The sequence below is a fragment of the Bombella sp. ESL0380 genome, from assembly GCF_009725805.1.
Lineage (GTDB): Bacteria > Pseudomonadota > Alphaproteobacteria > Acetobacterales > Acetobacteraceae > Bombella > Bombella apis.
In genome coordinates this window covers 1-219,106 of the sequence record NZ_WNIH01000004.1, presented here as the reverse complement: position 1 = coordinate 219,106, position 219,106 = coordinate 1, and the positions used below count along the sequence as shown (strand labels likewise).

201 protein-coding genes, 12 tRNA genes, 1 other RNA gene, 1 pseudogene and 1 riboswitch are annotated in these 219,106 nt (G+C 58.8%); of the genes and pseudogenes, 139 read left to right on the top strand and 76 right to left on the bottom strand.

Annotated elements, in window-relative coordinates; all coding sequences use genetic code 11:
- Positions 1-47 precede the first annotated feature (47 nt).
- The 16 genes from GM608_RS05680 to GM608_RS05610 all read left to right on the top strand — a co-directional run bounded on the left by GM608_RS05680 (position 48) and on the right by GM608_RS05610 (position 12,589).
- A tRNA-Met gene (locus GM608_RS05680) sits at positions 48-124 on the top strand.
- Positions 125-481: 357 nt separating this feature from the next.
- A complete protein-coding gene (locus tag GM608_RS05675) occupies positions 482-946 on the top strand; it encodes a hypothetical protein (RefSeq protein WP_043559754.1) in 465 nt (154 codons plus the stop codon).
- Positions 947-1,050: 104 nt separating this feature from the next.
- Entirely contained in the window at positions 1,051-2,214 is a 1,164-nt protein-coding gene (locus GM608_RS05670; protein ID WP_333645184.1) for a homoserine O-acetyltransferase, read from the top strand.
- On the top strand, positions 2,204-2,854 hold the full coding sequence (gene metW, locus GM608_RS05665) for a methionine biosynthesis protein MetW (RefSeq protein WP_333645183.1): 651 nt from the start codon (positions 2,204-2,206) through the stop codon (positions 2,852-2,854). The genes GM608_RS05670 and metW overlap by 11 nt, the downstream gene beginning before the upstream one ends.
- Before the next feature lie 223 nt (positions 2,855-3,077).
- Positions 3,078-4,388 (top strand): DEAD/DEAH box helicase, encoded by a 1,311-nt coding sequence (locus GM608_RS05660; protein ID WP_052349022.1) that lies wholly within the window; start codon positions 3,078-3,080, stop codon positions 4,386-4,388.
- A gap of 117 nt (positions 4,389-4,505) precedes the next feature.
- Positions 4,506-5,063, top strand: a complete 558-nt coding sequence (locus GM608_RS05655) for a thioredoxin domain-containing protein (protein WP_333645182.1) — start codon at positions 4,506-4,508, stop codon at positions 5,061-5,063.
- Positions 5,064-5,179: 116 nt separating this feature from the next.
- Complete coding sequence (locus tag GM608_RS05650; RefSeq protein WP_081563274.1) at positions 5,180-5,662, top strand: 4-fold beta flower protein; 483 nt, start codon at positions 5,180-5,182, stop codon at positions 5,660-5,662.
- A gap of 155 nt (positions 5,663-5,817) precedes the next feature.
- Complete coding sequence (locus GM608_RS05645) at positions 5,818-6,081, top strand: hypothetical protein (protein WP_043559760.1); 264 nt, start codon at positions 5,818-5,820, stop codon at positions 6,079-6,081.
- 379 nt (positions 6,082-6,460) lie between these two features.
- Positions 6,461-7,690 carry a phage integrase central domain-containing protein gene (locus GM608_RS05640; protein WP_333645181.1) on the top strand — a complete coding sequence of 410 codons (1,230 nt, stop codon included), beginning with the start codon at positions 6,461-6,463 and terminating at the stop codon, positions 7,688-7,690.
- Entirely contained in the window at positions 7,687-8,574 is an 888-nt protein-coding gene (locus GM608_RS05635) for a hypothetical protein (protein WP_333645180.1), read from the top strand. The genes GM608_RS05640 and GM608_RS05635 overlap by 4 nt, the downstream gene beginning before the upstream one ends.
- A 79-nt stretch (positions 8,575-8,653) precedes the next feature.
- Positions 8,654-8,860: a helix-turn-helix domain-containing protein gene (locus tag GM608_RS08905; RefSeq protein WP_086441779.1), complete on the top strand. Its 207-nt coding sequence runs from the start codon at positions 8,654-8,656 to the stop codon at positions 8,858-8,860.
- A gap of 224 nt (positions 8,861-9,084) precedes the next feature.
- The gene (locus GM608_RS05630) at positions 9,085-9,330 is read left to right on the top strand and encodes a hypothetical protein (RefSeq protein WP_249090437.1); all 246 of its coding nucleotides are present in this window, start codon (positions 9,085-9,087) and stop codon (positions 9,328-9,330) included.
- Positions 9,323-10,030, top strand: coding sequence for a toprim domain-containing protein (locus tag GM608_RS05625; RefSeq protein ID WP_333645179.1), 708 nt, complete (start codon positions 9,323-9,325; stop codon positions 10,028-10,030). The genes GM608_RS05630 and GM608_RS05625 overlap by 8 nt, the downstream gene beginning before the upstream one ends.
- Positions 10,030-11,355: a virulence-associated E family protein gene (locus tag GM608_RS05620; protein ID WP_333645178.1), complete on the top strand. Its 1,326-nt coding sequence runs from the start codon at positions 10,030-10,032 to the stop codon at positions 11,353-11,355. The genes GM608_RS05625 and GM608_RS05620 overlap by 1 nt, the downstream gene beginning before the upstream one ends.
- Positions 11,356-12,044: 689 nt before the next feature.
- Positions 12,045-12,269, top strand: coding sequence for an antitoxin MazE family protein (locus GM608_RS05615; protein WP_086431498.1), 225 nt, complete (start codon positions 12,045-12,047; stop codon positions 12,267-12,269).
- The gene (locus GM608_RS05610; protein WP_154980849.1) at positions 12,266-12,589 is read left to right on the top strand and encodes a type II toxin-antitoxin system PemK/MazF family toxin; all 324 of its coding nucleotides are present in this window, start codon (positions 12,266-12,268) and stop codon (positions 12,587-12,589) included. Before GM608_RS05615 ends, GM608_RS05610 begins: the two co-directional genes overlap by 4 nt.
- A gap of 160 nt (positions 12,590-12,749) precedes the next feature.
- On the opposite strand, the gene GM608_RS05605 is transcribed toward GM608_RS05610, so the two are convergent.
- Positions 12,750-12,839: transfer RNA gene (locus tag GM608_RS05605), tRNA-Ser, on the bottom strand.
- A 105-nt stretch (positions 12,840-12,944) separates the two neighbouring features.
- Entirely contained in the window at positions 12,945-14,261 is a 1,317-nt protein-coding gene (locus GM608_RS05600; RefSeq protein WP_249109583.1) for a DUF2130 domain-containing protein, read from the bottom strand.
- Between the two features lie 448 nt (positions 14,262-14,709).
- Here GM608_RS05600 and ffh point away from each other — a divergent pair, with 448 nt between their 5' ends.
- The 10 genes from ffh (at position 14,710) to GM608_RS05550 (ending at position 23,944) form a co-directional block, all read left to right on the top strand.
- Positions 14,710-16,131, top strand: coding sequence for a signal recognition particle protein (ffh, locus tag GM608_RS05595; protein WP_333645176.1), 1,422 nt, complete (start codon positions 14,710-14,712; stop codon positions 16,129-16,131).
- Between the two features lie 54 nt (positions 16,132-16,185).
- Entirely contained in the window at positions 16,186-16,539 is a 354-nt protein-coding gene (gene rpsP, locus GM608_RS05590) for a 30S ribosomal protein S16 (RefSeq protein ID WP_043559767.1), read from the top strand.
- Between the two features lie 25 nt (positions 16,540-16,564).
- Complete coding sequence (gene rimM, locus GM608_RS05585; protein ID WP_043559769.1) at positions 16,565-17,107, top strand: ribosome maturation factor RimM; 543 nt, start codon at positions 16,565-16,567, stop codon at positions 17,105-17,107.
- Positions 17,104-17,808: a tRNA (guanosine(37)-N1)-methyltransferase TrmD gene (trmD, locus tag GM608_RS05580; RefSeq protein ID WP_282803187.1), complete on the top strand. Its 705-nt coding sequence runs from the start codon at positions 17,104-17,106 to the stop codon at positions 17,806-17,808. The genes rimM and trmD overlap by 4 nt, the downstream gene beginning before the upstream one ends.
- Before the next feature lie 22 nt (positions 17,809-17,830).
- Complete coding sequence (rplS, locus tag GM608_RS05575) at positions 17,831-18,208, top strand: 50S ribosomal protein L19 (RefSeq protein WP_043559775.1); 378 nt, start codon at positions 17,831-17,833, stop codon at positions 18,206-18,208.
- A 30-nt stretch (positions 18,209-18,238) separates the two neighbouring features.
- Entirely contained in the window at positions 18,239-19,681 is a 1,443-nt protein-coding gene (leuC, locus tag GM608_RS05570) for a 3-isopropylmalate dehydratase large subunit (protein ID WP_043559777.1), read from the top strand.
- A 2-nt stretch (positions 19,682-19,683) separates the two neighbouring features.
- Positions 19,684-20,346 (top strand): 3-isopropylmalate dehydratase small subunit, encoded by a 663-nt coding sequence (leuD, locus tag GM608_RS05565; RefSeq protein WP_043559780.1) that lies wholly within the window; start codon positions 19,684-19,686, stop codon positions 20,344-20,346.
- Positions 20,343-21,452 carry a 3-isopropylmalate dehydrogenase gene (leuB, locus tag GM608_RS05560; protein ID WP_043559783.1) on the top strand — a complete coding sequence of 370 codons (1,110 nt, stop codon included), beginning with the start codon at positions 20,343-20,345 and terminating at the stop codon, positions 21,450-21,452. Before leuD ends, leuB begins: the two co-directional genes overlap by 4 nt.
- A gap of 84 nt (positions 21,453-21,536) precedes the next feature.
- The gene (locus GM608_RS05555; RefSeq protein WP_154980852.1) at positions 21,537-22,739 is read left to right on the top strand and encodes a pyridoxal phosphate-dependent aminotransferase; all 1,203 of its coding nucleotides are present in this window, start codon (positions 21,537-21,539) and stop codon (positions 22,737-22,739) included.
- Entirely contained in the window at positions 22,739-23,944 is a 1,206-nt protein-coding gene (locus GM608_RS05550) for a pyridoxal phosphate-dependent aminotransferase (protein WP_333645175.1), read from the top strand. Before GM608_RS05555 ends, GM608_RS05550 begins: the two co-directional genes overlap by 1 nt.
- Positions 23,945-23,995: 51 nt before the next feature.
- Here the strand turns inward: GM608_RS05550 and GM608_RS05545 are convergent, their stop codons facing one another.
- A complete protein-coding gene (locus GM608_RS05545; RefSeq protein ID WP_043559792.1) occupies positions 23,996-24,529 on the bottom strand; it encodes a thioredoxin family protein in 534 nt (177 codons plus the stop codon).
- Between the two features lie 167 nt (positions 24,530-24,696).
- On the opposite strand from GM608_RS05545, the gene GM608_RS05540 reads away from it, so the two are divergent.
- On the top strand, positions 24,697-25,017 hold the full coding sequence (locus tag GM608_RS05540) for a hypothetical protein (protein WP_227449715.1): 321 nt from the start codon (positions 24,697-24,699) through the stop codon (positions 25,015-25,017).
- Here the strand turns inward: GM608_RS05540 and GM608_RS05535 are convergent.
- On the bottom strand, positions 25,014-25,442 hold the full coding sequence (locus tag GM608_RS05535) for a DUF423 domain-containing protein (protein WP_043559796.1): 429 nt from the start codon (positions 25,440-25,442) through the stop codon (positions 25,014-25,016). The two genes, GM608_RS05540 and GM608_RS05535, sit on opposite strands and share 4 nt — an antisense overlap.
- A gap of 77 nt (positions 25,443-25,519) precedes the next feature.
- On the opposite strand from GM608_RS05535, the gene GM608_RS05530 reads away from it, so the two are divergent.
- The 3 genes from GM608_RS05530 (at position 25,520) to GM608_RS05520 (ending at position 28,075) form a co-directional block, all read left to right on the top strand.
- Complete coding sequence (locus GM608_RS05530) at positions 25,520-26,071, top strand: DUF4142 domain-containing protein (RefSeq protein ID WP_043559799.1); 552 nt, start codon at positions 25,520-25,522, stop codon at positions 26,069-26,071.
- A 265-nt stretch (positions 26,072-26,336) separates the two neighbouring features.
- Entirely contained in the window at positions 26,337-26,900 is a 564-nt protein-coding gene (locus GM608_RS05525) for a hypothetical protein (RefSeq protein WP_156878850.1), read from the top strand.
- A gap of 11 nt (positions 26,901-26,911) precedes the next feature.
- On the top strand, positions 26,912-28,075 hold the full coding sequence (locus tag GM608_RS05520; RefSeq protein WP_166651600.1) for a glycosyltransferase: 1,164 nt from the start codon (positions 26,912-26,914) through the stop codon (positions 28,073-28,075).
- A 17-nt stretch (positions 28,076-28,092) separates the two neighbouring features.
- Here GM608_RS05520 and GM608_RS05515 read toward each other — a convergent pair whose 3' ends face one another.
- Both GM608_RS05515 and GM608_RS05510 read right to left on the bottom strand, forming a co-directional pair.
- A complete protein-coding gene (locus GM608_RS05515) occupies positions 28,093-29,529 on the bottom strand; it encodes a glycosyltransferase family 2 protein (protein WP_249109578.1) in 1,437 nt (478 codons plus the stop codon).
- A gap of 61 nt (positions 29,530-29,590) precedes the next feature.
- Complete coding sequence (locus tag GM608_RS05510) at positions 29,591-30,487, bottom strand: glycosyltransferase (RefSeq protein WP_086431487.1); 897 nt, start codon at positions 30,485-30,487, stop codon at positions 29,591-29,593.
- Between the two features lie 63 nt (positions 30,488-30,550).
- Here GM608_RS05510 and GM608_RS05505 point away from each other — a divergent pair, with 63 nt between their 5' ends.
- A complete protein-coding gene (locus GM608_RS05505) occupies positions 30,551-32,485 on the top strand; it encodes a glycosyltransferase family 2 protein (RefSeq protein ID WP_333645172.1) in 1,935 nt (644 codons plus the stop codon).
- Between the two features lie 74 nt (positions 32,486-32,559).
- On the opposite strand, the gene GM608_RS05500 is transcribed toward GM608_RS05505, so the two are convergent.
- Entirely contained in the window at positions 32,560-33,162 is a 603-nt protein-coding gene (locus GM608_RS05500; RefSeq protein ID WP_043559806.1) for a hypothetical protein, read from the bottom strand.
- 165 nt (positions 33,163-33,327) lie between these two features.
- On the opposite strand from GM608_RS05500, the gene ispH reads away from it, so the two are divergent.
- From ispH to GM608_RS05440, 12 genes are all read left to right on the top strand, one after another.
- The gene (gene ispH, locus GM608_RS05495; RefSeq protein WP_043559807.1) at positions 33,328-34,350 is read left to right on the top strand and encodes a 4-hydroxy-3-methylbut-2-enyl diphosphate reductase; all 1,023 of its coding nucleotides are present in this window, start codon (positions 33,328-33,330) and stop codon (positions 34,348-34,350) included.
- Positions 34,351-34,356: 6 nt separating this feature from the next.
- Positions 34,357-35,307: a homoserine kinase gene (locus GM608_RS05490; RefSeq protein ID WP_333645171.1), complete on the top strand. Its 951-nt coding sequence runs from the start codon at positions 34,357-34,359 to the stop codon at positions 35,305-35,307.
- Positions 35,300-35,791, top strand: coding sequence for a ribonuclease HI (rnhA, locus tag GM608_RS05485; protein ID WP_081563262.1), 492 nt, complete (start codon positions 35,300-35,302; stop codon positions 35,789-35,791). Before GM608_RS05490 ends, rnhA begins: the two co-directional genes overlap by 8 nt.
- A gap of 82 nt (positions 35,792-35,873) precedes the next feature.
- Positions 35,874-35,949 (top strand) — tRNA-Asn (locus tag GM608_RS05480).
- A gap of 138 nt (positions 35,950-36,087) precedes the next feature.
- Positions 36,088-36,163: transfer RNA gene (locus GM608_RS05475), tRNA-Asn, on the top strand.
- Positions 36,164-36,310: 147 nt separating this feature from the next.
- Positions 36,311-36,826, top strand: a complete 516-nt coding sequence (gene gpt, locus GM608_RS05470) for a xanthine phosphoribosyltransferase (RefSeq protein WP_333645192.1) — start codon at positions 36,311-36,313, stop codon at positions 36,824-36,826.
- Positions 36,827-36,906: 80 nt separating this feature from the next.
- Positions 36,907-36,983: transfer RNA gene (locus GM608_RS05465), tRNA-Pro, on the top strand.
- Between the two features lie 20 nt (positions 36,984-37,003).
- Positions 37,004-37,080: transfer RNA gene (locus tag GM608_RS05460), tRNA-Arg, on the top strand.
- A 392-nt stretch (positions 37,081-37,472) separates the two neighbouring features.
- A complete protein-coding gene (locus GM608_RS05455; RefSeq protein ID WP_043559812.1) occupies positions 37,473-38,102 on the top strand; it encodes a hypothetical protein in 630 nt (209 codons plus the stop codon).
- A gap of 130 nt (positions 38,103-38,232) precedes the next feature.
- Positions 38,233-38,880 (top strand): hypothetical protein, encoded by a 648-nt coding sequence (locus GM608_RS05450; protein WP_333645170.1) that lies wholly within the window; start codon positions 38,233-38,235, stop codon positions 38,878-38,880.
- 8 nt (positions 38,881-38,888) lie between these two features.
- Entirely contained in the window at positions 38,889-39,938 is a 1,050-nt protein-coding gene (locus tag GM608_RS05445; protein WP_333645169.1) for a glycosyltransferase, read from the top strand.
- A 44-nt stretch (positions 39,939-39,982) separates the two neighbouring features.
- Complete coding sequence (locus tag GM608_RS05440) at positions 39,983-41,398, top strand: glucoamylase family protein (RefSeq protein ID WP_333645168.1); 1,416 nt, start codon at positions 39,983-39,985, stop codon at positions 41,396-41,398.
- Between the two features lie 9 nt (positions 41,399-41,407).
- Here GM608_RS05440 and GM608_RS05435 read toward each other — a convergent pair whose 3' ends face one another.
- Both GM608_RS05435 and GM608_RS05430 read right to left on the bottom strand, forming a co-directional pair.
- Positions 41,408-41,977 carry an isochorismatase family protein gene (locus tag GM608_RS05435; RefSeq protein ID WP_081563259.1) on the bottom strand — a complete coding sequence of 190 codons (570 nt, stop codon included), beginning with the start codon at positions 41,975-41,977 and terminating at the stop codon, positions 41,408-41,410.
- On the bottom strand, positions 41,974-43,338 hold the full coding sequence (locus GM608_RS05430; RefSeq protein WP_248460830.1) for a hemolysin family protein: 1,365 nt from the start codon (positions 43,336-43,338) through the stop codon (positions 41,974-41,976). Before GM608_RS05430 ends, GM608_RS05435 begins: the two co-directional genes overlap by 4 nt.
- A gap of 241 nt (positions 43,339-43,579) precedes the next feature.
- On the opposite strand from GM608_RS05430, the gene GM608_RS05425 reads away from it, so the two are divergent.
- Positions 43,580-44,488 (top strand): glycosyltransferase, encoded by a 909-nt coding sequence (locus GM608_RS05425; RefSeq protein ID WP_086431481.1) that lies wholly within the window; start codon positions 43,580-43,582, stop codon positions 44,486-44,488.
- 102 nt (positions 44,489-44,590) lie between these two features.
- Here the strand turns inward: GM608_RS05425 and GM608_RS05420 are convergent, their stop codons facing one another.
- The 24 genes from GM608_RS05420 to zwf all read right to left on the bottom strand — a co-directional run bounded on the left by GM608_RS05420 (position 44,591) and on the right by zwf (position 74,423).
- Positions 44,591-45,922 (bottom strand): hypothetical protein, encoded by a 1,332-nt coding sequence (locus GM608_RS05420; protein ID WP_333645167.1) that lies wholly within the window; start codon positions 45,920-45,922, stop codon positions 44,591-44,593.
- Positions 45,923-46,233: 311 nt separating this feature from the next.
- Entirely contained in the window at positions 46,234-48,312 is a 2,079-nt protein-coding gene (ligA, locus tag GM608_RS05415; protein WP_333645165.1) for an NAD-dependent DNA ligase LigA, read from the bottom strand.
- Positions 48,309-50,045 (bottom strand): DNA repair protein RecN, encoded by a 1,737-nt coding sequence (recN, locus tag GM608_RS05410; protein ID WP_043559825.1) that lies wholly within the window; start codon positions 50,043-50,045, stop codon positions 48,309-48,311. Before recN ends, ligA begins: the two co-directional genes overlap by 4 nt.
- A 215-nt stretch (positions 50,046-50,260) precedes the next feature.
- Positions 50,261-51,283: an outer membrane protein assembly factor BamD gene (locus GM608_RS05405; RefSeq protein WP_333645190.1), complete on the bottom strand. Its 1,023-nt coding sequence runs from the start codon at positions 51,281-51,283 to the stop codon at positions 50,261-50,263.
- A 90-nt stretch (positions 51,284-51,373) separates the two neighbouring features.
- On the bottom strand, positions 51,374-52,336 hold the full coding sequence (gene lpxC, locus GM608_RS05400; RefSeq protein ID WP_333645164.1) for a UDP-3-O-acyl-N-acetylglucosamine deacetylase: 963 nt from the start codon (positions 52,334-52,336) through the stop codon (positions 51,374-51,376).
- A 118-nt stretch (positions 52,337-52,454) separates the two neighbouring features.
- Positions 52,455-53,912 (bottom strand): cell division protein FtsZ, encoded by a 1,458-nt coding sequence (gene ftsZ / locus GM608_RS05395; protein WP_333645163.1) that lies wholly within the window; start codon positions 53,910-53,912, stop codon positions 52,455-52,457.
- Between the two features lie 117 nt (positions 53,913-54,029).
- Positions 54,030-55,361, bottom strand: a complete 1,332-nt coding sequence (gene ftsA, locus GM608_RS05390) for a cell division protein FtsA (RefSeq protein ID WP_052349029.1) — start codon at positions 55,359-55,361, stop codon at positions 54,030-54,032.
- A 5-nt stretch (positions 55,362-55,366) separates the two neighbouring features.
- Positions 55,367-56,254, bottom strand: a complete 888-nt coding sequence (locus GM608_RS05385) for a cell division protein FtsQ/DivIB (RefSeq protein ID WP_052349030.1) — start codon at positions 56,252-56,254, stop codon at positions 55,367-55,369.
- Entirely contained in the window at positions 56,251-57,255 is a 1,005-nt protein-coding gene (locus GM608_RS05380; RefSeq protein ID WP_333645162.1) for a D-alanine--D-alanine ligase, read from the bottom strand. Before GM608_RS05380 ends, GM608_RS05385 begins: the two co-directional genes overlap by 4 nt.
- Positions 57,256-57,272: 17 nt before the next feature.
- Positions 57,273-58,190 carry a UDP-N-acetylmuramate dehydrogenase gene (gene murB / locus GM608_RS05375; RefSeq protein ID WP_249085563.1) on the bottom strand — a complete coding sequence of 306 codons (918 nt, stop codon included), beginning with the start codon at positions 58,188-58,190 and terminating at the stop codon, positions 57,273-57,275.
- Positions 58,187-59,605 carry a UDP-N-acetylmuramate--L-alanine ligase gene (gene murC / locus GM608_RS05370; protein ID WP_333645161.1) on the bottom strand — a complete coding sequence of 473 codons (1,419 nt, stop codon included), beginning with the start codon at positions 59,603-59,605 and terminating at the stop codon, positions 58,187-58,189. Before murC ends, murB begins: the two co-directional genes overlap by 4 nt.
- A gap of 43 nt (positions 59,606-59,648) precedes the next feature.
- Complete coding sequence (gene murG / locus GM608_RS05365; protein WP_043559836.1) at positions 59,649-60,758, bottom strand: undecaprenyldiphospho-muramoylpentapeptide beta-N-acetylglucosaminyltransferase; 1,110 nt, start codon at positions 60,756-60,758, stop codon at positions 59,649-59,651.
- A complete protein-coding gene (locus GM608_RS05360) occupies positions 60,758-61,960 on the bottom strand; it encodes an FtsW/RodA/SpoVE family cell cycle protein (RefSeq protein ID WP_043559839.1) in 1,203 nt (400 codons plus the stop codon). Before GM608_RS05360 ends, murG begins: the two co-directional genes overlap by 1 nt.
- 6 nt (positions 61,961-61,966) lie before the next feature.
- Complete coding sequence (gene murD / locus GM608_RS05355; protein WP_333645160.1) at positions 61,967-63,316, bottom strand: UDP-N-acetylmuramoyl-L-alanine--D-glutamate ligase; 1,350 nt, start codon at positions 63,314-63,316, stop codon at positions 61,967-61,969.
- Positions 63,316-64,407: a phospho-N-acetylmuramoyl-pentapeptide-transferase gene (mraY, locus tag GM608_RS05350; RefSeq protein WP_043559842.1), complete on the bottom strand. Its 1,092-nt coding sequence runs from the start codon at positions 64,405-64,407 to the stop codon at positions 63,316-63,318. Before mraY ends, murD begins: the two co-directional genes overlap by 1 nt.
- The gene (gene murF, locus GM608_RS05345) at positions 64,407-65,822 is read right to left on the bottom strand and encodes a UDP-N-acetylmuramoyl-tripeptide--D-alanyl-D-alanine ligase (protein WP_086431472.1); all 1,416 of its coding nucleotides are present in this window, start codon (positions 65,820-65,822) and stop codon (positions 64,407-64,409) included. The genes mraY and murF overlap by 1 nt, the downstream gene beginning before the upstream one ends.
- Entirely contained in the window at positions 65,822-67,309 is a 1,488-nt protein-coding gene (locus GM608_RS05340; protein ID WP_333645159.1) for a UDP-N-acetylmuramoyl-L-alanyl-D-glutamate--2,6-diaminopimelate ligase, read from the bottom strand. Before GM608_RS05340 ends, murF begins: the two co-directional genes overlap by 1 nt.
- A gap of 32 nt (positions 67,310-67,341) precedes the next feature.
- Positions 67,342-69,282, bottom strand: coding sequence for a penicillin-binding protein 2 (locus GM608_RS05335; protein ID WP_086431535.1), 1,941 nt, complete (start codon positions 69,280-69,282; stop codon positions 67,342-67,344).
- 55 nt (positions 69,283-69,337) lie between these two features.
- Positions 69,338-70,102, bottom strand: a complete 765-nt coding sequence (locus GM608_RS05330) for a hypothetical protein (protein ID WP_333645158.1) — start codon at positions 70,100-70,102, stop codon at positions 69,338-69,340.
- The gene (gene rsmH, locus GM608_RS05325) at positions 70,099-71,043 is read right to left on the bottom strand and encodes a 16S rRNA (cytosine(1402)-N(4))-methyltransferase RsmH (RefSeq protein WP_043561073.1); all 945 of its coding nucleotides are present in this window, start codon (positions 71,041-71,043) and stop codon (positions 70,099-70,101) included. The genes GM608_RS05330 and rsmH overlap by 4 nt, the downstream gene beginning before the upstream one ends.
- 26 nt (positions 71,044-71,069) lie before the next feature.
- Positions 71,070-71,546, bottom strand: coding sequence for a division/cell wall cluster transcriptional repressor MraZ (mraZ, locus tag GM608_RS05320; protein WP_043561075.1), 477 nt, complete (start codon positions 71,544-71,546; stop codon positions 71,070-71,072).
- A 357-nt stretch (positions 71,547-71,903) separates the two neighbouring features.
- Positions 71,904-72,310, bottom strand: an RNA gene (gene rnpB / locus GM608_RS05315) — RNase P RNA component class A.
- Positions 72,311-72,370: 60 nt separating this feature from the next.
- Positions 72,371-72,826 (bottom strand): hypothetical protein, encoded by a 456-nt coding sequence (locus GM608_RS05310; protein ID WP_043559850.1) that lies wholly within the window; start codon positions 72,824-72,826, stop codon positions 72,371-72,373.
- Positions 72,827-72,950: 124 nt separating this feature from the next.
- On the bottom strand, positions 72,951-74,423 hold the full coding sequence (zwf, locus tag GM608_RS05305; protein WP_333645156.1) for a glucose-6-phosphate dehydrogenase: 1,473 nt from the start codon (positions 74,421-74,423) through the stop codon (positions 72,951-72,953).
- A gap of 410 nt (positions 74,424-74,833) precedes the next feature.
- Between zwf and GM608_RS05300 the strand changes: the two genes are divergently transcribed.
- On the top strand, positions 74,834-75,100 hold the full coding sequence (locus GM608_RS05300; protein WP_043559853.1) for a DUF2312 domain-containing protein: 267 nt from the start codon (positions 74,834-74,836) through the stop codon (positions 75,098-75,100).
- A 92-nt stretch (positions 75,101-75,192) separates the two neighbouring features.
- Here the strand turns inward: GM608_RS05300 and GM608_RS05295 are convergent, their stop codons facing one another.
- On the bottom strand, positions 75,193-76,101 hold the full coding sequence (locus GM608_RS05295; RefSeq protein ID WP_043559855.1) for a LysR family transcriptional regulator: 909 nt from the start codon (positions 76,099-76,101) through the stop codon (positions 75,193-75,195).
- A 99-nt stretch (positions 76,102-76,200) separates the two neighbouring features.
- Here GM608_RS05295 and budA point away from each other — a divergent pair, with 99 nt between their 5' ends.
- The 5 genes from budA to GM608_RS05270 all read left to right on the top strand — a co-directional run bounded on the left by budA (position 76,201) and on the right by GM608_RS05270 (position 81,666).
- Positions 76,201-76,932 (top strand): acetolactate decarboxylase, encoded by a 732-nt coding sequence (gene budA, locus GM608_RS05290; RefSeq protein ID WP_043559857.1) that lies wholly within the window; start codon positions 76,201-76,203, stop codon positions 76,930-76,932.
- Between the two features lie 84 nt (positions 76,933-77,016).
- A complete protein-coding gene (gene alsS, locus GM608_RS05285; RefSeq protein ID WP_043559859.1) occupies positions 77,017-78,699 on the top strand; it encodes an acetolactate synthase AlsS in 1,683 nt (560 codons plus the stop codon).
- Positions 78,700-78,911: 212 nt separating this feature from the next.
- Positions 78,912-79,655 (top strand): (Fe-S)-binding protein, encoded by a 744-nt coding sequence (locus GM608_RS05280; RefSeq protein WP_043559860.1) that lies wholly within the window; start codon positions 78,912-78,914, stop codon positions 79,653-79,655.
- Entirely contained in the window at positions 79,652-81,064 is a 1,413-nt protein-coding gene (locus GM608_RS05275) for a lactate utilization protein B (protein ID WP_333645155.1), read from the top strand. The genes GM608_RS05280 and GM608_RS05275 overlap by 4 nt, the downstream gene beginning before the upstream one ends.
- 11 nt (positions 81,065-81,075) lie before the next feature.
- A complete protein-coding gene (locus GM608_RS05270) occupies positions 81,076-81,666 on the top strand; it encodes an LUD domain-containing protein (RefSeq protein ID WP_333645189.1) in 591 nt (196 codons plus the stop codon).
- A gap of 71 nt (positions 81,667-81,737) precedes the next feature.
- Here GM608_RS05270 and obgE read toward each other — a convergent pair whose 3' ends face one another.
- The 3 genes from obgE to rplU all read right to left on the bottom strand — a co-directional run bounded on the left by obgE (position 81,738) and on the right by rplU (position 83,470).
- The gene (gene obgE, locus GM608_RS05265) at positions 81,738-82,745 is read right to left on the bottom strand and encodes a GTPase ObgE (RefSeq protein ID WP_333645154.1); all 1,008 of its coding nucleotides are present in this window, start codon (positions 82,743-82,745) and stop codon (positions 81,738-81,740) included.
- Positions 82,746-82,860: 115 nt separating this feature from the next.
- Complete coding sequence (gene rpmA, locus GM608_RS05260) at positions 82,861-83,127, bottom strand: 50S ribosomal protein L27 (protein WP_043559867.1); 267 nt, start codon at positions 83,125-83,127, stop codon at positions 82,861-82,863.
- A 28-nt stretch (positions 83,128-83,155) separates the two neighbouring features.
- The gene (gene rplU, locus GM608_RS05255) at positions 83,156-83,470 is read right to left on the bottom strand and encodes a 50S ribosomal protein L21 (RefSeq protein ID WP_043559869.1); all 315 of its coding nucleotides are present in this window, start codon (positions 83,468-83,470) and stop codon (positions 83,156-83,158) included.
- Positions 83,471-83,768: 298 nt separating this feature from the next.
- Between rplU and GM608_RS05250 the strand changes: the two genes are divergently transcribed.
- Both GM608_RS05250 and rmuC read left to right on the top strand, forming a co-directional pair.
- Positions 83,769-83,858, top strand: a tRNA-Ser gene (locus tag GM608_RS05250).
- 172 nt (positions 83,859-84,030) lie between these two features.
- On the top strand, positions 84,031-85,551 hold the full coding sequence (gene rmuC, locus GM608_RS05245) for a DNA recombination protein RmuC (RefSeq protein ID WP_333645153.1): 1,521 nt from the start codon (positions 84,031-84,033) through the stop codon (positions 85,549-85,551).
- An 11-nt stretch (positions 85,552-85,562) separates the two neighbouring features.
- Here the strand turns inward: rmuC and GM608_RS05240 are convergent, their stop codons facing one another.
- The 4 genes from GM608_RS05240 to GM608_RS05225 all read right to left on the bottom strand — a co-directional run bounded on the left by GM608_RS05240 (position 85,563) and on the right by GM608_RS05225 (position 91,210).
- Positions 85,563-86,537: a flagellin gene (locus GM608_RS05240; protein ID WP_249089937.1), complete on the bottom strand. Its 975-nt coding sequence runs from the start codon at positions 86,535-86,537 to the stop codon at positions 85,563-85,565.
- A 459-nt stretch (positions 86,538-86,996) separates the two neighbouring features.
- The gene (locus GM608_RS05235; protein ID WP_333645152.1) at positions 86,997-87,845 is read right to left on the bottom strand and encodes a fumarylacetoacetate hydrolase family protein; all 849 of its coding nucleotides are present in this window, start codon (positions 87,843-87,845) and stop codon (positions 86,997-86,999) included.
- Positions 87,842-88,951: a glycosyltransferase family 4 protein gene (locus GM608_RS05230; RefSeq protein WP_333645151.1), complete on the bottom strand. Its 1,110-nt coding sequence runs from the start codon at positions 88,949-88,951 to the stop codon at positions 87,842-87,844. Before GM608_RS05230 ends, GM608_RS05235 begins: the two co-directional genes overlap by 4 nt.
- Positions 88,952-89,014: 63 nt before the next feature.
- The gene (locus GM608_RS05225) at positions 89,015-91,210 is read right to left on the bottom strand and encodes an FUSC family protein (RefSeq protein ID WP_081847696.1); all 2,196 of its coding nucleotides are present in this window, start codon (positions 91,208-91,210) and stop codon (positions 89,015-89,017) included.
- 211 nt (positions 91,211-91,421) lie between these two features.
- On the opposite strand from GM608_RS05225, the gene GM608_RS05220 reads away from it, so the two are divergent.
- Positions 91,422-91,904 carry a MucR family transcriptional regulator gene (locus GM608_RS05220; protein WP_081563239.1) on the top strand — a complete coding sequence of 161 codons (483 nt, stop codon included), beginning with the start codon at positions 91,422-91,424 and terminating at the stop codon, positions 91,902-91,904.
- Between the two features lie 133 nt (positions 91,905-92,037).
- On the top strand, positions 92,038-92,325 hold the full coding sequence (locus GM608_RS05215; protein ID WP_103765590.1) for an HU family DNA-binding protein: 288 nt from the start codon (positions 92,038-92,040) through the stop codon (positions 92,323-92,325).
- Here the strand turns inward: GM608_RS05215 and GM608_RS05210 are convergent.
- Together GM608_RS05210 and trxB are read right to left on the bottom strand one after the other, a co-directional pair.
- Complete coding sequence (locus GM608_RS05210) at positions 92,306-93,250, bottom strand: LysR family transcriptional regulator (RefSeq protein WP_052349033.1); 945 nt, start codon at positions 93,248-93,250, stop codon at positions 92,306-92,308. The genes GM608_RS05215 and GM608_RS05210 overlap by 20 nt on opposite strands.
- Positions 93,251-93,533: 283 nt before the next feature.
- The gene (trxB, locus tag GM608_RS05205; protein WP_333645149.1) at positions 93,534-94,505 is read right to left on the bottom strand and encodes a thioredoxin-disulfide reductase; all 972 of its coding nucleotides are present in this window, start codon (positions 94,503-94,505) and stop codon (positions 93,534-93,536) included.
- A 297-nt stretch (positions 94,506-94,802) separates the two neighbouring features.
- On the opposite strand from trxB, the gene GM608_RS05200 reads away from it, so the two are divergent.
- Together GM608_RS05200 and GM608_RS05195 are read left to right on the top strand one after the other, a co-directional pair.
- Positions 94,803-95,267, top strand: coding sequence for an Lrp/AsnC family transcriptional regulator (locus GM608_RS05200; protein ID WP_043559880.1), 465 nt, complete (start codon positions 94,803-94,805; stop codon positions 95,265-95,267).
- Between the two features lie 9 nt (positions 95,268-95,276).
- Positions 95,277-96,689 carry a glycosyltransferase family 39 protein gene (locus GM608_RS05195; RefSeq protein WP_333645148.1) on the top strand — a complete coding sequence of 471 codons (1,413 nt, stop codon included), beginning with the start codon at positions 95,277-95,279 and terminating at the stop codon, positions 96,687-96,689.
- An 82-nt stretch (positions 96,690-96,771) separates the two neighbouring features.
- Here GM608_RS05195 and rpsU read toward each other — a convergent pair whose 3' ends face one another.
- Entirely contained in the window at positions 96,772-96,975 is a 204-nt protein-coding gene (gene rpsU, locus GM608_RS05190; RefSeq protein WP_026294133.1) for a 30S ribosomal protein S21, read from the bottom strand.
- A 253-nt stretch (positions 96,976-97,228) separates the two neighbouring features.
- Here rpsU and GM608_RS05185 point away from each other — a divergent pair, with 253 nt between their 5' ends.
- Positions 97,229-97,717, top strand: coding sequence for a MarR family winged helix-turn-helix transcriptional regulator (locus GM608_RS05185; RefSeq protein WP_052349035.1), 489 nt, complete (start codon positions 97,229-97,231; stop codon positions 97,715-97,717).
- Positions 97,718-97,808: 91 nt separating this feature from the next.
- Here GM608_RS05185 and GM608_RS05180 read toward each other — a convergent pair whose 3' ends face one another.
- Positions 97,809-98,429 carry an outer membrane protein assembly factor BamE gene (locus GM608_RS05180; RefSeq protein WP_373364574.1) on the bottom strand — a complete coding sequence of 207 codons (621 nt, stop codon included), beginning with the start codon at positions 98,427-98,429 and terminating at the stop codon, positions 97,809-97,811.
- 185 nt (positions 98,430-98,614) lie between these two features.
- On the opposite strand from GM608_RS05180, the gene GM608_RS05175 reads away from it, so the two are divergent.
- From GM608_RS05175 to GM608_RS05145, 7 genes are all read left to right on the top strand, one after another.
- Entirely contained in the window at positions 98,615-99,217 is a 603-nt protein-coding gene (locus GM608_RS05175) for a DUF177 domain-containing protein (RefSeq protein ID WP_166651601.1), read from the top strand.
- A 220-nt stretch (positions 99,218-99,437) separates the two neighbouring features.
- Complete coding sequence (rpmF, locus tag GM608_RS05170; protein WP_043559883.1) at positions 99,438-99,644, top strand: 50S ribosomal protein L32; 207 nt, start codon at positions 99,438-99,440, stop codon at positions 99,642-99,644.
- 108 nt (positions 99,645-99,752) lie between these two features.
- Positions 99,753-100,856 (top strand): phosphate acyltransferase PlsX, encoded by a 1,104-nt coding sequence (gene plsX / locus GM608_RS05165; protein ID WP_081563495.1) that lies wholly within the window; start codon positions 99,753-99,755, stop codon positions 100,854-100,856.
- A gap of 8 nt (positions 100,857-100,864) precedes the next feature.
- Positions 100,865-101,860: a beta-ketoacyl-ACP synthase III gene (locus tag GM608_RS05160; RefSeq protein WP_086431530.1), complete on the top strand. Its 996-nt coding sequence runs from the start codon at positions 100,865-100,867 to the stop codon at positions 101,858-101,860.
- A gap of 107 nt (positions 101,861-101,967) precedes the next feature.
- Positions 101,968-102,279 carry an integration host factor subunit alpha gene (locus GM608_RS05155; protein WP_333645147.1) on the top strand — a complete coding sequence of 104 codons (312 nt, stop codon included), beginning with the start codon at positions 101,968-101,970 and terminating at the stop codon, positions 102,277-102,279.
- The gene (locus GM608_RS05150) at positions 102,276-103,973 is read left to right on the top strand and encodes a MerR family transcriptional regulator (protein ID WP_333645146.1); all 1,698 of its coding nucleotides are present in this window, start codon (positions 102,276-102,278) and stop codon (positions 103,971-103,973) included. Before GM608_RS05155 ends, GM608_RS05150 begins: the two co-directional genes overlap by 4 nt.
- A gap of 75 nt (positions 103,974-104,048) precedes the next feature.
- Positions 104,049-104,125, top strand: a tRNA-Pro gene (locus GM608_RS05145).
- 11 nt (positions 104,126-104,136) lie between these two features.
- Here GM608_RS05145 and GM608_RS05140 read toward each other — a convergent pair.
- Positions 104,137-105,252 carry an AI-2E family transporter gene (locus GM608_RS05140; protein ID WP_043561113.1) on the bottom strand — a complete coding sequence of 372 codons (1,116 nt, stop codon included), beginning with the start codon at positions 105,250-105,252 and terminating at the stop codon, positions 104,137-104,139.
- Positions 105,253-105,337: 85 nt separating this feature from the next.
- On the bottom strand, positions 105,338-106,252 hold the full coding sequence (locus GM608_RS05135) for an NUDIX domain-containing protein (protein WP_333645145.1): 915 nt from the start codon (positions 106,250-106,252) through the stop codon (positions 105,338-105,340).
- A 94-nt stretch (positions 106,253-106,346) separates the two neighbouring features.
- On the opposite strand from GM608_RS05135, the gene GM608_RS05130 reads away from it, so the two are divergent.
- The 4 genes from GM608_RS05130 to GM608_RS05115 all read left to right on the top strand — a co-directional run bounded on the left by GM608_RS05130 (position 106,347) and on the right by GM608_RS05115 (position 112,427).
- Entirely contained in the window at positions 106,347-108,152 is a 1,806-nt protein-coding gene (locus GM608_RS05130) for an ABC transporter ATP-binding protein/permease (RefSeq protein ID WP_052349037.1), read from the top strand.
- A gap of 133 nt (positions 108,153-108,285) precedes the next feature.
- Positions 108,286-108,591 carry a 50S ribosomal protein L28 gene (gene rpmB, locus GM608_RS05125; protein WP_043559888.1) on the top strand — a complete coding sequence of 102 codons (306 nt, stop codon included), beginning with the start codon at positions 108,286-108,288 and terminating at the stop codon, positions 108,589-108,591.
- A 153-nt stretch (positions 108,592-108,744) separates the two neighbouring features.
- Positions 108,745-110,856, top strand: a complete 2,112-nt coding sequence (fusA, locus tag GM608_RS05120; RefSeq protein ID WP_043559890.1) for an elongation factor G — start codon at positions 108,745-108,747, stop codon at positions 110,854-110,856.
- A gap of 105 nt (positions 110,857-110,961) precedes the next feature.
- Positions 110,962-111,050, top strand: a riboswitch (Fluoride riboswitch).
- 45 nt (positions 111,051-111,095) lie between these two features.
- Positions 111,096-112,427, top strand: a complete 1,332-nt coding sequence (locus GM608_RS05115) for a voltage-gated chloride channel family protein (RefSeq protein ID WP_154981390.1) — start codon at positions 111,096-111,098, stop codon at positions 112,425-112,427.
- A 142-nt stretch (positions 112,428-112,569) separates the two neighbouring features.
- Here GM608_RS05115 and GM608_RS05110 read toward each other — a convergent pair whose 3' ends face one another.
- On the bottom strand, positions 112,570-115,362 hold the full coding sequence (locus tag GM608_RS05110; RefSeq protein ID WP_043559893.1) for a phosphoenolpyruvate carboxylase: 2,793 nt from the start codon (positions 115,360-115,362) through the stop codon (positions 112,570-112,572).
- 196 nt (positions 115,363-115,558) lie between these two features.
- On the opposite strand from GM608_RS05110, the gene GM608_RS05105 reads away from it, so the two are divergent.
- The 8 genes from GM608_RS05105 to GM608_RS05070 all read left to right on the top strand — a co-directional run bounded on the left by GM608_RS05105 (position 115,559) and on the right by GM608_RS05070 (position 122,944).
- The gene (locus tag GM608_RS05105) at positions 115,559-116,815 is read left to right on the top strand and encodes a DUF445 domain-containing protein (protein ID WP_333645143.1); all 1,257 of its coding nucleotides are present in this window, start codon (positions 115,559-115,561) and stop codon (positions 116,813-116,815) included.
- 148 nt (positions 116,816-116,963) lie between these two features.
- Positions 116,964-117,458: an SUF system Fe-S cluster assembly regulator gene (locus GM608_RS05100; RefSeq protein ID WP_081563234.1), complete on the top strand. Its 495-nt coding sequence runs from the start codon at positions 116,964-116,966 to the stop codon at positions 117,456-117,458.
- Positions 117,433-118,914, top strand: a complete 1,482-nt coding sequence (gene sufB, locus GM608_RS05095; RefSeq protein ID WP_086441718.1) for a Fe-S cluster assembly protein SufB — start codon at positions 117,433-117,435, stop codon at positions 118,912-118,914. The genes GM608_RS05100 and sufB overlap by 26 nt, the downstream gene beginning before the upstream one ends.
- Before the next feature lie 3 nt (positions 118,915-118,917).
- Positions 118,918-119,688, top strand: a complete 771-nt coding sequence (gene sufC, locus GM608_RS05090; protein WP_043559896.1) for a Fe-S cluster assembly ATPase SufC — start codon at positions 118,918-118,920, stop codon at positions 119,686-119,688.
- A complete protein-coding gene (gene sufD, locus GM608_RS05085) occupies positions 119,685-120,884 on the top strand; it encodes a Fe-S cluster assembly protein SufD (protein ID WP_086431456.1) in 1,200 nt (399 codons plus the stop codon). Before sufC ends, sufD begins: the two co-directional genes overlap by 4 nt.
- Positions 120,877-122,088, top strand: a complete 1,212-nt coding sequence (locus tag GM608_RS05080; protein ID WP_333645142.1) for a cysteine desulfurase — start codon at positions 120,877-120,879, stop codon at positions 122,086-122,088. Before sufD ends, GM608_RS05080 begins: the two co-directional genes overlap by 8 nt.
- A 7-nt stretch (positions 122,089-122,095) precedes the next feature.
- The gene (locus tag GM608_RS05075) at positions 122,096-122,542 is read left to right on the top strand and encodes an SUF system Fe-S cluster assembly protein (protein WP_081563230.1); all 447 of its coding nucleotides are present in this window, start codon (positions 122,096-122,098) and stop codon (positions 122,540-122,542) included.
- A gap of 45 nt (positions 122,543-122,587) precedes the next feature.
- A complete protein-coding gene (locus GM608_RS05070; protein WP_043561127.1) occupies positions 122,588-122,944 on the top strand; it encodes an iron-sulfur cluster assembly accessory protein in 357 nt (118 codons plus the stop codon).
- 39 nt (positions 122,945-122,983) lie between these two features.
- Here the strand turns inward: GM608_RS05070 and GM608_RS05065 are convergent, their stop codons facing one another.
- From GM608_RS05065 to GM608_RS05055, 3 genes are all read right to left on the bottom strand, one after another.
- A complete protein-coding gene (locus tag GM608_RS05065; protein ID WP_333645141.1) occupies positions 122,984-124,282 on the bottom strand; it encodes a class I SAM-dependent RNA methyltransferase in 1,299 nt (432 codons plus the stop codon).
- Positions 124,279-126,270, bottom strand: coding sequence for a DEAD/DEAH box helicase (locus tag GM608_RS05060; RefSeq protein WP_333645188.1), 1,992 nt, complete (start codon positions 126,268-126,270; stop codon positions 124,279-124,281). Before GM608_RS05060 ends, GM608_RS05065 begins: the two co-directional genes overlap by 4 nt.
- Before the next feature lie 486 nt (positions 126,271-126,756).
- A complete protein-coding gene (locus tag GM608_RS05055) occupies positions 126,757-127,200 on the bottom strand; it encodes a hypothetical protein (RefSeq protein WP_043559900.1) in 444 nt (147 codons plus the stop codon).
- Between the two features lie 60 nt (positions 127,201-127,260).
- On the opposite strand from GM608_RS05055, the gene GM608_RS05050 reads away from it, so the two are divergent.
- From GM608_RS05050 to dnaE, 15 genes are all read left to right on the top strand, one after another.
- On the top strand, positions 127,261-128,739 hold the full coding sequence (locus tag GM608_RS05050; protein WP_333645140.1) for an NAD(P)H-hydrate dehydratase: 1,479 nt from the start codon (positions 127,261-127,263) through the stop codon (positions 128,737-128,739).
- Between the two features lie 147 nt (positions 128,740-128,886).
- Positions 128,887-128,971: transfer RNA gene (locus tag GM608_RS05045), tRNA-Leu, on the top strand.
- A 67-nt stretch (positions 128,972-129,038) separates the two neighbouring features.
- Positions 129,039-130,367 (top strand): trigger factor, encoded by a 1,329-nt coding sequence (gene tig, locus GM608_RS05040; RefSeq protein ID WP_043559902.1) that lies wholly within the window; start codon positions 129,039-129,041, stop codon positions 130,365-130,367.
- Positions 130,368-130,516: 149 nt separating this feature from the next.
- Positions 130,517-131,158, top strand: coding sequence for an ATP-dependent Clp protease proteolytic subunit (locus GM608_RS05035; RefSeq protein WP_043559905.1), 642 nt, complete (start codon positions 130,517-130,519; stop codon positions 131,156-131,158).
- Between the two features lie 69 nt (positions 131,159-131,227).
- Complete coding sequence (clpX, locus tag GM608_RS05030; RefSeq protein ID WP_043559908.1) at positions 131,228-132,490, top strand: ATP-dependent Clp protease ATP-binding subunit ClpX; 1,263 nt, start codon at positions 131,228-131,230, stop codon at positions 132,488-132,490.
- A gap of 171 nt (positions 132,491-132,661) precedes the next feature.
- The gene (gene lon, locus GM608_RS05025; RefSeq protein ID WP_086431452.1) at positions 132,662-135,265 is read left to right on the top strand and encodes an endopeptidase La; all 2,604 of its coding nucleotides are present in this window, start codon (positions 132,662-132,664) and stop codon (positions 135,263-135,265) included.
- Positions 135,266-135,391: 126 nt separating this feature from the next.
- Positions 135,392-135,679 (top strand): HU family DNA-binding protein, encoded by a 288-nt coding sequence (locus tag GM608_RS05020; protein ID WP_043559910.1) that lies wholly within the window; start codon positions 135,392-135,394, stop codon positions 135,677-135,679.
- A 91-nt stretch (positions 135,680-135,770) separates the two neighbouring features.
- Positions 135,771-135,845, top strand: a tRNA-Val gene (locus GM608_RS05015).
- 20 nt (positions 135,846-135,865) lie between these two features.
- Positions 135,866-136,615 (top strand): biotin--[acetyl-CoA-carboxylase] ligase, encoded by a 750-nt coding sequence (locus GM608_RS05010; RefSeq protein WP_333645138.1) that lies wholly within the window; start codon positions 135,866-135,868, stop codon positions 136,613-136,615.
- A 10-nt stretch (positions 136,616-136,625) separates the two neighbouring features.
- Positions 136,626-137,459: a type III pantothenate kinase gene (locus GM608_RS05005; RefSeq protein ID WP_043559914.1), complete on the top strand. Its 834-nt coding sequence runs from the start codon at positions 136,626-136,628 to the stop codon at positions 137,457-137,459.
- An 18-nt stretch (positions 137,460-137,477) separates the two neighbouring features.
- Positions 137,478-139,136, top strand: a complete 1,659-nt coding sequence (locus GM608_RS05000) for a ribonuclease J (protein ID WP_043559916.1) — start codon at positions 137,478-137,480, stop codon at positions 139,134-139,136.
- 12 nt (positions 139,137-139,148) lie between these two features.
- Positions 139,149-140,465 carry a proline--tRNA ligase gene (gene proS, locus GM608_RS04995; RefSeq protein WP_182040776.1) on the top strand — a complete coding sequence of 439 codons (1,317 nt, stop codon included), beginning with the start codon at positions 139,149-139,151 and terminating at the stop codon, positions 140,463-140,465.
- A 2-nt stretch (positions 140,466-140,467) separates the two neighbouring features.
- Positions 140,468-141,715 (top strand): lipoprotein-releasing ABC transporter permease subunit, encoded by a 1,248-nt coding sequence (locus tag GM608_RS04990; RefSeq protein WP_333645137.1) that lies wholly within the window; start codon positions 140,468-140,470, stop codon positions 141,713-141,715.
- Entirely contained in the window at positions 141,708-142,406 is a 699-nt protein-coding gene (locus GM608_RS04985) for an ABC transporter ATP-binding protein (RefSeq protein ID WP_086441707.1), read from the top strand. The genes GM608_RS04990 and GM608_RS04985 overlap by 8 nt, the downstream gene beginning before the upstream one ends.
- A 47-nt stretch (positions 142,407-142,453) precedes the next feature.
- Positions 142,454-145,882: a DNA polymerase III subunit alpha gene (gene dnaE / locus GM608_RS04980; RefSeq protein ID WP_333645187.1), complete on the top strand. Its 3,429-nt coding sequence runs from the start codon at positions 142,454-142,456 to the stop codon at positions 145,880-145,882.
- A 39-nt stretch (positions 145,883-145,921) separates the two neighbouring features.
- Here dnaE and GM608_RS04975 read toward each other — a convergent pair whose 3' ends face one another.
- The 4 genes from GM608_RS04975 to GM608_RS04960 all read right to left on the bottom strand — a co-directional run bounded on the left by GM608_RS04975 (position 145,922) and on the right by GM608_RS04960 (position 150,409).
- Positions 145,922-146,818 (bottom strand): hypothetical protein, encoded by an 897-nt coding sequence (locus GM608_RS04975; RefSeq protein WP_086441705.1) that lies wholly within the window; start codon positions 146,816-146,818, stop codon positions 145,922-145,924.
- Positions 146,819-146,872: 54 nt separating this feature from the next.
- Positions 146,873-148,699 carry a cobaltochelatase CobT-related protein gene (locus tag GM608_RS04970; RefSeq protein WP_081563220.1) on the bottom strand — a complete coding sequence of 609 codons (1,827 nt, stop codon included), beginning with the start codon at positions 148,697-148,699 and terminating at the stop codon, positions 146,873-146,875.
- 5 nt (positions 148,700-148,704) lie between these two features.
- On the bottom strand, positions 148,705-149,673 hold the full coding sequence (locus GM608_RS04965; protein WP_043559934.1) for an AAA family ATPase: 969 nt from the start codon (positions 149,671-149,673) through the stop codon (positions 148,705-148,707).
- Between the two features lie 127 nt (positions 149,674-149,800).
- On the bottom strand, positions 149,801-150,409 hold the full coding sequence (locus GM608_RS04960) for a J domain-containing protein (protein ID WP_043561138.1): 609 nt from the start codon (positions 150,407-150,409) through the stop codon (positions 149,801-149,803).
- Between the two features lie 141 nt (positions 150,410-150,550).
- On the opposite strand from GM608_RS04960, the gene GM608_RS04955 reads away from it, so the two are divergent.
- Together GM608_RS04955 and GM608_RS04950 are read left to right on the top strand one after the other, a co-directional pair.
- Positions 150,551-150,832 (top strand): BolA family protein, encoded by a 282-nt coding sequence (locus tag GM608_RS04955; RefSeq protein ID WP_333645136.1) that lies wholly within the window; start codon positions 150,551-150,553, stop codon positions 150,830-150,832.
- On the top strand, positions 150,829-151,461 hold the full coding sequence (locus GM608_RS04950; RefSeq protein ID WP_333645134.1) for an outer membrane lipoprotein carrier protein LolA: 633 nt from the start codon (positions 150,829-150,831) through the stop codon (positions 151,459-151,461). The genes GM608_RS04955 and GM608_RS04950 overlap by 4 nt, the downstream gene beginning before the upstream one ends.
- Here the strand turns inward: GM608_RS04950 and lipB are convergent.
- Positions 151,445-152,137: a lipoyl(octanoyl) transferase LipB gene (lipB, locus tag GM608_RS04945; RefSeq protein ID WP_249109533.1), complete on the bottom strand. Its 693-nt coding sequence runs from the start codon at positions 152,135-152,137 to the stop codon at positions 151,445-151,447. The genes GM608_RS04950 and lipB overlap by 17 nt on opposite strands.
- Before the next feature lie 92 nt (positions 152,138-152,229).
- Between lipB and GM608_RS04940 the strand changes: the two genes are divergently transcribed.
- The 7 genes from GM608_RS04940 to GM608_RS04910 all read left to right on the top strand — a co-directional run bounded on the left by GM608_RS04940 (position 152,230) and on the right by GM608_RS04910 (position 157,762).
- Positions 152,230-152,315 (top strand) — tRNA-Leu (locus GM608_RS04940).
- Positions 152,316-152,550: 235 nt separating this feature from the next.
- Positions 152,551-153,420 carry a UTP--glucose-1-phosphate uridylyltransferase GalU gene (gene galU / locus GM608_RS04935; RefSeq protein ID WP_043559938.1) on the top strand — a complete coding sequence of 290 codons (870 nt, stop codon included), beginning with the start codon at positions 152,551-152,553 and terminating at the stop codon, positions 153,418-153,420.
- Between the two features lie 14 nt (positions 153,421-153,434).
- Positions 153,435-154,844, top strand: a complete 1,410-nt coding sequence (gene pgmG / locus GM608_RS04930) for a phosphoglucomutase/phosphomannomutase PgmG (RefSeq protein WP_081563218.1) — start codon at positions 153,435-153,437, stop codon at positions 154,842-154,844.
- A 57-nt stretch (positions 154,845-154,901) separates the two neighbouring features.
- Positions 154,902-155,651 carry a ComF family protein gene (locus tag GM608_RS04925; RefSeq protein ID WP_333645133.1) on the top strand — a complete coding sequence of 250 codons (750 nt, stop codon included), beginning with the start codon at positions 154,902-154,904 and terminating at the stop codon, positions 155,649-155,651.
- 32 nt (positions 155,652-155,683) lie between these two features.
- Entirely contained in the window at positions 155,684-155,944 is a 261-nt protein-coding gene (grxC, locus tag GM608_RS04920) for a glutaredoxin 3 (protein WP_081563490.1), read from the top strand.
- Positions 155,922-156,404, top strand: a complete 483-nt coding sequence (locus GM608_RS04915; protein ID WP_166651602.1) for a DUF2147 domain-containing protein — start codon at positions 155,922-155,924, stop codon at positions 156,402-156,404. The genes grxC and GM608_RS04915 overlap by 23 nt, the downstream gene beginning before the upstream one ends.
- A 116-nt stretch (positions 156,405-156,520) precedes the next feature.
- Entirely contained in the window at positions 156,521-157,762 is a 1,242-nt protein-coding gene (locus GM608_RS04910; protein WP_282802846.1) for a lactonase family protein, read from the top strand.
- Between the two features lie 63 nt (positions 157,763-157,825).
- Here GM608_RS04910 and ubiG read toward each other — a convergent pair whose 3' ends face one another.
- Positions 157,826-158,590: a bifunctional 2-polyprenyl-6-hydroxyphenol methylase/3-demethylubiquinol 3-O-methyltransferase UbiG gene (gene ubiG / locus GM608_RS04905; protein ID WP_043559948.1), complete on the bottom strand. Its 765-nt coding sequence runs from the start codon at positions 158,588-158,590 to the stop codon at positions 157,826-157,828.
- Positions 158,591-158,717: 127 nt separating this feature from the next.
- Here ubiG and GM608_RS04900 point away from each other — a divergent pair, with 127 nt between their 5' ends.
- The 6 genes from GM608_RS04900 to prfA all read left to right on the top strand — a co-directional run bounded on the left by GM608_RS04900 (position 158,718) and on the right by prfA (position 165,806).
- Positions 158,718-160,001, top strand: a complete 1,284-nt coding sequence (locus GM608_RS04900; RefSeq protein ID WP_043559949.1) for an aspartate kinase — start codon at positions 158,718-158,720, stop codon at positions 159,999-160,001.
- Entirely contained in the window at positions 159,998-161,047 is a 1,050-nt protein-coding gene (locus GM608_RS04895) for a nitronate monooxygenase family protein (RefSeq protein WP_043559951.1), read from the top strand. The genes GM608_RS04900 and GM608_RS04895 overlap by 4 nt, the downstream gene beginning before the upstream one ends.
- Positions 161,048-161,119: 72 nt before the next feature.
- Positions 161,120-162,292 (top strand): RodZ domain-containing protein, encoded by a 1,173-nt coding sequence (locus GM608_RS04890; protein ID WP_333645185.1) that lies wholly within the window; start codon positions 161,120-161,122, stop codon positions 162,290-162,292.
- 72 nt (positions 162,293-162,364) lie between these two features.
- A complete protein-coding gene (ispG, locus tag GM608_RS04885) occupies positions 162,365-163,486 on the top strand; it encodes a flavodoxin-dependent (E)-4-hydroxy-3-methylbut-2-enyl-diphosphate synthase (RefSeq protein WP_043559955.1) in 1,122 nt (373 codons plus the stop codon).
- Positions 163,486-164,736, top strand: coding sequence for a histidine--tRNA ligase (hisS, locus tag GM608_RS04880; protein WP_086441698.1), 1,251 nt, complete (start codon positions 163,486-163,488; stop codon positions 164,734-164,736). Before ispG ends, hisS begins: the two co-directional genes overlap by 1 nt.
- Positions 164,733-165,806 carry a peptide chain release factor 1 gene (prfA, locus tag GM608_RS04875; protein ID WP_249109532.1) on the top strand — a complete coding sequence of 358 codons (1,074 nt, stop codon included), beginning with the start codon at positions 164,733-164,735 and terminating at the stop codon, positions 165,804-165,806. Before hisS ends, prfA begins: the two co-directional genes overlap by 4 nt.
- Before the next feature lie 21 nt (positions 165,807-165,827).
- On the opposite strand, the gene GM608_RS04870 is transcribed toward prfA, so the two are convergent.
- Positions 165,828-166,316 (bottom strand): hypothetical protein, encoded by a 489-nt coding sequence (locus tag GM608_RS04870; RefSeq protein ID WP_333645131.1) that lies wholly within the window; start codon positions 166,314-166,316, stop codon positions 165,828-165,830.
- A gap of 50 nt (positions 166,317-166,366) precedes the next feature.
- Between GM608_RS04870 and prmC the strand changes: the two genes are divergently transcribed.
- Together prmC and GM608_RS04860 are read left to right on the top strand one after the other, a co-directional pair.
- The gene (gene prmC / locus GM608_RS04865) at positions 166,367-167,206 is read left to right on the top strand and encodes a peptide chain release factor N(5)-glutamine methyltransferase (protein WP_154981401.1); all 840 of its coding nucleotides are present in this window, start codon (positions 166,367-166,369) and stop codon (positions 167,204-167,206) included.
- Positions 167,207-167,406: 200 nt separating this feature from the next.
- Positions 167,407-167,865 (top strand): DUF4167 domain-containing protein, encoded by a 459-nt coding sequence (locus GM608_RS04860; RefSeq protein ID WP_081563211.1) that lies wholly within the window; start codon positions 167,407-167,409, stop codon positions 167,863-167,865.
- A gap of 176 nt (positions 167,866-168,041) precedes the next feature.
- Here the strand turns inward: GM608_RS04860 and GM608_RS04855 are convergent.
- A tRNA-Met gene (locus GM608_RS04855) sits at positions 168,042-168,116 on the bottom strand.
- A 182-nt stretch (positions 168,117-168,298) separates the two neighbouring features.
- Between GM608_RS04855 and GM608_RS04850 the strand changes: the two genes are divergently transcribed.
- A complete protein-coding gene (locus GM608_RS04850) occupies positions 168,299-169,504 on the top strand; it encodes a mechanosensitive ion channel family protein (protein ID WP_081563210.1) in 1,206 nt (401 codons plus the stop codon).
- Between the two features lie 58 nt (positions 169,505-169,562).
- Here GM608_RS04850 and GM608_RS04845 read toward each other — a convergent pair whose 3' ends face one another.
- From GM608_RS04845 to GM608_RS04835, 3 genes are all read right to left on the bottom strand, one after another.
- Positions 169,563-171,104 (bottom strand): amino acid permease, encoded by a 1,542-nt coding sequence (locus GM608_RS04845; protein WP_333645130.1) that lies wholly within the window; start codon positions 171,102-171,104, stop codon positions 169,563-169,565.
- Positions 171,105-171,218: 114 nt separating this feature from the next.
- Entirely contained in the window at positions 171,219-172,721 is a 1,503-nt protein-coding gene (locus tag GM608_RS04840) for an APC family permease (protein WP_086431440.1), read from the bottom strand.
- Positions 172,722-172,852: 131 nt separating this feature from the next.
- Positions 172,853-173,713, bottom strand: a complete 861-nt coding sequence (locus GM608_RS04835) for an undecaprenyl-diphosphate phosphatase (protein WP_043559970.1) — start codon at positions 173,711-173,713, stop codon at positions 172,853-172,855.
- 165 nt (positions 173,714-173,878) lie between these two features.
- Here GM608_RS04835 and GM608_RS04830 point away from each other — a divergent pair, with 165 nt between their 5' ends.
- Positions 173,879-174,337 (top strand): MlaD family protein, encoded by a 459-nt coding sequence (locus tag GM608_RS04830; protein ID WP_043559972.1) that lies wholly within the window; start codon positions 173,879-173,881, stop codon positions 174,335-174,337.
- 60 nt (positions 174,338-174,397) lie between these two features.
- On the opposite strand, the gene GM608_RS04825 is transcribed toward GM608_RS04830, so the two are convergent.
- Together GM608_RS04825 and GM608_RS04820 are read right to left on the bottom strand one after the other, a co-directional pair.
- Positions 174,398-175,462 (bottom strand): D-alanine--D-alanine ligase, encoded by a 1,065-nt coding sequence (locus GM608_RS04825; protein WP_043559974.1) that lies wholly within the window; start codon positions 175,460-175,462, stop codon positions 174,398-174,400.
- Between the two features lie 3 nt (positions 175,463-175,465).
- Complete coding sequence (locus GM608_RS04820) at positions 175,466-176,011, bottom strand: DedA family protein (protein WP_086431524.1); 546 nt, start codon at positions 176,009-176,011, stop codon at positions 175,466-175,468.
- A gap of 150 nt (positions 176,012-176,161) precedes the next feature.
- Here GM608_RS04820 and GM608_RS04815 point away from each other — a divergent pair, with 150 nt between their 5' ends.
- From GM608_RS04815 to GM608_RS04785, 7 genes are read left to right on the top strand one after another with little or no spacing between them, the layout of a single operon-like run.
- Entirely contained in the window at positions 176,162-177,184 is a 1,023-nt protein-coding gene (locus GM608_RS04815) for a lytic transglycosylase domain-containing protein (RefSeq protein WP_043559976.1), read from the top strand.
- A 57-nt stretch (positions 177,185-177,241) separates the two neighbouring features.
- Positions 177,242-178,528 (top strand): D-alanyl-D-alanine carboxypeptidase family protein, encoded by a 1,287-nt coding sequence (locus GM608_RS04810; RefSeq protein WP_043561153.1) that lies wholly within the window; start codon positions 177,242-177,244, stop codon positions 178,526-178,528.
- A complete protein-coding gene (gene tmk, locus GM608_RS04805; protein WP_043559977.1) occupies positions 178,515-179,171 on the top strand; it encodes a dTMP kinase in 657 nt (218 codons plus the stop codon). The genes GM608_RS04810 and tmk overlap by 14 nt, the downstream gene beginning before the upstream one ends.
- A 23-nt stretch (positions 179,172-179,194) precedes the next feature.
- A complete protein-coding gene (locus GM608_RS04800) occupies positions 179,195-180,103 on the top strand; it encodes a DNA polymerase III subunit delta' (RefSeq protein WP_103765613.1) in 909 nt (302 codons plus the stop codon).
- Between the two features lie 51 nt (positions 180,104-180,154).
- Positions 180,155-181,696, top strand: a complete 1,542-nt coding sequence (gene metG, locus GM608_RS04795; RefSeq protein ID WP_333645129.1) for a methionine--tRNA ligase — start codon at positions 180,155-180,157, stop codon at positions 181,694-181,696.
- Positions 181,693-182,478 carry a TatD family hydrolase gene (locus GM608_RS04790; RefSeq protein WP_081563204.1) on the top strand — a complete coding sequence of 262 codons (786 nt, stop codon included), beginning with the start codon at positions 181,693-181,695 and terminating at the stop codon, positions 182,476-182,478. The genes metG and GM608_RS04790 overlap by 4 nt, the downstream gene beginning before the upstream one ends.
- On the top strand, positions 182,475-183,263 hold the full coding sequence (locus GM608_RS04785) for an MBL fold metallo-hydrolase (protein ID WP_081563203.1): 789 nt from the start codon (positions 182,475-182,477) through the stop codon (positions 183,261-183,263). The genes GM608_RS04790 and GM608_RS04785 overlap by 4 nt, the downstream gene beginning before the upstream one ends.
- Before the next feature lie 17 nt (positions 183,264-183,280).
- Here the strand turns inward: GM608_RS04785 and GM608_RS04780 are convergent, their stop codons facing one another.
- Together GM608_RS04780 and argH are read right to left on the bottom strand one after the other, a co-directional pair.
- Positions 183,281-183,724 (bottom strand): hypothetical protein, encoded by a 444-nt coding sequence (locus tag GM608_RS04780; RefSeq protein WP_043559988.1) that lies wholly within the window; start codon positions 183,722-183,724, stop codon positions 183,281-183,283.
- Between the two features lie 399 nt (positions 183,725-184,123).
- On the bottom strand, positions 184,124-185,566 hold the full coding sequence (argH, locus tag GM608_RS04775; RefSeq protein ID WP_081563486.1) for an argininosuccinate lyase: 1,443 nt from the start codon (positions 185,564-185,566) through the stop codon (positions 184,124-184,126).
- Between argH and GM608_RS04770 the strand changes: the two genes are divergently transcribed.
- Genes GM608_RS04770 through GM608_RS04740 form a run of 7 tightly spaced genes read left to right on the top strand, consistent with a single transcriptional unit; the run spans position 185,565 to position 191,406 of the window.
- A complete protein-coding gene (locus tag GM608_RS04770) occupies positions 185,565-186,149 on the top strand; it encodes a TlpA disulfide reductase family protein (RefSeq protein WP_166651604.1) in 585 nt (194 codons plus the stop codon). The two genes, argH and GM608_RS04770, sit on opposite strands and share 2 nt — an antisense overlap.
- A gap of 11 nt (positions 186,150-186,160) precedes the next feature.
- Positions 186,161-186,949, top strand: a complete 789-nt coding sequence (locus GM608_RS04765; RefSeq protein ID WP_043559992.1) for an N-formylglutamate amidohydrolase — start codon at positions 186,161-186,163, stop codon at positions 186,947-186,949.
- Positions 186,886-187,794: a shikimate dehydrogenase gene (locus GM608_RS04760; RefSeq protein ID WP_333645128.1), complete on the top strand. Its 909-nt coding sequence runs from the start codon at positions 186,886-186,888 to the stop codon at positions 187,792-187,794. Before GM608_RS04765 ends, GM608_RS04760 begins: the two co-directional genes overlap by 64 nt.
- Positions 187,795-187,818: 24 nt before the next feature.
- The gene (coaE, locus tag GM608_RS04755) at positions 187,819-188,433 is read left to right on the top strand and encodes a dephospho-CoA kinase (RefSeq protein WP_333645127.1); all 615 of its coding nucleotides are present in this window, start codon (positions 187,819-187,821) and stop codon (positions 188,431-188,433) included.
- 1 nt (position 188,434) lies between these two features.
- Positions 188,435-189,130, top strand: coding sequence for a DNA polymerase III subunit epsilon (gene dnaQ / locus GM608_RS04750; RefSeq protein WP_043559997.1), 696 nt, complete (start codon positions 188,435-188,437; stop codon positions 189,128-189,130).
- The gene (locus GM608_RS04745; RefSeq protein ID WP_248460718.1) at positions 189,127-190,032 is read left to right on the top strand and encodes a glycosyltransferase family 9 protein; all 906 of its coding nucleotides are present in this window, start codon (positions 189,127-189,129) and stop codon (positions 190,030-190,032) included. The genes dnaQ and GM608_RS04745 overlap by 4 nt, the downstream gene beginning before the upstream one ends.
- Positions 190,033-190,083: 51 nt before the next feature.
- Positions 190,084-191,406 (top strand): dihydroorotase, encoded by a 1,323-nt coding sequence (locus tag GM608_RS04740; protein WP_081563482.1) that lies wholly within the window; start codon positions 190,084-190,086, stop codon positions 191,404-191,406.
- Between the two features lie 45 nt (positions 191,407-191,451).
- On the opposite strand, the gene GM608_RS04735 is transcribed toward GM608_RS04740, so the two are convergent.
- Entirely contained in the window at positions 191,452-192,375 is a 924-nt protein-coding gene (locus GM608_RS04735) for a glycosyltransferase family 2 protein (protein WP_248460714.1), read from the bottom strand.
- 120 nt (positions 192,376-192,495) lie between these two features.
- Here GM608_RS04735 and GM608_RS04730 point away from each other — a divergent pair, with 120 nt between their 5' ends.
- The 5 genes from GM608_RS04730 to GM608_RS04710 all read left to right on the top strand — a co-directional run bounded on the left by GM608_RS04730 (position 192,496) and on the right by GM608_RS04710 (position 198,865).
- Positions 192,496-193,188, top strand: coding sequence for a tetratricopeptide repeat protein (locus tag GM608_RS04730; protein ID WP_152332663.1), 693 nt, complete (start codon positions 192,496-192,498; stop codon positions 193,186-193,188).
- Positions 193,185-194,594 carry a PQQ-binding-like beta-propeller repeat protein gene (locus tag GM608_RS04725; RefSeq protein ID WP_227449706.1) on the top strand — a complete coding sequence of 470 codons (1,410 nt, stop codon included), beginning with the start codon at positions 193,185-193,187 and terminating at the stop codon, positions 194,592-194,594. The genes GM608_RS04730 and GM608_RS04725 overlap by 4 nt, the downstream gene beginning before the upstream one ends.
- Complete coding sequence (gene der, locus GM608_RS04720) at positions 194,587-195,954, top strand: ribosome biogenesis GTPase Der (RefSeq protein ID WP_043560004.1); 1,368 nt, start codon at positions 194,587-194,589, stop codon at positions 195,952-195,954. Before GM608_RS04725 ends, der begins: the two co-directional genes overlap by 8 nt.
- Before the next feature lie 87 nt (positions 195,955-196,041).
- Positions 196,042-197,475: a sugar porter family MFS transporter gene (locus GM608_RS04715; RefSeq protein WP_043560006.1), complete on the top strand. Its 1,434-nt coding sequence runs from the start codon at positions 196,042-196,044 to the stop codon at positions 197,473-197,475.
- A gap of 1 nt (position 197,476) precedes the next feature.
- A complete protein-coding gene (locus tag GM608_RS04710) occupies positions 197,477-198,865 on the top strand; it encodes an MFS transporter (protein ID WP_333645126.1) in 1,389 nt (462 codons plus the stop codon).
- Positions 198,866-198,975: 110 nt separating this feature from the next.
- Here GM608_RS04710 and ubiA read toward each other — a convergent pair whose 3' ends face one another.
- Positions 198,976-199,905, bottom strand: a complete 930-nt coding sequence (gene ubiA, locus GM608_RS04705) for a 4-hydroxybenzoate octaprenyltransferase (RefSeq protein WP_154981410.1) — start codon at positions 199,903-199,905, stop codon at positions 198,976-198,978.
- An 88-nt stretch (positions 199,906-199,993) separates the two neighbouring features.
- Here ubiA and GM608_RS04700 point away from each other — a divergent pair, with 88 nt between their 5' ends.
- From GM608_RS04700 to GM608_RS04690, 3 genes are all read left to right on the top strand, one after another.
- A complete protein-coding gene (locus GM608_RS04700; RefSeq protein ID WP_154981411.1) occupies positions 199,994-200,710 on the top strand; it encodes a 16S rRNA (uracil(1498)-N(3))-methyltransferase in 717 nt (238 codons plus the stop codon).
- 142 nt (positions 200,711-200,852) lie between these two features.
- On the top strand, positions 200,853-202,238 hold the full coding sequence (locus GM608_RS04695; protein ID WP_043560012.1) for a glutamate--cysteine ligase: 1,386 nt from the start codon (positions 200,853-200,855) through the stop codon (positions 202,236-202,238).
- Between the two features lie 17 nt (positions 202,239-202,255).
- Positions 202,256-202,885 carry an outer membrane lipoprotein carrier protein LolA gene (locus GM608_RS04690; protein WP_333645125.1) on the top strand — a complete coding sequence of 210 codons (630 nt, stop codon included), beginning with the start codon at positions 202,256-202,258 and terminating at the stop codon, positions 202,883-202,885.
- Here GM608_RS04690 and rsmI read toward each other — a convergent pair.
- Positions 202,882-203,715, bottom strand: a complete 834-nt coding sequence (rsmI, locus tag GM608_RS04685) for a 16S rRNA (cytidine(1402)-2'-O)-methyltransferase (protein ID WP_408610212.1) — start codon at positions 203,713-203,715, stop codon at positions 202,882-202,884. The two genes, GM608_RS04690 and rsmI, sit on opposite strands and share 4 nt — an antisense overlap.
- A gap of 218 nt (positions 203,716-203,933) precedes the next feature.
- Between rsmI and GM608_RS04680 the strand changes: the two genes are divergently transcribed.
- Positions 203,934-205,322 carry a penicillin-binding protein activator gene (locus tag GM608_RS04680; RefSeq protein ID WP_333645124.1) on the top strand — a complete coding sequence of 463 codons (1,389 nt, stop codon included), beginning with the start codon at positions 203,934-203,936 and terminating at the stop codon, positions 205,320-205,322.
- 100 nt (positions 205,323-205,422) lie between these two features.
- Here the strand turns inward: GM608_RS04680 and GM608_RS04675 are convergent, their stop codons facing one another.
- The 4 genes from GM608_RS04675 to GM608_RS04660 form a co-directional block, all read right to left on the bottom strand.
- Positions 205,423-205,809, bottom strand: a complete 387-nt coding sequence (locus GM608_RS04675; protein WP_227449703.1) for a hypothetical protein — start codon at positions 205,807-205,809, stop codon at positions 205,423-205,425.
- A gap of 167 nt (positions 205,810-205,976) precedes the next feature.
- The gene (locus GM608_RS04670; RefSeq protein WP_249089866.1) at positions 205,977-206,888 is read right to left on the bottom strand and encodes a lysophospholipid acyltransferase family protein; all 912 of its coding nucleotides are present in this window, start codon (positions 206,886-206,888) and stop codon (positions 205,977-205,979) included.
- A 30-nt stretch (positions 206,889-206,918) separates the two neighbouring features.
- Complete coding sequence (gene lpxK, locus GM608_RS04665; RefSeq protein ID WP_227449718.1) at positions 206,919-207,854, bottom strand: tetraacyldisaccharide 4'-kinase; 936 nt, start codon at positions 207,852-207,854, stop codon at positions 206,919-206,921.
- A 44-nt stretch (positions 207,855-207,898) separates the two neighbouring features.
- Entirely contained in the window at positions 207,899-209,185 is a 1,287-nt protein-coding gene (locus GM608_RS04660) for a glycosyltransferase N-terminal domain-containing protein (protein WP_333645123.1), read from the bottom strand.
- Between the two features lie 162 nt (positions 209,186-209,347).
- Here GM608_RS04660 and fabI point away from each other — a divergent pair, with 162 nt between their 5' ends.
- The 5 genes from fabI (at position 209,348) to GM608_RS04635 (ending at position 215,813) form a co-directional block, all read left to right on the top strand.
- Positions 209,348-210,199 (top strand): enoyl-ACP reductase FabI, encoded by an 852-nt coding sequence (fabI, locus tag GM608_RS04655; RefSeq protein WP_043560018.1) that lies wholly within the window; start codon positions 209,348-209,350, stop codon positions 210,197-210,199.
- Positions 210,200-210,204: 5 nt separating this feature from the next.
- Positions 210,205-211,299 carry a chorismate synthase gene (gene aroC, locus GM608_RS04650; RefSeq protein ID WP_103765565.1) on the top strand — a complete coding sequence of 365 codons (1,095 nt, stop codon included), beginning with the start codon at positions 210,205-210,207 and terminating at the stop codon, positions 211,297-211,299.
- Between the two features lie 198 nt (positions 211,300-211,497).
- Positions 211,498-213,405 carry a ribonucleoside-diphosphate reductase subunit alpha gene (locus tag GM608_RS04645; RefSeq protein ID WP_373364576.1) on the top strand — a complete coding sequence of 636 codons (1,908 nt, stop codon included), beginning with the start codon at positions 211,498-211,500 and terminating at the stop codon, positions 213,403-213,405.
- 104 nt (positions 213,406-213,509) lie between these two features.
- Positions 213,510-214,532, top strand: coding sequence for a ribonucleotide-diphosphate reductase subunit beta (locus GM608_RS04640; protein ID WP_043560023.1), 1,023 nt, complete (start codon positions 213,510-213,512; stop codon positions 214,530-214,532).
- A gap of 213 nt (positions 214,533-214,745) precedes the next feature.
- A complete protein-coding gene (locus GM608_RS04635; RefSeq protein ID WP_373364575.1) occupies positions 214,746-215,813 on the top strand; it encodes a polyprenyl synthetase family protein in 1,068 nt (355 codons plus the stop codon).
- Here the strand turns inward: GM608_RS04635 and murI are convergent.
- Both murI and GM608_RS04625 read right to left on the bottom strand, forming a co-directional pair.
- Complete coding sequence (murI, locus tag GM608_RS04630) at positions 215,810-216,634, bottom strand: glutamate racemase (protein ID WP_081847702.1); 825 nt, start codon at positions 216,632-216,634, stop codon at positions 215,810-215,812. The genes GM608_RS04635 and murI overlap by 4 nt on opposite strands.
- 92 nt (positions 216,635-216,726) lie before the next feature.
- Positions 216,727-217,470, bottom strand: a complete 744-nt coding sequence (locus tag GM608_RS04625; protein ID WP_052349051.1) for an orotate phosphoribosyltransferase — start codon at positions 217,468-217,470, stop codon at positions 216,727-216,729.
- A gap of 205 nt (positions 217,471-217,675) precedes the next feature.
- On the opposite strand from GM608_RS04625, the gene GM608_RS04620 reads away from it, so the two are divergent.
- Positions 217,676-217,930: a hypothetical protein gene (locus GM608_RS04620; RefSeq protein ID WP_081563192.1), complete on the top strand. Its 255-nt coding sequence runs from the start codon at positions 217,676-217,678 to the stop codon at positions 217,928-217,930.
- A gap of 160 nt (positions 217,931-218,090) precedes the next feature.
- Here the strand turns inward: GM608_RS04620 and GM608_RS04615 are convergent.
- Positions 218,091-219,106, bottom strand: a pseudogene (locus GM608_RS04615) (membrane-bound PQQ-dependent dehydrogenase, glucose/quinate/shikimate family); the annotation flags it as partial.

The following is a 219,106-nucleotide window of genomic DNA, read 5'->3' as shown; positions in this document are numbered from 1 at the left end:
CCGCCAGGTCCCCTCGCTCACCCACCCCCATAAAAACCACCCACCAACGCGGGGTGGAGCAGCCCGGTAGCTCGTCAGGCTCATAACCTGAAGGTCGTAGGTTCAAATCCTACCCCCGCATCCATACTCACAAAATCAGATACCGCCACATAGCCATGGTCCTCCCGTGGGTTCGCACGTTCCCCAACCATCTGTCATGAATAGAGGGAACAGACTCCACGAGGGGATGTGACCATCCTCATGTGAGAATCGATATCTTGTGTGCTGTTGATGCAAAGAACCACAGCATCTTGTGTTTCTGAAACCTGATTCTCTGGCTTATAGAAAACTTTAATAACGTCAATAACTGGCTGTTTTTGTAGCTCTTTACGTATTTTTGCCGGGAGAGAGGGGATTCAGGTCGCATCTTTCTGTTGAAAGTGAGAAGAGTTCTCATCTAACGTCATTCATGAAGCAACTCGCAGAGAGAGGGAGAGGCCTCATGAACATCATTCAGATTGCCGAACGGCGTGACACCATCCATGACGCTTCCATGAAGACACTGGCGCGGGAGGAGCAGACGGCCCTGTGGGCCCTGCGGTATCTGCTGGGGCCGAGCTGCTGGCGGCGCTCCATGTCTCTGTCTGGGCTCCTGGGGCAGGAGGCAGAGCGCCTTCAGGAGCGGTTCAAGGCGCTTTTTCTTCATGCTGTCTGTGCAACCGCAGCCTTGGAATATTCGGCCACGGAGGAACATCTTCTGAACATTCTGTCAGATATGCAGAATGCCCCGGAGGAGCAGACTCTACATTCTGAGCTGGGCGAAGCGCTGATGCATCTTGGGCAGGCTCTGGCTGCTTATGGGTACTGGCTCCCCGTGCGCAAGAGGATGCAGTCTGTGGCCGAGAGGATGCCAATGCCGGCCTTGGCTCAGGATAACTATCCGGAAATGCTGGAAGCAGCGGAATAAGCAGTTTTCGGAACGATGCCGTGGGCTCCGTGCTTATTCTGTCTTGAAACCATGAGTATGGCAGTGTTTTTATACGGGTTTCTCGTTACAGACAGCCGGAGCCGATGTTGGAAGTACAGTCTATCACTTTCCCTGAGGGGATGACCCTTCAGTGTGGGGAGAAGATCGCTCCGCTGGGTATTGCCTATCAGACATATGGTGAGCTTTCTCCCACAAGGGATAATGCCATCGTCATATGTCATGCTTTTACCGGCGACCAGTATGTGGCCAGCCCGCATCCCGTTACGGGGAAGCCGGGCTGGTGGTCCCGTATGGTCGGTCCCGGTTTGCCTATCGATACGGACCGTTTCTTTGTCATCTGTGCCAACGTGCTGGGTGGCTGTATGGGGACCACCGGCCCCACAACGGTACGGGCCGGGACAGAGCGGCCATGGGGGAAGGATTTTCCTCCAATCACCATGCACGATATTGTGGCCGCTCAGGTAAAGCTGGTGGACCATTTTGGCATTGACAGGCTTTTTGCTGTCATTGGTGGCTCCATGGGTGGGATGCAGACATTGACATGGGCCACGGATTATCCAGATCGCGTCTTTGCTGCCATGCCGATTGCAACATCGCCGTTTCAGTCAGCCCAGAACATTGCGTTCAACGAGGTCAGTCGTCAGGCCATTTATGGTGATCCAGACTGGCACGGGGGGGATTATCAGGCCCATGGCGTCATCCCGGCCCGTGGTCTGGCCGTGGCCAGAATGGTTGGCCATATCACCTATCTTTCGGAAGAAGCCCTGACCAGGAAGTTCGGGCGGGAAATCCGTCCTGGCACCATGCCGGCCCCCCATGATCCACTGGCTGCCCTCCCTTTTGGGGGCATGTTCCAGGTGGAAAGTTACCTGCGCTACCAAGGGTCCAACTTTACGCGCCGCTTTGATGCCCATTCGTATCTGAGTATTTCGAGGGCCATGGATTTTTTCGATCTGGGCAGCGAGCATGGAGGCAGTCTTTCGGAGGCGTTCCGAGGCGTGAAAACCCGTTTCTGTGTTGTGTCTTTCAGTTCTGACTGGCTGTTTCCGACATCCCGTTCCCGGACACTGGTTCGGGCCATCACCCAGGCAGGAGGGCATGTGTCTTTCGTAGAAATAGACAGTGACCGGGGGCATGATGCGTTTCTTCTGGAAGAGCCGGATTTTGACAGAACGGTTCGTGGGTTTCTGAATGGAATGGCCCGTCAGGCCGGTCTGGCTGAGGGAGACCATCATCATGCGCTTTGATCAGGAGTTGATTGCCGCCATGGTGGCCCCCCATAGCCGGGTGCTGGATATCGGGTGTGGCGACGGAAGCCTGATTGGCCACCTGTCCAGGGAGAAGAATTGCGACGCCCAAGGGCTGGAGCTGGACATGAAAGCGGTCACGCAGTCGGTAGCCCATGGTCTGCCCGTCATGCATGGTGATGCCGATGTGGTGCTGGCTGATTATCCTGATGGAACGTTTGATTACGTCGTTCTGCAAAGGACGCTTCAGGCAGTGGACTGTCCACGGGATGTCCTGAGGCACATGCTGAGGATAGGTCGGCTGGCGCTGGTCTCTTTTCCCAATTTTGGACATTGGCGGCTGCGCTGGCATCTGTTGCGGACGGGACGGATGCCGATGACATCCGTCTGGCCTACCCCTTGGTATGAAACGCCGAACATCCATCCCTGTACGATCTATGATTTCTTTGCATTGTGTGAGGAAGACGGGTACGAGGTCTGTCAGTGGATGGTCGTGAACGGAAACCGTCAGTCCCATCTGGCAGGGTGTTCGCCCCATCTGGCCAATCTGTTCGGGGAGCAGGGACTGTTTCTTCTTCGCCGCAAAAGTGAACAGAAATGGAATTCACGGAGACGTTATAAGGCAGTTTGTAGGCCCTAACGATCTGTTTTCATTGTTTTTTATGGAAACAGAGGTGGCCTGCCTTTTTTGCGAAATAAGGTCATAAAAAGACATCGTCTTTTTCCTCTTGTTATAAGACAAATAGAGTCCTATTTTTGGGCGAGACGAGCGGAACACCTCAGGAAAGAGGGGTTCAGGCGTTTATTTTATGCGGTGTTGCCAGATCAGAGTGCTGGAGTAACGCCGGTTTTGAGGAAGAATCATGAGCAGTTTCAAAGCGCTCGGTCTGGCGGCCCCAATTTTGCAGGCGCTGGACGGAGAGGGCTACACCACGCCAACCCCCATTCAGGCTGGGGCAATTCCCCATCTCATGGAGGGACGGGATCTTCTCGGTCTGGCGCAGACAGGAACGGGCAAAACAGCAGCATTTGCTCTGCCCATCCTCCATTATCTTCTGGAACATCCCCACAAGGCGGCCCCCCGTAGTGCGCGTGTTCTGGTGCTGGCCCCGACGCGGGAGCTTGTGGCGCAGATTGCCGACAATTTTGCCGCCTATGCCCGGCACATGAAATTCTCCCATGCGGTGATCTTCGGTGGCGTGGGGCAGAACCGGCAGGTGGAAGCCATGAAGCGTGGCGTTGATGTCATGGTGGCGGCCCCCGGCCGTCTGCTGGACCTCGTCGGGCAGGGGCATATTGATCTTTCCACGCTGGAGATTGTCGTGCTGGATGAGGCAGACCGCATGCTGGACATGGGGTTTGTTCATGACATCCGTCGCATTGTGGCCCGTCTCCCGGAGAAGCGACAGACATTGCTGTTCTCGGCGACCATGCCGCCATCCATCCGTGAGCTGGCCCATTCCCTGCTGAATGACCCTGAAACTGTTCAGGTCACGCCGGAATCCAGTACGGTGGATCGCATCCGGCAGGCTGTCCTGTTCGTGGATTCCACAGCGAAGAAAGAAGCCTTGATGATGCTGGTCAATAATGACCGTGTCGTGCGGGCCGTTGTTTTTACGCTGATGAAGCATGAAGCCAACAAGGTGGCGGAATATCTCAGCAAGAATGGGATCCCGGCAGCCGCCATTCATGGGAACAAGTCGCAGGGGGCCCGGGAGCGTGCCATGCAGGGCTTCCGCGATGGCAGTGTCCGCGTGCTGGTCGCTACGGACATTGCCGCCCGTGGCATTGATGTGGATGAGGTCTCTCACGTCTTCAATTATGACCTGCCAAATGTGCCGGAAGCCTACGTCCACCGTATCGGTCGGACGGCCCGTGCTGGTCGGGATGGCTGGGCCGTGTCCCTTTGTGATGCCGAACAGCGTGCCTGGTTGCGGGATATTGAGAAGCGTATCGGCAAGAACGTGCCGGTGATTACGGATCACCCATACCATTCCACAGAGGCCCAGAACTCGACCCTGCCACCGCCTGTGCTGGGTGGTGGACGTGGCGGCCGGGGAGGGCGTGGCGGTAGCGGCGGTGGACGTGGTCGTTCCTCACGGCCGCAGACGTCCTCCCGCCCTGCTGCTGGTGGGCGGGCAGCCCCCGGAGCCAGAAGGCGGCGTTCCTCCTGATTCTTCTGTCAGTCATGTTCCAGATGAGAAACAGCCCCGTGTCATGCGGGGCTGTTTCTGTATGGAGTGCAGGATAAAGTGCAGGGCAGATTCGTCAGTCCGGCAGAAGGAGACGTCATGATGGTTGAAAAAACAGGAAAGCCGGTTGATCTGGTCTGGGGCCATGGAGCCCGGAAGATTGAGGTCTTTCTGGAACCAACCTGTCCTTTCTGTGTGCGTGCTTCCAGAAAGCTCATGCCGCTTCTGGAGCATGTGGGGGAGGACAGGCTGACGCTTCAGGTGCATCTTCATTCCCAGCCGTGGCATCTGTTTTCGGGTATTCTGGTCCGGTGCATTCTTGCTGCGACGACCCTGCCTGATGGCCGGGATACGGCCTGGCAGACAGTGCGGACGATCGGTGATCACAGGGAAGAGTTCGAGTTTTCCCATCATTGTGAAGGGCCGAACATGCAGACCACGCCCGACGATCTGATCAGCCGGCTTGAGGGTCATACCCGTCTCAATCTGGCGGCGCCTTTTCGCCTTCCCGGCGTGACGGATGCCATGAAAGCCCATGCCCGTTACGCACGGCAGCACGGCATTCATGTTTCACCAACTGTCATGCTGGATGGAAAGGTGGATGACCGTTTTCAGAGCGGGCAGTCCGTCGAGGAATGGGTGGCCCTTCTGAAGTGAGATGGGGCTGCCGGAGGCTGTATGGTCATTACGCAGTCTTCATGGGGCAGCAACATGGGCCACATGCGGCGTAGTGTAATGACGGGGAACGGGTGATCTGTTCAGGGAGACATGGAATGAAACGTGTGGGTATTTTGCTGGTCATGGGATGGCTGGGGGTTGTTGGCCCGGTGAGTTCTGCCGGGGCGCAGATGTTTTCCGGCCATGTGCAGCAGATCAGTGATGTGCGGGACCGGAACGGGTCTTACGTGGGGAGCATCGACGGGGACGGAACCCTGCGGGACCGTAATGGTTCTTCCATTGGCAGCCTTGAGCAGGATGGCCTCATCCGTGACCGGAACGGTGCGTCTTTCGGCAGTATGGAGGATGATGGAACCGTGCGTGACCGGAATGGCTCGTCTGTCGGCAGTCTGGATGATGATGGAACCGTGCGGGACCGGAACGGGTCTTACGTGGGGAGTATCGACAGGGACGGTACCCTGCGTGACCGTAATGGTTCGTCCGTTGGTAGTATTGATAAGGATCGTCTGGGGGAACAGCTCTCCAGGGAAGACCGGACGACGGGTGCTCTGATCCTGCTGCACCGTCTGCCCCGGTAAGCCGTGTCACACCATCAGCAGGCCAGCCCTGCATGAAGTGCACTTGTTGTCCGGTTGGCAAACTTTCACCGTGAAGACGGGGCGGTGACGCCCCTCTCCAACAGGGGATAACAGACCCTGTCCCGGCAGGGTCTTCATAATGAAAGGCTGGGAACATGCCGACAACAGCATCTCATGAGCACAAGGCACCTCATGCCAGCAGCTCTCTGCATGAGCTGGCCCGCAAGGCCATCCATACACCGAAGCTGCTGACAAAGGATGAGATCATCCGACTGGCAGATCATGTTCTGAAGAGTGGTGAGCACGCCACGGACGCAGAACGTGACATCGCCCGGAAGGCTCACCACAATCCCGAAGGGCTGGAAGCCTCCCACATCACGGCTCTGGGCAGACGGGCCGAACACGATCACCGGGGCTGACTGGTTCCATACGTGAAGACTGTCACGGGCCTGCCATTCCCTGAGGGAGGGCAGGCTTTTTTTGATGCCTTCAAGGGGCAGTCGAGGCCCCCGGCTGAGCCCCCGTAGTGCCTGCCTGACCGGCCTCAAAGAGGAGGTCAGCACGAAAGACACGCCCCAACGGACCGGTTTCCATCAGGCGTTGAAAGATGATCTTGTGAGAAGTCTGCCTTATGGCGGATGGGGTGAACTCCTAACCTCTGATCCTTTCTTTTTCCTTAAATTAAAAAAACTCCCTGAAAACAGCCAGTTATGAGAATGTTCTTTTTCTCCCTCTTTCATTTTTTCCCTCTATAGCGCAAGAATGAAGTAAGGACAGAGAATGGGATGTTAAGGATACATGGCCCGGCGTTTATACAAGCTGACAGACAAAACCATTCAATCGCTACCGGAAGGCAATCATAGCGATGGTGGAAATCTGTATATCCGTATCCGGGTGAAGGGTGATCTTGTGCATCGCTTCTGGAACATTCGTTACAAAAGCCCGGCTACAGGCCGTATCAGAGAAATGGGCATCGGCTCATTTGAAATATGCAGTTTGCGGGAAGCTAGGCAGAAGGCTTTTCATGCCCGGAAGCTCATTGCCGATGGTGTGGACCCGCTGGAAGAACGGCAAGGCGAACAAGCAGAGCATTTGCGCCGGGTAGGTAAGACATTTGCCTATGCCGTGCAGGCTTACCTTCAGCGTCAAAAAGTAAAATGGAGAGACCCCAAAGCTCCTTCTGCATTTCTCAACACGCTAGAGCAATATGCCTTCCCAATTATAGGTCAGAAGCCCGTTGCGGCCATCTCACAGAATGATGTGTTAGCCGTTCTGCTTCCTATTTGGGAAAGCAAAACAGAAACGGCCCGGCGTATCCGTAACCGCATAGAACAGGTCTTAGATTATGCGACTGCCCTGCATTGGCGGGAAGGTGACAATCCGGCCCGATGGAACGGCCCCCTTGCTCATATCCTGCCAGAACCAGCTAAACTGATACGGGATCGCAAGCAGCCACATTATGCCCTGACAGTTGAGCTATTGGGGCAGGCCATCAAACACCTTGAGCACGTGGGAAGTGTTGGCGCTCTGGCTGTTCGTTTCTGTGCCTTTACGGTTTGCCGTTCTGGAGAGGTGCGTGGGGCCCGCTGGCAGGAAATTAACCTAACGGACGCCGTATGGACGATCCCGGCGCACCGTATGAAAGCTGGCAAGGAGCACCGTGTGCCTCTTTCCCATGCGGCTATGTCAGTGCTGGAATTAGCTAAGCCTCTTTATGATGGGCGCATGGATGCTTTGGTTTTCCCCAATAACAAAGGTGCGGCTCTTTCCGACGTGGCTTTAAGTAAGGCTCTCAAGAACGCTGCATACCCCCTGACAGGGGATAGGAAAGCGACCGTTCACGGGATGCGGTCCACGTTTCGGGATTGGGTGGCAGAAGAAACAGAGTATGACGCTACAGCGGCAGAACTAGCCCTTGCTCATACGGTAGGTAGTACAGTCGAGCGGGCCTATCGCCGGGGGGATATGTTCGCTAAGCGCCGGGCATTGATGGAGGCGTGGGCTGAAAGACTAGGAAAGACATTATGACAATATCAAGAATAGATATTCTTAAATTATTCTATGATACTATAGTAAAGTCACTTTCCTCTTATGAGAAAGAGTCTGAAATAAATGTTTTATCTAAAGGTGATGTTTCAATAAGCATATCTTATGATGAACTAAACATAATGGCTGATATTATAAGGGATATAATATTTTCTGGTGCATATGGCATTCCTGGTGTTAGTAATTATTTAATTAGTTCTACTCTTGGTAAAAGTTTAGGTCTGGAAAAGCATAATTTTAAAAAATGGATTCACTGTTCTGATGGTTCAGAATCAATTTCAAGAGTGAAGTATTATAAAAAACAGATTAACGATTGGTTTGATGATAGTAGAAATATGATTTGCGATAATGATATTAATAATAATATTAAAAAGGCTATTGGTGCTCCCAGTAAAATAAATAATAGAAGACATATTTTTAATTCTACAGTGTCCAGCATCAATGCAATCTGTAAAGCTCAGGGAGTGGATGTGTATGATTTTTGGGATGGAAAGTTAGCGCGTTTATCGGATGAGCGGGCAGAAAGGAAACGCGCACAGAACGATTATATGAAGCAGATAGATAATTATAAGAAGATAATTGAACAGGAAGAAAATTATATAAGATTCATCGAAGAGCAATTATCAAAAGAGGTTTCTGAAAGGGTCATTCCGAATAATTCAAAGGATTTCTTTGAGGTGCATGAACACACTCCTTTGGAATATGTAGAAATAATTATTAACTACAAGTGGGAAACGCTTCACGAAAGCCGATTGAATATTCTTAGAGATATAAAGAATGACCTAAACTACTTGGAAAAATCTAAACGTAGCCGTGGCCGCCCACGGAAAAAGAGCATCCGTGTAGAAAAAATGGATACATCATGAAATGCGATTATCCTTTTTTCGTATCGGAAAGTTCTTCAAACCCTTTCGTGAGATCCATTGAAATATAAGGAGAAATCCAGTGAACCAGTTACCTTCCTATCTTTCCCCTAAGCAGTTCTGTGAAATGTACAGCGTGAGCGCTGCTACCCTGTATCGCATGATTGCAGATGGGAAGATTGAGGCCCGCAAGATTGGCCGTGTAACTCGTATTTCCCTAGAGGATGCAAAGAACTTCTTTGCTTCTTGCCCCAAGATGGAGACACGGGGAAAATATAACAGGTCATAAAAAGAAACCGCTGCCAGAGCCAACCAGCAGCGGCCTCTTGCTCTATTTGCCGGAACAGTTATACCGCCAAGTAAATATCGTTTCGGCAAATGGGCACCCATACAAAGATTTAAAAGGAAGTGCCTATGCGGAAGCATATACGGCAAGCGTACCTTAGCGCAAACAAAAATGAGAGTCTGTTTCAGGGGGTAAGAACTGCCCTGCCAGCTCATGCCCTAGCGATATTGTCCCGGCTTGCGCCCGGCGGGTATGTCAAAAGTGGCGAATATGTAGCCCTTTCTCCCTTACGGGCTGACAGGCATGTCGGTTCCTTCAAGTTCAACATCCGCAAGGGTGTTGGGGCAGACTTTGCCACAGGATGGAAAGGTGATCTGATTGATCTAGCCGCCGCTCTCTCTGGAGGCAGTAAGCTGGAAGGGGCACGCAATCTTGCCCGGATGATGGGGATGGAGGTGTCAGGTCATGACTGACATATTCCGTCCACTCACTGATGAAGAAAAACGCGGCCACCGGTTAGTGGGTGGCAGTTGTTTAGACGCTCATAGAAAGCCGCCCATGCACTTTACGCCTGTTCCGGTGTCTTTAGAGCATAGTGCAGCTATACCGCATCCTAGGACGTATAAACAGGCGCCTGTTACGGGGTTTTATTGCTATGATGATGGTGACGGCCTAACAGGCTTTGCCACCTTCCGCTACGATCCCCCCAATGCCCGCAAGCAGTTTGGCTGGCTGACATATGGCAAACTAGAAGGGGAAGACCTGCCACGCTGGCATTTTCGGGCACCGCCACCGCCACGGATGCTGTACAATCTCCCTGACCTGTTGGGAAAAGCGGATGCGCCTGTTTTGGTGGTTGAGGGAGAGAAAGCCGCCAATAAAGCCGCTCTTGCGGCAAGCTGGCAGGGCTATGCTGTGACAACATCATCCGGTGGGGCAGAAGGGGCACACAAAAGCGATTGGAGCCCGCTGGCAGGCAGAGAGGTACTGATAGCCCCTGACAATGACATCGCCGGGCAGGCTTACGCTCATGCCGTGGCAGAGTTAGCCAGGCAAGCAGGGGCACTGACAGTCCAGATCATCCGGTGGCCTGATTATTTTCCTAAAGGGTGGGATATTGCCGATGCCCTGCCAGTCCCTGAACAGAAGCACGTAACAGGGAGGGCGGCATAATGGCTGATTTGCCTGATGATTTAGTGCAGGCCGGTGCCATAGTCGAAGAGGCTCTAAGCGGTGGATACCTTCCAGATGATAGCTTTATGGCAGAGCTCATGCGCAAAGTTGCCAACAGGGAGCTGACAAACGAACAGGCCCTAGAGCACACCATAAACCGTCATCCAGACTTACAGGGTGTCTTTCGCTTTAATGAACTGACACTGCAATACGTCATCACCAAAGAGCTGCCACAGCTCTCATCTGTTTCCTTGCCGGTTGCTCATGCGGGCAGTTTCCCCATCCTGCTAGAAAAGTACCATGTCCAGCTACTCGGTGCATGGATGCGCCGCTTTGGCCTGAAAGCCAACAAGGACACGCTGGAAGCCCTTGTGATGGTGAGTGCCAACCATCACACCTATAACCCCATCAGGGCTTATCTGGAGGGCTTGCAGTGGGATGGCACAGAACGTCTTTCCAGCTTATGGGCGCGTTCTTTCTCTTTGGAGAATACAGCTTACCTGCAAGAGATTGGCAGGCGCTGGATGGTGGCAGCCATTGGCCGGGCTCTGGCTACAGGGCATAAGCCCTACAAGTTCGACTGGCTGCCCGTTCTGATAGGCGGACAGGGAAACGGGAAAAGCACTTTCTCTGCCATTCTCTTTGGAGAGTGGAACAAAGAAGGCTTGCCCGCCAATCTGGCAGACAAGGACGCCAAGCAGGAACTGCAAGGCGTTTGGGGGGTAGAGCTATCGGAATTAACGTCTCTAAGGCGTTCAGAGAATGAGGCTATCAAAGCCTTTCTGAGTGCTATGGTAGATAAGTATCGTCCTAGCTATGGGCGTACATTGCAGACTTATCCGCGCCGATGCGTCTTTATTGGCACGACCAATGAGCAAGAGTTTCTGACAGACGGTACGGGTAACCGCCGCTTCATGCCCATTAACGTAGGCTCACACTGCCTTGACTTTGGCTGGCTGGCAGAAAACAGGGACCAGCTTTGGGCAGAGGCTTACCAGCTTTTTTGTTATGACCCCGCCTTTGAGACTTGTGAGCCCTCATACCTGAAAGAAGAAATTGAACAAATCAGACGGGAAAGCATGGTCAGCGACATTCTGGAAGAATCTGTCATTAACCTCATCGAGGGCGATACCCTGCCCGATGCAGACGGTAAGGGAGGCTGTACTGTAGCCAGCATCATCAGAGCGCTTTCGTTGCCTATGACCCGTGCAATGGAAATGAGAGTTTCTAATATCCTGCGTAATTTAGGGGGTGAGAAACAGCGGCAACGGACAGGCAAAGGACGCTTCTATGTCTGGCAATTCAACCATATGGTTACGGGCTGAAAGATAGCATCACATCTTCCAAGCCGCTAAAGGGCAGGGCGATCCTTCGTTCTGTCCTTTTTTTTTGTGCATTTATTATGCTGCCTTAATATTAATTTTCTGTAACTGATTATTTTTTTATATATTTTACCTAAAAAGGTTAGGCCGGTTAGGCCAGTTAGGACAGCCCTAGAGAAAGCTGGCTTATAGCTGGCCTAACATTGGCCTAACTGGTCTAACCTTTTAATATTTGCATATCGTTGGCCCAACTATGGCCCAACGTTGGGACAGGGCTACAGCCAGCAGGAAACTGCCTTTTTTTCTGTCTGGCCCAACTGGCCTAACCTCTCTGAATTAGATTCAAACAAAGATATATTAAGGGCGTTTTGATAGTGTTTCAGTTTGGTTTCCAGTTTTAAGGCCCTAACCGTCCTATTTTAGGTCTTGCCTTTCTTACTGTTTTATTGCAGGCGCGTGCGCGCACGTACTGTTCACTTAAGTATGTGATGCCCGGCTCTAAGGCGTGCATGAGCCTGTTGGTTTTGTCGGATGTAGGCACTGCCACTTGATAAAAAATCATCAACAATCAAAAGGCGGGCTGGTCTTGCGCGTGTGTGGACGTGTCCATTCTGTCCAGATAAGCGGATAGATTCACGGCCTTGTAAAAGGCGGTCTTTCCCCTCTATTGTTACATGTAACGGGAGGAAGCTATGGCATCGACAACCAGAAGTCATGAACGTGTCCGCAAGCATCGGGAAGTGATGAAGCGGGCCGGTATGCGCCCTGTTCAACTTTGGGTGCCTGATACAAGGCGTCCTGATTTCACCCGCGAAGCATCGCGACAAGCGCGGTTGATACGGGCTTGCGATGAAAAGCAGGGCGATGATCTGGCTTTCTCTGAGCTAGCCGCTGCCCAGATTGAGGGCTGGGAATGAGGCGGGGCGATCTGGTCACGGTTGCCTTGCAGGGAGACCTTGGCAAGCCTCGTCCAGCTCTAATTATTCAGGCAGACAGCTACCATGAGACGGCCAGTGTCGTTATTTTGCCCGTAACAAGCACCATACTGGACGCCCCCTTGTTGCGGCTGACAGTAGAGCCAGATGGCGTTAATGGTCTGAAGAAGATGTCCAGCATCATGATTGATAAGCCATCGACCATACAGCGCGGGAAAGTAGGCCCTGCGTTTGGGCGGCTTCATGATTATCAGATGGTGGAGATTACGCGTCTGTTGGCTGTATTTCTGGGAATGGCTTAGGGCATTCCCCGCGTGGTGCTCTCACATGTGGGAGGCGGTTACGCTTCAGGGACAGAATCGGAAACTGTCATGCGTTTGCATGAAGTATGGTCTAAAGTAAGGACTGGAAAAGAGGTTTACCCCAAAAGGCGCAGGAAACTGCCATTTTTTGAGGTGCTTATGGCGGATGGGGTGGGATTCGAACCCACGGTACGCTTCCACGCACGCTGGTTTTCAAGACCAGTTCCTTAAACCGCTCGGACACCCATCCGTTCTGCCTTCCCATGGAGAAGGCAGGCACGGCCCCTGATACTGATTCACCCGTTGGGCGTCAAGCTGTGAAGCTGCGCCCGTTTCAAAAGGATGGGGCCAGACATTACTCTCCATCTTCTCTCAGTGTTGCGAATTTCGCCTTCATGGTCGCATTCCCCCGTGTGAGCCGCTTGATCGTGACGTCCTGCGCCTTGTCGTTGGCCAGACGCAGGTTGTTGTCTGACTTCAGGAGATTGTCCTTGATCTTCTGAAGATGGGAGATGGATTTGTCTATCTCTTCAACGGCTGTGTTGAACTGTTTGTGTGCGAGGTCATAGTTGCGGGCGAAGCCGGTCTTGAACGTCTCCAGCTTCTCCTCAAAGTTGGTCACGTCGATATTCTGCTGGCGTGTCAGTTCCAGCTCCCGCTTGTAGGTCAGCGCATTGGTGGAGGCATTGCGGAGCAGGGAGATGATCTGAAGGAAGAACTGCGGGCGGATGACGTACATCTTCGGGTAGCGGTGGGACACGTCCACGATGCCCGTATTGTACAGTTCGCTCTCGGGTTCCAGCAGGGAGACAAGCACGGCATATTCGCATTTCTTCTCCGTGCGGTCCTTGTCCAGTTCTTTCAGGAAGTCTTCATTCTTCTTTTTGGTGGCGGTGCTGTCAGCCTCGTTCTTCATCTCGAACATGATGGAGATGATTTCCGTTCCGCCTTCATCCGCATCCCGGAAGATGTAGTCCCCCTTGCTGCCGGAGCGGGCGTCATTGTCCTTCTCGAAATAGGCCCGTGGGAAAGCCATCGCCCGTGCCCGGTTGAACTCCACCTCGCAATGCTGCTCCAGCGTCTCACCGACCATCTTGGTAGAGAGGCGGGCCTTCATGTCTTTCAGCCGTTCGATGTGGTCATCACGGTCCTTCAGCTGAAGTTCGTAATGCTCCTTCAGCTGGGAGGCGGCGAGAGTATTTTTCAGCTCCATCTCTTTCAGTGTGTTTTGCAGGGTGTCCCGCTCCTTCTGGACAGCCTCAACCGCTTTCGTGACGGCCAGTTCCTTTTCCGCCGTACCGGCAGCCAGTCGGGCCTGAAGCTGATGGATCTCCGTCTCCCTGGCCTGCACGGCTTCCTGCAGCTGGGCTTTCCTTTCAGCTTCGGCGAGGCGGGTGGCCGTCTGCTGGTCCGTTTCGTGTCGTTCAATCTGACTTTTCAGGGCCTGTATTTCAGCATCACGGGCATGGAGGGCCTGATGCATTTCCTGCTCATGGGCAAATTTGACCCGTTCTGCGGCAAGCTGCTCTTCCCGTGCCGCCGCTTCCAGTTTTTCCTGTACCTGCCGGGCAAACTCCTTGTCCCGCACCTGTTTGACGATGTCGGCATAGCCTGCATTGTCGAGTGAAAATGATTTATGGCAGTGGGGGCAGGTGATGTCGTGTGTGGCCATGATGGAAACTCTTTCAGGATTGTGGAAGGTAGTTGGGAGACAGTTTTCTGATAGTTGGAGAGAAGGGAAGCAGGCCGGCTCATTACGGAGTGGCCTTGCTTGATCCCCGCAAGGGCGGGGAACATATTTTTAATGGAACCAATAAGGTGATCGGCTATCGGTTCATCCCCGCAAGGGCGAGGATTGGATTGTTTGTAATCTAATTTTGCTGGATGACAAGAGATTCTTTATAAATTGATCAGCTATCTTGTTATTTTATGGATAAAAGGAGGCAGATAGAAACGGTAGGGTAAAAAAGTGAGCTGAGGGCAGTTATCCTGCCTTCTGCCGAGACGGGAAAAGCTTGACGGAACTCCAGAGAGGCCGTAAAGGCGTAGGAAGTTTACGGACACGTCACTCCGCGAGGGTTCGCGCAGTGGCGCGTTTGTCATGGAATTAAGGATAGCCCGTGTTCGAGCAGCTCTCTGGCAGAATGTCGAAAGTTTTCGAAGGTCTTTCCCGCGGGGAGAGGCTTTCGGAGGGTGACGTCACCGAGGCCATGCGCGAGGTCCGTCTGGCCATGCTGGAGGCCGACGTGGCCCTGCCGGTGGTGCGTAGCTTCGTCGGCAAGGTGAAGGAGCGTGCTGTCGGCGGTGAGGTGCTGGATGGCGTCTCGCCCGGTCAGGCCGTGGCGAAGATCGTCAATGATGCGCTGATCGAGGCTCTGGGTGGTGCTGGTGCGGTGCCGCTGAACCTGTCGGCTCCGGCTCCAATTCCTTATCTTCTGGTCGGCCTTCAGGGGGCGGGCAAGACCACGACTGCCGGCAAGCTGGCCCTCCGTCTCGCCAGCCGTGAGCGGAAGAAGGTGCTGCTCGCCAGTCTGGACGTGCAGCGTCCGGCGGCCCAGCTCCAGCTCCAGCAGATCGCCGAGCAGGTGGGCGGACGCACGAATGGGCTGGTCACCTCCCTGCCGATCGAACAGGGGCAGGGGCCTGTCGAGATCGCCCGCCGTGCGCTGGATGCAGGGCGCCGTGAAGGCTTCGACATCGTCATTCTCGACACCGCAGGGCGTCTGGCCATTGACGAGGCCCTGATGGATGAGGTCCGTCAGGTTCGTGACGTGGCAAAGCCTGTGGAGACGCTGCTGGTTGTCGATGCCATGACCGGGCAGGACGCCGTCAATACCGCACAGTCCTTCAAGGACCAGATCGGCCTGACCGGCGTCATCATGAGCCGCATGGATGGTGATGCCCGTGGTGGTGCCGCCCTCTCCATGAAGGCCGTGACAGGAGAGCCCATCAAGTTCACCGGGTCCGGTGAGAAGATGGAGGCTCTCGAAGAGTTTCATCCCGAGCGTGTTGCCGGGCGCATTCTGGGGCTGGGCGATGTCGCCGGGCTGGTGGAAAAGGCGTCCGAGCAGCTCGATCAGGAAGAAGGTGAGCGTGTTGCCAAGCGGATGCTCGCCGGCAAGTTTGATCTGAATGACTATGTCTCGCAGATCAATCAGATCAATCGCCTTGGCTCCATTTCCGGCATTCTTGGCATGCTGCCGGGCATGGGCAAGCTGAAGGATAAGCTGGCGGGGAAGGATCTGGACACGTCCATCTTCAACCGTCACAAGGCGATCATTTCCTCCATGACAGCGCAGGAGCGCAGCGCACCGGAGATCATCAAGGCGTCACGCAAGAAGCGTATCGCCCTTGGGTCCGGCACGAGCGTTCCGGAGGTCAACCGGCTGCTCAAGCAGTTCAGTGAGATGTCCACCATGATGAAGCGGCTCAACAAGATGGGCGGCCTGTCTGGTCTGATGCGTGGCATGGGGGGTGCCGGTGGTCTGGGCGATATGTTCAAGGGGATGGGAGGTCCGGGAGGCCGTCCACCTTTTGGCTGAGTGTCCTCTTGGCTGTCTGTCTTTTTGTAATGTTCTGATGATGCAGGAGTTGTTATGAGCCTGAAGATCCGTCTGTCCCGCGCAGGTGCGAAGAAGCGTCCGTATTACCACATCGTGGTTGCCGACAGCCGCAGCCCGCGCGATGGCCGTTTTGTTGAGAAGGTGGGTGCCTACAACCCGATGCTGCCGTCCGACCACGCCGACCGCGTGCGCCTGAATGACGAGCGCATCAAGCACTGGCTGGAGCAGGGTGCCCAGGCAACCGACCGTGTGGCCCGTTTCCTCGGCCATGCCGGTCTGGCACCGAAGCCGGCCTTCCGTGAGCAGCCCAAGAAGTCCGCTCCGAAGAAGAAGGCCCAGGAGCGTGCTGCCAAGGCTGCTGAAGCCGCCAAGGCAGCCGAGGCCTGATCAGGCCTGAGCGGGAGATTTCTTCTTGTCACACCGTCCTTCACATCAGGATGTTCTGGTCGCCACGATAGGGCGTCCGCATGGCGTGCGGGGGCTCGTGCGCCTGCACCCGGCAACGGAGCATCCCGAGACGCTCGAGGAACTCGGGCCTCTTCATGATGAGACGGGCAGCGTGTGGCAGATACGCTGGAAGGCACCGGGCATTGCTGCCGTCCTGGGACAGGACGGACAGCCCCTGCCGGACCGGACGGCGGCAGAAAAGCTGGTGAACCGTAAGCTCTATGTTGCCCGTGAGGCTCTGCCGGAGGTGGAAGAGGACGAGTTCTATCATATCGACCTGATCGGTATGGAAGCCGTCCTTGCTTCCGGGGAGACTGTGGGGCGTGTTGTCAGTGTCCATGACTATGGGGCTGGCACCAGTCTGGAGCTGGAAGCGGGGCAGCTGATTCCTTTCACCATGGCCTGCGTGCCGGAGGTGGACATGAAGGCGAAACGCCTCGTGGTCGTCCCGCCGGAAGCCGTGGAAGTGGAAGGGGATCTGGCTGGTGAGGTGGAAGTCCGCTCATGACATGGCAGGCTGACATCCTGACCCTCTTCCCGGAGATGTTCCCCGGTCCGCTGGGCTGCTCCCTTGCAGGGCGTGCCCTGGAGCGGAACCTGTGGGCCTGTAGAACGCATGACCTCCGTCCGTTCGGGCGGGGTGTGCACAAGGCCCTGGATGATGCGCCATTTGGCGGGGGCGCAGGGATGGTCATGCGGCCGGACGTGCTGGATGACGCCCTGACCAGCGTGAGGCAGACAGATGATGGCCGCCCGGTGATCTATCCGACACCACGGGGCCATCGTCTGGGGCAGAAGGACATTGCACGGTACGTTCAGGGAGAGGGCGTCGTCATTCTCTGTGGACGGTTTGAAGGGGTTGATGAGCGGGTGCTGGAGAAACATGCGGTCGAACAGGTCTGCATGGGGGATTTTGTCCTCTCCGGGGGAGAAATACCGGCACTGGCACTCCTTGATGGCTGTGTGAGACTTCTGCCGGGTGTGATGGGGTCAGCCCTGAGCGGGGAGGAGGAAAGCTTCTCTGCCGGACTGCTGGAATACCCCCAGTACACGCGGCCTGCCACATGGGAGGGGAGGGATGTCCCGCCCGTCCTGCTTTCTGGCAATCATGGGGAGATCGCCCGCTGGCGAGATGAGAAATCCATCGCTGTGACCCGTACACGTCGCCCGGACCTCTGGGCCATGTATGAACAGCAGCAACAGAGTTGAGTTTTTTTCGGGAGTTTGAAGCATGAACATCATTCAGCAGTACGAGGCGCGCGAAATGGAGCGTCTTTCCGCCATTCGCAGCGTTCCTGAATTCGCCGCCGGTGATACCGTGCGTGTTGGCGTGCGCGTTGTTGAAGGTACACGCGAACGTGTACAGGTCTTCGAGGGTGTGGTGATTGCCCGCTCAAACCGTGGCCTGGGCAGCAGCTTCACGGTGCGCAAGGTCTCCAACGGTGAGGGTGTGGAGCGTGTTTTCCCGCTTTTCTCCCCGACGATTGCTGATATTACGGTTGTTCGCCGTGGTAAGGTCCGTCGTGCGAAGCTATACTACCTCCGTGGCCGCTCCGGTAAGTCCGCCCGTATTGCCGAGCGTCCGCGTGATGTCAAAAAGGAGGGCTGATTTTCAGCTCTCATAAGGAGATGAGAGAGAATGCAGAATCCGGTTACCCCTAGAACTTTGTATGACAAGATCTGGGACGATCATGTGGTGAAAGCCCTTGAGGACGGAACGAGCCTTCTCTACATCGACCGCCACCTCCTCCATGAGGTGACCAGCCCGCAGGCCTTCGAGAGTCTGCGGGCCGCAGGGCGCCCGGTGCGGCGTCCTGATGCCACGATGGCCGTGGCAGACCACAACGTCCCGACCTCCGACCGCTCCCAGCCGGTGGAAGACCCGCAGAGCCGCCTCCAGATCGAAACGCTGGAAGCGAACGTCAAGGAGTTCGGCGTTCCCTATTTCCCATTGCGGTCCCGCCAGCAGGGCATCGTGCATGTTGTCGGACCGGAGCAGGGCGTCTCCCTGCCGGGCATGACGATCGTCTGTGGAGACAGTCATACTTCCACGCATGGGGCCTTTGGCTCGCTGGCGTTCGGCATTGGCACGTCCGAGGTGGAACATGTCCTGGCCACCCAGACCCTGCTCCAGAAGCGCAGCAAGAACATGCGCGTGCGAGTCGAGGGTGAGATTGCTCCCGGCGTGACAGCCAAGGACATCATGCTCAGCATCATCGGCCGTATCGGTACGGCAGGCGGCACCGGTCATGTGATCGAGTTTGCCGGCTCGGCCATTCGCAAGCTGGACATGGCCGGACGCATGACGCTCTGCAACATGTCCATCGAGGCTGGTGCCCGTGCCGGTATGGTGGCCCCTGATGAGACGACGTTTGAGTATGTCAGGGGGCGTCCTTTTGCGCCGCAGGGTGAGGCTTTCGAGCAGGCCGTGGCGTACTGGAAGACCCTCGCCACGGATGAAGGTGCCCACTTTGATGAGGAAGTGGTGCTGGATGCTGCCGAGATCAGCCCGTCCGTCACATGGGGCACCAGCCCCGAGGATGTCCTGCCCATTACCGGCACCGTGCCTCGTCCCGAAGATTTTGCCGACCCGGCCAAGGCCGAGCGCATCCGCCGCACACTGGCCTATATGGGGCTGGAAGCGGGTCAGAAGATTGCCGGTACGCCGGTGGATGTCGTTTTCATCGGGTCCTGCACGAACAGCCGCATTGAGGACCTCCGGGCTGCTGCGGCCGTGCTGAAAGGCCGCAAGGTGGCAGACGGCGTACGGGCCATGGTCGTGCCGGGTTCCGGTCTGGTCCGTCATGCGGCGGAGCAGGAAGGGCTGGACAGGATTTTCCGTGATGCCGGTTTTGAATGGCGTGAGGCGGGCTGCTCCATGTGTCTGGGCATGAATCCCGACAGGTTGAGTGCCGGGCAGCGTTCTGCTTCCACTTCCAACCGTAATTTTGAGGGGCGTCAGGGGCCGGATGGCCGCACCCATCTCTGTTCTCCGACAATGGCTGCTGCGGCTGCCGTGACGGGGACACTGTGCGATGCACGGGACCTGCTGGAGCCGACAATGGCAGAAGGAGCCGCCTGATCATGGAAAAATTCACCCGTCTGACAAGCGTTGCTGCCGCCCTGCCACAGGAGAACGTGGATACGGACCAGATCATCCCGGCCCGTTTCCTCAAGACCATTCGCCGAACAGGCCTGGGCGAGCATCTTTTTGCAGGCCAGCGTTACGATGCTGATGGCCGGGAAAATCCGGACTTCGTGCTCAACAAGCCGGCCTATCGCAAGGCCGGCATCCTGATCACGCTGGATAATCTTGGCTGCGGGTCATCCCGTGAGCACGCCCCCTGGGCCTTGCTGGATTTCGGCATACGCTGCGTGATCGCTCCCAGCTTTGCGGACATTTTTTACAACAACTGTTTCAAGAACGGCATCCTGCCGATCCGTCTTCCCCGTGAGCAGTGTCTTGCCCTGATGGAGGATGCCAGCCACGGCGAGAATGCCCGCCTGACGGTTGATCTGGAAAAGCAGGAAATCCATCGCCCGGATGGTGAGGTCGTGTCTTTCGAGATGGACCCGTTCCGTCGCCAGGTTCTTCTGGAAGGGCTGGATGATGTGGCCCAGACACTGAAGAACCATGAGCAGGCCATCCGTGAGTTCGAGGCCCGTCCATCCCGTGCCTGGGTGCCGTCCACGAAACAGCCGGGTCGCCCGCAGAGTGTCATTGGTAGCAAGGGAGAGCAGGCATGAGCGCAAGACAGAAAATCCTGCTGCTGCCGGGTGACGGCATCGGCCCGGAGATCATGGAGCAGGCCGTTAGGATCATCGACTGGCTGAAGGCCGAACGTGGCCTCGATGTTGACCTGTCGGAAGACCTCGTCGGTGGGGCCTCATTGGCGAAGCATGATGTGCCCATCCGGGATGAGGTGATCGCCAAGGCCAAGGCTGCTGATGCCGTACTGTTCGGCTCTGTCGGTGATCCTGCGTGGAAGGACGTGCCGTTTGACCGTCGGCCGGAGGTGGCCATCCTGCGCCTCCGCAAGGAGCTGAACCTGTACGCCAACCTGCGTCCGGCCAAGCTGTTCGACCCGCTGCTTTCCGCCTCTGCGCTGAAGCCGGACGTCGTGCGTGGGCTGGACCTGATGATCGTACGGGAGACGGTCGGTGGCGTCTATTTCGGGGAGCCTCGTGGAATCGAGACCCTGCCGGATGGCACGAAGCGTGGCGTGAATACGGAAGTCTATACGACCGCCGAGATCGAGCGTGTGGCCCGTGTGGCTTTCGACCTCGCCCGTCTGCGCAGTGGCCGTGTCTGCTCCGTGGAGAAAGGCAACGTCATGGAGAGCGGCCTGCTCTGGCGTGAGGTGGTCACGGACCTGCACAAGCGTGAGTATTCCGATGTGACGCTGACGCACATGCTGGCGGATAACTGCGCCATGCAGCTCGTGCGTGATCCTCGCCAGTTTGACGTGATGGTCACGGGCAACCTCTTTGGCGATCTTCTGTCAGACCTTGCCTCCATGCTGACCGGGTCTCTGGGGATGCTGCCTTCTGCCACGCTGGGCACGCCGGAAGGGTCGGACAGGCAGGCTGCCCTGTATGAGCCGATTCATGGCAGTGCGCCGGATATTGCCGGGAAGGGCATTGCCAATCCGCTGGCACAGATCCTGTCTCTGGCCATGATGTTGCGTTACTCGCTGGATCGTGGTGCGGATTCCGAGCTGATCGAGCAGGCCGTTTCCAACGTTCTGGCTTCCGGGCTGCGGACGGCAGACATCGCTGCTGCTGGTGAGAGCCGTGTCAGCACGGCGGAGATGGGAGAAGCCGTGCTGAAGGAACTTCAGAAACTCGCCTGATCTCCGGGTGATTGTGCTATGAACTGCCATGCGCCCGCCTGTGTCTTACGGGCGGGCGTTTTTTTGAGATGTAAGAGGAACGACATGTCACTCGCTGCCGAACGGATGGGGCGTATCCTGCCAAGCCAGACCATCGCCATCACGCAGAAGGCCAGAGCCCTGAAAGCGGAAGGGCGGGATGTCATCAGCCTGTCTGCTGGTGAGCCGGATTTTGATACGCCTGATTTCATCAAGAAGGCAGCGGTCGAGGCCCTCCAGCGTGGCGAGACGAAATATACCGACGTTGCCGGCACGCCGGCTCTCCGCAAGGCCGTGGCAGAACGGCTGAATGCTGATTTCGGTCTGGATTACCGGCCGGAGGAAATCTGCGTGTCCACGGGGGGCAAGCAGGTCATCTATAATGCGATGGTGGCAACGCTGAATGCGGGGGACGAGGTTGTCATCCCCGCTCCGGCCTGGGTGTCCTACCCGGACATCGTGCAGCTGGCGGATGGCAAGCCGGTCATCGTGCCGACCACGCCCGAGACGGGCTTCCGCCTGACAGCCGAACAGCTCCGCAGGGCCATCACGCCCCGGACTCGCTGGCTGGTGCTGAATTCTCCCTGCAATCCGACAGGCAGTGCCTATGCCCGGGATGAGCTGAAGGCCCTGACGGATGTCCTGCTGGAGCATCCGCAGGTCTGGATTCTGACGGACGACATTTATGCGAAGCTGACCTATGAGGGGCGGGAAGCCTGCACGGTCGTGCAGGTGGAACCCCGCCTGCGGGAACGGACCCTGACGATGAATGGCGTCAGCAAGGCCTATGCCATGACGGGCTGGCGCATCGGCTTTTCTGCCGCCCCCGTATCCCTGACAAAGGAGCTGATCAAGCTGCAGGGGCAGAGTACAAGCAATGCCTGCTCCATCGCCCAGGCCGCCGCTCTGGCTGCCGTGTCCGGTCCGCAGGATTTCATTGGCGAGATGGTGGCTGTTTATCAGAAGCGGCGTGATCTCGTGGTGGATGCCCTTTCTGCGGTTCCGGGTCTTTCCTGTGCCCGGCCGGAAGGGGCTTTTTATGTGTTCGTGTCCGTACAGCAGCTTCTGGGCAGGCGCACGGCAGGCGGGCATGTGCTGGAAAGTGACGAAGATTTCGTCAAGGCCATGCTGGAGGAGGTCGGGGTGGCCGCCGTTCATGGCACGGCCTTCCTGCTGCCGGGTTATTTCCGGGTGTCCTACGCCACCAGCACGGAGCTTCTGGAAGAAGCCTGCCGCCGCATTGCCCGTTTCTGTGGAGGGCTGGCCTGATGTTCAGACCGTCCCGGCGTCTCGCCACATTGCCCACGCCAGCGACGATCGCCATGGCGGCCCGTGCCCGTGAACTGAAAGCGCAGGGCAAACCGGTCATTTCTCTGGCTCTGGGGCAGCCTGATTTTCCATCTCCTGCGGCAGCTCTTGATGGAGCCGTGGCGGAAGTGAAGGCTGGCCATACCGGCTATCCGCCCATTCCGGGGCAGAAGCCGCTGCTGGAGGCCGTTGCCGGGAAGTTCCGGCGGGATAACGGGCTGGACGTCTCGCTGGACCAGCTCATGGTCTGTAATGGTGGCAAGCAGGCCATTTTCAATGCGTTCATGGCCTCGCTTGATGATGGGGATGAGGTCATCGTTCCAGCACCATACTGGGTCAGCTATCCGCTCATTGCCCGGATGTTCGGTGGCGTGCCGGTGGAGATTGCCTGCCGGGAGGAAGACGGTTTCCGGCCCCAGGCCGAGGCCATCCGCCAGGCCATCACGCCTCGGACCCGCTGGCTCGTGCTGAATTTCCCCAACAATCCGACCGGTGCCATTCTGGAGCGGGACGATCTGGAGGCCATTGCCGCCGTCCTGCGGGAAGCTCCACATGTCATGGTAATGAGCGACGAGATTTATGAGCACCTGACCTTTGATGGCAGGCATCATCTCTCCCTGCTCAATGTCGCTCCGGACCTTGCCGACCGTATCCTCATCATCAATGGCATGAGCAAGGCTTATGCCATGACAGGCTGGCGGGTCGGGTTTGCCTGCGGCCCGGTGCCCCTCATCAGGGCGATGATCAAGGTGCAGGGCAATACGACATCAGGCATCTGCACGCTGGCACAGGGCGGTTCCGTGGCAGCCCTGAAAGAGGATCTTGCCGGGGTTCAGGCCATGCGTGAGACCTACGAACGGCGGCGTGGGCTTGTGGTTGATGCCTTGCGGCGAATCGAGGGGCTGAGCTGTGCCCTGCCGCAGGGTGCCTTTTATGCCTATCCGGGGCTGTCTGCCCTGATCGGGCGGAAATCTGCCGGGGGGCGTCTGCTGAGTGATGACGTGGCCTTTGCGGAGGCCCTGCTGGAGGAGGCTCACGTGGCAACCGTGCCGGGTTCAGCCTTCGGCTATGGGCCGCATCTGCGCCTGTCCTTTGCGGCGTCTGACGAGGAACTGGAAGAAGCCTGCCGACGGCTGGCAGGCTTCGTGCAGGGAATCACGGACTGACAGAGACGGGGCCATGTCTGCTGCTGGCAAAGAATGGCCCCCCCTCCGTTTTCAGGGACGCTGGTTCCACTCATTCAGGAGGGTGATGACGGATTGCGGAGCCATCTGGCGGGCCGAACCGAGGGCGAGGGTGCCGTCAGGGTTCAGCAGGCGGCCCTGGGGTGTGAGGATCAGGACCGTCGGGACGGCCTTGATGGTCACGCCATACTGCTGGGCCAGCTCCATGTTGGTATCAAGATGCCCGACATTGACGGGGACGATCACGAAGTGCTCGTCCAGCCACTGGCTGACGGAGGGAACGGCGAAGATGCCTGCAAGAATGCGGCAGTCCGGGCACCAGTTCCCTCCGAAATCCAGAAGGACACGCCGGTTGGTTCTGGCGGCGGTCAGGAAGGCTTCATGAACCTGTCTGGCAGCCAGGTCAGCTGGCGGGTAAGGCTCATGGGCGGGAGTGATGGTGGTCATTCTGCTGATGTCTGGCAGGGGAGCGGGTGCTGTTGGGGCTGGGCTGGCACCCTGCGCAACACCGGAGGAGAGGAGAAGGCCCATACCGGCAAGAGCCAGGGCGGAGTGGTAAAAACGCATGATCTCTCCTGAGACAGTGGGTTTGTGAAGAATTCGTTCCCTATTGTTAGCGGCAAGGTAACAACAGGACGTTAAACAGGCGGTGGACGCCGAGCTTTTCTTGATAAGCCATGAGGTCATGAATTAGGGTAGAATCTTGGGTTTGATAAGGCGATGGTGTGCTTGTGGTGAGACGGAAACGGCCAATTTTTTATACTGCTTCCCGCAAGGAGGTTTCAGTCCTTTCGACATTGGGGCGGATGGTCGTTCTGCTTGGGCTTACCTGTGGCCTGCTGCTGGTGGTCAGGTTCTACCAGCCTGCAACCCGTCTCATGCAACATGCTGTCAGCACGGCATTGTGGCAGCGGCTTTATGGTCTGTTTCATGTCGAAACGGCTTTGGGGCGTGAGCAGCTGATCCTGATCGGAATCGTCCTTTCCTGTTTCCTGCTTGCCCTGCTGATACAGCTTCTGGCCCTGTGGCTCATGAATTGGGTCCGCCGTCGTTAGGAGCCTTTCAGTGGGGAACGGATGAAGGCGGCCGAAGCGACGCAGAGCCACGAGAGGATAAGTAGCGTCCCCCCTGTCGGAGCCAGCCGTGCCGGGAACAGGATCCCGAAGCCATGCAGCGTGACAGGGATGCTGAACAGGCTGGTCCCCAGTGCCAGACCCGTGCAGCCGAAGGCGAGGCGTTGCGGGTGGAGGTAGCGGCTGGCCGGTGTCAGGGCACAGAGGGCGATGCCGTGCCAGAGGGCAATATCAGCAGCCATGTGCATCATGCTTCTGCCATTGGGGACAGGAAAGACCGTATCTGGCAGATGTGTGGCCGCAGCCTGACAGGCAACGGCCAGACTGGCATAGAGGGCTCCGAGACTGAACAGGCCTCTCAGCAGGAAGGCAGTTCGGGAAGAAATTGCCCTGTCATGATTCTGCATATTGATTATAACCCGGCTGAAAAGGAGATGCGGGCATTGTCTCAGCTGCCCGAGAGGATGAGAAGGGGGAACGTCGTATGAAATTTCGTTTTGTGGTTTGTGCAGGGCTGCTGTCTCTGGGGGGGTGTGGTCTCACGCCGCCTTCAGCTCCGCGGGTTCCGCCTTTGCCAAAGGGGCCTGTCACGCCCGTACCGAAGCTGGCTGCCGATGATGCCGTGCTGTTGCAGCAGATCAACCTGCGTGCTGCCTATATGAAGGCTGCGACCGATCTGGCTGCGTTGCATAGTGGTGATGAGCTCATCAAGGGGTTTGCGGCCCAACAGTCCAAGGATTACGACAAACTGCATGCTGATGCCCAGAAGGTGGCAACAGCCCATACGCTTTTATTGGTCGAGACGCAGTCTGGCATACAGCAGAAGCGTCTGGCCACGCTGGGCCGGTCATACGGGCGGCCTTTTGACAGGGCTCTGCTTTATGCGTTGACCCATGCTTCCACGGCACGGGAGAGGGCTGCGCTGGCACAGGCTAAAAAAAGTGGCAGCACGGCAGACATGAAAAGTCTGGCAGGAACAGCGCTGGACCTTCTAAACCGCAGCCAGGAACAGGGCCTGGGTCTGATTCGCCGGTGATGCACTTTGGCGTCATGGGGGCTGATGCGCCCTCCTGTAATATGGCAGAAATTTGTCATATTTTTGACGTTTTATTGATGGTGTGTTAAAGGGCTAGTATTGAGAGTAGAAGACCTATCCTGATATCTTTCTGTACAAATGCCGTACCGGTTCTTGTCTTCCTGAGAGCAGGTGATGCTCCTGATGTACAGGAAAAAGGAAGAGGTTTTTCTGTTGTGACATATCATCAGGATCGACGAACCAGGACATGCAGAACGATTCGCCTTTGACTGAGAATTCTCTTCGCAAGGCTCTGGAAAAAATGGGGGGCGGGCCAGCTGCCGTAGAGGCCGGAGATGGGGCACCGGGCCATGGTTACAGGGGCCATTCGGCGCCCCGTGGCCGATCTGCTCAGCAGGTGGGGCGCCGCCGTCGTTTTTCCGGGGATGATACGGTTGTTGTGGAGCATCAGTCACTGGGGCGCCCTACGCAGAAGAGGGCTGCGAATCGTGTGATGGCTGCCTCAGAGGCCGGGCAGGAGCAGGAAAGGCTGAAGCAGAGCCTGCAAAGGGAAAGGCGTCGGGTTCATGATGTAGAGGCTGAGCTTGCTACGTTGAACAAGCGGATTCAGGCCGTGAATACCCAGATGACACATCTGCGCCTCCAGGTGGAGGAAGGCAGGAAGGCTCTCCAGCAGCGTGATGAGAGCATCCTGCGCCTGCGGGCCGAGCTGCATCAGGCCCGGGAGCATCAGGCACGTCGTGCTGCCAGCCCGACCAGGGCAAAGCCAGCCGCCCCTGCGGAGGTGGATGACGAGGGCCAGAAACCTGTGCAATGGTGGGCGGACTGATCAACCATGCCATGATGACTGCACGTTCTTCTGCCATGGCTGGGTTTCCGGCAGCCGGAATGGGGGCAGCGATGGTCGACAGGATATGGCACGGGGGGGAATGGCAGACGGCACATCCCCTCAAGATCGTTCATGTTGGGGACTTTTTTTTCAGCCTGAAGAAAAAGGCGCCGACCCAGTTCAGTGTGGGGGGGAAACTCTCCAATGGCCTGATACGGAATGGCCATCACGTCATCAATTTTCCTTACAGGGATGTTGCACGCTCCGGTGGCTGGTTTGGTAGCCGCAAGATGGGCCGCCATCATCTTTTCCGGGCGCTGAAGGAATTCGTGGCGTTCAGTGCGCCTGACATTCTTCTGCTGGGGCATGGGTACATGATTCCCCCTTTCGTCATTGAGGAGCTGCGTCAGCAGCAGCCCGGCATGACAGTGGTGCAGTGGAATGTTGATGCCCTGTTCGTGGAGAGCAATGCCAAAGACTTTGCGGCCCGGCATCAGGTGGTGGATGCCAGTTTCATCTCCACGGCGGGGCCGGTTGTCCGGCAGGTGGTAGGGGAGAAGGGGCATGTTGGGTATCTTCCCAACCCGGTGGATCGCAGTGTCGAACGGGGACAGGCTTTTGCGCTGTCATATCCGGAAGCGGATGTTTTCTATTCCTGCGGGAATCCAGCCCGGTTGCGGACCATCTGTGGACGGGACTGGAATATGGAGGAATTTTGCGAGACGCTGGAGGAGCGCCTGCCCCCGTCGGTGCGTTTTGCCTATGCGGGGGTCCGTCGGCAGCCTTATGTCAGTGGAGCTGCTTATTCCCTTTTGCTGGAGCAGACAGCGATGGGGCTGAATATCAGCCGCAGGGCAGATTATTATCTCTACAGTTCAGACCGTCTTGCACAGATGATCGGCAACGGCCAGCTTGTCTTCATGGAGCGGCAGACAGGTTTCGACCGTATCTTCTCTGATCAGGAGATGGCCTTCTTCAGCAGTCTTGATGAACTGGTGGAGCTTGTCAGCCAGTACCACAAGGCGCCGACCCTTCGTAAGGATGCCGCCCGGGCGGGATGGCAGCGCTATCATGCCCTTTTCAATGAGTGCGCCGTGGCCGATTATATCATCGGCCAGACGCTGGGCACCCTGCCGGAAGAAGCCCATGCGTGGCGTCATTTGACCAACCTGTGAGGGAGAGGATTCCGGTTTCAGGAACTTTGTGTGATCCTGAAATCGGAGAACAGGGTTGTCCATCCGGCCAGCTCTTCTTCTTTTGAGCAGGTGTCCGGTGTTTTTGTGTTGGCGAAGATCATGCGCTGATCGGCGGTGGTAGCATCACCGAAATTGACGAACATGACCTTGAAGTCCAGCGCAGGATAGCGGGCAGCCAAGGCCTCTACCAGAGCTGTGAAATTGGCAGTGGCTGTATGGGCAGGACGATGCTGTCCGCCATAAAGATGACCATCCCGCCAGCTGCGGATGAACAGCACACGCCGGGACTGCCGGCAGAGCGTGTCAATTTCCTGGATCATGCCATGGAAACGGTGCCGCAAAAGAGGCAGCTGCTCATGGAATTTTTCTACGCTGGCCGGTTCTTCTTCCGGCTTGTCCAAACAGTTGTGGTAGGTGATCAGCGTGTCCCGGCAGCGCAGGGCCTTGTGATGGCCATAGAGGCAGTTGGTGGAAAGCAGCCCGGCAAAACTGTTCTGGAAGAGTGAGACCAGAGTGTGGAATGGCACAAGAAACTGGTCGAAAAGACCAGGGCCAGGGCGGCCGAAGTATCTGTTGAGGGCCTGATTGACTGTCTCATCCCCACCCAGAGAGATGATGCTGTCAAACTGCAGGCTTTCTCCGCCCGGTTCGGGAGAGGGGCGTGAAAGGGCTGCGGCGATTTCTTCACGGAACTCGAACATCTGCTCGTCGGTCCGCCAAGGGTGGCGGTAGAGCGGTTCATGGCGGATGGCATCATGGATGGCCTGGTTCCTCATGGCCAGCTCATGATTGCCGTGGCTGTGGGAGGGAAGGGTGTTCAACCCGCCTCTCAGATAGAAGAGCTGGCCACGTTCCGGGCTGAGGTGCTGTGCCAGGCCGCCATAGCCTGCCCGGAGAAAACGCTGGGTGTGTTCAACATGCTCTTCCCCGTATTTCTCGAACCGGACATCCAGATACCCAACGTGGGACAGGGCCTTTGCGTGATAGCCAACGCAGAAGGCCTGATGCATGGGGGCAATGAAAGGATCCTCTGGCGTGCCGCTGCCGGAGGAAATGTCATTGTCGATCTCTATGGTGATTTCCGGCATGAAATTGATGTGGCCATAGCGTTCAATGGCTTCAATCCAGGGCAGCTCCCAGCCGAAGACGGTAGGGAAGCAGTCATCCTCCAGGATAAGGATCCAGTCGCACCGTTTTTCTTCCTTGAGGTACCAGAGGACACGGTTGCGGTTCCACGAGATGCCCTTGTTGCGCCCGGTGACACAGGGAACATTCAGCTCCTTCAGCATGTCGGGCGTACCATCGGTGGAGCCATCATCCGCAACGACAAATTCGAATGTCGTGCGGGTATGACGGCGGATGCTGGCGATGACCTCCTTCAGGATGGCCTTGCGGTTATAGGTAATGATGCCGATGCCCAGTTTCCCGGCCATGAAATGCCTCGCCAGTCTGTCATTGAGTGAAAGGGAAGATGAAACCTGCTGTACCGGGGCCCTAGGGAAAGGCCCTCAGCACATCCCCGAGCAGCCGCCGGAAATCTTCTGCGTATGGGCCATCCCATCCTGTCCATGGTTTGGGGAAGCCGGAGAAATGCACGGCAAAGGGATTGGCCAGCCCGTCATCGTAAATTTTCTTCCACTCTGCCGGGAGGGTCTCACTGGCCTCGACACAGCCCGGCCCCCAGCAGACATTCCAGTTCTGGTGGATGAAATGGACCTTGCCATAGAAGATGCGGTTGAGGATGTCCTGGTCGCTCATCCAGAACAGAGTGCTGCACAGGTGGCCACATTCCTCCGCCTGCGCCTGGCTGATCTCGGCCATGTTGAAGACAAGAACGCCATTCTGGAAGTAATTGTTCGAGTCCAGCACACCAAGGGCCCCGCAGTGATAGTCCACCAGCGGGGGGCCCCCAGCAATGGCCTGCGGCAGGCGGAAACCGTTGGTCTGGGCCGGGATGAGGAGCAGGTCCCGCGTTGCACCGATCTGCGCCGTGGCGGGGATGCTGTAATAAAGCAGGCTGGGGCAGGCCCGCAGCAGTATGTCATCGCTCAGATAGACAATGCGGGAAAAGTTGGCGAACAGGGTTGGCACAGCAAGGCTGTAGAATGTCGTGCGGTCTGTCGTGTCGAGATAGGCCGGGTTGTATGTCTGCATCCATTCGGAGACATCCACGAAGTGGATCTGGGAGCGTCTGCCATCAAAAAGACGCCGGCCTGCTGTCATGGTTTCCTCCGGCAGGCCCTCATGCAGCATGTAGAGGGCAAGCCTCACTCCTGGCAGAAGGTTGTTGATCCCGGAGAGGATGGTAGCATACGCATTGGGTGCACTGTGCTCTGTCAGAGGCAAAGCGACAGGAATGAATTCTGCAGGTGGTGGAAGAACGGTTTGCATAAACAGGCCAGATTATTTAACAGACTCCTGTAGATAATAGGAGCATCCTGAAGGGTAGGCAACATGATGCTGGAAGGGCATGGGGTGGTAAAGGTGGCTTTTCATTATCTGGAGACAGCACATCAGGGTTGGCTGGCTGTCCGGCGCAAGGATCATGGAATCTGCCATGTCCGTTCCGACGAGATGACACGCCGGGATGAGGATGGTGAACCTCTTTATGTTCCCCTGCTGGCGATGACGCTCTCCGACCAGCTAGATTACGTCTTTCTTGTCATGGGCCCGGAAGGTGGGGAGCCTCCGCTCCTCTGGATCAGGCATTTCTCTTACAGGGGGGCCGTGCTGCCCTTCCGCCGTGTCGATATCGTGGGGCATGAGGGGCGCATAGGACTGCGGAACCTCCTGCGGTCCAGCCTGTGCTGTACAGCCCAGCCCTGGAACAGCCAGGGAGGTGTCAATGAGTTTCTTGGGGACTGCAGCCATCTGATGGGCTGGGAGCAGTTCCAGCTGCATGAGGTTGCGGCAACAGAGGAACTGCAACGCCTGGGCGAGGACATGGCTGCCCATTTCAGGATGTTCCCTTCAGCGGATGATCTGGAGCAGCTGATAGACACATATGAGGGGAGCCATCTGGTCTGGCTGCTGGATGCCATGATGCCGGTGGCGGCCTGGTCTGCTGTCCGTGAGGTGGGGCAGAGGCTGCTGGAGCGGCCTTCCCTGCGTGAGGCCCTGCTTCGTCAGGCGGGGAGCAGTCCGTGGCGGGATGGCTGGCAGTGTCTTGCCCGCTGGCTGGAGGACAGGGAGAGTTATCCTGCAGCCGAACGGGGCTGCCCGCTGGGGGATGACGTGCTGACATGGGGGCAGGCGGACGCACCGGCTGGCTTCATCCATGCAGCCCTGCATGCGGCCCGGGCCAGCGTGAAGCCACGCAAGCGGGTCTGCATGATGTCCACGATCCGTAATGAAGGCATCTATGTTCTGGAATGGATCGCCTATCATCGGAGCATAGGGGTCGAGCATTTCTTCATTTACAGCAACGACAACAATGATCGCTCGGACCTGCTTCTGAAGGCCCTGCATGATGAGGGGGTCATCACCTTCATCGAGAATCCCGTCCAGCCAGGGATGTCCGCCCAGACGAAGGCTTACGGGCACGGGTTGAACGTGCTGCCGAACATTCTGGATTATGAGTGGTGCTTCATTCTGGATGGAGATGAGTTCATCACGCTGGCACCATCCTACCGGACGGTGGGTGAGTATCTTCAGGGCTTCTCCCGCTGGGAGAGTGATGCCATCGCCCTGAACTGGAAGTTCGTGGCTTCCGAGGTCAACCGGGATGGGCTGGCGGACCTGGTCCGGCCGTTGACACAGCGGAATCGTGACATTGTCTCCCGTGGTGGGATCGGTGAGGGCTGGCGGCTGGTCAAATCTGCCGTGCGGCCCGGTCGGGCCATACAGTCCCGGCCGCATCATCCGGTCTGGCTGCAGGCAGACAGATTCACATACAGACTGTCAGATGGGTCCATTCACAGTTACCGCAATCCGCCCCCCGGCATCGGGGCGGACCCTGCTTTTGCTGACGGCGGTCATTACGAAGATATTTACATCTCCCATTACTACTACAAGTCGATCATTGAATGGGTCTGGAAATATGCCCGGAACAGCGGGCTGGACGGTGCCATGTCCTTCGGTGTGGAGCGGTACGCCGACTATTGGGCCAATGCCTTCATCTGCCAGATGAATGACCCGCATGAGGGGCAGAATGAAAATGTCCTGAACCGTGCTGATGGACTGCTGGAAGAAATGGTGAAGCTGCGGAGCATCACCGCCATCGCACAGGCCGAGAACATCGTGCGCGAAACCTGGCAGGAGCGGCTCCTGGCCCTGCTGGACATGGTGGAGGAAGCTGACGTGGCCTCTCGCCTGAAGGAGGAGTGGCGTTATGTCCTTGATCCTCTGGCGGAGGAGCGGCTCGGCAGCATTCCGCTGCATCAGGTGTAACAGGGAAGGGCCCTCCAGGACTTGGAGGGCCCTTTGTTCATGGGGCGTGCAGGGGGCTGCCTGTCTGGCGCCAGTTACTGCACATGCTCGTGGAATTGCGCTGCACGCAGGTGGCTGCGGTTATAGTCCAGTTCGCTGTGATTCAGCTGAAGGCCGATCTCCATGGAGTAGGGGCTGATCTGCGGATTGTTGCCTGTCGGCACATCAATGAACCGCAGTGGCGTGCTGCTGTGGCTGACAGAGACGGTTGGAGGCAGCTTCACTGTTTCGGTAAAGACTTTTTTGTCCACGATGGCCCCATCCTGAAGGATGGCCACGAAATAGGGAACCGTCACACTGTCGCTGCTGGTGGCAGGGCCACGTTCCAGCTGGAGGTTCAGGCTGACACGAACACGGGTCATGGGCCGTTTCTGTGCATCCTGCGGGCCAGTACGGCAGTCTCCCTGAACACCCAGAATGTGGGTGGAGGTCAGGCGGTGGGCGGCATCAAGCCCTTTTCCATCATAAGTGATGCGGTCCGCCACCTGGCCGGGAACATCGAACCTGGGGCAGGCCGGAGCGAAGGTATGGGTGGTATCCGCCTCCTCGCACCCGCTGAGAAAACCAGCCAGCATGAGGGAGCCGAGGCCCGCTGCAAGGCGGGGAAAGATGCGGGATGAGGGGGAGAATGCAGGCATCGGACTCAGAAAACTCCACAAGAAAATGGCGCAGGACATTGCAGCAGACGGCAATACGGACGATATAGAGGCCCAGAATGGTGGTGCAGGATAGCCCATGACCTTGCATGGAGCACCACCGGACCGTTCAATATCGTATCGTTCATCGCCTGCCTGGGGAAGATTATGTCAGAACAGACGACGCCTGTAACCTCCAACTCTGCCGTCCCCGGAGCAGATTCGGCCACTGGCAAGCCGCCACTGAAGATTCTGCTGGCTGGACCACGCGGTTTCTGTGCCGGGGTGGATCGTGCCATTCGGGTGGTCGAGGAGGCTCTGCGCCGTTATGGGGCACCCGTCTATGTCCGCCATGAGATCGTGCATAATCGCACTGTCGTGGAAGGGCTGGAAGCCAAAGGTGCCATCTTTGTCGAGGAGCTGGATGAGGTGCCAGAGGATGGTCACGTCGTGTTTTCAGCCCACGGCGTGCCCAAATCCGTTCCGGCAGAGGCGCAGCGCCGCAATCTGCTGTACCTGGATGCGACATGCCCGCTTGTCTCCAAAGTGCATCGTGAGGCTGAGCGTCATTTCGCCGGGGGTGGCCCGGAGCAGCGCCATATCCTGATGATCGGTCATGCCGGGCATCCTGAGGTGGTCGGCACCATGGGGCAGCTGCCGCCAGGGGCTGTTACGCTGATCAATGATGCGAAAGAAGCGGCCGAGGTCCAGCCGAAGGACGTGGACCGTCTGGCCTTCATCACGCAGACGACCCTGTCCGTCGATGACACGGCAGAAATCGTGGACATCCTGCGGTCCCGTTTTCCCAACATCGTGGGGCCCCGCCGGGAGGACATCTGCTACGCCACGACAAACCGTCAGATGGCCGTGAAGGAACTGGCTGCGGAGTGTGATCTGGTCATCGTCATCGGCTCACCGAATTCTTCCAACTCACAGCGTCTGCGGGAGGTGGCCGAGCGGTCTCTGGCCAAGCGGGCCCTGCTGGTGCCAAAGGTTTCCGACATGGACTGGAATGAGCTGGAGGGTGTCAGGACGCTGGGCATGAGTGCCGGTGCGTCCGCTCCGGAGAGCCTTGTGCAGGAAATGATAGAGCAGCTTTCTGCCCGTTATGACGTGACAATCGAGGAGCGTATCGTGAAGGAGGAAAACATCAATTTCCGCCTTCCCCATCCGCTTTCGGATGCGGTCTGATCGCTCATGGCGGTTTATACGGACCTTCAGGAAGGGGACTTGCGGGACTTCCTGTCACTTTATGACATAGGGGAGCTTCGCTCTTTCACCGGGATTGCGGAAGGAATAGAGAACAGCAATTTTCTGGTGAAAACCACTCAGGGGCGCTTCATCCTGACGCTGTTTGAAAAACGCATGAAACCGGAGGAGCTCCCGTGGTTTCTTGGGCTGATGGCGCACCTGGCGGGAGAGGGGATAGCCTGTCCACAGCCTGTCGTGGCGAAAGACGGGATGGCTCTGCGCCAGCTGGCAGGTCGGCCTGCCATTCTGGTCAGTTTTCTGGAGGGGCAGTCTCTGGAGGTGGTAACCCCGCAGGCCTGTGAGCAGGTCGGGCGGAGTCTGGCACGTCTGCATGAAGCCGGGCTGGGTTACAGGGCCGAGAGGGCCAATGCTCTGGCACCGGAAGGTTGGGTTGAGCTGTTTTCCCGGTGTACGGATGGTGGTGATGAGGCGGTGAAAGCCCTGATGGCGGAGGTCCGCACAGCTCTTTCAGCGCTTGTGGCAGCGTGGCCGGAGGCCGGGTCCCTGCCTCGTGGGCAGATTCATGCTGACCTGTTCATGGATAATGTCTTTTTCCAGAATGGTCATCTCTCTGGCATCATTGATTTCTATTTCGCCTGTACGGACTTTCTTGCTTATGACCTGGCCATCTGTCTGAATGCCTGGTGTTTTGAGGACGAACGTCATTACCGGGAGGACAGGGCTGAGGCACTTTTGCGCGGGTATGAACAGGTTCGCCCGCTGAATGTTGCCGAACATCAGGCTCTGCCGATTCTGTGCCAGGGAGCGGCCATGCGGTTTCTGCTTACACGTCTGTATGATTGGGTGCATACGCCAGAGGGGGCTTTGGTAACCAAAAAAGACCCTTGGGCCTATCAGAGACGGCTGCATCATTTCCGGAAGGCAGGCCATGTCTGACAGGGCGGAGAAAGGGGACGCAGCTCCCAGCACGCAGGTGGATATCTGGACGGATGGAGGCTGCAAGCCCAATCCTGGGCCAGGTGGCTGGGGTATCCTGTTCCGTTGTCAGGGTCATGAGCGCACCATGAAAGGCGGGGCGGCGGAAACGACCAACAACCGCATGGAGCTTACGGCGGCTGCCGTTGCTCTGGAAACGCTGACACGCCCCTGTGTGGTCAATCTTTACACGGACAGTGAGTATTTGCGGAATGGCATCACCCGGTGGCATACGGGCTGGGTACGGCGCAACTGGCGCAATGCATCGGGAGACCCTGTGGCCAACATGGATTTGTGGCGGCGTATCCTGGAGGCAGCCAAGCGGCATCAGGTGGACTGGCACTGGGTAAAAGGTCATTCCGGGCATGCAGAAAATGATCTGGTCGATCAGCTGGCGACTGAAGGGCGGGAAGAGCTGGAAGCCGGTTCTGCTGCCGGGGATTGACGGTATTCGGAAGATTCTTGCCGAGAAATCTTTTCTGGGGCTTTACCTGCCGGGGGAGATTGGCTAGACAGGCTCCAGCTGATCCCGAATAGCTCAGTTGGTAGAGCAAGCGACTGTTAATCGCTGGGTCGTAGGTTCGAGTCCTACTTCGGGAGCCAGCCTTTCATTCAGGTCCGGGCCATATGGCTGCGGGCCTTTTCTGTATCCGGAGCGGATACGGGTGAAATTATTTTCTAATTTGCTGAAAAAAGGGGCTTTACCTGCCGGAGGAGATTGGCTAGATAGGCTCCAGCTGATCCCGAATAGCTCAGTTGGTAGAGCAAGCGACTGTTAATCGCTGGGTCGTAGGTTCGAGTCCTACTTCGGGAGCCAGCCTTTCATTCAGGTCCGGGCCGTATGGCTGCGGGCCTTTTTCATGCTTCCCATAAAATAAAACAGCATGTTGTGGTTCTGCCAGTTTCTGTCTTATCGTATGATAGGGGCGTGGAATAATGCATGATTGAAGGGCACGAACAGAGCATGACAGGCACCGTACAGACGCAGGGTTCGCAGAGCATCAATTATGCGACGGTGACATGGGACCAGCTGCATCGGGATGCCCGCCTTCTGGCCACGGAGCTGATGCGCAAATATCGTCCGTTTCGTGGCATTGTGGCCATCACGAGGGGAGGGTTGATTCCAGCGGCCATTCTGGGGCGGGAGCTGGGATGCCGTCTGATCGAGAGCGTGTCTGTCGTCAGTTATGCAGGTGAGGAAGGAACCCAGCAGGAGCCAAAGCTGCTGAAAGCCCCGGAAGCCGCAGGTGATGGGGAAGGATTCCTGATCGTGGATGATCTTGTGGATTCGGGGGTAACGGCCCGTTATGTGCGGGAGATGCTGCCCAAAGCTGTTTTTGCCTGTTTGTATGCCAAGCCGGATGGGCGGCCCTGTACCGATCATTTCGTGACGGAAGTGCCGCAGGATACGTGGGTTCTCTTCCCATGGGACATGGCGCCGCAGTTTGTTGCGCCACTGAGCCGCAGTCACAAGGCGTAATTTTTTGAAAAAACACTTTTTTCATGCAAGAAAGTCCCTTGCCTGTACGGTGAAGTCCCTTTAAGAAGGCATCACGTCGTCGGGGCGTGGCGCAGCCTGGTAGCGCGCCTGTTTTGGGTACAGGAGGCCCCCGGTTCGAGTCCGGGCGCCCCGACCACGTCATGCAGCAAGGCAGGAGCGCCCTTAGCTCAGCTGGATAGAGCAACAGCCTTCTAAGCTGTGGGTCGCTGGTTCGAATCCAGCAGGGCGCACCATTATGCCGCCTTGTAGTGTCGCTCCGTTGCAGAGTAGTCTCCCTATAAAATATCCGTTGGGCTCATGTAGTTCTGGCCTGTCGCCTGCATGCAGATGCGGGTGGTGGATGTGCGTTACATAGTAAAATCTGTCCATAATGTGCTTCTGGCTGCCCTGAAGAGGAAGCGGGACGTGATGGTGCGTAAGCATATTGTTATCTGGACAAGAGATGGAGGTGCGAAGGAAGGTTGAAGCGGGGACGTGGTGGTCTATTATCATTATGTTTTGTTTATTTAGTACATTATTCTTTACTGTTTTTTTTGTTAACAAATTTCTTTCATGAAAGGAGATGTTTACATTTTTTCTGCCCTGTTATAACTTGCTTCATAACCTGATGTAATGAGGTGTTACCATGAGTGAGAATCGTTTGCAGCGTCTTTGGGTCATGGACTGGTTCGGTCATGTGATCGATCAGCCTTCAGAGGGTGGTCCACTGATCCGCGATTATCTTTCTCCGGGGGCTTATCCGGACACGTTTGTATTGTCTTCCTGGCCGCTGAAAACGCCGGCCCGTGTCATGTTCCGCCATACGTCGAGCGTTGCCCAGAACCTGCCGGATGCCCAGTTTGTGGCTGCAGGTGAGAATCTGGTCGCTCTTGAAGACCAGGATTCCGGCACGTTCTTCTCGATCAATCCGCGCAATAACGATACACACTGGAATTCTCCGGCTGTTTATGACTGGGAGCGCTTCATCCTTCTGACCAAGGAGATGCTGGATGGCTTTGCCGTCCTCCAGGATCGTTCTTATGGTGAGGTGCAGATGAGCGGGCATCCGGTTCCTGCTCTGGTATGGCCTTCCGTTGCTGAGAATATTGGCAATTTCGCCTGGCTGGGTGGGTTTGCATTCTCCATCACGCGCAATCTGGAGAATCTGGCCAAGATTGGTGCGACTGCGCCGGGTAAATCTGTGGATGTGACCCTAGTCAGCCCGCATGGTGATATTGCCAAGCTGTCCATTGTTCGTTCAGAGAAAGAACTGTAAGAAATTTCGTCCCATCCCTCCTGCGAGGGATGGGATTTTTTACGTTAGACAGAACTGTTATTTGCGAGCCAGAGAGTTTCAGGCGAAGAAATTTCAAGTGGATTTGATGCTGTTTTTGGGGAAATGAGTGATGTCCGGGGACGTTTTGCCTTACTCATTTGATAAAGTCTGGTTCATGGACTGTTTCGGGCACGTTTTGTGCTATGCGCCGTATCGTAAGGTGCTGGCGCGGGTTCCGTTACAGGGTTCTTTTCTGAGTGGGTTCGTGGCAGGTCCCTGTCCTTTTCCTAATAATTTCATACCGCAGTGGCGTAATATTTTTAACAGCCTGGTTGAGTTGCCTCCGTTCAGGATATGCCCACAGGATGGGGGGCTGGTAGCCTTACATAATGAAAAGACAGGTCACTACCTCAGCATAAATCCGTCGAACAACAAGACCGCTTTTTCTCCGGTTATCGCCGACTGGGAGCTGTTCTGCCCTCTTCAGTACGATGTTTATGTGGGGCTGCTCGTTGTTACGGACCCCGGCATGGCCGAGATTTTCTGTGAAAATGACGAACGGGAGGTTTCGGGGCTTTATTTTCTGGGGCCGGGTGACAATAAGCCGTTTGTTGCCAGTTTTGATAGAAAACGCATTGGTTTTCTGGAGAACCTTTCTACATTTGCGAGAATAGGTCGCCTGAAAAAGGGAGAGACTGCAAAGTTCCTTTTCAGGGGATTTATATCCGGGAAAGAGTACACCATGCGCATCACGCGCCTTAAAGAGATAGCGTTCTGAGGGGCATCATGTTTGTTTCCCGCTACAATACTTATCTGGCCGTTATCGATCGTGAGATCGTACAGAAATTTTTATGCACCTATTACGAGGATGATGCCCCACCGGCTGCAACAGAAGACGATATTGAGGCTGCGGGGTTTGAGGTTCATCGGCAGGTTGTTACGCGCGTTGGATTTTACAGGAAGGGGCAGGGCTACCTTTCTGCCAGACCGGATCTGTCCAACGGGTACAGCAATGTCATGCAGGATCGTGAGACGTTTCGCCTGATTGATCCTTCAATCCTGCCACCTCCTGTGCCGGAAATGTCAGAAGAAGCCCACATTGCTCACAAAATCCACCAGATTGGCATTTTCCCCAAAGAACCGGGCGTCTATCCGGAAGCATTCATAGAGAACAGAAATAACATTGTCGCCCTGAATCAGAATTATACATTCTATTTCTGGTCGGAAGGTGGCTATTATGACATCGAGGAATTCATACAGAAGCACTATGGTGAGGAAATACTGAAATATTACAGGGCGATAAGTCCTGATTATCTGGCTGCCAGAGCTGACTTTTTCCGCTACCTGTGCCTGTACGCCATCGGTGGCGTGTATCTCGATCTAAAAACCGCCATGTCATATCCTTTGGACTTGGTCGTGAGGCCGGAAGACCGGTTTCTGCTGTCATTCTGGTGCCATGGTGCCCGTCCGCATACGGAAATCGAGCACATCCCGTATGGCGAGTACGAACAGTATTACATCATCTGTGCCGCGGGTCATCCGCTGATGCGCCGTATCATACAGCAGGTCCTGTGCAGTATTGCCCTCTACAAACGTCCCATTCATGGGACAGGGGCTTATGGCATCCTGCGGGTTACAGGGCCTCTGCTTTATTCAATGATCGTGCATGAATACCGTGACCGGTATGAAGATATTGTGAGGCAGATTCACAGTTTCTCCAACGGGATCGAATATACCATCTTTGATGATAACATGGCCCATCATGAACATGTGGGGAAGGATACGCATTACAGCCGGAGGGAGTCGAACATCATCAACTCCGAGATGCTGATCTGATCCCTGTGTGACGATGTGATGTAGAGGAGATGGTGCCCGTGACGATGTTTCAACCTGTGGGCCGTATTTCCAGAGGCCTGCGGATGCTGCTGGCCGGGATTGGCCTTTCTCTTTCATTTTGCGGTGGCGTGACGGGCGCCAGAGCCGATGATTACTCCCTGTCATCTCAGGACAGCATTTTCTTGAGTGATCTGGAGCATCGAACCTTCAACTGGTTCTGGGAGACGGCCAATCCCAGGAATGGTCTGGTGCCGGACCGTGCTCCCCTGCCACATGGGGCTGCCAGTATTGCCAGTGTAGGATTTGGTCTGACAGCTTATGGTATCGGGGTGGAGCGGGGTTATATCACACGGCAGCAGGCCGTGGAGCGGACCCTCCTGACCTTGCGGTTTCTGGCGGCGTTGCCACAGGGTGATGAGGCCAGGGGTATGGCAGGAACCCACGGCTTCTTCTATCATTTTCTGGACCCGGAGACGGGGCTGCGGGTGGCAGACTGGTCGGAGCTATCCAGCATAGATACGGCACTGCTGATGGGCGGTGTTCTGTTTGCACAGTCCTATTATGACAGGTCCGACAGGCAGGAAGCTGAAATCCGGACACTGGCCGAGACATTATACGGTCGGGTGGACTGGCAGTGGATGACCGGTGGCAAAAGCCCTTGGCTGAGCATGGGGTGGATGCCGCCGGGTCATTTCCTGTCTTCACAGTGGACAGGATATAATGAAGGGCTGATGCTGTACCTGCTGGCTCTTGGGTCTCCGACACATGCCCTGCCTGCTGAAACATGGGACCGCTGGACGGAAACTCACAAGGGGCAGCAGGGGAGTTTTTATGGGCGTGACCTGCTCAATTTTGCTCCCCTGTTCGGGCATCAGTATAGTGAATGTTGGGTAGATTTCCGCGATATTCTGGATAAGGCAAGTCGGCAGCGTGGTTATAACTACTTCCAGAACAGCCAGAGAGCGGTCTATGCACAGCGGGAGTATGCCCGCCAGAATCCGGGACATTGGAAGGATTATGGTTCAGACATCTGGGGGTTGACGGCTTCGGATGGACCGGGGGATGCCTACAGGGATGTTGATGGTCAGCGGCGCCATTTTCTGGCGTACAGCGCCCGTGGGGCCGGACGGGATTATGTGTTGGATGACGGCACGATTGCGCCTACGGCAGCAGGTGGGTCTGTAGCTTTTGCGCCAGAAATTGCCTTGCCGGCACTTCAGGCCATGAAGGCCCGATACGGCAGTCGGGTTTATAACCAGTACGGTTTTCTTGATGCATTCAATCCCAGTTTTTCTGATGGGAAGGACGGTTTCTGGGTTGATGGCCAGCAGCTGGGGATTGACCAGGGGCCCATCCTGCTGATGACCGAAAACCTTCGTAGCGGGCTGGTCTGGAATGTCATGAAGAAGAACCCGTTCCTGCAAAGGGGACTTCAGCAGGCAGGATTTGAAAAACGTTAGTCCGCCCTGTCAGACGAGTTTTATGGACTCTTCCAGCAGGGAGGAGGCTGATAGTGGCCTGATCCCTGCTGAGGCCTGCTGTATGATGAAGGTTTCAAATCCAGCCCGTACAGCATGACGGGCTGAGGCCAGAACGCAGACATCCAGCGCTACGCCGCACAGAAAAACCCGTGTGACGCCAAGGCCGTTCAGCAGGTCTGTCAGGCCAGTGCTGCGTCCGCTATCGTCATGAAAAGCAGAGTTTGAGTCCGCATCGGTTGCTGTTCCTTTGCGGATGATATGGGTAATGCGTCGCTGGTCCAGCCCCCCTACCAGAGCAGCGCCGTCTGTCCCGGCAATGCAATGGGCAGGCCATGGGCCGTTCTGCTCTTTGAAGGAACAATGGCCCATGGGGTGCCAATCCTGGGAAGCGACGACGGCCCTGAAATTCAGATGGCTGAGGCCATTGATGGCGTGCAGAAGGTCATGCCCGCCGGGAACGGGGAGGGCGCCGCCGGGCATGAAGTCATTCTGCATGTCGATGATCAGCAGTGCATCTTGGGCGCTTATGCCATGAGGCAGCAGGATGTGGCTGTTCATGCTTTGCCAGAGGGTTTCATACGGGTGACCAGAAGCTGGTTGATGCGGAAACGTTCGACATCCACCACCTCAAAACGGAAACCGGCCACCTCGACACGGTCTGCCTTGCGGGCCATACGGCGCAGACGATGGGTGATGAAACCGGCAATGGTGTCAAACTCGGAATTGTCATGGAAGAGGGGGATATCCAGCTCCCGGATAACATCCAGAATGGGAGCGGCTCCGTCGATGAGCCATGAATCAGCATCACGGCGGACGATGGCCTGCTCTTCAAAAGGATTGGCCAGTCCATCCATCAGGGCACCCATGATGTCTTTGTACGTGATCAGTCCGACAACCAGCCCATATTCATTGAAGATGAGTGCAAAACCGGCGCCATGCGTATCAAATTGGGCCAGTGTCTCCCACAGGTTCAGCGTATCGGGCAGGGAGAGGACATCCCGGCGCATGTTGAATATCTGTTTGGGAGGGGCCTTCTGCGGGTCGGTCAGTGTGGTGGGTTCATCAACAACAGCGACCAACACATCTTCCGCACGGATGGAGCCGACAACCCTGTCCAGCGATCCATCGCAGAACGGGTAACGGGAATAGGGGCGGACCCGCACCTTGTCGCGCTGGCTCTCCAGACTTTCATTGACATCCAGATAAACGATTTCGTCCCGAGGTGTCATTGCAGATGTCACGGAACGGTTTTGCAGGGCCATGACATTCTGGATCATCTGATGTTCCTGCTCCAGAAGAACGCCGGAGGCCGTGCCTGCGGCAAGAATGGCCCGGAGATCTTCTGGCGTGACGGCCTCTACCGTGGCCGTGGCCGGGATGCGCAGCAACCTCAGGATCAGGTCGGCAATATGGGAGAAAAGCCATACGGCTGGATAGAGGAGCTTGAGGATGAGGGCAGGGAACCAGCCTACGGCCAGAGCAATCCTGTCCGGTGCGTTCATGGCCGTGCGCTTTGGCAGAAGGTCAGCAAAGAGAACGAACAGCCCGGTGACAAGGATGAAGGAGCTGAAAGAGCCGACCTTGTCTGCCAGAGGTGCCGACAGGCCCAGATAGTGCAGGCCCTCGGCGAAAGGTTCACTCAGCAGGGCATCTCCCACCACACCGCCCAGAATACCGACGGCATTGAGGCAGATCTGTATGGCTGTCATGACCTGCCCGCTATTGCGTCGGAGGCGCAGAAAAGCACGGGCCCTTTTGTCGCCTTCTTCAGCCAGGGCACGCATGCGGGTTTCCCGTGCTGCGGCGAATGAGATTTCAGACAGGGAGATGAGAATGGAGACACCGATGAGTACGACCGTAACGAGGAGGCCGACAATCAGCATGATGAAGGGATGATGACTGGATGATGTGGTGGGCATGCGTTCTCTCTATGGCCACCCCGCCAGGGCCAAGGCGGCAATTATCGGCGGCATGATAATGCAGTTGGGGCAGGTTTCAATTGCTTTGTGTGAGGAGGATGGAAAATAAATTTATCATGCCGGGTTAGTAACGTTCAAAAATCCTGTCTTTTCTGCAGGGGGCAGACCATTTTGAGGAAGCATCTTGGAAATTATTACGAAACCCTTTATAAGATCGAAGGTTTGATTCAATGAGGTTGTGATGAGTACCTTTCCAATAGTTGTTTCATTTGACAAAAAATATTTGATACCGGCTCTTGTCACAATCAAGTCCATACTTGACCATTGCTCAGATACCAGCAGGATCGAGTTTTTTGTTTTATATCGGAATCTCGATACGACACTCATACGGCTCACAGAACAGGTTGTTGCCTCTTTTGGAAGCGTCATATCATTCATTGACTGTTCGTCTTTCATGGAAAGCCTGAATTTTGCCAATAATGAAAATCGGCCACTGGAGACTTATGTTCCTTTATTCATCCCGACGATTTTCAAGGGATATGAGAAGGTTCTGAGCATTGATGTTGACATGCTGGTGCGGGATGATGTGTTGAAAATCATCAACGAGATCCCTCAGAATAAAAAATTGGGAGGGGTTCGCTGTCTGATCCGTAATCATAGAAAATATGAAGATTTTGGAGATTTCAATAAATTCAGCCGTAACATGCTGGGAATAAACAACCCTTATTTTTATGTAAATAGCGGTCTCATTCTTTTCAATATGGACGCCATAACAGATGCAGATGCAGCCTACTGCATAGAGTGCATCAAGAAGAAATGGCTTTTTTATGATGAGTCAATACTCAATCATGTCTTTAAAGATTCTCTTCATCATTTCAGCCAGAGCTGGAACCTGTATGCAGAATATCTTCATACAAATTATCTTGAGTTTGAATATAGTATGCAGGAGCAGGTGAAGAAGGCGCAGGAGGATGCGTCAATTATCCATTATGTCGCTGATACCAAGCCCTGGGATCATCCGGCTCCTGACACGACTGATAAATACAGGCTGGAATATCGTGCCCTGGTGGCGGCGGTGAAGGATGAAATCAGGAATATCTTGCCCAGGACCATCTGTGGTGTCATGTGGAACAGGGTCGACAGAGCCTGACGGATGAATCCGGGGCTTATGTGAAGGGGAAAATTGGGGCGGTCCGGTCCGCAGGTATCTGTCAGTGTCCCGCCCCTCAGGGGTGGCGGGACACGGTTTTATTCAGGGCTGGCAGCCTAGCGTATCCATGTATTCTTTCATCCGTTCTACTTTCTCTTCTGAAGAGAAGCCCCAGAAATGAACGAGGCCCAGACGCCTGTTATGTGCAGGGCCCTGATAGGCGGTGAATGACGTCAGGGCATTGGAATTGACCCCGTTCGTCTTGATGGCCAGATAGTTATAGGCCTCCTGGTCGGCCCAGCCATTGAATGAGCGCCCGAATTTGAAGACCAGATTGGTAACCAGATGGCGGATCTCATTGATGAAACGGCGGATTGTATCACTTTCCGTATTGGGGAAAAGGATTGTTCCCCCGTTGATGCCTGGTGTGAAGCGCCCCGGAATATCATCCATCGAGAACAGGGAGGATCCCACTGGAATGTGGGATTGTATCGGATGGAATTCTTCAGCCGGCGAACATATCTTGCCGCTTGAAAGACCACGGATCAGCAGGGGTTCCAGAGGATTGTCTATGATGATGTCCGGGTCCAGATACAGGAGCGGCTGATAACCTGCAAAAGTTTCCTTGTCCGTTATTTCGTATTTGGAGCAGACAAAGGAAAGGAAGTCCTGTGGGTACAGGTTGTGAATGATGAGGTTATCCGTATATTCTTTTTTCCCTTTAAAAAGATTGTCTATGTAGGCTTGGTCCTTGTCTGTCATGAGGATGATCGGCCCGGTGAATTTCCCCATTTTCCGCAGTGAGACAACGCACATCTTGCATTGCTGCATGACGGATTCTTTATTGTAAGCCGTGATATAGACGGCAGGATTGTAGAAATAGAGCGTTTCACGCTTCCATCCGTCAAAATAGAGCGTGATGTTGTATTTGTTCCAGTATCTGAAAAGCTGATACCGCATGTCGACATCAAAATGGTTGATCTTCAGTTTGAAGACGTCAACGGCCTCGATGTCTTTCCCATCAATGATTGTCTGTGTTTTGGGAATGACCCACCTGTTGGTGAGGAGGTGCCTCAGTATGTCAATTTCTCTCTGCGAAAGCAGTAGGAAGCCTTCCCAGAAGGAGGGATGTTCCCTGGAAAAAGAAAGTGTATGACAGTCAAAGCACAGGAAAAGCCCGTTCTTGTCCCGCAGGTTCCAGACACGGACGTCAGAATTGAAGGTTATTTCGATATCGTCGACATGATAGGGGGCAATCTCTTCGCCCTGTGGGATGAATGTATAATTTGCGCCGACATCATCTTCGTGAAGTTCAAGAGCGAAAGCGTCGGTAGGGAAGTGGTCCTCCAGTTTGGAGCAATAAAGGGCTTTACTTGTGGCATCCTGTCGAACGATCTGGAAATCCCATGTTAGAAAATACCTTCTTTCACCCACTGTGTTAACCTCCGGAAACTCTTGGCGAAATTCCATATAGAAGGGACCTGTAGGAAAGTCTATCCATTTGATGTTATTTTAAATAAGTATTAGGCATAAATCATAAATAAGAAAATAACTTTTTCTTGAGTAAATAAAATACAAGAAATTGCCATGTAAGGCATTTTTCTCAATTTGATAAAAATTAAATAGATTTATAATAAAATAATTAATAGTTTAATAAAAATTTTAACTTTTTTCACTTCATATTTCACCGTTGTGGCAGGCTTTATTTTTATTGTACTTTGCAAGCCTGCCCCTTGATGTCTGCTTCAGTCTGTCTCGGCCAGCCCGACCATGCCGCGCCACTCCATTTCATCAAGCGTGCGAATGTTCAGCTCGTGGGCTTTTTTGGCTTTGGAGCCAGCTTTTTCTCCCAGTACGACCAGTGTCGTGCGACGGGAGACGCTGTCTGTCACCTGTGCGCCCAGACGTTCGGCAATGGCCTTGGCTTCGGCTCGGGACATGGTGGTGAGAGACCCCGTGAACACCATGACCTGACCAGCCAGAGGCGCTGGACCCTCGTCATCAGCATCAGGACCGGTCTCCTCGCTGATGGTCAGGGAGGGGGTGAGATCATCCAGCGCAGCCCGGTTATGTTCCTCATCGAAGAAGGCGGCAACTTCTTCAGCAATGGCAGGGCCGATGCCCATGATGGCACTCAGGGCGGTCCGTTCTTCGCTTTCGGGCCTGATGGCTGCCAGCATCGCCGTATGCCAGACGGGAAAGCTCTGGTAGTGGCGGGCCAGAAGCTGGGCATTGCGCTCGCCAATGCGCCGGATGCCGAGCGCGTAGATGAAGCGGGGGAGACTGATGGTCCGGCGGTCCTCAATGGCCTGAAGCAGGTTGTCGACCGACTGTGTCCCCCAGCCTTCCAGTTTCTGGAGGCGGTCCCGATGCTCGTGCAGGCGGAAAATGTCTCCCGGCCGCTGGACAAGCCCGAGGTCATGAAAACTGCGGATGCTGCGCTCTCCCAGCCCGTCAATGTCAAACGCTTTGCGGGAGACGAAATGGATGAGCCTTTCGACCGTCTGGGCCGGGCAGGTCAGGCCCCCGGAGCAGCGGCGGACCGCTTCATCGCCGATGCGTTCGGCATGGGCGTGGCAGACGGGGCAGTGATCGGGAAAATGGAAGGGGGCGGCCCGGTCCTGCCGGTCTGCATCCACGACGCCCAGTACCTGCGGGATGACATCCCCGGCCCGCTGGATGCGCACGAGGTCGCCGGGGCGGACATCCAGACGGCGGATTTCATCTTCATTATGCAGGGTGGCCCGGGATACGATGACACCGCCGACATTGATGGGTTCCAGATGCGCCACGGGGGTGAGGGCACCAGTCCGCCCCACCTGAATTTCAATCTCATTCAGTCGGGTGATGGCCTGTTCCGCCGGGAACTTCCATGCAATGGCCCAACGAGGGGCACGGCCTACAAAACCAAGGCGTGTCTGAAGGTCTATGGCGTCAATCTTGAAGACGATGCCATCAATGTCATAATCAAGGTCAGGCCGTTCCCTGGCCAGGGTCTCCACATAGGCAGGCACGTCACTGGCATGGTTTATGGCCCGGGAGAGTGGATTGACAGTGAATCCCCATGTTTTCAGCTGGTCCAGCCAGTCCGAATGGGTCTTGACGGTTATGCCGGTATTGTAACCCAGCCCGTAGGCGAACAGCCCCAGAGGGCGGCGGGCTGTGACAGAGGCGTCCAGCTGGCGGAGCGACCCGGCTGCGGCATTGCGTGGATTGGCAAAGGGCTTTTCGCCCCGCTCTTCCTGCTGTCTGTTGAGAGCCAGGAAGTCGGCCCGGCTCATGAAGATTTCGCCCCGGATTTCCAGCAGGTCAGGAAAAGGAGCGGGCAGGGTCTGGGGAATGGAGCTGATGGTCCGCACGTTGGCGGTGACATCCTCACCCGTCGTGCCATCGCCCCGGGTCGTGGCAACCGTCAGCTGGCCTTTTTCGTAGGTCAGGCTGATGGAAAGGCCGTCAATCTTGGGTTCGGCCACAAATTTCAGCCCGTCCGTCTGGGCCTCGTCAAGCCCGAGAAACCGGCCGATCCGGCTGACGAACTGGGTGAACTCCTCCTCGCTGAAGACGTTGTCCAGCGAGAGCATGGGGGCACGGTGCTTCACCTTGCCAAAGGCCGGATTGGGAGCAGCTCCGACCTGTGAGGAGACACCATCCCTGCGCTTCAGTTCCGGATGGCGGGCCTCCAGCATGATCAGCTCCAGCCGGGCATTGTCATACTCGGCATCGGAGACTTCGGGGTTGTCCTGTCCATGATAGGCCTCGTTCCAGCGGGCGATCTTTTCTTCCAGTTCGGCATGACGCTGGGCGGGGGTGGGGGTTCCGGTCATTTTTCTGCAGGTCCAAGAAGGCTGTCTGCCGCAGCACGGGCGGCATCGGTTACGGTGTCGCCAGCGAGCATGCGGGCCAGCTCCTCACGGCGTTCCTCATCTGTCAGCGGGGTGGCACTGGTCTGTGTCTGGTTGTTGACGACCTGCTTGGCAATGCGGAGCTGATGGTCTCCATAGGCCGCCACCTGCGGGCTGTGGGTGATGGCCAGCACCTGGACATCCCGTGCCACACGGTTCAGGCGTTCGCCAATGGCCGAGGCCGTGGCTCCGCCGACACCGGAATCCACTTCGTCGAAGACCAGCGTTGTGAGGGAGGAGCGGCCCGCCAGCACGACCTTGAGGGCCAGCATGAGGCGGGAGAGTTCCCCGCCGGATGCCACCTTGCCGAGCGGTCCCGGTGGCTGGCCGGGATTGGCGGCGATGAGGAAGGCCACCTGTTCCATGCCATGGCGGTTCCACTGCTCGGCAGGCAGAGGGGCCAGCTCGACGATGAAACGTGCCCGCTCCAGTTTGAGGGGGACCAGCTCGGCCATGACCCGTTTCTCGATCTGACGGGCGGCCTTGCTGCGGGCCGCACCCAGCTCCTGCGCAGCGGCTTCATAGGCGGCCCGGCTCTCACGGACCTGATCTTCCAGCCGGGCCAGGGCCTCTGCGCTGGAATCAATACTGGCCAGCCGCTGGTTCAGCGTCTCGAGGAAGGAGGGCAGTTCACTGACGCTGATCTTGTGCTTGCGGGCTTCGGCCCTCAGGGTGAAAAGCCGTTCTTCCGTCTCTTCCAGCAGGCGGAAATCTACCGTGGTATCGACGGCCAGACGGGAGAGCAGGGTTTCGGCCTCGGCCAGATATTCCTCGGCCTTTTCTAGGGCCGTAAGGGCTTCCTGTGCCTGTTCCTGCTGGGCGGAGGGTGTTTCCTGCTCCTCGCTCTGTGCCCGGTCCAGTGGGGAGGGAAGCAGCCGGGAAAGGGCACGGTTGGCCGAACGGAGGGCATTGGCCGGTGTGGACGTCCGGCGGTCCCGGGGGGTCAGTTCGGCAAGGGCGGCAGCAACGGCCTCGCCCCGGCGTTCATCCTGCTGGAGCCGGACCCGCAGGGCGGCAAGCTCGTCCTCCTCGCCTTCTCGGGGAGCAAGGGCAGTAAGGTCTTCCGTGATCTGCCGCAGCCAGTCTTCTTCCTTGCTGGCCTCTTCAACATCCTTCCGGGCCTTGTTCAGGCTGCGCAGGGCGTTCTGCCAGTCATCCCAGCAGCGGGCGACCTGCTGGCGGAGCTGCTGTGGCACACCAAAAGCATCCAGAAGGGTCTGGTGGGCACTCTGGTTTGCCAGTCCCATCTGCTCATGCTGGCCCTGTATCTCCACGAGCAGCGAGGCCACTTCCCGCAGGACACTGATGCCGATGGGCTGGTCGCAGATATAGGCACGGGAGCGCCCCTCTTTCGTGACGATCCGCCGCAATACCAGAGGTTCGCCTTCTTCGATGGAGGCGATGTCCTTGTTGTGAAGCAGGCCATAGACGGGATGCCCCTTGTGCAGCTCGAAAACGGCCGTCACGCTGCTCTGGGTCGCTCCAGCACGGATGATGCGGCTGCTGGTCCGCTCCCCCAGGGCGAGGCCGAGACTGTCCAGCAGGATGGACTTGCCAGCCCCGGTTTCTCCCGTCAGGGCTGTCAGACCACCATGGAAGGGGAGGTCCAGTTTTTCTATCAGAACGACATCACGGATGGAGAGATGTGTCAGCATGGGTGCAGCCTCCAGAACCGGCAGAAGCAGTCGGATTGGGCTTCTGTTGTGGTTTGCAGAAAATGCGGTGTCCGATAGTCAGAAAGAAACAGGCCCAGTGCAAGAGGCTGCACGGGCCGGACAAGGGCAAACGATGTGAAGTCGGAAGATTCCGGCTCCACATGCTGCTTTTCAGTAATGGTTACGGCATGCAGGTCACAATATCCCAGAGGGGGCTACCGTGTTTTCTTTCCGCCAGCCTGCTGGTTGGCGCCTGGGGCTGCCGTTGATGGTACCGGGGGAATCTCGACGGAGGCCACCGGCGCCGACTGTGTTGTGGACACAGGCTGCACGATGACGGAATCCGGGGAGACAGGTGCCTTGGCCTGCACAGGCGGTGCCACACCGTCACGGTGTTTTCTTGAGCGCCTCTCATGCTTTTTCTGGGCATGGGACGGCTTGGGCAGCTGCGGCGTGAGCTGATGGTTGTATTTCAGCTTGTTGTAGGCGAGGCGGTACCAGCGGCTGTCAGGCGCATTATAGCCGAGGACAGCTGCTGCCTGACGGGCTTCATCAGGCAATCCCAGGGCCAGATTGACCTCAACCAGACGTTCCAGCGCTTCCGGCACATGGTTGGTGGTCTGGAAGTCCTGGATGACCCGCTGGTAACGGCCATAAGCTGCCTGATAGTCTTTTTCCCGCTGATAGTAACGGCCCACATACATCTCCTTGCCGGCCAGATGGTCACGGCAGAGGTCGATCTTCAGCTGGGCATCCCGGGCGTAAGAGGTCTGGGGGAAGCGGGTGATGACTTCCTGAAGAGCATCCATGGCTTCCAGCGTGCCGAGCTGGTCACGGGACACATCACCGATCTGCTCATAATAGCACAGGCCCCGCAGATAGTAGGCGTAGGCAGCATCCGGACTTGTGGGGTGGAGCTGGAGATAGCGCTCCAGCTGCTGGACGGACAGCGCATACTCACCCTGAAGGTAGTAAGCGTAGCCTTCCATCAGTTCGGCACTGCCCGTATAGCCGGAATAGGGGAAATTCTGCTGGAGAAGCTCGAATTCACTGCTGGCCAGCTTGTAATGCCCGCCATGAAGAGCGTCGATCCCATAGTTGTAGAGGGTCTCGGCATCCGCCGTGCGTGGCAGCTTTGCCTGTATGTCGGCATCGGAGCTGGAGCAGCCCGAAAGAAGGGCAAGTCCGAGCAATGCCGGGGCCCCAAGGGCAGGGAGACGGAAACGGGATGGGATCATGTGGAATTTCAGGATGCTGCTGACCATGATTTTCTTATAGCATGGGAGTGTTCAGGGGAAAGGGGGTTCTTGCTCTCTGGCCTGATATTCTCAGCCGGGAGAGGGCATGACAGGCGGGCTGCCATCGGAGAACCGCCAGTTTTCGGTGGACGCAAAAAGAGCATGCAGAAGCTGGCTGTTCAGCGCATGGCCTGTCCTGTGTCCTTCAAAACGGGCTGAAAGCCGGAACCCGGTACAGTACAGGTCGCCTACCGTATCCAGCATCTTGTGGCGGACACATTCATTATCGAACCGTAGTCCGCCGGGGTTCAGGACACGATCATGCTGGATGACTAGCGCATTGTCGAGTGATCCGCCTAATGCCAGTCCCTGCGCCTGGAGGGCGTCAATATCCTGATGGTTTACGAAGGTCCGGCAGGGAGCGATTTCTTGGGCGAATGTCTCTTGGGACAAGACCATCTGGAACGACTGCTGCCCGATGGCAGGGGCGGGGAAGTCGATGTTGACGGAGAGGTCGAGTGTGTCGGCCTGATGGGCGGGGAGAAGGCTGGCATGAGCACCGTGCCGCCCTTCCACATGAACTGGGCGAAGCACTTCAATGCTGCGGCGGGGGGCCGCCTGGCCGCTGCGGCCAGCTTCCTCAAGAAGAGACATGAATCTTCTGGAGCATCCATCCAGAATGGGTAGTTCCGGCCCATCCAGCTGGATCAGAAGGTTGTCCACTTCACAGGCATGAAGAGCAGCCATGAGATGCTCTATGGTAGCGACTGTCAGCCCCGGTGTAAGGGGAGAAGCAGCCACCGTGGCCAGAGGGCTGGAAATGATGCAGTCATGCGTCAGGCGGAAGGCGGGGGTGTCTGCCATATCCAGCCGCTGGAGCCTGATGCCTGTATCCGGCGCTGCCGGGACAAGGCGGACCGTGGCAGGCCTGCCACTGTGGAGGCCCCACCCCTGGCAATGGACGGCCTGCTCCAGTGTGGTCTGTGCCTGCTGTAGGTGGACTGTATTCTGGAGGGGCGGCTGATGAAGCCGACAGCATGTGGTCTCTGGCATGAGGGCAGGTGCTCGGGCATGGGCGACCTTACCCGGTGAGGCAGGACGCTTTCCCCCATGGGGGAGGTGGATGAAGCCCCCTGCCCGCAGGGGAACCGGGGGCTTTAATCAGACCCGGTTACTTCGGGCCACGGCGCAGATAGGTGGGAATGCTCAGCTCGTCATCCTCGGCAGGTGGGGTGACGCTGTCATGCTGCGGTTTCCGATCATCAGTCGCAGCGTGTGTATCCCGGCGCTCCTGTTCTGGCGAAGGACGGGTACGGAAGAAGCGGCTGAACAGTCCCCCGCCCGTTTGCCCGGTCTCCTCCCGTGGGCGGATCGGCTCCGATACCGTGGGGGCAGAAGCCTGCTGGTGCGGGCCGAGATGAGGGTCGTAATTGGGAAGAGGCGATGCCTCCTCGGCTGGCTGGCCTGCTCCTTCGGGGGCAGGGTCGTGTTCCGGGGCTTCTTCGTTCTGCCCGGTGTCTCCCGCGGAGGCAGTTGGATGCTCTGTTGCCTGGCCCGTGTCCGGTGTGTGAGCCACGGTTTCAGCGGGGGCATGAGTCTGGACTTCGACCGGTTCCTCCTCGGAGGCTTCATGGCGTCTCCGGCCATTCAGCCCCGTGGCGATCACGGAAACCTGCACCTTGCCTTTCATGTTCTCATTGACGACGAAACCGCTGTTGATTTCTTCGTCTTCGCAGTTTGCCGTCTCACGGATGAGATTCATGATCTGGTTATAGGCCAGCAGGCTCATGTCCGGACCGAGCGTGACGTTGACAAGAAGTGCCCGTGCCCCGGCAATGGTGGTTTCCTCCAGCAGCGGGTTGGAAATGGCCCGCTCGGCGGCGGTGATGGCCCAGTCTTCACCATCTTCCTCGGCCGATGCCATGCCAATGCCCATCATGGCCTTGCCCATGCCACTCATGACGGTACGGACATCGGCAAAGTCAAGATTCTGATACCCGGCTTCCACCATCAGGTCCGTCACGCTGCGGACACCACTGTACAGGACGTCATCCGCCATGGCGAAGGCTTCGACCAGCGAGGTTGTCAGCGAGGCGCTGCCGAAGAGGTTCTGGTTGGGGATGACCAGCAGCGTGTCCACGTATTTTTCCAGCTCGGCAATACCGGCTGCGGCAGCCCGGCTACGGCGGGAGCCTTCAAAATCGAAGGGTTTGGAGACGACGCCGATTGTCAGGGCACCGACTTCATGGGCGATCCGTGCCACGACGGGGGCTGCTCCCGTGCCGGTGCCGCCACCCATTCCGGCCGTGACGAATACGAGATCAACCCCTTCCAGATGCTGGCGGATTTCATCTTCTACTTCTTCGGCTGACTGGCGGCCGACTTCCGGCTTGGCTCCGGCCCCCAGACCACGCGTGAGGGTCGGGCCGAGCTGGAGGCGCGTTTCAGCCTTGGAGAGAGCCAGCTGCTGGGCATCGGTGTTGGCGGCGATGAAAGTCACGCCACGCAGCTTGCCGTCGATCATGTTGTTGACGGCGTTGACCCCGCCACCACCAACCCCGATGACAGTGATGCGCGGGGGACTGACAGCACTAACACCAGGGGTCGTTGGGGTCAGGTTCAGTGACATAACGGTCTCGCTTCGGCCAGGGTGGACATCATAGATTGGTCTTTGGAAGACAGATTTACGGGCAGGGTAGCATCTGGAGAGAAATATGTAATGCTAAATATCGGGTATTGTGCCTGTTTATGACTTCCGGCGCAGGAAATTGGCAAAGCGCCAGGCAATGCCCCGTGGGGCTGCTTCATGTTCCGCAAGGCAGAAGCGGTCTCTGGCTCCGGCTGCCCAGGCCAGAAGACCGGCGGCGGTGGAGAATCCCGCCCATATGGAGGGATGATCCGATTCCGGCAGTCCCCGTATGGTGGCTGGAGACCGGACCTGCACAGGCCGGTTCAGGATCTCGGCAGCCACGGCATCAATGCCGTTCAGCAGGGCGCCGCCGCCCGTCAGGATGACACGTCCTTCCGCCGGGCGCCCGAGGCCGGCACCGTCCAGCTCGTAGCGGAGCATTTCCAGCGTTTCCTCGACACGGGGGGCGATGGCCCGGACCAGATCGGCCCGGGTGATCTGCCGGACAATGTTGCGATGTGAGACAGGCAGGGCGATGGGAATGGATGTGTCATCAGCCGAGGCATAGGCGACCCCGTAAAGGGTTTTGAGCCGTTCTGCTGTTTCAAGCTGGATGGACAGGGATTGAGCAATGTCCCGGGTGATGTGATCGCCGCCGACCCTGATATGCCGTGTATAGAGCACCCGCCCACGGGCGAAGACGGCAAGGGTTGTCGTGCCTGCTCCCATGTCAACGACGGTCACCCCGAGGTCACGCTCATCATGGTCCAGCACAGCAAGGCCGGAGGCAATGGGGTTGGACAGCAGGTCCACGGCCCGCAGCTCGGCCTTGCGCAGGACAGCATCCAGCGTGTGGAGGGCACTCGTCTGGGCATCCACGATGTGGAACTTGCCTACCAGTCTCTCGCAGCGCTGCCCGCAGGGGTTGAGGACCGTGAGGGTCTCATCGATATTGAAACCCAGCGGCATGGCCTGGACGATCCTGCGGTCATGCTCGGTTGCCTCGTGGCGGGCCTGCCCGTAGAGGTGGAGAATGTCGTCCTCGGTCACCTCACGTCCGTTGGAGGCCAGAAAGGTATCCACGTGATAGCTGCGGGGGGTTCCGCAGGCGAGATTGACGGTCACATCCCTGATGCGGCGGCTGATTTTCCGTTCGGCATCGCCCACTGTCGCCCGGATGACACGCTCCAGCTGGATGGTGTCCACGATGGCCCCGGAATTCACTCCTTCGGAGCGTCGCCAGCCCCAGCTCAGGACACGCAGACCACCATTTTTCAGTCCCTGGCCAATCAGGCAGGTGGTTTTGGTGGAGCCAATGTCCAGAACGGCCTTGAGCCCCGGCGTCCAGACAAAGCCCTGCTGTTCTTCTGACGGGAGAATGGGAAGAACGGCCCGCTTCTGCTGGGGAGCGGGCGGATAATGCCGGGACGGTGAAACGGAACGGGACATAGGGATCAGTTTTCAGATGGCGGCGTTGCAGGCGGAGCCTCCTGATCGGCTCCCTGAGGCGTGGCAGGGTGAATGACCATACGGTCGGATAGCCGCATGTCAATGGTTTTCAGGGGGCGGTCCAGGAGCTGGTAATCGTTCTGGTAATCATGCAGACGGGAGAGAGCGGCGCTTTCTGCTCCCTCCGGGAGCATGAGGGTCGTACCGTTCTGCATGAGGATGTTCCAGCGCCGCTGCCCGATGCGGATGAGGGCCAGCGTATGGCTGTTGATATCGGGAAACTGGTCGAGCAGGGTGATGATGGCATTTGCCTCTAGGTTGGCACCTGCGCCGACAACAAGGGGAAGCTTGCGGAAGACCGAACTGTTTTTGGCTGTCAGTTCCTGACGTGAGACAGTGTCTCCTTTCTGGTTGATAAGGACGAAATGGCCTTCCATCTGCCAGATGGCGATGGGATTTTTTTCCTCCACGGTGATGTTGATCGTGTCCGGCAGGTGGCGCTCGACCGTGGAATGCTCGATGAAAGGCAGCTCATCAATGCGCTGGCGTGCCGCCTCCACGGAGAAGCTGAAAAGCGAGTGGTTCAGGCCTGTCCCCAGCGCCTCCATGATGTCGCTCTCATCCGTCAGGCGCCGCCCCGTGATGACGATGTGCTGGATCTTCAGCGGGTCCAGCGCAGACAGGCGGGTGCGCAGGCTGTCTGCCAGCCTGTGTCCCCCCTGGCTGCTCCAGGCCAGCCAGCCAGCTCCAGCCATCAGGAAACAGACGAGCCCCAGAATGCTGAGCCGCCGCAGGATGGCCTTCTGCCGCTGCCAGAAGAGGGACATGCTGGAGGGGCGGTCCCCGTAAGGGTCCACGGGGGCCTGGGGGCGTTTCCTGAAGAAGGACATCATGGGCCGTCAGCGGGCTCAGGCTGGGGCACTGGATGGAGGGAGAGGGGCTCCGCCCGCCCCAGGGCATCCATCACCAGCCAGTGGCAGAGCAGGGGATAGCTCACCCCACGGGCGGCGGCCTGTTCTGGCAGCAGGGATGTGGCCGTCATGCCCGGCTGGGTGTTGACCTCCAGAATGACGAGTTCGCCCTTATCACCATCATAGCGGTAGTCGGTCCGGCTGGCGCCCCGGCATCCCAGTGCCTGATGGGCCCTCCGGGCCAGTGTGAGGGCCTGGTCCGTGATGTCTGCTGGCAGGGGAGCGGGGATGACATGGCGGGAGCCATTGGCCTGATATTTGGCCGCAAAATCGTAGAAACCACCGCTCTCTGGCGTGAGGATTTCCGTAATGGCGAGGGCCTCGTCGCCCAGTACCGCAACGGTCAGCTCACGCCCGGGGATGAAACGCTCGGCCAGAATCTGGGGGCCGAAGGTCCATGATCCGGCAATGGCATGGCGTTTTGCGGCATCATCTTCATGGAGAATATGGACACCGACGGATGAGCCTTCCGCCACGGGCTTCAGAACGTAGGGGGCCGGCAGGGGGGCCCGTTCCTTCAGTTCGTCTGGCGTGATGAGGCAGCCTTCTGCAACGGGGAGACCGGCGGCCTGAAGGGCCATGCGGGTGCTGGCCTTGTTCATGGCGATGGCAGAAGCCAGAATCCCGGAATGGGTATAGGGCAGGCCCAGCCATTCCAGAACGCCCTGAATGGCCCCGTCTTCCCCGCCAGGACCGTGCAGGGCATTGAAGACGGCATCCGGTTTGCAGGCTTTCAGGGCCTCGATGGTGGCGGTGATGTCCGGCCCGGCATCAATGGCATGGACATGGTGCCCGGCCTGCTTCAGGGCCTCCATGACGGCCCCGCCGCTGGACAGGCTGACGCTGCGCTCGCTGGAGGTTCCTCCCATCAGAACGGCGATGGAAAGAGGTGTGGGTGTGGGAAGAATGGTCTTGTCTGTCATGCCCGGATGTTTCCTTGTCAGGAAGGGGAGGCGGGAGAAAGGGGACGGCCCAGCCGTCTGATCTCCCAGTGCAGGGTGATGCCGCTGCTGTCCAGCACACGGGCACGGACCATCTCGCCCAGCTCTTCCAGCTCCGTGCTGGTGGCGTCGCCCGTATTGAGCATGAAATTGCAGTGCTTCTCGCTGATCTGTGCGCCACCGTGCCGCAGCCCCCGGCATCCGGCGGCATCGATCAGCTCCCAGGCCCTGTGTCCTTCGGGGTTGCGGAAGGTGGAGCCGCCTGTCCGGGCCCGCAGGGGCTGGCTGGCCTCACGGCTGGCCCGCATTTCCTGCATTGTCTGCTGGATGGTGGCGGGGTCTTCCGCACCGTGGGCTTTCAGGCGGGCACGCAGCACGATGCTGCCTTCCGGCAGGGAGCTGTGACGGTACCGCATCTCCAGTGCCGGGGCGGGCAGACGCTGGATGGTGCCCTCACGGGTGAGGATTTCCACCCAGTCGAGCAGGGTGGAGAGGTCACCCCCATAGGCTCCGGCATTCATGCAGACGGCTCCACCAATGGAGCCGGGAATGGTGGAGAGGAAGGCGAAACCGGCCATGCCTGCCTGCGCCGCCGTTTCCGCCACGCTGCTGTCTAGTGCGGCGGCTCCGGCGATCAGGCCGTCTCCATCCGTTTCAATGTTGGCAAAGCCACCGGCCAGACGGATGGTCAGCCCGGGCAGCCCTCCATCACGGATGATGACGTTTGAGCAGGCTCCAAGGACCGTCACGGGCAGGTCGGGCGGGCACTGGCGCAGGGCCGTGGCGAGGTCTTCGGCATCCTGCGGCACGAAGAGCCAGTCGGCGGCCCCGCCCGTGCGGAACCAGCTGCGGGCGGCCAGCGGGGCCTGTTCCTTCAGCCGTCCCCGTGCCTGCTGGAAAGGTGCAGCCGTGGTCATGGTGCGTCCTTTCTGAGGCTGTCCAGCTGCTCGGGGAGAGCCTGTGCCCAGTGGGTGATGGACCCCGCCCCCAGACAGAGGACATAATCACCCGGCACGGCCACGTCGGCGACGATGCTGGCCAGATCATCCGGCGAGGCGAGGGACAGGACATGGCGGTGCCCACGGTCCCGCAGCCCTTCGACGAGCTGATCCCGTCCGATGCCCTCGATCGGGTTTTCCCCGGCGGCATAAACGTCCGCCACGATGACGGTGTCCGCATCATTCATGCAGGTGCAGAAATCATTGAACAGTGCACTGAGGCGAGAATAGCGGTGCGGCTGGATGACGGCAATGACATGCCCGGCACCGGCCTGCCGGGCCGCTTTCAGCACGGCGGCGATCTCGACGGGATGATGGCCGTAATCATCAATGATCTTCACGTCATTCCATGTGCCGGTCAGGGTGAAGCGACGCTGCACGCCCCGGAAGCCGCCAAGCGCATCGGCGATGACATGATCGGGGATTTCCATTTCCTGCGCCACGGCGATGGCCGCCACGGCATTGAGGACATTGTGGTGCCCGAACATGGGCAGATGGAACGGGCCGGCCAGACGCTGGCTGCTGGTCGTCCTGTCCGTGATGGTGACGTTGAAGGTCACGCCCTGGCTGTCCGTGCCGGTGATTTCCGCCCGGACATCCGCCTGCGGGCTGAAACCATAGGTGACGACGCGGTGATCGGAGAGCTGGGGGATCATCTGCTGCACCCGGGGATGATCCACGCAAAGGACGGCGAAGCCGTAGAAGGGAATGTTGGAGACGAACTGCCGGTATCCGGCCTCCATCGCCTCATCGGAGCCCCAGTGATCCAGATGCTCGGGGTCCATGTTGGTGACAACGGCAATGATGGCAGGGAGACGGAGGAAGGAGCCATCGCTCTCATCCGCTTCCACGACCATCCAGTCGCCGGACCCCATGCGGGTATTCGTGCCGTAGGCCTCGATGATGCCACCATTGATGACGGTCGGGTCCAGCTTGGCCTGTTCCAGCACGCAGGCCACGAGGCTGGTCGTGGTGGTCTTGCCGTGTGTCCCCCCGATGGCCACGGCCCAGCGCAGGCGCATCAGCTCTGCCAGCATCTCCGCCCGCCGGACGACGGGGATGAGCCGGGCACGGGCGGCCATGACCTCCGGATTGTCCCGTTTTACGGCGGTGGAGATGACGACGACCCGTGCTTCCCCCAGATTGGCTTCATCATGGCCGATATGAACGTGGATGCCTGATTTCCGCAGACGCTTCACGTTGGCATTCTCGGCAATGTCGGACCCCTGAACCTTGTAGCCGAGCATGTGCAGCACCTCGGCAATGCCGGACATGCCGATGCCGCCAATGCCAACGAAGTGGATCAGACCAAGGTTGAGAGGTAATGCACGCATCAGGGGAACTCCGGCGGGGGTGGGATGAAGGGAGGGCAGATAATCAGGCTTTGATGGTCGTTTCAACCAGATCAGCCAGTTTTTCGGCAGCACGGCGCTGCTGGAGATTGCGGGCGCCTTCCGCAGCCCGTGCCAGCTCGTCAGGATGGCTGAAGAGGTGGGTCAGGTGCGTGCAGAGTGCTGATGAGGAGAAGTCACGCTGCCGGACCATCCAGCCACCACCGGCCCGTTCCATTGCCTGTGCGTTGACACCCTGCTCATCAGAGGCGGCAATGGGCAGCGGGACAAGGATGGAAGGGCGGCCTGCCATGGCCAGCTCCGCAATGGATGACCCACCGGCCCGCCCGATGACGAGATGGGCTTTTTTCAGTTCAGCTGCCACATCCTCGATGAAAGGCGTGACCGTGGCCTTTATGCCGACCTGCGCATAGATGCCGGACAGGGCAGGGACCATCTCCTCATGGGCCTGCTGGGTCACATGCAGCCGGGTCCGCAGCCCAGGGGGCAGGTTGCACAGGGCCTGCGGTACGATGGAGCTGAAAATCTGCGCCCCCAGTGATCCACCCCAGACAAGCAGATGGATCGGCTCCTCGCTGAACAGGCTCGGGCTGACATAGGGTTCATCGGCCAGAGCTTCGATGGCAGGGCGGACTGGCATCCCTGTCTGCATGACCTTCCGGCCTGCGGGCAGACGGGCCACCCGGGGGTAGGATGTGGCAATGGCATCGCTGAACCGGGCGAGGAGGGCATTGGCCTGCCCGAGGATGGCATTGCCTTCATGGATGATGAGGGCAGGGCGTTTACCCAGACGCAGGCGACTGCCGAGAAGGGGAGGAATGGAAGGATAGCCGCCAAAGCCGACTACGGCGGCGGGCCGGTATCTGGCAACAATCTGGCGCCCGCCAAGGCAGCTCCAGAGAAGCTGGCCGATCCCCCTGAGTTTGTCGATGGGCTTTTTACCAGCCACGCCACTGCTTTTGAGGACATGGCGGGGGCTGTCCGCAAATACGCTCAGTCCGGCCCTGCTGTTGCGGGCATCCGTTACGAGGATGGTCTGGTGACCACGGCGCTGGAGTTCTGCCCCCAGTGCCTCAGCCGGGAAGAAGTGCCCCCCGGTACCGCCGGCGGCAATGAGAATTGGTGCTTGTTTCATCAGATGTGATCCTTCCGGGATGACATGGTCAGACGTGGGGCTGTTTCAGCAGGGGATGGCGGCGGCGTAAAGGGGCCTTCCTCTACACGGTGGCGGGTCAGTGCCAGGGCCATGCCGATGGTCAGGGCAACGGAAAGGGCCGAGCTGCCCCCGTAGGAGATGAAAGGCAGTGTCATGCCCTTTGTGGGGATCAGATGCAGGGAGGAGCCCATGTTGACAAAGGCCTGAAGGCCGAAGCCGGTGATCAGGCCGCTGGCAGAGAGAATGATGTAGGGTTTCTTTTCTTCCAGCAGGCGGTTGAGAGTGGAGAAAACCAGCATGGTGAAAACGGCAATGATGAACAGGCACATCACGAAGCCATATTCCTCTCCGGCAACGGAGAAGACGAAGTCGGCATGGGCATCGGGCAGCAGGTCCTTTACCCGGCCTTCACCCGGTCCCCGGCCCAGCAGTCCCCCATTGCCAAAAGCCCGCATGGAGGTATCGATCTGGTAATGGTCCCCCACATCAGGATGCAGGAAGCGCTGCACGCGGGAATGGACGTGCTCGAACACCATATAGGCTATCCCGAACGCTCCAAGCGCTGCCGAGACTAGCATGCCGAATACGATGATGGGCAGGCCGTCGATGAAGAGCTGGGTGATGAAGACCATGCTGATGACCGAGAGCATCCCGATATCCGGCTGGGCCTGAAGCAGGGCTGCAATGACGAGATAGACCCCGCATGCCACCAGTCGCCCCGGGAACCGCCAGCCATTGGAAAGTCTCAGCGTGTGACGGAGGCTCAGCAGCAGGCCGGTCACGACGGCAAAGCAGGGTTTCAGGAATTCAGAAGGCTGGACGGACATGAGGGGCAGGGCGATCCAGCGTCTGGCCCCCTTGATCTCCATGCCGTGAACAAGCGTCATGAATGTGGCGCCCAGCGCCACGATCCCCCCCATGACGGCAATCCGCCCGATCGTGCGGGGGGTCAGCCGGGATGTCACGACGACGACGGCACTGGCAAGGGCCAGAAAGACCACCTGCTTGAGGATGAACATGTTCCGGGAGGCCCCGATGCGGTGAGCCACGGCGGGGCTGGCAGCCAGCATGAGGATGTACCCCAGGGCGACCAGTATTCCGACGCAGCTCAGGCTGACATGATCAAGGCTGCGCCACCACTGGGCCTTCCGGGAGCTGTCTGACCTGTCGGAGAGTGCCATGATGTTTCAGTCCTCCCCGCAGAGGCTGCGGGCCAGTGTGGCAAAGGCCGTTCCCCGTTCCTCGAAATTGCGGAACTGGTCAAAACTGGCACAGGCCGGGGACAGGAGTATGGGCATGGCCTCGTGTGTCCGGGCATGGTCCCAGGCGGCCCGTGTTGCCTGCTCCAGCGTTTCGCTGATCTCGAAAGGAACATCATGGGCTGTCAGGGTTCTGGCCAGCAATGGGGCATCATGCCCGATGAGGAAGGCACGGCGCACATGGCCGAACAGTGGTGCCAGACTCTCGATTCCTCCTTCTTTGGCCATGCCTCCGGCAATCCAGAGGCTTTTGGGGAAGGCTTTTAGTGCATGGTAGCTGGCTTCCGCATTTGTGGCCTTGCTGTCGTTGATGAAGCTGATTCCATCAGCCTGCGCCACGAGCTGGAGGCGGTGGTCCAGCCCGGTGAAGCTTCTGATGCCCTCGGCAATCTGTTCCTCGGAGAGGCCAAGATGGCGGGCGATGGCCCGGCAGGTCTCTATGTTCTGGGCATTGTGCTGTCCAGGCAGAAAGGGGGCGTCTGTTTCTGGAACAGGCTGGGTGATCGAGAGTGTCCGTACCGTCACGCCCTGCCGCTCAAGCCGCTGGTGCAGTCCGTCCGCCCAGGAGGCCTTTTCGCCCAGAATGGCAAGGTCGCCTGCGGTCATGTTGTCAAAGACATGCGCCTTGGCATCCAGATAGCCCTGCATGGAGCCGTGCCTGTCCAGATGGTCCGGTGTCAGGTTGAGCAGGACAGCGGCACAGGCGTGATAGTCCTTCAGCCGTTCCAGCATGTAGGACGACATCTCAATGACATAGACGCCGTCATCCCCCAGAGCGGGCAGGGCGAGAGAGGCCGTGCCAAAATTGCCGCCACAGCAGGCCGGGATGCCGGCCTGTGTGAGAATGTGGGTCAGCAGGGCCGTGGTCGTGGATTTGCCATTTGTACCCGTGATGGAGACGAACCGCGCGCGTGATCCTGCCTTGCGAGCCACATGCCAGAGCAGTTCTGCATCGGAGAGGATCGGCACATGCTGCTCCCGTGCCAGCAGGGCAGCAGGGTGTGGCCGGGGCAGATGGTGCGGGATGCCCGGCGAGAGGATCAGGGCATCCATGCCGGTGAGGTCCGTCAGGGGCGCCAGTGTCAGGCGGGGATGTGAGGACAGGGGAGCTGGGAGCTCCGGCCTGCTGTCATCCCAGGCCTGTACGGTTGCTCCCATGTCCAGCAGGGCCTGCACGACGGCAGCACCGTTGCGGCCCAGCCCGCAGACAGCATGATGCTGCCCGGTCAGGAGCGTTGCAGGCCATTTCTGGGGGGGAGGAAAGGGCAGGACAGTCATCAGCGCAGCTTCAGTGTGGCCAGACCACACAGCCCCAGAATGATGGCAATGATCCAGAAACGGACGACAATTTTCGGCTCCTGCCAGCCTTTCTTCTCAAAATGATGGTGCAGCGGTGCCATGAGGAAGATGCGCTTCCCCGTGCGGCGGAACCAGAAGACCTGGATGATGACGGAGATCGTTTCCACCACGAACAGGCCCCCCACGAGGCAGAGCACCAGCTCATGCTTCACAGCCACGGCCACGGCCCCCAGGGCACCGCCCAGTGCCAGAGACCCGGTATCCCCCATGAAGACCTCTGCCGGTGGAGCATTGAACCAGAGAAAACCCAGTCCGGCTCCGATCAGGGCGGCGCAGAAGATGCTCAGCTCCCCCGTGCCGGGAACATGATGGAGCTGGAGATAGTCGGCAAAGACATGGTTGCCGACCAGATAGGCGATCAGGGCGAAGACGAGGGCGGCGATGATGGAGGGCACCGTGGCCAGCCCGTCCAGCCCGTCCGTCAGGTTCACGGCATTGCCGAAACCCGTGATCGTCACCATGGCGAAGAGCGGGAAAATGTAGCCCAGATGCAGCACGAAGGTCTTGGCGAAAGGAAAGGCCACGGCATTGCGCAGGTCCGGTGGTGTCAGGGCTTCCATGGCAATCCCGGCAAGGCATGAGATCAGGAATTCCCCGCCCAGCCGTATTTTTTTGGAGACCCCTTTGCTGTTGCCCTTGGCCAGTTTGAGATAGTCATCCGCAAAGCCTATGGCGCCAAACCCCAGGGTCGTGAGGAGAACAGCCCAGACAAACCCGTCAAACAGGTCCGCCCAGAGCAGGGTGGAGCAGGTCAGGGAAAACAGGATGAGACCACCGCCCATGGTGGGGGTACCGGCTTTCTCCAGTATATGCCGTTCCGGCCCGAGGGTCCGTATGGGCTGCCCTTGCCGCTGGATGCGTTTGAGCTGGGCAATGAAGGGCTTGCCGAGCAGCAGGGAGATCACCAGTGCCGTCAGGCAGGCGCATCCGGCCCGGAAGGTCATGTAATGCAGCAGGTTGAGAAGGCCGCCATGGGAGGAAGAAGGTGCAGCAAGAAGGTTGAAGAGCATCAGGCGGACTCTGGGGCGTGTGTGGTGGTGGACATGGGCTGCTCCAGCAGCGCAATGAGGGCACGCATGTTACTGCCCAGGCTTCCCTTCACGAGCAGCACATCCCCTTTTTGCAGGGCAGGGTGCAGCAGGGAGGCAAGCTGGACTGAATTTTCAGCATATCCTCCCTGTAGGGAAGGAGGAAGGGCCTCGTAAAGGGATTTCATGTGCGGGCCGCAACAGAATGTCAGAATGTCATGCTTCATTAATGGTTCAGCCAGAGCCCGGTGTTCGGCTTCGGCAAACTGGCCCAGCTCCCTGATGTCGCCCAGGGCGGCCAGATGGCGTCTGGCGGGCATGAGGGCGAGCGTGTCCAGGGCTGCACGGACACTGGGGCCGGAAGCATTGTAGCTCTCATCCAGCAGGGTGATGCCGCCGGGCAACAGGCGCTGCTGGCCCCGTCCGGCTTCCGGCTGGAAATGGCGCAGGGCCTCGGCTCCGGCTTTCGGGTCCAGCCCCAGCGCAGCGATGGCCCCAAGAGCCAATGCGGCATTGCGGGCCAGATGGGGGCCGGGGGCCGCCAGCCTCACGTCGGTGTCGCCCCGTGGTGTGGTCAGATGGAACTGGCTGCCGTCTGCCGTGCAGGTGAGGTCTGTTATCCGGATGGTGGCGCTGGGTGTCACGCCTGCCTGCCAGAGCGAAACACCTGTCGGCAGGGCCTGCTTCAGGCGGGCAAGCCCCTGTGAGGCCTCCGGGCAGAGGGCCGTGCCGGATGACGGAAGGGCGGCAAAAAGGGCCGCCTTTTCGTCCGCAATGGCGTCGATGCTGCCCATATGCCCCAGATGGGCGCTGCCAATGGTGGTTATGAGGCCAATATCCGGGCGTATCTGGGCGGCGAGCGGGGCGATCTCGCCGGGGTGGTTCATGCCCACCTCGCTGATGCAGAAGGCGGCTTCTTCTGGCAGGCGGGCGAGTGTCAGAGGCACGCCCCAGTGGTTGTTGAAGGACGCCACGGAAGCATGGACCTGCCCGTAAGGTGCAAGAGCCGTGGCCAGCATGTTCTTGGTGGTTGTTTTTCCCACGCTGCCTGTAACGGCGATGACCCTGCCGCTGAACTGTGCCCGCCTGTAGCGGCCCAGAGCCTCCAGCCCTTGCATGGTGTCATCGACCTTCAACAGGCGGGGATCATCCGTCAGACCGGCCGTGCTGATGGCGGCCTCATCATGGGCCATCACGCAGCTGGCTCCAGCCTCCAGGGCCTGCCTCAGATAGCGGTGTCCGTCTGAATTATGACCGATCAGGGCGATGAAGAGGTCACCGTGTTTCAGGGTGCGGGTATCGATGCAGACGCCGTGGACCTTCACGTCACCGGCAAGCTGTCCTCCCGTGGCGGCCTGAAGGTCCTTGCGGGTCCAGAGGATGGTCGTGTCGGGCATCAGGCAAGCTCCCTGGCGAGTGCGGCCGTGATGGTACGGTCATCGAACGGATGTATTTCCCCCTTGATGATCTGGCCTGTTTCATGCCCTTTCCCGGCGATGAGCAGGACATCGCCTTTCTTCAGACCTTCCAGAGCGGTACGGATGGCCTGCCGACGGTCGCCAATTTCTTGTGCCTGCGGGGCTGTGGCGAGAATTTCGGCCCGGATGGTGGCCGGGTCCTCGCTGCGGGGGTTGTCATCCGTGATGATGACTTCATCGGCCAGATGGGCGGCGATCTGTCCCATGAGAGGGCGCTTGCCCCTGTCACGGTCCCCGCCCGCACCGAAGACCACGACCAGCCGCCCGCTGGTGTGGGGACGCAGGCTGAGCAGGACGTGCTCCAGCGCATCCGGCGTGTGAGCATAATCCACGTAGGCGCAGGCTCCATTTGGCAGGTGGGCGACCGGCTCACAACGGCCGGGCACGCCCTTCAGGTGCGGCAGGAGGGCAATGATGGATTCAGCTTCTTCATCCCGTTCCCAGCAGAGGGCGGCAGCCAGCAGGGCATTTTCTGCCTGAAAACGTCCCGGGAGTGGAAAGTGGAGTGCGGGCAGGGTACGGCCATGCAGCTGGAGTGTCAGGTCCATGCCCTGCGGGGTGGGTGTGGCCTCAAGAATTCGGATGGTCTCGCCTGTTGTGCCAATCGTGCGGAGGTCCAGTTTCCGGCGGGTGGCAATGTCATGGAGGGCCTCTTTGCTTTCGGCATCCATGTCGCTGTTGATGACGGCCCGGCCCCCTTCGGGCAGCAGCGTTTCAAAGAGATGCAGCTTGGCCTGCCGGTAGGCTTCCAGCGTGTGGTGATAGTCCAGATGGTCTCGGGTCAGGTTGGAAAAAGCGGCGGCCGTGATGGCAACGCCGTCCAGCCGGTGTTGCTGGAGGCCATGGGATGAGGCCTCCAGCGCTACATGGGTGATGCCATGCACCTGCAGGGCTGCCAGAGTGTTGGCAAGGGTGACGGCATCCGGTGTGGTCAGGGGGGGGAGTGATGGCAATGCCACGTCACTGATGAGCCCCAGAGTACCGAGGCTTGCAGCCTTCTGGTGACGCAGCTGGCAGAGTTGGCGGAAGAAATCTGCCGTGCTGCTTTTGCCGTTTGTTCCCGTGATGGCGGCAATATGGTCAGGCTGGGCCCCTGCCAGCAGTGCAGCAGACCGGGCCAGGAAACGGGCCGGGTCGGGCAGGGTGATGATGAGGGCCGTGTGGCCGTTTTCCGTCTGCTCTGGCAGATGATGCTGGCCTGGGGAAGCGGCGAGGACTATTGCGGCGGCCCCTTCTGCGATGGCCAGAGGAATGAAGGTCCGTCCGTCCTGTTTCGTGCCCTTCAGCGCCACGAAGAGGCAGCCGGGGCGAGCTTCCCGGCTATCGGCGGTGATGCTGGAAATGTCCGGGTCTCTGGTGAGGTCTCTGGCAAGACCATGATGGCGGAGCAGGGAGGACAGTTTCATGACGGAGACCTTTGAGAAGGGGCGGTGAGGGTTCAGTGGCTGTGATGGGCCCCGTGCTTGGTGGCCAGTCGGTTGACGGTGACAGCCCCGGGGTCATTGCCCGGGCCGAGTGGATGGCGGACACCGGGGGGGACAGGCGGAGAGAGAGACAGGGCGAGCTGGTCGTCAACCTGCTGGGCTTTGGTCGGCTCCAGCGGGAAGAGGCCCAGCATGGGGGCGGTGCGTGTCACGATTCTGGAAAATGTCGGGGCAGCAATCCAGCCAGCAGTCGTCCAGCCATGTGTTTCTGCCGTCCCTTGTGGGGCATCCAGCATGACATAAAGGGCATATTTGGGATCATTCATAGGGAACATGCCTGTAAAGGCCGTGATGTTGACATGTTTCAGATACCCCCCGTGGGCGCCGATCTTTTCTGCTGTCCCGGTCTTTCCACCAACGATGTAGCCGGGGCTTTCCGCTTTTTTCCCGATGCCCTTGGTAACGACGAGGCGCAGGATTCGGCGGAGCAGCTCTGAATTCTTGGTGGAGATCAGATGCGGCCCCTTCTGCTCTTCCGCCATGACGACATCATCATTGAGATGCTCACGGGCCAGCAGGGTGGGTGTGACAAGATACCCCCCGTTGCCGGTACAGGCGGTCCCGCGGACAATGGCCAGCGGCGATTCTGCCACGCCATGGCCAAAGCCGACCGTCATGACCGTGGTTTCGCCCCAATTCTTGAGGGACGGGACCAGCGGGCGTCCTGCCTCGGGCAGCTCAACGGGAACACGGTCCAGAAATCCCATGTTTTTCAGCCATTCATGCTGGCGGTCCCGCCCGACATCTAGGGCGATATGGGCTGAGGCCGGGTTGGAGGAATAGGCCATGACAGAGGGCAGCGCCAGCCATGGGGCGAAGTGGTCCGTCTTGAGGTCGGAAATCTTGAAGCGGCCGACATGGATGGGAATGGTGGAGAACTGGTCCCAGGGGTGGGCCACGCCAAGCTCCAACGCCATGGCGGCTGTCTGAAGTTTGAAGGTGGACCCTGGTTCATACATGCCGGTAACGGCCCGGTTGAATCGGGCATCGTCTGCCGCATGGGCAAAATCGTTGGCGTCATAATCGGGGAGACTGACCATGGCCAGGATTTCCCCGGTATGGACGTCCATCAGGATGGCGGAAGCCCCTATGGCCCGGAAACGCAGCTTGGCGTCATTCAGCTCGTCCCGCACGGCAGCCTGCACGCGGGCATCGATGGAAAGACGGAGCGGTGCATGGTCTCCCAGAAGGCGCTGGTTGAAGAATTTCTCCACCCCGGCAATGCCATGATTGTCAATGTCAACGCTACCAAGGATCTGCGCTGCCACGTTCCCCAGAGGATAATGGCGCTGCTCGCCATTTTCGAAATAGATGCCGGGGATGCCAAGATTGTTGATGGCCAGCTCGTCTGTCGGGGCGATGTTGCGGGCGAGGTAGACGAACTGTTTTTTCTGCTTCAGGCGGCGGATGGTCTCTGCCATGTTGAGGTTGGGCAGGATCGTATGGAGGCTTCGGGCAACATCTTCAGGCTCGATGATTTCCATGGGATTGGCATAGACCTGCACGACAGGCAGCGACAGTGCCAGAGGCTGCCCATTCCGATCCACGATGCTGGCCCGTCTGATGTTGGGCAGGACGAACCCATTGCCTGCCATGGCTTTGGGGTCCGGATGGGGGATGTCCGGTATGGTGCTGCCGACCTGGTTGGGCAGAGGGGCCATGGGGGCCAGAATGGTTGCAAACAGCGCCTTTATGGCCACGCCACCATAAAGGAACAGGAAACCCATGCCGAGATAGACCAGCCTGTTGCGGCTTTTTTCCAGCCAGCTCATGGGGTTTCGTCTGCGTTCGTCCCACCGGGCCCACAGACGTCTCAACAGGGACGGCTTTCCGGGTGGCCCGTCCTTATGGTCTGATCCAGGCTGGTTGGTCTTGCGGGACGGTCTGGAGGCCATGGGGCGCGGGCTCGGCATAGGAAAGGAAGGAACACAGGCGGAAGCCGCCAGAGGGTCAGTCTGTCAGAGGAACAGGGGGCGGAAGGGGGGCAGGCTCGTCTGCCGGGGCCGAGACTGTGTGGATTCCGCTCATGTGGCCGTGCTTGGCAGACTGGTGGACAGGGTGCCAGGCCACATCCTCCGTGGGTTCGCTGCGGGAATGGTCGGGCACGGCATGGGCCTTCCTGCGGGTCTGGCCCGTCGCACTATCCGTCGGGGCATGGAGACGATGCCGGGGCATGGCGTCTCCATCCGACCCGCTCAGGAGTGCCAGGCTTCGCTCAAGCTGGCGGTCTGCTTCACCCGTGTCATCCTTGTGGATGCGAGGATGGGAGGGTCTGCGTTCTGCGTGGTCGGTACTGGCCACGACATCACGTACTGGCCGGGGCGTTGTGGCAGGCGCCGCCGTGGCCTGATGTGCCGGGGCCGTGAGGGATGCCAGCTCTCTCTGGGCCTGTCCCCGCCCCGGGGCCATGGGGATGATGCGATGATCAATGGCGGGAAGACGCTTCCGCAGGTCTGCCAGCTGCACGAACTGCGTGGGGTCGACCTGGCTCATCTCCGGCAGAACCCGCTGCGCCAGGGCGCTGAGCCGGTCCGGCTGGTTCAGCAGGGCCCACTGGGTGCGCAGAATGGCTGTCTGCTGCTGGATGCGGCGGGTATCTTCAATGGTTTTCCTGATATCCTGGTTTAGTACGAGGGTTTCATGCTTCTTCGTGTAGAGGAAGAGGCCGGAACCAGCCGCCATGACGGCACAGAGCAGGGTGACAAAACGGATCATGCGGAAGCTCCATGAGCGGGAAGGCGTCGCAGGGCACGCAGGCGTGCGCTGCGGGAGCGGGGGTTGAGATTCAGTTCCTGATCGGACGGTGTACGGGGCCGTGTATGCAGGAGTTCAAAAGACGGGGCTTCTGTCTGCTGCATGGCAAGAGGGGTATGACGGGATGGACCAGCCATGCGGCCAGCCAGCCGGGCGAGGGCCCGTTTCGTCATGCGGTCCTCCAGCGAATGGAAGGTCACGATGCAGAAGATGCCGCCCGGTGCGAGGAGGCCCGGTGCGGTTTCCAGCGTACGTTCCAGTTCGCCCAGCTCATCATTCACGGCAATGCGGATCGCCTGGAAACTGCGGGTAGCAGGGTCGAAATTGGGACGTTCTTTCGGGACGGCTTTGCGGATGATGTCGGCCAGCTGCCCCGTCGTCTGGATCGGGCCGCTCTGGCGGGCCTCGATGATGGCCCGGGCGACACGGCGGGAGCGGCGTTCTTCTCCATAATGGTAGAGGATGTCGGCGAGAGCCTGCTCTTTCTCACCATTGACGATATCCGCCGCACTCAGGCCATCGGTGCTCATGCGCATGTCCAGCGGGCCATCATGACGGAAGGAAAATCCCCGCTCTTCCTGATCCAGCTGGAAGGAGGACACGCCGAGATCCAGCACGATCCCATTGAAGGGACCATGATGACCGGCCAGCTCTTTCATGGCGCTGAAGGTTCCCTGGTGGAGATGCAGCCGCCCCTCCGAGGCTGCCACGAGAGGCTGCCCGCGTTTTATGGCATCGGGGTCACGGTCAATTGCATGGACAGTGCAGGAGGCCGAGCGGAGCAGGGCCCGGCTGTAGCCACCCCCGCCGAAGGTGCCATCCAGATACACGCCTCCATCCTGCGGGGCCAGTGTGTCCAGCACTTCTGGCAGCATGACAGGGAAGTGTCCCTCCCGCTGCATGTCCTCAGCAATCTGATGGGCGTGGGTCACGGTGCGGTCTTCTCCCTGTTTTCGGAGCGTTTACGCTGGCCGAGTTCCCGTGTGCGGCTGCGAGCCTGCCTGCGGCGTTCTTCGGCAAGGCTGGGATTCCATATCTGGAAAACACGCCCCAGCCCCATGAAGCTGACATCATCTTCCAGTCCGGCATGGTCTTTCAGGGAGCGGGGGAGGCTGACACGGCCTTCCCTGTCGCAGTCCAGCGGGTAGGCATCGGCGTAGAGGCTGGTCGCCAGGTCATCATGGTCGGCCGAGAAGGGGTCATACTCATCAAGAGCGCCGGAAAAAGCGAAAAAGGCAGAGGCGGACCAGCATTCCAGGCAGTCATGAAGGTGGGATGGCCTGATGATCATCAGGGCCTCTCCGGGGCGGGCCTGTTCCCGCAGGGCATTCCGGAATGGTGAGGGAATGGAAATGCGTCCTTTGGCATCAACACGGCTGGCATGGGTACCGAGAAACATGGTCATGGTCTGCAATGTCCCTCCTTCCCTGCCTGCCATGGTGGACACATGTCCGCACCTTCATAGTGGGATTTCATGGGGTATCATGGGATTTTATGGGACGTCAAAGTTTTATTATAAAAAATGGCACAGGGATGCGGTTTTATTGTGTAGATATGGGCAGGGGTGTCTTTTTGTTAATAAAGTAAATAATTGGTATATTCTTCATTGCCATCATGGAAGCGGGGCAGGTGGGCAGAATGGCTGGAAGAGGATGGCAGTGAAGAGGCCTGGCCCTGTACGTCAGCCTTGTGTGTCGGAGCGTCATGAAGGCTCTGGCTGCAGTATCCAGATGCCGTTTTCTGGGGGGCTTGCAGTAATGAAGGGGCCAGATGGTCTGTAAGCCGGGTTCTGTCCTGCCTCATACATGGTGAAGCGGGGCGATCATTCCTCTGGGATGTGTTTTGCAACACACCTCACGCAACCAACCCGAATGACAGGGCAGGACCCCTCAGCCACGGATGTGGCCCGTCATTCCTATTCGGTCTTGCTCCCGGTGGGGTTTACCATGACCGCCGCTGTTGCCAGCCGCGCGGTGCGCTCTTACCGCACCGTTTCACCCTTGTCCGCATTTTCCCACCATGACGGGGAGAAAACCGGCGGACGGTACTGTTTCTGTGGCACTGTCCCTGGGGTCACCCCCGCCGGCCGTTAGCCGGCACCGTCTTCCTGTGGAGCCCGGACTTTCCTCCATGTCCCGCAGGGGACACAGCGATCGCCCGACCATCTGGCTGGGGGCGTTATGCCGCTTGCCGTGTGGCGGGTCAAGCGGCGGTGGCAGGGAGGGCCGTTCAGGGGGTGAGGGGATGATACATGTCAGGTGAACCGGCGTCGGTCATGATGCTCTGGCCAGCACGGTCTACCCGGACATGGAAGAGAAGCTCTGCTGATGGCGTGTCGCCGGGGCAGCCATTCCCATGCCGTCCCAGGACGTCGATCGTGGGGGTGTTCACACTGCCATCACCATTGACGACCATGACAAGGCAGCGCCGGGGCAGAGGGGTCAGCCCCTTGCGGGTGATGATGGTCCGCAGATGTTCGACAAGGGCGGTATTATCGAACCAGCTCAGCTTGCTGAAGGTGAACTGGTCATAGAGGTTGTCCAGCACACCAGTCCTGACGAACAGGAACATGAGCAGGAAGGTCGGGACCAGCACGACAAGCCGTCGGATGATGTGCTGCTTCAGGGAGCGGGGTGGCCTCGGGCGGCGGCGGCCGAGACGGGGAGGGGTGGTTGGTTCGGTCATGATGGGTCTGCCCCGTGGTCATGGTGGAGACTGCGATGCTTGAACAGGCAAAACCGCCCTGCCGGCAGGGGCAGGGCGGTCTGTGAAGCCGTATGCGGATAGGCCGGTCCTGATCCGGGGAGGATCAGTCTGCCATGTCCTCGTGCCAGGCATCGCCCGTCGTGGCGATGAAGCGGCGTGCTTCTTCCGGCCCGTAGGACCCGGCGGCGTAATGGGCCATCGGAACCTTGTTGGCGGCCCATGTTTTCAGTGTCGGTTCGACCCATGCCCATGCGGCTTCCACTTCATCACGACGGATGAAGAGGGCCGGATAGCCACGGACGGCATCCAGCATGAGGCGCTCGTAGGAATCCGGAATGAGGGAGCCGTCGGCCGGAGCGAATTTGCCGGACATGGTGCCGTGCTGAAGCTCAAACCCGGCGGCAGAAGGGTTCTTGATGTTCAGGGCCAGCCCGAAACCTTCATCCGGCTGGAGGCGGATGACCAGGCGGTTGGTGGCGGCAGAGGTGCCAAACAGGGCGGAAGCAGACTTCCGGAACGTCACCACGACTTCGCTCACCTTTTTGGTCGAACGCTTGGCTGTGCGGATGTAGAAAGGAACATCTTTCCAGCGTGGTGTATCGACATAGGCCCGCATGACGGCGTAGGTCTCGGTGTGGCTGTCTTCGCCCAGCTCTTCCAGATAGCCCGGAACGGGTTTGCCGTTCATGTCCCCTTTGACGTACTGGGCACGGACGGTCTCGCTGGCCACCTTGTCCTCCGGGATGGGACGCAGGGCCTTCAGAACGTTCACCTTGGCATCACGGACAGTATCTGCCTCAAGGTCAGCCGGGGCTTCCATGGCGCAGAGGCTGAGGACCTGGAGCAGATGGTTCTGGATCATGTCCCGCAGGGCCCCGGATGTGTCGTAATAGGCAGCACGGCCTTCCACGCCCACGGTCTCGGCGGCGGTGATCTGGATGCTCTGGATGTGCTCGGCAGACCAGACGGCGCTGAAGAGCGGATTGGCAAAGCGCAGGGCGATGATGTCCTGCACGGTTTCCTTGCCCAGATAATGGTCGATGCGGAAAATCTGCCCTTCTTCGAAGAAGCGGCTCACACCGTCATTGATGGCTCTGGCGGAGGCACTGTCTGTACCGATTGGTTTTTCCAGCACGACACGGGAGTGCGGGGTGATGAAACCGAAACGGTGGAGGTTTTCGCTGATGGCCTCGAAGAGCTGCGGGGCCGTGGAATAGTAGAAGACACGGATGCGGTCGGCCGGTGACTGGTCCAGGACAGCCTTCAGGTCGTCCCAGTTATGGTCGCTCTTCGTGCCGTCCAGCGTGACGTAATGAATTTTCTTGAGGAAACGCTCGATCAGCGCCTCATCCCTGTGCTGGGCGGGGAGGAAGGTTTCCAGAGCCTCACGGGCACGGGTGATGTAGTCCTCGCGGGACAGTGAGGAGCGGGCAGTCCCGATGATGCGGGCTTCTTCTGGAACATGTCCGATGCGGAGCTGGTTGTAGAGAGCTGGAAGCAGTTTGCGCATCGTCAGATCGCCCGTGGCGCCGAAGATGACGTAGTCAAACGGTGCGGTCTGCTGAGAGTGGGCCATGGTGAGGCGTACCTTTTCTGTCTGGAAACTCGGGTGAGGCATCAGTCTGCCTCCGGTCTTGTTTCTGACCTCCTTTTAGAGCCTGTCCGATGTCCCGTTCAAGCCATAACAGGATGGATGGAAGAGCGGCCGGGAGCGGGGGCGTGTTTCAGGTCATGCAGGCAGGGCGGCAGGTGGCAGGATGCTGCGGAAGGACGTGACGGCAGAGGATTGGGCCTTATGTAATGGCATGTTCACATTTGCGTTTTTCCGTCTTTGTGGCTTTTCTGGCAGTGAATATGGGCTGTCTGTCATTCATATGGGCGGGAAGGGGAAGTGCCTTTCCGCTGGATGGTATTGACCACGGCCATGAGGGAGCGATAAGCCGCCCAGAAGAACCGGCATCCGGGCAGATTTGAGGAGTATGGTGTATGGATATGGGAAATGGTGATGAAGGTGCCGTGACAGGCGGCATTGCGGTTGATCGTCTGCGGTCCATTATTGACCGTGTCGAACGTCTGGAAGAAGAGCGCAAGGCACTTGGGTCTGACATCCGCGATGTGTTCACGGAGGCAAAATCGGCCGGGTTTGATGTCAAGGTCATCAAGCAGCTGATCAAGCTGCGAAAGCAGGAGCCTGCCGAGGTGGAGGAGCAGGAGACCCTGCTGGACATCTACCGCCGTGCGCTGGGCATGTAAGCAGATCACGTCTCTGACGTATGGAGAAAAGAGAGCCTTTCCCTTCTGGTTCCTGGGGCCAGAGGGGGAAGGCTTTTTTGCGTGTCTGATGCTCAGTCGGGGAGCGTCAGATGGGTTTTGCAGGCCTGCTGGAGGACGGTGATGAAGTGATGGATGAGCGGTGGCTGCTCCCCCGTCCGTATGCCGATGGCCAGCGTGGCATGAGGGGCGGGGCGGGCGATCCTGTGGAAGGTCACGCCGCCTGTATGGAGCTGGTGGAGCGACTGGGGAACGATGGAGACCCCCAGCCCGGCAGCCACAAGTGGGATGGTCCCGGCAATCTGGGGGGCCTGTTGCCCGAGGGATGGGGTAACACCGGCGTCCCGGTAGGCCGCCAGAATGGCATCAAAGAAGCCTGGCCCCAGCTCACGGGGGAAGATGATGAGTGGTTCCGCCGCCAGGCGGCTGAGATGTATTTCCGGCAGGCTGGTGAAGGGGTGGCCTTTGGGCAGGGCGATCAATGTCGGCTCATCCAGCAGGGGGATGACCTTCACGTTGGCCTGATCTGGCACGGGAGGGCGCAGGATCGTGATGTCCATGCGGTAGGAGAGCAGGGCTTCGCAGAGGGCGGGAGTATTGCTTTCTTCCAGGGACAGAGTCACGCCCGGTGCAATTGTGCTGAACTGCCGGATGGCAAAGGGGATGCTGGGCAGCAGCGGTACGGCTCCGGCCAGCCCGATGCGGAGGTGGCCTTTCTTGCCCTGGGCCAGCCCGTGGGCATCTTCAATGAACTGGCGGCGCAGGTCGAGGATCAGCCGTGCATGGGGCAGGAGGGTCAGCCCGGCTTCTGTCAGGCTTACCCCACGAGGCTGGCGGCGAAAGAGTGACACGCCCAGAGAGCTTTCCAGGCGACGGATCTGCTGGCTGAGTGGTGGCTGTTCCATGCCCAGTTTTTCAGCCGCTTTGGTGATGTTGCCGGTTTCGGCGATGGTGACGAAATAGCGGAAATGTCGGATATCCATGACCCATATATAAAATGTATGGAGACAATGGGAACTATATATTTGTCTGAATTCATCTCCTGCCTTACAGAAAGGACCATTCACAACACAGGGGGCAATATGACTCGACCTTCAGGTGTAAAGCCAAACCGTCTTTTCCAGACATCCACGATGGCAGCTCTGCTGGACGCTGTTTACGATGGTGAAATGACGTTGGGTGAGCTGGTCCAGCATGGTGATTTCGGCCTGGGGACGTTTGATGCCCTGGATGGCGAAATGATTGTGACGGAAGGTGAGGTCCGCCAGTTCCGCTCCGAGGGGATTGCCTCCGGTACGACAGCGGACATGAAAACGCCTTTCGCCTGTGTGACCTATTTCGAGCCGGAAAAGACGGTCACCATCGACCGGCCGATGGGTAAAGAGGAGTTCGAGGAGCTTGTCGACGGGCTGATCGACAATCCCAATCTTTTCGGGGCTGTCCGTTTTACGGGTGAGTTCGAGAAGGTCGATACCCGGACCGTTTTCTGCCAGCACAAGCCCTATCCGGGGATGCTGGAAGTGGTGGCCAAGCAGCCTACCTTCAGCATGGGAGAGATTAGCGGGGTGATGCTGGGTTTCCGTACGCCGCCCTACATGCAGGGGATCAATGTGGCAGGGTATCACCTCCATGTTCTCAGCGATGACCGCAAGCATGGCGGCCATGTGACGAATTATCGTGTGAAATCCGGCAAGCTGGAAGTTGCCCGCATGTCCGATCTGGAGATTTCTCTGCCGAAGACGGAAGAATTTGCCAAGGCAGACCTTCAGCCCGCTGGCCTGCATGAGGCCATCCGCACGGCAGAGGGTGGCTGAGGGGCCGGTCGCTCTCTTCGGTCACATTATGATTACACGGCCCGTCTGGTATTTTCAGGGCGGGCATGATCAGGAAAAAACATCATGACACAGAAAAAATCTCACAAGGCCGCACAGACAGCCGCCGATCTGATCGTCCGCAATCTTGAGGCTCATGGCGTTGACCACATTGTTGGTATTCCGGGTGCCAAGATCGACCGTCTTTTCGAGGCGCTGGAAGACTCTCCCATTCGTACGATCGTTGCCCGGCATGAGCAGAATGCCGTCTTCATGGCCGGAGGTATCGGCCGCATCACGGGGCGGGCTGGTGTGGCCATTGCCACATCAGGCCCGGGTGTGTCCAATCTGGCAACGGGTCTGGCCACGGCAACGTCCGAAGGTGACCCGGTACTGACGATCGGTGGAGCTGTCGGTCGTGCCGACCTGCTGAAGCTGACCCATCAGAGCATGGATACGGTCAGCATGCTGCGCCCGGTGACGAAGTACAGCGCCGAGATCGGTGCTCCAGCGGCCACGTCGGAGGTCATCGGCAATGCGTTCCGTGCGGCTGAGAGCCCCCGTCAGGGTGGCGTGTTCGTCAGCGTACCGATGGATGTCCTGAATTCCGAGATCACGGAAGATTATCCGGTGATGGGCAACCGTAATGCCGTCAAGGCCGGTCCTGCACCGGAAGACGTCATCAAGGAGGCTGCCGCTGCCCTGAAGAAGGCCAAGAAGCCGGTCGTCCTGCTGGGCATGAAGGCCAGCAAGCCGGAGAATGCCGAGGCCATCCGTGCTTTCGTCAAGCAGACGAACCTTCCGGTTGTTGGTACCTATCAGGCTGCTGGCGCTGTTTCCAAGGATCTGGTCTCCCGTTTCGGTGGCCGTGTCGGTCTCTTCCACAACCAGTATGGTGATTACCTGCTGGATGAGGCTGATCTGGTCGTGGCCATCGGTTACAACCCGATCGAATATGATCCGTGCCTGTGGAACAGGAAATCAGCCCGCCCGATCATCAATATCGATGTTGTTCCGGCCCAGCTGGACAATGCTTTCAATCCCGAGATCGAGCTGATCGGCTCCATCGCCCTGAGCGTGCAGCACCTGACCAGGGAGACAGGCGCCCTGACATCCGGCGCTGCGCTGGACAAGATTCTGGAGGTTTATCGTGCCTCCCAGAAATCTGCCTTTGCCAAGGCCAAGAGCACCCAGCAGGGGATGCTCCATCCGCTTGAGATCATCAAGGTGATGGAAGATTTCGTGGCGCAGGACATCACGATCTGTCTGGACATGGGGTCCTTCCACATCTGGCATGCCCGTTTCCTTGAGGTCTTCCGTGCCCGCCAGATGCTGATCAGCAATGGCCAGCAGACGATGGGCGTGGCTCTCCCATGGGCCATGTCTGCCAGCATCGTGAACCCGGCCCAGAAGGTCATTTCCGTCTCCGGTGACGGCAGCTTCATGATGTCCTCCATGGACCTTGAGACCGCCGTTCGCCTGAAGAGCAACCTGATCCACATCATCTGGGTGGACCAGCACTTCAACATGGTCCGTATTCAGGAAGAGAAGAAGTACGGGCGTGATGCTGCCGTGGCCTTTGGCCCGATCGATTTTGCTGCTTTTGCCCGTTCTTTTGGCGCCAAGGGCATCAACGTCAATAGTGTGGACAGCCTGAAGGCTGCCCTGCGTGAAGGAATGGAAACGCAGGGACCGGTGGTCATCGCCGTGCCGGTTGATTATGCCGACAACCCGGCCCTGATGAACCCTCTGCCGGAGCTGAGCAAATAAGATAGCTCGCACTTCTGCTGAAGCAGAAGGGTGGATGAGGAGAGGGGCGTCATGGACGCCCCTTTTTTCTGAGGGTCATTCAATTAATTGATAATAAGTATCATTTAAAAAATTGTATTTCTTCTATTTAAATGAGATTTTTTGCAGTAGAGATTGTCAGTCACGTTTTGTTTTATTGTTGAGTAGGTGATATTTTTTTATAATCACCCATTATGAAGATAGGTTTATTCATTCCCTGTTACATGGATGCCTTCTATCCCCAGACGGGTATTGCCACGCTGGAATTGCTGGAAAAGCTGGGGCAGGAAGTTGAGTATCCCATGGACCAGACCTGTTGTGGTCAGCCCATGGCGAATTCCGGGTGCAACCGTGATGCCAAAGAGACGGAAGCTCTCTTTATCCGCAATTTCTCGAAATATGATGTGATTGTCTCCCCCTCAGGGAGTTGCGTGCATCATATCCGGGACAATTTTGATGCCATTGAGCAGACGGATGAGGTCCGGCATGTGCGCAAGAACACATATGAGCTTGTCGAGTTCATTCATGATGTTCTGAAGGTGCGTGAATTCCCGTGGGCGGAGTTCCCTCACAAGGTCGGGCTGCATAACAGCTGCGCCACATTGCGGTCCCTGCGGACGGCCAGCATGTCCGAGCTGGGCGAGCCTTTTTTCTCCAAACCCAAGACCCTTCTTTCCGCCGTGAAGGGCATTTCCTTTGCTGCACCACGACGCCCGGATGAATGTTGTGGCTTCGGTGGCACCTATTCCGTGACGGAAGAGGCCGTCTCTGCCCGCATGGGGTTGGACAAGGTGACGGATCATCATGATGCCGGTGCGGAGTATATCGTCTCTGCCGACACGTCCTGCATGATGCACCAGCAGGGCTGCGCCGAGCGTAATGGCGTGCCCATCCGCTTCATCCATATTGCTGAAATTCTGAATGGAGCGAGGGCATGAGCAACAGACCAGTCCCTCACGCCAAACTGGCGGCGGAGTTTCTGGAGGATGAGCCGCATCGTCACTTTCATGATGAACGCTTGTGGGACATGCGCCAGAAGCGTGACGAGCAGATGCACATCATGCCGGAATGGCAGGAGCTGCGCGAGCAGGCATCCCGGCTGAAGGAACATACGCTGGCCCATCTGCCCCAGTATCTGGAGCAGTTTGAGGAGAATGCCCGCCGCAGTGGCATCCATGTCCACTGGGCTAGGGATGGTGCGGAACATAATCGCATCGTGGAGAAGATTCTCAAGGATCACGGCCACTCATCCATCATCAAGAGCAAGTCGATGATTACCGATGAGTGCGAGATGCGGGAGTATCTGGAGCCAAAGGGCGTCAGCGTGACGGAGACGGACCTTGGCGAACGCATCCAGCAGCTGGACAACCAGCTGCCCAGCCATGTGGTCGTTCCGGCTGTCCAGAAGCTGACAACGGATGTGGCAAAGACCTTTGCCAAATATTACAATACCGACCCGAACATTGATGACCCGCACGCTCTGGCGGAGGCGCAGCGCAATGCGGCCCGTCCGGTCCTGCTGAGTGGCGATACGGGCATGACGGGAGGCAACTTTCTTGTGGCGGAGACGGGCAGCTTTGTCGTCTGCACCAATGAGGGGAATGCGGACCTCAGTGCCAATCTGCCCAACCTGCATATTGCCACGCTGGGGATTGAACGTCTGGTCCCCCGCATGGCGGACCTTGGCGTGTTCATCCGCCTTCTGTCCCGCAGTGCGCTCGGCTCACCGATCACCCAGTACACGACCCATTTCCGCAGGCCGAAGAAGGGCGGGGAGATGCATGTCATCCTCGTGGATAATGGTCGGTCCGAACGGCTGGGGATGGATGATTTCTGGACCTCTCTGAAGTGCATCCGCTGTGGGGCCTGCATGAATACCTGCCCGGTCTATCGCCGGTCTGGTGGGCAGTCTTACGGGTCCGTCTATTCCGGGCCGATCGGGGCGATCATTGACCCGACCTTCAACGCCAGAAAATTCAGCACGCTGCCCTTCGCCTCCACGATGAATGGAAGCTGTACCAATGTCTGTCCGGTCAAGATCGACATTCACGAGCAGCTCTATAAATGGCGGCGTGTTCTGGCAGAACGGCATGAAATTCCGTTCGTCAAACGGGAGATCATGAAGATGGCGGGGCGGCTGCTGGCCCAGCCGACCATGTACCGTCTGGCCATCAGCGGGACGGAAGTGGCCCTGAAGACCATGCCCCGTTTCGTGCTGTACAATTATCTGAATCCGTGGGGCAAACATCGGGAGCTGCCTCATCCGGTGAAGGAGACATTCCACAGCTGGTACAAGAAAAACCGTCTGAACAGGACCAAGGCACAGCATGAGGAGACACAGGCATGAGTGACGAGACGATGAGTGCCCGTGATGTCATCATGCAGCGTCTGAAGGAAAAGAAGTCTCCGCAGGAAGGGGCGTATCCTTTGCCGCCTGTCGTGACATTGGGGGATCAGGACGCCAGCCCGGAACGGTTCGAGGCCAGTCTGGCCCTGATGGGCGGCAGGATGCTGCCTTTGCAGGATGGAGAAGGGATTGAGCAGGCGATCAAGCGGGCTTTCCCGGAACTGCGCAACCTCTGCACTGCCGTGCCAGAGGTGGAAGGGACGCTGCGGATTGAAGACCTGGAAACGCACGAACAGGCCGACACGGTGGATGTGATGGTCGTGCGGGCTGCTTTTGGTGTGGCGGAAACGGGTGGCGTCTTCCTGAGTGAGGTGGAGCTGAAAGACCATCTGGCCGATGTCCACCTGGCGCAGCATCTGATCGTCCTGCTCTCGAAGAATGAGCTGGTGGGCAACATGCACAATGCCTATCAGCAACGTTCCGAGTTTCGGACGGCAGGGTATGGCGTGCTGATGAGTGGCCCTTCCGCCACGGCTGACATTCAGGGCGTCCTGATCCGTGGGGCGCAGGGTGTGAGGAGCCTGTCCGTCATCTGGGCCTGACGGCTTCCGGGAACAGGATACAGAAAAGGCCGTGCGATACTATGTCGCACGGCCCTTTTTATTGGGGGGACTTAGAGACCTTCGTTGCGGGAGGCCGTTACACGGTCCTGAAGATGGCGCAGCAGTTCCGGCAGGCCGTCCCGGCTGACGCCTGAAAGTAGGTGAACTTCTGCACCAGAAGCAGCTTCTAGAGCAGCCTTTCGCTCCTCGATTTCTTCCGGCAGCAGAGCGTCACATTTGTTCAGGACGAGAACCTCCGGCTTGGCTGCCAGCCCTTCATCATAGGCTTTCAGCTCCTTGCGGATGAGCTTCCAGTTCTGGATGCAGTTTTCATCCGTCCCATCAACCAGATGGATCAGGACGGCACAGCGTTCCACATGGCCGAGGAAGCGGTCACCCAGACCCGTTCCTTCGCTGGCACCTTCAATGAGGCCGGGAATGTCGGCAATGACGAATTCTTCCACGGCATTGAGGCGCACGACGCCAAGCTGTGGATGCAGGGTCGTGAAGGGATAGTCCGCAATCTTGGGGCGGGCACGGGAGGCCACCGAGAGCAGGGTGGACTTGCCCGCATTGGGCAGGCCGACAAGCCCGACATCGGCAATCAGCTTCAGCCGGAGCCAGACCCAGCGTTCCTCCCCGGGGAAGCCCTTGTCGGCCCGGCGTGGGGCACGGTTGGTGCTGCTCTTGTAATGGGCGTTGCCCAGGCCACCATCGCCACCCTGACAGAGCAGGACGGTCTTGTTTTCCTCATCAAGGTCCGCCAGCAGGGTCTCACGGTCTTCATCGAAGATCTGCGTGCCGATGGGAACATCAATGATGACATCATCCGCTCCCGCCCCGGTCCTGTTGGAGCCAGCCCCGTTGCCACCCTTGCGGGCACGGAAGTGCTGCGTGTAGCGGAAGTCGATCAGCGTGTTGAGGCTCGGCACGGCACGGAAATAGATGTGGCCACCCCGGCCACCGTCACCGCCATCCGGCCCACCGAATTCGATGTATTTTTCCCGGCGGAAGGCGACAACGCCATCTCCTCCATCACCGGAGCGGACATAGATTTTGGCTTGGTCAAGAAACTTCATGGGAAGGCCGCCACAGCAAGGGGGAGGGGAAAGGGACAGGAAGAAAAAAGGCCGGCACCACTGATGGAGCCGACCCTTCTTCATGCTCTGTGCCCGTCAGGGCAGGCAGAGTGCGTTATTCGGCAGCTTCTGCCAGGGCAACGGAAACGTGTACCTTGCCACCAGCACGACGCTGGAAGCGCACGCGGCCATCAACCAGTGAGAAGAGGGTGTGGTCACGCCCCATGCCAACGTTCTCACCCGGGTGCACCTTGGTGCCACGCTGACGGATGATGATGTTGCCGGCGATGACGCTCTGGCCACCGAACTTCTTCACACCAAGACGGCGGCCCGCACTGTCGCGTCCGTTACGGCTGGAACCACCTGCTTTTTTTTGTGCCATGACTGTGTCTCCTTAGGAACGGGCGAAATTACGCAGCGTTGATTGCGGTAATGCGCAGAACGGTGACCGGCTGACGATGGCCGTTCTTGCGACGGCTGTTCTGACGGCGGCGTTTCTTGAAGATGATGACGGTCGGCAGACGGTCCTGTGCGACGACCTCGGCGGTCACGCTGGCACCCTCGACCAGAGGGGCACCGATCTTCGTGCCAGCCTCACCACCGACCATCAGAACGTCGGAGAAGGTGACTGTGCTGCCAGCCTCGGCATCCAGCTTCTCAACCTTCAGGATGGCGTCCTTGGCGACGCGGTACTGTTTCCCGCCCGTGCGGATGACTGCAAACATGCAAAACTCTCTTTATGTTACCGAAGCCTCTGGCCGTATTCCTTCCTTTCTGCGAAAGGAGGATGACCTGCTCGCTTTTTGTCATTGGTTCAGACGGTGCCCCGCCAGCAGCGGAAAACCGTAGGAACAGAGGGGTTCTGTACTGCTTTTCTCCTGCACCGTCAATAAAAAAGCAGGATTTGTGGCGGGCAGGCGGGATGGAAGAGGGCTGCCTCTTGCCAATCCTGTAAAATCCCGCCATAACACCGGCCATCAGCTGGTGATGGTGGGCGCTGCCCCTGTTCCATTCCAGTTCCCCGGAGAGGTGCCAGAGTGGTCGATTGGGGCGGTCTCGAAAACCGTTGAGCGTGCAAGCGTTCCGAGGGTTCGAATCCCTCTCTCTCCGCCATGATGATCGTTCTCTTTGCATGTAAACTTTCGGTGCCGGGTGTTGTTCACCGGCAGGCTGGCCTGTGGCCTGATAGCCCGTTAGTTTGATACCCCGTAAGATATGGACTGCCTCCTTCAGACTGGTTTACGGAGGTCATGGTCCCAAACCGGGGCCTTTGGGAGGGAGCAACATGCAGATATCCGTACTGGTGATCGGTACCGTCGCCATGGCTATCGTGGCGTTTCTGGCGGCCGGGTTGGGGTATCTGCTGGCCATGAGGCGGGCTGGGTTGAAGATATCTGATCTTGCCATGCAGGTCCGGCAGATGGAGGTGGCTTTCCAGCAGGCCAGTGACCGGAATGACAGGGACGGAGGGGAGCTTGTCCAGCTCAGGAACAGGCTTCATGACACGGAGCTTGCGGAGAATACAGCCCGCACGCAGCTGCGCAATGCCCATGAGACGGTCCAGCGGCTGGATGCGGCCCTGACGGAACGGGGCGTACAGTATGAGGCCCTCCTCCAGAAATATGGCATGCTGGAAAAAGAGCATGTGGAAATCAGAACGACGCTGGAGCGGAAAGAGGAACATTTCCGGGAGCAGATGCAGCAGCTTGGCGAAGCCAGGCAGTCACTGGGGAAAGAGTTCGAAAATCTGGCCAACAGGATATTCGAGGAAAAAGGTAAAAGCTTTGCCGATGCCAGTCAGGTCAGCCTGTCGTCCATGCTGAAGCCGTTCCGGGAGCAGATCGAAGGGTTTCAGAAGCGGGTCAATGAGGTGCATGATGCGTCCCTCCAGGGGAACAGCACCCTCAATGCGGAGATCAGGAAGGTTCTGGAGATCGGCCTGAAGATGAGTCAGGAGGCCACCAACCTGACATCAGCCCTGAAGGGGGATTCCCAGCAGCGTGGTGCCTGGGGGGAGGCGCAGCTTCGCCGGACCCTGGAGATGAGCGGTCTTGTGGAAGAAGCCCATTATGAGGTCCAGAGTTCCTTCCGGGATGCGGAGGGGCGGCAGAAACAGACGGACTATCTGATCCGGCTGCCCGAAGGCAAACACATCATCATCGACAGCAAGGTGTCGCTGAATGCCTATGACCGGGCCGTGGCGGCGGAGAGCCAGACGGAGCACGAGGCCGCTCTCAGGGAGCATGTGAAATCCGTCCGCCGGCACATGGATGATCTGGCCTCCAAGGATTACACGAACCTGATCGGGATGCGCAGTCCCGGTTTTGTCCTCATGTTCATGCCGATCGAGCCGGCCTACATCAGTGCCCTGAAGGCGGACCGGGACCTGTTTGACTATGGGTACAGGAAGGGCATCGTGCTGGTGTCCCACACGACACTCATTCCCATCCTGCGGACGGTCGCCAATCTGTGGATGATCGAACGGAGCAACCGGGAAGCCCGTGAGATCAGCGAGAAGGCAGGGGACATCTACAATTCGGTATGCCTTGTGGCCGAAAGGCTGAATAAGCTGGGCGGAAGCCTGAACACGGCAAGCAACCATTACAACAGTGCCGTCAGGGCATTGGCCGGGCAGCAGGGGCTGTATGGCCGGGTGGACCGTTTCAGGCAGCTTTCAGCCAAGGTCAGCAAAAACCTGCCCCGGCTGGAGGCGGCTCATATGGATTTTGAAACGGAACGTCTGGGCCTGATCGTGGAGCCAGTGGAAGATGATACCGGACAGCCGGTACCAGTGACCGGCGCCTGAGCACGCCGCCCTTACTGGAAGAGGGACAGGATGTTCTGTGACTGGCCATTGGCGATGGAAAGGGACTTGATGCCGAGGGACTGTTTGGTCTGGAGAGATGTCAGTTTGGCAGACTCGGCAGACATGTCAGCATCCGTCAGCGCACCGGATGCTGCCGTGAGGGAATCGGACGATTTCTGCCCATAGGCACTCATGGAGCTGATGAGCTGCATGTTGGCGCCAAGGTCGGATGTGACGTTGGTCATCGCCTGGATGGCGTTCTGCGTGATCTGGATCATTCTGGGAAGACGCTGTGCCGTGGCCGCCGCATTGAAACCGTCGCTGATGCGGGCACCGTCAGGAGTGGCCGTCAGGAAGTTGTTCACGGTGGGGTCTTCCCCAGGCATTGCGCTGCCAGGTGTCATGCCGAACAGTTCCGTCATGATGTGGCCGATCCCGTAACCGGTCGTGAGGCCGATCATGTAGCCGTAGCTGTTCAGTGTCTGCGTGTCTCCCTGGAGGCTGGTGACAAAGGTCAGGCTGTTGGAGGTAATGCCCATTCCGTCCCCCGTGCCGCTCAGCGTGCCGCCGGAAAGAAGATTGACGCCTTTCACCGTGGCGTTTCGGGCGATGGTGTCGATGCTTTTCATGTAACCTGTCAGCTCTTTGTTGAGCTGGCCGAGAGATGATTCATTGCCGATGTTGTTGCCAACGGTTGTCACGGCATTCTGGACATTCTGAAGAACCTTGATGATGCTGTTGGCCGCAGAGTTGGTAGCGCTGAGAACCTGGGAGGCATAGCTTAGCCCGTCATTGACAGCACTTTGTCCTGCAATGTCCCCGCCAATCTGGGAGGCGATGCCGAAAGCGGCTGGATTGTCGGAGGCATTGGCCACTTTCTTGCCAGTGGAAACAGCGTTTTCCGTGTGGGCCAGATCCGTCTGTGTCGTGTTCAGTGTTTCCAGGGCAGCCATGGAAGACTGGTTGGTGTTGATGGAAAGACTCATGGCCCTTTCTCCCAGTTCATTAAGCGGAACCAACGGACATCTGCTGGCGGATGCAAGGAAACACGAAAATTTTACAAGCTTCTTAAATTTTGAATGAAAAATGGTTCTTCACTTGTTTTATGAAAGTCACATTAGAGCGCCATTAAGATTCATCATGTCGAGAGCTGATTGTTTATAATATAGCAATATGAGTAATGTTTTAATTATATGAGATGGATTTCATGGCGACATGTCGTGAAAATGGCATATGTGCATTTCAACTTCATGAGCCAAGGACCGTCAGGATGACATGAGTTTCTTCCGGTCCGGTATTGTGAAACCAGTGCTCCATGTCCACGAGAACAATGGCCATCCAGCTGGTGGCAGGTGAAAATGGCGCGGGCAGGCGGTGGATTCAGAGGACAGTTCTGTAAGTATATGTTTCTGTCATTCTGTCTTTCATGGGGTTGTTCTGTTTTTTCATCGTGTCCATCGCACGAGTGTCTGCTTCTGTTCCCCCAGCCCTTCAATGCCAAGCCGCATTTCGTCACCTTCCTGCAACCACAGGGGCGGCTTGTGTCCCATCCCGACACCGGGCGGTGTCCCGGTGGCAATGATGTCGCCGGGCAGGAGCGTCATGTACCGGCTGAGATAGGCGATGATCTCACGGACAGAGAAGATCATGGTGGCTGTCGAGCCGTCCTGACGGCGGGTTCCGTTCACGTCCAGCCAGAGGCGCAGGTTCTGCGGATCAGCGATCTCATCAGCCGTGACAAGGAAGGGGCCGACAGGTCCGAAATTGTCGCAGCCCTTGCCCTTGTCCCATTGTGAGGACTGCATCTGGAAACTGCGTTCTGACACATCATTGACGATGCAGTAGCCTGCCACATGCTCCAGAGCCTCCGCTTCCGTCACATGGCGGGCTGTGCTGCCGATGACGATGCCCAGCTCGATTTCCCAGTCCACTTGTGAAGCATGGGGCGGGATGGGGATGTCGTCATGGGCACCGCAAAGGGCGGAAGGAGCTTTCAGAAAGACGATCGGTTCCTGCGGGATGGGGAGACCGGCCTCTTCGGCATGATCGGCATAGTTCAGGCCAATGCAGACGCATTTGGAGACATGGCTGATGGGCACGCCGAACCGGGGAGAGCCTTCCACGGCTGGCAGGGTCGCTGCATCAATGGCTGCCACCTGAGCAAGGGATTGTGGGGAGAGACGCTCCGGCGTCAGGTCACTCCAGAGTCCCGAAAGGTCACGCAGTGTACCGGAACTGTCGATCAGTCCGGGCTTTTCAGAGCCGGGGCGGCCATAGCGGCAGAGTTTTGTCATGACGGGTTTTTTCCTGAGGGTTGCGGGGTGGTCATCCGCTCCAGTTTCTCAACGATTTTTCCGCATCGTTGCGTGAAAGCTTCCCGGCTGTAATGCTGTTCGATGTAACGTTTTGCAGCTTTGCCGTAGTCGTTCAGCAGGGCCGGGTTCTGAAAAATTTCTGCCAGCGTGTCGCAGAAGGTTTCAGGAATCCTGTCAGGTTGCAGCAGGAATCCTGTCTGACCGGGCTGGACGCTGTTGCGCATTTCCCCGACCGGTGTCGCCATGACAGGCAGGCTCATGTTCATGGCCTCATGGGCAGCCAGACACATGCCCTCATAACGTGAGGGCTGTGCGTAAAGCTGGAGCGTGCGGAGAAAGGCCGGAACATCCGTCTGGAAACCTTTCAGTGAGACGTGGTTTTCCAGCCCGTGCTGCCGGATGAGGGTTTCAAGCTCCGCCCGCTGGGGGCCATCGCCTGCAAAGGACAGGTGCACGAGGTCTGCCCACTGGGGATGACGTGCGCGGAACAGGGCCAGACCTTCGATGAGCAGGGGATAGTTTTTCACCTCATGCAGTCGCCCCGTGCTGCCGATGTGCAGAGGTGTTCCGCCATTCCAGTCCGGGGCCGGGTGGTTTTCGGGGGCGGCCACATAAAGAGGCCAGGACGTGATTTTCTCCGGCGGAATGTTCATTTTTTCCCGAAGGAAACGGGCTACATAAGCGGAATCTGCAACCCATAGCCGGGTAATGCGACGGCCTGCCGTGGTGGTGAAACGGATGCTGGCACTGTTCTTCCAGCTGACAACGGGAATATTGAGGAGTGCTCCGGCCAGCTGGCCCAGCAGTGTGGCCCGGCTCAGGGAGGTCCAGATGATGTCGGGCCGGTTCCGGCGGAGCAGGCGCAGGAGACGGATCAGCGTGAGGAAGAAACTGCGGCGCCGGCTGTCCAGAAGATGGTAGGGGATTCCGGCCTGTTCCAGATGGGGAGCTGCCCCCATGTCCCGAGGCTCGCAGGCGGTGACATCCACCTGATGGCCGAACTGTTCGAGGGTTTTTACGATATCCGGGATGGCAAATTCAGCCCCACCCGTTTCCAGGCTTGTGACAACATAATGGATCTTCATGGAGACGGCAGAACCTCGGACAAGGGCAGGGAGGCAGAAGTCTGGCTGCCCACAGGCGGGAGATCAAGCCCTTTGCGGGTGGCCTGCGTATGAATCCTCATCATGGGGCAGGGGGATGGGGCCTTCACCACGGAAGGGCTTGCTGGCATCCAGAAAATTCTCGTTTGTCCGCAAGGTGTGTTCGATCACCACAAGATGGGCCAGGGCACGGGTTATTTCCAGCCGGATGATGGCCTCATGGTCCTGTGTGTCCAGCTCACGCAGGCGGCGTATGGCGGCCCGGGTCAGGCGGGCTGCCCGGTCATGCCGGCGGGATGAGTGTTCAATGTAATAGAGAACCAGCGTGATGGGGCGGCGGGCGCTTTCCGGCAGATACTCACGGTTGAGCAACCCTCGCAGGCGGATGATGTTCAGCCCGAGTGTCAGGGTAGCCAGCGTACCCTGAATACCGGCCTCCACAAGGGGGGACAGGGTGGTGGCGTGGCTGAGAAGGCGAGAGAAGCGGTCCGTACTGTGGCCAATCCATGCGCTGATCTGCGGTGTGCTGCTCAGGCTGGCAAGATTGCGCAGCTCCCGCAGTGTGGCACGGCGCAGCCGGAATTCTTCGGCCTTGCGGTTGAAAGGCAGGATGCTGCGGAAGATCAGCACGGCCGTTACACCTGCAAGGATGATGGCGAGGTTGGTGTTGTAGAATTTCGTCTCGTCAATGACATGATGATTCTGGATGCCCAGCATCAGGGGCATCAGCAGGTTGAAGGCCGAGGCTGCCGGGGCTGTGGCAGGGTTGGCCCGGGCTAACCCTCCGATCATCATCACGCAGGACAGGATGAGCACCAGAGGTTCATATGTCGTGACCATGGGAATGAAGATGAAGCAGAGCAGCCAGGCCACGCACCAGCCTACCGCAAGCCCTTTGAGGAATTTGATTGTTCCCAGTACGGGGTCTTCCTTTGTGGCGAAAAGGCCGCAGATCAGGGCCGTGATGCTGATGAGTGTGTTGCCATTGGACCATGCCGTGATTTCATAAATGAAGGATGTGACCAGAATGGTCAGCGCCGCACGGAACCCGTTATTGAAGGCAAGTCGCCCGTCCCGGTGCGTATGGCGCTGGAACTGGAAATGGTCACCACGCACACTGTGCGTGCTGGCGTGATATTCCGTGATGGCTTCTTCCAGATCACCGATCAGATCCCCAAGGGATGAGAATAGAATACGTTCATCCAGTGCGGAATCAGTAATGATGGTGGTCTTGTCCCGTAGAGGGGTTAGTGGGCCAGAGGTGGAGATGATCTTTTGCCGGTGCGGGGTTGCATAACGGCGGCAGATGTCCCGGAGGTGCTGGAGCTCGGCGAGAAGTTCCGAGATTTCGGCTTCCTGGGGCAGGCGGCTGGAGAAGTCCTTCAGAAAATGCCGGAACGCCCGTGCCACCGTGTCAAAATCCTGATGGTTGGAGGAGAGCAGCTCCAACCGTGTAGCCATACCGAAACTGCGGGAGAGCAGGGCAGATACGGCGGCCAAGGCGGCACGGGCATGGTCGCCTTCATGACCATGCGCACCCATTTCCAGTTCCGCAAATTCGATCTGGTCGTTGATGGAGAGGATGGTGCCGAACAGCTTGCGGGCTTCTGTCAGGGCTCCGGTGTCCCTCTGGAGAATATGGTGGAGGGTGTCGGCCACCAGTGTTAGGGCCGATTCCAGTTTCTGCCGTATCTTGAGATGGGCTACACGGTCCTGGTTGAAGGCGAAGAGAAGCCCGATGAAGGCCTCACACAGCACGCCGAGGATGATGTAACTGGCACGGGATACGGCAAACATGAAGATGCTGCCCGTATGCGGGACGACATCCATGCAGATGATGGCGCAGGTGTAGCCGGAGAGAACCAGCGCATAGGAGCGGAAGTTGCTGACAAAGGTGGCCAGCCCGCTGCAGAGGCCAATCCACAGGGCAATGATCGGGAAAAACAGCCAGGGAGCCTGCGGATATATGCCGACGAAGATCAGGGCCGCCACACCGCCAGCCAATGTTCCTATGATGCGCCAACGGGCTTTGGAGAGGCTTTCTCCTCGTGTCAGCTGCGCTACGGACCAGACCGTCATGGGGGCCCAGATGGGACTGTCCAGCTCCAGCCAGAGAGCGATCCCCAGAGACAGACAGGCTGCAATGGTAGTCCGCAGGGCGAAGAGAAATCCATCCAGGGACGGGGTGAAGATCCAGTAGAAAAAGGACGGGGTCCTGAAGTTCAGAAAACGGGTGATCATTGCGCATCCAGTGGCTTTCAGGACGGGAGATTACTGCCCTTTACGCATGGATGCGAGGGGTCACACTTATAATTGAACAAAAATATCGGAATGATTTCAGAGGGAATATTTTTTTCATTATCATGGAATATTTCTCTTTTTTGTTTAAAGGAAAAATAGTAAAACTTTTCTGAAAATTCTGCTGAAGACTTGTAGCTGCAAAGGTTATTCAATGACGGACAATACTCAGGCTGAAGGAACTCAGACGGCCCCGAATGAAGAGCGCAGAAAGCTGCTGGAGCTGACGACTGATATTGTCGTCGCAAAGTTGACTGGTTCCGATGTCTCTGCTGACAGCCTGCCGGGACTGATCCGCCAGGTTTATGAGGCACTTGCCGGGCAGGGGGGAGAAAGCGGTGACGTGGCGGAGCAGACCCGGCAGCAGCCGGCCGTGCCCGTGCGCAAGTCCGTCTACCCTGATTATATCGTCTGTCTGGAAGACGGAAAGAAGCTGAAGATGCTGAAGCGGCACCTGAAGAGCACGTATGACATGACGCCGGACCAGTATCGGGAGAAGTGGGGTCTGCCTGCGGATTACCCGATGGTGGCGCCAGCCTATGCTGCACGGCGGTCCGAGCTGGCCAGAACGATTGGGCTCGGGCGTAATATTGGTGTCTCAGCCGAGAATAAACGGGATAATGGCAGTAAAAACTGAAACCGTTTATTAACATCAATCTGAAAAAAGCCGGGCGTGAACCCGGCTTTTTTCATAGTAGAGCATTTTTTCTTGACGTTTCTGGCGTCCTATTGTCACTCTTCGGAAGAATGATCAGTGACGGAGAGTTTGGATGACACGCTCGGAATTTGTCGCTTTACTGACCTCCCGCCTGGAGGGTGTTTCCAGAGATAAGGTTGATCAGGCTGTTGATGGGATATTTTCCCGTATCGCTTCTGGCCTTGCAGCAGGGAACAGGGCCGAACTGCGTGGCATAGGCAGTTTTGGAACACGCCAGCACACTGCCCATCAGGGACGGAACCCGAGAACGGGTCAGTCAGTGGCTGTCAGGGCGAAGCGTGTTCCTTTTTTCCGGGCTGGAAAAGACCTGCGCGAGAGGGTCAATCAGCCGAAGAAATGAACGGCTCTGCGCTATGTGAGGGGGTTTCTTTCCCCGTACGGGCCGTATTGAGTTCTTCCAGCAGGAAGTCCCGGAAGACTGAAATCCTTTTGGAGCTTCTCAGCTCTTCCGGATAGACAAAGAACGCCTCTGCCAGCGGGCCATGCACATCTGGGAGAATACGGACAAGGTTAGGATGGGCGGAAGCTGTGTAGAAAGGCAGGGTTCCGATGCCGTTGCCCTGCGCAATGGCCATGCCGACCGCCGCAATGTTGTTGACGGCAAGGCGGACCTTGGGGTGGAGGATGATTTTATCCTTCACGAGCCGTTCAATCAGCCAGTTTACATGGGGCAGGGGAAGGTGCCAGCCAGCAAAGCCGATCAGATTGTGGTCGGCCAGATCCTTCAGCGTGGTGGGGGTACCGTGTTCTTCCAGATATTCCCGGCTGGCATAGATGGGCATGTGAAAACTGGCCAGGTGACGCTGGATGAGGTCGGGCTGGGTGGGAGGATGGAGACGGATGGCGACATCAGCTTCCCGCATGCTCAGGTCAAGATCGGAATCCTCAAGTAGGAGCGTGACTTCCACATGGGGATGACGTTCCATGAAGTGATGGAGACGGGGTGTCAGCCAAGAGAGGCCAAAGCCTGATGTGGTCGTGACCTTGATCTTCCCGGCCGCTTTCTCCCTGTTTTCACTCAGGAAAGCTTGGGTCAGGGCTAGTTTGGAGAAGACCTCCCGGGCCGTGCGGTGGAGCACCTCGCCCTGTTCGGTCAGGATAAGCCCACGGGCGTGGCGATGGAAGAGAGGTACGCCCAGTACGTCTTCCAGTGCAGAAATCTGCCGGGAGACAGCAGACTGGCTTAGGTTGAGACGATCACCGGCATGAGTGAAGGAGCCGGCTTCCGCCACGGTGTGAAAGATACGGAGTTTGTCCCAGTCCATTTTCTGATTCCCGTACGCCCCTTCGCAATAATCATGGCCAGCTCTGCTCATAACGCCCCGCATCGTAACCTTAACCGTCTATCTATTTCATGAAAAATTCCCGAAAAGAAACGATCGGTCAAGGGCAGAATGCCTCTAAAGTTGGTTATATTTTCGTTAAATGAAGATGAAAGGCCATGAAAAGGATAGAGTTTAGTCCATTTTAGCTAGTGTTGACTGATAGAGGGCAGAGCATCTTTCAGCAAGGCGAAAATGAGAGATGGTCTGCCCCTGTGCAGGTCTGTCAGGCACCATATTTTTTTTCGGTAAGGTAACGTTCCGCTTCCAGAGCGGCCATGCAGCCCGTACCGGCAGCCGTGACAGCCTGACGGTACGTCTTGTCCTGAATGTCGCCGGCTGCGAAGATGCCGGGGATGGACGTTGAGGCAGTTCCCGGCTGGGTTGTGATGTAGCCTTCTTCATCACAGAGGACTTCATGCCGGAAGGGGCCTGTGCTGGGGCTGTGGCCGATGGCCACAAACACGCCATCCACGGCGAGACGCTCCGTTTTCGTGTTATCCTGCGTGTCTGTCAGCTCAAGGGCCGTCACGACGGCGGGTGAGCCTTCACCGATGATTTCGCGGACAGACCGGTTCCAGTGAACTTTGATCTTGGGATTGTCATGCAGGCGCTTCTGGAGGATGCGTTCGGCTTTCAGGCTGTCACGCCGGTGGATGAGATGCACGGTAGAGGCGTGGTGGGTCAGATAGAGAGCTTCTTCCACGGCCGTATTGCCCCCGCCTATGACGGCAACGTCCTTGCCGCGGTAGAAGAAGCCGTCGCAGGTTGCACAGGCAGACACGCCGGCACCCTGATATTTCTTTTCAGAATCGAGACCAAGCCACTTGGCCTGGGCGCCCGTGGCAATGACGACTGTACGTGCCAGGAACAGGTCGCCAGAATCCCCTTTCAGGTGGAAATAGCCTTCTGCATCAGGGCCCTGCTTGAGGGAGGCTTCCGTGATGAGGTCATAGAGCAGCTTCGTCCCGACATGTTCAGCCTGTTCCCGCATCTGTTCCATGAGCCATGGCCCCTGGACAGGTTGTGCAAAACCGGGAAAATTTTCGATTTCATCCGTGATGGTCAGCTGGCCACCGGGCTGCATGCCGGTAACCAGAAGAGGCTGCATGCCAGCCCGGGCGGCATAGATGGCTGCTGTATAGCCTGCCGGTCCGGCCCCGACGATCAGCATGTCGGTATGATGTGTCTCTGCCATTGAAAGCTCCGTGGTAAAGGGATCATCTTCCCGGCTACGGGGATGAGAGGAATGGTTTCGAAGGGGCGGGGCGATCTTAGGTCCGCTACGGGCTGGAGGATAACAGATATAGTATATGAAAGATTTCGGTAAAAATAATTATCTTGCGGAGAAACGAAATATTATTTCTCTTTTCCATGGGAAGAGTTTTCACATAAGAAAGATCAGTCTATACAGGCGGGGATAACCCCCTGCGGATGAGCCCGTTCCCCATCCGGGCCGCATGGGGGTTCTGTGAGCAGAGTTGCTGGAAACCATATGAGCATTGCAGACCTTGATGAGATTGACCGCAGTATCCTGGCGGAGCTCCAGCAGGATGGCCGTGTTACCAATGTGGAGCTGGCCCGACGGGTGGGAATTTCTGCGCCGCCCTGTCTGCGTCGTGTCAGGCGGCTGGAGGAGATGGGGCTCATCCAAGGCTATCATGCAACGCTGGCTCCGGCGATGCTGGGTTGGTCCATCACATTTTTTGTTCTGGTCGGGCTGGACAGCCAGAAAGGTGCCGTGCTGGCAGAGTTCGAGGCCCTGGTCGCAGAATGGCCAGAAACGCAGGAATGCCACATGATCCGGGGAGGGGAGGATTTCCTCCTCCGTCTCATGGCCCGGGATGCGGAACATCAGAATCGTCTGACACGGGACCTGATCGAGGTAACGCACGTCGTACGGGTACAGACTTTCCAGGTCATCAGGACAAGCTGTGAGAGAGCCGGCGTTCCGCTCTAGGAGCGGATCATGCTGAAACCTGTCCGCTTTTTCAGGCGCTGGAAGCCATTGCATATCCTGTTCTGCTGTGCGGCTCTGGGGCTCATGGTGCGGCTTTTTCTGGCTGCTGAAGTACCTCTCATACCTGATGAGGCCTATTACTGGCTCTGGTCCCGCCATATGCAGGCAGGGTATCTGGACCATCCCTTCATGGTGGCGTTGTGGATTCGGCTGGGAACCCTCTTGTGGGGGGATACGCCGTTTGGCGTACGGTTCTGTGGTCTGGTCGGTTTTGTCTGTGCCAACATATGGCTTTTTCTGGCCGCCCGTCGTTTTTTCCCTTCTCGTGACAGGGTGGGAGTTCGGGCGATTCTACTGTTGAATGTGACCTTGATGGCGTTTGTGGGGCTTGTTCCGGCCACGCCAGATGTCCCTCTGTTTGTTTTCCTTTGTCTGATGTTATGGGCTTTGTCTGGAGCCTTGCAGTCCCATGGGGCGGCAGCCTGTGGCTGGTGGGTGCTGTGCGGTATTGGTCTTGGTCTGGCAGCCGATTCCAAATACACGGCTCTTCTGCCGGGGCTCGGTCTGGTGGGGTTTGTTCTGTTTGGCGGCCGGGGGGCTTGGCGTATGACCGGCCCCTGGTTGGGGGGAGGGGCAGCAGCCCTCATGGTGCTGCCAACCCTGGTCTGGAATGAAAGGCATGGCTGGGCGGGTCTGCTGAAACAGGGCGGACGGGCTTCGTACTGGCATCCTGAACGGGCCGGGCAGTTTCTGGGGGAACTGCTGGCGGGGCAGCTGGCCCTCCTGACCCCTTGGGTTGCTGTCCTGTGTTTCATGGGGCTATGGCGTGCCCGCCATGAGCAGCATGTGCTGTTGTGGCTGTCCGCTCCTGCGCTGCTGCTGTTTCTGGTGAATGTGACGGGAGAGCGTGTCCAGCCCAATTGGGTCTGGGTGCTGTATCCAGCCCTTATCCTGGCCGGGGCCGCTTATGCGGGTCGGCTCAGGGGAGCCTGTATGACGGGGGGCATCTGCACGGTTCTGGTCTATGCTCAGTGTCTGACGGGATGGTTGCCACTGCCCCCGCATATGGATCCCATCGCAAGGTTGGGGGCAGGTTGGAGTGATCTGGCAGCAGCGGTCGCAGAAGAGGCCGAAAAGGCAGGGATTTCATGTCTGGCAACGGACGATTATGCCCTGGCCTCAATTCTGGCGTTTCAGAAACCGCAAGGTCTTGCGGTGCTGGGAAAGGATTCCCGATGGGGCTATGTGGCAGGGCTTCCTCATGAGACGGTCAGGACGGTCCTGTATCTGAAGGATGGCCGGTATGGACCGGTGCCCGCAGGCGGCTGGGCCGTATGGCGGAAGGACAGGAAGCGGCCTGTAAGGGTCTATCTGCTGGAAAAACGGCACAACCTTTCCGGCTGGATCGTGCAGCGGCCTTGATGGGCGGCATGAAGGCAGACATGAAAAAAGCCATCCGAACATGGATGGCTTTCTCATTCGTACAAATACGAACAGGCTGACTTCAGAAGCCCTCGCGCTCCAGGCGCTTGCGCTCCATCTTGCGGGCGCGACGCACGGCCTCGGCAACCTCGCGGGCGCGGCGCTCGGACGGCTTTTCAAAGTGGCGACGGAGCTTCATCTCACGGAAGACGCCTTCGCGCTGCATTTTCTTCTTGAGGGCTTTCAGCGCCTGGTCAACATTATTATCACGAACGAGAACCTGCACGGTGTCGTCATCTCCTTTGGGGTTCTGATCCTTCCCGAGCGGTGTCTGTAGCATCACCCATTGAAGGACGCGGATCCGATTACAGTGTGAAGTGGCCTATCATACTCCAAAACGACAGACAATAGTTTCTGATGGGCATAAAGGGTGGAGGCCCTCTTTATCTGTGGATTATTTCGCCTGTCTGATGGTTCCTCATGGCTGGTGGGCGTATGGTGCATGTGGATGAGTGTGTGGTGAACAGGAGGAGGACGGGATGGGGGTACAGAATGACAGGCGTACCATGGTGGATGCGCACCTGTATCTGCGTGAAAATTCCATCAGGCAGTCCTTTGAGGGGCTCCTGGCCCTCTGGCGGTCCCTGTCCGCTGCTTGTGAAGGAGGGCTCGACTCTCACGGTCTGGGGCCTGCCCATTACCGGATCATGTTTTTTCTGGGCAGCCATGGCGGATTGCTGCCCAGTGAGCTGTGCAGGCGGCTTGGCATTACCAAACAGTCGCTGGGCCGGGCCCTTGGCGAGCTGAAAGCGAAAAAACTGGTCGAGCAGAAACAGGATGAAGGGGACCGGAGGAAGCGGCCCGTTTTTCTGACAGATGAGGGCAGACAGCTTGAGGCAGAACTTTTTGCTGCCATTCGCACTGTCCTGACACGGGCATACAGGCAGGTTGACGGAGCCGCTGTTGATGGGTTCCGCAGGGTCTTGCATGTTGCCGAATATGGCGGGCCGCTCTCGGAGGGGGGATAAGAAAAGGGGAAGAGCCGGACAAAGACTCTTCCCCTTCATGGAAAGGATTTTTCAGCCCGTTAGCCCGTCACCAGGCTGCTGGATGGATGGATCAGGGCATCGAGTTGCCGACGCCCCCATTGCCGGTGCCCTGGCCACTCATCGGGCCGGCACCCATGCCACCATTTCCCAGTCCGCCGAAGGTGCTGCCCATGCTGCTCATCGGGTTGTAGCGGCCCACATTGCCCAGCAGCTCCCGCAGAACAGAAATATGCGTGCCCGGTGTCGGTGTAGCTCCGCCTGCCATGGAGACACGGATGGCATCATGCCTGTCCAGCACGTTCATCTTGCGGAGAACGCCAGCATTGTCGAAATTCAGGACCAGGACCTGCTGCTTGTCCACAACCGGATGAGCCAGCGGCACGAGGTCCTTCGTCATGGAAATGTAGATCCATGTATTGTCATTGAAGGTTGCATGGGCTGTCGGAGAGCCCAGTATGCTCAGGGCATCATTCTGGGTGCTGGAGTTGAGGACCAGCTGGTCATAATCCAGTTTCTCGATCAGCGCCCCGCGCGGGATGGGCGGCGGGCTGATGGCCTCACAGCCGCTGAGCATCAGCACCCCACCGGCCAGAAGGCCTGTCCAGCAACGGCGTCGCAGTGCCATGAAGCGGGCCAGACGGGGGAAGGGGGAGCTCTTGTCCGGGGTGGAGGCAGTAGAGAAGCTGGTCATGAAGGGCAAACTGTCCTGATGATATGCGGGCAAGCCATACGTGCTCTTTCCGGTGCCTCAGAGAGGGCAGCATGTCAATCTTTTTCGTGGATTGTCGGGCTGTGGCTGTCCGGCAGCAGTTTAGGCTTGACTTCATGGCGTCAGCCCCTTCTGAAAGAGGCACCCTGGTAAATTATCGTGAGGTCATGATGTCATCTGGAGGCAGAGCAGACGCCGGAACACAGCCAGAAGAAAGGATTGCGCCAGAGTTCTCGCGCCGCATTCCACTGGCAAAGACGGGCCGCCCTCTTGAAGAGCATGTGGAGGCCAATGCTGAGGAGAGGGAAGGTCTGCGGAAGCGCTTTGGTCTTCTGTCTTTGAAGGAGCTGTCCTGCACTTTTGCGCTGAGGCGGGGGGCGGAGAATATCGTACTGGCGGAAGGTCATATCCGGGCGGAGGTGGAGCAGGCCTGCATCATCACGGGTGAACCGGTGAAAGAGGTGATCGACGAGCCGTTCAGTTTACGTTTCGTCCCGGTTTCCGAGATGCCTGATGAAGAGGATATCGATATTGAGGCTCTGCTTCAGGAAGATGCCGATGATGTTCCTTATGATGGCCGCATGATTGATCTGGGCGAGGCTGCGGCAGAACAGCTGGCCCTCTGCCTGACTCCTTATCCGCGGCGGGCAGGAGCAGGGCTGGAGCAGTTCGTGGAGGTCACACCGTCTGATGATGAGCTGGATGCACGGCCCGGCGCAGCCCGGGAAAATCCTTTTGACGTGCTGAAAAAACTCAGGAAGGAGCCGTGAAGGAGTGGTAATCTTTCCGCCTTTCTGGTAAAGGCAGGGAGTAAGGAGCGATGCCGTAGTGGCATTGATGCTTGCAGAGAGATGCTCTCTCTGCTAGAGCCCCACGCCTGAGCACCGTGGCTTATGGCGGTGGTGAAGACCTAATGAGATTTCTCTGGCTTGAGGCCGCGCCGTGCGGTAGCAGAAGCCGGATACGCAACCCAGTGAGAGGCAGATACCCATGGCCGTCCCTAAGAGAAAGACTACGCCGTCCCGTCGTGGCATGCGTCGCAGCCATCAGGCTCTTCGTGTTGAGGCGCATGCTGAATGCGCCAACTGTGGCGAGATGAAGCGTCCGCATCATGTGTGCAGCCATTGTGGCCATTATGATGGCCGTGAGGTTGTCAGTGCAGAGGGCCGTGCGCTGAAGACAGCCGTCCGCGCCTGATTGCCCGTATCCTGAGGGATACTGCCGCCCCGGGCTTCCGGTCCGGGGTTGCATTTTCGTGCATCCTGCCTGAGCAGGAAAAACAAGGAATTTCTGGGGGCTGCACTCATGACGGAGGCGTCTGGCGTCAGAGCTGAGGGTGGAGTCGAAAAGCAGGCTGCACAATCCCCGGCTCCTTTTACTCTGGCCGTTGATGCCATGGGGGGAGATAACGCCCCCGAGATCGTTCTTGCGGGACTGGAGATGACGGCCATCCGTCACCCGGACATCCGGATTCTTCTCATAGGTGATGAGAAGGTCCTGAACGCATCACTCGCAAATTATCCCAAACTTTCTGGAATCTGCACCGTGCGCCATGCGCCGGAAAGCATTCCCATGGAGATGAAACCCACTGCGGCGCTTCGCGTGCGGGGATCCTCCATGCGGGTCGCCATGGAGGCTGTTGCCTCTGGTGAGGCTCGTGGCGTCGTGTCCGCCGGGAACAGTGGTGCGATGCTTGCATTGGCAAAGATCATCGTAAAAGCCCTGCCCGGTATTTCTCGCCCGGCCATGGCGGCTGTCCAGCCATCCGCCCGTGGTGATGTCGTCATGCTCGATCTGGGGGCGAATATCGTATGCGATGCCCGCAATCTGGTCGAATTCGCCATCATGGGGGAGGCCTTCGCACAGGCGGCCCTGTCCCTCAAGGCGCCCAGCATCGGGCTGCTCAATGTTGGTTCGGAAGAGCTGAAGGGCGACGAACGCCTGAAGCAGGCTGCCGAGCGCCTTCGGGACAGTGTGTTGTCTGACCGTTTCCACGGTTTTGTGGAGGGGCATGACATTACCGCCGGTGTGACCGATGTTGTCGTGACAGATGGTTTTACGGGCAATGTGGCACTGAAGACTGGTGAAGGGGCGCTGAAGCTGGCTTTCGGGTTGCTCAGGAGCGTGTTCATGAGCAGCTGGTTGACCCGGATCGGCTACCTTCTGGTCCGCCCCGGTCTGCGCCGCATGAAGGAATGGATCGATCCCAGCCGCTATAATGGCGCCGTTTTTGTGGGGCTGAATGGCATCGTGGTGAAGTCACATGGTGGGGCAGATGCCGAGGGTTTCGCCTCTGCGGTGGATGTTGCCGTGGATGCGGTGGAAAACAGGCTGAATGACAAGATCCGCCATCGTCTGGATCAGCTCGGCATGTTGGGGCAGTCTGGAGAAAGCAGAGAGCAGGAGTGACGTCTTCCATGGCGCAGGATAAACAGGTCCGGGGAGCGGCAGCGGGTGCCCGTCTGACAGGTGTCGGCAGTGCCCTTCCGCAGCGTGCTTTCAGCAATGAGGAGCTGGCTGCCGAATTCAGACTTGATACGTCGGATGAGTGGATCAGGACCAGGACCGGAATCCGTCAGCGGCATATTGTGTCTGGCGATGAATCCGCCGTATCCCTTGCGCATCTGGCAGCCCAGCGGGCGCTGGAACATGCTGGCAGAACAGCAGATGATGTGGATGCCGTCATCGTGGCAACATCAACGCCGGATCAGGTATTCCCTTCCGTTGCCGTACGTGTTCAGGCGGCTCTGGGCATGGAACGTGGTTTCGGGTTTGACGTCAGCGCAGCCTGCTCTGGTTTCGTGTATGCGTTGACAGTGGCTGATTCCATGATCCGCTCCGGTCAGGTCAGGCGTGCCATGGTGATCGGTGTGGAGGTATTTTCCCGTCTTCTGGACTGGGAAGACCGTTCCACCTGTGTGCTGTTCGGGGATGGCGCTGGTGCGGTCCTGCTCGAGGCAGGCGCAGGTGAGGGAGAGGGTATCCTGTCCACGCATCTTCACGCAGATGGCCGCTTGGGTGATCTGCTCTATGTTGATGGTGCCGTTGGCTGTGCGTCTGGCAAGGTGGCGTTGAAAATGCATGGGCGGGAGGTGTTCCGTCATGCTGTCGTCAACCTTGCTGCTGCTGTTGATGAAGCGCTGGAGACAAACGGTCTCAAGGGCACGGACATCCAGTGGCTGGTGCCGCATCAGGCGAATCTGCGGATCATTGATGGCATGGCCAAGAAGCTTGCCCTGCCGTCGGATCGTGTCGTGGTGACGGTAGACAGGCACGCCAACACGTCGGCGGCATCAATCCCCCTTGCTCTGGATGAAGCGGTCCGGGATGGGCGGATCAGGCAGGGCGATCTGGTCCTCATGGAGGCCCTTGGTGGTGGCCTTACATGGGGGTCTGCTCTGGTGAGAATGTAAGGCCTTTCCAGGCGGAATCAGCGCTTCTGAAACTCCCCTGATTTATATGCAGGGGAGTTCGTTTTTTCAGTGTGCTAATCAGATGGCTCGTGATACCTTTTCCCATTATGGAGACAATTGCACGCGCTGATCTGATAGAGCTCCTCCAGGAGGAGCATGGCTTTTCCCGGCAGCAGGCTACCCTGTTTCTGGAGAAGATGTTTGAGTTGTTCATCCAGACTCTTGAGCAGGGCAAGTCGCTGAAGATCAGCGGCTTCGGTACGTTCGCTGTACGGGATAAAGCAACCCGTCTGGGGCGGAATCCCCTGACAGGGAAAGAGGCCATCATCTCGGCCCGGCGTGTGCCGTTCTTCCGGCCATCCCGTCTTCTGCGGGACAGCGTCAATGGCAGACCATCAGCTCAGGGTGCCCATCAATGATGTCCACTGATTCATCTCAGCCTCAGCATGGGGGCTTGAGGACAGCCATCAGCGTTGCAGGGGAGCTGGGGTTGCCTCTGTACCGTCTGCATTCATGGGAAAGTCTTTATCCTGTTTTCAGGGTAAAGCAGGGTGAAGACGGGCAGAGTTATTACGATGAGCAGGCTGTCACGGTCGTGCGCAATATCGCCCGGCTCCTTTATCAGGATGGTGCCAGAAGCCATGAGGTTGTTCCATTGCTGAAGCGTGAGGGGATCATCAGTGATGGCACGCCGCTTTCCGTCTCGGGCGGGGCGGAGACAGCTGGTCACGGCGAAACCTCTTCACCTGACCAGCTGAAGGAGTTGCAGAAGGAAAACAGAACGCTCAGCGATCGTCTTGAGGAGTTTGGTCAGATTGCGCTGTCCCTCAAGACGCTGGAAGATGAGAATGCTTCCCTGAAGGAAGCGCTGGAGCAGTCCCGGTCTGCCCCGCAGCCTCAGAAGGACGCAAAGGGTGGTTATGTTGCAGAGCTGGAAGAAGAGAATCTGGCTTTGCAGGAAACGGTTGAGCGTCTGACGGCGGAGACGGCCACGTATCAGCAGGCGGTTGCCGATGGGAAGGAGCAGCGGCTCCAGCTGGAGACGCTGCGATCAGAGCTTGCCGGGTTGCGGGCGGAGCGTGACAGGGCGTCGGTCCTGCATGAGGAGCTTGAGGCCGTACGGGCGGACATCAGGCGTCTTGAAACCGAGAACGGGGCGCTGCGTGCGGCTGGGCAGAAGCAGCGTGAAACGGAAGCCACTCAGGGACGTGTTCTGGAAGAGCGTAACGCCGAGTTGCAGAAAACTGTTGATCGCCTGATGGCTGAAGCCAGAGAGCATCAGAAAGAGGCAGAATCCCGGAAGGAACGTTTGAGCCAGCTGGAAGGGCTGCGGGTCAAGCTGGCCGACATGCAGGTCGAACATGGGCGGATACAGACCCTGAGCAGGGAGCTGGAAGAAGCCCGTGCTGAGGCAGAACGGTGCCGGGGGCTGGAAGCTGAAATCGAGACACTGCACAGGGCTGCCATGGAGCAGCAGACAGCGGGTCAGGCCAGACAGCAGGAACTGGAAAAGCAGGCTGTGTCTCTGCGGGAAACTGTTGATCGGCTGAAAGCTGACGCCAGAAAACAGGTGCTGGCAGAAGAAGCCAGACGGAATGAGGTGCAGGCTCTTCAGGGGCAGTTGAAAACCCTGCAGGCAGAGCATGAGCAGGTGCAGACCTTGCAGTCGGAAGGCGCTGCCCAGCAGAAACAGCTTGCCAGTCGTCTGGAGGCTGTAGGGGCAGAGCGGCAGGAGCTTGTGCGGAAGCTGGAACAGTCTGTTCTGATCATGCAGTCCCTTGAGGATGAAAATGTCCGTCTCAAGCGTTCCCTGAAAGAGAGTGAAGAAAAATTGGCAGCACAGGCTGTCATCGTTGGCAGGGTGGAGCATCTTGAAGCGGAAAATGGCGAGCTGAAGCAGGCGCAGGCCGGGTTTGCCGGTGAGCGTGAACGCCATGCCGAGGCAGTGGAACGTATCCGTACCCTTGAGGGGGAAGGCGTTGTCCTGCAACAGAAGCTGACAGCCCAGGATATGGAAAACCGTCTCCAGGTCCGGCGGAAGGATGAGCTGGACAGGCTGCTGCATGATCTTCTCGGCGAGCTGGCCGAGATGAAAAAAACCCTTACCCTCTGAAAAAATATTAAAAAAAAGCCCCGGGCCATTGCAGGAATGGGCCGGGGCTGCTAGAGCTTCCTCACCGCAGGACGACGGGCAGTAGCGCAGTCTGGTAGCGCATCAGTCTGGGGGACTGGGGGTCGTGGGTTCGAATCCCGCCTGCCCGACCATCTCCTGCGGTTCACTCCCTCACAATATGTCCCGTACGCTGGCCAGAAACCTTGTTGCTGGTCCAGAGTGTCCAGAGCAGGTGCAGGGCTGCCATGATGGCTGGTCCGATGAACAGGCCCATCAGCTGCCATGTTTCCGCACCGCCCAGAATACCCATCAACACCCAGAGGAATGGGACTTTCGTGCTGCCGCCTATCAGGACAGGGCGAATGAAGTGGTCTGCCACGAACAGCACGACCGCACCAATCAGCCAGACGATGGCGGCGGCCAGCATGCTACCCTTGAAGGCGATCAGCAGGCATACGCCTGTCACGGCGATCCAGCCGAGCAGAGGGACCATGGCCGCAATGGCTGTCGCCAGCCCGAAGATGAGCGGCTGTGGGGCCCCGGCAACCACGTAGCACACGCCCATGATGGCCCCTTCACCCAGCCCGACCAGAACCAGGCCGGAAACCGTGCCATGAATGGAAGCAACAATCTGTCGTGCAAGGCTTTCTCCCTGCGCTCCGAAGAGACGCTGCGAGCCGATCATGCATTTCCGGATGATGCTGTCGCCATCCTTCAGCAGGAAGAAAAGTGTCAGCATGGAGAAGCCGAACAGGATTCCCCGGTGCAGGACTTCCGAACCGAACTGTTTGCCCACGGCCATGCCATGTCCCAGATTCAGGGAATGGAACAAATCGTTCAGGGCATCAGGATTGCTGAGATGCTCGGTCCAGAGGGCGGTGGCCGGTCCGGAAGCCACTGGCAGGCGGTCCAGCCAGGCGGGGGCCGGCAGCCCCTGATGGCGGATCGTATCAAGCCACAGGAAAGCCGAATGGATTTCGTCAGCCGTCTTGATGCTGATGAAGGAAACAGGGACGAGGAAGATCAGCGCCAGTACACCGGTAAAGAGCAGGGGAAGCCATATCGTGTGGCCGAACCGCCTTGTCGAGCGTTTGTATAGCGGCCAGAGGGCAATGGCGAAGATGCCGCCCCAGAGGAGAGCTGGCAGCATGTGTCTGAGTGTCCAGAGGGCTGCCAGCACGAAAAACAGTGCCAGAAAACCACGGGCCCGTTTCTGTAGGGTCTTGGAGGGCGGAGAGAGCCGCAGCGGTTGGGTGGTTCTGTGGTGTGGATGGGTCATAGTGCGTGGTGTCTCGGTCAGCGTGCCAGAATGGAATGAAGCAGCCACATCAGTGGGCTGGTCTGGAAAGGGTGGTCATGTGGGGTCACCCGTGTAAAGTTTCTGCCAGAATCAGACTATCCTGCTTATCGAACATCCCAAGTCGAAGGAAAAGGTCCAGAAGGACAAGATTAACGTTAAATTTGAAATCGTCTGTGTCCCGGACCAGCTGGAAGACGTTTCCGACAGGCATGAGATGGAAGGATTCCACTTCACCATCATTGGCCTGGGGAACGAAATCTTCCGGGAGCATGAGATCGTAACAGTAAAGCCGGTCGCGTCGCAGCCCCTCCGGACGTGTCATGGCGTAATGGAGCGTGCTGGCGTGGCGGGCGTGGCGGGCAAGGGCGGTGGGGATGGAGGCTTCTTCTCCGGCTTCCTTGACGAGTGTTTCCTCTGGGGTGAGGCCGCTGCTCATCCCGCCGGCAACCAGATGGTCGAGTTTGCCTGGGTCCAGCCGTTTCTGTGGGCTGCGGCGGGCAACCCAGAGGTGCAGCCCCGTTTTTTTCTGGACAAGGCCATTCATGTGGACACCAGAAGCTTCCACACCAAAAACCGGGATCAGAGCCCGGTCAATCTGCCCGATGATTGTTCCATCAGGTGAGCGGACATCAAACCATTCATGGAAGGGCACATAGCGTTCCTGCTCGGCCAGCATGTGGCTTATCTGGGACAGCCCCTGTCCATCGGGCAGGGTGATGTGCCCGTCCCCTATTTCCAGCAGGCCCATCTCGGCAGGAGCGGCCAGCCAGCCAAGGCAGGCAGGGTCGACCAGACCGATGGACAGGCCGTCATGCAGCAGGGGGATGCGCCCCGCCGGGAGGGTGACATTGCGGCACCGCTCAATATGGCGGAGAAAGGGAGAGGCAGCGGAGGACAGCATGGGTTCTCTCTGATGTTCATTCATGATGGCACGGAGGACGGACAGCAGCGGAGAGCCTGCCTGTCTCTGGGGCATCATTCAATTGGCAAAGGCTGGCAGGATGGGGAGGACCGTGTAAAAGCTCCCCCGGCAACAATGCCAGACATGGCAGCAGATCATCTATCAGGTTTTTATGGCATCAACAAAGATCGGACATCTGCCTTTACGGGCTTTCTGGCGGCTGGTTCGCCCGGCTTCCCTGAGGAGCTGGTTTCTGCGCTTCTTCTGTTCCTGTGTTCTGCTGGTCGTAGAGAGTGTGACGGCCGTTGCCACACCCTGGCTGTTCAGCGACATGGTGGCCCGGCTTTCGGGGAAGGAAGCGGTCATGGCGGCGGTCATGGCCCTGCTGGCGTCCTATACGGTCCTGCGCATGGCAGGTGCTCTGGCCGGGCCGTTGCGCAGCCTGCTCATGGTGCCGGTGAGGACGGCCCTGCGGGAGCGGATCAGCCTGCTGGGGCTGGAGCATGTCCATCAGCTGGGGGCCCGGTTCCATCAGCAGCGGCAGACAGGTGCGCTGACCCGTATCATCGATCGTGGCGCTGATGCTGCCAGCATGATCGTTGACATGACCTTCTCCAACGTCATGCCGAACCTTCTGGGGCTGGCCCTGACTTTTCTGGTCGTCTTGCGCGTTTTTGATGGCTGGTACCTGGTGCTGCTGTGTGCCACGCTGATCCTCTATTCCGCTGTTTCTTTCCTGTTTACCCGCTGGCGGATGCAGGCCAGACGGGAGCGCAATCAGGCGAACAACCATGCACATCGGCATCTGGTGGACAGTCTGCTCAATGCGGACATTGTCCGCATGTTCGGCAATGCCGCCCATGAATGCAGACGGCAGGAGGGGGCCTGGCAGGCGCTGCGCACGGCCGAGGCCCGTTTGCAGGGGCTTGTTGGAGGTTCCCAGGCCATTCGCAACAGTCTGATTGCCCTCGCCACGGCTGTATTGCTGGGGATGGCCATACGGGATATTCATGCGCATCGACTCGGTGTTGCACAATTCGTGTTGATGGGCACGTATCTCCGGAGTGTTTATGCCTCGGTCGGGGCGTTGAATTATGTTGGTGCAGGCTGGCGCAATGCCCGTGTCGACATGGAAGCCTATCTGGAGCTGATGGGGCTGGTACCAGAGATACAGTCTCCGCCAGCGCCTGTCCCCCTGCCTGCCGGACAGGCACATGGCGTGACGCTGGACATGCAGCATGTTTCTTTCGGATATGACCCGGAGCGGCTGATCCTGCGTCATGTCAGTTTCACGCTGGCGGCAGGGAAAATGCTCGCCATTGTCGGGCGGAGCGGGTCCGGAAAGTCCACAGTGGCGAAGCTCGTCAGCCGGCTGTATGACCCGCTGGAAGGAACCGTGCGAATGGAAGGTGTGCCACTTCCGGCACTGTCGCTTGATGCCCTGCGGGGGCAGATCGGCGTGGTGGCGCAGGAGACCTCACTCTTCAATGCCACGATTGCCGAGAATATTGCTTACGGGCGGGCAGGGGCCAGCATGGCGGAGGTCAGGCAGGCAGCCGAGGCGGCCCAGCTTGGTCCTTTTGTGGACAGTCTGCCGGACGGGTTCGATACACTGGTCGGTGAGCGGGGGGTGCGGCTGTCGGGCGGGGAGAGGCAGAGAATGGCGATTGCCCGTGTCATCCTGCGCAATCCCCGTCTGCTTGTGCTGGATGAAGCCACCAGTGCCCTGGACAGTCGGACGGAAGAGGCCATCCAGAAAGAGCTGGAGAGCCTTTCCTCTGGCAGGACAACGCTCGTGATCGCCCATCGTCTCTCCACGATACAGAGGGCAGACCATATCCTTGTGATGGAGAACGGAGAGGTGGTGGAAGAGGGAACCCATCGCCAGCTGTTGGAAAAAGGTGGCATTTATGCAGGAATGTGGAGATTGCAGGCAAGAAGGGGTTCCGTTGAAAGTCATTCGGATGTAGAGGGGTAGCGGGCTGCTTCTGTCGGTATGAAAGGCAGGAAAGACTTGACGTATCAGCGTCAGTAAGTCATAAGCCCGCCTTATTTACGGAACATGCAGGTCTGCCTTGCGGCCCTGCGTATCACAGTATCGAGGAAGTTCTATGTCTCGCCGTTGCCATGTCACGGGCAAAGGGGTACTGACGGGCAATAACGTCAGCCACGCCAACAACAAGTCCCGTCGCCGTTTCCTGCCGAACCTTCAGGAAGCCACGCTCCTGTCCGATATTCTCGAGGCTCCGGTGCGTATGCGCCTTTCCGCCAAGGGGATCCGTACGGTCGAGCATAATGGCGGGCTTGATTCCTTCCTGCTGGGCACACCGAACCGGAAACTGACGCCAGAAGCTCTGGTCATCAAGCGTCGCATCCTGCGTGTGCAGGAGCGCAAGGCTGCCCAGTCAGCTGCCTGATCAGGCAGCTGAAGCCCGTTCTCTCCGCAGGACGGGCGGCTGTTCCGGGGTGGCTCTGCCGGGGTAGTCTGTTTTTCTGGTATTCATACAGGGCCTGATGAGGGTGCCCCGGCGCAGGCGGTGGCACCTTTCCTTGCATTTTGGAGGTTTCCCGTGACCGACGACAGCGTTCAGGGCGCGAAGTCCGCTCTCTCAAAGATTCGCAACATCGGTATTACCGCTCACATTGATGCCGGTAAGACGACAACAACAGAGCGTATGCTCTATTACACCGGTATGTCCCATCGTATCGGTGAAGTGCATGACGGGAACACCACAACCGACTACATGGAGCAGGAGCGTGAGCGCGGCATCACCATCACGTCTGCTGCCGTGACCTGCGAGTGGGACGGCCACCGCATCAACATCATCGACACCCCTGGCCATATCGACTTCAACATCGAGGTGAACCGTTCCCTCCGTGTGCTCGATGGCGCCATCTTCGTGATTGAAGGTGTGGCTGGCGTGCAGCCGCAGTCCGAGACCAACTGGCGTCTGGCTGACCGCTACAACGTGCCCCGCATCATCTTCATCAACAAGCTGGACCGTACCGGTGCCGACTTCGACTACGCCTTCAGCACACTGAAGGAGAAGCTGGACATCGTGGCCATTCCGCTTCAGCTGCCGATCGGCTCTGAAGAGAACATGGTCGGTGTGGTGGACCTGGTGGAAATGCGTGCCATCGTCTGGGAAGGCGGTGAGCTGGGCGCCAAGTTCCACTATGAAGAGATTCCGGCCGACATGAAGGAGCGTGCCGAGGAAGCCCGCCAGAACCTGCTCGATACCGCCCTGAGCGTCGATACCGCCGCCATGGAAGAGTATTTCGAGAAGGGAGAGGTGGATGTCGCAACCCTGAAACGCTGTATCAAGAAGGGCACCATCGCTGGTGAGTTCCGTCCTGTGCTGTGCGGTACGGCCTTCAAGAACAAGGGTGTGCAGCCGCTTCTGGATGCCGTGGTTGATTATCTGCCAGCACCGGACGAAGTCGAGGGCATCCGTATTGCTCCGCCGGAAGACAAGGAAGTTGACGAGAGCTTCCTGCCGATCATCCCGGTGGACCCGGAAGGTAAATTTGCTGGTCTGGCCTTCAAGATCATCTCCGACAAGTACGGTACACTAACCTTCGTCCGTGTCTATCGTGGCGTGCTGAACACGGGTGACACCGTATTGAATACCACCAAGGGCACGAAGGAACGCGTTGGCCGCATGTTCCAGATGCACGCTGACAAGCGTCAGGAAGTGAAGTCTGTTGGTGCTGGTGACATTGCTGCCTTCGTTGGTCTGAAAGATACCGTGACAGGTGACACGCTGGCCGATGCAGCTGATCCGGTCATTCTGGAGCGCATGCAGTTCCCGGTTCCGGTGATCGACATTTCTGTCGAGCCGAAGACCAAGGACGCCGTCGAGAAGATGACGCTGGCTCTCCAGAAGCTGACAGCCGAAGATCCGTCCCTGCATCTGCGGACAGACCAGGAAACGGGTCAGACCATTCTTTCCGGTATGGGTGAGCTGCATCTGGACATCATCGTGGACCGTCTGCGCCGTGAATATGGCGTTGATGCCAACATCGGTGCCCCGCAGGTTGCTTACCGTGAGACGATTACCCAGTCCCACACCGAGACCTACACCCACAAGAAGCAGTCCGGTGGTTCCGGTCAGTTCGCTGAGGTGAAGATCACCTTCGAGCCGCTGACGGAGAAGGGTGCCGAGGAGATTCTGTTCGAGAACAAGATCGTCGGTGGTGCCGTGCCGAAGGAATATATCCCGGCTGTCGAAAAGGGCGTGCGCATGCAGTCCACGACGGGTGTGCTGGCTGGCTTCGATACGGTGGGCTTCAAGTTCACTCTGGAAGACGGTAAGTACCACGACGTTGACTCTTCGGCTCTGGCCTTCGAAATCGCTGCCAAGGCCTGCTTCCGTGAAGGTATGAAGAAGGCTGGTCCGGTCATTCTGGAGCCGATCATGGATGTGGAAATCACCACGCCGAACGATCACGTCGGTGACGTGGTGGGTGACCTCAACCGTCGTCGTGGCATCATCCAGAACCAGGAGACCTCGGGTTCCACGGTTCTGATCCGCTCCCAGGTGCCGCTGAAGGAAATGTTCGGGTACATTTCCCATCTGCGCTCTGCCACGAAGGGCCGTGCGTCCTTCACCATGCAGTTCCACCACTACGAGCCGGTGCCTCGTAACGTGCAGGATGAGATCATCGCAGAGCGTAGCTGATACGTTCCCTGCTGACTGTTCTGTGAGGGAGGCCCTCCGCCAGCGTGCTGGCGGGGGGTTTTCTTTTTGCGTCTGCTTGACAGGTATTATGGGATCGTGTTTTTGAGAGGGAACGGTGATGGATTGCCACCGGGTTCCTTGTGGGCCGAACCGCCACCCGGTTGCCGGGGAAGGCTGATGATTCCTGCCAACAGAATCCCTCGCAGTGATCGGTGAGGGTGCGTTAGGGGGAATTTGTCATGTTGTTTTTCCAGAAAAGCGTTTCTTTTTTGTCCCGTCTGTTTCAGTGGTTCTGTGTACTGGTACCGCTGGCAGTTGTGGTGGGCAGTTTTTGCGCTCTTTTCCTCTGGATGCTGGAATGGGTGACGCAATACCGGTTTGACCATCCTGACATTCTCTATGGATTGCCTGTCGCCGGTGTGGCCGTGGCCCTGTCCTATTACTGGTGGGGCGGTCGTGCAGGAGGCGGTAATAATCTCATCCTTGATGAAATCCACAAACCTTCGGAAGGGGTACCGCTGCGCATGGCCCCGCTTGTGTTCATCGGGACAGTGGTCAGTCACCTTTTTGGGGCATCCGTGGGGCGTGAAGGCACTGCCGTGCAGATGGGTGGAAGTCTGGCCAGCAGTTTTGCCCGACTGTTCCGGCTGGACAGCCGCAACACGAGCATTCTGCTGACAGCTGGTGTAGCCTCCGGCCTTGGCGCCGTGTATGGCACGCCCATCACGGGGGCGGTCTTTGGCCTGGAAGTCCTGACCCTTGGTACGTTGGATTATTCTGCCCTGCTGCCTGTGGCTGTCACGTCCATCATTGCGGACTGGACATGCCATCAATGGGGGATACATCATGCGGTCTATCCCGTTACATTCAGGGGATTGGCAGCTCCAGGGCAGACGCCTTTCCATGTTGATGCCCTGCTGTGGGTAAAGGTTGCTGTGGCGGCTGTGGCTTTCGGGTTTGCCAGCCGTGCCTTTGCAGAGGGTGTGTACAGGCTTGGTCCGGTCATCAAGAAAATCTGTCCGACACCCTGGTTGCAGCCAGCCATTGGCGGTGTCGTGACCATTCTGCTGGTCTGGCTGCTGGGAACACGGGATTATCTGGGCCTTGGTGTCGTGGCACCGGAGGCGGGCGGAGCGTCCATCGTCAACTTTTTCAGCACGACCCATTATGAGTGGAGCTGGCTGCTGAAGCTGGTTTTCACAGTCCTGGCTCTTGCCACAGGCTACAAGGGAGGAGAGGTTACGCCTCTGTTCTTTGTAGGAGCTGGACTGGGAAATGCCCTTGCACCGGTGCTCGGTGTGCCTGGTGATCTTCTGGCCGGTGTGGGGATGGTGGCCGTGTTCGGTGGGGCCGTCAATACGCCTCTGGCCTGTACGGTCATGGGGGTGGAGCTGTTTGGTGGGACGAACATTGTCTATTACGCCACGGGCTGTTTCATCGCCTATCTCTGCTCAGGGCATACGGGGATTTACCTGTCCCAGAAAGTGGGGGTGCCCAAAATATGGCGACCTGATTTTGTCCCTGGTATAGCGCTGCGCCGTACGAGGGAAGGTATCTGGACAGAAGACTGAACGTCTCCAGAATGGATGGAGAGGAACGTGGGAAGAGTGTGGATCGTCTCCGTTTTGCAAGTCTGTGAGGATAGAAAAAGGGCCTCTTTCCACTGGGAAAGAGGCCCTTTTTCATGGTCGTGTTTCGCCTGATGGAGGAATGTCAGCCGAAGCAGTGATTGGCGTGCATGATGGCCACGCCGACCTCCCGGAGCAGGTCGAAGGCGTTTTGCAGTGGCTGGAATATCTCCCGATGCTCACGGGCAAAGCCCTGTGCCACAGCAGCGCCACCCGGTTCACCGAAATCGAGATCGGCAATGCTGGGGGCCGTGATGGGGAAGAGGTCATCCAGCAGGCGGAGAGCCCGTGGCACATCAAGACACAGGATGAGTGTCGTGATGGCTTCCCGTGTCAGAGTACCACGGGGACCGAAATAGGGGATGTGTGTTCCCAGGGTCCAGATGCGGTCCATCAGAGCAAAGCGGATGACGTGCAGGAGCTTTTCATCCACATCCATGCGAGGGGCTTCAGGCCATGCAGAGCGCAGGGCGATATCTTCCCTCTGGATGCGCCGGAACAGGGCCGGGACGCTCTTCCAGAATTCCAGCTCCTCAAGGTCACGGGCAATGTTGAGGAAATGGACCCGATCATCAGCATTGTCGCAGTCCGCAGCCCGGTTCAGCCATGTACCGGGGTCCAGCTGATGGATGGTGGCCCGGAGGACATCAAGGTCTGAATGGTTCAGAGCCTGGGAGGCAAAATCCATAAGCTGGCGGAAGCGGGGCGAGCTGTGACGCAACCGTTCAAACTGCTCTGTATGGCGGCGGGCAGCACTGCCGAGACCATGCAGGACATTGGCCCACCAGCCCAGCTGCTGGAGAATGGCATTGTTGGGGATGGCCCGGATCTGGCTTGGATGGGTTATGCGTGTTACCCGTGCTGTATCGGACTGACGTGCAGAGGGGCGGGAGCCGGTCTTGTCCACCAGCGCAGGGCCGAAGGCGCTGAGGAGGGCGGTATAGCCCGGGTCGTTCACCAGGTCACCCATCTTCAGGGCGATGGTGGAGAAGAAGTCCATGGCGAAATCGGGTTTGCTGAAAAGTGGATCATTCAGCTTGTCAGCCGCAATGGGCTCGCCTTGGGCTGCCACGAATTCAGCCAGCGTTGCAATGGTGGAGGCCGCCAGCCTGTCCGTACCGAAGGCGAGGTAGCCGTCCCCTCCCTGAAACGCAGCTTCAACCCGGCTTGTAATGCCCGCCTTGTGCAGCGCCTGCCTTGTGTTGGCCGGAGAGAAATATTCCAGACGCTCTTTCAGGCTGAAAGGATGGGCACCGCGGCCAATGCTTTCACCATGGGTATCGAACATGGTCAGGGCGATGTCTTCCAGCCCATGTTCTTTCATCAGCTCCAGTGTCCGCAGGCGCAGGCGTTCCACCATGGGGCCGGCCGCCAGCTGGCCGACATAACGCCCGGAATCCGAATAACCGAACTGGAGGGACAGGCGCCCATTGGCCCGGAGATAGGCCCGCCAGTGTGGTGAGCGGAAGGCTTCCTCCAGAATCTCGGCACCGTTCTCCAGAGCCGTTTCCGTTTCGAAGAGTGGGGAAATCTCGATCTGGTCATCACGGATGCCAAAGAGCCGGGCCAGCCATAGTGTGGCCAGCAGGGTGTAGCCGCTTTCCGTCTCGGCAATCAGGAAGCGGATGGGGGAGCCGGAATCCACATGTTTGAGGATTTGCGCCATCGTCATCATCAGGCGTGAGGCGGCACTGGGCTCTACCAGCAGGGCCCCGAAATCGATGGCCAGCGGCTTGAGGTCATCCATGGCGGCATCAATATGGGAGAGAAGCGCCCGACGATGGAAAGGCAGGGTCGGATCATCTGTCAGGCCCAGCCTTGTACGGGCCACGTTGTAAATCTGGGCTGCATTGAGGCGGGTATGGATGTGGGACAGTCCAAGCCCGTGATTGAGGAACCCCGTACGCATGACATCCAGCCGATGGGCTTTTTCACCATCCAGCCGGGCTGCCTCCTCACGGAAGAGAGGGCGTAGCTCATCAGCATTGAGCAGGGCCGTTTCCCGCAGGTCGATGAGGACATGGGCAAAGCGGGCGATGTCTTCCGGTTTCATGGTCTGGCCGGGGACAGAGCGGGGGCAGATGTCACGCTGCTTTTGCGTGGCGGCAAGGGCTTCGGCCACACGCCGGCTCAGCACACCTTCTTTCAGCCCGATCTGTTCCAGTCCTTCAAGCAGACGTTCCAGCTGGGCAATCTTGAGGCCAAGACGGATGCGGATGGTGTCCCACCAGCCAATGTCATTGCGGCCATCCGTATCAAACCCGACCCAGCTGGCCAGCCGGACAGGGGCAGGGGTCATCTCGTTGGCTTCGGGCCAGCGGCGACGGGCTGTCTGGAGGATCTCCATGGTAAGGCTGTCCAGCGCATCCCGCCCACGGGTGATGGCAGCCAGGGCAAGAGACTGTTCTTCATCCAGTGTTGGAGGCGCACTGCGGCGATGCGTCGGCAGGGTGGGAACAGGGCAGGACGGATCCTCCGCCCGGCGGGCCAGAAGTTCGTACACATCATTGGCCAGAGCGAAGGTGGGATGAGCGGTGAAGACAGCAGCAAAACCGGTGACGGAGAGGTCATCCGGTGTCCGTGCCTGTGCGACAAGCTGCTCGGCGACCTTGCGTAGCCGGGGCTCCGGCGGGCATTCGGCTCCGTCATGCTCCAGCCCTACATACCGGCGCAGGGCGTCGGCCCGGGTCATGAAGTTGCGGTCCCGTAACAGACGTACGGTCTGACCGATTGCTTCCAGACCATTTTCCGTACCTGCCTTTTTCGCAAGGGAAATGATCAGGTTGGAAAAATCATGCGGAGAGTATGTCAGCGCAGTGGTGCAGGATTCAATCAGTTCAGCAGGCGATGCGTCAGTCTGGGAGGCGCAATCTGGCATGGGGAACAGTCTCGCTTGTCTTGGTCTCATATGGGCCGGGAACGGTGTGGCTCCATCGCCGGCGTGATCGTTCCTGTATAGGCTCAATTGTGATAAAGCGCCAAGTCTTGTTAATAAGAAGTGCTTTCTGTTCGGCCTGCCTGAAGTTGGCAGGAGGGCGGCAACCAACGGTCATGCAGGAGGGCAGTCCATCGTCATGTTTCTTCCGGTGAGGAAAAACGGGGTCTCTCTCTGGGCAGGCCTGTTGCTGGTGGGGACGTCCGTGCTGGCTGTCATCAGCCGTCTGAGCGTCTGGCAGAAGCTGTTTGGCCCCTCACTCTGGCTGGAAATGCTGCGGGCTGGCAGCCAGGCGGGTGTCGTGGGGGGGCTTGCAGACTGGTTTGCCGTTACGGCCCTGTTCCGGCATCCTCTTGGGCTTCCCATACCGCATACGGCCATCCTGCCACAGAGGAAGGCCCAGCTGGGGGATGCGCTGGGCCGTTTCATGGCTGAGCATTTCCTGACAGAAGAAGAAATGCTGCGCCTGCTGGAAGGTGCCGATCTGCCAGCGGCCTTGGCCCGTCTTCTTCAGAAAAAGGAGACGGAAGAGGTTCTGCTGCGTCACCTTCGTGGTCTGGCCCCGGCGGTGCTGGAGCGCATCGGAGATGGACGGGGAGGCTCTTTTCTGGTCACCCTCTTTCCGACCCTAATGAAAAGGGATGACGTTACGGCACTTGTCATCCGTGCCCTGAGAGCCATGGTGGATGAGGATATCCATCAGGAAGTCTTTTCTTTCTTTCTGGCGCAGTTCAAGGAGTTGGTCAGCACGAAGGAGGATGACCTGCACCGGTTTGTGGAGAGGCGGGTGCGTGAGCAGGGGGGGCGGCTGGTTGGCTGGGCCATCGGGGCCTCGGTGGCCACGCAGGTGCTGACAGCCCTGAAGGCGGAGCTGGGCCGGGTGGACCCCATGGATTCCGATATCCGGCATGGGTTTACACGCTGGGTAAAACGGAAAATCCAGGATCTGGACGATGACCCGGAGAGCGCCCGTCAGCTCATGGGCAGCATCACGTCTTTTTTCGCACACGAGAGTGTGAAGGAATGGGGTGGCGGTTTGTGGCGGCGGCTCTGCCTGATGGTGGAGGAAGATAGTCGGCGGGATGATGGGTTGAGTACGCAGGCACTGCGGACTGCCTACCAGCAGCTGACGGGGACGCTCCTGCAAAGGACAGACCTGGCCAGCCAGCTGGACAGGGCGGTCCGGCAGGCTATCGTGAAATCCCTGCCGCAGATGCGGAAGAATGTAGCGGGGATGATTGCCCGTGTTATCGGACGCTGGGATGCCAAGAGCCTGTCAGCCCGGCTGGAGGCTGGTATCGGGAAAGATCTGGCCTATATTCGTGTCAATGGCACTGTCGTCGGCTTTGTGATAGGTGCCGTGCTGGAGGGGCTGCTTGTCTGTCTTGTTCCGTGATTGGGTATTTTTTAACAAAATATGAAAAACGCTTTATCCTGGCGGCACATAAGGCTTGACCATCGGGAAAATATGGGTCACTCCCTTGAATGGGGACCTGTTGGGTCTTAAATAGAGAATCATTGATATAGGATGTAGGTTTTTCATTGTGCTGAGACTGTCCAAACTGGCTGATTATGCGACCGTTGTTCTCGTGCGTCTTGGTGTGCGTGGTGATCTGGCCACGGCGGCCTCTCTGGCGCAGGAGACGGGGGTGCCAGAGCCAACAGTTGCCAAACTGTTGAAAGGGCTGGCAGCAGGTGGGCTGGTTGTCTCTTTCCGTGGTGCCCGGGGCGGCTATCGCTTGGCCGAGGAGCTGGCCGACATCTCCGTGGCCCGGGTCATCAGCGTGGTGGATGGTCCCATCTGCGTGACAGCCTGCTGTGATGGCAAGGAATGTGCACATGGTGAGACCTGCGGTCTGTCCGGGCAGTGGGATATGGTCAATGCAGCGGTCCGGCAGGCCCTGGAGACCATCACTCTGGCCGATATGGCCAACCCCGATCTGAAATTCGATCCGTCCTCTGCCACATCGGTGGAAGCGACAATGCATAGGCCTGAGGAACAGGGAGAATGTCATGCCGGCTGTGTCAGAAACCCGTGAAGCGGTCGAGAAACTGGCAAAGTCCAATTACGAATGGGGCTTTGAGACCAATGTGGAGATGGACCTCGCCCCGAAGGGGCTGAATGAGGACATCGTCCGGCTGATTTCTGCCCGCAAGAAAGAGCCGCAGTGGATGCTGGACTGGCGGCTGAAGGCCTTCCGTGCCTGGCAGGACATGAGCGAACCGGACTGGGCGAAGATCAAGCATCCGCCGATCGACTATCAGGACGCCCATTACTTCGCCCAGCCGAAGAAGAAATCAGGCCCGAAGAGCCTTGATGAGGTCGATCCCGAACTGCTCAGGACATATGAGAAGCTCGGCATCCCCCTGCATGAGCAGGAAATGCTGGCCGGCGTGGAAGGGGCAGGGCAGAAGACACCCGTTGCTGTTGATGCGGTGTTTGACAGCGTGTCCGTGGCCACGACCTTCCGCAAGACCCTGGCAGAGGCCGGGGTGATTTTCTGCCCGATTTCCGAAGCCATCATCGAGCATCCCGAGCTGGTGAAGAAATACCTGGGCACGGTCGTGCCAGTGGCGGACAATTTCTTCTCGGCCCTGAACTCGGCCGTCTTTACCGATGGTTCCTTCGTGTACGTGCCCAAGGGGGTGCGTTGCCCGATGGAGCTGTCCACCTATTTCCGCATCAATGCCCGCAATACGGGGCAGTTTGAGCGGACGCTGATCATTGCCGAGGACCAGGCCACTGTTTCCTATCTGGAAGGCTGCACGGCCCCGCAGCGTGATGAGAACCAGCTTCATGCCGCCGTGGTCGAGCTGGTGGCGATGGAAGATGCCTTCATCAAATATTCCACGGTGCAGAACTGGTACCCGGGGGATGAGAACGGCAAGGGCGGCATCTACAACTTCGTGACCAAGCGGGGCATCTGCAAAGGTGATCGTGCCCGCATCTCATGGACACAGGTCGAAACCGGTTCTGCCATCACGTGGAAGTATCCGTCCTGCATTCTGGCGGGGAAGGGTTCTGTCGGTGAGTTCTATTCCGTTGCGGTGACGAATGGACATCAGCAGGCCGATACGGGTACGAAGATGATCCATCTCGCCCCGGATACACGGTCCACCATCGTGGCGAAGACCATATCCGCCGGACAGTCGGACAGCACCTATCGTGGGCTTGTCCGGATGCAGCCCAAGGCTCGCAACGGTCGGAACTTCACGCAGTGTGACAGCCTGCTGATCGGTGACCAGTGCGGTGCCCATACGGTGCCTTACATCGAGAGCCGCAACATGAGTGCGCGCATCGAGCATGAGGCGACGACATCCAAGATTTCCGAGGACCAGCTCTTCTACTGCCGGTCCCGTGGTTTTTCAGAAGAAGAAGCCGTTGGCCTGATCGTGAACGGTTTCTGCCGGGAAGTCCTCAAGGAACTTCCGATGGAATTTGCTGTGGAAGCACAGAAGCTGCTTCAGATCAGCCTGGAAGGGAGCGTTGGTTGAGCTATGAGTGATTTTCTGAAGATTGAGGGGCTGAAGGCCCAGATCGATGCTGACGGCACCCCCAAGGAAATTCTGAAGGGTCTGGACCTCACGATCCCCAAGGGAGAGGTTCACGCCATCATGGGGCCGAACGGTTCTGGCAAGTCCACGCTCTCCTATGTTCTGGCGGGGCGTGAGGATTACGAGGTGACAGGTGGCTCCGCCCATTTCAAGGGGCAGGACCTGCTGGAGCTGGAGCCGGAAGAACGTGCGGCACTGGGTGTGTTTCTGGCCTTCCAGTCCCCGGTGGAACTGCCCGGTGTCAACAACGCCAACTTCCTGCGGACGGCAGTAAACGCCGTGCGCAAGGCCCGTGGTGAGGAGGAGCTGGATGCCGTGTCCTTCCTCAAGCTGGCACGGGAGGAAACCAGCCGCCTTTCCATGTCCGGCGAGATGCTCAAGCGGGCCGTGAATGTCGGCTTCTCCGGTGGTGAGAAGAAGCGCAACGAGGTGCTCCAGATGCGCCTGCTCAAGCCTTCTCTGGCCATTCTGGACGAGACGGACAGCGGGCTGGACATCGATGCGCTGCGTATCGTGGCGGAGGGTGTGAACTCTCTGCGTGGGCCGGACTTCTCATCACTGGTGATTACCCATCACCAGCGTCTGCTGGAATATATCGTGCCGGACCGTGTGCATGTCATGGCGCACGGACGCATCATCCATAGTGGCGGCCCGGAAGTGGCAACACTGCTGGAAAAACAGGGCTACAAACAGTTTCTTGAGGCGGCAGCGTGAGTGAGAACAGTGCAGCAGCCTGGCAGGCCCTGACGGGGCGTGCCGGAGAGCGTGCAGCCCTGCTGGGAGCGGAAGGGCTGCCAACACGTCGGGTGGAGGCATGGCATTACACGCCACTCCAGTCCCTGAACGGGATTGCCTGGCAGGAGGCTCCAGCCCTTGAAGCCGCCACCGTGAAGCAGCGTGTGGAAGGCCTGAACCTGCCAGAGCATGATGGCCTGCTGGTCTTTGCCAATGGCCGGTTCTGCAAGGAGCTGTCCCACCTGCCAGACTGCATGGACGTGCAGGAATATGGTGACGGTTCTGCCGTGCAGCCGCTGCTGGCGGGGCGTTTCTCTGCCGGTCTGAATGCGGCCCTCCGTCAGCCGGGGGCACGGCTTCATGTTCCGGCCGGGACGGATGCCGGGCTGATCGTCATGGTCAGCCTGACGGAAGGGGATGGCGTGTCCACCCATCTTCATCACAGTGTCACGCTGGATGAGGGGGCGCAGCTGACCCTGCTGGATGTCCAGCTTGGCACGGGGCAGTATCTGACCAATCCGCAGGTGGATGTCCATTGTGCGGACAAGGCGCATCTCAGCCACATCACGCAGCAGGCTGAAAGCCATGAGGCCGCCCGTCTGGCCATTGTCGGGGCCCGTGTGGGTGAGCGTGGCAATTATGACAGCTTCACGCTCAATCAGGGGGGCGTGCTGGCCCGTCAGGAAGTCGTCACCCAGCTGTCTGGCCCGTTCAGCAACACGAACGTCAATGCGATCCAGCTTGTCGATGGTGCCCGGCTGAATGACCTGTCTTCCATGATCCATCATGCGTCACCGGACTGCACGTCCCGCCAGACGGTGCGGAGCGTGCTGTCGGAAAACGGACAGGGTGTCTTCCAGGGGAAGATTCTGGTGGACCGGATCGCCCAGAAGACTGATGGCTACCAGATGAACCAGGCCCTGCTCCTGTCCGAAAAGGCACAGATGAACAGCAAGCCGGAGCTTGAGATTTACGCTGATGACGTCAAGTGCAGCCACGGTGCGACCGTCGGTGCGCTGGATGAAGACCAGCTTTTCTATCTCCGCTCCCGTGGGGTCCAGGAGGAGCAGGCCCGTGACATGCTGGTTCAGGCCTTCCTTCTGGAAACGGTGGAACTGGTGGAGCATGAAAGCCTGCGGGACTATCTGCTGAAAGCGTTGCCCGGCCATGTCTGATAACGTGCGTGCCCGCTTCCCCATCCTGTCCGAAACGGCTCATGGCCGTCCGCTGGTCTTTCTGGACAGCGCAGCCTCTGCCCAGAAGCCGGACTGTGTCATCGAGGCGATGAGCGAAGCGGCACGGCACTGTTACGCCAATATCCATCGTGGTCTGTATGACATGAGCGAACGGACCACGCAGGCTTATGAAGCCGTGCGTGATGATGTGGCCCGGTTCCTCAATGCGGCGGACCGGCGGGAGATCGTGTTTACCAAGAACAGCACGGAGGGCCTCAATCTGCTGGCCCATTCGCTGGGCAGCCAGCTTAGGCCCGGTCAGGCCGTGCTGATCTCCGCTCTGGAGCACCATGCCAACATCGTGCCGTGGCTCATGCTGCGGGACAGGCTGGGCATCGAGCTGCGTGTGGCCCCCATCAATGCGGATGGGGACATCGATCTTGCCGCTTATGAAGAGCTGCTGGGTGATGGCCGTGTTGCGCTGGTTTCCGTCACGCACATGTCCAACGTGCTGGGGACCATCACGCCCGTGAAAAAGCTGGCGGAGCTGGCCCACAGGCACGGGGCGAAAGTCATCGTGGATGGCTCCCAGTCCATCGTCCACCGCAGGGTGGACGTGCAGGCTCTGGGGGCGGATTTCTTCGTCTTTACCGGCCACAAGCTTTATGGGCCTACGGGTGTCGGCATCCTCTGGGGCAGGCTGCCCCTGCTGGAGGAGATGCCGCCTTTTCTGGGTGGAGGGGACATGATCCGCTCCGTCTCGTTCGAGAAGGCAAGCTGGGCCGATGCGCCGCACAAATTCGAGGCTGGCACGCCCGCCATTCTGGAAGTGCTGGGTCTGGGAGCCGCCATCCGTTTCGTGGAGGAGCTGGGGGCAGACGTGATTGAAGCACATGAGCGTGATCTGGTCTCTTATGCCCAGAAGGTGCTTGAAAAGACGGATGGTGTGAGCATCATGGGAAACCCGGTGGAGCGGGGCGGTGTCTTCTCACTTCAGGTGGAGGGGGCACACCCGCATGATCTTGCCGTGCTGCTGGATCAGCAGGGCATTGCCATCCGGGCCGGGCAGCATTGTGCTGAACCGCTGATGCAGGAGCTGGGCGTGCAGGCAACCGCCAGAGCCAGTTTTGCCATTTATACGACACGTGACGAGATAGACGCTCTGGCCTACGGCATTGAGCGTGCGCGTGCCTTACTTGCGTGAGGATGTCATGACAGAAACAGACGAGCTGAAGAGCAGAGATGAGGCGGTTTCTTCCGCTGTGGAAGAGAACGTTCCCGCCGGGCCGTCTGTTCCGACACGGGAGCAGGCCTATGCGGGGCAGGAGGAGCTTGTTCCTCCCCCCGTGGATGCGCCGCCACAGCAGGATGAGGTCATCGCCGCCATCGAGACCGTCTTTGACCCGGAGATTCCGGTCAACGTCTACGAGCTGGGGCTGATCTACGCCATCGACCTGCATGATGACGGGCGTGTGGATATTGAGATGTCCCTCACGGCCCCGAACTGCCCGAGTGCGCAGGAGCTGCCCCAGATGGTGCGCTATGCCGTGCTGTCCGTTCCGACCGTGCGGGAAGTGACCGTCAAGGTGGTCTGGGATCCGCCGTGGGACATGAGTCGGATGAGCGACAATGCCCGTCTTGCCCTGAACATGTTCTGATCCTGAATGAACACGCTGGAAACTGAAGATCGGGAGGGTACCCTCATGACAGATACTGCCCCCAAACGCAGCCTGCCACCCCTGATGACCATGACAGACCGGGCCGCCGCCCGCCTGAAGACCCTGTATGAGGGAGCCGAGAAGGGAAAGTTCCTGCGCATCAGCGTGGGCAAGCGTGGCTGTTCAGGCATGTCTTACGAGATGAATTTCGTGCCGGAAGTCCAGAAAGGGGATGAGCGGATCGAGGATCATGGGCTGACCCTGCTGGTGGACAGCAAGGCGACGCTCTTCCTGATCGGCACGGTCATGGATTATGAGGTGAAGGAGCTGGAATCAGGCTTCACCTTCACCAACCCCAATGAGAAGGGCCGCTGTGGCTGCGGGGAGAGTTTCCACGTCTGATGGTGGAAGCAGGCGCAATGTGATGAAGCGGGAGGGAGGTTATCCCTTCCGCTTTTTTTCGGCCTTGCGGATGCGTTTCGGATCTCTGGAAAGAACCAGCACGGTCTCGACATCCGTGGACCAGAGAAACTGGTCGATCACGGTCCATGACAGCACGGCAAAACCGGCCTGCTTCAGGGCGGGGAGTTCTTTTTCCAGCGCAGCTGGATTGCAGCTGACATAGACCACATCCTGCACTTTGGAGCGCAGAAGGGAGGCCAGCTGCTTGCCTGAGCCAGCATAGGGCGGGTCCAGCACGACAACACGGGCCTGATTCAGTTCAGGCGGCAGGAGGGGCTGGCGATTCAGGTCCCGCTCGGAGCCTTCTGCACGGCTGCCATGGGTAGCGGCACGGAGGGAGGCGATAGCCGCCCTGTCGCCCTCATAGGCCTGCACGAAACCGTGCTGGGCCAGCGGGAAGGTCAGGGTTCCGCATCCAGCATACAGCTCGATGATCCGGTCCTTCCGGTTCAGCGGCGGCAGACCGGCAAGAACGGCTTCACGGATGGCCTGCTCACCTTCCTGACTGGCCTGAAGAAAACTGGCTGGTGGGGGTGAGACCCTGACACCGCCAAAATGATGGAAGACCGGCCCCGTCTGTGCAGCCGTTTCCATCATCCTGCCGGGAGCCGGACGCCATGTGATGCGTGGAATCCCATGGTCCCGTGCAAAAGCGGCCAGTTTTTCCCTGTCAGAACCGCTCAGGGGAGCGGGTGTCTCCAGCGTCAGGTCCGGGCCGCTGTCCAGAAGGTTGATGGCCAGATTGCCACGCCCTGTCAGGGCACCAAGGGAGGAGAGGCACTCACGGAGTGGAGGAAGCAGCTTCAGCAGTTCCGGGCGGATGAGGGGACATTCCGTCATGTCCACCGGGTCACCACCCCGTTGATGTAGCCCGAGAATGATGCCCCCCGGTACCCTTTGCAGGGCTACGTCCAGCCGCTGGCGGCTGTGAGGGGGCGTCTGGTACAGGGCAGGTTCTGGCAGGTCCGTAAAGCCGCTTCTGTTCAGGGCACGCTGGACCTGATCCTTTTTCCACTCCAGCAGGGCGGTCTGGTCCATGTGCTGGAGGGCACAGCCGCCGCAGAGGTCGGACAGGGAGCAGGGCGCTTCTACCCGATGGGGGGATGTGCTTTCCCGCTCCAGAAGTTCCGCTTCGCCGTCATGGAATCGCAGATGCAGTTGCTCGCCCGGCAGGGTTCCGGGAATGTACCAGGCCCGCCCCTCATGACGCACCATCCCGCCTCCCGAACGGCCGAGCTGTTCGACAGTGGCGTGAATCTGCGTGGACGTTTCCATCATGAGTCGGACGGATCACGTGGTTCCGGCAGGAAGCTGACCTTCATGAAAGCAGGTACATTCTCGCCAAAGCCATCCTGCATCCCGTTCTTTTCCGGTACGGGCGGCAGCAGTTCGGCTCGGCCGGACCGCTTGTGGTCATGCTTGCGGGCTTCCGGCAGAGGATCACGCTCCGGCTGCTTCTTGCGGGCCGGACGGTCTTCCTGCTTCGGTTCGGCAGTTTTCCTGTTTCTGCCATTCCGCTGCTGACCCTTGCTCTCATCCTTGGCGGAGGCAGGGGAGGCATCCTCCTCTCCACGCCATTCAAGATGGCGGAAGCCTTTTACAGTCAGCGGCTCGATCGTCTTGCCCGTCAGGCTCTCGACGGCCTCGAGCAGCTTCTGCTCATCAGGTGTGGCCAGACTGTAGGCCTTGCCTTCCTTGCCGGCACGGCCCGTGCGGCCAATACGGTGGACGTAATCTTCCGCATTGAAAGGCAGGTCATAGTTGAAGACATGGGACAGCCCGCCAATGTCAATGCCACGGGCCGCCACGTCGGAGCAGACGAGAATCTGGAGATCACCTGTGCGGAAGCGCTCAAGGGTTTCGAAACGCAGGTCCTGCGTCAGGTCGCCATGCAGGTGGCCGACAGAGAATTTCTGCCGTGTCAGATGGCGTTCCAGTGTGTCCACGTCACGCTTGCGGTTGCAGAAGATGATGGCGTTCTGCACGTCATCCTGCCGCAGCAGGGCGCAGAGGGCACGGCTCTTGTCCTTCTTCTCCACGACCAGCAGGCCCTCGGTAATGGTGCTGGCAACGGAGGACTGGCGGGCGACGGTGATTTCCTTGGGACTGTTCAGGAAATTGTCGGCCAGACGGCGGATCTCCGGAGCCATGGTGGCGGAGAAGAAAAGGGTCTGGCGCCGTCTGGGCAGCAGGCTCACGATGCGCTCAATATCGGGAATGAAGCCCATGTCCAGCATACGGTCGGCCTCATCAATGACGAGAAGGTCAGTCTGCGTCATCAGTAGTCCGCCCCGTTCGAACATGTCGAGCAGCCGCCCCGGGGTGGCGATGAGGACGTCCACGCCACGGTTGAGCAGTTCCTTTTGCTCGTTCATCTTGCCGCCACCGATCAGCAGAGCGTGGGTGAGGCGCAGATGCGCCCCGTACTGCTTGAAGTTCTCGGCAACCTGGAGGGCAAGCTCACGGGTGGGTTCCAGAATGAGCGAACGGGGCATCCTGGCCCGGGCTCGGGATTTGGAGAGCTTCTCCAGCATCGGCAGGGTGAAGGAGGCCGTCTTGCCGGTGCCAGTCTGCGCCACGCCAAGGACGTCACGCCCGGTCAGAATCTCTGGCACGGCCTGTGCCTGGATGGGCGTGGGATGAGTATAGCCCATTTCCTCCACGGCCCGGAGGATCGGTTCGGAAAGACCAAGATCGCTGAAGAGGATACGGCTTTCCGAGCCGGTCTCGGTGGGTGTTCCCTCAGCTGGTTTTTCTGCCTGCGGCTCAGCCGTTTCTGCTTCAGCCTTCTTTGCTCTTTTCCGGCGAGGCTTGGCTGGTGTGGCGGATGCCTTGTCTTCCGTTCCGGCTGGTGCGGCGCTGCCTGCCGTGGTTTCGACCGTTTCTTCAGCAGCTTTCCGACGGGTGGAAGGGCGGCGTGTTGGAGGGGTAGCCGACTCTTCGTGGTCGTCCACGGTTTCCGTGGCCGGTGTGGCTTCGGCCGTCTTTTTGCGGCGTGTGCGAGGCGTTGCCGGTTTTTTTTCCGGGACGTCGGCTTTGGCAGTTTCTGTTTCGGCTGTTTTTCTGGTGCGGGTAGTCGCCCTGCGTTTGCGTGCGGGGGGAGCTTCCTCACTCCCGGCAGCTGCTGTGGGGTCTGCCGGGGCAGATGCTTCCTCAGCAGTGGCAGCCTTGCGGCGGGTGCGCTTTACCGTTTTCTTTGCCGGAGTGGAGGCGCTGCTTTCTGTCGCCTCATCTGGGGAGGGAGCATCTTCTGGCGTGGGTTTCACGCTGCGGCGGCGCGTCGTGCGCTTGGGTTTCTCGGCAGGCTCCGCAGCTTCAGCAGCCGGGGCTGTCTCATCAGCAGCCGTGGCGGCTGGAGTCGTGGCTTTCTTCCTGGTACCGGCTGTCGTGCTGCGGCGTCGCGTGGCTGGCTTGCGGGCGGCAGTGGTGGTGTCATCCTGCACAGTATCGTCCGCTGGCTGTTCCGTCCCGGTTTCTGTCCCGGTGCGGGGTGTCTTCGTGCGGGGAGTGGACGTTTTCCGCACGCGGCTGGTGCTGCTGCGGGTCTTGGACGGACCAGAGGATGGTTTACTGCTCAAATGACTCTCGGAATGTTTCTGTTACAGGGCAGGCTGCCCGGCAGCCTGTCGGGCAGATGAAAGGCAACCGGAGAGGAAGGGTATCAGCCTCTCCGGTTCGTTAATATCCGTTATCGTCAAATGCCGTTTTTGGCAAGGTAATAGGCGGTCGCTCACAGTGAAGAGAGCTGGATGTCAGGCGCCGCCACCAAGAGCACCGGCGATGATGGCGATGATGCCTGCCAGCGCCATGAGGGCTGCCCGCCGATGCAGGGAGCTGAAAAGCTGCGGCTGAGGGCGGATGGCACGCCGTGCTGCCCGCAGTGGGCCGAAAAGCATGCTCAGGAAAATGACGATCATCACCAGCCCGCAGAAGGCCATGAGGTGGAACGGCCAAGGCAGATAGGCGCCTGCATGGATGATGAGGGCGATTCCGCTGAGGACAGCCACAGGGACGACGTGGCAGAGCGCCTTGAGATAACGGCCATAGGTCTGAAGCAGAACCGTGTTGGCCTGCTGTGCTTCCAGCAGGCGGACGCTGCGGCGGGACTGGAGGCAGAAGATGGCGCCACCGACCCAGTAGGTGATGCAGAGGAGATGCAGGGCGAGGATGAGCCCCCAGAGAATGGAACTGGTCATGGTCAATCCGTAACGTGTAACTGAGTGATTGGCCACGTCTTATAGAGGGAAGATTCCATTATGTCCTGTTTTCCGTATCAGGAAGCCCTGTCGCAGGTTCTTCTGGCTCCTGAGGATACACGGCGGATGGATCATGCCATGGCATCGACTCTGCCTGTAATCATGGAGAGAGCTGGCATGATGGCTGCCCGGGCTGTCTGCCAGCATGTCCGGCCCTGCCGGGTTCTGGTGGCCTGTGGGCCAGGGAACAATGGGGGCGATGGCCATGTGCTGGCCCGTCATCTGGCCGAGCGTGGCTGGCCTGTGTCCGTGGCGGTGCTGCATCCGCCTGAGCCTGACAGTCTGGCTGACAGGATGGCAAAGCGCTGGCATGGGCCGGTAGTGGCTTTCACGCAGGAAGAGGCCCGACGGGCTGATCTGGTGATTGATGCCGTATTCGGTGCTGGCATGAACCGGTCCCTGCCGGAATGTGTCGAAGATTTCTTTGCTGCGGCACGGCAGATCATTGCCATTGACGTTCCATCTGGTCTGGACGGCGCTACAGGGGCGTGTTCGGGGCGTGTGGCAGCCTGCCGGATGACCATTGCCCTGATCCGCAAAAGGCCGGGCCATCTGCTGGAACCAGGGCGGTCGCTCTGTGGTGAGGTTGTCTGCGTCGATCTGGCGGCGCCTGCCGCTGCCATGATCCAGATGGAGAGTGTCCGGCTGTGGGAGAATGCACCGGGTTTATGGCGGCTCCCGGCGCAGAGGCCTGGGGACCACAAATACAGACGGGGCGTGGTAAGCATCTGTGGTGGTGCTGCCATGCACGGTGCCGCCTTGTTTGCGTTCGAGGCAGCCCGACATGTCGGTGCCGGGCTTGTCCGCCTTACGGTGCCAGCCGAGGCTGCCACGCTGTACCGACTCGCTTCACCGGCTGCTATTGTGGATGCACAGCCCATGGAGCAGGCGCTGGAGGATGAGCGCCGGCACGTCTGGGTCTGTGGCCCCGGCCTGTGTCTGGAGGAGGTGGAGCGGACACTGCCATGCCTTCAGAAGTCTGGTCGAACAATCGTGGCTGATGCCGGTGCGCTGTCATGGGCGGCCGGGCACCCCGAGCGACTGAAGGGGGTTTCCGTCATGACGCCGCACATGGGTGAGTTTTCCCGCCTTTTCGGGCAGGTGGAGGGGAGCCGTCTGGAGGCCGCACGGCGGGCTGCAGCCCGGTTGGGTGTCGTGGTTGTTCTGAAGGGAGCTGATACGGTCATTGCGGCTCCGGATGGCCGTTCGTCCATCAACGTCCACGCCACGCCAGCTCTGGCCATTGCCGGGGCAGGGGATGTGCTGAGTGGGCTTGTCGGGGCCTTTCTTGCCGCAGGGCTGCCCGCCTGGGAGGCTGCTGCGGCGGCTGTCTGGGTTCATGGTGAGGCAGGACGGCGTGCTGCCCGCAGGAAAGCAGGCTGGATCGTACCGGAAGACCTTTTTGGAGAGCTGGGGGCGGCCCGGCATGCGGCTTCCAAGAGGCCTGAAGGGGACAGTGTGTGCGTGAGGGCAGAATAACAGGACCGCCCATGGCAGAAATGACATCTTTGCAAAGAGAAACCCTTGCCGATGCCTGTCTCATGCGCTAAATCCGCAGACTGATGAAGGGTCCGTGCCTGCCTGTCAGGGGGGTGCGGATGCTGGAGAACAGGTCGTATGGTTCATGCGGGCGTGGTGAAATTGGTAGACACGCCAGATTTAGGTTCTGGTGGCGCAAGCTGTGGGGGTTCAAGTCCCTCCGCCCGCACCAAGGCAGTCTCCTCCTGAGTACAACAATGTCGATGATCCCCTTGTCATAGAGAAGGAATAGCGGTTTCATGCAGGTTACGCCCACACTCACCGAAGGCCTGAAGCGGTCCTTCACCGTAGTTATTCCCGCTGCTGACCTGCAGGGCCGTTGCGATGCCCGTCTGGCTGAAGTGGCTCGTGATGTGAAGCTTCCCGGCTTCCGCCCGGGCAAGGTTCCGGCCTCCGTCGTCAAGCAGCGCTTTGGTGAATCCGTCCAGGCGGAAGTGACGGAAAAGCTGGTGCAGGAGAGCGTGAAGTCCCTGCTGGAAGAGCGTGACATCCGCCCGGCCATGCAGCCGAAGGTTGAGATCGTTTCTGGTGGAACTGAGGGCAAGCCCTTCGAATTCACGCTGGAGATGGAAATCCTGCCGGAAATCCCGACCCCGGACATGGCAGGCACGAAGCTGACCCGCTACAGTGCCAAGGTTGCTGATGAGGTTGTGGACAAGGCTCTGGCCGAGGTTGCCCAGCGCAACCGCAAGTTCGAGACGGTGGATGAGAACCGTCCGGCTGGCAAGGGTGATGTGCTGAACGTCAATTTCGTTGGCAAGAAGGATGGCGTGCCGTTTGATGGTGGCACGGCCGAGGATGTCAATGTCGAGATTGGCGGTGCTGGTTTCATCCCCGGTTTTGCCGAGCAGATGGAAGGCATGAAGCCGGGTGAGGAACGCACGATCACGGTGACCTTCCCGGAGAATTACCAGGCCAAGGAGCTCGCCGGTCAGGAGGCTACATTCGAGATCAAGGCCAATGCGCTGAAGAAGCCGGTCGATCCGACGATTGATGATGAGTTTGCCAAGTCTCTGGGGCTGGAGAGCGTCGAGCAGATGCGCAAGCTGATTGCCGAGCAGGCAGAGGGCGAGTACAAGCAGCTTTCCCGTATGCGCATCAAGCGGGACCTGCTGGACATCCTGTCCGAGAAGGTTGACTTTGAGGCACCGCAGAGCATGGTGGATGCCGAGTTTGGCCAGATCTGGAGCCGTATCGAGGCTGAGCGCAAGAATGGCAGCCTTGATGAGAAGGATGCTGCCAAGGATGAGGAAACCCTGCGGGCCGACTATCGCAGGATTGCCGAGCGCCGTGTGAAGCTGGGTCTGCTTCTGGCCGAGCTTGGCCGCAAGCAGGACATCCAGGTCTCGCAGGAAGAGCTGCTCTCTGCCATGCAGCAGGAGGCTCGCCGGTACCCGGGGCAGGAGCAGGCCGTGTTCGAGTTCTTTACGAAGAATCCTCAGGCCATCGATACCCTGCGCGGGCCAATCCTTGAGGATAAGGTCGTCGATTATCTGATCGAGCTGGCTGAAGTGACCGACAAGGAAGTGACGGCAGAGGAACTGGCCAACATTCCGGATGCTGACTGATTGCTGCATCTGAGGAAGGAAGGGGCAGCAGCCGCTGCCCCTTTTTTTTGCTCTTGGCAGGAAGATTCCTCTGATATTAGTCCATTCTGTGCGAAGACACGGGCAAAGAGGGTGTGCTAGGCTAGGGGGAGTTGTAAAGGAAAATACCTATGGGCATTGAAGACCGTAATCCTCTGGACGTGTTCAATAACACTCTTGTTCCAATGGTGGTGGAGCAGACCTCAAGGGGTGAGCGCTCTTTCGACATTTATTCCCGGCTTTTGCAGGAGCGTATCATTTTTCTGACAGGCCCGGTCTATGACCAGGTCTCGTCTCTGATCTGTGCGCAGCTGCTCTATCTTGAGAGTGTCAGCCCGACCAAGGAAATCTCTTTCTATATCAACAGCCCTGGTGGGGTCGTCTCTGCCGGTCTGGCGATGTACGACACCATGCAGTATATCCGTTCACCGGTCAGCACGGTCTGTATCGGTCAGGCAGCGTCCATGGGGTCACTGTTGTTGGCTGCCGGTGAGGCGGGCCGCCGTTTCTGCCTGCCCAATGCCCGTGTCATGGTCCACCAGCCTTCCGGTGGAGCGCAGGGGCAGGCTTCGGACATCGAAATTCAGGCCCGTGAAATCCTGCATATCCGTCGCCGGCTGAATGAGATCTACCGTGAGCATACAGGGCGTGCGCTGGAGGAAATCGAGGAGGCGCTGGAGCGTGACCGTTATCTCTCTGCTGCGGAGGCCAAGGAGTTCGGGCTGGTGGATGAGGTTGTGACACGTCATCCCGCGGAGAAGAAAAGGGCCTGATCTGATTGTTGAACAGGGCATTCAGGGGTCTGAACATACCCGTCTCCCATACGGGTTTGAGGAGCTGTAATGAGCGGAAAAGATAGCGATTCAAAGAATACGCTTTATTGTTCATTCTGTGGGAAATCCCAGCATGAGGTGAAGAAACTCATTGCCGGGCCAACCGTATTCATCTGTAATGAATGTGTTGAACTGTGCACGGACATCATCCGTGAGGAGCGGAACACAGGCCCTGTGACCAGTGGTGAAGGGGTGCCAACTCCACGGGAAATCTGCCAGATACTCAATGATTATGTCATTGGCCAGAGTGAAGCCAAGAAGGTGCTTTCGGTGGCGGTGCATAATCATTACAAGCGGCTGGAGCAGTCCGAAAAGGCTGGTGATGTCGAGATCGGCAAGGCCAACATCATGCTGATCGGTCCGACGGGAACGGGGAAGACCCTGCTGGCCCAGACACTGGCCCGCATTCTGGACGTTCCCTTCACCATGGCCGATGCCACGACACTGACAGAAGCTGGCTATGTGGGAGAGGATGTTGAGAACATCATCCTCAAGCTGCTTCAGGCCTGTGACTATAATGTTGAACGTGCCCAGCGTGGCATTGTCTATATTGATGAGATCGACAAGATTTCCCGCAAGGCGGAGAATCCGTCCATCACCCGGGATGTCTCTGGTGAAGGCGTGCAGCAGGCTCTGCTGAAGCTGATGGAAGGCACGGTGGCCTCCGTTCCTCCGCAGGGAGGGCGCAAGCATCCGCAGCAGGAGTTCGTGCAGGTCGATACGACCAACATGCTCTTCATCTGTGGCGGGGCCTTTGCCGGGCTGGACAAGGTCATCAGTGCCCGTGGCAAGGGCAGTGGCATTGGTTTCGGGGCGGATGTGCGCTCCGAGGATGACCGCAAGCTGGGAGATATCCTCAAGGATATCGAGCCGGAAGACCTCATGAAATACGGCCTGATTCCGGAATTCATTGGTCGTCTGCCGGTCATCGCCACGCTGAATGACCTTGATGAGGCCGCTCTCGTCCAGATTCTGACAGAGCCGAAAAATGCTCTGGTCAAGCAGTATCAGCGTCTCTTCCAGATGGAAGGGGTGGAGCTGGAGTTTGAGGAAGAGGCCATCAAGGGGATTGCTGCCCGTGCCATCGAGCGGCAGACCGGGGCCCGGGGTCTGCGTTCCATCATGGAAAAAATCCTGATGGAAACGATGTTTGACCTTCCAGGCCGGAAGAATGTCGACAAGGTTGTCGTCACCCGGGATGTGGCGGAAGGCCGTGCAGAGCCTGTCTATGTTCATGGCCAGCAGGCTGAGGAAGAAAAACAGGCGGACTGAAAGAGGCGGATGCTGGCAGATTTCCATCATCTGCCAGCGCTTCGCAGCGACAGGGGTATTGTCCCTTGTGCCTTGATACCCCACATAGAGATACAGAATGAAAGAGCCCCTTGCCGTGCCACTTTTTCAGGGCGGCGGGGGTTTGATCGTCCGTTATGGAGATCCTGAAGCATGAGTGACGAAAAGAAACCAAAGACAGCCCGCCGCAAGACTGCTGCCAAGGATGCCGACAAGGGTAGCGTCGCCCGGACGCGGCGTACGGCTTCCACGTCTGCTACCCGTAAAGATGGAGAGGCCAAGGCTTCTGCGGCTCCTCGCAGGAAGGCTGCGTCCTCCAAGGCTGAAAGCGGCAAGGCTACAGTGGCCGCTCAGTCGCCCCGGAAGGAAGCGCCTGTCATGCCGGTGCTGCCCCTGCGGAATATTGTCGTCTTCCCGCACATGATTGTTCCACTCTTTGTGGGACGTGAGAAATCAATCCATGCTCTGGAGCAGATGCCGGAGGATGTCCGTGAGATCATTCTCGTGTCTCAGAAAGATGTGGGCAAAGATGAGCCGACTGTTGATGATGTGTTCCGCATCGGGACGGTTGCCAGCGTCCTCCAGCTTCTGAAATTGCCCGATGGTACGGTGAAGGTTCTGGTGGAAGGGCTGCGCCGTGTCCGTCTTGTTGGCCTGAAGGAGCAGGATGGCTATTTTCAGAGCTCTGTGGAAGACCTTCCTGATGAGCTGGGTGCCCGTGGTGGGGAACGTGAAGCTCTGGCCCGTTCTGCCGTAAAACGGTTTGAGGATTATGCCCGGCTGAACAAGAAGGTGGCGCCGGAGGTACTGGCCTCGGTCAGCCATCTGGAGGATCCGTCCCGTCTGGCGGATACGATTGCCAGCCACCTCAACCTGCGGATTCCGGAACGGCAGGAGCTGCTGGAAACCCTCTCCGTGGAGGAGAGGCTGGAGCGTGTCTTTGCGGGGATGGAAGCGGAAATAGACGTTCTTCAGGTGGAGAAGCGTATCCGCAGCCGTGTGAAGAAGCAGATGGAGAAAACCCAGCGGGAGTATTATCTGAATGAGCAGATGAAGGCCATTCAGAAAGAACTGGGTGAAGGCGAGGATGGCCGTGACGAACTTGCCGAGATCGAAGAGAAGATCGAAACGCAGGGGCTAAGCCAGGAAGCCAGGGAGAAGGCCCGTGGCGAGCTGAAAAAGCTGCGGAGCATGAGCCCCATGTCTGCCGAGGGCACAGTGGTCCGCAGTTATCTGGACTGGCTGGTCAGCCTGCCATGGAAGAAACGCTCCAAACTGGCAAAATCTCTCCAGAAGGCGGAAGACGTTCTTGAAGCTGATCACTATGGGTTGGAGAAGATCAAGGAACGTGTCCTCGAGTATCTGGCCGTCCAGAGCCGTGCGAAGAAGCTGAAGGGGCCGATCCTCTGTCTGGTTGGCCCTCCGGGTGTTGGCAAGACCTCTCTGGCACGGTCCATCGCCAGGGCGACAGGGCGGAAATATGTCCGCATTTCCCTTGGGGGGATGAAGGATGAATCCGAGATACGTGGTCACAGACGGACCTATATCGGTGCCATGCCGGGCAAGATTGTCCAGGGTATCAAGAAGGCCGGGGTGAGCAATCCACTCTTCCTGCTGGATGAGGTGGACAAGCTGGGGTCGGACTGGCGGGGGGATCCGTCTTCCGCCCTGCTGGAGGTGCTGGACCCGGAACAGAACAACACGTTCGGGGACCATTACCTCGAGGTGGAATATGATCTTTCTGACATCATGTTCATCGCCACGGCCAATTCTCTGGACATGCCCCAGCCGTTGCTGGACCGCATGGAGATCATCCGCCTTTCTGGATATACGGAACAGGAGAAGCTGGAGATCGCCAAGAGGCATCTGCTGGCCAAGCAGGCAAAAGAGCATAATCTGAAGCCTGGTGAATGGCACGTGACAGACGAGGCTCTTCTGGCGCTTATCCGGTCTTATACACGGGAAGCCGGGGTGCGCAGTCTGGAGAGGATGATCGCCCGTCTGGCGCGTAAGGCCGTGCGTGAGATTCTGTCTGGCAAGGTGAAAAAGATCGAGGTGACGCCAGAGACGCTGGAGGTTTATGCCGGTGTCCCACGTTACCGTCATGGTGAGGCTGATCAGGAGGATCAGATCGGTATCGTGACGGGCCTGGCCTGGACACAGGTTGGCGGAGAGATCCTGACCATCGAGAGCCTGACCATGCCGGGCAAGGGCACGATCCGTCATACCGGCAAGCTTGGTGATGTGATGAAGGAGAGCGTGTCTGCGGCTTTCTCCTATGTGAAGTCCCGTGCCGAGACATTCGGTATCGACCCGGCCGTGCTTGAGAAAACGGACATTCACGTGCACCTGCCAGAGGGGGCCGTGCCGAAGGATGGCCCTTCTGCGGGTTCAGCGCTGACCACGTCTCTCGTCAGTGTGCTGACACGCATCCCGGTCCGGCATGATGTTGCCATGACGGGGGAGGTGACCCTGCGTGGCCGTGTTCTGGAGATCGGTGGGTTGAAGGAGAAGCTGCTCGCAGCTCTGCGGGCTGGCATCAAGACGGTTCTCATCCCGGAAATGAATGTCAAGGACCTGGCTGAGATTCCTGAAAATGTGAAAGAAGGGTTACAGATCATTCCCGTCCAGCATATGGATGAAGTGCTGAATATTGCCTTGACAGAGCCGCCGAAGGCTTTGGCAGCGGGGCAGATGGCGGGCAGGAGTGCCAAGAAAGTGAACGGGGAAGGAATTTCTCGCTCAATTCAACATTAAGTAAGGGTATTCTTGGCTTCAGGCTGTTGACGCGGACGAAAACCGCTTCATAGTGCAGGTGTAAATCGCAATATGTGATTCTGGCCTCTTTGCGAGGCTGTCTCACCAAACGTTGAAAGGCTTACCATGGAGAAACCTCTGAACAAGCAGGAACTCATTGCTTCCGTTGCCGAGGCCGCTGATCTTCCCAAGGCGAAGGCTGGTGATGTCGTGGATGCCGTGTTCGGCACCATCGAGAAGACCCTGGCCAAGGGGCAGGAAGTTCGCCTGGTAGGCTTTGGCAGCTTCGTGACAGCCACCCGCAAGGCTGCCAAGGGCCGCAACCCGCGTACGGGTGAAGAGATCGACATTCCGGCTTCCACGTCCGTGCGTTTCAAGCCGGGCAAGGGCCTGAAGGATGCCGTCAGCAAGTAAGCTGGCATCGTGGAAACGGGGAAGATAATTTTCTGAAAAAAATGAGAATTCCCCGTTGCGCTCCGTGAGGCTTTTGCCTATAAACCGGGGCGGGCAATTAGCTCAGCGGTAGAGCGTCTCGTTTACACCGAGAGGGTCGGCGGTTCGATCCCGTCATTGCCCACCATCTTACATTCAAGTTTTTTTATGACCTGGCGTTTCGAATATCATGAAACGCTGGCATCCACTTCCGATCTCTGTCGGGAACGGGCTGAAGCCGGCGAAGAAGACAGGCTGGCCGTTGTGGCAGAGCGACAGAGCGCAGCCCGGGGAAGCCGGGGGCGTAGCTGGCAGAGTGGCGAGGGAAATCTGGCATTTTCCTTTCTTTTCCGTTTTTCCGAAAATCAGGCCATGCGGGCGGTTCTGCCCTATATGGTGGCTCTGGCCCTTCGTGATGGGCTCGTGGCCGCAGCGGATCTGTCGGGGGAGGCTTCAGCCTCGCTATGGCTGAAATGGCCGAACGATCTTCTGCTTTCAGGCCGGAAAATGGCAGGTATTCTGATTGAAACCGGTTTTCTGGCAGCCGGGGCAAAGGGGCTGCCCTGTTGGGCGGTCATAGGCATGGGGGCCAATCTGCGGCAGGCTCCGGTCGTGGAAGGCCGGACACTCGCAGCCCTTTCCGAGGTCTGCTCTCCGCCGGATGCCCAGGCCTGCGCCCAGGCCATCGTGCGAGCGTTCGATGGATGGATGGAACGCTGGCAGCGTGAGGGCAACGGTGTGATCTGGGAGAGCTGGATGGAGCGTGCTCATCCTCTGGGTACTCGACTGATCCTTCGAAGACATGGTAGGGAAGTAGCAGGACAATTCGCCGGGCTTGATGCGCAGGGACATCTTCTGCTCGCACTGGACGATGGTGGCATGACCTCGGTCGTGACGGGTGATGTGATCTGTGAGTAAGGGAGGGGATGTGCTGCTCGTCATTGATGCTGGCAATACAAATGTGGTTTTTGCCGTTCATGATGGCGAAGCATGGGTAGGACGCTGGCGCATCTCGACGGATGATCGCAGAACGGCGGATGAATATGCCGTCTGGCTGCTGGCCTTGATGGAACGGGCAGGTCTGGGTCCGGATTGTGTAACGCAGGCCATTATCGGGACGGTGGTTCCGGCTGCGTTGTATGATCTGCGGCGCCTGTGCCGTAGCTGGCTGCATGTGGAGCCTCTTGTGGCCAATCATGAGCTGGACTGGAACATGGATGTGCTGGTGGATACGCCGGCAGAGCTTGGGGCTGACCGCCTGCTGAACGGCCTTGCCGCCCGGCAGCTTTACGGCGGGGGCCCGCTGGTTGTTGTGGATTTTGGTACGGCGACAACCTTCGATGTTGTCGATGCTCGGGGCCGCTATTGCGGTGGAGCGATTGCACCGGGGGTCAATCTCTCGATGGATGCCCTGCATCAGGCAGCGGCCCGTCTGCCCCGTGTCAGTGTTGGCCGGCCGGTGGAAGCAATAGGCCGCAGCACAAGTGTTGCGATGCGATCAGGCCTCTTCTGGGGGTATGTAGGTCTGGTCGAAGGGATTGTTCACCGCATTGCCGGTGAGATGGATGGACGTCCCCGGGTTGTGGCGACGGGCGGTCTGGCTCCGCTCTTCTCCGAGGGGACAACGTTATTTGATGAAGTGGCACCCGACCTGACGCTGGAGGGACTGCGCCTCCTGGCCGGGCAGAACAGGGACCGTTTCATCACCGATTTTTCCGGGCAACAGGCCCATACCGCCTTCGGGCACCCTGATAATTCTTGAACAGGAACTGATGCGTTTATGACAGACCAGAAGAGTGATTTTGCCTTCCTTCCCTTGGGAGGGACGGGCGAGATCGGCATGAATTTCAATCTCTACCGCCTGCGCGAAAATGGTGAGGAACACTGGCTGGCCATCGATTGTGGCATCGGCTTCTCCGGCAATGATACGCCGGAAGCCGACGTGCTGATGTCCGATCCGACCTTCATCGCAGAACGGAAAGACAGTCTGCACGGGCTGGTCATTACCCACGCCCATGAGGACCATGTGGGGGCTGTAGCCCACCTCTGGCGGCAGATGCGCTGTCCTGTCTACGCCACGCCGTTCACGGCAGCCGTGCTGCGGCGCAAGCTGAGCGAGGCGAACCTTCAGAACCAGGTCGTCATCCACATCATCATGCCGGGTTCCCGGTTTGAGGTCGGGCCGTTCGATCTCCAGTTCATCCCGGTAACCCACTCCATTGTGGAAGCCCAGTCCGTCGCCATTCGCAGTCCGTATGGCATTGTCATTCACACCGGGGACTGGAAGCTGGACCCGACTCCACTTGTCGGTCCCGTGACGGATGAGGATGCCTTCCGTGCATTGGGTGATGAAGGCGTGCTGGCCATGGTGGGTGACAGCACCAATGTCATGAAGGAGGGGCGGTCCCAGTCTGAGGCGGATGTCCGTGTCGGCCTGACGGAAATGATTGCCGGGCTGGAAGGACGTGTGGCCGTGACGTGCTTCGCCAGCAACGTGGCCCGTGTGGAGAGCATCGCCAAGGCTGCGCTCGCTTCTGGCCGTGAGGTGATGGTGGTGGGACGCTCCCTGCGCAATCTGGAGGCCGCCGCCCGGGAATGTGGCTACTTTGCCGATCTGCCGCCTTTCCTGACGGAATATGACATCAAGGATGTTCCTGATGAAAACCTGCTGATGATCATTACGGGGAGCCAGGGTGAGGCCCGCTCCGCCCTGTCTCGTATCGCCTGTGATACCCATTCCACCATTTCCCTGGGGGAAGGGGACACGGTGATTTACAGCTCCCGTGTCATTCCGGGGAATGAGCAGGCCGTCATGACGGTGCAGGACAATCTGACACGTCGTGGCGTGACCGTGCTGACGGACAAGGATGGCATGGTGCATACATCCGGCCATGCAACGGGTGGAGATATCCGCCATCTCTACAGCCTTGTTCGCCCCCGTTACAGCATTCCCACCCATGGGGAATGGCGCCATCTGACAGCCCACGGGGCTTTGGCCCGTGAGGCCGGTGCTGAGGCCGTGCTGCTGGAGGATGGTGACATCCTCAATCTGGGGCCGGGGCCGGTCGAGGTGGTCGATACGGCTCCGACGGGCCTTCTGGCTCTGGATGGTGACCGCCTTCTGCCCATGACGGGCGGTGTGCTGGCGGCCCGTCGCCGGATGCTTTTCAATGGCGTGGTGCTGGCCAGCTTTGCCGTGGATGATGAGGGTTATGTCATTGGCGAACCACGCATCAGTGCGCCAGGTCTTCTGGAGCGGGATGACCCTGAAAGCACCCGCATCCGTGAAGAATTCGCCTATGCCATTGATGAGATTCCTGATGAATTCCGTCAGGACGATCAGGCCTTCCGGGATGTGGCCCGCACAGCCCTGCGGCGGGCACTCGGCCGCAAGCTGCGGAAGCGTCCGCTGGTTGATGTCCATCTCCTGCGCGTCTGAGGGAAAAAGAACATGCGGTTAAGTCAGGCATTCCAGCCTACTCTGAAAGAAGTCCCCGCCGAGGCGCAGATTGCCTCACACCGGCTGATGCTGCGGGCGGGGCTTGTGCGGCAGACATCCTCGGGCATCTATACATGGCTGCCCGCCGGGCTGCGTGTCCTGCGGAACATCGCCACCATCGTGCGGCAGGAGCAGGACCGGATTGGTGGGCAGGAAGTCCTGATGCCGACCGTTCAGTCCGCCGATCTGTGGCGGCGTTCCGGCCGTTATGATGCGTACGGACCGGAGATGCTGCGTCTTGAGGACCGGCACGGGCGTGAGATGCTTTACGGCCCGACCAATGAGGAAATGGTGACGGACCTTTTCGGCAGCACGGTGAAATCCTACCGTGAGCTGCCGAAGATGCTCTACCACATCCAGTGGAAGTTCAGGGACGAGGTCCGCCCCCGCTTCGGCGTGATGCGTGGCCGTGAGTTCTACATGAAGGACGGTTACAGTTTCGACCTGTCCTATGAGGATGCGGTGAGCAGCTATTACCGCATCATGCTGTCCTACCTGAAGATTTTCCGCCGTCTTGGTGTGCAGGCCGTGCCGATGGCGGCCGATACGGGGCCGATTGGTGGCGAGCTGAGCCATGAGTTCCTCGTTCTTGCTCCGACAGGGGAGAGTGAGGTCTTCTATGATGCTGGCTGGGACGAGATTGACTGGGACAGCATCGGCCTGGACCCGCAGAAGGAGGAAGACCTTCAGAAACTCCGTGAGATCGTGAAGACGACCTATTCCGCCACGGATGAAAAACATGACCTTTCCGCCTGGGAGGCCGTGCCGGAAGACCGTCGTCGTGGTGGCCGGGGCATCGAGGTTGGCCACATCTTCTATTTCGGCACGAAATATACCGAATCCATGGGTGTGGAAGTGAGCGGTGCCGATGGTGCGCCCCTGCATCCGCACATGGGGTCCTATGGCATCGGGGTGTCCCGTCTGGTCGGGGCCATCATCGAGGCGTCTCATGATGAGGCCGGGATCATCTGGCCGGAAGAGGTGGCTCCCTATCGGGCAGTTCTGCTCAACCTCCGCCCCGGTGACGAACTGTGTGACCAGCTCTGTGAATCCATCTATAGCCGTGACCCGGAAGGGCTGCTCTATGATGACCGGTCCGACCGTGCCGGGGTGAAATTCAATGATGCCGACCTGATGGGCCATCCGTGGCAGATCATCGTCGGTCCCCGTGGGGCCAAGGCGGGCATGGTGGAGCTGAAGCACCGTGCCTCCGGCGAACGCAGCGAACTGCCTCTTGATGAAGCTCTGGCGAAACTGGGGCTTGGCTGAGCATGTTCGGGCGGTTTGAGCGAACGGTTGCCCTGCGTTATCTGAGGGCCCGCAAGGGGGAGCGTTTTGCGTCGGTCATTGCGCTGTTCTCCCTTGTCGGCATCTCTCTGGGGGTGGCGACGCTCATCATCGTCATGGCCGTGATGAACGGCTTCAAGGCCGACCTCATGGGCCGGATTCTCGGCCTGCATGGAGACCTGAATGTCTATGCCTATGGGCAGGTCATCCGGGACTACAAGGATGATGCCGCATTGATCCGCAGGGTGCCCGGCGTGACGCAGGTCCTGCCCATGACGCAGGGCACGGTCCTTGCGGAGGCGGGGCGTTATTCCACCGGGGCGATGCTGGAAGGGCTGGCACAGGAGGACCTGCGGAACTGGAAGGCTCTCAGCGATGGAATCATGGAAGGCAGTCTGGATGAATTCCAAGGGGATTCCGCCGTTGCCGTGGGGGTCACGCTGGCCGAGCGGGCCGGGCTGCATGTCGGTTCGTCGCTGACCATTCTCTCGCCCAACGGGCAGGCCACGCCATTCGGCACGATGCCACGGGTGCGGAAACTGCACGTGGCCCTGGTCTTTGATGCCAACTGGAATGATTACAACAGCAACATCATTCTCATGCCACTGGCAGCCTCCCAGAAATTCCTGATGATGGGAGACGGGGTCTCGCTGATGCAGGTCAGCACCTCCGACCCGCTGAATGTCAGGCCGGTCAGCCGCCAGATCACGGAGGCTTTGAATGATCCCCGTCTTCAGGTGCTGGACTGGACACAGAGTGCCAACGGTTTTCTGGATGCCGTGACGGTAGAACAGAACGTGATGTTCCTCATCCTTACGCTCATCATTCTGGTGGCGGCCTTCAACGTGATCTCCTCGCTCATCATGATGGTCAAGGACAAGACACGGGACATCGCCGTCCTGCGGACTTTCGGAGCCAGCCGGGGCAGCGTGATGCGCATTTTCCTCATGTGCGGAGCGTCTGTTGGCGTCGTGGGGACCGTGGTGGGGACGGGGCTGGGCATCTGCTTCGCCCTGAACATCGAGCGGATCCGTCACGTTCTGGAATCCCTGACGGGCACGGACCTGTTCAATCCTGAGGTCTATTTCCTGGCCCGGCTGCCGGCCCGTCTGGTCTGGTCGCAGGTTGTGGAAGTCGCCGTGCTGTCGCTGGCCCTGTCCCTGCTGGCCACGCTGTATCCCTCATGGCGTGCGGCGAAGACCGACCCGGTGGAGGCCCTGCGTCATGAGTGACACGAAACAGACCACGGTTCTGACGCTTGAGAAGCTGGGGCGGTCCTTCCGTTCCGGGGATGAAGAACTGCACATTCTCCGGGAGGCTGATCTTTCCCTGAAAAGTGGTGAGCTGGTTGCCCTCGTGGCCCCGAGCGGCACGGGCAAGTCCACGCTGCTGCATCTGGCTGGCCTTCTGGAACGCCCCGACAGGGGAGAGGTTCTTATCAGGGAGAAGGCCACATCCAGACTGGGCGAGGCGGGACGGACGGCCTTGCGGCGGGATGAAATCGGCTTCGTGTATCAGTTCCATCATCTGCTGCGGGAATTCACGGCCGTGGAGAATGTCATGCTGCCCCAGCTTGCGGCAGGCGTGAAACCTGCCGAGGCCCGGAAGCGGGCAGAAGACCTGCTGGTCCGTTTTGGGCTGTCCCATCGGCTGGAGGCTCTGCCGGGACGCATGTCCGGTGGGGAGCAGCAGCGTACGGCCATCGCCCGTGCGCTGGCGAACCGGCCCAGCCTGCTGCTGGCCGATGAGCCGACGGGCAATCTGGATACGAAAACCGCCGATCTCGTCTTCGCCGAGCTGATGCGTGTGGTGCGGGAAGAGGGCGTGGCGGCTTTGGTCGCCACCCATAATGAGGCTCTGGCGGCGGCGATGGACCGTACCGTCACGCTGGATGAAGGGCGGATCGTTCCTTTTCAGGGGTAGGGCGTTTTCTGTTCCGCCCCGGCGCGGGGGCGTGGTAAATGGGCGGCATGTCCTATGCCAGCTTTGTCCATCTCCGTAATCACTCCGCCTATTCCCTCAGCCAGGGGGCGATTCGTGTCTCCGAGCTTGTGGAGCTGGCCAAAAAGAATGCCATGCCCGCCGTCGCCCTGACGGACAGCGGCAACATGTTTGGCGGGCTGGAATTTTCCCAGAGCTGCCGCAAGGCCGGTGTGCAGCCCATCATCGGGTGCCAGCTGGCCCTGCCGTCAGCTTCGGGCAGGCCCGGTGTCCCGGCGGAACCGCTGGTCGTTCTGGCCCGGACGGAAGAAGGGCTGGAGAATCTTCAGTATCTTTCCACGCAGGGCTTCCTGAATGGGGATTCGGCAGACCCGTCCATGCCGCTGGACGTGCTGTGCAGCCGTGCCGGTGGGCTGTTCCTGCTGACGGGTGGCAACCGGGGGCCGATCAACCGGCTCCTGCTGGGGGAGCAGAGGGTTGCGGCGAAGCAGATGCTCGAGCGTCTCAGGGAGGCCTTTGGGGGGTATGTGGCCGTCGAGATCAACCGGCTGGATGAAGCTGGTGAGGAGATCACGGAGCCGCAGCTGATCGCTCTGGCCGATGAGCTGGACCTCCCGCTTGTGGCGACCAATGAATGTTTCTTTCCCCGACCGGAACTGCATGAGGCGCACGATGCGCTGCTCTGCATCGCCCAGGGGCGTACCATGGCGGAGGAAGACCGCTGGCGTGTTTCCCGTCAGGCATGGTTCAAGACTCCGGATGAAATGCGGAAGCTCTTCCATGACCTGCCGGAGGCCTGCGACAATACGCTGGTGATCGCCCGTCACTGTGCCGTGGCGGTGAATACCCGCAAGCCGCTCCTGCCTGTCTGTCCGAAAGTTCGTGAAGGCAGCACGGAAGAGGAAACCCTGCGGGCCATGGCGCAGGAAGGGCTGGAGAAACGTCTGGCTGTCATGAAGGATGGGGAGAACCGTCGGGCCGAGTACGAGGAGCGGCTGGAGACCGAGCTGAAAATCATAGCCGATATGGGCTTCCCCGGTTACTTCCTCATCGTGGCGGACTTCATCCAGTGGGCCAAGGCGCATGACATTCCGGTGGGTCCGGGGCGTGGGTCCGGTGCTGGATCACTGGTAGCCTATGCGCTGACCATCACGGATATTGATCCCATTCCGTTCGGGCTGCTTTTCGAGCGGTTCCTGAATCCCGAACGTGTATCCATGCCGGACTTTGATATCGATTTCTGTCAGGACCGGCGGGATGAGGTCATCCGCTACGTGCGGAATGAATATGGCCACGAGCGTGTGGCGCAGATCATCACCTTCGGGAAACTCCAGGCCAAGGCGGCCGTGCGGGACGTAGGGCGTGTGCTGGGTCTGCCTTATGGCATGGTCAACCGTGTGGCGGAGCTGATCCCCAACAATCCGGCCAAACCGACACCACTGGCCCAAGCCATTGAGGAAGAACCCCGGCTTCAGGAGATGCGGGACACGGATGAGATGATCCGCCGCCTGCTGGAGATCGCCCTTCAGCTGGAGGGATTGTACCGCCACGCCTCGACCCATGCGGCCGGTGTGGTGATCGGGGACCGTGATCTTGTGGAGCTTGTGCCTCTCTACCGCGATCCACGAAGTGAGATGCTGGTCACCCAGTACAACATGAAGTTTGTGGAGCAGGCCGGGCTGGTCAAGTTCGACTTTCTGGGGCTGACGACCCTGACCATTCTCAAGCGGGGGGTCGATTTCCTGCGGGAGCTGGGGGAAGAGGTGGACCTCTCTCATATTCCGCTGGATGACAAGAAAACCTTCGAGATGATGGCCCGGGGAGACACGGCGGGCGTGTTCCAGTTCGAAGGGGCGGGCATGAGGGACATGCTCAAGCAGATGGCTGCCAGCCGTCTGGAAGACCTGATTGCCGGCGTGTCGCTCTACCGCCCCGGCCCGATGGAAAACATTCCTGAATATTGCCGCCGCAAGCATGGGGCACCGTGGGAGCCGCCTCACGAGGAAATCCGCCCGATTCTGGAAGAGACCTACGGCATCATGGTCTATCAGGAACAGGTGATGCAGATTGCCCAGAAGATGGCGGGCTACAGCCTTGGCGGAGCCGACCTGCTGCGGCGGGCCATGGGCAAGAAGATCGCTTCGGAGATGGAGAAACAGCGGGCCATTTTCTGCGAAGGGGCTACGAAGAGGGGCATCCCTGCCGAGAAAGCCGAAGAGGTGTTCGACCTCATGGCCAAATTCGCCAATTATGGCTTCAACAAGTCTCATGCTGCCGCTTATGCCTTCGTGTCCTATCAGACGGCCTGGATGAAGGCGAACCATCCTGTTCCCTTCCTGGCAGGCTGCATGTCTCTGGCACGGGAAAAGACGGAAAAGCTGGCGGCTCTCTGCCAGGAAGCCAGACGCATGGGGATCCCTGTCCTGCCGGTGGACATCAATAAATCCCAGGCCGATTTTTCCATCGAGAGGATGGAGGACGGGCAGCTGGGCATCCGCTACGCTCTGGCAGCGGTCAAGCGGGTTGGCTTCGTGGCTATGGAAGGGCTGGTGCAGGACCGTGGAGAAAAGCCGTTCTGCGATCTCACCGATTTTGCCGAACGGTGTGATTCCCGGCACATCAACAAGATACAGATGGAGAGTCTGGCCAAGGCAGGTGCGTTCGACAGTCTGGAGCCAGACCGTCACACCGTGTTTGCCAGTGCGGAGATCATCCTGCGGCGGGCGCAGTCCCGGGCGCAGGAGAAGGAAGTGGGACAGGCCGGTCTGTTCGGTGGGGGTGTCGATAGCAGCCTGCGGGAGGTCCTGCGGTTGAAGAAGGTCCGTCCCTGGCCGGATTTTGAGCGTCTCTCTCATGAGGCCGGGGTAATCGGGTTCCATATGAGTGCCCATCCGCTGGATGCTTACAGGCAGGTGCTGCGCCGACTGGGGATCACGCCTGCTCTCCAGCTGGAGAGCAGGGCGCATCAGGGTGTATCACGTGTTTCCATTGCGGGCTGTGTGGTGGACAAGAAGGAGCGTCCCACCAAGACCGGCAAGAAGATGGCATGGGTCACCCTGACGGATGCCAGCGGTGGCTGCGAAGTCACGTTATTTTCGGAAACATTGCAGAGTTGCCGGGACATGCTTGTGGCTGGGCAGGCTGTCCTGGTGCAGGCGGAGCTGAAATTGGATGGAGATGCCCTGCGTATCACGGCCAATAGCGTGCAGGACCTGGAAACAGCCGCAGCCAATGAGCAGGGAGAGCTGCGTATCTGGATTGATGATGAGGCAGCTCTGGCCCCCCTTCATGACATGCTGGCAGAGGTCAGGGGCGGGCGGGGGCGTGTCGTGCTGTTGCCTACTCTTGAGGAGACGCAGGCGATTGAGATCAGGCTGCCGGGTTTCTATCGTGTCACACCCCGTCTGGCGGAGCAGATGCACACACTGGAAGGAATCAGAAAGCTGGAACAGGCCTGAAACAGAAAGCCCCGCCTGTCAGGGCGGGGCGCTGTGGCATCAGAAGGGGATGGGAAGTTCGACACCATTGACCTTGACGGTGCCATTCTTCACGACGATGTGCCAGCCAACATGGTGGTCGGGCTCTCTGGCGCTCATGAAGCGGGCAATGAGCAGGGCGGCTTTGAGTTCTGTCGGGGCTACCCTGTTGACCCGATCGATCATTTCGCCGATCCGCCCAATGGAAAGGTGAACATCCGCCTTGAGGTTTTTTGTTCCTTCACCTGCCACGACCGTGCCCGTTCCAGTCACATCGCTGCCGTTGATGACGGTCTGGAACCTGTTGATGGTCAGATGATAGGGGGGCTGGGCTGCTGGTGTGAAGCTGACATCGCCAGACAGGGTCGGTGGCAGCAGGATGGCGCCGGGGGAATGAAGACCACTGGCATCAAACACGACATGAATGGTCGGTGTGGTGCTGAGGACATTCACATGTGCCGAGCTGGCGGTGGAGACCCGGTCTGGCCGGGTCATGGTGATGCCGCTCCAGTGCAGTTCCGGCAGGGTGTTTTTCACCTCTTCCACTTCGGGCAGAGGCTGTGTGGAGCAGACATCCGTCATGCCACGGTGATAGGCTGTCAGGGCAGCATAGGCGACCGCCGCATTGAGGCGGGTCAGGGCGGCCTCATCCATTTTCTGCTTATGATCAACAGCCGTGGCGGAGACGACCGAGATGCGGTGCTGCGTGCCTGTCAGCTCGGCTTTCATGTCCTGGATGGTTACGCCATGGCCGGTCCTGATGACCTGGCCGGGAGAGTAGGTAAAACAGTCCGCCGAAAGGTGCGGCAGCGTATCGGCCGCTGCCGTGGGCAGGAGGGACTGGCTGCTCAATGCCAGCAGGGAGAGGCTGGCTGCAGCGGCCAGCGTGCGGAAAGGACGGGCAGGATGATGTCGCATGATGTTTTTGAGAGTGGCGGAGTCCGGGGCGCCTGACAATGGGGGAGAGGAAAATTATCCTCTCCGTCCCTGCCGGGCAGAGCGTGGGGCAAAAAGGGCTGTCAGCTGGGCTACCATGGTGTCCCCCAGGTCTTCGGCTGAACTGATGGTTACGCTGTTGGCGTAATATCGTGTGACGTCATGACCGATGCCAATGGCCAGCAGTTCCCCGGATGGATCATTTTCCAGCTGGTGGATGACACGGTGCAGATGCAGGTCCAGATATTCTGGCCCATTGGCGGAGGAGGTACTGTCATCGACTGGTGCGCCATCGGAAATCACCATGAGGATACGACGATGTTCCGGACGGTGTTTCAGGCGTTTCCATGCCCAGAGAAGGGCCTCGCCATCGATGTTCTCTTTCAGCAGGCCTTCCCGCAGCATGAGGCCGATGTTGCGGCGTGCCCGCCGCCATGGCGTGTCTGCCGATTTGTAGATGATATGGCGTAGATCATTCAACCGTCCCGGTTTTGGTGGCCTGCCGTCCTGTGTCCATTTCACACGGCTTTCTCCGCCCTTCCATGTCCGTGTGGTGAACCCGAGAACCTCGACCTTGATGCCGCAACGTTCCAGCGTGCGGGCCAGAATGTCCCCACAGATGGCCGCTGTCGTGATGGGACGGCCCCGCATGGAGCCTGAATTGTCGATCAGCAGTGTGACGGTCGTGTCCCGGAAGTCGATCTTGCCTTCCTGCTTGTAGGAGAGTGGCAGGGAGGGGTTGCTGATGATGCGGGGCAGACGGGCTGCATCAAGAATGCCGTCTTCCTGATCGAAATGCCAGCGACGCTGCTGCTGGGCCAGCAGCTTCCGTTGCAGCCGATGGGCCAGACGGGAAACAAAACCTTGCGTTTGCTGGAGCTGCTCATCCAGTCTTTCACGGAGCAGGTCCAGCTCGGCCGGGTCGCAGAGATCGCTCGCATGGACCTCTTCGTCAAATTCCTGCGTATAGGCCTGATAGCCCCCAAGCCCCTTTACGGGACAGGGCCGTTCCTCTTCCGGCTGGGCAGAAGGACCTGCTGGCTGTTCGTATCCATTTTCACCCTCTGTCAGGATGGTTTCCATCTCATCAGAGGACAGACCTTCCGGGTTTGCTGATTCGTCGGAATCGTCGCTCAGGGCTGCCTGGGCATCTTCAGCCGTGCTGTCTTCTTCTTCCTGCCCGTCCGGGTCAGGGGCAGAGGATTCGCCACTTTCTGTCTGGTCGTCCTGGCTCTGCCCACGGGATTTTGAAGGGTCCGGCTCTTCTTCGGCTTCGCCTGTCTCCTTCAAGGTAAGAACATGCACGAAACGCTGGGAGGCTTCATTGAAGAGTGTCTGGTCGTTCTGCACGTCAGCCAGACGGGCCAGAGCCTCACGGGCCCTGGGGGTAAGGGACTGGCGCCATGCGGCCAATGCCGGCCCGGTCATGCTTTCCGGCAGTTTGCGGCCAGAGAGAGCCTCCCGTGTCAGCAGTTCCAGTGCGAGCGGCATGGGCATGTCGTCCTGCACAATCATTTTTGCGCTGTTGAGGGCATGAAGCCGCCGCCCCAGATAGTCTTCCAGATTGGCCTGCACCCCGGCCATGTGGCGGGCCCCATAGACCTCACAACGGGCCTGCTCCATGCCATCGGTGATGGTCTGGGTCTGGGCATCGGGGATGGTGATGCGTTTTTCCGGGTCGTGGTGACGCTGGCGCAGGGCCACGGCATCGGTGGCCCCCCGGATATAGGTCTTGTCCTCGGGAGTGAGAGCCGCACGCTCCAGAGAAGCCAGAGCGGGTGTCATGGGAACATCCTGATGACCACTCAGGGCGCGCTGCGTGGCAAAAGTTGCCTTGCGGAAGAGTTCGTGCGGATCGGACATGAGACTTAACCCAGCGGCGAGGCGTTGAAGCAGCGCTGATAATATTCAGCCACGATGCTGCGTTCGGCTTCATCACATTTGTTGAGGAAACTCAGGCGGAACGCGAAGGGAACATCATTGAAGATCGTGATGTTTTCTGCCCAGGAGAGGACCGTCCGGGGGGAGATGACGGTGGAGATGTCCCCGTTCATGAAACCGGCACGGCTCAGGTCGGCCAGTTCCACCATCTGGCCGATGAGGGTCTCCTCCAGAGCATCGCCCATCTTGGCCTTGATGATGCGGATTTCCTGTTCCTTGGGCAGGTAATTCAGGGAGGTGACAATGTTCCAGCGGTCCATCTGGCCCTGGTTGATCTGCTGGGTGCCGTGATACAGCCCTGTTGTATCGCCCAGCCCGACCGTGTTGGCCGTGGCGAAGAGGCGGAAAGACGGATGTGGGTGGATGACGCGGTTCTGGTCCAGCAGGGTCAGGGCCCCGTTGGCTTCCAGCACGCGCTGGATGACGAACATTACGTCGGGCCGGCCGGCATCATATTCGTCAAAGATCAGGCTGCATGGATTCTGGAGACACCATGGCAGCAGACCTTCACGGAATTCCGTGACCTGCTTGCCATCTTCCAGCGTGATGGCGTCCTTGCCGATGAGGTCGATGCGGGAGATGTGACTGTCGAGATTGATGCGGACGCAGGGCCAGTTCAGCCGTGCGGCGATCTGGTCGATATGGGAGGATTTTCCGGTCCCGTGAAAGCCCTGCACCAGAACACGGCGGTTATGCATGAAACCGGCCAGAATGGCCCGGGTCGTATCCCGGTCGAACTGGTAGGCGGAGTCGATCTCGGGGACATGGTCCGTCTTCTGTGACCAGACAGGGACTTCGAGATCAAGGTCGAGCCCAAACAGCTCCCGGGCGGATTTCAGGCTGTCAGGTGTCTGGGGCAGTGTCTCGGAGAGGGACTGTGCTGAAGGGAGAGCCATGACATGATTCCTGTCACTAAGTAGGGTGGTACATGGAAGACCGAATGAGTGTCTATCCTATTAAGGACTCTACAGGTACGATTACACAATCACCCGGTCATGAAAAGATGCAGGGAAGGCAAGGCAGCTATCCGGCTCCGGCTGTTGCCTGCTCAGTGCTGTTGGCAAAATGGTCCCGCAATGTGGCGTAGGCCGTTCCGATGACCTTGAAGCGTTCTTCCGCTCTTGGGTCGTCCCTGTTGGCATCAGGGTGATAACGGCGGGCCAGGACACGGTAGCGGGTCTTGATGATTTCAAGCGTGGTCGGCCATTCAAGATCAAGCTGGGCCAGGGGCTCACGTAGGGCTGGCGGGGCCTGCCGTCTCGTTTCGGTTGCCCGGGAAGGGCGACGGTGCCGGTTCAGGATGTCCAGAGGGTCATGCAGATCATCCAGTGTGAAGGAAGCCCGTGCCGAATCGTTGCCTGGCGTGCCCATCTTCCATGAAGGGCGCTGCCAGGAGGTATCTTCCCGCAGGTGGCGTTCGATCTGCCCCGGCGTCATGCCCCGGTAATAGTCCCAGCTGGCATTGTACTGGCGGACATGCTCCAGGCAGAACCAGTAATAGCTGCGCAGGTTGTCCCGCCCCCGGGGGGCCCGGTACCCTGCCGGCCTGTCACAGTCCGGGTGGTCGCAGCATTGCTGGGGGGCGTCCGGGTCCGGTGCGAAGGCTTTGTGTCTGGATGGTTTGCATTGCATGATGGACGATATGGGGAGAGGTCTGGCATGGATGCAAGCATCCTTTTCCTGGTGGGGAAAGATTCCTGTTATGGCAGGACAGATGGAACCTGTAACTCCGTGGATGAGCGTGGAAGAAAACCGATGAAAAGAGTCGACCGCATGAGGGCAGTACTGGAGGAGGCCCTGAGCCCGTCCATACTGGAGATACGGGATGACAGTGCACGCCACCGGCATCATGCAGCCATGCGTACCCAGGCCCAGGAAAGCCGGGGGCCGGAGCAGGTGGGCGAGACGCATTATCATCTGCATGTCGTCAGCCGCCGGTTTGACGGGATGAAGACCCTGGCCCGACACAGGCTTGTGAATGACCTGCTGGCCGGGGAGTTCCAGACGGGCCTTCATGCCCTCTCCCTGTCTCTGGAAGCGGAGAGCCAGCCATGAAGCGCATGATGGCAGGCAGCCTGCTGTTCTGGGCCGGCATGGTGGCGGCTCCGTTGGCTGTTTCTGGTCTCACGGGGTGTGCCACATCAGGCTATGATCATCTTGTCACGAATGACAGGCACGATATCCGTCGGGTGGAGACCTATCTCAACGGGTTGTCGTCCCTCCAGGCGTCATTTGTGCAGGATGGCCCGGCCCAGCAGCAGGGGGATGGACATTTCACCTATGTGCCCGGACGGTTCGAGATGGTGTATGAGGTTCCTCATGCCATGAGGGCCGTGGCCCGTGATGGTCGGTTTGTCCTCCGGAATGCTGATAATGGTGCCGTGACGCACCTCTCTCTCAAGCGGAATCCGCTCGGACTTCTGCTCCGTCATCCTGTCAGTTTTGACAGGGATGTTCAGGTGACGAATGTCTCCCATGGGACAGAATCGCTCCAGCTTTCCGTGGCAGAGGCTGACAATCCTTCCCAGGGGCTGCTGACCCTCCAGTTTTCTGACGTGCGTGGCCATCTGACCCTTGTTGGCATACAGGGGGTGGATGCCCGTCACCATCATTTTGGTCTCTCCCTGTTCGACGTGCAGGAGAACCAGCCTGTTTCCGAAAGCAGCTTCAGTCTGCCAGAGTAGCAGCTGGATGGATCACAGGGCCGAACAGGGCCGTCCAGCTTTTCAGCAGGGCCCTGTCGGCATCTTCCATCTGTAGGGCTGGGTTGAAGCGTTGCAGGCTGGTCACGCCATAGTCCCGGATGCCGCAGGGGATGATCCCGTCAAAGTCACTGAGTCGTGGCGAGACATTCAGTGAAATTCCGTGCCAGCTGACCCAGCGTGTGACACGGATTCCCAGAGCGGCGATCTTGGTTTCCAGCCCGCTTTCCCTATCGAAACACCAGACGCCGATACGGCCTTCCCGGGTGAAGGCGTCAATTCCCAGCTCCTGAAGGCTCATGATGAGCCAGCGTTCCAGCAGCTGGACGAAGGCCCGTATGTCCCGTGCGGGGAGGGGGCCGTGCGGCTGCGTGAGGTCCAGCATGACATAGGCGATGCGTTGTCCGGGACCGTGATAGGTCCACTGGCCACCCCGTCCGGCTTCGAACGTTGGATAGCCCTGAGAGTTGATGAGGTCTTCAGCCCTGGCAGAGGTTCCGGCGGTATAGAGGGGGGGGTGTTCTGTCAGCCAGATACGTTGGGGGGCCTGCTGATGGTGGATGGCCTCCACCTGCTGGCGCATGAAGGACAGGGCTTCGGGATATGGGCAGATTTTTTTATCCGCCTGCCAGATAATTTCTTTATAAAACCGTGTCATGACCATTGCCCTCCCTGTTCTGATGGGCTATAGGCCATTTCACCGAAGCGGTCACGCCTCAGACGAGGGAAAACGGGACTGCTGATCACGGAGCGGCCGTGGCGGAATGGTAGACGCGCAAGCTTGAGGTGCTTGTGGGGGAAACCCCGTGGAAGTTCGAGTCTTCTCGGCCGCACCATATTTCTTCTGCAATTTGAGGATATGGTCCGTAACATGGGTTCCACCGTGTTACGTCTTTTTCATGAAAAACTGATTGTTGGCATCGGGATGGCCCCTGTATCGAAGATGTACTTTAGGTTACATCTTGCGTGGCGGCCTGTTTACCTGTGAGCAGCTGCTTTGTGCCGAGATTGATGGATGAGTGCTCTGTCGGATGATGGAAGGCAGGGCAGACAGACCGAGAGAGAGCTGAGATGATCAAGCCATTGAAAAAAGCCGTTCTGCCTGTTGCAGGTCTGGGGACACGCTTCCTGCCAGCAACAAAGGCCATGCCGAAAGAGATGCTGCCCGTCGTGGACAAGCCGCTTATCCAGTATGCCATCGATGAGGCCCGTGCTGCCGGCATTGAGGAGTTCTGTCTGGTTACGGCCCGTGGCAAGGACAATCTGATTGATTATTTTGATATTGCCTACGAGCTTGAAAGTACCCTGAAAGAGCGGAAAAAGACGTCCGCCATCAAGGCTCTGGAAAGCAGCAGTGTGGAGGCTGGTTCACTGGTGGCTGTGCGCCAGCAGAATCCTCTGGGGCTTGGTCATGCCATCTGGTGCGCCCGCAACTTCATCGGGAATGACCCATTCGCCATTCTTCTGCCGGATGACATCGTCCAGGGTGGGCGCAGCTGTGTGGCCCAGCTGGCTGATGTCTACCATCAGACAGGGGGAAATGTGGTTGCTGTGGATGAGGTCCCCCGGGAGTGGACGGACCGCTACGGTATTCTGAAAATTGGCGAGGATGATGGGCGCAAGGTGGAGGTCAAGGGACTGGTTGAAAAGCCCGCTCCGGCAGATGCTCCTTCCAATCTTGCCATCATTGGCCGGTATGTCCTGACAGCTGACGTGCTCAAGCCACTGTCCGCTCTGAAAACCGGCGTGGGTGGTGAAGTGCAGCTGACGGATGCCATGGCCGAGATGATCGGCAAGGTGCCGTTCCATGGTCTGCGTTATGAAGGCACGCGGTTTGACTGTGGCAGCAAGCTGGGCTTCCTCGAGGCTCAGGTTGCTCTGGCGCTCCAGCGTGAAGACCTGGAAGATGACGTGCGTGCCTTCCTGAAGAAATATGCCTGAGAGGATGTGAGCTCATGACGGGATTCAAGCATCATTTTGAGCCGACCAGCCTGCGGGAATACGATATTCGCGGCATTGTGGGGAAAACCCTTCATGCCGAGGATGCCTATGCGCTGGGCCGTGTTTTTGCGAGCATGATCCGCCGGGACGGTGGGAGCGTGGTGACGGTGGGCTATGATGGCCGCCTGTCATCGCCGGAACTGGAGGAAGCACTGGTCCGTGGTGCCGTGGATTCCGGTGTGACGGTGCGCCGTGTCGGGCGTGGGCCGACCCCGATGCTGTATTATGCGGCTGTCACGGGGGAGTCTGACGGTGCCATCATGGTGACGGGCAGCCACAATCCACCGGATCATAACGGCTTCAAGATGATGCTGAAGGGCAAGCCGTTTTTTGGCGAGCAGATCCGTGAGGTTGGCCGTCTGGCCGCAGCGGGTGACGTCGTGCCCAAGGCAGAAGGGAAGGTCGAGACGATTGATCCTTCTGAAGCCTATATTGAGCGTCTTCTCAAGGATTATGACGGGGAGCGGCCGCTGAAGGTCGTGTGGGACAATGGCAACTCCGCTGCTGGTGAGGTGCTGACCCGCCTGGTGAAGGAGCTGCCTGGTGAGCATACGGTCCTGTACCCTGAAATTGATGGGACCTTTCCGAATCATCATCCAGACCCGACCGTCGAGGGGAACCTGCAGGATCTGATCAGGACCGTCCGTGAGAAAAAAGCGGATATTGGCGTGGCCTTTGATGGCGATGCCGACCGGGTTGGCGTCGTGGATGGCAAGGGAGAGATTCTCTGGGGGGATCAGATTCTCGTTCTGCTGGCCCGTGACGTGCTGAAGAAACACCCGGGAGCGACCATTATTGCAGACGTCAAGGCCAGTCAGGTGCTGTTTGATGAAGTCGGCAAGGCTGGTGGTGAGCCTCTGATGTGGCGGACCGGGCACTCCCTCATCAAGAGCAAGATGGCCGAGACGTCGTCTCCTCTGGCGGGTGAGATGTCCGGGCATATCTTTTTTGCCGATAAGTGGTATGGATTCGATGATGCCCTCTATGGGGCGATCCGTGTTCTTGGGATCGTCGCCCGTCTGCCCGGCACTCTGGCAGACATGCGGGAGGCCCTGCCACAGATGGTCAACACGCCGGAGCTGCGCTTCCCTTGCGATGACACCCGCAAGTTTGATGTCATCAAGGAAGTGGCCGAGCGCCTGAAGAAGGAAGGGGCTGATGTGTCTTCCGTGGATGGCGTGCGTGTGAATACGCCTGATGGCTGGTGGCTGCTTCGTGCTTCCAATACGCAGGCGGTTCTTGTCGGGCGTATTGAGGCGCAGTCTCATGAGGGGCTGGCTCGCCTGAAGAAGGCGTTTGTCAGTCAGCTGGAGGCCTCTGGGCTTCAGGCGCCGGATTTTGACGCTGCCGCTGCCGGACACTGAGACCTCGGGGGAAGCACCGCCATCTCGTTTCTGAGGATGGCGGTGCTCTGAGAAAAGGTGGACTGGCTTTGCAGAAGTAAATGGCTTGGGCGGAATGTGCTGGACTGGCTCATTCCGCCCAATTGCGTTTCATGCGGGGAGGAAGTGGCGTCGGGTGGTGGCTTTCTGTGTGGGCGCTGTTTTGCTGGGCTCCGGTTTGTCCATTCTCCCTTCTGTGATGCCTGTGCCCTGCCCATCACGCAGGAGGAGATGGCCGAGCGTGGGATGCTTTGTGCAGACTGTGAAAGGTCTCCACCGCCATGGCACAGGGCACGGGCGGCTTTTCTGTATGAAGGACAGGCCCGCAGCCTTGTCATGGGACTGAAATATGGAAGCCGGACAGAACATGCTGCAGCTCTGGCCCATTTCATGACCCGGGCAGGGGGGGACCTGATAGGACCGGATGTGGTGCTTGTGCCTGTTCCTGTGCATCGTGGGCGTTTGTGGCAGCGTGGATATAATCAGGCGGCCCTGATGGCCATGGCCCTTGCCCGACGGGAAGGGCTTGCCTGCTATCCAGATGCGCTGCAACGGCGGTTCAGGACTGCATCTCTCGCAGGGCTCTCCCGGCAGGGGAGGCGGAGGCAGATGGCGGGAGCTGTCACGCTGCGGCCCCGTTACTGGAGTTTGCTGCGTGGGCGCCGGGTCGTGCTGGTTGATGATATCCTGACAACAGGGGCTACGGCAGAGGTCTGTGTAAAAGCATTGCTTGAGCATGGCTGCCTTTCCGTGGATATTCTTGTGGCAGCCCGGGTGACACTGGCATGACATCCGGCTTTGAGACCAGAAAGGATTGTTACATGCCAAAAGTTGAAATCTACACGCAGCCAGGGTGCCCTTACTGTGTCCGGGCCATCAGCCTGCTTCAGTCCAAGGATGTTCCCTTTGAGGAAATCCATGCCCCTCGTGGTTCTGCGGAGCGGGAAACAGCCCGGGAACGTTCAGGAGGAGGGACGACAGTGCCGCAGATTTTCATTGGCGGCAAAGCAGTAGGAGGGTGCAGTGAGCTCATGCAGCTGGAGCAGGATGGACAGCTTGATGCCTTGCTGGGCCGCGGCTAGGGCGTTGTTCGCCGCTGTTCTTGTTCTTGCTGGGGGTGTGATGGTCACGGTATCCCGTGCGCAGGCTCAGGCGGCATCCAGTCTGGTCGGGACATGGCTGGTAGAGGAAAAAGACGGCATTTTCAGTATTGCGCCCTGTCCGTCGGATGCCAGCCGTCTCTGCGGCTGGCTGGTGGGCATGGATTATACGGAGGCCGAGCCGGAAAAGGATGTCTGGGGACGTTCGGAATGTGGGCTCGAGATCATCAGCAACATGAAGCGCCGCAAGAATGGACAGTGGCATGGGACGATTCTGGACCCGAGGAGCGGGCGGACCTACCAGGCGATCATGTGGCAGGGGAAGGGAGATACTCTCAAGCTGCGTGGCTATGTAGGGCTGAGTCTGTTTGGTGAAACGCAGACATGGAGCCGCATTGCGGCCCCGGTGATCGGCAGGCAGTGCCGCATGAAGATAAACTGATTGATTTTCCAGTCATTTTTCTTCCTATGATGAATGGCTCTTATGGAGAGAGGCCTTTTTTGGTAGCGTTGGCCCGTTCTTCCCGTAGGGGCAAAGTTGAAGGAGAGTAATACGTTATGTCACAGAGTCTTTCCCGGCGCCGGTTTACTCTGGCGCTTGCTGGATTAGGGGCCGCCACGGCCCTGTCGCCTCTGCGGGCAGCCCAGGCCCAGAAGGGGCCGTTGCCCCGTATCCTGTGCTTTGTTGGTGGTTATACGGAGCATGGTCCTCCGGGGGGAGCTGGTAACGGCAAGGGAATCTCTGTCTTCGAGATGGACCGTGATACCGGGTTTCTGACACCGGTTGCCACGTTCATGGACATTCCCAGCCCATCCTTCATTACGTTGAGCCGCAACCGGAAGTTCCTGTACGCTCTCAGCGAGATCAATGATTACGACAAGGCTGGCAGTGGCTCTGTGACGGCATTCTCCGTGGATACCCGCAATGGGACACTGGCCAAGATCAACACTGTCAGCTCCGGTGGTGCTGTCCCGGCCCATCTGAGTGTCCATCCATCCGGGAAGTATCTGCTCGTTGCCAATTACATGGGTGGCAGTGTGGCTGTCCTGCCCATCCATGCTGATGGGTCACTGGGCAAGGCTACGGATGTGGTCCACAACAGCGGGCCGAAGCAGCCGGAACGGGCGGCAGACAATCCGGAAGGCAATTTTGCCGTTTCCGATCATTCCAGTGCCCATCCGCACATGATTGCGACCGATCCGAGCGGTGCGTTCGTTCTGGTGGATGATGCCGGGCTGGACCGTGTCTATGTCTGGAAGCTGGACCTGGCCACAGGCAAGCTCATCCCGGCACAGAAGCCGTTCTACGACATGGAACCGGGTTCTGCCCCCCGTCACTTCGTGTTCGATCATTCGGGCCGTGTGCTGTACAACCTCTGTGAGCAGAACTCCAAGGTCGTGGTGTCCAAGTTTGATCCGCAGACAGGCGCCATCACGCAGGTTCAGTCCGTCAGCACCGTGACCTCCCACTTCCGCGGGTCCACGCTGGCTGCGGAAATCCTGATCGCTGAGAGCGGGCGGTTTGTCTATGTTTCCAACCGTCTGGGTGACTCCCTGGCGGTCTTCTCCGTTGGCATGGATGGCACGCTGACGCTGGAGGATGAGGTCTGGATGCATGCCGACTATGGCCGTGCCATGATGTTCGACCCGAGCGGCTCATTCCTGTTCTGTGCCAACCAGCGCTCTGACTCCGTCACGGCTTTCCGTGTGGATCGTGAGACTGGCAAGCCTGTCTTCATGAACCACTTTACCGCTGTCGGCAGCCCGACGACGTTTGCCTTCATGGTGGCGGATTCCTGAGAGGTCTCTTCCCTCGTGGAGTAGAAAAGGCGCCTGTTTGTGGCGCCTTTTCTTTTGGTAGTGTCAGTCTTTCTGGAAGAGGGCGATGTAATTGATGCTGGTATCGTGGCTCTCCTGCCAGTGTGGCGGCCGGAAGGACAGCCCCTTGAGGTCCAGCAGGCGTAGCCCGACCTGCCGGGCCATGCTGTCCAGTTCTGTCGGACGGATGAATTTTTTCCAGTCATGGGTACCGACAGGGAGAAGGCGCAGCACATATTCCGCCCCCAGCTTGGCCATGAGGAATGAGCGCAGACTGCGGTCCATGGTGGAAATGGCGACATACCCGCCCGGCTTTGCCAGGCCTGATAGCAGGGAGAGAAAGACTTGCGGGTCCCGTACATGTTCAATGATCTCCAGGGCAGAGATCACGTCAAATTGCCGACCTTCCTCAAGAAGGGTTTCGGCACTGCTGCATAGATAGTGCAGGGGGGCGGCCTGCGGCGGCAGGGGGTGAAGGGCGACGTGTGCCCGGGCAGCCTGTATGCCGTCTTCGCTGGCATCAACGCCCAGAGTATCAAAACCAAGCGTGGCGAAGCGCTCACTCGCCAGTCCGGCACCGCAGCCAATATCCAGCAGGGTTGGCAGTTCGGGGAGATGGAAAAGCGAGGCAGGCAGATGCCGGACAATCCAGGAGGTGCGCAGAGGGTTCATGGCATGGAGCGGGGCCATGGGTCCTTTCGGGTTCCACCAGTCTTTGGCCAGTGCACTGAACTGAATTATTTCATCATTGATAACAGATGATGTTCCGTTACCTGCTCCGTTGGATGATGATGGTGATGAAACAGACATTCTTGGCGGTCCTCCCGGCTTTCATGGTGCTTTTCTGCCATGTTGTGGCTAGACGCGAAAGGGCAGGAGAGCTATGTGGAACGGATATTTATGTGATGCTAGCCTTATTGTTGGAGCTTTCTCCCCGATGTCCATACACGACTGTTCGGATGATGTAACACGGTCTGCGCCCCGCACGGTCGTGATGAAATTTGGCGGGACGTCCGTCAAGGATCTGGAGCGCATCCGCATCGTGGCTGAGAAGGTCCGGAAGGAGAGAGCCAGAGGACAGCGCATTGCGGTTGTCGTCTCTGCCATGTCGGGCGTGACCAACCAGATGGTGGATTATTGCCGCTCGCTGGATGCACAGGCTGATCCGGCGGAATATGACGCTGTTGTGGCGTCTGGCGAGCAGGTGACGAGCGGTCTGCTTGCCATTGCTTTGGGGGCGCTGGGTGTGCCGGCCCGTTCTTTCCAGGGGTGGCAGATTCCCTTGCTGACGGATGAAGCCCATGGCTGCGCCGCCATCGAGGATGTAGATGGGCGTGCCCTGCGGGAATGCATGGATGAAGGTATCGTGCCCGTGATCGCCGGGTTCCAGGGAGTGGATGCCAGAGGCCGTATTGCAACACTGGGCCGTGGTGGCTCCGATACGTCCGCCGTTGCGCTGGCGGCTGCCATCAGGGCGGACCAGTGTGACATCTATACGGATGTGGATGGCATTTACACGACCGACCCAAGGATTGTTAAGCAGGCCCGCCGTCTCGAGCGGATCACTTATGAGGAAATGCTGGAGCTGGCATCCGTAGGTGCCAAGGTTCTCCAGACCCGCAGCGTGGGGCTGGCCATGCGGGAAAAGGTGCATGTGCGTGTCCTGTCCTCTTTTGTGGAGACGGATGACAGCAGCGGAACCATTGTAGTGGATGAGGACGAAAGCGTGGAAAAGAAGCTGGTGACCGGTATTGCGTATTCCATGGATGATGCGAAGATCACCATCCGACAGGTACCTGACGAGCCGGGCATTGCGGCAAGAATCTTCGAACCTCTTTCCGCTGCAGGGCTGAATGTGGACATGATCGTCCAGAGCATCGGTGCGGATCGCAGCACGAACATGACTTTCACGGTCAGCAAGGGGGATGAGAGCCGGGCCTGCCAGATTTTGGAGGCAATGCGTGCCGAGATCGGTTTTGGCGGGTTGAGCACATCCCAGAATGTCGTGAAGATCAGCGTGGTCGGCGTGGGGATGCGGTCCAATACGGGCGTGGCCACCACCATGTTCCGGACACTCGCCGAGAAAGGGATCAACATTCAGGTCATTTCCACCAGCGAGATCAAGATTTCCGTTCTGATCGATGCAGAATATATGGAGCTGGCCATGCGGGCGCTGCACACCGCCTATGGGCTTGATGCCTCCGAGGGAGCACAGGCATGAGCGGGGAAGCAAACGCACGCGAGACGCTGGACCAGCTCTGGAAACCGGGATGTGATTTCCTGGGCAGTCGGTATGCCATTCTGGGCGGGGCCATGTCCTGGGTCAGTGAACGGAATCTGGTATCGGCCATTTCCAACGCAGGCGGCTTTGGTGTGATTGCCTGCGGTGCGATGGAGCCAGAGCGGCTTGAGGAAGAGATCGTTGCCACGCAGGCGCTGACAGACAAGCCTTTTGGCGTCAATCTCATCACCATGCATCCGAAGCTGGATGCGCTGGTGGATGTCTGTCTGGCCCACAAGGTGACCCACGTCGTGCTGGCTGGTGGTGTTCCGACCGGTGCGACCATCCGCCGGGTGCGGGATGGCGGCGCCAGGGTCATGGGGTTTGCTCCGGCGCTGGCTCTGGGCAAGCGGCTCGTGAAGCTGGGGATTGAGGCTCTGGTCATTGAGGGATCCGAGGCGGGCGGTCATGTCGGCCCGGTTTCCCTGAATGTTCTGGCGCAGGAAATCCTGCCCAACATCACGGAAGTGCCCGTTTTCGTTGCGGGTGGCCTTGGCCGTGGTGATGCCGTCCTGTCCTATCTGGAGCAGGGGGCAGCCGGTGGCCAGTTCGGGACAGTGTTTGCAGCCTCCCGGGAAAGCATCGCCCATGAGCGTTTCAAGGAGGCCTTCCGTCGGGGTAATGCCCGTGATGCCGTGATGTCCGTGCAGCTGGATGAGCGCTTTCCTGTCATTCCCGTGCGTGGCTTGGCCAATGCAGCTACGCGCCATTTCATGACCCATCAGGCGGATGTGATCGAGCGTTTCCGCAAAGGAGAGATCGAGCGGGAAGCTGCCCAGCTGGAAATCGAACATTTCTGGGCTGGGGCTCTGCGCCGGGCCGTCATTGAAGGTGACGTGGAAAACGGATCCATGATGGCCGGGCAGTCTGTCGGCATGGTCAAGGAGATCCGCCCGGTAGCGGATATCATCACCACGCTGGTGGATCAGGCTGTAGAAGCCCTCCAGAAGCGTGAGAAGCGCCTCCATGCGGCGGTTGCACGGTAACGGCAGGATACTGGACAGACAGCGCTGTGTTCGGACTGGAGCTCTGGTCAGATGAGGAAGAGGGGTGACGTGATGGACGATAAAGCAGGGCAGAATATGGCCGGTCAGTCATCGGCCACTCTGGGAGCTCGCCTGATGGCCCGACGCAAAGAGTTGGGCTGGAGGCTTGAGGATGTCGAGGCTTACCTGAAGGTAAGACTTGCAACACTTCAGGCTATTGAAGGCGGGCGTTATGCCGAGCTGCCAGACAAGGTCTATGCCCTTGGTTTCATCAAGAGCTATGCCCGTCTCCTGGGGATGGAGAGCGAGGAGTTCATGCAGCAGGCCAGGCAGGAGCTGTCGTCTCTTGCGCCGCCACGTCAGAGCGTCCATCTGGTTCTTCCCGGCCCTCAGGAAGGACGTTCAGCCGGTCTCTGGGTGCTGTTGGCTGTTGGTCTGGTGGTGATCGCCGGGGGATATGCCGGGTGGTATCACTTCTCTTCCCATGGGCAGCTGGCTTCGTCCGTTCTGCCGTCCCATCTGGCAGAGACTGGTGAAACGCCAGCGGCTGCGGTACCGCCTGTTGCCACACAGCCGACTGTTCCGTCTCCAGCAGCCGGGCAGTCTGCCACGGCGCAGCCCACAGCACCGGTTCTGTCTTCTGGTGCCCAGGGGGCGGCCACGGGGGCAGGGGATACTCCGAAAGATACGCCTGATCTGCCGCCAGCGCCGGAGGCTGTTTCTCCTTCTGCCACGGCCATGCCTTCTACTGTTGATGCAGCGGGTAATGAGGTGCTTCACAATGAGGGTGATCACCCGGCCGGTTCGTCTTCTGGTGACAGTGTGACGGGGAATGCCCCGTCTGCCATGGAGACATCGAAGGCCCAGTCCCCGCAGCCGACGCCAGCGCAGCAGGCTCCTGCTCCGAGTCAGGAAGCAGCTGACAGAGTTGCAATACTGGCCCGGGAAGACAGCTGGGTGCAGGTTACGGATGCCTCTGGCAAGGTTCTGCTGGTTCGTGTGCTGAAGAAGGGAGAGAGCTGGCAGGGGACTGCTGGTGAAACCTATCGTGTGACGAGCGGCAATGCCGGGGGTGTTGTTTTTCAGGCGGGGAATGTTGTAAGCGCTCCCCTAGGGCTGCGTGGCAGGGTTGTCCGTAACGTGACGGTCGATGCAGCATCTGTGGAGCAGGGCCATTATGGTTACGGTTCCCTGGCCACCGGGGCCGGTGAGGTGCCGGGACCAGCGGACAAGCGCAGCCAATAAAATTCTGTGACCGTCCATGAGGCGGCCACGTTTATCATGGGTCAGTCCAGTCAGGACCCGGAGAGGTTATTGATGAGCAGTTTACGTCCCTATCAGCATATTGAACGCCGTAAATCACGGAAGATCTATGTTGGTAATGTTGCCGTTGGTGGCGATGCACCTGTTTCGGTGCAGACCATGACCAACACGCTGACAACGGATATCGAAGGAACGATTGCTCAGATCCGCAAGGCCGAAATGGCCGGTGTGGATATCGTCCGTGTATCCTGCCCCGATGAGGCCAGCACGAAGGCCCTGAAAACCATTGTGGAAGAAGTCAATGCGCCGATCGTGGCGGACATTCACTTCCATTACAAACGGGCTATCGAGGCAGCGGCGGCCGGTGCGGCCTGCCTGCGCATCAATCCGGGTAACATTGGCAGTGCCGATCGTGTGCGTGAGGTCGTCAAGGCAGCGCGTGATCATGGCTGCTCCATCCGTATTGGCGTCAATGCTGGGTCTCTGGAGCGGCATCTGCTGGAGAAATATGGCGAGCCGAAGCCGGAAGCACTGGTGGAAAGTGCGCTGGAACATGCGAAGATTCTGGAAGATCATGACTTCCATGAATTCAAGATCAGCGTGAAGGCTTCTGACGTTTTCATGGCCGTGGCGGCCTACAAGCAGCTGGCAGAATGCTGTGACCATCCGCTGCATATCGGCATTACGGAGGCTGGCTCCAAGCGGGCGGGGACGGTGAAGTCTGCCCTCGGGCTGGGCAATCTGCTCTGGGCTGGTGTAGGTGACACGATGCGCGTTTCCCTCTCTGCTCCTCCAGAAGAAGAGGTGCTGGTGGGCTGGGACATTCTCAAATCGCTCGGCCTGCGTCACCGTGGTGTGAAGATCATTTCCTGTCCGTCCTGTGCCCGTCAGGGTTTCAATGTGGTGGATACGGTCCAGACGCTGGAGGACCGTCTTCAGCACATCAAGACACCGCTGACACTTTCCATCATCGGCTGTGTGGTTAACGGGCCTGGTGAGGCGCTGATGACGGACATCGGTGTGACAGGTGGCGGGTCTGGTCGGCACATGGTCTATGCAGCGGGCAAGCAGGACCATACCATGCCGGCTGAGAACATGATCGACCATATCGTGGAGCTGGTGGAAGCCCGTGTGGCTGCCATTGAGGCCGGAACGGCCGAGAAGGCAGCGCACTGATGGCACGGTTTCAGCCGCCACGGGGGACGAGGGATCTGCTGGGCGAGGAGATGCGTCGCCACCAGCATGTTGTTGGTACGGGCAGGACGGTCTTCCGCCGTTATGGTTTCAGCCAGTGGGCCACCCCCATTTTTGAGGACACCCATGTTTTTGCCCGCTCTCTGGGGGAAAGCTCGGATGTTGTTTCCAAGGAAATGTATACGTTCGAGGATCGGGGAGGGGAGAGCCTGACCCTGCGTCCGGAGGGAACGGCGGGTGTGGCTCGTGCGCTGGTTTCCAATGCGCTGACACAGGCCCTGCCACAGAAGATTTTCTATACGGGCCCAATGTTCCGCTATGAACGGCCGCAGAAAGGGCGCTTTCGTCAGTTCCATCAGATCGGTGCGGAGCTGATCGGTGCGGAAAGTGCCTTCCGTGATGCCGAGATCATCGCCATGGCCCGGGACTTTCTGGTCTCGCTTGGTCTGGCGGATGATCTGCGTCTGGAGCTGAACACGCTGGGTGACAAGGCCAGCCGCATGGCATGGCGGGAGGCTCTGGTGGCCTATTTCCGCCAGCATGAGGATCGCCTTTCCGAGGACAGCCGGTCACGGCTTGAAATCAACCCGCTGCGGATTCTGGACAGCAAGGCAGAGCAGGACAGGGCCCTTCTGGCCGATGCACCAGCTTTTGATGACTATCTCAATGAGGAATCCCGTACATTCTGGGAGGAGCTGAAGGCTGGTCTGAAGGCTTTCGGCGTCTCTTTCGTGGAGAATCCCCGAATTGTTCGTGGGCTGGATTATTACAGCCATACCGTATTCGAGTTTGTTACGGACAAGCTTGGTGCGCAGGGGACCGTTCTGGCCGGTGGCCGGTATGAGGGGCTGGTTGAAGAAATGGGCGGCCCTGCCGTGCCCTGCATCGGCTGGGCCGCTGGTGTTGAACGTCTCGCCGCTCTGATTGATGCTCCGGCTGAGGAGGTCAGTGATGTGGCCATCCTGCCGATGGGAGAAGCTGCCCTGCTCAAGGCCGCTTCCATTTCCCGGGCGTTGCGGGATGGTGGTCTGGCTGTCTCGATCGAGACACGGGGCAACATGAAGAAACGCATGGACCGTGTTGTGCAGTCCGGGGCGACACATGCGCTCTTCCTGGGGGATGATGATCTGGCACGGGATGTCGTGCAGCTGCGTCATCTGGCATCACGGGAACAGGAAGAAGTGCCCGTGACGGACATCCTTGTTATCCTGGAGCGTGCCCGAGCCTCATGAGTGCGGCTATGGAGCATAAGCTGGAGCAGATCATTGCCCGCTTTGAGGAAATGCAGGCAATGATGGCCTCTGGTGAGGCCAGTGGAGATGAGTTTGTCCGTCTTTCCCGGGACTATGCTGCCATGGAAAAACCTGTGGCAGCCATCCGGGCGTGGCAGGCTGCTCAGAAGCGTCAGAAAGAGGCGCAGGCTCTGGTGCAGGACCCGGAGATGAAGGAGCTTGCCCAGCTTGAGCTGGAAGAGGTCGAGGCCGTGATGCCCGCTCTGGAGCAGGCCATGCAGCTGGCGCTTCTGCCTCGGGATGATGCTGATGAACGGAGCGCCATTCTGGAGGTCCGCCCCGCTGCCGGTGGGGATGAAGCAGCGCTGTTTGCGGCAGAACTCTTCGAGGCCTATCGTCGGTTTGCCGAGAGCAATGGCTGGCGTTTCGAGGTCATGTCCCTGACGGAAAGTGAGCTTTCTGGCATCCGGGAAGGCATGGCCACCATTACAGGGCGAGGCGTGTTTGCCCGTTTCAAATATGAGTCCGGCGTGCATCGTGTCCAGCGTGTCCCGGCGACAGAAAGCCAGGGACGCATCCATACATCTACCGTTACCGTTGCTGTGCTGCCGGAAGCGGAAGAGGTTGATGTGCAGGTAAATGAAGAAGACCTGCGGATTGATGTGTTCCGGGCCTCCGGTGCAGGGGGACAGCATGTGAACAAGACGGAGAGTGCTGTCCGTATCACGCATCTGCCGACAGGTGTTGTCGTGGCCATGCAGGAAGAAAAAAGTCAGCACCGCAACAAGGCCAAGGCCATGCAGATTCTGCGGGCCCGCCTGTATGAGGCGGAACGGCAGAAGGCGCATGACAGCAGGGCAGCCGACCGTAGATCCCAGGTTGGTACAGGAGACCGGTCTGAACGGATAAGAACCTACAACTTCCCCCAGGGGCGGGTGACAGATCACCGCATCAATCTTACTCTGTACAAGATTGATCAGGTCATGGGTGGCGAGTTTGACGAGATTGTCAGCGCCCTGACCCACCATGAGCAGATGGCCCTGCTGGCGGCGGAAATCGGCAGTTCCTGACAAGTCCCCTGGGCAGGGTGATCAGCTGTTGGAGGAGAGGCAGCGGGAGGAGTTGCCGTTGTGGTGATCGGTAGCAGCCGGATCGTTTTCATCCATCAGGAAGAAATCTCGGAAATTTTCGCTACCCACGGCTTCGAAATAATGGCCGTCCGGATTATGGAGGACACCATCTCCGCTCACGTCCCGTGTTTCGGCCTTGCCATCATGCATGACGGTAACGGTGCCGCAAAGAGTATAGGGAATATCAACACGGCCCAGAGGCAGAGGGATCACGGCACTATCATCAGCATGGGCGAGGTCAAGGCGGAATGTCGCTGCCAGATGACCATTGAGATAGAGGCGTGTCGACTCTGACACCTCATCGGGCGCACGTCCGTCATGAACGGTGAAACTGCCCCCCGTTGGTCCATCCGGCATGGGCCCGACAGTTTCACCCTTTGCGGCTGGCAGCATCAGGATGCCGAGGCAGAGTGAAACAGGCAGGGAGTGCAGGAAACGGGCTATGGTCATCGTCTGGTTTTCCTGGATGATGGGAGGCGACAGGTCAGGGAATGAAATTCATGCGTAAAATAGACCTTTTGCAGCAGGCCGGGGAGAGGCTTTTTCAGGCCGGGATTGAAGAGGCAGCATTCGAGGCTCGCTTGCTGCTCTGCTGGGCCTGCGGGTGGACCCGGATGGAGCTGATGCAGCATGACGAAATTCCGGCCGAGGGTGTGGACCGCTTCCAGCGTGCCATTCAGCGCCGCAGCCAGCGGGAGCCGGTTGCCTTCATTACCGGGGAGCAGGGCTTCTGGACACTGGATTTTCACGTCTCACCGGAGACATTGATCCCCCGGGGCGATAGTGAGACCCTGCTGGAAGCGCTGCTGGACCATAAGCCGGATCGTCAGTCTGTCAGATCCATTCTGGACCTTGGAACGGGCACAGGCTGCCTGCTTCTGTCTGCTCTGAGTGAATATCCACGAGCCTGGGGGTTGGGTGTGGATATTGCTCCCGCCGCCGCCGCCCTTGCCCGACGGAATGCAGGCCGCAATGGCCTGTCGGACCGGGTGGCTTTTATGGCGGGAGACTGGGCTGCTGCGGTGGGAGGGCGTTTTGATGTCGTGTTGTCCAATCCTCCCTATATTGAACATGCGGACATGGCCCATCTGATGCCTGATGTTGCGGCATATGAACCGCATCGGGCTCTGGATGGGGGAGATGATGGCTTGGTGGCCTATCGCATCCTGTGCCGGAGCCTGCCACATCTGCTTATGCCGAACGGGTGTGCCGTGCTGGAGCTGGGGATGGGACAGGCAGATGCTGTCACAGAACTGGCCGAAGCGGAAGGACTTGCGGTGCTGGAGTGCCGGAAGGACCTGGGAGGTGTGGAGCGTGCCCTGGTGCTTGCCTTTTCTTAGGAAAGCAGTTGGCTTATGGGCTGATGCCTGATAGATTGCCGCAGGAAGATACAGGGGATGGACAGCGTTACGGTGATGGCTGTCGGTCAGGCGGTAAAGTGTCGTTTCCTCTGGGAGTGATGTTTCTTCGGACAATATGGGAAGAAACGGCAGATTGGCTGCTGAAGGCGCCATTGTGACAAGATTGCAGGTTTGAAAATATGAAGCGAATGAGGAACCGTCATCATCGTTCAGGCGGCGGTGGAGGAGCATCCCGTGGCAATAATGGTCAGATTCCTCTGAACCGGAACCATGTTTTTGAGAGCAACGGGCCTGATCTGCGCATTCGTGGCACTGCCCAGCAGCTGTTCGAAAAATATCTTCAGCTGGGTCGTGATGCCACCGGTACCGGGGACCGGGTGCAGGCGGAAGCCTATTTCCAGCATGCCGAGCATTATTTCCGTATGCTCAATGCCATGAATCAGGCAGCTCAGGCGGCCCAGCAGGAGCGTGCCGAACGGCAGCGCAATTATGAGCAGACACGTCAGGAGCGCCGGGAACGTCAGGAGCATGAGGACGAGGCGGCAGCTCCGGCCCCGGTGAGTGAGCGTCGTCCGTCCGAGCGTCGTCGTCGTGCTGAAAAGCGTGATGAAGAGGCCGAGCAGGACAGCGAGGACTGAGGCCACTTTCCCGACCGTACGGCACCAAGAGAGGGCGGGTTGGCTCAGGTCAACCTGCTTTCTTTTTATGGGCTGTCAGTGTTCTGAAATTATGGGGAAGATATCTGCCAGCGCCAGATGCACGGCATCCGCAACAGCTCATTCAGCAAATTTTCAGGGGATGGGAGAAGGGAAGATGGTAGCGGCGGACGGATTTGAACCGCCGACCAAGGGATTATGATTCCCCTGCTCTACCGCTGAGCTACGCCGCCATCATGTCCTTCAGGAGGCATCTGCCTTCCGATGAAGGTGCTTTTATGGCAGGCAGATGAGGAAGTCAACAGGGAGGTGGGCTATCTTCATGTTTTTTTGTTCTTTTCTATTCACTTCCTGAGGAGAGGCTGTCATTTTTCGCTGACAGCCTGTTACACCTTCAGTCAGAGGGCTTTTCCTTTTGTCCCAGCATTTCACAAACATCCTCTTTGCGTTCAGCAATGCGCTTTCCTGGTTGCCACCTGCGATCGTATCGATCCTGATGCTCGTGATCGTTGGTCTGACAGCGTTTTATGCCGGACACGGGGCGAGTGCGCTGATCCTGCGTATTCCTGGTACACGCAGCGGGGCGATGATCCGCAACACCGTCAGCGTGTTGCGTCGGCCCATGCAGGTCATGGTTACATTGCTGGTCCTTCTGGCAGCGCTGCCAGCGGCCACGGGCTTTTCATATGAGGAGGAGCAGAATCTCAGGCTGTTCTTTTTCTTTCTGCTGATTCTGGTTTTCGGCTTTTCTCTCATCAGCATGTTCCGCCTGATGTCAGAGGCATATCTGAATCGTCTGGCACGGTTGGATTATGCGGATGACATCATGGCCCGTGCTCATCAGACACAGATCAAGGTGCTGCGGCGGCTTGGAGAGATTCTCATTGGCCTTGTGACGGTTGCTTCGGCCCTGATGCTTTTTCCGTCTGTCAAACAGTATGGTGTGTCCCTTTTTGCTTCTGCCGGAGCGGCCTCGCTGATTGTTGGTCTCTCGGCGCGGGGACTTCTGACGAACCTGATAGCGGGGGTGCAGATCGCCATCACCCAGCCCATCCGGATGGAGGATCTGGTCGTCATCAATGGTGACTGGTGTTGGGTGGAGGAAATCACGGCAACGTATGTCGTGCTGCGTGTCTGGGACTGGCGACGCCATATCGTGCCCATTTCCTATTTTCTTGAAAATCGCTTTGAAAATTGGACGCACAACTCGGCCGCCATAACCGGCGTCGTGTTTCTCTGGCTTGATTATGATGCCCCAATGGATGAAATCCGGGATATGCTGAGGGAGATCGTGCGAAGCTGCCCGCTCTGGGATGGCAAGGTGTTCGATGCCCAGGTGTCGGACTGCACAGATCAGGCCATGTCGGTCCGTGTCATTGCCAGTGCCCGCAATGCCATGCAGAGCTGGGATCTGCGTTGTGACATTCGGGAAAAAGCCATTGCCCGCATCCGGGCGGAGTTCCCGCAGGCGCTGCCACGGCGGCGTGTTGCGTTCGTTTCGCCGGAAACAGGGGCAAAACTGGATGTGACAGACCCGGATACCCTTTTGTCTCCTCCAGTACATCGCCCGCCACCGGGCAGTTACATGGGGCCCGGTAGCAGGGCCGATGGGCGCAGATAGTGTGGCGAAGGAGGGTCCCCCATCAGTTTCGGGCAAGTCAGGACTGATGGGGGCGGTATTATTCTGCTGAGGCTGACGGATTGGCCATGCGGGAGTTGTGATACCCGTAGAAGCGATAGGTCAGCGCACCGATCAGGAAGTAGGTGACCAGCAGAATGACGGGAACAGGATTGCCGCCCAGCAGGGCGTGGATCATGTTGAAGATCAGTGGCAGGATCATGATCAGGCAGAAAATGATCCCCAGAACAGGCGTAAGGCCAATCCAGAATCCCCGGATACGGATTCCTCCCAGTGGCACGCTGAAGGGGCGCCGGGTATCGGCAGCATAATTGCGCTGCCAGATGACCGTAAAGCAGACCATGGCGAAGGCCAGTGCTGTCCCGAGGGAAACGAGATCGCTGATGATGTCGATGGGCAGGGTGGCTGTCATCAGGGCAATGATGGTCCCCATGATGAATGTCCCACGGGCTGGTGTGCGGTAGCGCTTGTGGATCCTGCTAAAGACGGACGGGATGAGCCCGTCCCGCCCGGTGGTCAGCAGGATGCGGGACTGACCATACATCAGGCCCAGCAGGACGGAAGAAAGGCCGATGGTGGCGCCGCCATTCACCAGCAGGGCCAGCCACGGTTTGCCCATGGCCTGTGTGGCAACGGCCAGGGGGTCAGCCACATTCAGCTTGCTGTAGGGCACGATTCCCAGCAGTACGGCTGCTACGGCAACATAGATCAGCGTGCAGATCAGCAGGCTGCCAATGATGCCGATGGGAATGTCACGTGTTGGATTGCGGGCCTCTGATGAAGCAGTGGAAACGGCTTCGAACCCTCCATAGGCAAAGAATATGATGGAGGCTGCCCGGAAGATGCCAGCCACACCAAAGTGGAAATGGGCCTGGGCCGGTGGAATGAAGGGGAACCAGTTGGCCGGGGTGATGTAACTGACACCGATGATGAGGAAGAGGAACAGGACACCAATTTTCAGGGCGACAACGAGAGAGTTGAAGCGGGCGGATTCTTCAACACCACGGGCCAGCAGGGCGGTTACCAGCAACACGGAGATGAAGCCGATCAGGTCCAGCCGGAATCCGGCTGTCAGCGCTGTTCCTTCGGAGCCGGGCACAGGCTGAAGGCTTGTCTGTGTCAGCCAGACTGGCAGATGGATGTTGAAAATGCCCAGCAGGGAGTTCATGTAGCCCGAAAGACCAGCCGCCACAGCGGTGCAGGATATGCCGTATTCAAGCAGCATCAGCCAGCTGACATTCCATGCTGCCCGTTCTCCCATGGAGATGTAGGCATAGGAGTAGGAGGAGCCGGATACCGGGAAGGTGGAAGAGAGCTCCCCATAACAGAAAGCCGTGAAGAGACAGGCTGCCGCCGCTACAAGGAAGGAGAGCAGCACGGCAGGTCCGGCATATTCAGCCGCCGCCGTACCCGTCATGACATAGACGCCCGCCCCAACGGTCGTTCCGACCCCCATGAGCAGAAGCTGCGTGGCTGTCAGACTTCTTTTGAGCGTGACGGAATCATTTTCTGCCGTGATCTGGCTCATGGTCTTGCGCCGTGGATCACGACGCCTGGAGGAGGAGGAGGAACGTTTACGCATAAAGAGGGTGGATCATCCAGAAATAGACAGCGGACTTGATGGATGGGCAGGTTGCCCCTGCGGCCATCCTCGCCTCGTAATCGGAAATGGAAACCATGCAGCAGCCTGCGCCCTTCAGGATGGAGGCTGCTTCATGGTCGAGTTATGCCGTCCATAGAACAGATAGGTCGCAAAACCCAGCCCTGTATAGAGGATGAAGAAGGCCAGCGGGATGATGTTACCCTGCAGGGTGACGTGCAGTATGTTCAGCCCCAGGGGAACAATCATGCAGAGGCAGAAGAAAATGCCCAGCATGGGCGTGATGCCCAGCCAGACCCCCCGGATGCGGATTCCTCCGAGTGGCACCTGAAAGGGCCGGTGTGTCTCCGGTGCCCTGTTGCGTTGCCAGATGACAGTGAAGCAGACGATGCTGAAGGCCAGTGTGGTGCCAATGCAGAGCAGATCCCCCAGCAGTGCGATGGGCATGGTGGCGCTCATCAGCCCCAGGATGAGGCCCAGCAGCAGCGTGGCCAGCCATGGTGTCCTGAAGCGTGGATGCACGACGCTGAAGATGCCCGGTAGAAGTCCGTCATGGCTGATGGCGTGGACCATGCGGGAAATTGCATAAAGCAGACCGATAAGAACGGAGAACAGCCCGACCGTGGCCCCTGCATTGATGAGAAAGGCCATCCACGGCTGATTCATGAGGCCCGTTGCGATGGCCAGAGGGTCTGGCACATCCAGCATCTGATAGGGCGCAATGCCCAGCAGTACGGCCGCCACGGTGACATAAACCAACGTACAGATGATGAGACTGCCGATGATGCCTATGGGCACATCCCTGGTGGGGTTGCGGGCTTCTGCCGCTGCGGTGGAGACGGTTTCGAAACCACCATAGGCAAAGAAGATGATCGAGGCAGCCCGGAAGATGCCAGCCACGCCGAAATGGAAATTCCCTTCCGAAGGCGGGATGAATGGGTGCCAGTAGGCAGGATGGAGATAGAACAGGCCAACCCCGACAAACAGTGCCAGCACGCCGATCTTGATGCTGACGAAGGCCGTGTTGAACCGTGCTGCGACCTCAATCCCACGGGTCAGGACCAGGCTGATGAACAGCATGACAACCAGGCCGATCAGGTTGAAGCTGGGATGAAAGGCCAGCAGGCCGGTACTTGAATGAGGGATGGACTGAAAGGTTGTCTGGGAAATGACAGCCGGAAGATGGATGCCGAACCCACTGAGCAGGGATGTCAGGTAGCCCGAAAAGCCGGCCGCCACGGCGGTACCGGCAATGCCATATTCCAGTATGAGCAGCCAGCCGGTCACCCATGCCATTTTCTCGCCCATGGAGAGATAGGCATAAGCATAGGCTGACCCGGAGACAGGGAAGGTGGAGGCCAGCTCCCCATAACAGAGTGCCGTGAACAGGCACGCCGCAGCGGCAATCAGGAAAGAGAGAAGGACGGAAGGCCCGGCATACTCTGCTGCCGCCGTCCCCGTGATGACGTACACGCCCGCTCCAATGGCGGTCCCCACGCCCATGAGCAGGAGCTGCGTGGCGCCAAGGCTGCGCTTGAAGTTATGCTGTTCACCAGCGGACTGTATCTGGGAGAGGGTCTTGCGGCGCGCCTTGTTCATGGCGTGGTCAGCTGGGGCATGAGTGTCACGATTCCTGCATAACGGGGCTGGAACGGTATGATACCGGAATGTTTTTATTCATGACTCCTTGGAAAGCCTTTGTAAATTATGCTTGCGGAGTTTTTCTGTGCTCAGGGGTGAAAATGGAGAAGGCAGGCGCTGCCAAGGCCGGCAAGGATGCAGTAAATGCCGAATCCTGTCAGGGTGTGCCGGTTGTCATCATGGAAGAAGCGCAGCAGGAGCCGGGAGCAGATGAGGGCCGTTACGCCAGCCACGACAGCGCCAATGAGGGACTGCGTGATCATGCTGCTGGAGAGATGGACATGGCGGAGCTGCCAGGCCTCTTTGGCCGTGGCTGCCAGAATGATCGGCTGGGCCATGAGCAGGGAAAAGCGTGTCGCTGTCAGATGGTCCAGTCCCCGCATCAGCCCACCATTAATGGTGGCACCGGAGCGTGATAGCCCGGGGAACAGGGCTAGACATTGCCAGAGGCCGATGATGAGGGCATCTTTCCAGGAGAGTTCCTGTGTCTGGTAGGCATTGTCCTGTTCATGCCGGAGGGCCCGGCGGCGCATGATCTCCGTCAGGATGAGCAGCAGGCCGTTGAGGGTCAGGAATCCTGCCACCATGAGCGGATTGGCAAAAACGAGCCGCAGGTGATGCTCAAACAGTCCGCCCATGATGACGGCTGGTATTGTGGCCACGACAAGCAGGCTGCACAGGTGGATCGCCTTGTTGCGGGTTCTGGCTGTCCTGCGGGGGGAGAAGAGGCCGAGCAGGATAGCCCGCCAGTCCCCCCAGAAGACATGCGCCAGAGCCACCAGCGTGCCGACATGCAGCATGGTCAGAAAGGGCAGGAAGGTCGGGCTGTGTTCATCCAGCGACCAGTGAAGGATTCCGGGCAGAAGGACGGCATGGCCAAGGCTGCTGACAGGGAAGGGTTCCGTGATGCCCTGGATGATGGCGAGGATGAAGGCCTGGAGATCTGTCATGCGGAACCATGGTCTGTCTGGAGGTGGGGGAGATTGAGGAAAAGCCGTGACGGATGCTGGTGGGAAAGTCCCATCTATGGTAGCGGTAACGTTCTGTTGTTTTTCATGAAATCAGCTTCTCCGGTCGCAAGGCTAGCAGACTGGGGCGTGAATTTCGAGGTATCTATGTGGGCGATCCTTAAAGGGCGTGGCGGAGCATTCATTGCCAGCAGCTGTGTTCTTCTGGCAGCCGGCGGGTTCGTTGCCTATGGGCTGGGCCTGCTGGAGGGGCCGGATCGCCACATGACAGGCTATCATGCGACATTCAGTTCCGCGAATGGTCTGGATGAGGGGGCTGACGTGGACCTTGGCGGTGTAACCGTGGGGCGTGTGCGTTCCATCACGCTGAATCCGGAAACCGCCATCGTGGACGTGCAGTTTGCCGTACGGGATGATCTGAAGCTCCCGCAGGATACGGCTGTGGCCATTGCGGCACCGACCATTGGCGGGGACAATGCCCTTCAGCTGCTGCCCGGCAAGGCAGGGCAGACATTGCCGGCTGGTGCCACCATTCTGGATGCCCATCCCCTGCTGTCTCTGGAGCAGCAGATCAGCAATTACATATTTGGTGCGGGCAGGCTTTAGGCTGTGTTTTCCCGCCGGGCGGCAAAGGACCGGCGGGGTCTGTCCCGGTTGTTGCCTGCCTCAGTCGTTGGTCGGGTAGGACGCCAGCAGGCGCCGCTGCTTCAGCCAGGAGCGGAGCATCCCCAGAATGCCGGAACTTTTCCAGCCTTCTTTCTTTTTTGCAGCACCGATGAGGAAGGCCTGCCGGTAATGGTAGATCTGGGTGCGGTAGGCTTCTATCAGAGTCGTGCGCCGGTCCCAGATATGGATGGCCTCTGACCCGACCCCATTGATCTCGATGATCTGAAAGTCTTCCCCACGCTTCAGAGCTTCTGGTGAAGCCATCTTGAGGTCGATCCGGCCGAAATGGAAGTCCGGTATGTCCAGCATGATGGCGTTGATGCGTTCCGTGAGTGCCGGAGTGACGTCCGGCCTCCCATTCCGGAAGATGGACCCCTTGCAGTGATTTCCGGCAAAAACCAGTGACAGCGTTTCTCCGGCGGGCAGAATCTCGGTTTCACGGCCACTGATACGGGGCAGATAGAGCTGTGGCACCTGTCGCATCCGGGGGTCGGCCATGATGAGCTCCTTGAGTGTGGAGCGACCATTGCCAGTCAGGACAGGGGCTTCCTTGTAAGTGAGGGAGGTGATGCGGCCGACAGGCTCATCAGGATGACGGATATAGAAGATGCCTGCTTCCATCGGGTAGGTGATGAGCTGCTGCACCATCAGGGCCACACCCGCCGGGAAGAGTGGCAGCACCTCGTGGAGCATGGCCAGGGAGGTGATCAGCCTCACTCCCGTACCGTTACAGCCGATGTCAGGCTTGAGCACGACCGGGAAGTCGATCCCCATTTCCTTCATGGCGGCCAGCACATCCCGGGCTGCATCAGCTCCGTTATGAATGATCCGATACGGGGCAATGGCCTCTCGGGCCGTGGGGCCGGCCATGTCCAGAATGGAGCTTTTGCTCTCGCCACAGAGGCCACCTGTTTCGATACGGGGATTGGCAGCCGTGGAGATGCTGAGGTCTCCATGACGTAACCCCATGAGAATCCAGTAGATGACGATGGGGGTATAGAAAATGCTGTCGGGCCAGAACTCGAAGAGGGACAGCGTCTTGTGATGGGAAGAAGGTGCTGTCATGGACTATGTGTTCCTACGTTGCAGGTGGCTGATGAAACGTCCCATCAGGAAAATGCAGAGGATGAAGCCGATGATTCCCGCCCAGCGCCAGCCACCCTGATGCGCCAGAAGCCACCCGCCAACATGCAGTGCCAGCAGGAAGAGCAGGCTTGTCCAGACCAGCGTTGCGCCTATGGCCGTCAGGGCGAAGGCCAGAAAGGGCGCACGGAAGAAACCGCAGGCCGTATAGAGCGGCAGGCGGCTGCCTGGAACAAAGCGGGAAATGGCCACAACCCCTATGATGTTGCGGGAGAACCACCGTTTTGCCTGCTCCTCGCTGGGGAGGGTCAGGAAACGGCGCAGGAACGTCCATCGGCTTCCTGCCAGACCGAGGGCATAAAGGCCCATGTCACCCAGGGCCACCCCGGCATAAAGGCTGCCAAGTGCCAGAGGGATGGAAATCTGGTTTCCTTTGGACGCAATGGCCGCCAGGACGGTTGCAACATCTTCCAGGATAAAGGTACCAAGGATGACAGAAAAGGCTTTCAGCCAGACAGGCTGGGACGCCATGATAGCGCTGATACGGATCACAAAGAACGGTCCTGGCTGTGGTTGGCGGGACTGTGCCATGAAATGCGTCTGTCCGCAATCGGCAGTGCCGGGTATATCGGGGCGTTCCTTTGGATGATGAAGGGGAGATCAGGCGTGATGGGAAGTGGAATGATGAAGAGGCGTCATTTTCTGGCTGCCACGGCGGGAGGGTTGATGATGGGCGGTCTGCCTGCCTGGGCAGGTGGTCGGGCGGTGGCCTCTCGGGGGACGGCTGATTATGCAGCGTTCCTGGGAGGTGTGCGGCAGCAGGCCCTGTCGGCTGGTGTGCCGTCGGCTATTGTGGAGCAGTCCCTTGCGCTGGCTCAGGCCCCCAATCAGGAGGTTTTGCGGCTGGACCGGCACCAGCCGGAATTTACCCTGACATGGGCGCAGTACCGTGCACGTGTGATCTCGTCTGCCCGGGAAGAAAAAGGGCGGCAGGCCTGGCAGAGGGTGCGGGGGACACTGTCGCCTTTGGGGCAGACGCTGGGCTGTGATGACAACGCCATCATGGGCATATGGGGGCTGGAATCAGGGTTTGGGGAGCATCAGGGCCGTTTTAATGTCATCGAGGCCTTGGCCACTCTGGCCTTTGATGGCAGGCGGGCTGCCTTTTTCCGTAGCGAGCTGATCAAGGCCATGCAGATATTGGCTCAGGGGGTCATCAGTCCGGCCAGCATGCTGGGCAGCTATGCCGGTGCCATGGGGCAGCCTCAGTTCATGCCGAGTGCCTATCTGCGTTTTGCGGCGGATGGTGATGGTGATGGAAAGGCGAATATCTGGAGTTCCGAAGCGGATGTTTTTGCCTCCATTGCCAATTACCTGGGACGGTCGGGCTGGCGGCGTGGTGAACCCTGGGGAGAAGAGGTTGTGGTCCCGCTGGGGAGCAATGGGCAGTTCACGGCTCTGGCTGCCACGAAATCCCGCCATGCCCCCGTGCATCCTGTCAGCACGTGGCAGGCTATGGGGGTGAGGCCGGTCCAGTCTTCCGGGTTCCTGGCACCGCAGGCTACGGGCAGCCTGCTCCAGCCGGATGGACCTGGTGGACAGGCCTTCCTCGTTTATCATAATTTCCGTGCGATACGGGCCTATAATCCTTCCGATTATTATGCATTGGCGGTCGGGATTCTGGGCGATAGGATGACCCGATAATCACGCCGTCCGGCATGGTGCCGGGTGGCCCGCATGGCGGGCATCGCAGGTTTTTTCATGAAGGCCCCGCCGGTATGGCGGGCATGCAGTGCGGGGATTGACGTGCAGACAAGACGTTCTCTCATGGGGGGAGTTGCCGGTTTTACGGCATGTTCCCTGCTGGCATCATCACGGGCCGGGCAGGCCGCCGGGCTGCACAGGCAGGGGCGGGGGCGTCCGGCAGGGCAGGTGAAGGAAGCAGGTCCGGCCACCGATTCGGTCGTGGGGGATGCCGTGACTCCAATGGGCCCCATGCCGACCTCTGCCCGTTGGGCCTATATTCTCGACAGCACGACGGGGACGGTGTTGCTGAGTCGCAATGCGGAAGAGCGGATGCCGCCATCATCCCTTACCAAGATGATGACGGCCTATGTCGTTTTTGCTTTTCTGGCCTCCGGGCGTATCCGGCTGGAGCAGGAATTCCCTGTCAGCTCCAGGGCCTGGAAGATGGAAGGTTCCCGCATGTTTGTCCCGCTTGGCAGTTCTGTCAGCGTGGAGAATCTGATCCGTGGCATGCTCATCCAGTCCGGCAATGATGCCTGTGTCGTGCTGGCGGAGGGGATTGCGGGGTCTGAAGAGCGTTTCGTGGCCTTGATGAACGAGGCAGCCCAGCGCATTGGCTTACGCAACTCTCATTTCATGAACGTGACCGGTCTGCCGGATGCCAGCCATTACATGTGCGCTCAGGATGTGGCCATGCTGGCGCAGCATCTCATTCGTGATTTCCCCCGTTATTACGGGTTCTTCGGGGAGAAGGAATTCACCTTCAACCATATCCGTCAGGGGAACCGCAATGTGCTGGTCGACAAGGGGCTGGCTGATGGTCTGAAGACTGGCCATACCGATGCAGGGGGGTTTGGCCTGTGTGCCAGTTCAGAACGGAACGGCAACCGTGTCATTGTCGTCATCAATGGGACTGCCTCTACCAATGAGCGTGCTCATGAGGGTGAACGGCTGATGAGCTGGGCATTCTCCAGTTTTGAGACGGTTCAGCTGCTGCACAAGGGGCAGGTTGTGGAGCCGGCCGCTGCCGTGTGGAACGGGGAGCATCGCACGGTTGGTCTGGCTGTTGCGGAGGATGTCAGCCTGACCATCCCTGTCGGCTGGTCCTCGAAAGTGCAGATCAGCGTGGATTATCCGTCCCCCATTCCGGCACCGGTGGCAGCGGGGCAGAAGTCTGGTCATGTTTCCGTTGGCCTGCCAGGTCAGCCCAGGGTCTATTCACCACTTTATACGGTGTCCCCGGTCGGTGAGCTTGGCTTTGCAGGGCGGATCCTGTCACGGTTCGGTCATGCTCCGCAGTAAGACCGGGGGAGTGTTCATTACATTGGAAGGGGGGGAAGGTGCGGGCAAAAGCACGCAGCTGGCCCGCCTTTCCGAGCAGCTGGAAGGCGCTGGTTTCCCGGTTTTCCAGACGAGAGAGCCCGGTGGGACGCCAGCAGCCGAAGCGTTGCGGAACCTGCTCCTTTTTGGGGAGGAGAGTTTCTGCTGGCAGGCGGAGATCATGCTTCATATGGCGGCCCGGGCGGATCACCTCGCCAAGGCAATCCGACCGGCTCTGGCAGAAGGGAAAATCGTCCTCTGTGATCGGTTCCATGATTCCACATGGGCCTATCAAGGGTATGGAATCGGAGAGGGCCGGGCAGAAGTTCTGGAGTATATCCGCTCCCTGCGGCAGGTCGTGGGAGGAGAGCCTGATGTAACGTTATGGCTGGACCTGCCCTGCGAAGTGGCCCGTCAGCGTATTTCCCGGCGGGGTGGAAAGCTGGACAGGTACGAGGGACAGCAGATGCAGTTTCATCAGCGTGTGCGGGCTGGTTTTCAGGATATTGCCGAGAAGGATCCTGCCCGCATCCGGCGGGTTGATGCCAGCCAGTCGCTGGAAGAGGTGCAGGCGCACCTATACGCTCTCGTGCGGCAGCATATGGCTGGAGAGGGCGCTGCGTGAGGGGGACCCCGCCTGAACCACGTTTGGCAGCCCATGTGTATGGGCATCAGGCAGCCATACAGCAGTTTGAAGAGTCTTTTGCGTCTGGCAGGCTGCATCATGCGTGGCTGATTTCTGGCCCGTCCGGTGTAGGCAAGGTGACATTGGCGTTCCATCTGGCCCGCAGGCTGCTGGGGGGCAGCGATCTGGAAAGTCCTGCTGGACGGCGCATCTCTGCGGGGACGCATGGAGATCTGTTGACGATTGCCCGGAAGATGGACCCCCGCAAGGGACAGCTGAAGGGGGAGATCACGGTTGCTGATGTCCAGCCCATCCAGAATTTTCTGCATCACACGGCCACGGAGGGTGGCTGGCGGGTCGTGGTCGTGGACGGGCTGGAAAGTCTGAACCGTTTTGCCGCCAATGCGCTGCTGAAGATTCTTGAGGAACCTCCGCCGAAGACCGCTCTCTTCCTGACGACCTCTTCACCGGGCACATTGCTGCCGACATTGCGGAGCCGTTGCCGTGTGCTGGCCCTGGCCGGGCTGGATGAGGCTGACATGAAGGCCGTTCTGCCTGACGTGCCGGATGATGTCCTGCATCGTGCCCATGGGTCTCCCGGTCGTGCCCTGTTTCTGGCACAGGACCGGGACGGCATCTGTGCCGGGCTGGTGGAGCGGGCATTGGCCGGTGAAGAGCTGGATCATGAAAATTGGGTGATCGTCAGCCAGATCGCTCGTGAAGCAGAGGGTTTTGCGTTAGTGTGCGATCTGCTAGGCGAGGCACTGGCCGGTCAGGCACGGGATGCCGCCTTTGCGGGAGATCTGCCCCGGGCAGCTCTCATGGCGGATCGGGCCGGGCGGTTGGGGCAGATGCGGATGCAGAGTGAGCGCTTCAGCCTTGACAGGGCCGAGGCCATCCGGGAAGTCCTTGCTCTGGCCCGCCAAGGGTAGCAGGCCCGGTTGTGGGTTTTGGTAAAATTTGGACGACAGGACAGATAGATCATGAAGCGGCATTTCACCATCACGACTCCCATTTTCTATGTGAATGGTGCGCCGCATATCGGCCACGCTTATACCTCCATCGCCTGTGATGTGATCGCCCGTTTCCATCGGCTGGATGGCAACGATGTTCTGTTCGTCAGCGGGACGGACGAGCATGGACAGAAGGTGGAGCAGAGCGCAAAGGCGCAGAATGTTCCTCCGCAGGATTTTGCGGACCGCATCTCCCAGAGCTTCCGCCAGATGCAGAAGGACATGGCGGTCCAGACGGATGAGTTCATCCGCACGACAGAAGCCCGACACAAGAAGGCAGCCCAGACCCTTTGGGAGAAGGTTGCCGAAAATGGTCATATCTATCTCGATGCCTATGAAGGCTGGTACTCCACCCGGGATGAGATGTTTGTCGGTGAGGATGAGATCACCCGGCATCCCGATGGCAGCCGGACGGCTCCCTCCGGTGCGCCGCTGGAGTGGGTGCGGGAACCATCCTACTTTTTCCGCCTTTCCGATTTTCAGGACAGGCTGCTGAAGCTGTATGAAGAAAATCCCGATTTCATCGGCCCGCATGGTCCGAAACGGGAGGTGGTCAGCTTCGTGAAGCAGGGGCTGCGGGACCTCTCCATCAGCCGGACCAGCTTCCGCTGGGGCGTGGAGGTGCCGGGTGACCCGGACCATGTCATGTATGTCTGGTTCGATGCGCTGGCGAATTATCTGACAGCCGTTGGTTACCCGGACATGAAGGATCCCCGGAATGTTCACTGGCCCGCCGACGTGCATGTGGTGGGCAAGGAGATCATCCGCTTCCACTGCATCTACTGGCCGGCCTTCCTTATGGCGGCCGGTCTGCCGCTGCCGAAACGGGTTTTCGCTCATGGCTGGTGGACGGTCGAGGGTGAGAAGATGAGCAAGTCTCTCGGCAACGTGCTGGACCCCAAGGCTCTGGCCGATGAGTTCGGGCTGGACCAGCTGCGCTTCTTCCTGATGCGGGAAGTGCCCTTTGGTGGGGATTCCAATTTCAGCCGCCGTTCCCTCATCACACGGATGAATGTCGAACTGGCCAACGACCTTGGCAATCTTGCCCAGCGGACGCTCAGTCAGGTGGCCCGCAATCTTCAGGGTGTCCTGCCGGAACGTGGTGCCCTGACAGAGGATGATGAGAAGATTCTGGCCCAGGCCACCCTGCTGCCGTCTCTCACACGCACGCATATCGAGCGTCTGGCCATCAGTGATGCGCTGGAAGATATCTGGAAGCTCATCCGGGAGGCCAATGCCTATATCGACCGGCAGGCCCCCTGGGTGCTGAAGAAGGAAAATCCGGCCCGCATGGCGGATGTGCTGCGGGTTCTGGTGGATGTGATCCGCACCGTGGCGACGCTCCTCCAGCCCTATATGCCAGATACGATGGAGAAGATGCTGGACCAGCTGGGTGTGGAGAAGGGCGAGCGTCATATCGCTGCGCTGGAAACACCACTGCCCGGTGGGCGTACCCTGCCCAAGCCACAAGGTCTGTTCCCCCGTTTCGTGGAGGAAGAGAAGGACGCATGAAGGGGCTGATTGACACGCACTGCCATCTGGACCGTCTGGAAGACCTCCCTGCCAGTCTGGATTTTGCCCGGCAGGCTGGTCTGGCGGGAATGGTCACGATCGGGACACGCTGGTCAGAACGGGCCAGGCAGAAGGCCCTGACGGAGCATGACAGTCCGGACCTGCGTATCTGGTGTGCGTTGGGCACACATCCCGATCATGCCCATGAGGAGGTTCTTCCCAGTCTTGATGACATGCTGGCAGAGCTTGAGGCTCCGCAGGTAGCGGCCATCGGAGAGTCTGGCCTTGATTATTTTCATGGCACGGAGGAGGTGAAACCAGTCCAGCATGCATCCTTCCGCCGTCATATCGAGGCAGCCCGTGTGACGGGTCTGCCGCTGGTCATCCATACGAGACAGGCGGATGATGACACCATCGCCATTCTGCGGGACGAGCATGAGAAGGGGGCTTTCCCTTTTCTGATCCATTGCTTTGCCTCCGGTCCGAAGCTGGCCGGAGCCGCTCTGGAGCTGGGGGGGTACCTGAGCTTTTCCGGGCTTCTGACCTTCAAGAAGTGTGAAGAAATCCGGAACGTGGCCCGTCATGCGCCGGAGGACCGTATCCTCGTGGAAACAGACAGTCCTTTTCTGGCCCCCGTTCCCAAGCGGGGCAAGCCGAACACGCCGGGCTATGTCGTGCATACGGCGGCTCGTCTGGCCGAAGAACGTGGTCTGACGGGTGAGCGGCTGGTGGAGATTACGCAAGCCAACACACGGCGTCTCTTCACACGGGTAGCCGTATGAAGATCACGATTCTCGGTTGTGGTGGCTCCGCTGGCGTCCCCATGATCGGGGGTGAGGAAGGGGCCGGAACGGGCCTCTGGGGTGCGTGCGATCCGACAGACAGGCGGAATCGCCGTCTGCGTTCATCCATCGTGATCGAGCATGAGGGGTTCCGTCTTCTGGTCGACAGTGGGCCAGACCTGCGGCAGCAGATGCTGGCAAACGGGCTGACCCATATTGATGCCGTGTTCTACACGCACGCTCACAGTGACCATATCGGTGGGCTGGATGAATTGAGGGCTGTCAATCGTGTGATCGGTCGGCCGATCCAGCTTCTGGCCACGGCAGAGGTTCTGGCCGAGCTGCGGCAGCGTTTCGACTATGCTTTCCGGCCGTGGGAGGGAGGCACCTTCTATCGTCCTGCTTTTGACGTGCAGGAAATTCCCACCCATGGCCCGCTGAAGGTCGGCCCGCTGGAAGGCTGCATCTTCCCGCAGAAGCATGGCTGGACGACAAGTCTCGGCCTGCGTCTTGGGTCGTTTGCCTACTGCACGGATGTTGAGAGTTTCCCCACAGAATCACAGGCCGTTCTGCATGACCTGTCCTGCTGGGTCGTCGGGTGCTTCCAGCGGGAGGCACATCCATCTCATGGCTGGTTGGGGCGTGTCATGGAATGGCGGCAGCAGTTCCGGCCCCGGCATACGGTCCTGACCCACATGGGGCCGGACATGGATTACGGCCAGCTCTGCGAAAGCCTGCCCGAAGACGTCCGCCCAGCCCGGGATGGCCTGGTCCTGACCCTCTGACTGGGGGAGACTGCCTGTCAGGCAGCGTTTAATCTGTCCCGTTCAAGAACCACAGGTTCAAGATGCACGCAGAAGAGCCCCCGTACCCAGCGGGGCATGGGTGGGAGGCCGACCCAGGCAGTTCTGGCCTGGTTGCTCTGTCTGGGAGAACGGGTGAGAGCAGAAGGAACGGGTAGAGACCATTCCTGAGCCCCCATGAACAGGATCACGTCTCTGATGGTCTGATCCAGCAGGGTAGTGGCCGTCATGTCCAGGAAGACATGAGGTGTTTCAGCGGGGAGAAGGAAGTTGAACCATCCCCTGTGGTGGTGTTGGCAGGGTATGACGTTGCCTGTCGGGCCGAGCAGGCGAAGTTCTGTTTTCATGGCAGGAGAAACCCAGAAGGGAGTCGTGTTGCCAGCCCGCATGTACTCATAACGGGCTGGATCCTTCAGAATGATTTCTGTCAGCGTTACCATCATGACCACTCCATCCTGAACAAGGCAGATTGCAGGGTCACTCTAGGAAGGTCATCTTGATAAAGCGTGAAGAAAGGAAAATCTTTTATCTGTTATCAGTCATTCTTATTGGTAAATAGCCAGTTTTTGCGGTCAATGCCCTGTAATCATGAGAAAAGCTGAAAGCAGGAACTCCCACTTTCACCTTTCTTGATAATCTCTCGCATGATTTCTGAAGAATCACGTCATTTCATTCTGGCGGATATATCTGCGGATACGTCACTTTCTCAGACGGGCCGGGAGGCTTGGGAGCCCCCGGTCGGCCGCAGGCGCTCAGTCCCAGCAGGAAAATGCCACCCATGAGGGCCAGAACGGCCCGCGTCATGAAAGAGGAATGAAGCCGATGCATGATCATCTCTCCGTTCAGGCCTGTCCAAGCCGTTCCAGCCACCCCTTGGCCTGTGCCTGCACATTGGCTGGTGCCGTGCCGCCGTGGCTGGTGCGGGAGGCGAGGGAGGAGTCCACGGTCAGGACGTCATAGATGGACCTGTTGATGCCTGATTCCACGGCCTGCATGTCTTCGAGTGAAAGGTCGGCCAGATCGCAGCCTTTCTGCTCGGCCAGACTGACAAGACGCCCTGTGACATGATGGGCCGTGCGGAAGGGCAGACGCAGCTCCCGCACCAGCCAGTCGGCAAGGTCCGTGGCGGTGGAGAAGCCAGCACCTGCCAGCTCCCGCATCCGTTCCTTGTTTGGTTTGAGGTCCCGGATCATCCCTTCCATGGCGGCCAAGGACAGGGTGATGGCCGTCGTGGCGTCAAAGACGGGTTCCTTGTCTTCCTGCGTGTCCTTCGCATAGGCCAGTGGCAGACCTTTCATGACCGTCAGCAGCCCGATCAGATCGCCGGTGATGCGGCCCACCTTGGCACGGACCAGCTCGGCAGCATCCGGGTTGCGCTTCTGTGGCATGATGGAGGAGCCGGTGGTGAAGGCGTCGGACAGATGGACGAAATTGAAGGCCGCAGAGGCCCACTGCACGATCTCTTCCGAAAGGCGGGAAAGATGCATGGCCTCCATGGAGAGGACAGACAGATATTCCAGCGCAAAGTCGCGGTCGGACACGGCGTCCAGCGAGTTTGACGTCGGGCGGTCGAAACCGAGGGCCTGCGCCGTCATGTCCCGGTCGATGGGGAAGGACGTGCCTGCCAGGGCGGCAGACCCCAGCGGGCATTCATTCATCCGGCGGCGGGCATCACGCAGGCGGGAGGCATCACGGGCCAGCATTTCCACATAAGCCAGCAGATGATGACCGAAGGTGACGGGCTGGGCGACCTGAAGATGGGTGAAACCCGGCATGGGGGTGTCATGATATTCCAGTGCACGGCGGGCGAGGGTGCGCATCAGGGCTTCCGTCTGTTCCACGATGCCGTCGATGGAATCCCGGACCCAGAGGCGGAAGTCCGTGGCAATCTGGTCATTGCGGGAACGGGCGGTGTGCAGCCGCTTTCCGGCTTCCCCGATCCGCTCGGACAGGCGGGACTCGATATTCATGTGAATATCTTCCAGTGCCGGGGAGAAAGCGAAGCGGCCTTCTTCGATTTCCGTGGCAATATCGGCCAGACCCTGCTGGATTTCGGCTTCTTCCTGTTCTGTCAGCAGGCCAACCTTGCGGAGCATGGCAGCATGGGCGAGGGAGCCACGGATATCCTGCCGCCAGAGAATTCTGTCGAACCCGATGGAGGCGTTGATCTCCTCCATGATGGCTGCCGGACCGCTGGCGAAACGGCCACCCCACTGGGGATTGGCCGCGTCCGTGCTGGCGGGTCTGTTTGCAGGGGAGGCGTTGCTGGTATTATTGTGCGTCATGAGGACCGATATGATCAGAAACTGGAAAAAGATTCGTACATGCGCCGTTCTGGCGGGCTGGCTGAGTGTAGCGGCTGCGGGCCTGTGGCACAATTGTGTGCGGGCTGAAGCGTTGCAGAGTTTGCAGGAGCTGGAGCCGGAACCGGCCCTGTCAGCCCCGGTCACGCTGGCCATTGCGGGGCTGGGCGGCACGAAGGCAAGCCTGCCCATGAAGGCGGGGAAGCCGTACATGCTGCATCTCTGGGCCACATGGTGCACACCCTGTCGGGAAGAGCTGCCCCAGCTGGCCGCTTTCCTGGACAGAAATCCCGATCTGCCCGTGATCCCCGTTGCTCTGGACAGTGGTTCACCGGAGCATGTTCAGGCAGCTCTGCCCCGTCTTCATGCCGAGGGCCTGCCCGTCTGGACGGCGGAGCGTCAGGCTGTGGATCCGTTCCTGAAGAGTCTTCGGGAACCCGGACTGCCCATGACGCTGCTGATTGATGCCCAGGGGCAGGTGCGGGCCATTTCTGATGGCGGCGTGGAGTGGAAGGACGCCGCTGCGGCCAGCACGGTCCGCTCCCTTCTTCATCAGGTTGAGTGAGGTTGGGCGTGATGAACAGGCAGACTGAGGCCATGCCCCTTCTGGGGGAGAGTGAGGCCCGCCCTTATCATGTCCATGCAGCGGTGACGGACAGTCCTTTTGTCATGATCAGCGACCATGCGGGCCGTGCCGTGCCAGAAAGGCTGGGTGATCTTGGCCTGCCCGTGGATGAATGGGACAGGCACATCGCCTATGATATTGGCATCCGGGAAGTGGGGAGGCACCTCCAGCAGGCTCTCGGCTGCCTGCTTGTGGAGCAGGTCTATTCCCGTCTCGTGATCGACTGCAACCGGGCCGCCGGGCATCCGACCTCCATTCCCCCCGTCAGTGACGGTGCGCCCGTGCCGGGGAATCAGGGCCTGTCAGCCGTGGAGAGACGGCAGCGGGAAGAGGCCATTCTCCATGCCTATCACGATGAGATAGAACGCCATCTGTCCCGGCGGAAGCCGGAAACGACGTTGTTCGTGTCCCTGCACAGTTTCACTCCTGCCATGCAGGATGGGCGGAGACGCCCGTGGGACATCGGGCTGCTGCACGATCATGACCCTCACTCCGCCCGCCTGATGCGGACATTGCTGGAGGAGGAAGGCGGCCTCCATGTGGGGGACAACCAGCCCTATGTGCTGAACAGCCAGAATGAATACAGCGTGCCCTATCACGCCGGACGGCGGAATCTGCCAGCCCTTGAGATTGAGATAAGGCAGGACCTCATCAGTGATGAAGTGGGGCAGAAGCTATGGGCGGAGCGTCTGGCCCGTCTGCTGCCCCGCTTCTGGGAAAGACGGAAGGAGATGGCGTGACGATTGATGGCAGGACCAGACTGGCTGGCGTGATAGGCTGGCCGGTCGATCATTCCCGGTCTCCCATGCTGCATAACCACTGGTGCCGGGTGCATCAGGTCAACGGGGCCTATGTGCCGCTGCCGGTCAAGCCGGGACAGCTGGAAATGGCTCTGAAGGGGCTGGCGGCAGCGGGGTTCCGTGGGGTGAATGTCACGATTCCACACAAGGAGGAGGCTTTCCGCCTCTGTGACGAACTGACAGAAACGGCCCGCCGGGCCGGGGCAGCCAATACGCTGCGTTTTGTGGAGGGGCGGGTCATTGGCGACTGCACCGATGGCACCGGCTTCTGCGACAATCTTCTGGCTCATGGCGTGAGGCTGGAAGGGCGTGCTCTCATCCTCGGGGCGGGGGGAGCCGCCCGGGCCGTGGCGGCAGCGTTGCAGGATCGTGGCTGTGAGGTCTTCATTTCCAACCGTACAGCTTCCCGGGCCGAGGCTCTGGTGCAGGCCCTGGGGGGCGGAATCGTGCTGGACTGGACAGACTGGCCCAGCAGGCTGGGAGAGATGAATCTGCTCGTCAATGCGACATCGCTGGGCATGGGAGGACGTGATGACACGGCATGGTCCAGCCTGCTGCAGAAGGGGCAGGAGGGGCTGAGTGTGACGGACATCGTCTATACGCCTCGGCAGACACCTCTGCTGAAGGCAGCGCAGGAGCGTGGCTTCTGCACCGTGGACGGGCTGGGCATGCTGATCTGTCAGGCACGGGCCGGGTTTCAGGAATGGTTCGGTGTGCTGCCGGAAGCCGATGAAGCCAGTTTTGACATTCTGGCGCAGGACCTCGCCCGGCATGGCCTTTCCTGACATGGTGATGGTCGGGGCCTGTTCGTGAAGGTTCTGGGGCTGACGGGTGGCATGGCCGCCGGGAAGAGTACGGTGGCATCTCTCTTCCGCAGGGCGGGTGTGCCTGTTTTTGATGCCGATGCCTGCGTCCGTCAGCTTCAGGCCCTTCATGGGCGGGCGGTTCCTGCCCTGCAGAAGGCGTTTCCCGGCATCGTGCATGATGGCGTGCTGGACAGGGCAGCCCTGCGCCGTCTCATAGCGGCGGATCCAACCGTCCTGCCCCGGCTGGAAGCCATCATCCATCCGATGGTCCGGCAGGAGAGACAGGCTTTTCTGCGGCGTTGCCGGTCCCGTCAGGTGCCGTTCTGTGTTCTGGACATTCCCCTTCTGTGGGAAACGGGGGCGGATCGGGACTGTACGCTCGTCATGGTGGTGTCGGCTCCGCTGTCTGTCCGTCTGTCCCGCATCCGGCGGCGTTACAGGAGGGGGGGGCAGATGAGCGAGGCGGATGCGAAAGCCCTGCTGGCCCGGCAGATGCCGGACAGGGAGCGGCGACGCCGGGCCGATATCGTGATAAGGACGGGCCTCTCCCGTGCCTGTGCGGCCCGTCAGGTCCGTGCCATTCTGGCCTCCCTGTGGCAGATGCGTGAAAGACGATGACATGACCCGTTCCATTCTTTTTGATACCGAGACGACAGGGCTGGACCCGGATACCGGGGACAGGGTGATCGAAATTGCCGCCCTGGAGCTGGTGAATGACCTGCGGACGGGAAATTATTTCCATGTGCTGGTGAATCCCGAACGGGACATTCCCCCCGAGGCCACGAAGGTGCATGGTTTCACGCTGGCGGACCTGGAAGGGAAACCTCTTTTCGCTGACATTGCTGATGAGTTCCTGGAGTTCATCGGTGACGGGAAGATGATCGCCCATAATGCACCGTTCGACTTCAAGTTCATCAATGCGGAGCTGAAGCGGGCCGGACGTCCCGTGCTGGATTATGACAGTCGGGCCATTGATACCGTCATCATGGCCCGGAAGAAATTCCCCGGGATGCCTGCCAATCTGGACGCCCTCTGCCGCCGTTTCGGGATCGACCTCTCCGAGCGTGGCACCCACAATGCCCTGCTGGACTGCCGCCTGCTGGCCGACGTGTATGTGGAGCTGATCGGGGGGCGGCAGCGTGGCCTTGGTCTGGGCAGTGACCGGCAGCAGGCTGCCGGCCCGGGTGGGGCGGGAAAGCGCAGGGCCGTGACGGGTCGCAAGGCCCGCCCCATGCCATCACCGGATGAGGCCACTCTGGCCCGTCATGCCGAATTTCTCGCAACCCTGTCAGACCCGATCTGGTTGCAGGAGTGAAACGCATCCTCTTCATCACGGCGCATCGTCTTGGTGATGCCGTGATTGCCATGGGGGCGCTGGCCGGGATGATGGAGCGTCATCCTCAGGCCCGATTCACCATCGCCTGCGGTCCGGCCGTGCAGGACCTGTTCCGGTACATGCCCCGTTGCGAGCGGATCATCGTGGTGGAGAAGAAGCCTCATAACAGGCACTGGCTGGCCCTGTGGTGGCAGGTTGTGCGCCATCGCTGGGAAGTGGTGGTGGATCTCCGTTCATCGCCTCTGGCCTATGGAGTATGGAGCCGTTCCCGTCATGTCGTCAGGGGGGGCAGGCGGACAGGGCTGAAGCTGGAGCAGCAGGCCCGGTCGCTGGGCTTCAGGCAGCCCTTCCGTCCGCATGTCTGGCTGGGACCGGAGGAGCAGGACATGGCCGCCCGCCTCCTGCCCGGTGACATCCGCTGGCTGGCTCTGGCTCCGACAGCAGGAACGGAGACGAAACTCTGGCCTGCCTCATCTTTTGCGGCTCTCGCAGACCGGCTGGGGGCAGAGGGGATGCGTCCTGTCCTGTTCTACGGTCCGGGAGAGCGGGAGGCGAGGCTGGCCGCTCCGGCCCGGGCTGCCATGCCGGAGGCTCTGGACCTTGGCGGGAGATATTCATTGGCGCAGGTTGCAGCCCTGCTGGTCCGCTGCTGCCTGTTTGTCGGGAGTGATTCAGGGCTGATGCACCTGTCAGCAGCTCTGGACGTGCCAACGCTGGGCCTGTTCGGTCCCAGCCGTGCCGCAGAATATGCGCCTTCTGGCCGCTGGACGGCTGTGGTTGAGGCTCCCGGCCCGCCCGGTGCCGGAAACATGGAGGGCCTGAAGGCTGAAGATGTCTGTCAGGCCGCCCTCTCTCTTTATGAATGGTCCGGAGAGGGGTAAGAACCGGTCATCACTGTGATGAAACGATGACAGATTTTTCAGGGAGACATCATGCATTTTGATCTCATAATCCGTAATGGACGGTGCGTATTTCCATGGGGTGAGGCACAGGCCGACATCGGCATCCGTGATCAGCGGATCGCTTCCCTGTCCGTTTCCGCCAGTGATGAGGCTGACCGTGTCATTGATGCCACGGGCCTGCATGTCCTGCCCGGGCTGATCGACTCTCACGTGCATCTGCGTGATCCCGGCAAGCCGGAAGCTGAAACGCTGGAGACAGGCACCCGGGCGGCGGCTCTGGGTGGCATCACGGCTGTGTTTGACATGCCGAACACCAACCCGACCATCACGGACAGGAAGATGCTGGACTGGAAGCGTCAGCATATCGTGGAGACGGCGAATATTGACGTCGCCATGTATATTGGTGCGACCCGGGAGAACACGCCCCTTCTGGCCGAGTTCGAGCAGGAAGAGGGTGTCTGTGGCGTCAAGGTTTTTGCGGGGTCTTCGACCGGCGATCTCATGATCGAGGATGATGAGGGGATCGAGGCGGTCCTGCGTTCCGGCCATCGCCGTGTGTCCTTCCACTCGGAGGATGAATACCGCCTGCGGGAGCGGCGGAAGCTCTTCGAGCCGGGGCAGCCCTACCACTGTCATGCCGAGTGGCGGGATGCGGAATGTGCCATTCGGGGTACGCAGCGTATCCTGGCCCTGTCCCGCAAGACGGGGCGGCCCATCCATATCCTGCATGTCTCAACGGAAGAAGAGTTCATTCTTCTGGGCGAAAACCGCCGTCATGCCACGGTGGAGGTTCTGGTCAATCATCTGACCAACGAAGGGCCGGGCTGTTATGAGCGTCTGGGTGGCAAGGCCGTGATGAACCCTCCGCTGCGGAATGAGCGGCGTCATTTTGAGGCAGGCTGGGCCGCCCTGCGGGATGGACGGGTGGATGTGGTGTCTTCCGACCATGCGCCGCACCCCAAAGAGGCCAAGGAACTGCCGTGGCTGGAATGTCCATCCGGCTTGACGGGCGTGCAGACGATCGTTCCGCTGATGCTGGATCACGTCAATGCAGGGCGTCTGAGCCTGACCCGGCTCGTGGACGTTATGGCCGCTGGTCCGGCCCGGGTCTATGGGCTGCCGAACAAGGGCCGTCTGGCCGTCGGGTTCGATGGTGACATCACCCTTGTGGACATGAAGAAGCAGCGGACCATCACCAATGACTGGATCGCCTCTCCCGCAGGCTGGACACCTTATGACGGAAAGACCGTCACGGGCTGGCCCGTGGGGACCATCGTCCGGGGGCAGGTCGTGATGCAGGATGATGAGATCGTCACCAGCAATGTGGGTCGTCCCATCAGCTTCCAGCCCTGAGGGGAGAAAAGAGGGGCTCTTCCGGCGGGAGGGGCCCCTTTCCGGTTAGTGGAGGCTGCGTCCTTCGGGAAAGCCATACATCAGATAATGGGCCAGTGGTCCTGATTCATAGCCTGCCACATCAGGGTGACGGGCCAGATAGGCGTGGCTGTTCCAGACATGAAGCCTGCCAGACCGGGAACGGATCAGGGGCAGGCCCTCACGAAAATAGATGTGAACCTCATCCCGGTAGAGAGTCTCATACTCGTCATGGGAGCGGAGAAGCATGTGGCAGAGATGACTGCCCGGGCAGTGTGGTCTGGAGAGGTGAGCAAGAATCTTCTGCCGGTCAAATACATCGTCAGGGCTCTCCATTTCGGGCATCAGTTTCGCCCGGGAGAGGTCGATCATTTCCTGATAGGGCCGGTTGTGGCTGTGGAGATAGACAAAACGTGTCATTTTCACATCCGTGGTGTTGGCCAGAGCAGGGGCATGGTGCCCATTGTCGATGGTGGCGTCGTGGTAGGCGGGCACGAAGCCTTTGTGAAAATGACGGTTGGGGGCGTACCAGCCTTCATGTCCGTCCCCAGGCAGGTTGAACAGGCTCAGCTCGATGCGGAAGGGGCAGCCCCAAGGCTTCAGGCGTGCAAACTCGGCCAGAATGTCTGCCTTTCCTAGAGAAAGCCCGGTCTCCGTAAAAACGCAGAGCAGTTCATCGCAATCTACCGGTAGGGCGAAATCATACTCTGCATCCTGATTCAGGGAGCGTATGACGTTCGTGAAATGCCCGCCCTTGTTCTGGAAATCAAACGCCGTATCCAGATCCCGCCGGACATGGGCGCCGCATCGTTCGGCTTCATCCAGCAGGGCCAGAGTGGTGACCTCTTCCGATCCGTTATCAAAGATGAGAAGATTTTCCATGCCGAAGAGGCAGGCATAATGGGTCAGCCAGCGGGCAAGGCGGGGCCCCTCATCCTTCTGCATCATCATGACCTTGACGATGGGGGGGCGGGCTGGAGCGGTAATTTTTGTCGGGGAGGATGTTTGCCGCTGGTCCGTCATGCTATAGGAGTGTCAGAATTATCATGATTGGTCCAGCAAGGATATGGCGTGTCAGACGATTTGATTAAGGAAGTGGAAGAAGAGCAGCGTCTCCTGCGGCTCAGATCCATGGCCCTCCGTGTGGGCGGCGTGCTGGTGGTTCTTCTGGTGCTGGCTGGTGTTGCCGGTGGTGTATGGGGATGGCAGCAGCACCGGCTCCATACGGCTCAGGCCGTGGCGTCGGACCGCTATTTCGAGGCCATGAAGCTTCTTGGTGATCTGAATGCTCTGCCGTCTGCTGAAAGTGATGCACGACAGAAGGCCGAAGGCATTTTCTCGGATCTGGCCCAGTCCGCCCCGCAGGGTGTACGCGGCTATGCCGCCATGTATCTGGCCGAGCTGAAAGAGCAGGATCATGACCGTTCCACAGCGTTGAAGCTGTGGCAGCAGGTGGTGGATGATCGAGCTTCCGAAAGGTCTCTGGCGTTGATGGCGCAGTATCGCCTCCTGAATGCCCGGATGGGTATCGCTCCCAGGGATGAGCTGAGGCGTGGTTATCAGGCGCTCGTTCAGACAGGGGGAAGCTGGGTCCCTCTGGCGAAGGAAGGGTTGGCCGTGCTGGACCTGAGGGACGATGCCAAACCGGAGGAACGGGCAGAGGCACGCCGCCTGCTGCTGGAGGTTCAGACATCAGCGGACAGCACGGATGATTTACGGCGTCGGGCCGGACTATTGTTGCAGACTTTGGGAGAGGCTGGATGAACCGCCATTTTTCTTCACTGCCGGGGATGGGGGGCGTAAAGGCTTCCCGTCGTTCTCTTCTCAAGGGCGCCTGTTCATTTGCTGCCATGACGGGGCTGGCGGGTTGTGGTGCCTTCTCGGACGATCCGAAGAAAACGGTTCTGCCGGGCAGACGGATTGACGTTCTGTCAACCGGGGCAGGTCTGGCCGTGGACACGCATGATACAGCCCCCATCACCCTGCCTGCCGTACAGCCCGTCACTGCATGGATGCAGGAAGGGCGGACAGCGTCGCATGAAGCGGTCAATGCAGTCTGGAATGGTACGCGACAGCTATGGAGTGAGTCGGTTGGCTCCGGTGTCAATCGGGTTGGCTGGCTTTCCATGGTGGCGTTTGTCCCCAATCGCAAAGGGGCCTTGCAGTCCCCGCCCGTGATTGGCGATGGTCGCATGTTCACGGTGGATGCCCAGGGCGTCATCCGGGCCTGGAGCTGGCCGGAGCGCAGGCAGCTCTGGCACCTCCAGCCAGCCCGCAAGACCCGTTCCACCAATATTGGCGGTGGCCTCGCCCTAGTGGGGAATACGCTTTATGTCGTTGATGGCGTGGCGCAGGCCCTGGCGCTGGATGCTGCCACGGGTCGACAGAAATGGGCCGTGGATATCGGGACGCCGGGGCGCTCCGCCCCGACTGTTGTCGGTGGTCTGATGGTTTTCACGACCATTGATGCCCGCCTGTACGCTCTGGATGCGGCAACGGGCCAGCAGCGCTGGACCTATCAGGCGACCGATGTCAGCACGACCCTCTTCGGGGCTGGGGCTCCGGCCATTGTCAATGACATTGTGGTGGCTGGTTTCGGCAGTGGTGATCTGGTGGCCCTGCGTGCAGCTTCTGGCGAGGTTGTCTGGAGTGACAGCCTTGGCGGAGGCAACGGGCTGGGCGCCATGTTGGATTTCGCCTGCGTGCGTGGGGGGCCTGTCGTTGTTGGCGGGACAGCCTATGCCATATCTTTGTCTCGTGTGCTTGTGGCCATCGACATGCGCTCGGGGCGTCGTCTGTGGGAGCGGGAGGTCAGTGGTCAGTCGCCGCTCTGTGTTTGTGGCGAATGGCTGTATCTCATCTCCCTGGACCAGCAGCTGGCCTGCCTGGACCGTGTGACGGGACAGGTACGGTGGGTCAAACAGTTGCCCCGTTTCAAAAAACCGGAGCATGAGAAGGGTCCCATCCAGTGGATGGGACCGATCATGCTGAACAACAGGCTTGTCTGTCTTTCCAGCATGAACCGTGGTGGCATGGTGATCGTGAATGCCAGGACGGGCCAGGAAGAAGGAAAGATAGAAACACCGTCATCCTGCCAGGTACAGCCGATTGTCTGTGATGGACAGCTGCTCGTTCTGAGCGAAGATGGTGTTCTGCGCGCTTATGGTTGATCCCGCTGGGACAGGCAGGCTGCCTGTCGTCGTTATCGCCGGGCGCCCCAATGTGGGGAAGTCCACCATCTTCAACCGGCTTGTCGGGAGGCGTCAGGCGATCGTGTCGGACGAGCCCGGTGTGACGCGGGATCGCAAGGACGGCGTGGCCATGCTGCGTGGTCGCCGTGTGCGGCTCGTGGATACGGCAGGGCTGGAGGAAGCAGCTCCCGAGACGTTGTTTGGCCGTATGCGGGCTTCGTCCGAGCAGGGGATCGCACAGGCTGATCTGGTTGTTTTCTGCGTGGATGCACGGTCTGGCATCACACCTGCTGATGCACATTTTGCCAACTGGTTGCGGCGGCAGAACCGGCCTGTCCTCCTCGTTGCCAACAAGGCCGAAGGCCGGGCCGGTGCAGAAGCAGCCATGGAGGCCTTCTCTCTTGGGCTGGGAACCCCGCTTGCCATGTCTGCTGAACATGGTGAGGGACTGGCCGACCTGATGAGCGAGATCGTCAGCCTTCTGCCGGATGAGGAGACACTCGCCGAGCAGGATGGAGAAAAACCGCTGCGCCTTGCCATCATTGGCCGTCCGAATGCTGGAAAATCAACGCTTCTGAACAGCCTTCTGGGCGAGGAGAGGATGATCACGGGGCCGGAAGCTGGCCTGACACGTGATGCTGTCAGTGTCATGCTCGAGGACGAGGCCGGGCCGATCGAAATCGTTGACACGGCTGGAATGCGGAAGCGTGCCCGTGTTCAGGAAGGGCTGGAGCGTGTCTCTGTTTCCGCCTCTATTGAGGCCATGAAAATGGCTGAAGTGGTTGTACTGGTTCTGGATGCAGATCGTGGTGTTGATGAGCAGGACCTCCAGATTGCCCGTCTGATTGAGCGGGAGGGGAGAGCCTGTGTTCTTGCTCTCAACAAGTGGGATGCCGTCAAGGAGCGTCAGGCAACACGCAAGGCGATTTCTGATCGTATCGAAATTTCACTGGCGCAGATGCGTGGGATCGAGGTTGTGACATTCTCGGCTCTGACAGGCGAGGGGCTGCACCGCCTTCTGCCGGCCGTCCGAAGGGCCAGCGAGGTCTGGAACGCCCGTGTGGGCACGAGCGATCTTAACCGCTGGTTTGAGGAGGCGGTGGAACGTCATCAGCCGCCGCTGGTGGATGGGCGCCGACTGAAGTTACGCTACATGACACAGGCCAAAAGCCGCCCGCCAACCTTTGTGCTGTTTGGCACAAGGGCGGAGCAGCTGCCGGACAGTTACAAAAGATACCTCATAAATGGGTTGCGGGAGACCTTCCATCTTCCCGGCACGCCGATCCGGCTTCTGCTGCGGGGGAGCCGTAATCCATTCGTGAAGCAGGATGAGCGATAATTTATTGAATTTGGAGCAATAACGTCCATAATCGCCGCACGCCCCGATGCCGGAGGGGTGTGTGACCTTTATGAATGAGGAGTTATCATGGTAGGAGTAACGCCGGCAGCCAGGAGTGGGGGCGGTGCCTCTTCGTCTCAGAAGACGACAGGGCGTGCTACGTTTCTTGGCATTCTTGCGGCCCTTTCCGGGTTGATGTTTGGGTTGGATACAGGCGTTGTCGCTGGTGCTTTGCCGTTCATTGCGACTGATTTCCATGCTGGTGCTGCCATGCAGGGGTGGATCGTGTCGTCCATGATGGCTGGTGCTGCTGTTGGTGCTACATTTGCTGGTCGCATTTCCGTTTCTTTTGGTCGCCCGGGTGCCATGCTGGGCGCTGGGATCCTTTTTCTGGTTGGTACGCTTTTCTGTGCGTTTGCTCCCGGGGTGGCCCTGCTCATCACAGGGCGTGTCCTGCTTGGTCTGGCTGTTGGCGTGGCAGCATTTGCAGCTCCGCTCTACATTTCTGAGATCACGGTCGAATCGGCCCGTGGTGCCATGATTTCTTTCTACCAGCTGATGGTTACGCTCGGGATTTTTCTGGCATTCGTGTCCGATAGCATCTTGTCCGAAGGTGGGCACTGGCGCTGGATGCTCGGGATCATGGGCGTTCCGGCGGCCCTGTTCCTCGGTGTAGTGCTGATTCTGCCGCACAGCCCCCGCTGGTTGATGATGCGTGGTGATACGGAGCGTGCCCGCAAGGTGCTGCGTATGCTGCGTTCTGACGAGGAAGTGGCGGAAGCAGAGCTGGCCGATATCAACGACCGCCTCTCCAAGAGCAGTGATGCCGGATATGGGCTGTTTCGCAGCAATCCGAACTTCCGTCGTTCCGTGTTTCTGGGTATCACCCTCCAGATCATGCAGCAGCTGAGCGGAATCAACGCCCTGCTTTACTACGCACCGCGCGTGTTCGAAGCTGCCCATTTCGGGACCAATGCTGCCGTGTGGGCCACGACACTGGTCGGGCTGACCAACATGGTTTTCACAGGTGTGGCCATCCGATACGCCGACAGGTGGGGCCGTCGTCCGCTGCTGTTGACGAGCTGTGTCATCGTTGGTGCTTCGCTGGTTGGTGTCGGTGCAGTGCTGGCTTTTGGTGGTGGCAGCCTGGCCGCTTCCATCCTGCTCTGTGCTCTGATCCTTGTCTTTGTGGCCGGTTTTGCCATTGGTGAGGGACCGCTTGTCTGGGCCCTGTGCTCCGAGGTTCAGCCGACACGTGGCCGTGACTTTGGTATCGGCTGTTCCACGGTGACAAACTGGGTGGCCAACTGGGTTGTTTCCAGCATTTTCCCGCTGATGATGCTGGCGATGGGTGCGTCTTGGACCTTCATCCTGTTTGCAGCGTTCAATGGCCTGTTCGTGCTGATTACTCTGGGTTTTGTCCCGGAGACGAAGGGTGCTTCGCTGGAGCGGATCGAAGCGAATCTTTTTGCAGGGGTGCCCCTGCGTAAATTGGGAGAACCAGAGGGTAATGGGCAGTAAGATGGCAGATCCTAGCCTTGAGGGAGAATACGACCCGGAGAGGCACGCAGGCCTTTACGGGATGCAACGCTTCAAGGCGATGTCATCTGTCATTCTGGCATTGATGCTTTCGATCCTGGATTATTCCGTTGCGAATGTGGCCCTGCCCACCATCGCAACGGATCTCCACTCTTCTGCTTCGCAGGCGATCTGGGTCATCAATGCCTACCAGCTGGCCAATCTGGCCTGTCTCCTGCCATTGGCCGCCATTGGGGCCAGGGTTGGTTTCGGGCGGATGAGCCAGCTGGGAATTGTCCTGTTTCTCATTGCGTCTGTGGCCTGTGCCATGTCGCAGAACATGCTGGAGCTGACGCTTGCCCGGGCTCTTCAGGGTGTTGGCAGCTCCTGCATCATGAGTGTGAATATTGCGCTTGTGCGCTTCATTTATCCGCACAAGCTCATAGGCAAGGGGATTGCGCTCAACGGGCTGTTCATCGGCTTGGGTGTGGCGCTGGGGCCGACCATCGGCTCCTTCATCCTCTCCATTGCCTCCTGGCCCTGGATTTTCTGGGTGAATCTGCCGCTGGGTGGCATTGCCATCCTTCTAGCCAGCAAGGCTCTGCCCAAAACGCCGCGGAGCGACGTGAAGGTCGATATCCTTGGTTCCTTGCTCACGGTGGCTTCTTTCGCCCTGCTGGGGATCGGGCTGGACAGCCTCATGCATGGTGATCTGGGCTGGGGTGCCGGGTTGACGGGCTGGAGCCTTGTCAGCTGGTGGCTTCTCCTGCGCTGGCAGAAAAAGCGGCAGGAGCCTATTGTGCCGCTGGACCTGCTGAAGCGTGTGCCCTTTCTGCTGGCCTGTCTGGTCAGTTTCTGTGGGTTTGTGGCTTCGAACCTGTATATTGTGGCCATGCCTTTCACGCTGGCAGTGGCTTTTCATAAAAATCCGGCCACAGTCGGTCTGTTGATTGCACCGTGGGCTGTGGGCGTGGCGGTGATGTCTTTTATTGTCGGAAAGATTGCCGACCGTTTTCCGGCAGCTCTGCTGTCTTCCATTGGGCTGCTGGTGACATGTCTTGGCTTTGTGCTTCTCTGTACCCTGCCGCTGGATGCCGATAACACGGCCATTGCCTGGCGGACGCTTCTGGCTGGCATGGGGTTTGGCTTTTTCCAGCCACCGAACAACCGGGCCATCATGGTGACAGCCCCTCCCGGCCGGGAGGGTGGTGCAAGCGGGATGCTCTCCGTGGCCCGTCTTTCAGGGCAGACGACAGGGGCATTGCTGGTCGCCGGGCTGTTCACCCTGTTCCCTCATCCTGCGTTCATCTGTCTCGGGGCCGCCGCTGCCGTGGCTTTCTGTGGAGCAGCATTGAGTGCAGGGCGGACGCTTTTCAGAAGGCGTACGACCTGAGCAGGTCGCTCGATACAGGTCAGTCTGTTGTATGAAAAATCCCCGGGGTGCTGGTTCTGCCCCGGGGATTTTTCATGTCGGCCCTCTCACGCTCATGGAGCAGATCAGGTTTAGTGCCAGAATGTCGGGCTGGCCCCCAGGATGAAGGCGGCTGCCAGGACGAAGCCTATTGCGACGTTCTGCCGGAAGAAGTGCAGACAGAGAGGAGCATCATAGGGCGAAAGCCGGACAGTCTGACGGCCCAGCAGGAGGCAGGCCAGCAGGAAAGGCAGCCAGAAGAGTGGGTGCAACCCGGCCTGTAGAGCCGAGAGTGCAAACAGGCAGAGGGCTAGGGCGTAACAGCTGCCTACGAAGAGGCGGGCATGGTTCAGCATCAGGCGGGAGGTGGATTTGACCCCGATACGGGCATCATCCTCCATATCCTGAAAACCATAGATGGTATCGAATCCCAGCTGCCAGATGATGACGCCGCCGTAGAGCAGCAGGCCCGGCAGGTCCAGAGTGTTCTGGCTGGCCGCATAGCCCATGGGAGCGCCGAAGCCGAAGGTGAATCCCATGACAAGCTGGGGCCACCATGTCAGTCTTTTTGCGGCCGGGTAGAAGGCGACAAGGATCAGCGCCAGAGGTGCCAGCATCCAGCAGACTGGCGGCAGGGCGAGCAATACGGCCAGCCCTCCGAGTAGCAACACTGCCAGCAGAGCCAGCCCCTGTGTCAGGTTGAGTGCGCCGCTGGCTAGGGGCCTGCCTGCCGTGCGTGAAACCTGGGCATCAATTTTGCGATCCCAGATGTCGTTGATGACACAGCCCGCCGAACGCATGAGCAGCGATCCGATGGCGAAGAGCGCCGTATAGAAGAGCCGGCGTTCCAGAGGGGGCCCTTGTGGGGCAAGAAAGATGCCGAACACGCCGGGCAGCAGCAGCAGCCATGTGCCAACGGGACGGTCCAGCCGGGCAAGCAGTGCATAGGATCGCCAGGGGTCTGGCAGGCGGCCGATCAGGCCATTGCTGCGGATATCGGTATGAAGATGGGTCTGGGACATGGGATGAGTGATTGGCCAGAAACAGGATGAGGTCAATATTTTATCGCAGATGCTGGAAAGTGAGTGGGGAAAGCGGTATGCCCGAAACATGAGCCGTACTGATCCACGCCTTTTTATTGTTGATGCAGAGTCTCCCTGGCAGGAAGGGGAGACGGTGTCCCTGTCTGCCGGTCAGGCCCATTATTTGGGCAAGGTCATGCGTCTTCAGCCGGGCGATGGTGTGGTGCTGTTCAATGGCCGGGATGGCGAGTGGCAGGCGACTGTCGAGGGGCTGAAAAAAAATCAGGGCACGGTGCGCCTTACGTCCTGTCTGCGGCCCCAGCAGGATACAGAAGGGGTGGAGCTTCTTTTTGCGCCACTCAAGAGGGATGCGACGGAGCTGCTCATCCGCATGGGGACAGAGCTGGGTGTGACACGCTTTCGCCCCGTCCTGACAGCCCGGACAAACACACATCGCCTGAATCTTGAGCGGTTGGGGCTGATCGCACAGGAAGCTGCCGAACAGTGTGAGCGGCTGGATGTCCCGACCCTCATGCCGCTGGAGCCTCTGGCGGCTGTTCTGGCCCGCTGGCCGGTTCGGCGCAGGCTTGCCGTGGCGCTGGAGCGCCATGGGCAGGGAGGGCCTCCCGCTGGCTGTGATGCATTGCTCATCGGGCCAGAAGGAGGCTTTGCGGAGGAAGAGGTCCAACGGCTTTCCCGGCATGAGGCCATACAGTCTTTTTCGCTCGGCCCCCGGATATTGCGGGCAGATACGGCAGCCTGTGCTGCCTTGGCCCAGATCGGAGCAGCCAACCGGCAGGCATGAACGGCCCGAGGCTGCTCGAATATGTGTCGGTTCTCTTGAATGAAGGTAAATATGCCCCCTAGTATAGGGGGTATCTGGCTTACGGACAGTCTGAGCGTCCTGCGGCATAGCGTGGTGAATTTTAGCCGATAAGGGTTTGTGCATGTCCAATCCAGGTGAAAGCAATACGACACTGATCGAGAGCAGGGCGCAGCTTGTCGAGGTTCTGGCTCGTGGCTGCAAGCCGAAGGCTGAATGGCGTATTGGGACAGAACATGAAAAGTTCGGGTTCCGTCTGCCAGAACGGGCCAGAGGAGAGCTGAAGCCGTTTGCGCCACCAGCGTATGAGCCGGATGGCATCGGTGCCCTGCTTGGCGCTCTGGAAGGGCCGAACTGGCAGGCCATCCGTGATGATGGCCATTTGATAGGCCTGAAAGGTGCGGGCCCGCACAAGGGGCGGTCCATCTCTCTGGAACCTGCGGGACAGTTTGAGCTCTCCGGTGCGCCTGTCAGGACGGTGCAGGAAACCGAACAGGAGATGATTGCCCATTTCAGGCAGATCACCGGGCCTGCGCAGGAGCTGGGCCTTGGTTTTGCGCCTCTTGGTTTTCAGCCTCTCTGGCCCCGGGAGGCCATGCCGTGGATGCCCAAGAGCCGGTATGCCATCATGCGCCGCTACATGCCAGAGGTCGGGCGTCGTGGGCTGGACATGATGACACGGACCTGCACTGTGCAGGTGAATCTGGATTTTTCCAGCGAGGCAGACATGGCCCGCAAAATGCGGGTGTCGCTCGCTCTCCAGCCTCTCATCACGGCCCTGATGGCCAATTCGCCGTTTGCTGATGGCAGGCCGACAGGGCGTCTGTCCAACCGGGCCTATATCTGGCTGGATACGGACAATCAGCGCAGTGGTCAGCCGACGTTCTTTTTTGAGGAAGGCTTCGGGTTTGAGCGCTACGTGGACTGGGCGCTGGATGTCCCTATGTATTTCGTCAATCGTGAAGGGCGGAATATTGATGCCGCAGGCTGTTCGTTCCGTAAATGGCTCGATGGTGTCGAGCAGGAGCCGTTGGCAGGCCTGCGCCCAACGGTCGGGGATTTTGAAGACCATCTGACGACACTGTTCCCTGATGTCCGGCTCAAGCAGTTTCTTGAGATGCGTGGTGCCGATGCTGGACGGCCAGACATGATGGTGGCCCAGTCTGCGTTCTGGGTGGGGCTGCTATATGACGAAGACGTGCTGGCTGAAGCCGAACGGGTGGTGAAGGAGCAGTCTTGGCTGCATTATCAGTCTCTGGCGGAGCTTGTTGTCGAACAGGCCATGGATGCTCCTTTCCCGGGCGGGCTGCGTCATCTGGCAAAGCGTATTCTGACACTGGCCGAGCAGGGACTTCAGAAACGGGGCCATGGGGAGGAGTATTATCTTGCTCCGCTCTATGAGATTGCTGATGGTGCCAAAACACAGGCGGAGCGGTGGCTGGAGCGGTACCATGATGTCTGGCAGGGTGATGTCCGGCACATTTTCCGGGAAGCGGATATTTCCTTGTGAGGAAAGGAAGCGTGGTGATGGTGGTGCGGCGTCTTGTCATGGCCTGCGGCGTGGCTTTTGCTGTGGGGGGGATGGGTCTGCTGGGGAATCCGGCACTGGCGGCAGGAGTTCCCCTGACCCAGGCCCAGCAGGGATGGGTTCACAGAATTGAGTCCAGCCTTGCGGCGACGAAGACATTTCAGGCCCGGTTTGAGCAGGTGACCGAGCATGACGGGACATCCACCGGGACAGTTCTGCTGGAGCGGCCGGGAAAGATGCGGTTTTCTTACGATCCTCCCAGCCCGCTTCTGCTTGTGGCCAATGAAGGCAAGGTCGTGTTTCAGGACCGCAGCATCGGTCAGATCACGACAATCCCTCTGGATCATACGCCATTGGGTCTTCTTCTGCGGCCGGATCCCCGTTTCTCGGGGGATGTATCCATTCTGGGGTACGAACAGCAGAATAGCGAGATCCAGTTGCGGGTGACACGGACGGAAAATCCGGGTGAAGGCGAGATGACGCTCTTTTTCTCCACCCGTCCGCTCAGTCTGAAAGGCTGGACAGTGCTGGATGCCCAAGGGCACAGGACGATCGTGCATTTTTCCAGCGTGCAGACCGGCATCAGCGTTCCGGCTTCAAGTTTTGTCCTGCCAAAGGATGAGGACTAACCGCCCTTTTTCTGTCTGGCCAGCTCAAGTGCCCGGTTATAGACGGTGCGCTTGGGCAGGTTGACGATCCCTGCTATCAGCGCTGCGGCATCCTTGACGGAGTGGGTTTTCAGGGCATCCTGCAAGGCCTGGTCGAGCTCCTGTGCTCCCGTATCGTCTGCGGCTGGTGGACCAAGAAGCAGGGTGATCTCTCCCCGTGGGGCTGTTTCTTCAAAATGGGCAATGAGTTCGGCAAGACTGCCCCGGACCATTTCTTCAAAATGTTTTGTCAGTTCACGCCCTACGGCCGCAGGGCGGTCTGAGCCGAATACCTGCTGCTGTGTTTTCAGTGTTTCCAGAAGTCGGTGCGGTGATTCATACCAGATGAGCGTGGCAGCCAGACCAGCCTGTTCGGCAGCACGCAGGGCGGTAAAGCTGTGTCGGCGGGCCTCTCCCCGGGGAGGAAAGCCCAGAAACATGAAGGGAATGGGAGGCAGGCCGGAGAGTGTCAGAGCCGTGACGGCAGCATTGGCACCGGGCAGGGACGTGATGGCGATATTTTCTGCCTGTGCGGCCCGGACGAGGCGGTATCCAGGGTCCGAAACAATGGGTGTACCGGCATCAGAGACCAGGGCCAGACATTCTCCCTGCTGGAGGCGTTCAATGAGGGCGGGGATGCGGTCCTGTTCATTATGGTCATGGAGAGGGAAGAGCTGGTTGCTTATGCCATAATGCCGCAGCAGTTTTGTGGTAACGCGGGTGTCTTCACACAGGATGGCATCAGCGGTCCTTAAAGCATCAAGGGCACGCTGGCTTATGTCGGCGAGGTTGCCGACAGGCGTTGCCACCAGCACGAGCTGCCCGGTAGAAGAAGGAAATGTTCCGTGATCGGGGGGAGTATATGGTTTCTCAGACATCGTTATCCTCAATGAGCCGCTCTGGCCTTTATAGCCGTGGTGGGCAGGGGCGCGGCAAGAGAGGAAACGGCCAGGCAGCATTGGCCGTTGGTATTTTCATGTTTCTGGGAGCCTGCTCCGGGGAAAATGGTCATGAAAGGAAACTGGCCCCGGTGGCAGCCGCTCCGCAGCCAGTGGAAAAACCAGCCCGTGTCGGGCTGATCGTACCGTTGAGTGGCCCTCATGCTGCCATCGGCCTGCGCCTGAGGGATGCGGCCCGGCTGGCTCTGCCGGACAACCAGCCTCCTCCCATGGATGTATTTGACAGTGCCCAGCCAGCAGGGCCTGCCCATGCCGCCCAGCAGGCTCTGGAGGCCGGAGACAGTATTGTTCTGGGGCCGCTTACGGCAGGTGATACGCAGGCCGTGTCCTCTGTCCTGCAGCCAGTGAATGTGCCGGAGCTGGCTTTCACCAGTGATGTGGCTCAGGCCAGACCGGGTGTCTGGGTCATGGGACTGACGCCAGAGCAGCAGGTTCGTCGTCTTGTTGACGCTGCCCGGGTAGAAGGACGGAAGCGTTTTGCTGCGTTTCTGCCAGATACGGCGCTGGGGCACGCCATGGGGGAAGGGCTGACCCTGGCCTGCCAGGAGGCTGGGCTGGATGTCCCGCAGATTACGTTCCACAGCAGTGACATCAATGACATCACGCAGAAAATGGCGCAGCTGAGCCGTCGGCCGGTTGCATCTGCCGGTACTGCACAGGGGGCGGCCACGGCGGAGAGCGGACCTTCTGCCATTGACCCTCTGAATGAGGGTGATGAAATGACGGTTTCTTCCTCCCGGCCAGCCCAGAAGGACCAGGCCGCTTCGGCCCCTTCGGAGGTCAGCCCGCCGCCATTTGATGCCCTGCTTCTGGGTGATACCGGGCTGGATCTGGCCCGTGTGATCGATGCGCTGAAGAACAACCAGCTTCTGGTTCCTCAGGTTCGTATTCTTGGTCCGATGCTCTGGCGTTCCTTTGATGCCAAACTGGGGGACCTGCGCGGTGCCTGGTATGTGGCGTTTGATGAGAAACAGCGCAGTGGCTATGTGCAGAGTTATCAGAATGCCTATCAGCAGAAGCCTTCTCCTGTCGCAGATTTTGCCTACGATGCGGCCGCCCTGGCTGGCGCCCTGATCCGCCAGAACAAGCTGAATGTGGCAACACTGACCCAGCGTGAAGGCTATCTGGGCGTGAATGGTCTCTTCCATCTGCGTCCGGATGGCCGGATGATTCGGGCGCTGGGCATCTATCAGATTGCTCCGGGTGGGGGCAGCCAGCTGATCGTCCCAGCCTCCCGTGATCTGACATCGCCATCATCTCTTTCCATAGGGCCGGCCGTGCCGGGGCGGGGGACTGCCTCGGCATCGGCTGATATGGCCGTATGGTCACCTGCAAAGCAGACAGCTGGAGCAGTACCGGCACAGGCTCAGGCTGGGAAGAAACCGGCCGCTCCTGATGTGGCGGTCTGGTCGCCATCCCGTCATGCGGGTGCTGGGAGCGGCACGTCATCAACACCCTGACAGGTTTTGGCTTTTTGCCTGCTTCCATGGGAAAAAGCCCGTCTGCATGTCAGACGGGCTTTTTCTGTAGAACGAAAAATCGCTTCAGCAGGACGTCATGTCAGGCTGATGCATGCAGGGGCAGAACGGGACGGATGGTATGAAGTGCTTCGGAGAAGGTCCGGTAACGGCCAAGCTCGTTGTCTCTCAGGCAGTCCGTGAGAACCCAGTAGGGACCACGCAGGCTGATGAGGTAGGCAGGGTCGGCATTTTCCCGAACCCAGATGACCACCAGGCTGGGATCGGCTGTCTGCTGGTCCGGAGATGATTCAATGGAGGCATCAAGAATGCCCATTTTCTCGCTGGCAATGAGCCATGTGGCCAGGTAGTGGCGATGATGGGAAAGGAGCTTCTGGCGGAACGGGACGACAACACCGCCCGCATGTTCCCGGGCGCTGGAGGAGGGGGCCGTGGCGTGTTCTGCCACGCGGAATGCTTTCTGAGCCATGTCAGCATCTCCTTCATGGGAACAGGGAAACCCCTGCTGCATCACAATCAGAACAACCCATGGTGCCGAAGCGCGCTATCTGAAAACTGAACAGGAAGGCTTGGCTGCTATGATCTTGTTCTCATTTTGCAATCCTACCATGTTTCGGACGCATGGCTAGGTAAAATTTACTTTTTCTTATTCCGGTAACAGGATTTTGCCCATCGCCGATGCAACCAGAGCCAGTTTTCCGGGCGTTTCGTAATCCATTGTTCCAGCTCATCATTCAGGAGCTGGGTCAGGTGACGAATCATGTCATGGCGGGAACGGGCTGTGCTGGCATGATCTTTCGGGTCAAGGCAGGACCCCACCTCCAGAACCAGACGGGCCGGGCCTTCCCGCCAGACATGCCCTGTAATGATCAGAGCATCGAATCTGAGGGCCAAGGCCGCAGCAGCCGGGGCTGTCATGGTAGGATGGCCGAAGAAGGAAACCTCAATCCCATCGTTCATTTTCTGGTCCCCCAGCACGCCAAGATATCCACCTCTGGCGAGATGGCGGACAGCATCCCGTGCTCCCTGCTTCCCTTTTGGGAAGAATGAAACGGGTGTGCCGACAATGTGGCGTCGCAGCCGACAGAGCAGCTGGTCAACCAGAGGGTTGTTGGGGGCACGGTAGAAAGGGGAAAAAGCCATGTCATAACGGGCAACAATCAGGGGCATGAGTTCCCAGTTGCCGAGATGGCCTGAAAAGAAAATGACAGGGCGCCCGCTTTTGCGGGCCTGGTGCAGGAGTTCATCATTCAGGACACGCCAGCCGGGACCTGTAGCAGCCCCTTCCGGCAGGTCAGGAAGGTGGGGGAGTTCTCCCAATGTGCTGCCAATGTTCCACCAGCAGCCTCTGACGAGCCTCCGGCGTGTCTTTCGGTCCATCGTGGGAAAGGCACGGTGCAGGTTGATGTCGGCAATGCGGGATGAGGGAAGGCACGGCCCGACAAGAGCCGCCACGGTTCCTCCCAAACGGGAAGACAGACCCGCAGGCAGCTTGCTGGCAAACCAGAGAAGCCCCTTCAGGCCCCATGCCTCAAGATAATGTTTCATGGGGGCGGGGCCGGGACATGAGAGGGGCAGTTACTCTGCCAGAAAGTGGTCAAGAAGTTCATCCATCAGCCTAGGGTTGCTCCATCGGGGTTCAACATCAAGGCTAACCACGAAATTCTGGAAGAGTGGGGGCAGTTTTACAAAATCTTTTTCCGTCGTGACCAGAACGGTCTCTGGCATATGGGCCAGCTGGGCCAGTTTCTTCAGTTCACGGGCCGAGTAGATGTGATGGTCAGGGAATGTGAGAGTCCGCAACAGGGTAAGGCCTGCATCCTGAAGGGTGGAGAAGAATTTCTGGGGGCGACCGATCCCGGCAAAGGCAATGAGCTGATAGCCCCGCAGCTTCTGGATGGCGGCGCCAGGGGAGAGGGTTCCTTTCAGGACAGGAAGGGACGGAGGCAGCTGCCCGGCGATATGCTGGCGGTCGTCACCGAGGATGACAGTGGCGTGTAGCCGGGGCAGGAGATCAGGAAGTGATTCCCGCAATGGCCCGGCAGGAAGCAGGCGCTGGTTGCCCAGCCCCGCCGGACCGTCAATGACCAGCAGGGAGAGGTCTTTGTGGAGGGAAGGGTCCTGTAGACCGTCATCCATGACCAGGCAGTCTGCTCCTGCTTCGATGGCCCGCAGGGCATTGGCTCTGCGGTCCGGTCCTCGCCATGTGGGGGCAAGGCGGGCCAGCAGGATGGTTTCATCGCCGACATCAACGGCCCTGTCCAGTGTGGGGGAGATCAGTCCTGTCTTTTTGGACCGGCCACCGTGACCACGGGTTAGGGCATGGGGAGTCCGTCCTCTCTGGATCAGCTTTTGGAGCAGATGGAGGCTCATGGGCGTTTTGCCAGTTCCGCCTACGGTGATGTTTCCACAGCATAGAACAGGAACGGGCAGCCTGAGTGAAGGCTGGGTCTGACGTTGCCTGGCGACGAACCCCGTCACTTTACTGAAAGGCAAAAGAAGATTGGAAAGCATGGTCGGGGCAGGGGTCTGCCAGAAAGAAGGGGCCGTCAGTTTCATTAAAATGCCTTTTTAGTCAAAATTGTGTCCTTAATAAGGCGAATTGCCTGCCTGCCTGCCTGATTCTGCTGAGGGGGCCTGGGGCTGGGAAGATGGCGGGCTTTCAGCCAGCGTGCGAGTGCCTCCTGATGCTCAACAGGATGGAGTGAGCCTGCATGACGGGCGCAGAGTGCTGTCCAGTTCTGCATGTATGGACCGATGGCCGTAGGGCGGCGGAAATGGAGGGATTCCAGAGGGTTGTGGCCTCCTCCGGGTGGGACAAGGGAATTGCCGATGAAGACCCGCTCGGCAAGCTGAAAGAAGAGGCCGACTTCTCCCAGCGTGTCGATGATCCATACATCATCCCCACCTCCAGGAACCTGTCCCTTGGAACGGCAGGGAGCCTGATGGGTCTGGGCCAGTTCTTTGCCTCTTTCAGGATGACGGGGGATGATGACGGTGAGCAGGTCAGGGCGTTCTTTTTTGGCCTGCCGGGCGGCTGCAATGATGATCTCTTCTTCGCCCGGATGCGTGGAAGCCGCCACAAAAATGGAGCGTTCCCCAAGTTGCCTGCGCAGGGTGACAGCCTCGGATGCATCAAAGGGCAGAGGGGGCGAATCTTCTTTCAGATCCGCCGGGGGCAGGAGTGGCCCGATTCCGAATCGGGCAAAAGCCTGCGCATCATCCATGCTTCGGGGCATGATCCAGTGGCAGGCTTCCAGGAGGTGGCGCAGCAGGGGTGATGCCCACCGCCAGCGTGCGGCAGAACGGGGCGAGAGACGTGCATTGAGCAGCATGACAGGCAGTTTTTTTTGTCGGCTCAGGCAGAGCAGGCCCGGCCAGAGTTCACTTTCCGTAAGAACCAGCCCGATTGGTTGCCAGTATGCCATGAAACGCTCAAGGAGATGCGGGGCATCATAGGGGATGAGCTGATGGATCAGCCGCCCCGTGTGACTGGCCGGATGGGCGGCGACCGTTTCTCCACCGGTCAGGGTGGCTGTTGTCATGAGGATGGTCAGCTTTGGGCTGTCTGCCAGAAGCTGACTGACAACAGGCAGGATGCACCGGCTTTCTCCCACACTGGCAGCATGAACCCAAAGGAGCGGTCCGTCATGGGAGGGGCGGGGCATTCCTGCCCGGGCGAAACGTTCCGGCAGGCGGGTTCTGTTTTCCCTGCCCTGCTGCAGCCTTTTGCGGGCATGACGGCGGAGCCATGGTATGGCGGCATGGCCGATCAGCGACCATATTGTGAGAAGGGGGGCGGCCAGAGGCGTGAAGGAAGGGTAACGGCCCATTGCGTGTTCCATGCGGCACGGGTGGTGCATTTTCGCATCATCTCCCCAGCACAACGCAGAGGGAAGCGTAAAAACGTTTTCCTCGTGACGGGAGGGCCTTGCCGAGTGGCCAGCCTTGTGCGACGAGATGACCCACTTATTATATATCCAGGATTATCCTCAAGGGGGCTGACCATGTCAGAAACGGAAGCGCACACGCAGCAGGAAACAGCCAAGGGAACACTCATGGCTGGCAAGCGTGGTGTTGTCATGGGTGTGGCAAACAAGAACTCCATTGCCTGGGCCATTGCCAAGGCCTGTGCGGACCAGGGGGCTGAAATCGCCTTCACCTATCAGGGTGAGGCTCTGGGCAAGCGTGTACGTCCGCTGGCAGAAAGTGTGGGGTCCACCATGGTCCTGCCCTGTGATGTGAGTGATGACGCTGCCATCAATGCCACGTTCGATGAGGTCGAGAAGGCCTGGGGCAAGATCGACTTTGTCGTTCATGCCATTGGCTGGGCTGACAAGCAGTATCTGCGCGGGCGCTATGTGGATACCCCCCGTGAGGCTTTCCTCCAGGCGCTGGATATTTCCTGCTTCTCTTTCACGGCAGTGGCCCGTCGGGCTGCGGCCATGATGAATGCCGGTGGCTCCCTGCTGACCCTGACCTATCTGGGGGCAGAGCGTGTCATGCCGCATTATAATGTGATGGGTGTTGCCAAGGCAGCACTTGAAGCCTCCGTCCGTTACATGGCGGTGGATCTGGGTCGTGATGATATCCGTGTGAACGGCATTTCTGCCGGACCGATCATGACACTGGCAGCCAATGGCATCGGGGACTTCCGCTACATCCTGCGCTGGAATCAGGTCAATGCTCCGATGGAGCGCAATGTGTCCCTGAAGGATGTCGGTGGTTCCGGCCTGTATCTGCTGTCAGATCTTTCCAGCGGTGTGACGGGTGAGGTGCATCACGTGGATTGCGGTTACAACATCATTGGCATGAAGAACCCGGAAGCTCCCGACATGAGCCTCTCCTCTGGGGAATAAGAATAATGTCTGAAAACAGTTTTGGGCGTCTGCTACGTGTTACGACATGGGGAGAGAGCCACGGTCCAGCGATTGGCTGCGTGATTGATGGCTGTCCGCCACGCCTGAAACTGTCGGAGGATGACATTCAGCCCTGGCTGGAGAAAAGGCGGCCGGGCCAGTCCCGTTACACGACGCAGCGGCGTGAACCGGATGAGGTGCGGATTCTCTCCGGGGTGTTTGAGGGGCAGACGACGGGCACCCCCATTTCCCTGATGATTGAGAATACGGATCAGCGGTCCCGGGATTATGGGGAGATTGCCCGGCAGTATCGGCCTGGCCATGCAGATATTGCCTATGATCTGAAGTACGGCATCCGTGACTATCGTGGTGGCGGGCGGTCTTCCGCACGGGAGACGGCCATGCGTGTCGCAGCGGGAGCCGTGGCACGGGTCATCCTGCGGGAGCTTGTCGGGCCGCAGCTGCTCATCCGTGGCGCCCTTACGGGTATTGGTGGGCAGTCCGTGGACAGGGAACGCTGGGATTGGGATGAGGTGGAACGGAATCCGTTCTTCTCTCCAGATGCGGGAATCGTTCCGGCGTGGAGCGAGCAGCTGGAAGAGGTGAGAAAGTCCGGATCCTCCATCGGTGCGACGCTGGAGGTCGTGGCGGAAGGCGTTCCTGCCGGGCTGGGGGCGCCTGTTTATGGCAAGCTGGACTCCGAACTGGCTGGCGGCCTCATGGGTATCAACGGTGTGAAAGCGGTCGAGATTGGTGATGGCATGGGGGTTGCCGCCCTCCATGGCGAGGAAAATGCGGATCCCATCCGTCCCTCCGATAATCCGATGGAGCCTGTATTTCTCAGCAATCACGCCGGGGGTATTCTGGGGGGTATCTCCACGGGGCAGCCTATCGTGGCCCGCATGGCGATCAAACCAACCAGCTCCATATTGCTGCCCGTACCGAGCATCACGCGGGATGGTGAGGCGGTGGATGTCCGGACAAAGGGGCGGCATGACCCCTGCATCGGCATCCGGGCCGTACCGGTGGCCGAGGCCATGATGGCCTGCATCCTGGCGGACCAGTTGCTGCGTAACCATGCCCAGTGTGGGTGGCTCTGAAAACTGTTGTTATTCAGCAGGAAGGGTGAGAACTCGTTACAATATATAGTGTTCATTGTGAACGGGTTAACCCTATATATGCGAAAATGCATAAAACCTGACGAAAAACAAGCCTTGAAATATGCCCTTCATCCATGGGAGATGGGAGGACTGTTTAAGCCGAAAATGATGCCGAAATGAGGGGCTCGATTCATGACCATGCATGATGCGCAGACGTTCGCTCACCCGTTGGGTGGGACAGAAGAACCCGAGCTCTTCCCCAATGTTGTTCAGCTGCCGGGGCATCCGCCTGTGCGGACGACGCCGGAACGTGACGAGCGCCTGACAGACTTCGGTCGTGCCACTCTGGATGACCGCTACCTGCTGGAAGGTGAGACATATCAGGGGCTGTTTGCGCGCGTGGCATCCCGGTATGGAGCTGATGAGGGGCATGCACAGCGTATTTACGATTACATGTCCCAGCACTGGTTTATGCCAGCCACACCTGTTCTTTCCAACGGCGGGACGAATCGTGGTCTTCCGATTTCCTGTTTTCTCAATGAATCGGAGGACAGTCTCGAGGGGATTGTCGGGCTCTGGAATGAGAATGTCTGGCTGGCTGCCAAAGGAGGGGGGATTGGTTCCTATTGGGGCAATCTGCGGTCTATCGGGGAGAATATCGGCCGGAATGGTAAAACATCCGGTGTGATTCCCTTCATTCGGGTGATGGACAGCCTGACGCTCGCCATCAGCCAGGGCAGCCTGCGGCGTGGTTCCGCTGCAGTTTATCTGCCTATCTGGCATCCCGAGATTGAAGAATTCATCGAGATGCGCCGTCCCACTGGTGGTGATCCCAACCGCAAGGCCCTCAATCTGCATCATGGTGTGCTGCTGACGGACGATTTCATGCGGGCCGTGGCGGGTGATGAGGAATGGCCACTCGTTTCCCCCAAGGATCATAGCGTCATTCGCAAGGTGTCGGCCCGTGGCCTGTGGATACGCCTTCTGACAGCACGCATGGAACAGGGCGAGCCCTACATCGTGTTTTCGGACACGGTGAACCGTGCCCGGCCAGAACATCACAGGCTGGCAGGGCTGGAGGTGAAGACCTCCAACCTCTGTGCCGAGATCACCCTGCCGACGGGGATTGACCATCATGGCAAGACCCGTACGGCTGTCTGCTGTCTTTCATCCCTGAATCTGGAATATTGGGATGAATGGAAAGATGACCCGCACTTCATCAAGGATGTGATGCTGTTCCTCGACAATGTGCTGCAGGACTTCATCGACAATGCGCCGGATGACATGGCCCATGCCCGTTATGCCGCCATGCGGGAGCGGTCGGTCGGGTTGGGTGTGATGGGTTTCCACTCCTTCCTTCAGTCCAGGATGGTGCCCTTTGGTAGTGTCATGGCGAAGGTGTGGAACAAGAAGTTCTTTGAGCATATCTCGAAGCAGACGGCTGAGGCATCCCGCGAGCTGGCAAAGACACGGGGCCCGTGTCCGGATGCTGAAGAATATGGTTTTCAGGAACGGTTCTCCAACAGGATGGCCGTGGCACCGACAGCGTCCATTTCCATCATTGCGGGCAATGCCAGCCCGGGAATTGATCCCATCAGTGCCAACGTGTTTCTTCAGAAGACACTGTCCGGCTCCTTCACGGTGCGGAACCGCCATCTGGCGAAGCTGCTCCAGAAGTATGGGCGGGATACGGATGAGGTCTGGTCCTCCATCACATTGAGCAAGGGGTCCGTACAGCATCTCGATTTCCTGACACAGGATGAGAAGGATGTTTTCAGAACAGCCTTCGAGATTGACCAGCGCTGGGTGATTGAGCATGCTGCCGACCGTGCTCCGTTCATCTGCCAGTCGCAGTCGGTCAATCTGTTCCTGCCGGCGGATGTGCACAAGCGTGACCTTGTCCGCATCCATTATGAGGCATGGAAGAAGGGCGTCAAATCGCTGTATTATTGCCGCTCCCTTTCCATCCAGAGGGCCGATACGGTGTCCAATGTTGCCGTGAAGCGTGACATCATGGAGGGGGATGACGATCATCTTCCGCAGGCTACGCCACGCCATGCGGAGAGTGGTGCCGGGAGTTATGAGGAATGTCTCTCCTGCCAGTAAGGCGGAGGGTGTGAGATGAGGCCTGCCCGGCATGGCCTCATCTCTGGATATTGGAGGGATTCAGCCTGGAAGGGCTGTGTCTCAAGGGAAAAAGGTTTCGCGAGATGACAGATGGCACTCCATTGCCGCCGGCCCCGGAAGCGGCCGAGCAGGCCAATCTTCTGGTTGAAAACCCGGTTTACAAGCCATTCCGCTATCCTTGGGCCTATGATGCCTGGTTGACCCAGCAGCGTCTGCACTGGCTGCCGGAGGAAGTTCCGCTGGCCGAGGATGTGAAGGACTGGCACCGTAAACTTTCAGAGGCCGAGCAGAATCTCGTCACGCAGATTTTCCGCTTTTTCACGCAGGCGGACGTGGAAGTGAACTCCGCCTACATGAAGTATTACAGTCAGGTCTTCAAGCCGACCGAAGTCCTCATGATGCTCTCCTGTTTCTCGAACATCGAGACCATCCATATTGCGGCCTATTCCCACCTGCTGGATACGATCGGGATGCCGGAGACGGAGTATTCCGCCTTCCTGAAATACAAGGAAATGAAGGACAAGTATGATTTCATGCAGTCCTTCAACATCAACAGCAAGCGGGATGTTGCCAAGACGATGGCAGCCTTCGGAGCCTTCATGGAGGGTCTCCAGCTGTTTGCGTCTTTTGCCATCCTGCTGAATTTCCCCCGCTTCAACAAGCTGAAGGGGATGGGGCAGATCGTTTCATGGTCCGTGCGTGATGAAACGCTGCACTGCCTCTCCATGATCCGGCTTTTCCGCACCTTCATTCGGGAAAATCCGGAACTCTGGACGGAAGAATTCCGGGCTGAACTGGTGGAAATCTGCCGTCAGACAGTCGCCCACGAGGATGCCTTCATCGAACTGGCCTTCGAAATGGGGCCTGTGGAGGGCCTGTCTGCCGGGCAGGTGGAGCGCTACATCCGCTTCATTGCTGATCGCCGGCTGATCCAGCTTGGTCTGGACCCGATCTATGGCATCGAGGAAAATCCGCTGCCATGGGTGGATGACATGCTCAATGCGGTGGAACATACGAATTTCTTCGAGAATCGTGCGACTGAATATTCCCGTGCTTCCACGCAGGGTACGTGGGAAGATGCCTTCGAAAGTGGTGTGTTCTCCTGAGAGGAAAGCAGGGAAATTACCCGTTATCTGAATGGTTTATGATAGGGCTGTCTTGACCGGGCCTGCTTTGCTGCTCATATGGACGGAAGTATTTTCTAATAGGGGTATGGGCTGCGTTCTGCCCGGCCATACGTTCTGAGAAGACGTATCCCGGAGGAAAGGCAGCCGCCCGAGACTGTCTGCTCCAGCGTGCTGGAGCAGGGAGAACTGGAGTTGTGCGTTTTGGTTTCTTCCTCATCAGAGCCCAACACTGTATCTGGCGGTGAGGCTGCGGGTAGAGAGGTCAAAGGGGAAGACGCCCTGAAGGCCCTTTCCGCCTATCTGGCCGATGACATGACAGCCTGCAATCAGGCCATCATTGACAGGATGCAGAGCTCTGTTCCGTTGATTCCCCAGCTGGGAGCGCATCTCGTGGCGGCTGGTGGAAAGAGGCTGCGTCCATTGCTGACGCTCGCTTCTGCCCGTCTTTGTGGTTATGGGGAGAAGGAGGGGGAAACACGCCATATCGGCCTGGCGGCCTGTGTGGAGTTCATCCATACAGCAACGCTGCTGCATGATGATGTGGTGGATGAAAGCACGCTGCGGCGTGGCATGGCCTCTGCCAATGCCCTTTTTGGCAACAAGGCTTCCGTGCTGGTGGGGGACTTCCTGTTTGCCCGCTCGTTCCAGCTCATGACGGCGGATGGATCGCTGGAGGTCATGGCCATTCTTTCAGCTGCTTCGGCAACGATTGCTGAAGGTGAAGTTCTCCAGATGTCCACCCAGAATGATCTTTCTACCCCGATAGAGCGTTATCTGGAGGTCATCCATGGCAAGACGGCGGCCCTGTTTGCGGCAGCCTGTCGGGTAGGCGCCGTCGTGGCCGGGCATGGTCGTGAGGCTGAGCTGGCGCTGGAGCAGTACGGAACCAGCCTGGGTATGGCCTTCCAGCTTGTGGATGATGCGCTGGATTATGCAGCGGATCAGCAGGTGCTGGGGAAGACGGTCGGGGATGATTTCCGTGAAGGGAAGATCACGCTCCCGGTGCTGGCTGCTTATGAGCAGGGTACGGAGGAAGAACGCCAGTTCTGGAAACGTGTGATCGAGGATAATGAGCAGACAGAGGCTGATCTGCCTCATGCTCTGGAGATCATTGCCCGGAGGGATGCCATCCGTAAGACGATTGAAAAGGCCCGGGATTATGCGGCGCAGGCCGTGGAGGCGTTGTCCTGTTTCCCGGAGAGCGGGTTGAAAAATCTGCTGCGTGAGACGGTGCTTTATACGGTCGAGCGGGCCCGTTAAGAAAAAACGTCCCAGCCATTGGCGAATCCCAGCCAGGCGATGTTTCTGGCAAGCTCCTCTCCGTTCTGTGGATGAGCTGTCAGGAAGAAGCGGTCCGCCGGGCTGGACGGGCTGGCGGGAAGCGAGGCTTCCGTTACATCACATAACCGCCGGAGGGCCTGCTGGGCGACGGCGGGGGCGGGGTCCAGCCACATGATGCCCGCAGGGCCGAGGCGCTGGAAGTAGGGTAGCAGAAACGTATAGTGCGTGCAGCCCAGCCCAACAGCGTCAATGTCATTTCCACCGGGCTGCTGAAAGAGGCATGCGAGTTCCTGCTGCACTTCAGCCGGATCCAGCTGCTCGCCCCGAAAAGCCCGCTCGGCCAGATTGGCCAGATGGCGGGAGCCATGTATGAGCAGTCGGCAATCGGCAGCAAATTCGTCATGAAGCTGTTTGAGATAGGGGCGTCGTGCCGTGGCGCTTGTAGCCAGCAGACCGATGGTGCGGTTGGCAGAGACCCGTCCGGCCCAGCGGATGGGCGGGACACAGCCTACGACAGGCAGATCGAGCCGCTCCCGTAATATGGGCAGTGCCAGGGTGCTGGCCGTGTTGCAGGCAATGATGGCCAGAGCCGGTTCCAGTGTATCGCAAGCCTTGCAGACGAGGTCGGCAATGCGCTCCCGCAGGATATCATCCGGCTGTTCCCCATAGGGAAACAGGGCCGTATCGGCGAGGTAGTCTATTGTCAGGGAAGGGGCCAGACTGCGCAGCGCCTGAACAACACCCAGCCCGCCGATGCCTGAATCAAAGACCAGAATGCGGGGAGAGGATGGTGCAGGCATGGGCGTATCCGCTGAGACGTGATGGTGGGGCCTGAAAAGGAGAGAAAGGTTGCCCTCTTTTCATTGTCCTTTTCAGGCTGGGTGTGAAACGGTCAGCCCCGTTTGAAGGCAAGTGCTTCTTCTGCGCTGCCGACACCGCCATGGGCTTTGGACCAGCTGCATGGGTCCTCAAGGAAGCGGCGAACTTCTGCGCTGTCTTCGGCAGAGAAATATTGGCCATCGGCGCAGGCTTCCAGTACATCCCACCAGGTGCAGAGTGCATGCAGGCTGATGCCCATGTCCTGAAGGGTTTTCTGGGCGCCGGGGAAGACGCCGTAGAAGAAGACGACAAAGGTGTGATCCACGATGGCACCTGCTTCACGCAGGGCATTGGCAAAACGGATCTTGGAGGCGCCGTCTGTTGTCAGGTCCTCTACCAGCAGGGTGCGCATGCCCTCTGGCACGTCACCTTCAATCTGTGCATTGCGGCCAAAGCCTTTAGGCTTCTTGCGGACATAGGCCATTGGTGTCATCAGCCGGTCAGCAATCCAGGCGGAGAAGGGAATACCTGCCGTCTCACCGCCCACGACAGCATCAATGCTTTCATAGCCGATGTGGCGGCCAATTTTTTCAACGGCCAGTTCCATCAGTTTCTTGCGGGCGCGGGGGAAGAAGATGATCTTGCGGCAGTCGATATAGACGGGGGATTTCCAGCCGGATGTCAGCGTGTAAGGCTCGCTGGGCCGGAAGTTGATGGCTTTGATTTCCAGAAGAATGCGCGCCGTTGTCAGCGCAGCATCACGGTCCCACTGTGTGGGGCGGATGCCCAGATTTGATGCTGTGCCAGATGCAGGCATTATTCTCTCCGTAATCTCGAAAAATGGTTCCTTTGGAGACATCTACCCGTTAGAAGGAAGGAGGGGTAGGGCAAAGATGTCTTTTTTGCCCATTCTCTTATTGGTGACGCTTTATTCTGTTATTGGTAGGGCTGATGATAGTGGCCCGCCTTTCCTGATGGAGGTTTTTCCTGGGGAAAACAGGGTATCGTAGGGGTTATGGGATATGAAAATCGACACCGGGCACATTGGTCGCAAATGCGAACGCGCCGTAATTACAGCTTATCAGGAGCTGCATGATATGGGGCAAAGCGAGATGAGTATTTTTGCTGCCTGCACAACCCTGTATCGCATCCATCATCCAGAATCGTCCCTGCCAGAAGCCCGGCTGCTCGTCTCGGAGTGGATAGATCATCACATCGTCCGGCGTTCGGCTGCGCCTACGCGTGGTTGTAACTGCCCTCCAACCAGGCCACATTGAAGCCACAACATGGCCTGATGCTGTCCTTCGCTCTTTGGGTCAGAGACACATGATGAAGCGGGGTGCCGGATGGCTCTCCGCTTTTTTGATATTTTCAGTTTTGATCAAATCTCTCAGGCCCTCTGGCTGTCCGGAGAAGCAGACAGCCAGAGGGAGCAGATCATTTTGTTGCCTGCTCTGGCAGGGTATAGACAACCAGCTGATCGGAAACAGGTGTCCCCATGAGGTGGTGCCCCCCGGCCATGATGGCGACATATTGCCGACCATTGACGGCATAGGTCATGGCGTTGGCCTGTCCTCCACCGGGCAGCACGTCCGTCCAGAGTGTCTTGCCTGTCTTGAGGTCGACGGCGTGGATCTGGTTGTCGGTTGACGCCCCGATGAAGGCCACACCGCCAGCCGTCATGACAGACCCGCCATTGTTTGGCGTGCCGATTTCGATGGGCAGACCTGTCGGCAGCCCCCATGGACCATTGGCACGGGCCGAGCCGAAGGGCCGCTGCCACAGAACCTTGTGTGCCTTGAGATCAATGGCGGTGAGCATGCCGTAGGGAGGTGCGTTGCACATTACCCTCGTGAATTCGTTCCAGAAGGGACCAACCAGAGTGCCATACGGCGTCTCAGCCTGGGCGGCATTGCCGGCTGTCATGCCATGGCGTGGCGTGTATTCGGGAACATCCACAGGGATCAGTCGCAGCTGGTCCGCCGTTTTGCGGTTCACAAGCTGGTTGTACATGGGAACATTGTTCCAGTTGGCCAGCATGATGCCCGTCTGCGGGTTATAGGAGATGCTGCCCCAGTCACTGCCCCCATTATAGCCGGGGGATTCAATCCATGGCTTTTTGAGGGAAGGGGGTGTGAACTCGCCAACATAACTGGCCCGACGGAACTTGATGCGGCAGGCCAGCTGGTCCAGCGGCGAGACGCCCCACATGTCCGATTCCTTCAGGTCTGGAAAACCGAGGCGGGGAACCCCGACAGACCACGGCTGCGTTGGCGTACGGGGATCATCCTTCATGACACCGGCGGGAGCCGGTTTTTCCACGACGGGGAAGTCTGGCAGCGGCTTGCCTGTCCGACGGTCGAGGATGAAGGTCTGGCCCCGTTTTGTAGGCATGATGAGGGCCGGGATGATGCTTCCGTCATCGGCATGATAGTCGAACAGCGTTGCCTGGG

Bases quoted from the DNA above. Each gene is read 5' to 3' on its own strand.
- GM608_RS05675 (WP_043559754.1), top strand. From the start codon at position 482: ATGAACATCATTCAGATTGCCGAACGGCGTGACACCATCCATGACGCT.
- GM608_RS05670 (WP_333645184.1), top strand. From the start codon at position 1,051: ATGTTGGAAGTACAGTCTATCACTTTCCCTGAGGGGATGACCCTTCAG.
- metW (WP_333645183.1), top strand. From the start codon at position 2,204: ATGCGCTTTGATCAGGAGTTGATTGCCGCCATGGTGGCCCCCCATAGC.
- GM608_RS05660 (WP_052349022.1), top strand. From the start codon at position 3,078: ATGAGCAGTTTCAAAGCGCTCGGTCTGGCGGCCCCAATTTTGCAGGCG.
- GM608_RS05655 (WP_333645182.1), top strand. From the start codon at position 4,506: ATGATGGTTGAAAAAACAGGAAAGCCGGTTGATCTGGTCTGGGGCCAT.
- GM608_RS05650 (WP_081563274.1), top strand. From the start codon at position 5,180: ATGAAACGTGTGGGTATTTTGCTGGTCATGGGATGGCTGGGGGTTGTT.
- GM608_RS05645 (WP_043559760.1), top strand. From the start codon at position 5,818: ATGCCGACAACAGCATCTCATGAGCACAAGGCACCTCATGCCAGCAGC.
- GM608_RS05640 (WP_333645181.1), top strand. From the start codon at position 6,461: ATGGCCCGGCGTTTATACAAGCTGACAGACAAAACCATTCAATCGCTA.
- GM608_RS05635 (WP_333645180.1), top strand. From the start codon at position 7,687: ATGACAATATCAAGAATAGATATTCTTAAATTATTCTATGATACTATA.
- GM608_RS05625 (WP_333645179.1), top strand. From the start codon at position 9,323: ATGACTGACATATTCCGTCCACTCACTGATGAAGAAAAACGCGGCCAC.
- GM608_RS05620 (WP_333645178.1), top strand. From the start codon at position 10,030: ATGGCTGATTTGCCTGATGATTTAGTGCAGGCCGGTGCCATAGTCGAA.
- GM608_RS05615 (WP_086431498.1), top strand. From the start codon at position 12,045: ATGGCATCGACAACCAGAAGTCATGAACGTGTCCGCAAGCATCGGGAA.
- GM608_RS05610 (WP_154980849.1), top strand. From the start codon at position 12,266: ATGAGGCGGGGCGATCTGGTCACGGTTGCCTTGCAGGGAGACCTTGGC.
- GM608_RS05600 (WP_249109583.1), bottom strand. From the start codon at position 14,261: ATGGCCACACACGACATCACCTGCCCCCACTGCCATAAATCATTTTCA.
- rpsP (WP_043559767.1), top strand. From the start codon at position 16,186: ATGAGCCTGAAGATCCGTCTGTCCCGCGCAGGTGCGAAGAAGCGTCCG.
- trmD (WP_282803187.1), top strand. From the start codon at position 17,104: ATGACATGGCAGGCTGACATCCTGACCCTCTTCCCGGAGATGTTCCCC.
- rplS (WP_043559775.1), top strand. From the start codon at position 17,831: ATGAACATCATTCAGCAGTACGAGGCGCGCGAAATGGAGCGTCTTTCC.
- leuC (WP_043559777.1), top strand. From the start codon at position 18,239: ATGCAGAATCCGGTTACCCCTAGAACTTTGTATGACAAGATCTGGGAC.
- leuD (WP_043559780.1), top strand. From the start codon at position 19,684: ATGGAAAAATTCACCCGTCTGACAAGCGTTGCTGCCGCCCTGCCACAG.
- leuB (WP_043559783.1), top strand. From the start codon at position 20,343: ATGAGCGCAAGACAGAAAATCCTGCTGCTGCCGGGTGACGGCATCGGC.
- GM608_RS05555 (WP_154980852.1), top strand. From the start codon at position 21,537: ATGTCACTCGCTGCCGAACGGATGGGGCGTATCCTGCCAAGCCAGACC.
- GM608_RS05550 (WP_333645175.1), top strand. From the start codon at position 22,739: ATGTTCAGACCGTCCCGGCGTCTCGCCACATTGCCCACGCCAGCGACG.
- GM608_RS05545 (WP_043559792.1), bottom strand. From the start codon at position 24,529: ATGCGTTTTTACCACTCCGCCCTGGCTCTTGCCGGTATGGGCCTTCTC.
- GM608_RS05535 (WP_043559796.1), bottom strand. From the start codon at position 25,442: ATGCAGAATCATGACAGGGCAATTTCTTCCCGAACTGCCTTCCTGCTG.
- GM608_RS05530 (WP_043559799.1), top strand. From the start codon at position 25,520: ATGAAATTTCGTTTTGTGGTTTGTGCAGGGCTGCTGTCTCTGGGGGGG.
- GM608_RS05520 (WP_166651600.1), top strand. From the start codon at position 26,912: ATGATGACTGCACGTTCTTCTGCCATGGCTGGGTTTCCGGCAGCCGGA.
- GM608_RS05515 (WP_249109578.1), bottom strand. From the start codon at position 29,529: ATGGCCGGGAAACTGGGCATCGGCATCATTACCTATAACCGCAAGGCC.
- GM608_RS05510 (WP_086431487.1), bottom strand. From the start codon at position 30,487: ATGCAAACCGTTCTTCCACCACCTGCAGAATTCATTCCTGTCGCTTTG.
- GM608_RS05505 (WP_333645172.1), top strand. From the start codon at position 30,551: ATGATGCTGGAAGGGCATGGGGTGGTAAAGGTGGCTTTTCATTATCTG.
- GM608_RS05500 (WP_043559806.1), bottom strand. From the start codon at position 33,162: ATGCCTGCATTCTCCCCCTCATCCCGCATCTTTCCCCGCCTTGCAGCG.
- ispH (WP_043559807.1), top strand. From the start codon at position 33,328: ATGTCAGAACAGACGACGCCTGTAACCTCCAACTCTGCCGTCCCCGGA.
- GM608_RS05490 (WP_333645171.1), top strand. From the start codon at position 34,357: ATGGCGGTTTATACGGACCTTCAGGAAGGGGACTTGCGGGACTTCCTG.
- rnhA (WP_081563262.1), top strand. From the start codon at position 35,300: ATGTCTGACAGGGCGGAGAAAGGGGACGCAGCTCCCAGCACGCAGGTG.
- gpt (WP_333645192.1), top strand. From the start codon at position 36,311: ATGACAGGCACCGTACAGACGCAGGGTTCGCAGAGCATCAATTATGCG.
- GM608_RS05455 (WP_043559812.1), top strand. From the start codon at position 37,473: ATGAGTGAGAATCGTTTGCAGCGTCTTTGGGTCATGGACTGGTTCGGT.
- GM608_RS05450 (WP_333645170.1), top strand. From the start codon at position 38,233: ATGTCCGGGGACGTTTTGCCTTACTCATTTGATAAAGTCTGGTTCATG.
- GM608_RS05445 (WP_333645169.1), top strand. From the start codon at position 38,889: ATGTTTGTTTCCCGCTACAATACTTATCTGGCCGTTATCGATCGTGAG.
- GM608_RS05440 (WP_333645168.1), top strand. From the start codon at position 39,983: ATGTTTCAACCTGTGGGCCGTATTTCCAGAGGCCTGCGGATGCTGCTG.
- GM608_RS05435 (WP_081563259.1), bottom strand. From the start codon at position 41,977: ATGAACAGCCACATCCTGCTGCCTCATGGCATAAGCGCCCAAGATGCA.
- GM608_RS05430 (WP_248460830.1), bottom strand. From the start codon at position 43,338: ATGCCCACCACATCATCCAGTCATCATCCCTTCATCATGCTGATTGTC.
- GM608_RS05425 (WP_086431481.1), top strand. From the start codon at position 43,580: ATGAGTACCTTTCCAATAGTTGTTTCATTTGACAAAAAATATTTGATA.
- ligA (WP_333645165.1), bottom strand. From the start codon at position 48,312: ATGACCGGAACCCCCACCCCCGCCCAGCGTCATGCCGAACTGGAAGAA.
- recN (WP_043559825.1), bottom strand. From the start codon at position 50,045: ATGCTGACACATCTCTCCATCCGTGATGTCGTTCTGATAGAAAAACTG.
- GM608_RS05405 (WP_333645190.1), bottom strand. From the start codon at position 51,283: ATGATCCCATCCCGTTTCCGTCTCCCTGCCCTTGGGGCCCCGGCATTG.
- lpxC (WP_333645164.1), bottom strand. From the start codon at position 52,336: ATGCCAGAGACCACATGCTGTCGGCTTCATCAGCCGCCCCTCCAGAAT.
- ftsZ (WP_333645163.1), bottom strand. From the start codon at position 53,912: ATGTCACTGAACCTGACCCCAACGACCCCTGGTGTTAGTGCTGTCAGT.
- ftsA (WP_052349029.1), bottom strand. From the start codon at position 55,361: ATGTCCCGTTCCGTTTCACCGTCCCGGCATTATCCGCCCGCTCCCCAG.
- GM608_RS05385 (WP_052349030.1), bottom strand. From the start codon at position 56,254: ATGATGTCCTTCTTCAGGAAACGCCCCCAGGCCCCCGTGGACCCTTAC.
- GM608_RS05380 (WP_333645162.1), bottom strand. From the start codon at position 57,255: ATGACAGACAAGACCATTCTTCCCACACCCACACCTCTTTCCATCGCC.
- murB (WP_249085563.1), bottom strand. From the start codon at position 58,190: ATGACCACGGCTGCACCTTTCCAGCAGGCACGGGGACGGCTGAAGGAA.
- murC (WP_333645161.1), bottom strand. From the start codon at position 59,605: ATGCGTGCATTACCTCTCAACCTTGGTCTGATCCACTTCGTTGGCATT.
- murG (WP_043559836.1), bottom strand. From the start codon at position 60,758: ATGAAACAAGCACCAATTCTCATTGCCGCCGGCGGTACCGGGGGGCAC.
- GM608_RS05360 (WP_043559839.1), bottom strand. From the start codon at position 61,960: ATGGCACTCTCCGACAGGTCAGACAGCTCCCGGAAGGCCCAGTGGTGG.
- murD (WP_333645160.1), bottom strand. From the start codon at position 63,316: ATGACTGTCCTGCCCTTTCCTCCCCCCCAGAAATGGCCTGCAACGCTC.
- mraY (WP_043559842.1), bottom strand. From the start codon at position 64,407: ATGCTCTTCAACCTTCTTGCTGCACCTTCTTCCTCCCATGGCGGCCTT.
- murF (WP_086431472.1), bottom strand. From the start codon at position 65,822: ATGCCCGACACGACCATCCTCTGGACCCGCAAGGACCTTCAGGCCGCC.
- GM608_RS05340 (WP_333645159.1), bottom strand. From the start codon at position 67,309: ATGAAACTGTCCTCCCTGCTCCGCCATCATGGTCTTGCCAGAGACCTC.
- GM608_RS05335 (WP_086431535.1), bottom strand. From the start codon at position 69,282: ATGGCCTCCAGACCGTCCCGCAAGACCAACCAGCCTGGATCAGACCAT.
- GM608_RS05330 (WP_333645158.1), bottom strand. From the start codon at position 70,102: ATGATCCGTTTTGTCACCCTGCTCTGTGCCGTCATGGCGGCTGGTTCC.
- rsmH (WP_043561073.1), bottom strand. From the start codon at position 71,043: ATGCAGCGGGAGGGACACTTCCCTGTCATGCTGCCAGAAGTGCTGGAC.
- mraZ (WP_043561075.1), bottom strand. From the start codon at position 71,546: ATGACCATGTTTCTCGGTACCCATGCCAGCCGTGTTGATGCCAAAGGA.
- GM608_RS05310 (WP_043559850.1), bottom strand. From the start codon at position 72,826: ATGACCGAACCAACCACCCCTCCCCGTCTCGGCCGCCGCCGCCCGAGG.
- zwf (WP_333645156.1), bottom strand. From the start codon at position 74,423: ATGGCCCACTCTCAGCAGACCGCACCGTTTGACTACGTCATCTTCGGC.
- GM608_RS05300 (WP_043559853.1), top strand. From the start codon at position 74,834: ATGGATATGGGAAATGGTGATGAAGGTGCCGTGACAGGCGGCATTGCG.
- GM608_RS05295 (WP_043559855.1), bottom strand. From the start codon at position 76,101: ATGGATATCCGACATTTCCGCTATTTCGTCACCATCGCCGAAACCGGC.
- budA (WP_043559857.1), top strand. From the start codon at position 76,201: ATGACTCGACCTTCAGGTGTAAAGCCAAACCGTCTTTTCCAGACATCC.
- alsS (WP_043559859.1), top strand. From the start codon at position 77,017: ATGACACAGAAAAAATCTCACAAGGCCGCACAGACAGCCGCCGATCTG.
- GM608_RS05280 (WP_043559860.1), top strand. From the start codon at position 78,912: ATGAAGATAGGTTTATTCATTCCCTGTTACATGGATGCCTTCTATCCC.
- GM608_RS05275 (WP_333645155.1), top strand. From the start codon at position 79,652: ATGAGCAACAGACCAGTCCCTCACGCCAAACTGGCGGCGGAGTTTCTG.
- GM608_RS05270 (WP_333645189.1), top strand. From the start codon at position 81,076: ATGAGTGCCCGTGATGTCATCATGCAGCGTCTGAAGGAAAAGAAGTCT.
- obgE (WP_333645154.1), bottom strand. From the start codon at position 82,745: ATGAAGTTTCTTGACCAAGCCAAAATCTATGTCCGCTCCGGTGATGGA.
- rpmA (WP_043559867.1), bottom strand. From the start codon at position 83,127: ATGGCACAAAAAAAAGCAGGTGGTTCCAGCCGTAACGGACGCGACAGT.
- rplU (WP_043559869.1), bottom strand. From the start codon at position 83,470: ATGTTTGCAGTCATCCGCACGGGCGGGAAACAGTACCGCGTCGCCAAG.
- rmuC (WP_333645153.1), top strand. From the start codon at position 84,031: ATGCAGATATCCGTACTGGTGATCGGTACCGTCGCCATGGCTATCGTG.
- GM608_RS05240 (WP_249089937.1), bottom strand. From the start codon at position 86,537: ATGAGTCTTTCCATCAACACCAACCAGTCTTCCATGGCTGCCCTGGAA.
- GM608_RS05235 (WP_333645152.1), bottom strand. From the start codon at position 87,845: ATGACAAAACTCTGCCGCTATGGCCGCCCCGGCTCTGAAAAGCCCGGA.
- GM608_RS05230 (WP_333645151.1), bottom strand. From the start codon at position 88,951: ATGAAGATCCATTATGTTGTCACAAGCCTGGAAACGGGTGGGGCTGAA.
- GM608_RS05225 (WP_081847696.1), bottom strand. From the start codon at position 91,210: ATGATCACCCGTTTTCTGAACTTCAGGACCCCGTCCTTTTTCTACTGG.
- GM608_RS05220 (WP_081563239.1), top strand. From the start codon at position 91,422: ATGACGGACAATACTCAGGCTGAAGGAACTCAGACGGCCCCGAATGAA.
- GM608_RS05215 (WP_103765590.1), top strand. From the start codon at position 92,038: ATGACACGCTCGGAATTTGTCGCTTTACTGACCTCCCGCCTGGAGGGT.
- GM608_RS05210 (WP_052349033.1), bottom strand. From the start codon at position 93,250: ATGGACTGGGACAAACTCCGTATCTTTCACACCGTGGCGGAAGCCGGC.
- trxB (WP_333645149.1), bottom strand. From the start codon at position 94,505: ATGGCAGAGACACATCATACCGACATGCTGATCGTCGGGGCCGGACCG.
- GM608_RS05200 (WP_043559880.1), top strand. From the start codon at position 94,803: ATGAGCATTGCAGACCTTGATGAGATTGACCGCAGTATCCTGGCGGAG.
- GM608_RS05195 (WP_333645148.1), top strand. From the start codon at position 95,277: ATGCTGAAACCTGTCCGCTTTTTCAGGCGCTGGAAGCCATTGCATATC.
- GM608_RS05185 (WP_052349035.1), top strand. From the start codon at position 97,229: ATGGGGGTACAGAATGACAGGCGTACCATGGTGGATGCGCACCTGTAT.
- GM608_RS05180 (WP_373364574.1), bottom strand. From the start codon at position 98,429: ATGACCAGCTTCTCTACTGCCTCCACCCCGGACAAGAGCTCCCCCTTC.
- GM608_RS05175 (WP_166651601.1), top strand. From the start codon at position 98,615: ATGATGTCATCTGGAGGCAGAGCAGACGCCGGAACACAGCCAGAAGAA.
- rpmF (WP_043559883.1), top strand. From the start codon at position 99,438: ATGGCCGTCCCTAAGAGAAAGACTACGCCGTCCCGTCGTGGCATGCGT.
- plsX (WP_081563495.1), top strand. From the start codon at position 99,753: ATGACGGAGGCGTCTGGCGTCAGAGCTGAGGGTGGAGTCGAAAAGCAG.
- GM608_RS05160 (WP_086431530.1), top strand. From the start codon at position 100,865: ATGGCGCAGGATAAACAGGTCCGGGGAGCGGCAGCGGGTGCCCGTCTG.
- GM608_RS05155 (WP_333645147.1), top strand. From the start codon at position 101,968: ATGGAGACAATTGCACGCGCTGATCTGATAGAGCTCCTCCAGGAGGAG.
- GM608_RS05150 (WP_333645146.1), top strand. From the start codon at position 102,276: ATGATGTCCACTGATTCATCTCAGCCTCAGCATGGGGGCTTGAGGACA.
- GM608_RS05140 (WP_043561113.1), bottom strand. From the start codon at position 105,252: ATGACCCATCCACACCACAGAACCACCCAACCGCTGCGGCTCTCTCCG.
- GM608_RS05135 (WP_333645145.1), bottom strand. From the start codon at position 106,252: ATGATGCCCCAGAGACAGGCAGGCTCTCCGCTGCTGTCCGTCCTCCGT.
- GM608_RS05130 (WP_052349037.1), top strand. From the start codon at position 106,347: ATGGCATCAACAAAGATCGGACATCTGCCTTTACGGGCTTTCTGGCGG.
- rpmB (WP_043559888.1), top strand. From the start codon at position 108,286: ATGTCTCGCCGTTGCCATGTCACGGGCAAAGGGGTACTGACGGGCAAT.
- GM608_RS05115 (WP_154981390.1), top strand. From the start codon at position 111,096: ATGTTGTTTTTCCAGAAAAGCGTTTCTTTTTTGTCCCGTCTGTTTCAG.
- GM608_RS05110 (WP_043559893.1), bottom strand. From the start codon at position 115,362: ATGCCAGATTGCGCCTCCCAGACTGACGCATCGCCTGCTGAACTGATT.
- GM608_RS05105 (WP_333645143.1), top strand. From the start codon at position 115,559: ATGTTTCTTCCGGTGAGGAAAAACGGGGTCTCTCTCTGGGCAGGCCTG.
- sufB (WP_086441718.1), top strand. From the start codon at position 117,433: ATGCCGGCTGTGTCAGAAACCCGTGAAGCGGTCGAGAAACTGGCAAAG.
- sufC (WP_043559896.1), top strand. From the start codon at position 118,918: ATGAGTGATTTTCTGAAGATTGAGGGGCTGAAGGCCCAGATCGATGCT.
- GM608_RS05080 (WP_333645142.1), top strand. From the start codon at position 120,877: ATGTCTGATAACGTGCGTGCCCGCTTCCCCATCCTGTCCGAAACGGCT.
- GM608_RS05075 (WP_081563230.1), top strand. From the start codon at position 122,096: ATGACAGAAACAGACGAGCTGAAGAGCAGAGATGAGGCGGTTTCTTCC.
- GM608_RS05070 (WP_043561127.1), top strand. From the start codon at position 122,588: ATGACAGATACTGCCCCCAAACGCAGCCTGCCACCCCTGATGACCATG.
- GM608_RS05065 (WP_333645141.1), bottom strand. From the start codon at position 124,282: ATGATGGAAACGTCCACGCAGATTCACGCCACTGTCGAACAGCTCGGC.
- GM608_RS05055 (WP_043559900.1), bottom strand. From the start codon at position 127,200: ATGACCAGTTCCATTCTCTGGGGGCTCATCCTCGCCCTGCATCTCCTC.
- GM608_RS05050 (WP_333645140.1), top strand. From the start codon at position 127,261: ATGTCCTGTTTTCCGTATCAGGAAGCCCTGTCGCAGGTTCTTCTGGCT.
- tig (WP_043559902.1), top strand. From the start codon at position 129,039: ATGCAGGTTACGCCCACACTCACCGAAGGCCTGAAGCGGTCCTTCACC.
- GM608_RS05035 (WP_043559905.1), top strand. From the start codon at position 130,517: ATGGGCATTGAAGACCGTAATCCTCTGGACGTGTTCAATAACACTCTT.
- clpX (WP_043559908.1), top strand. From the start codon at position 131,228: ATGAGCGGAAAAGATAGCGATTCAAAGAATACGCTTTATTGTTCATTC.
- lon (WP_086431452.1), top strand. From the start codon at position 132,662: ATGAGTGACGAAAAGAAACCAAAGACAGCCCGCCGCAAGACTGCTGCC.
- GM608_RS05020 (WP_043559910.1), top strand. From the start codon at position 135,392: ATGGAGAAACCTCTGAACAAGCAGGAACTCATTGCTTCCGTTGCCGAG.
- GM608_RS05010 (WP_333645138.1), top strand. From the start codon at position 135,866: ATGACCTGGCGTTTCGAATATCATGAAACGCTGGCATCCACTTCCGAT.
- GM608_RS05000 (WP_043559916.1), top strand. From the start codon at position 137,478: ATGACAGACCAGAAGAGTGATTTTGCCTTCCTTCCCTTGGGAGGGACG.
- proS (WP_182040776.1), top strand. From the start codon at position 139,149: ATGCGGTTAAGTCAGGCATTCCAGCCTACTCTGAAAGAAGTCCCCGCC.
- GM608_RS04990 (WP_333645137.1), top strand. From the start codon at position 140,468: ATGTTCGGGCGGTTTGAGCGAACGGTTGCCCTGCGTTATCTGAGGGCC.
- GM608_RS04985 (WP_086441707.1), top strand. From the start codon at position 141,708: ATGAGTGACACGAAACAGACCACGGTTCTGACGCTTGAGAAGCTGGGG.
- dnaE (WP_333645187.1), top strand. From the start codon at position 142,454: ATGTCCTATGCCAGCTTTGTCCATCTCCGTAATCACTCCGCCTATTCC.
- GM608_RS04975 (WP_086441705.1), bottom strand. From the start codon at position 146,818: ATGCGACATCATCCTGCCCGTCCTTTCCGCACGCTGGCCGCTGCAGCC.
- GM608_RS04970 (WP_081563220.1), bottom strand. From the start codon at position 148,699: ATGTCCGATCCGCACGAACTCTTCCGCAAGGCAACTTTTGCCACGCAG.
- GM608_RS04965 (WP_043559934.1), bottom strand. From the start codon at position 149,673: ATGGCTCTCCCTTCAGCACAGTCCCTCTCCGAGACACTGCCCCAGACA.
- GM608_RS04960 (WP_043561138.1), bottom strand. From the start codon at position 150,409: ATGCAATGCAAACCATCCAGACACAAAGCCTTCGCACCGGACCCGGAC.
- GM608_RS04955 (WP_333645136.1), top strand. From the start codon at position 150,551: ATGAGGGCAGTACTGGAGGAGGCCCTGAGCCCGTCCATACTGGAGATA.
- GM608_RS04950 (WP_333645134.1), top strand. From the start codon at position 150,829: ATGAAGCGCATGATGGCAGGCAGCCTGCTGTTCTGGGCCGGCATGGTG.
- lipB (WP_249109533.1), bottom strand. From the start codon at position 152,137: ATGACACGGTTTTATAAAGAAATTATCTGGCAGGCGGATAAAAAAATC.
- galU (WP_043559938.1), top strand. From the start codon at position 152,551: ATGATCAAGCCATTGAAAAAAGCCGTTCTGCCTGTTGCAGGTCTGGGG.
- pgmG (WP_081563218.1), top strand. From the start codon at position 153,435: ATGACGGGATTCAAGCATCATTTTGAGCCGACCAGCCTGCGGGAATAC.
- grxC (WP_081563490.1), top strand. From the start codon at position 155,684: ATGCCAAAAGTTGAAATCTACACGCAGCCAGGGTGCCCTTACTGTGTC.
- GM608_RS04915 (WP_166651602.1), top strand. From the start codon at position 155,922: ATGCCTTGCTGGGCCGCGGCTAGGGCGTTGTTCGCCGCTGTTCTTGTT.
- GM608_RS04910 (WP_282802846.1), top strand. From the start codon at position 156,521: ATGTCACAGAGTCTTTCCCGGCGCCGGTTTACTCTGGCGCTTGCTGGA.
- ubiG (WP_043559948.1), bottom strand. From the start codon at position 158,590: ATGTCTGTTTCATCACCATCATCATCCAACGGAGCAGGTAACGGAACA.
- GM608_RS04900 (WP_043559949.1), top strand. From the start codon at position 158,718: ATGTCCATACACGACTGTTCGGATGATGTAACACGGTCTGCGCCCCGC.
- GM608_RS04895 (WP_043559951.1), top strand. From the start codon at position 159,998: ATGAGCGGGGAAGCAAACGCACGCGAGACGCTGGACCAGCTCTGGAAA.
- GM608_RS04890 (WP_333645185.1), top strand. From the start codon at position 161,120: ATGGACGATAAAGCAGGGCAGAATATGGCCGGTCAGTCATCGGCCACT.
- ispG (WP_043559955.1), top strand. From the start codon at position 162,365: ATGAGCAGTTTACGTCCCTATCAGCATATTGAACGCCGTAAATCACGG.
- hisS (WP_086441698.1), top strand. From the start codon at position 163,486: ATGGCACGGTTTCAGCCGCCACGGGGGACGAGGGATCTGCTGGGCGAG.
- prfA (WP_249109532.1), top strand. From the start codon at position 164,733: ATGAGTGCGGCTATGGAGCATAAGCTGGAGCAGATCATTGCCCGCTTT.
- GM608_RS04870 (WP_333645131.1), bottom strand. From the start codon at position 166,316: ATGACCATAGCCCGTTTCCTGCACTCCCTGCCTGTTTCACTCTGCCTC.
- prmC (WP_154981401.1), top strand. From the start codon at position 166,367: ATGCGTAAAATAGACCTTTTGCAGCAGGCCGGGGAGAGGCTTTTTCAG.
- GM608_RS04860 (WP_081563211.1), top strand. From the start codon at position 167,407: ATGAAGCGAATGAGGAACCGTCATCATCGTTCAGGCGGCGGTGGAGGA.
- GM608_RS04845 (WP_333645130.1), bottom strand. From the start codon at position 171,104: ATGCGTAAACGTTCCTCCTCCTCCTCCAGGCGTCGTGATCCACGGCGC.
- GM608_RS04840 (WP_086431440.1), bottom strand. From the start codon at position 172,721: ATGAACAAGGCGCGCCGCAAGACCCTCTCCCAGATACAGTCCGCTGGT.
- GM608_RS04835 (WP_043559970.1), bottom strand. From the start codon at position 173,713: ATGACAGATCTCCAGGCCTTCATCCTCGCCATCATCCAGGGCATCACG.
- GM608_RS04830 (WP_043559972.1), top strand. From the start codon at position 173,879: ATGTGGGCGATCCTTAAAGGGCGTGGCGGAGCATTCATTGCCAGCAGC.
- GM608_RS04825 (WP_043559974.1), bottom strand. From the start codon at position 175,462: ATGACAGCACCTTCTTCCCATCACAAGACGCTGTCCCTCTTCGAGTTC.
- GM608_RS04820 (WP_086431524.1), bottom strand. From the start codon at position 176,011: ATGGCGTCCCAGCCTGTCTGGCTGAAAGCCTTTTCTGTCATCCTTGGT.
- GM608_RS04815 (WP_043559976.1), top strand. From the start codon at position 176,162: ATGATGAAGAGGCGTCATTTTCTGGCTGCCACGGCGGGAGGGTTGATG.
- GM608_RS04810 (WP_043561153.1), top strand. From the start codon at position 177,242: ATGAAGGCCCCGCCGGTATGGCGGGCATGCAGTGCGGGGATTGACGTG.
- tmk (WP_043559977.1), top strand. From the start codon at position 178,515: ATGCTCCGCAGTAAGACCGGGGGAGTGTTCATTACATTGGAAGGGGGG.
- metG (WP_333645129.1), top strand. From the start codon at position 180,155: ATGAAGCGGCATTTCACCATCACGACTCCCATTTTCTATGTGAATGGT.
- GM608_RS04790 (WP_081563204.1), top strand. From the start codon at position 181,693: ATGAAGGGGCTGATTGACACGCACTGCCATCTGGACCGTCTGGAAGAC.
- GM608_RS04785 (WP_081563203.1), top strand. From the start codon at position 182,475: ATGAAGATCACGATTCTCGGTTGTGGTGGCTCCGCTGGCGTCCCCATG.
- GM608_RS04780 (WP_043559988.1), bottom strand. From the start codon at position 183,724: ATGATGGTAACGCTGACAGAAATCATTCTGAAGGATCCAGCCCGTTAT.
- GM608_RS04770 (WP_166651604.1), top strand. From the start codon at position 185,565: ATGAGGACCGATATGATCAGAAACTGGAAAAAGATTCGTACATGCGCC.
- argH (WP_081563486.1), bottom strand. From the start codon at position 185,566: ATGACGCACAATAATACCAGCAACGCCTCCCCTGCAAACAGACCCGCC.
- GM608_RS04765 (WP_043559992.1), top strand. From the start codon at position 186,161: ATGAACAGGCAGACTGAGGCCATGCCCCTTCTGGGGGAGAGTGAGGCC.
- GM608_RS04760 (WP_333645128.1), top strand. From the start codon at position 186,886: ATGGGCGGAGCGTCTGGCCCGTCTGCTGCCCCGCTTCTGGGAAAGACG.
- dnaQ (WP_043559997.1), top strand. From the start codon at position 188,435: ATGACCCGTTCCATTCTTTTTGATACCGAGACGACAGGGCTGGACCCG.
- GM608_RS04740 (WP_081563482.1), top strand. From the start codon at position 190,084: ATGCATTTTGATCTCATAATCCGTAATGGACGGTGCGTATTTCCATGG.
- GM608_RS04735 (WP_248460714.1), bottom strand. From the start codon at position 192,375: ATGATGATGCAGAAGGATGAGGGGCCCCGCCTTGCCCGCTGGCTGACC.
- GM608_RS04725 (WP_227449706.1), top strand. From the start codon at position 193,185: ATGAACCGCCATTTTTCTTCACTGCCGGGGATGGGGGGCGTAAAGGCT.
- der (WP_043560004.1), top strand. From the start codon at position 194,587: ATGGTTGATCCCGCTGGGACAGGCAGGCTGCCTGTCGTCGTTATCGCC.
- GM608_RS04715 (WP_043560006.1), top strand. From the start codon at position 196,042: ATGGTAGGAGTAACGCCGGCAGCCAGGAGTGGGGGCGGTGCCTCTTCG.
- GM608_RS04710 (WP_333645126.1), top strand. From the start codon at position 197,477: ATGGCAGATCCTAGCCTTGAGGGAGAATACGACCCGGAGAGGCACGCA.
- ubiA (WP_154981410.1), bottom strand. From the start codon at position 199,905: ATGTCCCAGACCCATCTTCATACCGATATCCGCAGCAATGGCCTGATC.
- GM608_RS04700 (WP_154981411.1), top strand. From the start codon at position 199,994: ATGAGCCGTACTGATCCACGCCTTTTTATTGTTGATGCAGAGTCTCCC.
- GM608_RS04695 (WP_043560012.1), top strand. From the start codon at position 200,853: ATGTCCAATCCAGGTGAAAGCAATACGACACTGATCGAGAGCAGGGCG.
- GM608_RS04690 (WP_333645125.1), top strand. From the start codon at position 202,256: ATGGTGGTGCGGCGTCTTGTCATGGCCTGCGGCGTGGCTTTTGCTGTG.
- GM608_RS04675 (WP_227449703.1), bottom strand. From the start codon at position 205,809: ATGGCTCAGAAAGCATTCCGCGTGGCAGAACACGCCACGGCCCCCTCC.
- GM608_RS04670 (WP_249089866.1), bottom strand. From the start codon at position 206,888: ATGAAACATTATCTTGAGGCATGGGGCCTGAAGGGGCTTCTCTGGTTT.
- lpxK (WP_227449718.1), bottom strand. From the start codon at position 207,854: ATGCTTTCCAATCTTCTTTTGCCTTTCAGTAAAGTGACGGGGTTCGTC.
- GM608_RS04660 (WP_333645123.1), bottom strand. From the start codon at position 209,185: ATGGAACACGCAATGGGCCGTTACCCTTCCTTCACGCCTCTGGCCGCC.
- fabI (WP_043560018.1), top strand. From the start codon at position 209,348: ATGTCAGAAACGGAAGCGCACACGCAGCAGGAAACAGCCAAGGGAACA.
- aroC (WP_103765565.1), top strand. From the start codon at position 210,205: ATGTCTGAAAACAGTTTTGGGCGTCTGCTACGTGTTACGACATGGGGA.
- GM608_RS04645 (WP_373364576.1), top strand. From the start codon at position 211,498: ATGCATGATGCGCAGACGTTCGCTCACCCGTTGGGTGGGACAGAAGAA.
- GM608_RS04640 (WP_043560023.1), top strand. From the start codon at position 213,510: ATGACAGATGGCACTCCATTGCCGCCGGCCCCGGAAGCGGCCGAGCAG.
- murI (WP_081847702.1), bottom strand. From the start codon at position 216,634: ATGCCTGCACCATCCTCTCCCCGCATTCTGGTCTTTGATTCAGGCATC.
- GM608_RS04625 (WP_052349051.1), bottom strand. From the start codon at position 217,470: ATGCCTGCATCTGGCACAGCATCAAATCTGGGCATCCGCCCCACACAG.
- GM608_RS04620 (WP_081563192.1), top strand. From the start codon at position 217,676: ATGAAAATCGACACCGGGCACATTGGTCGCAAATGCGAACGCGCCGTA.